Below are 221,404 nucleotides of genomic sequence, written 5' to 3' on the forward strand. Positions count from 1 at the left end.
AACCCCGCGCCTCTCCGGAGAGAAGCGCGGGGTTCGCGGTACGTCACGGACGATCACCAGACCGCGGTCAGCGGCCGATGACCACCGCTTCCGTGGGACGATCCACCAGCTCGATCAGCGACGTCTCGCCGCCGTCACCCTGACGGAAGCCCGTCTTGAGGATGCGGGTGTAGCCACCCGCGCGCGACGCGTTCACCGGCCCGATCTGGCTGAACAGGTGCACCAGCACGTCGCGGTCCTGGATGTGCCGCGCAGCAAGGCGCTTGCTGTGCAGGTCGCCGCGCTTGGCCAGGGTGATCAGCTTTTCCGCGAACGGACGAAGCTCCTTGGCCTTGGCGGTGGTGGTCTCGATGCGGCCGTGACGGAACAGGCTGCTGGCCATGTTCCGAAGCAGCGCAAGCTTGTGCTCATTGGTGCGGCCGAGCGCGCGGCCCTTGTTTCCGTGTCTCATTGGCTTTCTACAGCTCCCCGGCGGGGCCGTTGTCGGCGCCCCCGTTCTGCTCGTTGTTGTCGGCGTCGTCGCGAACCACCCACCAGAGCGTGCCCGCGTCGTCCGACTCCAGCGAGCTGCCGAAGCGAAGTCCGTGGCCCGCCAGGAAGTCGCTGATTTCCTGCAGCGACTTCTTGCCGAAGTTGTCGATGGCCAGCATCTGCTGTTCGGTGCGCTGAACCAGGTCGCGCACCGAGTGGATGTTTTCCTTCTGCAGCGAGTTGCGGCTGCGAACCGACAGCTCGGCCAGATCCTCGATGGGACGGTTCAGCAGCTCCTGCAGACGCGGCGCGATGGGCGCGCGCCCCGCGGGAACGGCTCCGCCGGCACCGCCGGTGTCGCCCCAGCTGCGGTCGGCGCGCCACTCGGGCGTGCCGCCGGCAAGAAAGGCCAGGTGCTCAATGGCCAGCCGCGCCGCGTACTGCACGGCCGACGGAACGTCGAGGGCACCGTTGGTCTCCACTTCCAGCACCAGACGGTCGAAGTCGGTGCGCTGGCCCACGCGCGTTTCCTCGACCACGAAGTTGGCGCGGGTCACCGGGTTGTAGATCGCGTCCACCCGCACCAGGTCCGCCGGCATGCCGCGCGGAATGGGGTGAGCTTCGGCGGGCACGTACCCGCGGCCCTTGTTCACGTACAGTTCCATCCGCAGGTCGCGGTCGTCCTGCAGCTCCAGGATGTGGTGGTCCAGGTTGATGACGTCCACCGACGGATGCCCGGTGATGCTGCGCGCCGTGACGCGGCCGGCCTTGTTGGCCCGCAGTTCCAGCACCGCCTCTTCGGCGTCCTCGTCCATCCGCAGCACCAGCGACTTCAGGTTGCGGATGATCTCGTGCACGTCTTCCACCACGCCCGCCACCGTCTGGTGCTCGTGCAGCACGCCGTCGGCCCGGAACGCCCACACCGCCGAGCCGCGAAGGCTGCTCAGCAGAATGCGGCGCATGGTGTTGCCCATCGTATGTCCAAAGCCCCGCTCCAGCGGGCGCAGGACAATCTGCCCCGTGCGCGGCTGCTCGGGCAGATTCGGCATCTGCAGGCCGGTAATATCGAGTTCCAAGATGTCCCCTCCCGGATGTGGACAGGTGCGCGAAACACCCGGGCGGCGAAGCGCAACCGCGCTCCGCCGCTCAGGGTTCGTCCGTCAGCTTACTTGCTGTAGAGCTCGACGATGAGCTGCTCCTGCACCGCCAGCGGGATGTCCGCGCGGGTGGGGCGGGCTACCATCCGGCCGGTGCGCGAGCCCTCGTCCACCGCCAGCCAGCCCACGGTGCTGGGCTTGGTCTTGGAGGCGAGCGACGCCTGCACGGGCAGAATGTCCTTGCTCTTGGGCGCAATGCGCACTTCGTCGCCCGGCTTCACCTGCGCGCTGGGCACGTCGAGCTTGCGGCCGTTCACCTGCACGTGGCCGTGGCGGATGAGCTGGCGCGACTCCTTGCGGGTCGAGCCGAAGCCCATGCGGTAGATCACGTTGTCCAGACGGCTCTCGAGCGCCACCAGCAGGTTCTCACCCGTGATGCCCGTCTCGTGAGCGGCCTTCTCGAACAGGTTGCGGAACGGGCGCTCGGCCACGCCGTAGATGCGCTTCACCTTCTGCTTTTCACGCAGCTGGTGCGCGTACTCCGAGACCTTCTTGCGGCGCCCGCCGCCCGTCTGGCCGTGCTGGCCGGGGGCGTAGGGGCGGCGCTCGACGGGGCACTTCTCGGTGAAGCACTTGGTGCCCTTCAGAAACAGCTTCTGTCCCTCGCGGCGGCACAGCTTGCAGGAGGGTCCGGTGTAACGGGCCATGTTCGGGTAACCGTTTGGATGATGAGTGTGTCTCGGCTTCGTCCCCCCGACGGTCGCGAGGGTTTACGCCAATCACCAGAAAAATGCTCGGTGCCCGGTGCCGGTCCGCGTGGACCGGGGCACCAGGCACGTCCGTCCGTCAGATCAGACGCGGCGCTTCTTGGGAGGCCGGCAGCCGTTGTGCGGAATGGGCGTCACGTCGCGGATGCTGCGAATGCCCAGCCCCGAGGCGGCCAGCGCCTGGATGGCGGACTCGCGGCCCGAGCCGGGACCCTGCACGTACACGTGCACGCGCTTCACGCCCAGCTGCAGCGCTTCGCGCGCGGCCTGCTCGGCGGCCACCGTCGCGGCGAACGGGGTGCTCTTCTTGGAGCCCTTGAACCCCGCCTTGCCGGAGCTTCCCCACACGACCGAGTTGCCGGCCATGTCGGTGATGCTCACGAGGGTGTTGTTGAACGTCGCCTTCACGTGGGCAATGCCCTCGCTCTCGACGTGGCGCTTGGTCTTGGGGCGCCCCGCGGTCTTCGGCTTGGCCATCTTGATTGTCCCTGTGTATGGGTGCGCGGCCTACCGCGCCTCCGGTACGGCTCCCCGCCGGCGAAATCCGGCGGGGTGGTCATCGGCCTCGGCGCGCCGCCGGACCGATCGGAAACAGAAGTGCACAGTACCAGGTACCAGGTGCCCAGAGACTGGGAACCCGGCACTTGGGACTGGGCACTTCCGTTCTTACTTCTTGCCCGGCTTCTTCTTGCCGGCGATGGCCCGGCGCGGGCCCTTCTTGGTGCGCGCGTTGGTGTGCGTGCGCTGGCCGCGGACGGGAAGCCCGCGACGGTGGCGCAGCCCCCGGTACGAACCGATGTCCATGAGGCGCTTGATGTTGCGCGACACCTCGGAGCGCAGCGCGCCCTCGACGCGAATGCTCGCGTCGATGATGCGGCGCAGCTTGTTCACGTCGTCATCGCTCAGGGCGTGGACGCGCGTGTCGGGGTTGATCCCCGCTTCGTTCAGAATGCGGCGCGACGTGGCGCGGCCGATTCCAAAGATGTACGTGAGGCCGATCTCCGCGCGCTTTTCGCGGGGGAGGTCGACGCCGGCAATACGAGCCATCCTGCTCTTCTCCTTAAGCCGAGTCCGGGGATCAGCCCTGGCGCTGCTTGTGGCGCGGGTTCTTCTTGCAGATGATGCGGATGACGCCCTGCCGCTTGACCACTTTGCAGTGCTCGCAGATCGGCTTTACGCTCGCGCGGACCTTCATGTTCGCCTCGCCTGTATGACCTGATTGAACGGAAGCCTGAGAACCTAACTACAATCACGCGATCCCGCAAGCGCTCACCAGCCGTGCGCGCCGCGGGCCGCGGTTCCTCGCCCCTCTTCTCCGCCCTGTTCCGCGGAGCCCCGCCCCGCCGTCAGCCCGTCAGAATGCGCGGGCCGTCGGCGGTCACCGCCACGGTGTGCTCGAAGTGGGCAGACACCTTGCGGTCCGCCGTCACCACGGTCCACCGGTCGGGAAGGGTGCGCACGTTGGCCGTGCCCAGGTTGAACATGGGCTCGATCGCCAGCACCATCCCCTCCACCAGCTTGAGCCCCTTGCCCCGCTTGCCGAAGTTGGGCACCTGGGGCTCCTCGTGCGGCTGGCGGCCCACGCCGTGGCCCACCAGCTCGCGCACCACGCCGTACCCGGCCTCGTCGGCCACCTCCTGAATGGCGGCGCCCACGTCGCCCAGCCGGTGCCCGGGGCGCGCCTCGGCGATGCCGCGGGCCAGCGCCTCCTGCGTGCGGTCCAGCAGCCCCTGCGCCTCGGGGGCGATGGCCCCCACGGGACAGGTGATGGCCGCGTCGGCGTAGAAGCCCTCCAGCTTGACGCCGCAGTCCACGCTCAGCACGTCGCCTTCCTTGAGGGGGCGCCGGGTGGACGGGATCCCGTGCACCACCTCGTGGTTCACGGAAACGCAGAGCGTGGCCGGAAAGCCGTACAGCCCCTTGAACGCCGGGATCGCGCCCGGGTGCGAGCGGATGAACGCCTCGGCCCAGCGGTCCAGGTCGGCCGTGGTCACCCCGGGCCGGATCTCGCCCGGAATCTCCCGGTACAGCGCGGCCAGGATGGCGCCGGCCTGGGCGATGGTGTCGATCTCCGCCGCCGTCTTCAGGTGAATCACCGGCCCAGCGCCGCGCGCAGGTCGGCCTGCACTTCGCCGATGGGACGGCCGCCGTCCAGCGTGTGGACGGGAACGCCCGCCTGGCGGTAGTGCTCCACCAGCGGCGCCGTGCTGCGGCGGTACACCTCCAGCCGCTCGCGCACCGTGGCCTCGGCGTCGTCGGCGCGCTGCACGCAGCGGCCGGCGATCTCCGCCGGGGCGGGGTTGTGCACCACGTGGTAGACCGTCCCCGTTTCCGGGTCGGTGCGGCGCCCGCTCATGCGCTCCACGATGGCGTCGTCGTGCACGTCCAGGTACACCACCGCGTCGATGCCGCGCCCCAGCTCCGCCAGCAGCAGGTCCAGCGACGCGGCCTGCGCCACGTTGCGGGGATAGCCGTCGAAGATGGCGCCGGCGGCGGCGTCGGGACGCGACAGCCGCTCGCGCACCAGGCCGAGCACGATGTCGTCCGAGACCAGCTGGCCGGCGTCCATCACCGCCTTGGCCTGCAGCCCCAGCGGCGTGCCCTGGCGCACCGCGTCGCGCAGCATGTCGCCGGTGGCGATCTTGGGCGCACCCAGCGTTTCCGTGAGCAGGGCCCCCTGGGTGCCCTTGCCGGCGCCCGGGGCGCCGAGGAGGATCAGGTCCATGTGATTCCGTTCACCATTCAATGGGACAAGTGCCCAGCACCCGGCCGCGAACGACGGGTACTGGGCACTTGAATCGGTCTGCGTCCGGTCAGATGTACCGCTGCTGCCGTCCGCGGAACTTGATGCGGCCCTTCTTCATGAAGCCGTCGTACCGGCGCAGCAGCAGGTGCTGCTGCATCTGCTGAACCGTGTCGAGCGCCACGCCCACGGTAATCAGCAGCCCGGTGCCGCCCAGCACGCGGTTCAGTCCCTGAATGCCCATCGCTTCCAGCAGGGCCGAGGGGACCAGCGCGATCAGCGCCAGGAACAGCGCGCCGGGAAGCGAAATGCGCGACATCACCCGGTCGATGTACTCGGCCGTGCGCGCGCCCGGCTTCACGCCCGGCACGAACGCGCCCTGCTTCTTCAGGTTCTCGGCGATGTCTACGGGGTTGTAGATGATCGCCGTGTAGAAGTACGTGAAGAAGACGATCAGCACCGTGAACGCGATGAAGTACGGCACGGTGTTGATGGCGAACCACTGGCTGAAGGTGCGCAGCCAGCCGGTGTTGGTGAACTGCGCGGCCGTGGCCGGAAGGATCATGATCGACTGCGCGAAGATGATGGGCATGACGCCCGCCATGTTGATGCGCAGCGGAATGAACGACTTCTGGCCCTGCCGGATGCGGCCCCGCCCCATCACCTTCTGCGGGATCTGCACCGGGATCTTGCGCGCCGCCATGGTGACGGCGACGGTCCCCGCGATGGTCAGCAGCATCATCACGATCAGGATGACGATGCTGAACGCCCCCACCTGGCCCAGGTACACCAGCCGGCCCGTCTCGTACAGCGCCGAGGGCAGCGCCTCGACGATGCCGAAGAAGATCAGCAGGCTCATGCCGTTGCCGATGCCCCGCTCGGTGATCTGCTCGCCCAGCCACATGATGAACATGGCGCCCGTTACGAGCGTCAGCATCATCACCAGCTGGAAGGGGATCCCCGGACGGGTCACCGCCGCGGGCACCTGCGTCTCGATGAAGCGGGCGAATCCGTACGCCTGAAACAGCGCCAGCACCAGCGTGGCGTACCGCGTGTACTGCGTCAGCTTCTTGCGCCCGTCCTCGCCTTCCTTCTGCATCTTTTCGATGGAAGGCACCACCGCCGCCAGCAGCTGGAACATGATGCTGGCGGAGATGTAGGGCATGATGCCGAGGGCGAACACCGTGGCCCTGGAGAGCCCGCCCCCGACGAACATGTCATAGATCCCGAAGGCGGTGCCCTGAAGCTGCCCGGCGTACGCGCGCAGGGCCGGCACGTTGATCCAGGGCGCCGTGATGTGCGCGCCCACGCGATACACCAGCAGGCACACGAGAGTAAAGACGATCTTCTGTCTCGTCTCGGGAATGCGCCACAGAGTCGCTACGGGATTGGCCATGTCAGCCGATCTCCTGAACGGTGCCCCCCAGGGCGGCGATCTTGTCGCGCGCCGACTGGCTGAACTTGTGGGCCGAGATGTCGACCTTGCGGGTCAGATCACCCGTGCCCAGCACCTTGACCGGCCGCCCCGCGTGCCCGATCAGGCCGCTCGCCTTGAGCGACTCGGGGGTGATGGGGCCCTCGCCTTCCAGCGTTTCCAGCTGGTACAGGTTCACCACCTGGTACTCCACCCGGTTCAGCGGGGTGAAGCCGCGCTTGGGAAGCTGGCGGTGCAGCGGCATCTGGCCGCCCTCGTACCCGGGCTTGCCGCCGCCGGGGCCGTGGTGGCCGGCGCGCGCCTTGGAGCCCTTGTGGCCCTTGCCGGCCGTCTTGCCGGTGCCCGAACCCGGGCCGCGGCCCAGGCGCTTGGTGTCGCGGTGCGACCCCTCGGGCCTCTGCAGATTGCTGAGATCAGCCATTGGTCTCCTGCCCTTCCGTTGCTTCCACCTTCACCATGTGGCGCACCTGGAAGAGCATGCCGCGGATGGCCGCGTTGTCTTCCTGCTCCACCGTGCGCTGGTGCTTGAGACCCAGCGCGCGGAGGGTGCGGCGGTGCGCCTCGGGCGCGCCGCTGTAGCTCTTGGTCTGCGTGATGCGGAGCTTAGCCACGGGCTCCTCCAATCGCCTCGACGGGCACGCCGCGCTCCATGGCCAGCTGCTCGCGGGTCGTCAGACCCTGCAGCGCCGCCATGGTGGCATGCACCATGTTGAACGGGTTGTTGCTCCCCAGCGACTTGGTGAGGATGTCGTGCACGCCCACGCATTCAAGCACCGCGCGCACCGGGCCGCCGGCGATCACGCCGGTACCGGGAGCCGCGGGGCGAAGCAGCACGCGTCCCGCGCCATGCTCGCCGATGATGTCGTGCGGAACGGTGCCTTCGCGGACCGGCACGCGCACCATGGCGCGGCGGGCCGAGTCGATGGCCTTGCGCACGGCCTCGGAAACCTCGTTGGCCTTGCCGGTGCCCACACCCACCTTGCCCGCCTGGTCGCCCACGGCCACCAGCGCCGTGAACGAGAACCGCCGGCCGCCCTTCACCACCTTGGCCACGCGGTTGATGTGAACGACGTTTTCCTTCAGTTCGCTCTCGCGCCCGCCCTGGCCGCCGCCGCGGTTGTCGCGGCCGCCGCCCTGGCCGCCGCGTCCGCCGCGATCGTTGCGTCCGCCGCCTTCACCGCCGGGGCCGCCCTGTCCGGGGCCGCCGCGTCCGCGGCCGCCACCCTGGCCGCCGCCGAAGCCGCCCGGTCGTCCGCCACCCTGGCCGCCGGGGCGTCCACGCCCGCCGCCCGGGCCGCCGCCGAAGCCGCCGCCCTGTCTGCTCTCAGCCATCGCGATCTCCTTTAGAACTCGAGGCCGCCCTCGCGGGCGCCCTCGGCGAAGGCCTTGACCCGGCCGTGATAGACGTACCCGCCGCGGTCGAACACCACCTGGGTGACGCCCATGTCACGGGCCTTCTGGGCCAGCGCCTTGCCCGCGGCATGGCTGGCTTCGGTCTTGGTGAGCTCGGCCCGGCGGGCGCGCAGCTCGCTGTCCAGCGTGCTCAGCCCCACCAGCGTGCGGCCGGCGATGTCATCAACCACCTGCGCCTCCACGTGGTTGATGGAGCGGTGAATGACGAGACGCGGGCGCTCCGAGGTGCCGTGCACCTTGCCGCGGACGCGGCGGTGGCGGCGCGCACGCCGCTCCTCACGCGTCTTGACCCTTCTGGTTCCAGCCATTGGTTCCTCTGGTTGACTATGCGATGATCAGCCGTGGGGGGAGCGGGCGGCTTACTTGCCGCCCGCCTTGCCCGCCTTGCGGCGGATCACCTCGCCCTGGTACTTCACGCCCTTGCCCTTGTACGGCTCGGGCGGACGCAGCGACCGGATTTCGGCCGCCACCTGTCCGACGACTTCCTTGTTGGTCCCGGCGACCTCGACCACGGTCGGCGACACGGCCCGCAGGGTGATCCCCTCGGGGGCCTTGTACTCGATCGGGTGCGAGTAGCCCAGCGCCAGCGTGAGGCCGAACGGCTTGGTCTCGGCGCGGTAGCCCACCCCGACGATTTCCAGCGTCTTGGTGAAGCCGGTGGTCACGCCCTCGATCATGTTGGCCACCAGCGTGCGGCTCAGGCCGTGCAGCGCGCGGTAGCGCGGCTCGTCCGAGGGACGCTCGACGAGGATCTCGCCCTCTTCGCGGCGCACGATGACGTCGCTGTGCAGCGTGCGCTGCAGCTCGCCCCTGGGGCCCTTCACCCGAACCGTATTGCCGTCCAGCTGCACGTCCACGCCGGCGGGAACGGGAATCGGCCTTCTTCCGATACGCGACATCTCGTTCTCCTTACCAGACGTAGGCGATGACTTCGCCGCCCACCTTGGCCGCGCGGGCCTCGCGGTCGGTCATGACCCCGCGGGAGGTGGAAAGCACTGCCATCCCCAGGCCGTTGCGGACCCTGGGGATTTCTTCGACACCCACGTACTTGCGCAGCCCGGGCTTGCTGATGCGGCGCAGCTCGCGGATGACCGGCTTCTCCTGGTAGTATTTCAGATACAGGCGAAGCTGGCCGAAGCGGCCGTCGTCCAAGACCTTGTAGTCGTGGATGTAGTGATTTTCCTTGAGAAGGCGCGCAACTTCCACCTTCAGCTTCGAAACCGGCATGTCCACCCGGCGGTGACGCGCCATTTGCGCGTTCCGGATACGGGTGAGCAGGTCGGCGATCGGATCCGTCAACATGCTCGTACTCCTCTAGTATCCGGCGAAAGGGGTGTCGCGCCGGACTTGAAGGAAAGGGGTTGTCAAAAAGTGCGAAGCCACAAGCCTAACAGCGACCCGGCCCCTCCGTCAACCGCGCGGGGCGGTTTGATGAAGGGCCGGGGCGCCGCGAAGGACGGGCTTCGCGAGGGTGCAGCCTACCAGCTCGCCTTGCGCACGCCCGGAATCTCGCCGCGCAGCGCCTGCTCGCGGAAGCAGATGCGGCACAGTCCGAACTTGCGCAGGAACGCGCGAGGACGGCCGCAGCGATTGCACCGGTTGTAGCCGCGCACGCCGAACTTGGGCTTGCGGTTGGTCTTCTCGATCAGGGCCTTGCGTGCCATGAGCGTTGGTCTCGGGTTCGATGGTCCTGCACCGGACACCCAGTGTCCGGTGCCGCGTGCCCAGCGCCCTTCACGGCCTCACCGGGCACCGGGCACTTCCGTACTGGGCACCGCTGAGAAATCAGCCCGCGTTCACCTGAACGGGGGACTCGTTGCGGAACGGCATTCCCAGTTCGCGCAGGAGCGAAAGCGCCTGGTCGTCGCGGTTGGTCGACGAAACGATGGTGATGTCCAGACCGTGGATCTGGTCCACCTTGTCGTAGTCGATCTCCGGAAAGATCAGCTGCTCCTTGACGCCCATCGTGTAGTTGCCCCGGCCGTCGAACGAGCGGGTGCTCACGCCGCGGAAGTCGCGGATGCGCGGCATCGCCACGTTGATCAGGCGGTCCAGGAACTCCCACATCCGGTCGCGGCGCAGCGTCACCGACGCGCCCACCGGCTGGTTTTCGCGCAGGCCGAAGTTGCTGATGGCCTTCTTGGCGCGGGTCACCACCGGCTTCTGGCCGGTGATCTGCCCCAGCTCCGCCACGACGCCGTCGAGCAGCTTGGGGTTCTTGTTGGCCTCGCCCATGCCCACGTTGAGCACGATCTTCGTCAGCTTGGGAATCTGCATCGAGCTGCTGAAGCCGTACTCCTGCTGGAGCTTGGCGCGGACCTGGTCTTCGTAGAAGCGCTGAAGGCGCGGCTTCTGGTTCGCCATGTGTGTTCTCCGTTCCGTATCCCCCGCGCGGCGAAGCCCGGGAGGGCGGTCACGAGTAAAAAGTGAAAGTGCGAAGTGCTCAGTACCCGGCCTCCGGCGCCTGGTTCACGGGCACCGGAGACTGGGCACTGGGACCTCGTTTCGTCAGACCCGCGGAATGACGCGGCCCGAACGGACGGCCACGCGCTCGCGCTTGCCGTCGGTGCCCGCCGCGCGGCGAACGCGCGTGGGCTCGCCCGAGGCGGGATCCAGCAGCATCACGTTGCTGACGTGGATCGGCGCCTCGAACTCCACGATCCCACCCTCGGGGTTGGTCTGCGAGGGCTTCATGTGGCGCTTGCGGCGGTTGACGCCGTCCACCACCACGCGGCTCTTGTCGGGCTCCACGCGGATGACGGTGCCTTCCTGCCCCTTGTAGTTGCCGCTGATGACCTTGACCCGGTCACCCTTGCGGATGTTGAGCTTGGGCATCAGATGACCTCCGGGGCCAGCGACACGATCTTCATGTATCGCTTGTCGCGCAGCTCGCGGGCAACCGGCCCGAAGATGCGGGTGGCGCGGGGCTCGCCCGCGTCGTTGATGATGACGGCCGCGTTCTCGTCGAAGCGGATGTACGAGCCGTCCTTGCGGCGCACGTTGCGGGTGGTTCGCACCACGACCGCCTTGGCGACGTCGCCCTTCTTCACCGTGCCGTCGGGAAGCGCGTCCTTCACGGCCACGATGATGCGATCGCCCACCGAGGCATAGCGGCGCTTCGACCCGCCCAGCACACGGATGACCAGCGCGCGCTTGGCGCCGGAGTTGTCCGCGATCCGGACGATGGATTCCTGCTGCAGCATTGCGTCTGCTCCCTATTCTCTTCCAGAGGGCCGGCCGCGGCGCGAAGGACGTTCGTCCCCCGCCCCGCCCCTGGCCGCCGTGTTCAGCGGGCTCGCTCGATCAGTTCCGACACGCGCCAGCGCTTGAGCTTGCTCAGCGGGCGGGTTTCGGTAATGCGCACGGTGTCACCGACGTGAAACTCGTTGTTCTCGTCGTGCGCGTGGTACTTCTTGGTGCGCGTCACCTGCTTGCCGTACAGCGGGTGGGCGTACCGGCGCTCCACCTTCACCACGACCGTCTTGTCGCCCTTGTCGGAAACGACGACGCCCGTGCGGGTCTTGCGGCGGTTGCGCTCGTCCTGCTGCTCAACGGCCTGGGTGTTCTCGGCGGCCATTTAGCGACCCTCCTTCTGGTCACGCGCGCGCTGCACCGTCTTGAGACGGGCGATGTCGCGGCGAATGGTGCGGAGCAGCGTGGGATTTTCCAGCTGCTGCGTGGCGGCGCGGAAGCGCAGCCGGAAACGTTCTTCCTGAAGCTGCTGGATGCGCTCGGCGATTTCCTGCGCCGTCATCTCGCGGATCTCGGTACCCTTCACGCCTCACCTCCCTCGGTGGTTGCGGCGGCCGGGGCCGTCTTTTCGCGGACGACGAACTTGCACTTCACCGGGAGCTTGGCCGAGGCCAGCTCCATCGCGCGCTTCGCCGTTTCCAGCGTGACGCCCTCGAGCTCGAACATGATGCGGCCGGGCTTCACCACGGCGACCCACGCCTCGGGGTTGCCCTTGCCCTTGCCCATGCGGACTTCAAGGGGCTTCTTGGTGATGGACTTGGCCGGAAAGATCCGGATCCACACCTTGCCGCCGCGCTTGATGTGGCGCGTCATGGCGATACGGGCGGCCTCGATGGTCCGGTTGGTGATCCACCCGGGCTCAAGGGCCTGCAGGCCGTAGTCGCCGAACGCCACATAGTTGCCGCGGGTGGCCTTGCCACGCATGCGGCCCTTCATCTGCTTGCGGTACTTGACTCTCTTGGGAGCGAGCATGATTCCGTCTCTCCTTACGCGTCGGTCGAGTAGGTCCGGCCACGCCGGTTCTCGACGACTTCACCCTTGAACACCCACACCTTGACGCCGATGGTGCCGAAGGTGGTGCGAGCGGTGGACTGCGCGTAGTCGATGTCCGCGCGCAGCGTCTGGAGCGGAATCCGCCCCTCCTTGTATCCTTCGGTGCGCGCGATTTCGGCGCCGTTCAGGCGGCCGGCGAGCTGCACCTTGATTCCCTCGGCGCCGCTGCGCATGGCGTTCTGAACCGCGCGCTTCATGGCGCGGCGGAACGAAACGCGCTGCACGAGCTGGTGGGCGATGCTGTCGCCGATCAGCTGGGCGTTCACCTCGGGGCGCTTCACTTCTTCCACGTTGATCGCCACTTCGTTGCCGGGCGAAAGGCGCGAAAGCTCGTCGCGGAGCTTGTCGACCTCGCTGCCGCCCTTGCCGATCACCACGCCGGGACGGGCGGTGTGAAGGGTGACGATCGTCTTGCCGGGCTTGCGCTCGATCTCGACTTCGGCGATGGAGGCGTGGCCCAGGCGCTGGTGCAGGTACTTGCGCAGGGTCTCGTCTTCCATCAACAGCTTGGGAAAGTCACGCTCGGCGTACCAGCGCGACTTCCAGGTGGCCACGATCCCCAGCCGGAATCCTCTCGGATGCGTCTTCTGTCCCACGATTACTCCTTGCGGTCGACGATGATCGTGACGTGGCTGGTGCGCTTCAGGATCGGCGTCGCGCGCCCCATGGCGCGCGGGCTGAACCGCTTCAGCGTCCGGCCCTCGTTCACGTAGGCCTCCCGGACCACAAGGTCGTCCACGTCGAGGAAGCTTCCCGCGGCTTCGGCCTTCTGCGTGGCGTTGGCCACGGCGGAGCGCAGGGTCTTCTCGACGGGCGTGGTGGCCGCCTTCTTCGAGAATTTGAGGATGGAGTAGGCTTCGTTCACCCCGCGGCCGCGGATCAGGTCCACGATCAGCCGCATCTTGCGGGGGCTCATCCCGATGCTACGGGCGATGGCGCGAGCTTGCATTAGAATATCCTTTCTCGCGCTCAGCGCGCCTTGGCGCGCTTGTCGACGAGCTTGCCGCCGTGGCCCCGGAAGGTCCGCGTGGGAGCAAATTCGCCGAGCTTGTGCCCGACCATGTTCTCGGTGAGGTACACCGGAATGAACTTGTTTCCGTTGTGCACGGCCAGCGTGTGGCCGATGAACTCGGGGGTGATGGTGGAAGCGCGCGACCAGGTCTTGAGAACCCGGCGCTCGTTCCGCTCGTTCATCAGACGAACCTTCTTCAGGAGGCTTTCCTCCACGAAGGGGCCCTTCTTCAGACTCCTCGGCATTGGTGTCTTTCTCGCTCTTAGTCCCTGGTCCCCCGGCGCCGTGCCGGGGGCGGAGCCCACGTGCGGGACGTTCCCGCAGTGGTGGGCGCGCCTCGGGGTGAACTGCTGAGTGCGTCAGTGCGGGCTGCGTGAGTGCGGAAGGAGTCCTCCCGCACTCACGCACTCAGCACTTCCGCACCTTTTACTTGGTCGCCCGGCCGCGCTTGCGGCCGCGGACGATCAGGCGCGTCGACGCCTTCTTGTGACGGCGCGTCTTCACGCCTTCGGGCTTGCCCCACGGGGTCACCGGGGGACGTCCGCCCGAAGTCTTGCCCTCGCCGCCGCCCATCGGGTGGTCGACGGGGTTCATGGCCACGCCGCGCACCTTGGGACGCTTGCCGCGCCACCGGTTCGCGCCGGCCTTGCCGATGCTCTGCTTCTCATGGTCCACGTTGCCCACCTGGCCGACGGTGGCCATGCACTCGCGGCGCACCATGCGGACTTCCGTGCTGGGCATGCGCAGCGTGACGTGCTCGCCTTCCTTGGCCACCACCTGCACGCCGGCGCCGGCCGAGCGGGCCATCTGGCCGCCCTTGCCCGGACGAAGCTCCACGTTGTGCACCGTGGTGCCCAGCGGGATCTCCGAAAGCGGCATGGCGTTGCCCACGCGGATGTCGGAGCCGGAGCCCTGCTCCACGCGGTCACCCACCTTGATGCCGCGGGGCGCCAGGATGTAGCGCCGCTCGCCGTCCTCGTACACCACCAGCGCGATGTTGGCGGTGCGGTTGGGGTCGTACTCCACGCGCTCCACCTTGCCGGGCACGCCCGGCTTGTTGCGCTTGAAGTCGACGATGCGGTAGATCCGCTTGTGGCCGCCGCCGCGGCGGCGGCTGGTCACGTGGCCGTGATGGTTGCGGCCGCCCGACTTGGTAATGGCCTCGGTGAGCGCCTTTTCCGGGCGCCCGTCGTGCGTCACCTCGGCGAAATCGCTGATGGAGCGAAAGCGCGTGCCGGGCGTAATGGGCCTGAACTGCTTGGTCGGCATTGTGTTACACCCCCTCGAAGATCTCGATGGAGTCGCCCTCTGCGAGGGTGACCACGGCCTTCTTCCACGAGGCCTTCCGGCCCGCCCACTTGCCCATGCGCTTCATCTTGCCGGCGTAGCGCAGGGTGCGGACGGCCGTCACCTTGACGTTGAACTGCTTCTCGATCGCGTAGGCGATCTCGATCTTGTTGGCGTCGTTGGCCACCACGAAGGTGTAGGCGCCGTGCTGGTCCAGCTGGACGTGACTCTTTTCAGTCACCATCGGGCGGACCAGGATCTCGCTGACGTTACGCATGGACGGCCTCCTCGGTGCGCCCGACGGCCTCGAGGGCCGACTGCTCGATGATGACCTGGCGCGCCTTGAGGACGACGTAGGCCGACGCCTGCGAGAACGGGAGCACTTCCACGTTCGGCAGGTTGCGGAACGAGCGGAGCACCGTGTTCTTGCTGCCGTCCGTGAGCACCAGGACGCGCTTGGCGTCGGCGACTCCCATGCGGCCCAGCAGCGACAGTGCAACCTTGGTCTTGGGGGTGTCGAACGCCAGGCGCTCCACCACCACGATTTCGCCGTTGTTCGCCCGCTGGTTGAACGCCGAGCGGCGGGCCAGGGCCTTCACCTTGCGCGGCACGTCCTGGTGGTACGAACGCGGGTGCGGGCCGAACACGATGCCGCCGCCGCGCCAGTGCGGCGCACGGATGGAGCCCTGCCGCGCGCGGCCGGTGCCCTTCTGGCGCCACGGCTTGCGGGCGCCGCCCGAAACGTTGGCGCGGGTCTTGGTGGCGTGCGTGCCCTGGCGCTGGTTGGCCAGGTACGCCTTGATCACCTGGTGCAGCACCGGCTCGTTGATGATGCCGTCAAAGAGCTCCGCGGGGAGCTCGAACGCATCGCCGGGCTCGCCGGCGGCGTTGAAGAAACGTGCAGTTGCCATTTTTCAGGATCCCCTTACTGCCGCGTGACGAAGACGTAGCCGTTCACGGGACCCGGCACGGCTCCGCGCACGTACAGCAGGTTCCGCTCGGCGTCGACCTTGGCCACCAGCAGGTTGCGCACGGTCTGCTGCGCGTCGCCCATGTGGCCGGGCATGCGCTTGCCCTTGATGACGCGCGACGGGTTGGTGCCGGCGCCGATGGAGCCCGGAGCGCGGTGCACGCGGGTGGCGCCGTGCGAGGCGCGTCCGCCGCCGAATCCGTGGCGCTTCATGACGCCCTGGAAGCCGCGGCCCTTGGTGACGCCCGTCACCTTGACGCGCAGTCCGCGCTCGAAGCCGTCCACCGTCACGCTCTCGCCCAGGGCGGGAGCGGCGTCGAAGCGGAACTCCTTGAGCACCGCGGGCGCGGCCTCGAGGCCGGCCTTGGTGGCGTGGCCCTTTTCCGCGCTGGTGGCGCGGGTGGCCTTCTTGGCGCCGAATCCGAGCTGAACGGCCGCGTAGCCGTCCTTCTCGTCGGTGCGAACCTGTACCACGGGGCAGGGCCCCGCTTCAATGACGGTCACGGGCACGACGGCTCCGGACTCGTCGAAGATCTGGGTCATCCCCAGCTTCCGTCCGATGATTCCCGACATCGAGGTCTCCTCAGTCCACCTTGATCTCGACGTCGACACCGGCCGGAAGATCCAGCTTGGTCAGAGCGTCGACGGTCTGCGGGCGCGAGTCCAGGATATCGATGACGCGCTTGTGCGTCTTCAGCTCGAACTGCTCGCGGCTCTTCTTGTCCACGTGCGGAGACCGCAGAACGGTCCACCGCTGAATCCGCGTGGGCAGCGGAATGGGGCCGCTGACGCGGGCTCCCGTCTTTTCCGCCGTGCGGACGATGTCGGCCGTGGTCTGATCGATCACCGCGTGATCGAAGCCCTTCAGCCGAATGCGAATCTTGCCTGCCATGTATGTAAGTCCGGTTGACGTTGTTCAGAAGCTCAGGTGCGAACAGAGGCGCGGGGCGGCACCAGGCCGTCCCGCGCTCCTTACGCCAACCGTCTTCAGTCCAGGATTTCGGTGACGACGCCGGCGCCGACGGTGCGGCCGCCCTCGCGGATGGCGAAGCGCAGTTCCTTCTCCATGGCGATGGGCGTGATCAGCTCCACCGTCATCTGCACGTTGTCGCCCGGCATCACCATCTCCACACCTTCGGGGAGGTCGGCGGTGCCCGTCACGTCCGTCGTGCGGAAGTAGAACTGCGGGCGGTACCCGGTGAAGAACGGCGTGTGACGGCCGCCTTCTTCCTTGGTCAGCACGTACACCTCGGCCTTGAACTTCGTGTGCGGCGTGATGGTCTTGGGCTTCGCCAGCACCATGCCGCGCTCGATGTCGTCCTTGGCCACGCCGCGGAGCAGCAGTCCGACGTTGTCGCCGGCCTGGCCCTCGTCCAGCAGCTTGCGGAACATCTCGACGCCGGTGACCGTCGTGCTCTTTTCGGCACCGAAGCCCACCAGCTCCACCGTCTCGCCCACCTTGATGATGCCGCGCTCGATGCGGCCCGTGGCCACCGTGCCGCGGCCGGTGATCGAGAACACGTCCTCGACCGGCATCAGGAACGGCTTGTCCACCTGGCGCTCCGGCTGCGGAATCCAGGTGTCGATCGCGTTCATGAGCTCGCCGATCTTGGAGCCCCACTCGCTGTTCGGATCACCCGACTCCAGCGCCTTGAGCGCAGAGCCCTTCACGATCGGCGTATCGTCGCCCGGGAAGTCGTACTCGCTCAGCAGCTCGCGGACTTCCAGCTCCACCAGCTCCAGCAGTTCCGGGTCGTCGACCATGTCGACCTTGTTCATGAACACCACCACGTACGGCACGTTCACCTGGCGCGCCAGGAGGATGTGCTCGCGCGTCTGCGGCATCGGGCCGTCGGCCGCCGACACCACCAGGATCGCTCCGTCCATCTGCGCCGCGCCCGTGATCATGTTCTTCACGTAGTCGGCGTGGCCCGGGCAGTCCACGTGCGCGTAGTGACGGTTCGCCGTCTGGTACTCCACGTGCGCCGTCGAGATCGTGATCCCGCGCGCCCGCTCTTCCGGAGCCTTGTCGATGTTGTCGAAGCTGATGAAGTCCGCGAACCCCTGCGCAGCCTGAATGCGCGTGATCGCGGCCGTCAGCGTGGTCTTGCCGTGGTCGACGTGGCCGATGGTGCCCACGTTTACGTGCGGCTTGTTGCGCTCAAACTTGGCCTTGGCCATTGGTTTGAATCCTCAGTCCCGAGGGTGGTGGAGAAAAGATGGCTGAATGGATTCCGCCCGGCGGCGCACTGCGCCCCGGGCCGGCGAACCGCCTCAGCCGCGGAATCGGGTGGTCCGGCGTCTCCTCGCCGGGCCCAACAAACAACACACCCTGCCGCCCTCGTCCGCTGCGGCAAGGTGTTCACGCGCCGGGGACCGCGATGTTCCGCGGTCCAAAACCGGGGCAAGACGCGAAGGATAGCGACATTCACACTCCCCGTCAACCCCTGCGGCGGCGTAACTGCTTGTCCGGTGGGGTGGATGGAGCGGCCGCGGCCCGCGAAAACGAACAGCCGTTTCACACGGAGGACACGGAGGCGGCACGGAGGGCACGGAGGAACAGCAACAGACCGGAATCTCACGCAGAGCAGCAGAGAAGCAGAGAAGCAGAGAAAAGATCAATAACAGGATGGATCAACGCAGTGCCTGCCCCGTCTTTCTCTGCGTCTCGGCGGCTCTGTGTGAGGCTGTTCCTGTTGGCCTGCGGGGACATGATCCGCCGGAAACAGAAAGGGCGGCCACGAGGGCCGCCCTTTCATTCATCAACCGCGTGGAACGATCAGCCGCGGACCTTGGCGACGATCTCTTCCGACTTGGCCTTGGGCACTTCCTCGTACGTCGAGAACTGCATGCTGTACACCGCCCGGCCCTGGCTCATGGAGCGCAGGTTGGTGGAGTAGCCGAACATTTCGGACAGCGGCACGAAGGCGTTGATCACCTGCGCTTCGCCGCGCTGGTCCATGCCCTGGATCTTGCCGCGGCGGCTGCTCAGGTCGCCGATGACGTCGCCCATGTAGTCCGACGGCGTCACGACTTCCACGCTCATCACCGGCTCCAGAATCACCGGCTTGGCGCGGCGGGCGGCCTCCTTGAAGGCCATCGAAGCCGCGATCTTGAAGGCGATTTCCGACGAGTCCACGTCGTGGTACGAGCCGAAGATCAGCTCCACCTTGACGTCCACCATCGGATAGCCCGCCAGCACGCCCGTGTCCATGGACTCGCGCAGGCCCTGCTCGCTCGGCTTGATGAACTCGCGGGGAATCACGCCGCCCACGATCTTGTCTTCGAACACGAAGCCCTGGCCCGGCTCGGCCGGCATCATGTTGATGACCACGTGCCCGTACTGGCCGGAACCGCCGGTCTGGCGAACGAACTTGCCCTCGACCTTTTCCACCCGGTTGCGGATGGTTTCGCGGTAGGCCACCTGCGGACGGCCCACGTTGGCTTCGACCTTGAACTCGCGCAGCATGCGGTCCACCAGGATTTCCAGGTGGAGTTCGCCCATGCCCGAGATGATGGTCTGCCCCGTCTCGGTGTCGGTGTGCACCTTGAACGTCGGGTCTTCGTCGGCCAGGCGGCGCAGCGCCTCGCCCATCTTGTCCTGGTCAACCTTGGTCTTGGGCTCGATGGCCACCGAGATCACCGGCTCGGGGAAGGTCATCGACTCCAGCACCACGATGTTTTCCGGATCGCACAGCGTGTTGCCGGTGGTGGTGTCCTTGAGGCCGATCGCCGCGGCGATGTCGCCCGCGCGCACCTCGGGGATCTCTTCACGCTTGTTGGCGTGCATCTGAAGGATGCGGCCCAGGCGCTCGCGCTTGTTCTTGGTGCTGTTCAGCACGTGGCTGCCCGAGGCGATGACGCCCGAGTAGACGCGGAAGAACGTGAGCTTACCCACGAACGGGTCGGTGGCGATCTTGAACGCCAGCGCCGAGAACGGCTCGTCGTCGGTGGCGTGCCGCTCGATGGGCGCGTCGTTGTTCTCCGGGTCCGTGCCCTTGATGGCCGGAATGTCGACCGGGGCCGGCAGGTAGTCGATCACGGAGTCCAGCAGCTGCTGCACGCCCTTGTTCTTGAACGCCGAGCCGGTGAGCACCGGAACGATGGCGCCCGCGATGGTGGCGTTGCGGATGGCGCGGCGCAGCTCGGGCTCGCTGATCTCTTCTCCTTCCAGATAGCGCTCCATGAGCGCCTCGTCGTGCTCCACCGCGCCCTCGACCAGGGCGAAGCGGGCGGCGGCGGCGGATTCCTTGAGCGAGTCGCGGACGGGCTGCTCCGTCCAGTTCTTGCCCGCCGTGTTGTCGTCGTAGATCAGCTCCACCTGGCGAAGCACGTCGACGATGCCGACGAAGTTTTCGCCGTCGCCGATGGGCAGGTGAATGGGCATGGGGTTGGCGCCCAGCCGGTCCACGATCATGCTCACGCAGCGCTCGAAGTTGGCGCCGGTGCGGTCCATCTTGTTGACAAAGCAGATGCGCGGCACGCCGTACTTGTCGGCCTGGCGCCACACCGTTTCGGACTGCGGCTCAACACCGGCCACCGCGTCGAACACGCAGACGGCGCCGTCGAGCACGCGGAGCGAGCGCTCCACCTCGACGGTGAAGTCCACGTGCCCCGGGGTGTCGATGATGTTGATGCGGTAGTCCTGGTCGAAGCGGGTCCACTGGCACGTCGTGGCGGCCGACGTGATGGTGATTCCGCGCTCCTGCTCCTGCTCCATCCAGTCCATGGTCGCCGCACCGTCATGCACTTCGCCGATCTTGTGCGTACGGCCGGTATAGTACAGGATGCGCTCGGTGGTGGTCGTCTTGCCGGCATCGATGTGCGCCATGATGCCGATGTTGCGGTATTTCTCGAGCGGTGTGGTGCGGGCCATTGGTTGTCGTCTATCGTTAGTGGAAAACGCGGGGCACAAAGGGCGGTGACTCCGCCCTTCGCACCTCCGCGCGTCCAGTTGTTCGGTTCAGCCGGAACGGTGTCCGAGCGGAATTACCAGCGATAGTGGGCGAACGCCTTGTTGGCTTCAGCCATGCGGTGCGTGTCGTCCTTCTTCTTGATGGTCGCTCCCTCGTTGCGGGAGGCGGCCAGCAGTTCGGCGGCCAGGCGGTCGGCCATGGTCTTTTCGCCGCGGGCGCGGGCATAGCCCACCAGCCAGCGCATGGCGAGAGCCTGGCGGCGCTCCGGACGCACTTCGACGGGCACCTGGTACGTGGCGCCGCCGACACGGCGGCTCTTGACCTCGAGCACCGGCTTGGCGTTGTTGAGCGCCGTCTTGAAGACGGTTTCGGCCGGCTGGCCGGTGCGCTCTTCCATCACCTTCATGGCGTCGTAGAAGATGCTTTCGGCGGTGGACTTCTTGCCGTCCAGCATCAGCGTATTGACGAACTTGGTGATCGTCTCCGACCCGTAGACGGGATCCGGGATGATCGGGCGCTTGACGGCGCGTGTGCGACGGCTCATGACTTACCTCTTCCCCTTTCCGCCCTTGCCGGCGGGAGCTCCCTTGCCGGCGGCCTGCCCGGGCTTGGGACGCTTGGCGCCATACTTGGAACGGCTCTGGCGGCGGTCGTTGACCCCGGACGCGTCGAGCGTGCCGCGGATGATGTGGTAGCGGACGCCCGGAAGGTCCTTCACGCGGCCGCCGCGAATGAGCACGATGCTGTGCTCCTGCAGATTGTGCCCCTCGCCCGGGATGTACGCCGTAACCTCAACCCCGTGGGTCAGCCGCACACGCGCGACCTTCCGGAGTGCCGAGTTGGGCTTCTTCGGGGTCGTGGTGTACACGCGGGTGCACACGCCACGCTTCTGCGGATTGTTCCGCATGGCGGGGGACTTGCTCTTCTTTTCGAGCGTCTCCCGACCCTTGCGGACCAGCTGGTTGATCGTCGGCATACTAGGGAAAGCCTGGACAGTAGACGAAAAAAGCAGGCGAGGACCAATGGGTCCCCGCCGCCGCCAACACGCCGGTTGTGCGACAGACGGGGAAAGGTAAGGGCCCCGCCGGTATCGGTCAACCCCCCCGCGCCGGGCTTCTCTTCATCTCCGTGCTCCGCCCCCGCCCCGCCCGCCGTCCTCCCGCGCCGCGCACCCCGTCCCGCCCGCACAATTCCCCGCCGCCCGCCTCGCATTCCGGGCTCCCGGGCCGCGCCGAGAACCCTCGACAAACGCTCCCGACCATCCCGTAATCCCGTATCCGCCCATTTGCGGCATTCGCGTCCTCCGGTCTGTATCCGGACGTGCCGTATCCAACCGCGGACTGCCCGCGCCGCTGGCGGGAACCGGTTGTTCTCATCCGCCCCATCCCGCGCGCGTACGGTTCCCTCCCCTCCACCACGGGATGCCGCTGCGGCGCTGGCCCCGCCCCGCACAGTCTCCGCCGCTTCGTCCGCGCAGACCGCTGCAGGAGCGCTCCGGACGGGTCTTTTGACCTGTTGCACATGGCGGGAAATGTAGTCATCTTTCCCCGCACTTCATCCTCCGGCCCGGCCATTCATGCCACACCCCGCGGCGGTCCCGACTCCCGGCGAATCCATCGCCGCGGGCCGGGACTTTGTCCACCTGCTGACCGAGTTCGCCGTCGCCATCCAGCACCACGGCACCTATCCGCCGGGGCACCCGTTTCTGTCGCGTTCGGCGGATGCGGTGGTCACGCGCCTGGACGCGGTGCTGGACGGCCGCGCCGCGCTGTCGTTCGGCGTGGCGCGCGCGCAGCTGGTGATCGAGGGCGTGGCTACCGATCCCGCCAACCCCGTGCTGGCCGGTCTCGCCGGGCGCCTGCACCGCGGCCGGATCGGCGCGGTGACGCTGCGGCGCGGGCTGGACCGCGACGAAGCCGGCTCGCTGCTCACCTTTCTGGCGCGCGAAACGGAGGCCGGCCGTCCCCCCGCGGAGCTGTCCGCGGCGGAATGGAGGCACGCAGCGCTGCATTCCGTCTCCTTTGCGCAGCTGGAATTCACGGGAGACGAGCCGGAATCGGAGGGCGCCGCCTCCGTGCGCGCCGCGCGGCTGTGGGTGGGGCTGGCGCGCGCGGCGCTGGCCCGCGACGACGCGCCGGAAGAGGAAACGCGCCAGCCGGCCGCCGTGGCGAGGGCCATCGACCAGCACCCCCGCGCCGCCGCGTACGACCAAGTGATCGTGGGCTACCTGCTGCAGATGGCGGAGGAACTGCGCGCGGAAGCGGGCCCCGGCGCGGCGGAAGTTCGGCGGCGCGTCAGCGACCTGCTGCAGCGGCTGGATCCCGCCACGCTGCGCCGGCTGGTGCGAATGGGGGGAGACGAGCCGCAGCGCCGCCGCTTTCTTCTGCACGCCAGCCAGTCGTTCGCCGCCGAAGCGGTGGTCCGCCTGGTGCGCGCCGCTGCGGAGGCGGAGGGGCAGACCATCTCCCACTCCCTCATGCGCCTGCTGACCAAGCTTTCCGCGCACGCAGACGGCAGCGCCGGCGCGCTCCGTTCGGCGGCGGACGCGGCGCTGCGCGAGCAGGTGGAGCGGCTGGTGGAAGGGTGGGCGCTCCCCGATCCCAATCCCGAAACGTACACCCGCGCGCTGGACCTGCTCGCCGGGTCGGTGGCGGGAGAGGTGGGCGTGCTTCCCGGCCCCAACGAGCCGGACGCGGAGCGGGTGGTGCAGACGGCGCTGGAGGTGGGCGCGGACGGCCCGGCGGTGCGGCGCGCGGTCACCCTCATGCTTTCCGGCGCGGCGCTCCCCCGGCTGGTGTCGCTGCTGGCGGACGCGCCCGCGGGTTCCGCGCTGGCGGGGAGCGTGTGGCCGGCCGTGCTGCAGCCCGGCTCCGTCCGCGCGCTGCTGCGGGCGGGTTCCGCCGGCGCGGCGGCGCTGGACGTGGTCGCCGCGCGGATCGGGGCGGACGCCATGGCCGCGCCCGTGCTGGAGGAATTGGCCGAGTCGCCGTCGCGCACGGTGCGGCGGGCGGCGCTGGACCGGGCGGCGGCGCTGGGGCGCGCGGCGGTGCGGGAGATCGGGGATCGGCTGGCGGACGAGCGGTGGTACGTGGTGCGCAACCTCCTGGGGCTGCTGGCGGACCTGGGGGCGCTTCCCCCGGGCGTGCCGATGGCGCCCTGGCTGCGCCACGCGGATGCGCGGGTGCGGCGGGAAGCGTTCCGCGCCGCGTTTCGCGCCGGGGCGGAGCGCGAGCGCGCGCTGGGGCTGGCGCTTACGGACACGGACCCGCAGGTGCAGCGGCAGGCGCTGGCGGAGTGCGCGGCGGACTGCCCGCCCGCGGTGCTCCCCCTGGTGCTGCGTCGCACGGACGACGCGGCGACGGACCCGGAGCTGCGCCTGCTGGCCATCCGCGTCCTGGGCGCCTCCGCCGACGCGCGCGCCCTGCATACGCTGCTGCGGCTGGCGGGCGCCGGCCGCACCCTGCTGGGCCGCGTGCGCCTGGCGCCGCAGTCTCCGGAAATGGTGGCCGCCGTCGCCGCGCTGCGCGCCGGGTGGAGCACCGATCCCGCCGCCGCGCCTCTCCTGGCCGCCGCGCGCAGATCCGCCGATCCCGTCCTTTCCCGCGCCCTCCTTCTCGATCCATCGTGAGCGATCCCGTCCGTTTTCTGACGGCCATGGCGCAGGCGATTGCCACCATGTCCCTGTACGCCGACCTGCATCCCGCGCGCAAGCGTGCCCTGGACGCGGCGTATGGGCCGCTGGCAGAGCTGCAGTCCTCCATCCCCCGCCAGTCCTTCACCTTTCTGGGGGATGAGGTGCTGCATGGCGCGCAGCCGCTGCACGAGCTTCGCCGGTGGGAGTGGAGCGCGCGGCTGGTGGCGGCCGGGGTGCAGCGGCTGGAGTTCGACGAGCCGGTGTCGCGAGAGGAATTGGAAGGGCTGCTGGATGAACTGCTGGCGCGCCTCACCCTTTCCGCCGTGGACTCGCCGGAGATGCGGCAGATGCGCCGGACGCGCATCCGCATCGGCATGGTGGGGGTGCGCGACGACACGCGGGCGGAGCCGGAGCCGGATGCCGCGCCGCTGCACTACTCGCTGATGGACGAGGTTCAGGCGGTACGCTGGATGAACGCGGACGTGGAGCAGATGCGCCCCGTTCCCGTGGCCGAGGCGGAGGCCGTCGTCCGCTCGCTTTCCGTGGCCATGCACGGCGACCAGCAGATGATTCTGCCCCTGCTGCGCCTGCGCGATCACGACGAGTACACGACGACGCATTCGATGAACGTCGCCGTGCTGACGATGGCGCTTTCCGAGTATCTGGGCTTTCCGCAGACGGACGTGCGGGCATTCGGCGTGGCGGGGCTGCTGCACGACATCGGCAAGGTGCGCATTCCGCGCGATATCCTGAACAAGCCGGGCAAGCTGACGGAGGCGGAGCGCGCCGTCATCAACCAGCACCCGGTGGACGGGGCGCGGCTGCTGCTGGACACGGAGCGCAACCTGGAAACGGCGGCGGTGGTGGCGTACGAGCATCACCTGATGCACGACGGGGGCGGCTACCCTTCCCTGTACTACTGCCGTTCCTGCCACTCCGCCAGCCGACTCGCGCACGTGTGCGACGTGTACGACGCGCTGCGCACGCACCGCCCCTACCGCGACGCGTGGACCTCCGCCCGGGTGCTGCAGTACATCACCGACCGCGCGGGAACGGAGTTCGATCCGGACGTGGCCACCGCGTTCGTGAGCATGATGGGAAAGTGGGAGCACCGCATCGCCGTGCTGGAGGATGAACGGCAGCCCGTCCGCGCGCCCGCGTCCCCGCCCGCGATGGACCCGCCGCCAGCCATCGTCCCGGAGATGGAGACCGCCGCGCCGGCCGCGTAGCTGGGGGATCGCAGATCGTGGAGAGCCTTTCCGCACGCGGGGAGGCTCTTCGTCGTTTCTGTCCCGCCGTGGCGCGGCACGAGCGTCCAGCCTTTGTTCAGGCCGGATTCGTGCGTTCGCCAGCCGTTTTCTCCCGGCCCGCCCCGCGTGGCCCGGCCGGGACCGACACGGATTCGGCGCCTGTCTGATGAACGCTCCTGGTCGACCCCGCAAGCTTCCGCCGCTGGACGTGCATTCTTCTCCGGCGATGGCGGGAAACCGCATCCGTCCATCGTACACGACTTATCGCGAACGGGACGGTGCGCGATGACGGGGCGGCGTTCCCGCTGGCTGCGGCCTCCCGCTCTGCGCAACGCCGAGGACACGGGGGAGCGCCACGCCACGTGGATGGAGCTGTTCTATGACCTGGTTTTCGTCGCGGCGGTGTCGCAGATCGGGAGGATGCTGCACCACCACACCGGCGCCGCCAGCGTCCTGGCCACGGCGGCGCTGTTCGTCCCCATCTGGTGGTCGTGGATCGGTACGACGTTCTATTCGGACCGGTTCGACACGGACGACCTGAGCGACCGGCTGCTGGTGCTGGCGCAGATGGTGGCGGCGGTGACGATGGCCATCCACGTTCACGGCGCGCTGGACGGCGGCGGGCGGGCGTTCGCGCTGGCGTACGCGTCGGGACGATGCTTTCTGGTGGTGCAGTACTTTCTGGCCATGCGGCACGTCCCCGATGCGCGCGGGCTGGCGCGGCGGTTCGCGGGCGGGTTCGCGCTGGCCGCGGGGATCTGGGCCGCATCCGCGCTGGTGGAGCCGCCGCTGCGCTTCTGGCTGTGGGGACTGGCGCTGATGGTGGACATCGGCACGCCCATCACCAGCGGACGGCTGCACGCGGACGTCCCCACCAGCCGCACGCACCTGCCGGAGCGCTTCGGGCTCTTCATGCTCATCGTGCTGGGCGAATCCATCGTGGGCGTGGTGTCGGCGCTGGCGACGGACGCGCCGAGCGCCACCGCGGTGCGCACCGGGGTGATGGGGATGCTGATGGCGTTCGGGCTCTGGTGGATCTACTTCGAGAACCTGGACGGCGCGGCGGTGCACGCCGTGCGCGAAGAAGGGCGCACCGGGCGATACCACCTGTGGCTGTACGCGCACCTGCCGCTGGCCGCCGGGCTCACGGCGACCGCCGCGGGGATCCGCCTCGCTGTCACCACGCGATCCACCGCCGCGGTGGACCCGGCGGACCGATGGATTCTGTGCGGCGGCTACGCGCTTTGTCTGCTGGGGATCGGCCTGGTGAACCTGGGCGAGCCCGGCGCGGAAGGGCAGCGGCGCTCGCGGCGCAAGCTGATGTGGCGGCTGGCGGGTGCCGGTGGGGCGCTGGCCGTGGGCGCGCTCACGACGGGCGAGCGGCCGGGGATCGTGGCGGGCGCGCTGGCGGTGATCGGGATCGCGCAGATCATCACCGATCCGCCCAACTGGCGGCACCACGAGCAGGCGCTGGAGATCGGGGGCGAGTAGGATTTCGGCATGAGGATGGATGAGGATGGATGAGGGATGAGGGTGGGGGATGGCGGTCTATCCGTGGCGCTACCTCCTGAGCGGATGAATCCGCCGCTCGAACAGCGCAAAGCCCCGACACCGGCCGCTGGCGCGTCCGGTTCGGGGCTTCAACTGCATTGGGGATTACGTCGCGGCCACGGTCCGCGGAGGCGGACATCGTGTGTTTCGAGGCGCGGTTTCAACCGCCGGACGGAACTCCGCCGCCCCGCGGGAACCCGGCCCGCATCGGATCGCCTTCCGCACGAACCTCATCCCGCATCGGAACCTGCGGGCGAATCTGATTCCGCATGGGATCGCCCTCTACCTGTGCCTCACCTCAGACGTTCATCGGACGTTCATCGGCGATGAGGCGAGCGATCAGGCGTCAGGTGAAGCCGGCACCCGGTGCGATGATCACCGGATGGGGATCCAGTACGACATCTTGAGCGCGAGCACGTTGTCGCCACGGGCGCCAAAGGTATCGCCCAGCGCGCCGAATCCCACGTTGTTCCCGCCCAGTTCGCTCGCCGAGCGGTCCTGCTGCCAGACGAGAAAGAACGTGCTTCCCGGCCGCCACTCCCACCGCATCACCGCGTTGCTGCGGAACGAGCGGATGGTGAAATCGCTGGCGATCTGCTGGCGGTCCAGCTCCCCGTCCCCATCCTCGTCCGCATCGCCGACAAAGAAGTGCTCGCCGCGCTCGCTCACCACGCGGCCGCCGGTTCCGTCCAGCCGCAGCGCGCCCGGCGCGCGCAGCTGGCCGAAGCTCTCGTACCGTCCGTTGGCGGCAAACGGCTCCATGTAGAACTCCAGCGACAGGTCCGGCGTGAACAGGTAGTTCAGCCGCGTCGCCGCGGAGACGATGGTTTGATCGACCGAAGCAAAGGTGTAGCGCCGCCCGTAGGTGGCGTCCGGCCCACCGGGGAGGGAGGCGACGTACTGCCGCGGGTCCGTCATCCGCCTCCACAGCGGCTCTACCGAAAGCTGCCACCGCGGTCCCGGGCGCGCCGACAGCGCGGTGGTGAACAGCAGGTACTTCGATCCTTCTTCGCCGCGCCCGACCGTCACCTGCCCCGACGCGCGCGTCATCCAACTTTCCGGCATTCCTACCGCCGCAATCGCCCGCCACGAAGCCGGCGTTCCCGCCAGCGGCCCGCCGCGCGTGTAGGAATCGCTCAACGCGCGCATGTCCTTCCACGCGATCAGCGTCGTCGTCCAGAAGCTCTTCCACGTGAAGCGCATGTCCGTGCGCAGCGCGCTGAAGGTGCGCGTCCGCCCGAAGTTCCACGTGTTCTCCGACGTCAGGCCGATGTCGTAGCGGCGAAACAGCTTGCCGGGCTGCGTTTCGCGGTAGCGCAGGTTGCCGTAGCCGAACACCTCGTCCGCGCGCCCCATGAATCCGGCGTCGTTCAGCTCCAGCCCCGGCGACTGGCCGCTGGCCTGCGCCACCCACAGCCAATGCCTGCCGCTTTCCCGCGCCACCTGCAGCTGCGCCGTGTATCCGCCCAGCGACGTGCGCGACGGGTCCACGCGCACGTAGTCCTGGTCCGGCCGTTGAAAGAAGCGCACGCTGGAACGCTGGTTCCGCAGTAGCGCCAGCGAATCGCCCGCGACGTAGCTGAACCCCGCGTAGCCGCTGACCGAATATTCCCCGCCACGAAAGCGCAGATTCCAGTCGCCGCCGCCGGCCAGCGCGTCTCGGTTCAGCAGCTGCGCCAGGGGCTCGTCATCCTCCATGTCGCGATGCACGGCGGTAAGCAGCACCCCCGCGGTGGACTGGCTGGCGCCGAACTCCTGCTGCGCGCGCGCCACGCCGTACCCGGTGCGCGGCGCGACGCGGACGCGGTCGAACCCGTCTCCCGCCACGTCGAAGCCGCGGGCGTACGCATCGTCCGTCACCGCCGCCAGCGCGCCGACGGAGGTGCCGGTCGATAGCCGCCCCGTCAGCTTTGCCGCGCCCAGAATGGCGCTGTTGCGCGGCCACTGCTGAAAGTCGCCCGCCACTTCCAGCCTGGAGAGCGCCACATCCGGAATGCCGCCGATGCGGCGCGAGTAGAAATACTCCGGACCGCTTCCCGCCAGCAGCTGCTTTCCTTCGATGAAGAACGGCCGCCGCTCGTCGAAGTAGGCCTCGTACGCGGACAGGTTCACCTGCGCGGGGTCCAGCTCCACCTGGCCGAAGTCGGGATTCACCGTTCCCTCCAGCGTCAGATTGGGGCCCACGCCCATCTTGAGGTCCGCACCGACCCGCGCTTCCAGCGTGCTGCCGTCGTCAAAGGGATTGCCTGCGCCCGGCGCGCCCGTGAACGTGCCGGAACTCGCCACGTACGGCAGGATCTCCGCGCGCCGTGCCGGGCGGATGCCGCGAATGCCCGTCAGCGTGCCGAAGCGCGACGCCCAGCCGGTCTCCTGCGTGGGAACGGCGATCCAGAACACGTCTTCCTGCGTACCGGGATTCCACCGGTCCACGTTCAATCCCCACGTCTGCTCGTCGCGCGCGTTGAAGCGAAGCTGGCTGAAAGGGATGCGCATTTCCGCCGTCCATCCCAGCGAATCGCGGCTGACCTCGGCCTGCCACACCGGATCGAACGACAGGTCCAGGTCGTACTCGTCGTCGCGCGCGTGGTACCAGTCCATCCGCGTTCCCGCGGCGGTCACGCCAAAGCTGTACGCGGTGCGGCGGTCCAGGTACGTGTCCAGCGAAATCCACACGTGCTCGGCCGCGGCGCCGTTGTCGCGCCGGCTGACGGGCGCGCGGATGGCGGCGGGATCGCGGGAGAACATGCGCGCCGCCACGTACAGCGCGTGATCGTCATACACGAAGCGCAGTTCCGTGCGATCCGTCGGCGCGGCACCCTCGTTGGGCTGCTTCTGCACGAAATCCGACATCACGGGTGCGGCCGCCCAGGCCGCGTCGTCCAGCACGCCGTCCACAGTGGGCACGCGGCCCTGCAGCCGGACGGCGCGGATCTCCTTGCGCGGCGCCGTCGTGCGTGCCGAGTCAGGCGTCTGCGCCCATCCGCTGGCGGCAAACAGCAAGGCGGGGAGGACGACGAGCAGTGTGCGAATCACGATCGCCTCCAGGGCGGATGAGGAGCGTTGCATGCTAAACAGTTAGCACTCTCCCGCGGAACACGGGTCAGATTGCCTGGTTGATGTGCCGCGCGATGGATTCGCGGGCGGATGGATCGATCTGGAGGCCGGACCGCGCGGGGTCGAACCCGCGCGGTCCGGATCAGCGGCGGCGCGAAGCGCGGATCAGCCGGTCAGCGGCGGCTTCCGGCGCGCGACTGCCGCTGCCCGTCATCACCGCGGATCTACGCGGTCACGCGCAGGGCCATGGGCACGCCGCCGCGCGACGGGATGTAGCTGACGCGCCGCTCCACGCCCAGCCCGGCTTCGCCGGCCGCGCGCATCACCATATCGCGCGCCCAGTTGCGCGCCACCGCGTCCATCTCCTGCTCGCGCCCGTCCACGGAGTACGTGACGCGCACGCCCCCATCCTCCCCGCGAGTGAACTCGACGTGGCGGGTGGAGAGGAGTCCGGATTCGTCGATCAGCAGCCGCCCGCCCGGCCCGACGGCTTCCACCCAGTCACCCGTCGCGTTGACCGCCACGGAGCCGCGGACAGCCACTTCCAGCCGCTGGTCATCCGTCGTCTCTACCATCCGTGTTTCCTGGATCGCTGCCCGCTGGCTGTAAACGGGGGAGCAGGCCAGCAGGGCGCCCAGCAGCGGGGCGGCGAGAGAAAGCATTCGGTTCATCTGGACGATCTCCCTCAAAGGTTGAAAAATCAGCACTTGCACGCGAAAGAACGCCGGGCGCACGGGCCCGGCGGGTACATCAGGAGGTGGTGAACTCGCGGATCAGCGCGTTCATCCACCCGCGGCTCGCCTGGTTGAACGGCCGCGACTGCCCATCGACGGTGTAGGTGAACGCGGGACGGCCATCCGTTCCGGCCACGGCGCGCACACGGCGCAGCTGCCCGTCCACACGCTCCTCCACCACCAGCCGCCCGCCCGCGCCGATGCGCTGGATGTCCCACCGCTCGGCGCCGAAGAACACCTTCTCGGCCGTGATGCGGACGACGCGCGGAAGGCTGTCCCCGCTCAATTCCAGGTGCATTTCGCCGTCCCACTGCGCCAGCCCGCCACTCCTGCGGGTTTCCGTCACCGGCTCCGGCGCGCGGGGCGCGGGAGTGGAGCGCGGCGGATTGGCGGCCACGGCGGGAACGCGCTGCACGGTCAGTTCGTTCAACGCCAGCCGGCGCTCGGTTTGGGAGCGGATCCCGCCCGCGGCGGCGATGTAGGCCGCGCGCGCCTGCTCATCCATCCGTTGGTGCTGCGCCGCGGCGGTGAGCATGATCCGCCGCTCCGTGTCGGATTCCGTCCGCCCCACGGCCCGCAGCAGCGCCACCTGCGACGCCGGGCTCCACGGGCGGGCCGCGAACGCGGAGGTCGCCACCAGCCGCGCTTCCAGCGGTGCGCGCATCCATCCCAGCGCATCCACGAACGCGGGCAGCACGGTGGACGACGCGCGGAACACCGGATGGCGCACCGCCGCGGCGAGCACCAGGCGCCGCTCCGCATCGGAATCCATCGTGCGCGTGGCCTGGATGATGGCGCCCAGGTTGTCGCGCGACAGGTCCGGCCGCTCCAGCACGGCGGCAAGCACCAGCCGCCGGTCCGTGGCGGACGAGATTCCCGCCGCGGCGCGGATGATGTCGGCGTACTGGCCCGGATCACCGCGCCTGGCCGACGCGACCAGCCGGTCGCGCTCGCCGATCTCATCCATCGCGGCCGGCCCGGCCTCGTCGACGCTCTGCTCCGTGATCGTCGTCGTCTCCACGATGGTCACGCTGTCTGACGCGGGCGCGGGCACGGAGGGCAACTGGGCGACCTCCGTCGCGGCGGCGGCGGGACGGAGCGCGGCCAAGGGGAGCAGGCAGGCCAGCGCCGCGGCGGCGGTGGCCAGCGCGGCGGCGCGGCTGGCCGCGTTGCGGCGGACGGCGCCGTCCAGGATGGCGAGAAGGCGGCCCTCGAACTGGCTGCGCCGCGCCATCGCCAGGCCGGCCGCCGCAGAGGGCCCGGAGCCGAGCGAGCGGACGATGTCCAGCAGATGACTCGCGTAATCCGCCGCGCGCGTGCCGATCTCGAGCACGGCGTCGTCGCAGGCGTGCTCGCGCTCCTGCCGCAGGCGCCGCACGGCGATCCACACCAGCGGATTGAACCAGAACAGCGCCAGCGCCAGGTGCGCCACCCACTGCGTAAGCGCGTCCCAGCGGCGGACGTGGGCCAGTTCGTGCGCCAGCACCACGCGGCGCCGCTCGTCGGGCCACTGCTCGGACTCCGCTGGCAGCAGCACCACGGGATGAAAGACGCCCCACGTCATCGGCACCGTGGCGGCGGGCTCGCGCAGCAGGCGAACGATGCGCCCCAGCCGCAGCCGGCGCGAAAGCCCGTCCGTCAGCCGCACCCACTCGTCGTCCGTCAGCTCCGTGGCGCGCCGCTCGATCCACAGCAGCCGCGCAACTCCCGCCAGCAGCCGCACGAGCACCAGCGCCGATCCCACGGCCCACAACAGCACCGCCGCGCGCGACCAGTCCACGTCCGCCAGCCGCTCCGCCATCGTCGGCGCGGGCGTGGGGACGGCTGCGTTCACCGGCTCCGCCCCGGGAGCAGTCGCAGTCGAGAGATCACGCCGCGTCCCGGGAGCGGCGGATTCCACTCCGGGCATCACCGTGGCGGCGGCGGGCAGCGGCAGCACGCGCCACTCGGGAACGATGGATCGCGCGATGGGGAGCAGCAGCACGGCGGTCAGCGCCGCCAGCCACACCATGTGCCGTGCGGAGGCGGAGGACCGGCGCATCAGCGCGGTCGCGGCCAGCGCGGCCAGCAGAATGACGGTGCCTCGGACCGCCGCGTCGGCAACGGCGGCGAACAGGGCGGGATTCAGGATCGTGCTCATTTGCCTTCCTCGTTCCGCCGTGCGTCGTCGATCAGCTTGGCCAGCCGGTCCAGTTCCGCGGCGGAAGGGCGCGCGTCCTCGATCAGCGCGTTCACCACCTGCTCGGGGCTGCCGTTGAAGAACGTGCGAACCAGGTGCTTGAGCGCGCTGCTGCGTGCCTGCCCTTGGGGCGTGGTGGGCAGATAGACGAACCGCTTGCCGTCCATCTCGTGCGCAAGCAGGCCCTTTTCCTCCAGCAGGCGCAGCGCGGCGCGCACGGCGGAATACGTGGGCGGATCCGGAAGATCGTCCAGCACGTCCGCGGCGGTCGCCCGCCCCCGGCGGAACACGATGTCCATGATCTGGCGCTCGCGGCGGCTCAGTTCGGATCGGTTCAGAACAACCTTGCCAGCGGAAGGGACGGGAGAGCGGGTGTCGGCGTGATCAACTGCTGAATAATCAGCACTTGATGATCCGATGTCAAGGAGGACGACCATCACGGCATCCAGCAGTGCTCTCCCGCCGTTCATTCCGGCACGGCATTCGCGCCCGCCCGCGCTCCGGCTGCACTCACGCGCAACGGGAGACGGGCATGGCGGCGGTGGTTTCCGTGATCAACCTCAAGGGGGGCGTGGGCAAGACCACCACGACCGTCGCGGTGGCGCAGATGCTTGCCGGCCCGTTCGGCCGGCGGGTGCTGGTGGTGGACCTGGACCCGCAGACCAACGCCACCGTCATGCTGATGGGCGAACGGGCATGGGCGGCGCAGAACGCGGCCGGGCTCACCGTCGCGCACCTGTTTCGCGACGCGCTCTCCGGCGGCGGCCGCTTCGATCTGCGGCGCGCCATTCTGCCGGGCGTGGGCGGCGTGGGCGAGGTGGACGGGCTGGCGTTGCTCCCCAGTAGCCTGGAGCTGATCGAGATCCAGGAACAGCTTTCCAGCATGCCGCGCGGCGAGTTCTACGCGGCCAACCCGGTGGAGATTCTGCGCCACGCCTTGCAGCCCGTGCTGCACGAGTTCGACTGGGTGCTGGTGGACTGCCCGCCCAGCCTGGGGATCGTGACCTTCAACGGCCTGCGCATGTCGCGCGGATACGTGATGCCCACCATCCCCGACGTGCTCTCCACCTACGGCGTGCCCCAGATCATGCGGCGGGTGCGGATGTTCGGCGACGCGTTCGACACGCGCATCGAGCCGCTGGGCATCGTGGTGAACAAGTACCGCGCGCAATCCACCGTGCACAACGCGCAGCTGCATGCGCTGGTGGCGGCCTCCCCCGCCCCGATCTTCCGCACCATCGTCCCCGAAAGCAACGATGTCGCGGGCGCGGCGGAGTTCCGCCCCGTCAGCACGCTCCGGCAGAAGTGGGGCGCGCGGACGTACGAGGCGTACCGCGATCTCACGGCGGAAATCCTTCAGCGCGTGGAGTACGGCGCATGAGCGACCTGATCGCGGGCCTCCGCACCCTGTTCGGCGCCGTCATCGCCGAGGCGGAACAGAACCCTGCGTTCGCCGCCCGGCTGGAGCAGGCGCTGCGGACGATGATCCCCGCCCCGTCCGCGGCCGTCGGCGCCGCTCCCGCGGCGGCTTCCATCGCCTCGTCCCCTGCTCCGGCCAGGAAGCGGACGGGACGGCGCGCGGCCGGCGTGCTGGACCCGTTCGCGGTGGACCAGGAGGGCGACGGCGTGCTGCGCGCCCGGCTGGCCGCGCTGAGCCTGGACGAGCTCAAGGACATCGTCGCCGAGCACGGGATGGATCCGAGCAAGCTGGCAATGAAGTGGAAGAAGCCCGACCGCCTGGTGGATCTGATCGCCACCACCGTCCGCGAGCGGCTGCACAAGGGCGACGCCTTCCGCTGATCAGCCCCGGCGCGCCCGGGGGAGCGCGGCCAGCGGCTCGCGGCTGGGATCGAACGTCCGCAGTCCGCACTCCTCCGCCAGCGCCGCCAGATCGCGGTCCGAGGTGACCATCACCACGGCCCCGCCGAACGACTCGAAATCTCGCTGAAGCCGCAGCGCCGTCGCGACGTGCAGTACGTCCATGCTGCGAGCACGCGCACTACGCTTTCTGGTCGTGAGCTCCAATGCACTTTCGGAAATCTCTCTGCTCCCCCGAAGCAGCGTGAAGCGGGTCGCGTAGTCACTGCGGAACCGCTTTACCGAGGCTTCGTACTTCTCGGCCGACGCGTCGCGCAGCCGAATCCGAATGCTGGTCAATACCTCCAGAGCTACGAACTCGCTCAGGTACAGCGATTCCTTCCGGCGCTCCATCACGCCGAGAACACTGCTCGTGCCTTCCTCGTCCAGATACGCCTTGGCCAGCGCACTCGCATCGAGAAATATCATCGTCATCCACCCAGCCACGTGCGCAGCCGGTCCCGCCAGTCCGGGATGCGGATCGGCTTGCGCACCGGCCAGTTCCAGACCTTCGCGGGACGGTGGCCCAGCGCACGCAGTCGCGCTTCCAGTTCCAGCCGCCAGGGATCGTCTGGAGGGACAACCTCGGGCAGGTTGCGCTCGGCCTCGCGTTCCGCGGCGATCTGCGCCCGGAACTCCTCGTCCGTCTGCAGGCCCAGGATGCGGCTGAGGAGCCGGTGCCGGCGGCTCGTGTTCACCTTGTGCTCGACCCGGCCCCAATCGGGCAGCAGTTCCACGATCGGCTCTGCTTCCATTTCCATTCTGCTCGCCATCTCTTTCGCTCCGGTTCGGAAAGACAGACCTGATCCACTCGGAAGACGGCACCCGGCCCACGTACCTGAATCGTGCGAGTGGAGATCGCGATCAGCCCCTGCGCGCGCGGGGAAGCGTCGCCAGCGGCTCGCGGCTGGGATCGAACGTGCGCAGCCCGCATCCCTCCGCCAGCACGGCCAGATCGCGGTCGGAGGTACCCACCGTCACCGACTCACCGGGAAGAGCGATCTTCCGTTGCAGCCAGAGCGCGGTCGCAACGTGCAGCACATCCATGCTGCGCGCACGCGCGGTGCGGAACGCGGAAGTCATCTCAATCGCGGTCTTCCGGATCTCCGGCGCGACATCCACCAGGCTGAACCTCTGGTAATCCGTCTGAAAACAGTCCAGCACGCTGTTGTAGCGGGTCGCCGGCACGGTCCGGAGCGCGTTGCGAATGCTGGTCAGAACCTCCAGAACGACGAAGTCACTCACGAACAGCGTATCGCCGCACCGGTCCAGCACACCACGCATGCTCCCCGTCCCCGGCTCATCCAGGTAGACCTTGGCCAGCGCGCTCGCATCCAGAAAGACCATGTTCATCCCCCCAGTCGGTTGCGGAGCCAGTCGCGCCAGTCGGGTTTCCGGATCGGCTTTCGCACGGGCCAGTTCCAGACCGTTGCGGGCCTGATGCCGACGGCCCGCATCCTCGCCTCCAGGGCCAGCCGCCAGGGATCATCCGGCGCAACCCACTCCGGCAGGCTGCGCTCCGCCTCGCGCTCGGCGATCCGCTCCGCCTCGACCTCCTCGTCCGACTGCAGGCCGAGAATGCGGCTCAGGAGCCGGTGCCTGCGGCTCGTGTTCACCTCGTAATCCGGCAGATCCCAGTTGATCAGCGGATCAATGCTCATGTCCGCGCGGGCTTCCGCCTCGATTCTGCTCGCCATCTCACGCGCTCCGGTTGAGAGGACACGTACAGGCCCAATCTACACGGAACCCAGTGGACAGTCCAGACACCAATCGGATCGCACCGTTGGGGTCCGCGGTGCGACAGCTTTTTCTCGCGCCCAGAGGATCAGACTGCCCACCCGGGACGGGAAACGATGGGCATACAAACGAAAAAGCGGCCCCGGACATCGCTGTCCGGGGCCGCTTCCTATCCAACCATCACATCACCGTCCCGAGGCTCACGCCTCGATGGTCGCCGTCTCGCTGGCGGCCACCGGGGCCGGCGCCGGCGCGGATGCCGCCGCGGGGGCCTCACCCTCGGGCCCGAACGCCACGTCCTCGTACCGGTAGATGCCGGTACCGGCCGGGATCAGGTGGCCGATGATGATGTTTTCCTTGAGCCCCTGCAGATCGTCGCGCGCGCCGCGGATGGCGGCGTCGGTCAGAACCCGCGTGGTCTCCTGGAACGAGGCCGCCGAGATGAACGACTGCGTCGTCAGCGAGGCCTTGGTGATGCCGAGCAGCAGCGGCTCCGACGTGGCCGGAGAGCCCCCGTTCGTCATCTCCTTGGTGTTGGTGTCCTGGAACTCCGTCCGGTCCACCGTCTCGCCTTCCAGGAACTCGGTGCTGCCGGGCTCCAGGATGCGCACCTTCTGCAGCATCTGGCGCACGATCACGCCGATGTGCTTGTCGTTGATCTTCACGCCCTGCAGGCGGTACACCTCCTGAACTTCGTTCAGCAGGTACTCCTGCACGGCCTGGGGACCCTTGATCCGCAGAATGTCGTGCGGGTTCACCGGGCCCTCCGACAGACGGTCGCCGGCGCGCACCGAGTCGCCCTCGTGCACGCGCAGGTGCTTGCCCACCGGCACCTCGTACACCCGCTCGTTCCCCGTCTCCGGGATCACGATCACCTCGCGCTTGCCGCGCTTGATGTCGCCGAAGCGAACGGTGCCGTCCACCTCGGTGATCACCGCCGGGTCCTTGGGCTTGCGCGCCTCGAACAGTTCGGCGATGCGGGGCAGACCGCCCGTGATGTCGCGGGTCTTGTAGGCTTCGCGGGCCAGCTTGGCGAGCGCTCCGCCCGGCTGGATCACTTCGCCGTCGCGCACCGTGAGCTGCGCGCCCACGGGAACGATGAACTCGCGCACCTTCACGCCGTTGGCGTCGATGATCTCGATCATGGGGTGCAGCTTCTTGCTGCGGTCCTCGATGATCACCATCTGCCGGCGGCCGGTGGACTCGTCCAGCTCCTCGCGCACCGACTCGTCCTCGACGATGTCGATGAAGCGCAGGGTGCCGCCGAAGTCCGCCACGATGGGCTCGGAGTACGGGTCCCACGCGAACAGCGTGTCGCCCACGGCCACCCGCTGGCCGTCCTCCACCGAGATGGTGGCGCCGTACGGCACCGCCAGCCGGCTGCGGACCATGCCTTCGGGCGTCCGCATGATGATTTCGCCTTCGCGGCTGGTCACGATGCGCGCCCCTTCGGGCGTGGTGACCGTCACGATGCGCTCGAACTGGGCCACGCCCTCCACCTTGCTCTTGCGCCCCGTCGTCGCCGCGATGCGCGCCGCCGTGCCGCCGATGTGGAAGGTGCGCAGCGTCAGCTGCGTGCCCGGCTCGCCGATGCTCTGCGCGGCGAGAATGCCGACGGCTTCGCCCGGGTCCACGATGCCCATCGTGGCCAGGTTGCGGCCGTAGCACTTCACGCACAGCCCGCGGCGGCTTTCGCAGGTAAGCACGCTGCGGATCTTGACCGACTGGATCCCGGCGTCCTCGATCTCGTCCGCCGTTTCTTCGTCGATCAGCTCGCCGGCAGCCACCAGCAGGTCGCCGTCCATGGGGTCGTACACGTCGTCCGAAGCCACGGAACCGACGATGCGGTCCTTGAGCGGCTCCACCACGTCCTCGCCCTCCTTGAGCGCGGCGATCTCCAGCCCCAGCACCGTGCCGCAGTCGTCCTCGCTGATCGTGACGTCCTGCGCCACGTCCACCAGGCGGCGGGTCAGGTATCCGGCGTCGGCCGTCTTCAGCGCCGTGTCCGCGAGGCCCTTGCGGGCGCCGTGGGTGGAGATGAAGTACTCCAGCACCGTGAGGCCTTCACGGAAGTTGGACTTGATCGGCGATTCGATGATTTCGCCGATGCCGCCCGTGAGCTTCTTCTGGGGCTTGGCCATCAGGCCGCGCATTCCGGCCAGCTGCCGCATCTGGTCGCGGCTGCCGCGGGCGCCGGAGTTCATCATCATGAACACCGGGTTGAAGCCGCCGCGGTCCGCGCCCAGACGGTTCACCATGGCGTCCGCCACGTCGTTGTTGGCGTGCGTCCAGGTGTCGATGACCTTGTTGTACCGCTCGCCGTTGCTGATGACGCCGTTGTTGTACGCGCGGGTAAAGCGCGACACGTCGTCATCGGCCTCCTTGAGGATGGCGTCCTTCTCGGCCGGGATCTTCATGTCCTCGATCCCCACCGACACGCCGGCCAGCGTGGCGTAGCGGAACCCGAAGCTCTTGAGCGAGTCCAGGAACACGGTCGTCGTCCCCAGCCCCACCGTGCGGTAGGCACTGAAGATGATGTCGCCGAGTTCCTTCTTGCCCATGGTCTTGTTCCAGAACCCCATCTCGGGGGGGACCACGGAGTTGAAGATGATGCGCCCCGGCGTGGTGGCCACCCACACCTTGGCGTCGGCCTCACCCTCGTCCTTTTCGTCCGCGCGGCGCGGATCGGTCAGGTAGTACACGGTGGAGTGGTACCCCACCCGCCCGTGCGCCAGCGCCATCTCCACCTCGGCCACCGTGCCGAAGCGCGGAAGCACCTTGGTCAGGTCGCGCTCGGACGGCGACTGCGCCCCCGCGGCCTGGTCCGCCGCCGCTTCGTCGCGGAAGCTGGCCTTGTCCTTGGTGAGCCAGTAGCAGCCGATGACGATGTCCTGCGACGGCGCGGCGATGGGCCGCCCGTTGCTGGGAAGCAGGATGTTGTTGCTGGACAGCATCAGCACCCGGGCCTCGAGCTGCGCCTCGAACGAGAGCGGCACGTGCACCGCCATCTGGTCGCCGTCGAAGTCGGCGTTGAACGCCGCGCACACCAGCGGGTGCACGCGGATGGCCTTGCCCTCCACCAGCACCGGCTCGAACGCCTGAATGCCCAGGCGGTGCAGCGTCGGCGCGCGGTTCAGCAGCACGGGGTGGTCGCGGATGATGTCCTCGAGCACCTCGTACACGCGCGGGTCGTCGCGCTCCACGATCTTCTTGGCGCGCTTTACCGTCTCGGCCTCGCCGCGCTTTTCAAGCTCATGGATGATGAACGGCTTGAACAGTTCGACCGCCATCGCCTTGGGCAGGCCGCACTGGTGCAGCTTGAGCTCGGGGCCCACCACGATGACCGAACGGCCCGAGTAGTCCACGCGCTTGCCCAGCAGGTTCTGCCGGAAGCGGCCCTGCTTGCCCTTGAGCATGTCGCTCAGCGACTTGAGCGGGCGCTTGCCGCGGCCGCGGATCGCCTTGGAACGGCGGCCGTTGTCGAACAGCGCGTCGACGGCTTCCTGCAGCATGCGCTTCTCGTTCCGGAGAATCACTTCCGGAGCGCGCATTTCCATCAGCTTCTTCAACCGGTTGTTGCGGTTGATGACGCGGCGGTACAGGTCGTTCAGGTCCGACGTGGCGAAGCGGCCGCCGTCCAGCGGCACCAGCGGGCGCAGGTCCGGCGGAATGACCGGCACCACGTCCAGGATCATCCACTGCGGCTTGTTGCGCTCGGCCGGGGTCGCGCCCGATCCGCGGATCGCGTCGATGACCTTGAGCCGCTTGAGCACCATCTTCTTGCGGTGCTGGCTGGTCTCGTTGGCCACCTGCGTGCGCAGCGTCTCGGCCAGCGAGTCCACGTCCAGCTGCCCCAGAAGGTTGCGGATGGCCGGCGCGCCGATGTCGGCGGCGAACACCTCGTCACCTTCTTCACGGGCCTTTTCGCGCAGGGCCAGGTACTCGTCCTCGTCCAGCACCTGGCTGTGCTTCACGTCCTGGCCGCCGATGGCCGTCACGGCGTAGGCGGCGTAGTAGATCACCTTTTCCAGGTCGCGCAGCGTCATTCCCAGCAGATAGCCCATCTGCGAGGGAAGCGTCTTGAACATCCAGATGTGGGCGACCGGCACGGCCAGTTCGATGTGGCCCATGCGCTCGCGCCGCACCTTGCTGAGCGTCACTTCGACGCCGCACTTGTCGCAAACGTGCCCGCGGTAGCGGATGCGCTTGAACTTGCCGCAGTGGCACTCCCAGTCCTTGACGGGACCGAAGATGCGCTCGCAGAACAGGCCGTCGCGCTCGGGCTTGAACGAGCGGTAGTTGATGGTCTCCGGCTTGGTGACCTCGCCGAAGCTCCAGCCCCGGATCTCCTCGGGAGAGGCGATCTTGACCTGGATGTAGTTGAAGTCCTGCGAGCGTGTCTCGCGGGCGCGGGGGAAGTCGATCATCGGGATCCCCTTACTCTATCATGGTGTCCCCGGGCATTTCTCCCGGGAGGCGTATGGGCGTTTTCAAAAGCCTGAAAGTGCCCAGTTCCCAGTGCCCAGTGCTCCGGAAAACGTTCCCGGGCACTGGGCACCTGGCACTTGGGACTTGCTCTAGCTTCCGAGCGTGACGCTGATGCCCAGCGCCTGAAGTTCCTTCACCAGCACGTTGAACGACTCCGGCAGCCCCGGCTCGGGCAGGTTCTCGCCCTTGACGATGGCCTCGTACACCCGGCTGCGCCCGTTCACGTCGTCGGACTTGACGGTCAGGATCTCCTGCAGGGTGTGCGCGGCGCCGTACGCTTCCAGCGCCCACACTTCCATTTCGCCGAAGCGCTGCCCGCCGAACTGCGCCTTGCCGGCCAGCGGCTGCTGCGTCACCAGCGAGTACGGCCCGATGCTGCGCGCGTGGATCTTGTCGTCCACCAGGTGGCTCAGCTTGAGCATGTAGATCGTGCCCACCGTCACCGGCGACTCGAACTGCGCTCCGCTGCGCCCGTCGCGCAGGCTCACCTTGCCGCCGGGGGTGAGCCCGGCCGTGCGCATGTGCTCTTCCAGCGCCGCCGTCAGCCCGTCTCCGTCCGGAGCCGCCGCCAGGGCGGCGGCGAACGGGAACGCCGCCTCCACCGTCGTTTCGCGGCGCTCGGCCAGTTCGCGCGCCGCGGCCACCAGGTAGTCGCGCAGCGAACGCAGCTTGTCGTTCAGGTGCTCCGGGGTGTTGGCCCCGCCCAGCATCCAGTCAAAGTGCCGGCCGATGCCCATCTCGGGACGCGCTTCCACCGCGGCGCGCGCCTCGTGGTGCTGCACCGTCGCCGTCACCATCGACGCGTCGTCCACGTCAAAGGTGGGCGGAATCGCCTGCACGCCCAGCGCCTGCCGCGCCCAGGTCACGCCGGCCAGACGGATCAGCGCGCCGATCTCGTCTTCCGAAGCGCCCTGGAACACCGGCGTCTTGCTTTCGAACCCGAGAACCCGCGACGCCCAGCCCAGGTGCGTCTCCAGGATCTGCCCCACGTTCATGCGGCTGGGCACGCCCAGCGGGTTCAGGCACACGTCCACCGGCGTGCCGTCCGGAAGGAACGGCATGTCTTCTTCCGGCACGATGCGGGCGATGATGCCCTTGTTGCCGTGGCGGCCGGCCATCTTGTCGCCCACCGAGATCTTGCGCTTCTCGGCCAGGTACACCTTCACCAGCTGCACGACGCCCGGAGGCAGCTCGTCTGGCTGGAAGATCTTGTCGATCTGGTTCTCGGTCCGCTGGCGCACGCGCTCGATGCGGCGCTTGCTTTCGTCGATCACCCGGCGCAGCTGCTCGTTCACCCCGCGGTCGGTGACCTTGAGGGTGGTGAGGTCCACGTCGTTGAAGTCCAGCCCGCCCACCACCTCGTCCGTAAGCTGCGTCCCCTCGTTGAAGAACGGCTCCACCGTTCCCTTCTTGAGGAAGAGCGCCACTTCGCGGCCGCGGATCAGCTCGCGGATCTCCTCGTCGCGCGCGTCGCCGATGCGGTGGATCTCCGACCGCTCGTACGCCCGCAGCTCGCCGATCTTCTGGCCCCGCTCCTTTTCCAGGATCGGGTCGTCGATGCGGCGGCTGAAGATCTTGACGTCGATCACGGTGCCTTCCACGCCGGGCGGCACCTTGAGCGAGCTGTCCTTCACGTCCTTGGCCTTTTCGCCGAAGATCGCCGTCAGCAGCTTTTCTTCGGGGCTCAGCTCGGTCTCGCCCTTGGGCGTGATCTTGCCGACCAGGATGTCGCCGGCCTTGACCCGGGCACCGATGCGCACGACGCCGCGCTCGTCCAGGTCCACCAGCGACTCTTCCGCGACGTTCGGGATTTCACGCGTGATTTCTTCCATCCCGCGCTTGGTGTCGCGCACCTGGAGCTCCAGCTCCTGGATGTGGATGGAGGTGTACACGTCGTCCTTCACCAGCCGCTCCGAAAGGACGATGGCGTCCTCGAAGTTGTGGCCGTACCAGGGCATGAACGCCACCAGCAGGTTGCGTCCCAGCGCCAGTTCGCCGCCGTCGGTGGACGGGCCGTCGGCCAGCACGGCGCCCTTCTCCACGATCATGCCGCGGCGCACCAGGGGGCGCTGGTTGAGCGCCGTGTCCTGGTTGGTGCGCCAGTACTTCTTCATCCGGTAGCGGTCGAACTGGGCCAGGCGGCGCAGCGGTTCGTCGCTCTGCCCCACCCCTTCCATTCCCGCGTCGATCAGGATGTGGTCGGCCGTGACTTCCTGCACGATGCCGCCGCGACGGGCCACCACCACCGCGCCCGAGTCGCGCGCGATCACCTCTTCCAGCCCGGTGCCCACCAGGGGGGCGTCGGGGAACAGAAGGGGCACCGCCTGCCGCTGCATGTTGGAGCCCATCAGCGCGCGATTGGCGTCGTCGTGCTCCAGGAACGGAATCAGCGCCGCCGCCACCGACACCAGCTGGTCGGGGGCCACGTCCATGTAGTCGATTTCTTCCGGCCGCAGCAGGGGAAAGTCGCCCTGCTCGCGGCACAGCACGAACTCGTTCTCAAAGGTGAACACCCCGGTGAGCGGCGCGTTGGCCTGCGCGATCCGGGCGCTTTCCTCTTCGTTGGCCGAAAGCCAGGCGTTGATGCGCGTAACCACCGGGGTCACGTGCGTCACCTTGCCGCTGGCGCCCAGCATCACGCGGCTGACCTCGCCCTCGGCGGGCAGGGCCGGCACGCCGCTGATGTAGTCCACCGCCACGGCGTCGGGGGTGTCGCCCCACTCCTGCACCTCAAGCCCCTCGCTCTGGCGCGTGAACAGCGCCTCGGTCACTTCGGGGGTCAGCACCGTTCCGGGCACCGCCAGCACCGCCGCCGTGGTGGGCTGGTACGCCCGCACGGGAAGCGACATGGGGTTGCGGATGGCCTCGGGGGCCACGCCGCGCGCCGCGGCGCCGGCCCGGCGCGAAACCACACGCACCAGGTTCACCGGCTGCGCCGTGAGGCGGTCGGCCAGGTCGTCCGTGATGCGCTCGCCGCGCTTGGCCAGCACCGGCAGCCGGGTCACGGCCTCGTCAAACGCCTTCTGGTCCAGCTCGCCGGCCAGCATGCGCGGGAAGAGGGTGCTCCAGTCGGCCACGTCCTCGGCCAGCTCGGCGCCCACGATCATGGAGCGGAACACCTCGCGGCCGCGCACGGCGTCGATGGTTTCGCCCTTCTTGACGAACACCTTGGCGCGGTCGCCCAGCACCAGGCGCACGGCCTCCTCGACCTTGGCGCTGTCCGGGTAGCGGATCAGCGCGCGCACCACCTTGCGGTAGGGCGTCTCGATGAAGCCCAGGTCGTTGATGCGGGCGTACGTCGTCAGCGAGTTGATCAGGCCGATGTTGGGCCCTTCCGGCGTTTCGATCGGGCACATGCGCCCGTAGTGCGAGTAGTGCACGTCGCGCACTTCGAAGCCGGCGCGCTCGCGGGTCAGGCCGCCCGGCCCCAGCGCCGACAGACGACGCTTGTGCGTCATCTCGGCCAGGGGGTTGGTCTGGTCCATGAACTGGCTCAGCTGCGACGATCCAAAGAACTGCTGGATCACCGCGCTCACCGTGCGGGCGTTCACCAGGTCGTCGATGTTGATCTTGTCGGGGTCCGACACGATCGACATGCGCTCGCGCACCAGGCGCGCCATGCGGCTCAGGCCCACGCTGAACTGGTTGGCGATCAGTTCGCCCACCGAACGCACCCGGCGGTTGCCCAGGTGGTCGATGTCGTCGGTGTCGCCGCGCCCCTCGTGCAGCTCGATGAGCTGCCAGAGGATGGCCATCACGTCCTGCGCGGTCAGCGCGGTCATGCCGGCCGGCGGCACCGTGTAGTGCAGCGCGTCAAAGGCCGGGGCCAGGCGCTGGTTGATCTTGTAGCGGCCCACGCGGCCCAGGTCGTACCGCTTGTTCAGCGACTCTTCGGTGTACTCCGAGTAGTCGGCGCTGGCCGCGGCAGACGCGCCCGCCTGCACCGACAGGTCGCCCGAAACCACGAGCGAGGTCCGGGGCTGGAACAGCAGGCGCCAGACGGCGACATACACCTGCACCACGCGGTTGAGCTCGTAGACGAGCACGCGGCTGGGCTTGGCCGTCTTTTCCGTGCGGTCTTCGCGGAAGCTTTCCCACACGTAGCGGATGCCGCGCTCCTGGGCAAAGCGCAGCATGCGCTCTTCCACCGAGCGCTGCGCCTCGCGGCTCATGGGGTCCACCGCCTGCGCGCCCCGCTCGGCCCACTGGGCCAGGAAGTCGGAGATGTGCAGGATGGCGTCGCCCTCGGCCAGGTACTCTTCCTCGGTCCACACGTCGGGCGCCGGAGCCGTGCCGGGGCGCACCAGGTTGTGGATGGCGAAGAGCGAGTCCAGCGTGCCGCGCGTGGGATCCTTGGCCAGGGTGGCGCGCATGGCGCTGCCGCTCTGCCCGCGGGCCCGGAACAGCTGCGCCGACTCCACGCCGGCCCGCAGCATGCGGCCCAGCACGTCGCCGTTCACCTCGTCGCCGGCGCGGGCCACCAGCGCCGAGCCGATCACCGGCAGCGTGGTGAAGCCGGCCTCGCGCAGGGTGTTGTACAGCTCGCGCGTCAGGCGGCGGCCGCGCTCGAACACCTCGCCGGTGCCGGGAAGCACGATGTCGCGGTACAGCACGGGGCCCTCGGGGCCCAGCACCGTGGGATCGGGAACGTCCTCGGCCAGGAAGCCGTGAAACACCTCGCCGCGGCGGCCCTTTTCGGTGCCGCCCAGGTCCAGGGTGCCCAGCTGCACCGACTCGCGCTGCATGAAGACGCCCAGGATGTCGGCGTCGCGCGAAAAGCCCAGCGCGCGCAGCAGCGCGGTGGCCGGGAACTTCTTCTTCTTGTCGATGTGCACCGCGACCACGTCGTGGATGTCGAGGGTGAACTCGACCCACGAGCCGCGGAACGGAATGATGCGGGCGCTGAACAGCTTGCTGCCGTTGGGGTGCGTGTTCTCTTCGAACACCACGCCCGGAGACCGGTGCAGCTGGCTGACGATGACGCGCTCCGCGCCGTTGATGATGAACGTGCCCAGCGGGGTGAGCACGGGAAGGTCACCGAGGTAGACCTCCTTTTCGATGATGTCCTTGGGACGGCGCTCGTCGCCCACGTCCTCCCACACCACCAGACGCAGCGTCGCCTTCAGGGGAGCCGCGTACGTCATGTCGCGCTCCATGCACTCTTCCATGTCGTACTTCGGCTCGCCCAGCGAGTACCGAACGAACTCCAGGGAAAAGTTCCCGTTGACGTCGGAGATGGGGAAGATCTCGTTGAAGACGCGCTCCAGCCCCACGTCCTCGCGCTCGCGCGCGGCGGCGTCGGTCTGCAGGAGCGTGTCAAACGCCCTGAGCTGCACGTCCAGAAGGTTGGGATGCTCCATCCCAGACGTCAGCTTGGCGAAAGTGACGATCGGTTTGTTCAGCGTTGCCAAGTGGGTCTCCCTCTCAGCGTGCGTGGATTCGGAATAGCGCAAACGACCCCGACCGAATGGATTCGGCGGGGCGGCGTACCGTCCGTCGGAAAGAATCTTAGGGTCCTGCTCGTCATGGCCAGCCGGGCTGAAGTGACCGGGAGAGGACCCGGGCGGCAGGGCCGCCCGGTGTCCGCGGACCGGCATGCGGGCGATGCCCGCATGCCGGACCCCCGGCCGACTACTTCAGCTCGACAGTCGCGCCCTGCTCGACCAGCTTGGCCTTCATGGCTTCGGCCTCGTCCTTGGTGGCGGCTTCCTTGACGGTCTTGGGAGCGCCGTCCACCAGGTCCTTGGCTTCCTTCAGGCCCAGGCCGGTCAGCTCGCGCACGACCTTGATGACCTGGATCTTCTTTTCGCCGGCGCCCATCAGGACGACGTCGAACTCGGTCTTTTCTTCCACGGCCGGAGCAGCCGGGCCGGCCGGGCCGGCGGCCATGGCCACCGGGGCAGCCGCGGTCACGCCGAACTTCTCTTCAAAAGCCTTCACGAACTCCGACAGTTCGATCACGGTCATGTTGCCGATCGCGTCGAGCAGCTCGTCACGGGTAAGCGTCGCCATCTCAGGGCTCCTTGGTATCTAGCGGTTCGTACAAGAATCGAAAATCGGGTTCCGGCGCGGGGCCGGTCACAGTCCACACGTCGCGGCGAACCGGGGCTCGCCGCGGCGGTCAGGCCGAAGCCTCTTCCTTCTGCTGCCGGAGCTGGTCGACCGCGCGGGCGAACCCGGCGATCAGCTGGTTCATTCCGCCGGCCAGACGCGCCATGGGCTGCTGCAGCCCGCCGGCGATCTGGGACAGAAGCACTTCGCGCGACGGCAGGTTGGCCAGCTGGCGCACCTGCGCGGCGTCGAATGCCTGCGAACCCACCACGCCCACCTTGATGGCGGGACGGTCGCCGAACTCCTTGGCGAAGTCGGTGATCACCTTGGCGGCGGCCGCGGCGTCGCTGCGCCCGATCACCACCCCGGTGGGTCCGTTGAAGAACCCGGCGACGTCGGGGATTTCAAGCCCCTGGATCGCCCGCTTGGCGAGCGTGTTCTTCACCACCACGTACTCCACGCCTTCCTTGCGGAGACGCGCCCGGAACTGCGTGATCTGCTTCACGCTCAGCCCGGTGAAGTCCGTCAGGTAGAACCCGCTGGCGCCGTCCAGCCGCTGCTGGAGCTCGGCGACGACGACGTCCTTCTCGTCTTTCTTCATCGCTCAGCCCCGCCGGTAAAGGTTGGCATCGACCGTGACGCCGGGGCCCATGGTGCTGGAGACGGTGATCCCCCGCACGTAGGTTCCCTTGGCCGCGGCCGGCTTGGCCCGGATGACCGTGTCCATGAAGGCGGTCAGGTTTTCCTCGAGCTTGGTGGGCTCGAAGCTGACCTTGCCGATGGGCACGTGCACGTTGCCCGTGCGGTCCACGCGGAACTCGATCTTGCCGGCCTTGATCTCGCGAACAGCCCGGCTCACGTCCATGGTGACCGTCCCCGCCTTGGGGGTCGGCATCAGGCCGCGGGGGCCCAGGATGCGGCCGAGCTGGCCCACCTGGCCCATCATGTCGGGCGTGGCGACGCAGACGTCAAAGTCCAGCCACCCGTCCTTGATCCGCTGAACGTACTCGGCGCCCACGAAATCGGCGCCTGCTTCCTCGGCCTCACGCGCGCGGTCGCCCTGGGCGATCACGAGCACGCGGGCGGTCTTCCCCGTACCATGGGGAAGGACGACGGCTCCGCGAACGATCTGGTCCGCGTGCCTGGGGTCCACACCGAGCCGGACGGCGACCTCGACGGTCTCGTCAAACTTGGCGAAGCTCAGCTCCTTGACGAGGCTTACGGCCTCGGTGGGCTGAAACGTGGTACCCTCGGGCACACGGGCCTGCGCGTCGCGGAACTTCTTCCCGTGCTTTGGCATGTACCCCCTCGGGCGAAGTTGAACTGGAGTCCTCCCACCGGGCCTTCGCCGGGCGCCCCGGTGGTTCAATGGACGGGAATCAGGCCGCGTCCCCGAAGGGACGAAAGGGCGGGAGACCGCTTTCTGGGCTCCGGCCGGATTCCGCTTCTCCCGCCTCCGGCAGACACCGGGCTTTCACGCGGCGGCTGTCGTAGTGAAAGAAGTGCCCAGTGCTCAGTGCCCGGTGCCCAGCAACTGGGCACCTGGTACTGGGCACCTGGTACTTCTGTTATCCCTTGACTTCGACGCCCATCGAGCGGGCCGTTCCGGCGATCTGGCGCATGGCGCCCTCGACGTCGGCCGCGTTCAGGTCGGGCATCTTGGTTTCGGCGATCGTGCGCAGCTGCTCCTGCGTGATCGTGCCCACCTTGGTCTTCTTGGACGAGGCGCTTCCCTTGTCCAGGCCCACGGCCTTCTTGATCAGCACCGCCGCCGGAGGCGTCTTGGTGATGAACGTGAAGCTGCGGTCGGCGTACACCGTGATCTCGACGGGAATGATCATTCCCGGCTGTCCCTGGGTGCGCGCGTTGAACTGCTTGCAGAACTCCATGATGTTCACGCCGTGCTGGCCCAGCGCGGGGCCGACGGGGGGCGCGGGGTTGGCCGCGCCCGCGGGAACCTGGAGCTTGATGAATCCGGTGACTTTCTTCGCCATCTCAGCCTCTGATCAACGTCCGCTCAGAATCCGCGGAGCTGCGTGTAGTCCAGTTCGATGGAGGTGGGCCGCCCGAAGAGGGAAACCTCGACCTTCACCTTGCCCTTTTCGTGGTCGATGCCCTGAACGGTGCCGCTGAATTCCTTGAACGGTCCGTCCGTTACCTCCACCACCTGTCCGATGGTGAAGGGAATCAGCACCACCGGCGCTTCCGCCGCGGCGGGGGCCTCGACTTCCTGGCCCAGCACCTTGGCCAGCTCCTCATCCGTCAGGGGCTGGGGTTCGGAACCGGTGCCCAGGAACTTGATCACGCCCTGAATGCCGTTGATCAGGTGCGAGTTGCGCTGGTTGTACACCATCTTCACCAGCACGTACCCCGGGTACAGCTTGCGGGTGACGGTCACGCGCTTGCCGTTGCGAAGCTCCACCTCTTCACGGGTGGGGACCATCACTTCCTGGATCTGCTTGTCTTCGGGCTCGCCCAGCTCCTCGTCGATGCGGCGCTGAATGAGGCGCTGCACCTTGTTCTCGTGCCCCGAATAGCTCTGGATCGCGTACCACTTGGCGTCTGCCATGGGTTCACTCAGCCGGCGAACAGGGACGTGAGCACTTCAAGGAGATTGCGGATCCCGAAGTCGATGACAAAGGTGATGGCCGCCATGGCGAACATGAACGCCACGATGATTCCCGTGGAGTTCTGCAGCTGCGCCCGGTCGGGCCAGGTCACCTTCTTCACCTGCTCCACGACTTCGGGAAAGAAGTCGCGGGTCGAGGAACGCGTCGTCTCAGCCATGCGGAAACCGTATGCGATCTGAAAGGGTGCCGGCCGGCCCTCGGGGGACCGGCCGTCGTACTCCGCGAACCGCTTACTTGGTTTCCTTGTGCGGACGGTGCGTGTTGCACCGCGGGCAGTACTTCTTGTACTCCACCCGCTCGGGGTGCAGACGCTTGTTCTTCGTCTTGTTGTAGTTCCTCTCCTTGCACTCCGTGCAAGCGAGGATGACCTTGTCGCGCATGGCTTTCTTCTCCTAACCAGCGGAAAAGACGACGAACGGCAGGGAGGCCACGTTGCCTCCCCGCCGCTTCCGCCGTCCCAGAATCAGTCCAGGATCTCGGTAACGACGCCGGCGCCGACGGTGCGGCCGCCCTCGCGGATGGCGAAGCGCAGTTCCTTTTCCATGGCGATGGGCGTGATCAGCTCCACCGTCATCTGCACGTTGTCGCCCGGCATCACCATCTCCACGCCCTCGGGGAGGTCGGCGGTGCCCGTCACGTCCGTCGTGCGGAAGTAGAACTGCGGGCGGTACCCGGTGAAGAACGGTGTGTGGCGGCCGCCTTCTTCCTTGGTCAGCACGTACACCTCGGCCTTGAACTTCGTGTGCGGCGTGATGGTCTTGGGCTTCGCCAGCACCATGCCGCGCTCGATGTCGTCCTTGGCCACGCCGCGAAGCAGCAGTCCGACGTTGTCGCCGGCCTGGCCCTCGTCCAGCAGCTTGCGGAACATCTCGACGCCGGTGACCGTCGTGCTCTTTTCGGCACCGAAGCCCACCAGCTCCACCGTCTCGCCCACCTTGATGATGCCGCGCTCGATGCGGCCCGTGGCCACCGTGCCGCGGCCGGTGATCGAGAACACGTCCTCGACCGGCATCAGGAACGGCTTGTCCACCTGGCGCTCCGGCTGCGGAATCCAGGTGTCGATCGCGTTCATGAGCTCGCCGATCTTGGAGCCCCACTCGCTGTTCGGATCACCCGACTCCAGCGCCTTGAGCGCCGAACCCTTCACGATCGGCGTGTCGTCGCCCGGGAAGTCGTACTCGCTCAGCAGCTCGCGGACTTCCAGCTCCACCAGCTCCAGCAGTTCCGGGTCGTCGACCATGTCGACCTTGTTCATGAACACCACCACGTACGGCACGTTCACCTGGCGGGCCAGGAGGATGTGCTCGCGCGTCTGCGGCATCGGGCCGTCGGCCGCCGACACCACCAGGATCGCTCCGTCCATCTGCGCCGCGCCCGTGATCATGTTCTTCACGTAGTCGGCGTGGCCCGGGCAGTCCACGTGCGCGTAGTGACGGTTCGCCGTCTGGTACTCCACGTGCGCCGTCGAGATCGTGATCCCGCGCGCCCGCTCTTCCGGAGCCTTGTCGATGTTGTCGAAGCTGATGAAGTCCGCGAAGCCCTGCGCAGCCTGAATGCGCGTGATCGCGGCCGTCAGCGTGGTCTTGCCGTGGTCGACGTGGCCGATGGTGCCCACGTTTACGTGCGGCTTGTTGCGCTCAAACTTAGCCTTGGCCATTTCCGTTTTCGGTCCGATCCGGATGGTTGAGATCGATTGGGTGCCCGGAGCCGGCGGGGTTCTACGCCCTGGCCGTGGCCCCTTCCCTGCAAGAAGGCGCGTGCCGCCGAACCGCGCGGCGCCCACCTCCGGGTCCGGGCGCATGCCCGAACAACAAACCGCGAGTCTCCCGCCACAATGCCGTGGAGGCCCGCCCAGGTTTCCCTGCCAGAAGCGCACGGCGCGCCACCGAAGCGGCGCGCAGATACACTTCTCCCGGCAGAAAGCAAGACGGGTAAACTACCGCAACCCCGCCACTGCGTCAACCCCCGGCCACGGCGTTCGTTTCCGTCCCGCCGCGGGCCGCTTTTTCCGCGTCCACGCCCCGTGCCGCCTCATCCAGCCGTGCGACCGGAGCGCCGCGGCCGATTCCCGCCGGGTGACCCGGCGAACCGGCTCGGAAAGCCTTGAGAGACGACACCCAAAGCATGGCGGAACAATGATTTGCGTCCGTTACTGCCCCCAATGTAAACCAGCCGTCAAGGGGGTTCCGGCTGAAGCCCGCCAAAGACGAGCGCGGGCACCTCGCCGCGGCGCGCCATCACCAGTTCATCGAACCCCGCCGCGTCCAGCCCCAGCACGGCCTGCAGAAGCGGGCGCGCCACGAAGGGAAATACGGTGAGCGCCAGCACGCTGATCAGGAACTGCTCGGCGGCCACCGGGCGCATCGTCCCCGCATCAACCCGCGCGGCGATCTGCGCGTCCAGCACGGACAGCACCCGCGTGCGCAGCGCCTCGAGCCTTCCCCCCGCCGCCCCGGCCAGCAGTTGGGTCACGCGCTCGGGGCGGTACGTCAGCTCCGCGACCAGGTAGCCGGCCAGGTAGGGCTGCTCCCGCAGCCGGTCGGTGTAGCGCGCGGCCACCTCGGCGACCTTTGCCGCCAGCGGGGCGTCGGAGCCGAGCGCGGCCAGGATGCCCGGGAGAAAGTCGCCCGCGGCGCGCAGGAAGACCGCCTCGGCCAGCCCCTCCTTGGACGTGAAATAGTAGTGCAGCAGGGCGTGGTTGACCCCCGCCGCGCGCGCGATGTCCACCATGCGCGCCCCCGCGGTCCCGACGCGGAGGAACACCGTGTGGGCGGCCTCCAGAATCCTGGCCTCGGTGTCGGGCGCGGCGTCGCGCGGGCCGCCATCCGCCGCCTTCCGCCCAGCGTCACTCTCGCCGCCTCTGCGCTTCTTCATCCGCTTCTTGCGCGTGTTTAACAGTCCTGTTAATTCTGATCTTCACAAGAATGTTAACAGCCGTGCGGGCCGGGCGCATCGAGCCCCGCCGCACGTCTTCTCCCCTGACAGGCGAGGGTCGCGTGACACAGCACGACGTGTTGATCGTGGGAGCGGGCCCCACCGGCCTTGTGCTCGCGCTCTGGCTGACGAAGCAGGGGGTGAGCGTGCGGATCGTGGACCGGGCCGCGGGACCGGGGACCACGTCGCGCGCCATGGCGGTGCAGGCGCGCACGCTGGAACTCTACCGCCAACTCGGCATGGCGGACGAGGTGGCCGCGGCCGGGCGTCCGAATCCCGCCATCAACCTGTGGGTGCGCGGCGATCGCAAGGCGCGCCTTTCCTTTGGCGACGCGGGTGAGAAGGTCACGCCGTATCCGTTTCTGCTCATCTACCCGCAGGACCAGCACGAGCGCCTGCTCATCTCCCGCCTGGAACAGCTCGGCGTGACGGTGGAGCGGGAGACGGAACTCGCCGGCCTGGAGGATCGCGGCGACCACGTCGTGGGCCGCCTCCGATCATCCGGCGGGTTCGAAGAGTCGTGCACCGCGCGCTACGTGGCCGGGTGCGACGGGGCGCGGTCGCCGGTGCGCCACCTGATCGGCTCCGGCTTCGACGGCGGGACGTACGACAAGACGTTCTACGTCGCCGACGTGGAGGCGCGCGGCGCGGCGGCGGACGGCGAAGGTCACATCGCGCTGGACCAGGCCGACTTCGTGGTCGTGCTTGGCTACGGCGCGGCCGGGCAGGCGCGGCTGATCGGAACGGTGCGCGACGAGCGGCCGGACGGGACGGCGACCGCCCTGCGCTTTGAGGACGTGGGGCATCGCGCGCTGGACCGCCTGGGGCTGGAGGTGACGCGGGTGCACTGGTTCTCCACGTATCGCGTGCACCACCGCGTGACGGACCGCTACCGCCGGGGGAACGTGTTTCTGCTGGGCGATGCCGCGCACGTGCACAGCCCGGCGGGCGGACAGGGGATGAACACCGGCATCGGCGACGCCGTCAACCTGGCCTGGAAGCTGGAGGCCGTGCTGCGGGGGCGGGCGCCCGACGCGCTGCTGGACAGCTATCAGACCGAGCGGCGCGCGTTTGCGGAACGCCTGGTGGACACGACCGACCGGGCGTTCACCCTGGCCACGGCGCAGGGCACGCTCGCGGATTTCGTGCGCACGCGCTTGGTGCCGCTCGTGGTACCCGCCGCCTCCCGGATCGACGCGGTGCGCGAAACCGCCTTTCGCGTGCTGTCGCAGACGATGATCCACTACCGCGAAAGCCCGCTGAGCGCGGGAGAGGCGGGAGAGGTGCGCGGCGGAGACCGTCTGCCCTGGGTCCGCACGTCATCGTCCGACAACTACGACAGCCTTGCGGCCATCGCGTGGCAGGCCCACGCCTACGGCACGGTCCCGGAGGATGTGGAGCGGTGGTGCGCGGACCACGGCGTTCCGCTGCACCGGTTCGGCTGGGATGAGGCGCATGGCCGGGCGGGATTCGCACGGGACGCGCTGTACCTGCTGCGTCCGGATACGTACGTAGGGCTCGCGCTGCCGCGGCCCGGCGCGATGGCGCTCGATGCGTACGCGGCGGAGCGCGGGCTCAAGCTGGGGCCGCTGGCGCGCTGAGATGCGATGGAGGAGGGGCCGTGGCGCCGGAACCGTCCGCCTGCGCGGGCGGGCTGGGGGCTGAGCGGCGTCAGGGGGCGCCGGCCAGATCTGCGGGGGCGGTGTCGTGAATGGGGTCGGCGCCGTTGCCGTAGGCGATGGCGAACGAGGGACCGAGCGCGATCAAGCCGTGCCCCGTGCCCGGGGCAAAGACCGCCAGATCGCCGGCGGAAAGATCCACCTCCACCTCAGCCTGGCCGGCGCGGGCCAGCAGCCGCAGCGCGCCGGAAAAGAGGTAGAAGTGCTCCGTGTGGTCGGAATGGGCGTGAAACCCGCGCCGGTCGCCCGCGGCGGCGAACTCCACCGCGTGCAGGTACGAGAACGGCGTTCCGCGCACCAGCCACGCCACCGCGCCCCGCGCATCTCCGGCGCGAAAGGGTTTTGCGCCATCGTTCGCGCCCAGCCGCTCCACCGTCAGCGCCCCGTCCAGGTAGCTGCGCATTCCTTCTCCTTGCTCTTGATCGCTCATGGCGCCATGCTCCACCCGGAGGAGCGACGGCAAGGTGCGGCCTCGCGATCCCGCCGTCAAACATCCCTCCGCCCGCCGGCGGCATCCAACCTCCCGCTCTCCACCTCTTTTTCCCTGCATCCGCGTTCCATGAACCTTCGGCAACGGACCGGGCGGGGCCCGCTGCGAGCCCTGCTGCGCGCCCCCGGCTACGCGCTTCCCGCGTTCACGGCGATGGCGCTGGGCATCATGCACGGCGGCCCGCTGCTGTCGCTGGCCCGCGCGCGGCTGGGGCTGGCCGCGCCGCACGCCGCGGGACCCGCGTTCGACCGCGCACCCGGCGGCGGATGGACGACGCGGCTGGTGGCGCCGGAGACCGTGCAGGCGCTGGGCGTGGACGCGCTGGTGCGGGCCGCGCTGGCCGCCGTGCTCCTGCTGATGGCCGCCGCGGCGGTGAACCTGGCCACGCTGGTGCTGGCCCGCGCCACGGCGCGGCGGGCGGATACGGCCGTGCGCGCGGCGCTGGGCGCCACGCCGGGACGGCTGGTGCGCGCCGCGGTGGCGGAGGCGGGTGCGCTGGGGATGGCGGGAATCGTGGCGGGCGCGCTGCTCGGCGCGGCGGTGTCCCTGCTGGTGCGGGCAAGCTGGCCCGCGTCCGCGGGGAGCATGGGCGCGTACCGGCCGGCGCTGGGCATCGGCGCGGCGGCGGCCGCGCTGCTCATCCCCACCCTCCTGCTGGCGGTGATTCCCGCATGGACGGGGGCCCGCGGGCGGCTGCACGGGTGGCTGGCGGCCGGCGCGCGCGCCACCGCCGGCCCGGGCGAGGTGCTTCTGCGGAAAGGGCTTACGATTCTGCAGTTCGGCGCGGCGCTCATGCTGCTGTGCGGGGCGCTGGTGCTGGTGCGCGGCTCCCTGCCCCGCTCCGACCCCCAGGCGCTGGGCTTTGATCCGCGCGACACGCTCACCTTTCGCATGCACCTTCCCCCCGGGGCGGCGGACGCCGCGCACGAGCAGTCCCGGCTTCTGGCGGCCGTACGCGCGGTGCCGGGCGTGGTTTCCGCTTCGGCGGCCAGCCCCGGTGCATGGCTGGCGCAGGGGGAAACGGACTGGGTGCACTCCCGCTGCCGGGGGTGCGGCGACGCGGGGGTCCTCACGCCGCTGCTGGCGGGCGGCGCCGTTCACCACGCCGTGGCGCCCGGGTACTTTCGCGCGCTGGGAATCCGCGTGCTGGCCGGCCGCGAGTTCGGCGCGGATGAAGGCGCCGGCGGGCGGCCCGCGGTACTCGTGAACCGCGCGTTCGCCACGTTCATGCTGCCGCGCGCGAACCCCGTGGGGCAGCGCGTGTCCTTTACCGGGCCGTTCGGGCGGATGTACGACGTGGTGGGCGTGGTGGATGACGTGCACGCGCGGAGCGCCGGATCGACGGGGGTACCGGTGCCCGCCGTCTACCTTTCCGCGCTGCAGCACCCGCCGCGCACGCTGGACGTGGCGGTGCGCACGCGCGGCGAGCCGATGGACGTGGCCGAGGCGGTCCGCGCGGCGGCGGCCGCGAGCGTGCCCGGCGCGCGCATCCGCGACGTGCGGACGATGGACGAACTGCTGCGGCGCCACGCCGCGCCGCTGCGCTGGTTCGGCTGGCTGATGGCCGCGGTGGCGGCGGGATCGCTGGCGCTGTCCGCGGGCGGCCTTTTCGCGGTGATGAACTTCGCGGTGGCGCGGCGCAGGCGGGAGATCGGCGTGCGGATGGCGCTCGGGGCTTCGCAGCGGGACGTGGTGAGGCAGATGCTGAAGGAGGCCGCGCGCGTGGCCTGCTTTGGCGCGGTGCTGGGCGGGGCGGGCGCGCTCACGCTGGCGCGCGGGCTGGAACTGGGCTTTGCGGGGATGCACGCGCTGGACTGGCCCGTGTACGCGGGCGTCGCCGCCCTGCTCGCGGCCGTCTGCCTGGCGGCGGCGTGGTTCCCCGCGCGGCAGGCGGCAGGCGTGCAGCCGATGGAGGCGCTGCGGGCGGACTGACCCGGGACGGTCGACGCCGGTCCACACGCACGGGCGGGCGGTCACGGATCCGGCGGGCGGCACGCGGTCCGGAGAGGAACCGTGCTTCAGACGGCAGATGCCCCGCTGATTGCTACGGACAGTCTCGTCCAGCGCCGGACTGTGAGGCCCCTCCCCTGCCCCTCCCCGTGCAAACAGACGCACGGAGAGGGGTGGAATCACGCCGGGGATCAAGCCTCCGCGTGGGAGCAACTCTCCATCGCCGGGACGTGGCCGTCATCGCCGCGGCGAAGTCATATCATTCACCGTGGCGCGGAGCGGTCCCAATTGCGCGAAACACGCTCACGGGATGCAGAACGCCCGCCGCGGAAACTCGCGGCGGGCGTTCTTTCATCCATCCAGCCCGCGGCGGATCAGCGGCTGGGAGGAGCGGCGGGCGCGGGCGGCGCGGCCTGAGGCGGACGGGCCTGCCCCGGGGGCGGACGCAGCATCTGCATCACCTCCGCCTCGTGCTCGGCAATGAAGCGCACGTTGGCCTCGTTGGCCTGGATGGGCGCGGTCTGCCCCGCCTTGCTGATCTGGTGCACCACCATTGCCTGCACCAGCGCGGTCATGGCGTTGGCGTAGTCGCGCGGCGCCATGCCGGCCCGCTGCACCGCCTCGCGCGCGGCCGGAATGGAGTTGAGGCGCTCGTACACCTCGTCCGGGTTGAACTGCTGCATGCGCAGCGAACTGGCGAGTTCGGGGTTCGTGCGCTGCAGATCCGCCAGGTTCAGGGCGGCCTGCCGCATCTTGGCCAGCCCCTCCATGCTGAGCCGGTAGTCCGAAACCGGCATCTGCTTGATCAGGTCCGTCACCACGGGGGGCGGCGGGCGCTGCGTGCCGGGCCGGCGCGACGCGCTGTCACGCCGCGCGGGAGCGGCGGAGGGCGACGGCGGGGCCGAGGGCATCTGGCCGGCCACCGGCGGCGCGGCGGCCACGGGGCCCGCCATGGGTGCGGCGGCCGTGCCCGGAGCCGGCCCGCCGAGCGTTCCCGGCGCGGTGCCGAACGGGTCCGACGGGTTCATCGCCCCCGTCGCGGCCGCGGGGGCGGCGGCCGTCCCGGTCGAGGCCGCCGCGGGAACGTCCGGCTCCGGCTCGTTGGGGCCGCAGGCAGACAGGACAAGCGCGCAGGCGGACAGCGCCGCCGCGGGGCGAAAGCTCAGCATCAACGGATCGCTCGGATGTCGGGGAAGAATGGGCAGCCGCCCGCGGCGCACCGCGGACGGACCGGGCCGAACGATAACGACGGAAGGGCGCCGCAGAAAGATTCCGCCTCAGCGCATGTGGCGGTACATCATGTCCACCAGTTCGTCGTACATCTGCTCCGCCTCGTCTTCGCCGGAGCGGATGGCGTTGGCCGCGCAGTGCTTGAGGTGGTTGCGCACCAGCTCGCGCCCCACGGAGCGCAGCGCCTCGTGCACGGAAGAGATCTGGGTGAGGATGTCGGCGCAGTAGCGGTCCTCCTCCACCATGCGCTGCAGGCCGCGCACCTGGCCCTCGATCCTGCGCAGCCGCTTGAGGTTGCGGTCGCGGATGGCGGGATCGACCCCCACCGCCATGCGCCCGTGCCCGTCTCCCTCGCCCGCGGGCATCCCGCATCCGCAGCCGCACACCGCCGGCGCCGCCGCCGTTTCCGTTTCGTCCGTCATCAATGTTCCGCCTGTGCCGTACACCTGTCCGATGCTTCCGCGATGAATACCCCCGGGGGATATGTCGGCGTTCCCGCTTTCCCCGTCAACCCCTTGGACGGCCATCCCCGGTCGTTTTCGCGCGATCCACTGATTTCGCGGACAGGCGGGGCGGTCTGCCCGGTTCAGAGATACAGGAATCCGACCGGGATGGAATCCACCCGCAGAAGCCGGGTGCGGGAGCGCGGCTCGCCCGGGTCGCGGAAAAGGCACCGCTGCTGGATGGTGCGCCCCGAGGTAATCCACCAGACCGTGGCCGTCCAGGACCGGCCGGCCCCCCGCGCCGACTCTGCCGCCCTGGGGAGGGGCGAGCCGGGCGGCAGAATGTCATAGGGCAGGTACAGCAGGGCCGAATCGTTGTAGATCCGTCCCCAGCTTCCCCGCACCGGGATGTTGTCCACGAGTTCCGCGCAGGCGGCCGCCGCGGTGGCCGAGTCCCGCGGCGCGAACCGCGCAACGCTGTCCCAGTCCGCCGGGCCGGACAGGACGCGGGCGGCCCCCGGGCGGGAAACCACCGCCGCCGTGAACGGGCCTACGTGAGAGGTGCGGGGCGGCGCGAAGGATCCGTGGGAGTACACCAGCCCCGGAACCACCCGCGACGCCACCCGCCGCACGTGCATGGAATCCGCCGCCATCCCGGCCAGGTGCGCCCAGTACGAGTTCTGCCGCATGCGATCGCTCAGGGCGGCACGGAGCAGGCTGTCCACCGCGGCGGGGGCACGATCCCGGGCCGCCGGCTGCCGCGGAGCGCATCCGAGGACGGCGGCCAGCAGCGCGGCGGCGGCGGCGAACCGCGATCCTGACCGCATCATGCAAATCCGTCGTTCAGGTTGATCAGCCGCGAGCCGCACTGGTGGGCGGTCGTGCCCCGTCACCCGGGAACGGCGCGGGGCGGAAGCGCCTCGGCGGGCGCATGGGGATCGGCGACGCCGGAGTCGGCGGTGCCGAGGCCGTCGTGGCGGGACGCGGGCTCGCGCAGCAGCTGGTAGATGATGATGGCGCCGAATGTCGCGGTGCCGATTCCGCCGACGGAAAAGTCGCCCAGCTTGAGGATCAGGTCGCCCGCGCCCATCGTCAGCGTAACGGCGGCGGTGATCAGGTTTCGGCTGTTGGAAAAGTCCACCTGGTTCTGCACCCAGATGCGCCCGCCGGTGGCCGCGATCAATCCAAACAGCACCACCGAAAGCCCGCCCAGCACCGGCCCCGGAATGGTGCCGATCAGCGCGCCGAACTTGGGCGACATCCCCATTACGATCGCCGCCAGCGCCGCGATCACAAAGACCAGCGTGGAGTAGATGCGCGTCACCGCCATCACCCCGATGTTCTCGGCGTACGTGGTCACCCCGGTTCCGCCCCCGGCCGCGGCCAGCATGGTCGCCAGCCCGTCGCCCACAAAAGCGCGGCCCAGGTAGCGGTCCAGCGACTGCCCCGTCATGGCGCCCACGGCCTTTACGTGGCCCAGGTTTTCCGCGACCAGGATCAGCGCCGCGGGGGCGAACAGGAGCGCCACGTCCCAGCGGAACACCGGGCGGGAGAAGTGCGGAAAGCCGATCCACGCCGCCTCACGCAGCGGCGCGAAGTTCACCGCGGGTCCCAGCCCCATTCCGTTGGCCAGCACCAGGTACAGCAGGTAGCCTATGATGCCGCCCAGCAGAATGGGCACCCGCTTCAGCAGCCCCGGCGCGTAGACCGCCACGGCGCCCGTCGCCAGAATCGTCAGAAGCCCGATGGAGGTGTCGAACCCGTTGGCGCTGATCGCCTTTACCGCCACCGGCGCCAGGTTCAGCCCGATGACGGCGACGACGGAGCCGGTGACCACGGGCGGCATCAGGCGCTCGATCCACCGGTACCCGGTCGCCATCACGATCAGCCCGATCAGGGCGTACAGCGCGCCCGCCGCAATGATGCCCCCCAGCGCCACGCCGATGTTGGGATTGGGGCCCGTTCCCGCGTATCCGGTGGCGGCAAGGCTGATGGCCACGAACGAGAAGCTGGACCCCAGGTAGCTGGGCACGCGCCCGCCCACGATCACAAAGAACAGGAGCGTGCCAATCCCCGAAAAAAACACGGAGGTGTTGGGGTCGAACCCCATGAGGATGGGCACCAGCACCGTGGCGCCGAACATGGCGAAAACGTGCTGAAGCCCTACCACCACGGTCTGCCCCCACGGCAGGCGCTCTTCGGGGCCGATCACGCCGTCCGCCTTGACGGTCCAGCGGGGAAAGAAGCCTTGCGGTGCGGAGTCGCGCATGGACGGGTCCGTTGGGGAGGGGAGAGCGTGGCGGGAACGACGGGGAACGCACAAGCAAGCGCCGGGGCCGCAGATCCGCAACCCCGCCGCGGCGCGTATCTGTGGGGGGACCGGCCGCGCGGCGGAGCGGCGCGCCGGGAAGACCGCCCGCGTTCGTCCTATCTCTGCGGATCAAACGTTCCCTTTGCGCGCGGGTGTGCTGGCGCGGCGGGTTGGAGCAGCACAGAATGATCGAGATTGAGCTGTGGCACCGCGGGCACGCGGGCCGCAGGAGACGAATCCACCCAGACCATCGTAGCCGTTTCCGCCACGCCGCGTGCAATGATCTGCGCGCGGGCGGACGCCGGGGCCACTCCGGCGGCGAACCCGGGGGATGTCGGCCCCCGCCGCGCAGGCGTCGTCATGCCCTCGCGGGACGTTCCTTCAACATCAGTTTGACGTGAAGCCTTCGATTTTCAGGCTGCGGGGCGTGGGCTCCGGCCGGGTGTGTCCGCGGTGCGGCGGCGACTCCATGCGCACCGAGGGTGGGATGATGAACCGCATGCTGCGCCGCATGGGGCTGCGGATTCGATGGTGCCGCGCCTGCCGCGCGGAGTTCGTCGCGCCGCTCAAGGTTCCGCCGCTGGAGTAGACGGCCGGACCGCGGCGGATTGCCGGAACGCTCGGTTTCCGCCCGCGCGGAGCCATCTCCACGGGCACCGGCGGTCCGCGCGGGTGACACGCGGATCCGCCTTCCGGTCGTGGCGACCCGGGGCGGCGCGCGTGATTCGGCGGAGTTCCTCGACAGAAAAAGGCCCCCGGCATGATCGTGCCGGGGGCCTTTTTCCATCCGCGCGCGGATCAGCGGCCGAAGACCGGGCTGCTGATCAGGTAGATCTGGTTGGTGTCGACAAACGCCAGACCGTTGTCGCCCCAGCGCACCATCCGGCTGACGGCGAGGGCGGGATGGTCCGACGAGACGCCGGCGACCGTCACGGTGGCGAGCGACTGGAACGTGTTCAGGTCGTAGACGATGATGGCCGAGCCGCTCAAGACGAACGCCCTGCCCAGCCCCGCGTCCACCGCCATGGCTTCGCCCCCGCCCAGCGTTCCCATCCGCACGCGGCGCGCGGCGTCCACCACCGAGCCGTCCGTGCCGTAGATGCGCCCGGACTCGCCCAGGATGTCCGTGTAGAACCCGCCGATCACCCCGCGGGTCTCGTTGGTGTGGCGCACGCCGGCCGCGTCCACGCCCATGGTAAAGAACTCGAACCCGGTGTGGGCGTTGTTGAAGCCGTACAGCACCGACGACGATTCCAGGAACTCGATGCGGTTTCCGCCCGTGTGCCCCGGCGACGACTGCGGGCGCGCCACCCCGTCGTCGTAGATGGTGACCCCGTCCAGCGGCGGGCTGTAGCCCCGGTTGTGCCGCGACACCGCCACCGAGCGGGGGCGGCCGGGAAGCACTTCCAGGTCGCCGGCCACCTGCCCGCCGGTGAGCGACCACTGGATTCCGGGGGTGAGCGAGGGCAGGTCCACGCGGCGGATGGCGCTGGCGCCGTCCAGGCCCACGTACAGGAACTGGCCGTCGTCAGACCGGGCCACGCGCCCCGGTTCGCTCCCCACGAACACCGAGCCGGCAACGGTGCCCGCCGACGGGTCGATGGCCACGATGCTGTTGGCGTAGGCCGAGGTGCTCCGCGCGCTGGCGTACACGCGGTCCGATCCCGGATCGTACACGAGGTCGCGCGCGGAAATGGCCACCGTGCGCCGGACCGCGGCCGCGGAGCCCAGCGTGCGCACCGTGAACGAGACGCCCGACGAAGTGCCGCCGCCCGGCGCCGGGTTGCTCACCGTGATCTCCGCCGTCCGCGCGCCCGCCACGTCCTCGGCGGCGATGGTGGCGGCCAGGCGGGTGCCGCCCAAGTACTGCGTGGGCCGGCTCTGGCCGTTCCACCGCACCACGGAGTTCTCCACAAAGGAGGTTCCATGGACGTAGAGCGTAAACCCGCCGCGTCCCGCCGTCGCGCCCCGCGAGGGGAGGATGGTGATGACCGGCGCGCCGTTGACCACCTGCAGCGGAAGCGGGCCCGACACGCCGCCGCCCGGGGCCGCGTTCACCACGGTGATGGTCAGGGTGCCGGCCGCGCGCAGCATTCCCTCGCTCAGCGTCGCGTTCAGCACGCCCCCGTTCACGAAGGTGGTGGGGACGGCCGTTCCATTCACCTGCACGATGGAGTTGGCCAGGAACCCGGTGCCGTTCACCGTCAGCGTCAGCGGCTCGCGCCCGGCCGTGGTCTGCGTGGTGCCCAGCGACGAAATCGCGGGCTGCGGGGCGCGCACCTCGAAGGGGAACGGGGACGAAACGCCGCCGCCGGGCTGCGGGTTCACCACGGAAAGCGTGCGCGCCCCGGACGTCGCCAGGATCGTGTCGCTCACCTGCACCCGCAGCTGCGTGGCGGAAACAAAGGTGGTGGGCCGCACCGCGTTGCCCACGTACGCGCGCGACCCGGCCACGAAGCCGGTGCCCGTCACGGTGACGTCGGTGGAGGCGCCTCCGGCCGTGAGCGCGGCAGGCGCCAGCGCCGAAACCACGGGCAGCGGGTTCTGGACGGGGGATACGGTGAGCGGGGCCGCGTTCGACACGCCGCCGCCCGGCTCGGGGTTGAACACGAGGACCTGGATCTGTCCCGCGGCTTCCACGTCCGCGGCGGTCAGGGTGGCCCGCAGTTCTGTCCCGCTTACGAACTGCGTGGGCCGGTCGGTGCCCTTGACGCGCACCACCGACTGGCGGACGAAGTCGTTTCCGATCACGCGGAGGGCGGTTTCGCCGCTCCGCTGCTGCACGCTGTTGGGTTCCAGCGTGACGATGGCCGGGATGGGATTGCTGCTTTCGGTTCCTCCGTCGCCGCACGCGGCGAGCAGAAGGCCGAGCATGGCCAGCGCGGCCCCGGAAAGGCGGCGCGGGGACAAGAATTTCGGGTACATCCGGGACGGGGTTGAGACGGAGGAACAACCTGGAACGTGGCGCTGCCGCGTGCGCGGCAGGGACGGCAGGGGAGCGGAACGGGCTCCGGGGGGAAACATCGTGCGCCGCCACCCAACCCGCAACCCGGCCCCGGGCCGGAAATCGAGCCGCGACCCGCCACAACCAGCCGCACCGAAGGCCTCGTCCGCCGTACGCGGCCAGAGCGGCGGATGCAGTCCGTCCCTCCACGCGGGACACCTATCACCGTGCGGCGGCTTGCGTCGCGGTCCGGCGTGCGTGTTCCGGACGCGCAAAGCCCCGGACACCTGAGCAGGTGCCGGGGCTTTGCGTTTCCATCAGAGCGGGAGACCGGGCTCGAACCGGCGACATTCAGCTTGGAAGGCTGACGCTCTACCAACTGAGCTACTCCCGCAGACCGCGCACCAGCCGTGCGCGGGACCACATTATATCCAGAATCCTCGAATCGCGCAATCCGTCCGCGGAGCAGCCGGAACGCGGCAGAGCCACCTGTCGGGATCGAACCGACGCCTATGCAACCTGCTTTACATCTTTAAAGAGTAGGAGATGGATCTTCGGGGATGGGGAGAGCAGGCATCCGACGGGTGCGCGGTGGCCTGTCCTGGGGATCGTCTGCCATGAACGGGGTCCTGCTCTGATGAGAACGGCGACCGGCTCAGGGCGCCGCGGGGCACTCCCGTGCGAACGGGCGACGCCTTAGTGAACCGTACTTAGCTTCTGCCGCTCGCAGGTCGAGGGAGGAACTGAATCAATGCGGCTGTGACTACTCCCCGAGCCCCTCACCCTCACGCGCGGCAGGCAGGGCGAGAGGCTCGCCTCCGTCCACCCTGATCTCAATCCGCAGTCCGTACCTCCAAGCCAGTTCCTCCAACTTGGCCGCCAGTTTCCGCGCCGCGGCTGCAATCTCTTCCGACGAGGCGGGCACGATCGGCGTTTCAGCGATCTTCTTCGCCTCTGCGTCGCGAGCCATGCCGACCGCTTTTAACGCCTCCTGATCGGCCTGCGCGTTCGCGAGGCGCGCCTGCGCTCGGGTCAACTCCGCGTCCGCGGAAAGCTTATCCAACTGCGCGTCCGCAGCCCGATCCGCCAGTTCCCACTTGTGGGCAAACCACGGTAGCACCGTTTCGAGGAAACGTTGCCAGCGGCCCTTCTCCGCCGGTGTGCGCGGCGGGTTGGGGATCCCGGTGTAGCGCTGCAGCGGGACGGGCTCATCTTCGTTGCTGTCGTAAGGCTGCCTCATTCTCCTCCCCCTGCGAGCATCCTCACGCCCTCCGGTGTGAAATCGATCCCGCTCCCACCGATCCGGCGGTAGAGAACGGAGAGATCGGAGAGGATGTCCGCGATTTCCTCCGCAGGGGCAGAGCCTGGATCGATCAAGATGGAGATCGAGGACATCGGCGATTGATCGCTCTCCATGGATGGTTCAGGGATCGTCTCGAACAGGGCGTGTGTAGCATCCGCCAAGTCTTGCAGCGCTGTTGAGATTGGATCGAACTGAAGGTGTTCCGTGGGCTGTGGCCCAGCCGTCCGCAATCTACCGAGACTTGCTAAGAGGATTTCGACCTGCTCCGGAGGCATACCCGGAGGGATTTCCGCAAGAGCGCTTCGAAGCTCCTCAAGAAGGGCGGGATACGTGAGTTCTGCCCGAGCGCTCAAGATGTTGTTTGACCGGATCAACCAACCTTGGAGTCCCCCTACAGCCTCCCGCAAACGGGCAAGGAAAGCCTCGCGTTCCCGGCCGTCGCTGAGAAACCCTCCTCCCATAATTACCTCCTCATCGCAGGTGTGGCGTGTTGGATGCGAACCAGGCGTTGCGGCCGGCATCCCCCGTCTGCCCTTTCCGTCAGACGGGCGCGTTGCGCGCCGTCTGCATTGCCGCGTATGCGGCTCCCGCCTCACGGACTGCAGAAATGAAGGACCCGCTGAGGTCCGACCTCCGCAACGGCGATCCGCAAGGCGGCGAGCGACGCGCGCGCTAGTGCAGCTGGGGATCGGAACCTACGATCACGAGGCCGGGAGAATGAGCGACCACGGGCATCGTAAATCCAAGATCGGCACCACCAACCGCCACCAGAACCGCCACCGAGCATCGAGGGCCGGTGGCGGTTCGGCTTGCGACCACGCCGCAAGGACCATCAGGATGAGCACTTACAGCAGAGCCACCTGTCGGGATCGAACCGACGACCTTTCGATTACAAATCGAGTGCTCTACCAGCTGAGCTAAGGTGGCGAAATCGCGGCCGAAAAGTAAAACCCCGCGCCGCATCGCACCACCCCCGCCCGTTCTACGCCACGCGCGCGAGCACATCCACCACCGCGCCCATCCCCGCCGCCGCCTCCGCGCGGGCCAGCGGCGCCGCCAGCGCGTCCACCACCCGCCGCGCCAGGCGAGGGCGCCGCACGGGCATCGCGTTCTGCGCGGACGGATCCACCGGCATGGCGGACCGCCTGGATGCGCGACCGTCCTCCGCGCCGCCGTCCACCAAGTCGTTGCCCGGAAGCGCGTCGGTCCACGGGATGCGGCCGGTGCGCAGGCGGTGCACGGCGTTCAGCGCGGAGCCGGCCACCGTTCCCGGGCCGTGCCACGGGTCCCACGTTGTGGCGGATTCAACGGCGAACCCTTCGCGCCGCAGAAGCTCCGCCAGCGTGCGCGGCGTGTAGAAGTACACATGCTGCGGAAACATAAGCGACGCCCACGCCGCGCCGGTCAGCCGCCGGGTGAGCGAGGCGTGGTTGGGCACCTGCAGGTGCAGCACGCCGCCCACATCCAGCAGCCGACGCACCGCGCGCAGCCACTGCGCGGGATGGTAGACGTGCTCCAGCACGTGATACGCGGCGATCACGGGAAACGGAGCTCCGTCCGGCGTCTCTCCGCCCGAAATGTCGCCGGTGAACAGGCGGATGCCGTGCCGGCGCAGCACCATTTCCGCCGTTCGCGCGTCGAACTCCGATCCGCCCACCGCCCATCCCGCGCGGCGGAGGAACGCGAGAAAGTTTCCGTCCCCGCAGCCGATCTCAAAGATCCGCCGCCGCCCCGCATTCACCGACGCCTCCAGCCGGGCGAGGCGATGCGCGAACGTGGGATTGGCGAGCTGCCGGTCCAGTTCCGCCGGAGACGGGTCCGCGCCGGGATAGTAGCCGGCGTACAGGAGATGGAGCCGGTTCTCCGCCACGCGGTCGTACAGGCGCACCACGCCGCACCGCGAACACGCGGCAAAGCGGCGCCCGCACACCGCGCCGGCGGCGCGCCACGCGGTGGAACGGCAGACGCCGCACTCCGGGACGGTCTCCCAGAGCGCGGCGTCGTCCATTCGCACGGCGTTCACGCGGGTCAGGCGCCCAGCTTCCAGCGCGGGCCCTGCGCGGTGTCTTCAATCACCACGCCGCGGGCGGCGATCTCGTCGCGGATGGCGTCCGCCTGGGCGAAGTCGCGCGCCTTGCGGGCCGCCTGCCGCGCCGCGATCCGCTCCTCTACCCAGCCGGCCAGATCGTCGTCCACCACGTTTTCGCGGTCCGCCAGCATCACGAAGCCGAACACCTCGTCGATGCGCTCGAACGCCCGCAGCGCCGCCGCCTGCTCCGCCTGCCCGATGGGGCGCCCGGCCAGGTCGTGAAGGCGCGCGTTCACCCGGCCCACCAGTTCGTGCAGGGCGGCGAGCGCCACACTGCTGTTGAGGTCCTGGTCCATCGCGGCGGCGAACGCGGCCAGCGACTCGTCCGCCGCCAGGTGCAGCGACGGCGTGTCCATGGGATCGGGATCGCGCGCCGCCGGAGAGTCGCGCAGCCGGTCGCGCGTGTCGCGCACGCGGCGCACGGCCTCAGCCGCGGCGCCCAATCCTTCGAAGGTGAAGTTGAGCTTGCTGCGGTAGTGCGCCGTCAGGAACAGGTAGCGGATGGCGGACGGCTTGACCCCGCGGTCGATCAGGTCCTGAAGGTTGAAGATGTTGCCGGTGCTCTTGGCCATCTTGTCGCCTTCCAGCAGCAGGAACTCGCCGTGCAGCCAGTAGCGCACGAACGTCTTTCCCGTCGCCCCCTCGCTCTGCGCGATCTCATCCTCGTGGTGCGGAAAGGTGAGGTCCACCCCGCCGCAGTGGATGTCGAACGTTTCCCCCAGTTCCTGCATGCTCATGGCCGAGCACTCGATGTGCCACCCCGGCCGCCCGCGCCCCCACGGCGTGTCCCACACGGCGCCCACCTGCTCGTCCTCGGGCTTTACGCCCTTCCAGAGCACGAAGTCGCGCACGTCGTCCTTGTCGTACTCGTCCGCCGCCACGCGTTCGCCGCGGCGGCCGGCGCTCACGTCCACCTTGGACAGGGCGCCGTAGTTGGGGAACTCGCTGATGTCGTAGTAGACGCTCCCCTCGCTCTCGTACGCCAGCCCGCGCTCCTGCAGGCGGCGGATGATGTCGATCATCTGCGGCACGTAGTGCGTGGCCCGCGGATGCACCGTGGCGCGGCGGATGCCCAGCGTGTCCAGGTTCCAGTACAGGTTGTCGATGAACGGCTCCGTGTAGTCGTTCAGCGACACGCCCTCCCGCAGGGCGCCACGGATGGTCTTGTCGTCCACGTCGGTCAGGTTCATCACGAACCGCACGTCGTAGCCCCGGTACTCCAGGTAGCGCCGCAGCACGTCCGTAAAGAAGAACGTGCGCATGTTGCCGATGTGCGGCGGCGCGTACACCGTGGGCCCGCAGGTGTACAGCCCCACCTTTCCGTCCACCAGGGGGACGAACTCTTCTTCGCGGCGGGTGAGCGTGTTGTAAAAAGTCAGCGGCATCTGATTTCGATGGATGAGAAGCGGTCGGAGGGCGCGCGGAAGGTCATCCGCCGCGCCGGAACTGGGATCAGCCCGCGGCTCTCCTACATCGCCTGTGGTGCCTCATGTTCTCGCTCCCGGAACGCCGTCCGCCGCGTGGTCGCCGCCGCCGGCCGGGACCACCGCCGACACCACCGGCGGCTCGGCCCAGGTGACCGTCTGGTGCGGAAAGGGAATCTCGATTTCTTCGCGGTCAAACCTGTACTTGATGCGGCGGCGAAGCTCGCGCGCCACGTCCCACTGCTTCAGCGGCAGCGTCTTGGCCATCACCCGCACGGTGATGGCGCTTTCGCCGAACGCCTCGATCCCCGGCACTTCCACCGGGTCCAGAAGCAGCGGCTTCCACTGCGGATCCTCGTACAGTTCCCGCCCCAGGTCGCGCAGCACGCCGATGACGCGGTCCGGGTCCTCGCGGTATCCCACGCCCACGTCCAGCACCACGCGCGCCCAGGTGCGGGTAAGGTTGCTGACCTTCTTGATCTCGCCGTTGGGAACGATGTGCAGCACGCCGTGCACATCGCGCAGCACCACCACGCGCAGCGTCATCTTTTCCACCGTGCCGCTCACCCCCTCGATGCGGATCACGTCGCCCACGCCGAACTGGTTCTCGAACAGGATGAACAGCCCGGAGATGATGTCCTTGACCAGCGACTGCGCTCCGAACGAGACGGCCAGGCCCAGGACGCCGGCGCCGGCCAGCAGCGGGCCCAGGTTCACCCCCAGCGAGCCCAGCACCATGAAGACGCCCAGGATGGCCACCAGTACCATTCCCATGCTGCGCAGCAGGCTCAGCAGGGTGCGCGCGCGCTGCGTCTGGGCACTCAGCACGCCGGGCGTAGGATCGCCCAGGGCGCGCTCCACGCGGCGCAGCACCAGGCGCAGCGCCCAGTACAGCAGCAGGGTGACGAACAGCGCGCCGGCCACCCGCAGGCCGGTGATGGCCAGCGCCTCCCACGTGAACTTGTCGGTCCACTTGTCGCGCAGCTGCGCCAGCTGCACCAGCGTCAGCGTGTCTGCCTGAATCATCAGTGAACGGGCGGCGGATCGGGGCCGCGGCACGGCGCTGCGGACGGTCCGCGAACGTAAGCGCGCGCTCGCGCGGCGGTCAACCCTGATCGGGAAGTGCGTGAGTGCGTGAGTGCGGGGTGCGGGGTGCGTGAGTGCGCGCGGCGGCGGCTTCCGGGCGTCGTGCCGGCGTATCCGCGCGCGGGAACTTCCGTTGGACTACGCCGTGTCCGCGCGGGCGGCCTCCGGTCCATGGCGTCCGCGGGGGAGCGCCGCCCGATCGGCGGGAATCCGCGGAGGCATCGTCCGGGGGACGGCGGTGGGGCGAGAAAAAGGCGCGCGGGTGCTGGCGCAAACTGGGGCCGGCGCGGGTACAAGGCGGTCGGCACGCATGGTGCCTTCCGCAATCCAGAGCAGGATCGGGTTCGTCGCCGGCGCCCGCCGGAGGGCGCGCGACTTTCCCGGGCGTCAGGAGCCGGTTCTCATGGACACGCAAGGTTCAAAGGGCCCCGCCGGGGGACAGTCGTGGACGCTGCGCATCTCCGCGCCCACGCTGGCGCTGGGCTTCGTCATGATCTCGCTCTTCGCCCTGGCGCTCACCCCCAACTACATGATCCGGCGGCTGGACATTCTGCGCCGCGACACCGAAGGCACGGTGGGCAGCGCCAGCCCCATCGTGGCGGAACTGCGCCTGCTGATGGAGCAGGAAGAGGTGGATCACGCCCACCTGCGCATCACCGGCACGCGCGAGGCGCTGGCGCACTACCGCGCCACGCAGCAGCGCGAAGACAGCATCTTTCAACGCCTGCTTCCCCTGGCGGAAAGCATCGGGCCCGGCGTGGCGGCGCGCGCGCGGGAGATGCAGCGCCTTGCCGGACGCATGCAGGTGCTTCCCGACGCCCGCGCGTACGGCGAGATCGACGAAGCGGAGTTCACGCGCAGGCTGCCGGAACAGGCGCCGCTGCGCGACTCGCTGGAGGCATCGCGCGTGGCGCTGGAGGGCGCCATCACCCAGGCGCTGGAAACGGACATCGACCGCGGCGGCGAGGTGGTCAGGCGCCAGCGCACCATCTCGTTCTGGATGGGAGCGATGGCGCTGCTGGCGGCGGTGGCGGTGGGGTGGTTCGCCCGGCGAGAACGCCACCTGGGGCGGGAACTGACCCGCGCGCTGGGCGCGGAACGCAGGCTGCGCGAAGAATCGGAGCAGCGGCGCGAGGAGCTCAAGCGCATCAGCGAAAGCAAGGCGCGGCTGATGCGCGGCTTCAGCCACGACGTCAAGAACCCGCTGGGCACGGCGGACGGCTTTCTGCAGCTTCTGGAGGAGGGGATCATCGATCCCGTCACCGAGCGGCAGAAGGCCAGCCTGGGCCGCGCCCGCCACTCACTGAACGCGGCCGTCAACCTGATCGAGGACCTGCTGGAGATCGCCCGGGCCGAAACGGGCGCCATCCACATCGCGCGGGTGCCCACGGACATCGCCGCCGTGGTCCGCGAGGCGGTGGACGAGTTCCACGGCCAGGCGCGCGCCAAGGGCCTGGTGATGACCACGGAGGTCGCGGACGGCCTTCCCGCCATCCACAGCGACCCCGTGCGCGTGCGGCAGGTGCTGGGAAACCTGATTTCCAACGCGGTCAAGTACACTCCCGCGGGACGCGTGCAGGTGCGCGCGATGCCGCGCGCCGCCAGGGACGGCCGGCCCGGCGTGGCGATGGAGGTGGTGGATACCGGCTCCGGAATTCCCGCGGACAAGCGGCCGCTGCTCTTTCAGGAGTTCACCCGCTTTGAGCCGGGCGCGGCGCGCGGATCCGGCGTGGGGCTGGCGATCAGCGCGCGCATCGTGGAGGCGCTGGGCGGCGAGATCGGCGTGGAAAGCGAGGTGGGCAGGGGCAGCACCTTTGTTCTCTGGCTCCCGGTCGGCAGCCGCGCGGACGAGCAGCCCGCCCCGCCCGCGACCCCGACGCGCTGATCCGCCACGCAACAACATTCTCACACAGAGACACGGAGACGCAGAGAGGAGATGATCCGTCGTCTTTCTCTGCGCCTCCGCGGCTCTGCGCGAGGCTCTTCCCTGCTCCGCCGCCGCGCGGAATCCCGTCGCTTGACACCGTTGCCCCGAACAGGTACTCTGATTGAGAATGATTCTCATTCAGAGCTACAACACTGATCCGCTTCCCGCGCGCACCTGACTGCGCGCATTCACGGCCGACCTGCGCCGGCCCACGACTCATCCGGACTGTCCGTGCTGCGTAAAATCGTTTTCTGGAGCCACCTTGGGGCGGGGTTCATCGCCGGGGTGGTTGTGTTCGTGATGTCGGTAACCGGTGTGCTGCTGACCTACCAGCGCCAGATGACGGCCTGGGCCGACATGCGTGGCCTGAATGGGGCGCCCCCCGCGGCCAACGCGGCGCGCATGGCCCCCGAGGCGCTGCTGGGACGCGTGCTGCAGACGGAAAAGGGTGCGCCCACCTCCGTGGTGTGGCGCGGCGCGGCGGACGCGCCCGTGGCCGTCAGCTTCGGGCGCGAACGCACGGTGTTCGTCAACGCGTACACGGGCGAGACGCTGGGCACGGGCGCCACGGGAATGCGCACGTTCTTTCGCAAGATCACCGAGTGGCACCGCTGGATGGGCGCCACGGGCGAAAACCGCGAGCGCGGCGGCGCCCTTACCGGCGCGTGCAACCTGCTCTTCTTCTTTCTGCTGCTGAGCGGCGCCATTCTGTGGATTCCCAAGCAGTGGAGGCGCGCCAACCTGCGCAACATCATGTGGTTCCGCCGCGGACTGCGCCCCAAGGCGCGGGACTTCAACTGGCACCACGTGTTCGGCTTCTGGATGTTCATCCCGCTCGCCATCATCATCGCGTCGGGCGTGGTGATCTCGTACTCGTGGGCCAGCGAACTCGTGTTCCGCGTCGTGGGCGAGTCGCCTCCGCCGCGCCAGGGTGAGGGCGGTGGCGGCGCGGGTGGGGCGCCCAAGGGCCGCGCGGAAGGCGGTCGCGGCGCGGCCGAAGGCGGTCGTGCGGAGGGCGGACGCGGCGGAGCCGGCGAGGGCCGGGGCGCGGCGGAAGGCGGGCGCGGCGAGGGTGGCCGTGGCGGAAACGGTGAGGGCCGCGGCGCGCCCAAGCTGGCCGGGCTGGACCCGCTGTGGGCGCAAGCCGTTGCGCGCGCGCCGGGGTGGAAGATCCTGACGATGCAGGTTCCCCCGAAGCCGGACGCGCCCGTGTCGTTCACGCTGGACCGCGGCACCGGCGGGCAGCCGCAGACGCGCGCCACGCTGGCGTTCGATCGCGAGACCGGCCGTGTCACCAAGTGGGAGCCGTTCGCCGCCACGTCAACCGGGCGCCAGCTTCGCGGCATCCTTCGCTTCGCGCACACGGGCGAGGTGCTGGGGATCGTGGGGCAGACCGTCGCCGGGATCGCGTCGCTGGCCGCCGCGCTGCTGGTGTGGACCGGCATCTCGCTGTCGCTGCGCCGCTTTGCCGCATGGCGCAGCCGCCGCAAATCGCCGCGCGCCGCCACGCCGGCATGAACACCGCGGACCCGCGGTTTGGAGGATGAGAGAAAGAGCGCCGCCGCGGACCTCCGCGGCGGCGCTCCTCATTTCCTGCCACGGGTTCTCCCGAGCGTTGCACGCCGGACGATCCCGATTTCTATTGAGGGAAACGCCCCCGATCCCCGTTCCGAAGAGCCGCATGCCCGCACGCCGCGCTTTCCGTCCCCGCCGCATTGCCGTCGTGGTCGCCGCCGTTCTCGCATTCGCCAGGATCGCGACCGCGCAGACGCCAACGGTTCCCGACACCGCGCGGGTGCGGATCGTCTCCATCCCCGGATCGCTTCCGCAGCCGCGCAACGCCGTCGTGGTTCTGCCGCGCGGCTACCACCAATCCGTGCGGCGCTACCCCGTTCTCTACCTGCTGCACGGGCATGACGGCGGGTACCGCAACTGGATGGAGCGCACCAACCTGCTCGCCTACACCGAGCGGATGCCGCTGATCATCGTGCTGCCTGACGGCGCGAACTCGTGGTACACCAACAGCGCAGCGCGGCCTGACGAGAAGTTCGAGGACTACGTCGCCACGGACATCCCCGCGTACGTCGACCAGAACTTCCGCACGCTCACGTTTCGCGAGGCGCGGTACGTGGCGGGGCTCAGCATGGGCGGATATGGTGCGTTGAAAATGGGATTGAAGTACCCCGCGCGCTTTTCGCTCTCGGGCAGCTTCTCCGGCGCGCTGGCGGCGCCAACGAGCACGACCTCCACCACGGTCGGGGAGGCATTCGGCCCCGCGGGAAGCGCGGCGCGGGCGGAAAACGATCTGGTCGCGCTGGCGGGAAGCGCGCGGATCCCGGAAGGCACGTACTTCTACCTCGACTGCGGGACCGCCGACCGGCTGCTGGAAGCCAACCGCACGTTCGCCCAGGCCCTGTCCGCCCGGCCGCTGGCGTACGAGTACCACGAGGTCGCCGGTGTGCACAGCTGGGAGTTCTGGGACCGGCGCCTCCCCGTCTTCATGCGCCTGGTCGAGGAGCGCATCGCGCGCCTGCCCGCGCTGGACTGAGCACCGGATCCGGGTCGCGGGCTCTCCCCAGAGCCCATGTTGACTTTTAATATGACAATCATCATATCTAAACCAGTGATGATGATCGTCATCATGCAAACGGACTCACGCGGCTCTCCCGATGGAGCCGTCTGACCGAAAAGGGGAGAGATGCGCTACAGGATTCTGGGCGAGCACACGGGACTCCGGGTGTCGGAAATCGTACTGGGCACCGCTATGTTCGGCACTGGCTGGGGATACGGAACGGACCGGGACGAGTCGCGGCGCATTCTGGACGGCTACGTGGACGCGGGGGGCAACTTTCTGGACACGGCGGATACGTACCAGTTCGGCGACTCGGAAACGTTTCTGGGGGAGATGATCGCCGGCCGGCGCGACGAATTCGTCGTCGCCACCAAGTACACCCTGGGCGCCGCCGCGCAGGGCACGGTTTCCACGACGGGCAACAGCCGCAAGAACATGCGGCAGTCGGTGGAAGCCAGCTTGCGGCGGCTGCGGACGGACCACATCGACCTGCTCTGGGTGCACATGCCCGACGGCGTCACGCCCATGGACGAGATCGTACGCGGCCTGGACGACCTGGTGCGCGCCGGCAAGATCGTGTACGGCGGGCTCTCCGACTTTCCCGCGTGGCGCGTGGCGCGCGGGGCCACGATGGCGGAACTGCGCGGCTGGGCACCCATCGCGGCGCTGCAGACAGAATACAGCCTCGTGGAGCGCACGTCGGACCGCGAACTGCTGCCGATGTCGTCCGCGCTGGGGCTGGGCGTGGTGGGATGGTCGCCGCTGGGCGGCGGCGTGCTCACCGGCAAGTACCGCCGCGGCGAGCGCGGCCGGGTAACGGAGATGAAGCGCGTGATTCAGGTGGAAGACACGCCCCAGCGCACCGCCGTCATCGATACGCTCGAGGCCGTCGCGCGGGAGGCCGGGTCCAATCCGGGGCGGGTCGCGATCTCGTGGGTGGCGTCAAAGGGAGTCATTCCGATCATCGGCCCCCGCACGCGCGCGCAGTTGGACGACAACCTGGCCGCCACGGAGCTGCGGCTGACGCCGGACCAGTTGCGGCGGCTGGACGAGGCGAGCGCGATTCCGCTCGGCTTTCCGCACGACCTGCTGGCGGCGGAGGCGAACCGGTCCCGGCTCGCCGCCGGCCGCCACGATCTCGTGGACGCTCCGGCGCGCGTGGTTGCCTGACGGCGGACACCGATCCACCCCGCCCCGCACACCCCGCGCGCGGGGTCGTGCCCACACTGTGTGATCACCGGCGGCGACGCGACCGGAGCCGGTTCGTCCGTCGCCGCGCCACCGGGCCGCGGTTCGTCAACGCCTCAAACTGAGACACGACAAGCGCTTGGGCGCGGCGGTCGGGAAAGGAGCCGATCCGCCGCTGGCGCTGAACGAGCGCCGGGCGACACTCACACGCCAGCTCGGGACCGAAGCGTCTGGTGGCGGCTTCTGAAAGTTGACGGAGAGAACGGGACGCGGGTACCATTCGGCCGTGTCCCAGGACCGTTTTCGCCCCCGTCCTCCCGGAGCCGCCTTGCTCGCACGAGTCCTGTCCGGCGCAGTGCTCGGCATCGACGCCTATCTGGTCACCGTCGAAGCGGACGTGGCCAGCGGGCTACCCGCGTTCTACACCGTCGGCCTGCCACAGGGCGCGGTAAAGGAAGGCCGCGAGCGGGTGATCGCCGCCGTGCAGAACAGCGGCTATCTCATTCCTCCAAAGCGCCTTACGATCAACCTGGCGCCGGCGGACATCGTGAAGAGCGGGAGCGCGTTCGACCTGCCGATCGCGGTGGGCATCCTGGCCGGGACGGGGCAGATGCATTCCCTGGCGCGGCTCGAACGCTACCTGCTGATGGGCGAACTGGCGCTGGACGGTGCGCTCCGCCCGGTTCGCGGCGCGCTCCCCATCGCCATCGCGGCGCGCGCGGCGGGGCTCAACGGCGTCATTCTCCCGCCGCAGAACGTGGCTGAGGCGGCCGTCGTGGACGGCGTGGAGGTGCGCGGCGCGGCCACCCTCACGGAGGTCATCAAGTTCCTGGAAGGCACAGGCGATCTGCCGCTGGCCCAGGTGGACCGCGAGGCGCTCTTTCGATCGTCGTCCACGTACGAGGCGGACTTCGCGGACGTAAAGGGGCAGGAGCACGTGAAGCGCGCGCTGGAGGTGGCCGCGGCGGGCGCGCACAACATCCTGATGGTGGGCCCGCCGGGATCGGGCAAGACCATGCTGGCCCAGCGGATCCCCGGAATCCTGCCACCCCTCACCTTTGAGGAGGCGCTGGAAACGACCAAGATCCACTCCGTCGCCGGCCTGCTGGGCGACGGACGGGCCCTGATCTGCGCGCGCCCGTTCCGGAACCCGCACACCACCATCTCCGACGCGGGGCTCATCGGCGGCGGCTCCAACCCGCGGCCGGGTGAAGCTTCGCTCGCCCACAACGGCGTGCTGTTTCTGGATGAACTCCCGGAGTTTCGCCGCAACGTACTGGAGCAGCTTCGGCAGCCGCTGGAGGACGCGCGCGTCACGCTGTCCCGCGCGGCCATCTCGCTTACCTATCCCTCCCGTTTCATGCTGGTCGCGGCGATGAATCCGTGCCCCTGCGGGTGGCACGGGGACAGCCAGCGCCGCTGCTCGTGCAACCCGCTCGCCGTGCAGAAGTACATGGGCCGCGTGTCCGGCCCGCTGCTGGACCGCATCGACCTGCACGTGGAGGTGCCCGCCGTGCGCTATCGCGACCTGGCGGATACGCGCATGGGCGAGCCCTCGGAGTCCATCCGCGCCCGCGTGGCCGCCGCGCGCGAAATCCAGCGGGCGCGCTTTGACGGACGGCCGGAGGTGCACGCCAACGCGCACATGACCTCGCGCGACATCCGCACCTTCTGCAGCATCGGCGAGGCGAGCGAGTCGCTGCTGCGCACGGCCCTCGCGCGGCTGGGCCTGTCCGCCCGCGCGTATTACCGCATCAAGAAGATCGCGCGGACGATCGCTGATCTCGAAGGAGTGGAGGAGATCACCACCGCGCACGTCAGCGAGGCCGTGCAGTACCGCTCACTGGACCGGGCCGCCGGCGGAGCACCCACCGCCGCGGCCCCGGCCGGCCGATGAGACGAGATCGATCGGCCGGAGGAGAATTCCGCGCTCCGCGTCAGCTCGCCGTCCGCTTCGGGAGGGCCGCGACGGGCACACCGTCACTCCCGTTCCGCGGACGAGCTGAGGCCCCCGGCGCACTCGGTGACGGCATCGAGCCCCAGCTGAATATCCCGTTGGATGTCCGCGGCCGACTCCACCCCGATCGACAGGCGGACCAGCCCCGGCGGCAGGGCGAACGAGCTGGCGCGCTCGCCGATTTCCTCCACGGCGAAGTCCAGTTCTTCCGGCACTTCCAGCGTGGTGTAGACGCTTCCCAGGCTGCTGGCCAGCGGAATCCAGCGCAGTGCGTCCACGAAGCGGCGGGTGCTCGCCAGTCCGCCGTGAAGCGCAAACGACAGCATGCCGCCCCCGAGCGCCATCTGCCGGCGGGCCACCTCGTGCCCGGGATGCGAGGGGAGAAAGGGGTAGCGGATGTGCGACACCGCCAGGCTCGCCTCCAACTGCCGCGCCACCCGTTCCGCCGTGTCGGACTGCGCGCGCACCCGCAGCGGAAGCGTCTGCATGCTGCGGAGCAGGAGCCAGGCTGCGTGCGGATCCAGCGTCGCGCCCGTGAGCACACGCATGCGCCGGATGTCGGCGATGAGCGGCGCCGCGCCGGCCGCGCCTCCCCCCAGGACGTCCGCGTGGCCCGCCAGCGACTTGCTGGCCGAGTGCAGGACCAGGTCCGCGCCCAGGGACAGCGGATGCTGGATCATCGGGCCCGCGAAGGTGGAATCCACGAACACCCGCGCGCCGTGCGCCCGCGCGATCGCGGCAAGCCCCTCGATGTCCACGATGTCGATGGCGGGATTGGAGGGCGTCTCCAAATATAGCAGCCGGGTGCGCGGGCCCATCGCCGCCGCCACCTGGTCCGGCTCCGCCGCGTTCACGAAGTCCACGGTGACGCCGGCGGCGGCGGCAAGGTGCTCCAGGAACTGGATCGTCTGGGCAAAGATGGACTGGTGCGCCACCACGTGGTCGCCCGCCCGCAGCACGGCCAGAAGCGAGGTGCTGATCGCCCCCATTCCGGAGGAAAAGAGCAGCGCGTCCGCGGCGCCTTCCAGCACCGCGAGCCGTTCTTCCGCAAGACGGATGGTGGGATGGCCGAAGCGGGTGTAGAAGCCGCGGTCCTGATCGCGCGCGAACAGTTCCGCCAACTGCGGCAGGTCCGCGCCCTCCCACTGCGTGCTGAGGTGGAGCGGCGCGTTGAGCGTGCGATGCGCGCGCGGCCGCCCCGTCGCGGTTGCCCACGGGTGCACGGCCAGCGTCTCCGGCGCGAGGGGCGGATCAATCGCGAGGTCCTGTCGTGTGGTGCTCATGCTTCACCTTCGTGGATGGGAGTCGGGAGTTGTCAGGAAAGCCGTTCCGGTGCCGATGCCGTCACCGCACGCCGGCGCCACCGGCCAGCCGCTGGCGAAAGAACTCGATGATCTCGTCCCGGGCCTCGCGCGTAGGCTCGCCCTGGCGGTCGGCCAGGTGCACCGTTACCACGCTGTGCGGCGTGCTCACGTGCCGGGCAAAGAACGGGGGTGCGTCTTCCAGGTGGGCCGCCGCGTCGTGGAGGACGCGCGCGACGAACCGGTCACCCAGCGCGGCCGCGTACGCCGCGAACCGCTCCGCGGTGCAGTAGCGGTCTCCCGCGAAGCGATACGCGCGGACCGTGAGGTCTTCCCGGTCCAGCCGCTCGCGGACGACCCGCAGTTCCGGCGCGGAGATCTCGAGCCCGGCGGGGTTGTCCAGCGGCAGCGAGGGCTGCGAAAGCACCGGGGCCAGCACCGACGGCTCCAGCATCATCGCGAGGGCGAAGTTGCCGGTGAAGCACATGCCGATGGCTCCCACGCCGGGTCCGCCCCGCTCGGCATGGGCCAGGCGGGCCAGCTCCCGCAGCCACGCGGCCACCGGGCTGGACGCGCCGCCGCCCCCCAAGGCGCGGAACTCCGCGCTCACGCACGCCCGGCGAAAGACCGCCTCGCCCTCCTCCGCGGACGGCACGGCACCATCCTCCCCGAACAGGGAGGGCAGGTAGACGGCGAAGCCCGCGTCGCGCACCCACCGGGCGAACCGGGCGACGTGGGGGCTGATCCCCGGCATCTCGTGCATCACGACCACGGCGGGGCCCTCGCCCGCCACGTACACGGTTTTCCGGCGGTCCCGCAACGTCACCTCACGCCGGGCGAAATCATGGAGCGCATCGGGATCGAGACGGTGGTGGGGCATGGCTCTGCTCGCGGAAATGCGGGTGGCGGTGGCACTCGTCCCCGCGGCGGCATTCGCGCGCCGCGGGTTGCGGACACGTTCGTTCCGCGCCATCCTGCCCGCCAGCGTCACAATCGCCATCTTTCGGGGAATTCCTGCCATGCGGATCGTGGACGTGATGGCTCTGGCGGGGGCGATGCCGTCGAGCGTCGCGATCACCGCCGACGTGATCGCGACAGCCAACCGCCTGGCCGCGATGGAAGGACGCTCCCCCGTGTTCGGACCCCGGTTTTCCGGCTCCGGGCGCAGGATGGCCGGCCAGCTGTGCACCGGCGTTCCGGCGCCAAAGGGCACGCCGGGAGACGCGGAGATCGTCATCGTCCCCGGCCTCGGCGCCACGACGGAGCCCGGGGTGCTCGAGCGGATCGGGCGCGGCGACGCGCGTACGGCGATCCGCGCGCTGAAACAGGCGGCGGCCCGCGGCGGCGAAATCGCGGCTTCGTGCTCCTCCGTGTTCCTGCTGGCCGAAGCGGGGCTGCTGGACGGACGGCGGGCTACGACGACGTGGTGGCTCGCGCCGCTGTTCGGGCGGATGTATCCCGCTGTGCAGCTGGACGCGGACGCGATGGTGGTGGCCGAGGGGCCGGTCACCACCGCCGGTGCGGCGATGGCGCAACTGGACCTGATGCTCGCGCTGGTCACACGCCACGGAGGTCCCGAACTGGCCGAGCGGTGCGCGCGGTACCTGCTGCTGGACGGGCGGCGAAGCCAGGCGCGGTACATGGCGCTCGGTTACCTCAGCGAGGCGGATCCGGACGTGGTACGCGCGGAGCGCTGGGCGCGCGCGCACCTGCACACGGGGATCAGCGCCGCGGAACTGGCGGCCGCCGCCGGCCTGTCCACGCGCACCTTTGCGCGGCGGGTGGAGCGTGCCACGGGCCTTTCTCCCGTGCGCTTTCTGCAGCGCCTTCGCGTGGAGCGCGCGGTGGAACTGCTGGAAACCACGAGTTGCACGGTGGAGGAAATCGCGCGGCGGGTGGGCTACGCGGAGCCCACCACGCTGCGGCGCATCCTCCGCCGCAACGCGGGCGTGCGGCCGCGTGACGTGCGTGGATAGCGGGGAGTGAGTGCGTGAGTGCGGGGTGCGTGAGTGCGGTAGTCGCTCGCCGGGGTCCGGCCCGTCCGGCGTTCCCTCTCCTCAATGGAGGAAGCCGGAGAGGGCGCATCGGCGGTTGCGCCGGAGGTGAAGCGAGTCGCGCATGATCCGCGGATCACAACGGCGATCCGCATCCGGATGCGGACCGTGTCCATCACTCGGGCGGCATGGCGCCCATGTAGCGGGCCCGCGGCCGCAGCACCTCGCGGGAGCCGTACTGCTCCACCGCGTGCGCAACCAGTCCCAGTGAGCGGCCCAGGACGAACAGCATCAGCGGGGCGCCCTCCGGCAGTTCCATCGCCCGGGCGAGGGCCACCAGGCCGATCTCGAACGTGGGCCGGTCATCCAGGAGCGGCTCGGCGGCGGCCTCGATCGCGTCGGCGAGCGCCAGGCCGGGGCTGTGCGGATCCACCTCCCGCAGCTGGCGCAGCAGTTCCGTCGCGCGCGGATCGCCGGAGGGGTGCAGGCGGTGCCCGAACCCCGGAACGCGCTCGCCCCGCCGCAGCCGCGCCTCCAGCACCTGCCCCGCGCGCTCCGGACGCTCCACTTCGGCAAAGAGCGCCTCCACGCGCTCCACGTGCCGCGCATGCCGCACGCCGTGCATGGCCCCGATCCCGGCGGAAACCGCCGCATAGGGCGTGGACCCGGCGGAGGCGACGCACCGCGCCGTGAACGAGGCCACGTTCAGCTCGTGGTCCGCCAGCAGGATCAGCGCGGCACGCAGCAGCGGCTCGGCCTCCGGGCGGTGCGGAGCCCAGGCGCGCTGGAGCAGTTCGGAGATGTTTCCCTCCGCGCTTCCGCCGCCGCCGGCCACGCGCGCAAGCCGCCGCAGCACGCGCATACCGGTGGCCGCCACCCGCTCCGGCCGTACGTCGTGGGCGGAGGGATCTTTGGCCTCCGCCAGCGCGAGTTCTATCTGCAGCGCGGCGAGCGGACCCACGTTCTCCCGGACGCGCACCTCCGCCGCGGGCTCGTCGAACCATCCGTCCGGTACGTCCCGGCTCCCGGTCCACAGCAGCGCCGCCACTTCCTCCACCGTGCAGGACCGGGCGAGCTGCACCGCGTCTTCGCCCCGATAGTAGAGGCGCCCGTCGGTGATCCAGGTCAGCGCCGACTCCAGCAGCGGGGCGCCCCAACGGAGTGCATCGCGCGCCGCGGTGTCGGGATCGCGCCGCGCGCGCTTGCGCTCCTTCAGGCGCAGCACGTCTTCCGCCCGGTAGCGATGGCCCCGCGATCCGTCCACGCCGGGCTCGGAGCGGATCAGGCCGCGGCTGACGTACGCGTACAGCGTCTGCGCGGCCACGCCGAGTTCCGCGCACGCTTCCTCCGCGGTCAGATACGGTCGTCTCGCCACGGTCATCCCCCGTACGTGTTGATTGCGGATTCAAGATTGACGGCATTCAGCCCCGGCGGAAACTTCAATCCAGGCAACACGATTTCCCCCGGCGGAGGTGAAAGCATGGATGCACGAGTTCTGGAGTTGGGCACGCTCGCGGCGTACGTGGAGCACGAGACCGAGCGGTGGCGGCAATGGTTCGAAGCCGCACCGGCGGAGGTGCTGGACCTCCCCCTGGGCCGCGGTGCGGACGGGACGATCCGCACGCTGGTAAAGCACATCTTTGCCGTGGAACTGCGGTATGCGCAGCGCCTGGCCGGCAGCCCGGTGAGCGGGTACGAGCAGCTTGCGGACGACACGGTGGAGCAGCTGTGGCGCATCCACCGCACCGCCAGCTCGGTGCGCGGCCGATACCTGGAGGGGGCGACCGCCGAGGCGCTGAACCGGGTTCTGGTTTCCGAAACCCGCAAGCTGGGCCGGATCGAGTCGCGCGCGCACACGGTGCTGGTGCACTCGCTCATCCACGGAATCCGCCACTGGGCGCAGATCGCCATGGTGCTGCGCGAGCACGGACATGGCGGGTTATGGGAGCACGACTGGCTGCTGAATCCCGCGGTGCAGTAGCGGCCTCCACGAGCGCCGGATTTGAGGGTCGATCCGGCGCCGGGGCGACGCACGCGATCCGGCCCGGCGCTTCGGTGCGGACGACCCCGGCCCGGCGCTCCCACGCATGGCGGCTACCGGATCGCCGCCGCCGCGGAGCCCGGTCCAATCACCCGGGCCTCCAGCCGGCTCGCCGCGCCGGGGCTCATCCACACGCGGTGCGTCGCGCGGATGAAGTCGCTTTCCCGAGCCTGGTAGATGCTGGGCACGTACCGCTGCGGATTGCGGTCGAACAGGGGAAACCAGCTGCTCTGCACCTGCACCATCACGCGGTGCCCCTTCCGAAAGGTGTGGAACACGTCCGGAAGCGGCACCGCCACCTCCGTCGTCCGGTTCGGTTGGAAAGCGACCGGCGCGCTGAACGACTGGCGAAAGCGCCCGCGCATGATCTCGCCGCGAACGAGCTGCTGGTAGCCAGTTAGCCGGACAGCGGCGGAGTCGTCCTGAACCGCGTCGTCCGCACTGGCGGGCGGGTACACGTCAATCAGCTTGACCACGAAGTCGGCGTCGGTGCCCGTGGTGCTCACCCACAGCCGCGCGGTCAGCGGGCCGCCGAACGTCACGTCCTCCCGCAGCGGTTCCGTGCGAAAGACGACAACGTCCGGACGCGTGGTGAAGCAGCGCTGGTCGTCGCTCATGTAGCGGACCAGCACCCCGTCCTCGATGGTGGGGCCGGAGCACCGGGACGGCACCGGCCTGCGCGGGTCGCTCGTGTACTCCACGAACGCGGGCCCGGCGGCCTGGGGCGACGACGCCAGCGAACCGTCCGCGCGGAGAAAGAAGTCCTGGCGCGCGGCGGGCGGCGCGGGCCAGGCGGCGAACCGCTCCCACGCCCTGCGCCCGGTGTCGAACACCAGCGCGCCCGCGGGTTCCCGGACCGGCTCGCCCGTGAGGTGCGCGCGAAACCAGGGCGCCTCCACGTCGCGCTGATAGGCGGTCTGCAGCGAATCGCCAAAGTACAGGTCGCCGTGGGTCGTGCGGGCCACGCCGCGCTCGGCCCATCCCCGGTGCGCAAAGGGGCCCATCACCAGAGACACGTTCTCGCGGCCCGGGCCCACGCGCAGCGCACGATACGCCTCCAGCGTTCCGTACAGGTTTTCGGCGTCGAACCAGCCGCCGGTCACCAGTACGGGGTGCCGCACCCGCGACAGCCGCGGCGCCATGGCACGCGCCCGCCAGAACGCATCGTAATCGGGATGCGCCACCATCTCCCGCCACCAGCGGTTCTGCGCGTACACGCCTTCGGTGACGTTGCGCAGCGGACCCAGCGCGAGCAGGTCGGCGTAGTCGTCGCCCGTGTCGATCCCGGCCGCGCGCTGGAACTCGGACAGCCACCAGTGGGATTCGCCCGGCTGCGGGCGGGCGACGCCGAAGACAGGGTAGCTGTAGAAGTGTCCCAGCAGCAGGGCGCCGTTGTGATGGAAATCCTCAAAAAAGAAGTCCATCACCGGTGCCTGGAGAGACGTCGCGGCGATGGCGGGGTGGCCCGACTGCGCGGCCGCGGCGGCGTAGTATCCGCCGTAGCTGATCCCCAGCAGTCCCACGCGCCCGTTCTGTTCGGGGAGATGATGGACGAGCCATTCGATGGTGTCGAACGCGTCCGTGGCCTCATCCACCGCGCCCGGATCGCGCGCCCGCACCGAATCCGCCAGCAGCGGACGGACGTTCTCGAACTCACCTTCGGACAGGTAGCGGCCGCGCACCTCCTGCATGACGTAGATGTACCCGTCCCGGAGCATGAACGGTGACGGGCCCAGTGTCCGCGGATGAGCGGCGGGACCATACGGCCCGGCCGGAAACGGCGTGCGCTGCAGCAGAATGGGATAGCGGCGTTCCGCGGATGCGTCTTTGGGCACGTAGACGGCCGTAAACAGCCGCGCTCCGTCCCGCATGGGGATGCGTTCCTCGCGCTTGACGTAGTGCTCCGCGATGAACGCCGATTCAGCGTCGTCGTCGCCGGCCTGCGCCGCGAGCGTCGGATGCGCGGCGAGCAGGGCGGCCGTCGCGGCGAGAACGACGGCAAGACGAAACCGCGTCGCGTGCGCCGGCATCAGCGGTCCAGGATGGGGAGAAAGGCGCGCCACGGCCCCACTTCGTCGCGGTACTGCCTCGCCATCACCCGCGACACCTGGGCGATGTGGGCCAGGTCGTGCGCGACCCACGCAGCCAGCATCTGCCGCAGCGTCACCGTCCCGAAGCGGGGATGCTCCGCGGTGGCGGCGAACTCCGCTTCATCCAGCCCCCACCCCGCGATCGTGGCGAGGCTCTCGGCGCGCAGGCGTGCGAACGTGTCGAGCAGCGCCTCGATCTGGGCACCGGCGAACTCCTCCACCGGCGCCGCCTGGTCGAACGGCGAAAAGGTGCGCGGGCCGTCTTTGCGCAGGAACACGCGCGCGCGGGGAATCCAGTTGTTGCGCTCCGCGTGGATCAGGTGCGCGACGACCATCCGCGGGCTCCAGCTTTCCGGCCCCTCGTCACCCTCCGTCCACGCGGGCGACAGGCCGCCGAGCAGCGCACCCAGCACGGCCGGGGTGCGTTCCAGAACCTGCGTCGCGGACACGAGATCAACGTTCATGGAGCCAACGCCTGGTGAGGGGAGGGTAGCGACGCCGGCCGCCGTTTCGCATGCGATTCAACGAGTGCTACGGTGGATTACATGTCAATCATAATACAATTTCGCGCGGGGAGCCGGAATTCGCAATGGAATGTCGACAATTCTGACCTACGCTGATTCCTCGCGCCCTTGGCGCGAGCCGCGGTTCAGCGCCCGCGCAGTCAGCGCCCGTCCGGGAGCGCCCAGATCTCCATGCGGTTTTCCAGGAACAAGGGGATCGCCACGGTGGTGGCTGGGGTTTCGGGGGGTTCGCGACCGCCGGACCGGCTCACCCCACCACGGAACCACCTCGCCGGAAACGCCGCGGAAGCCAGCCGCGCTCCCGTCCTCCCGGATGCGCGGGTCCGCACCCGCGGGTGGGTATTCGAGCCGGACGGAAGTTCACCTATCCCGACATCACCAGCAGACTGGACGTGGCCGACGCGTACAGCGTTCCGGACGCGTCCGTCAGCCGTCCCTCGGCGAATGCGGCGCGGCGGCCGCAGGTGACGATCCGCCCTTCCGCGCGCACCACACCGGTGTCGCGGGTGATGGCCCGGTGGTACGCCACCTTGAGCTCCAGCGTGGTAAAGCGCTGCCCCGGCGCCATCTGGGAGAGGACGGCGTACCCGCAGCAGGAATCCAGGATGGCGGCGGCGAATCCGCCGTGCGCCACCCCCGCCGGGTTGTAGACGTAAAGGTCGGGGGTGGCCTCCATCACGATGCGCCCGTCATCCACCTCCACCAGCCGGATGTCCAGCGTGTCGGTCAGCCCGGCGCGGCGGCCCGTGGACAGCATGATCCGCAGCTGCTCGATCCCGCTCAGGTGCCTGCCGATCTGGTCGATCAGCGTCATGGCGGGACTCCCACCCCGGGTTCCGCGCGCGGCATCAGACGGTGCGGAGCCTGGCTTCCAGCGCCTGTTTCACCGCCGGCCACTCCGCCGCCACGATGCTGAAGACCACGGAATCGCGGATGCGGCCGTCGCGCATGATCATGTGCGAGCGCAGCACGCCCTCCTCGCGGGCACCGATCCGCGCGATGGCGGTCCGCGACCTGGTGTTGAGCGCGTCCGTCAGCAGTTCCACCCGGTTGACGCGCCACTGCTCAAAGGCGTGCCGCAGCATCAGGTACTTGGCCTCGGTGTTCACGTACGTTCGCTGCCACGACCGCGCAATGAAGGTGAAGCCGATCTCCACCCGCAGGTGCCGCGCTTCCATGGAACGGAACCGGGTGCTGCCCACCACCGCGCCGGAAGCGCGATCGATGGTGGCAAAGGCGAGTTCCCTTCCCGCGCGAAACTGCGTCTCCGCATCGCGCAGGAAATCGGGCAGATCGCGCGGATGCGGAACCATGGTGACAGGCACTTCCCAGAGCGCCCCGTCCTCGATCGCCCCCGCAAGGCCGGCAAGGTGCGCCTCGCCCAGCGGCTCCAGCGTGATCCGCGGGCCCCGCAGTTCGGTCTTTTCGATGATCATGGACGGAAACTCGGGTGGCGGCCGGACACGGCGGATCGATCAGTGGATGAGGAACGGCCCGGCGCCCACACGATGCAATCAGGGGCGGGCGGCGGTCAATCTTGATTCCGGAATCAACCGCCATCATCCACCCGCGAGGAAACTCCCCACGCGTCAAATCCACCGAAATCGGCTGCGTGGATGGACGCGGCGGAACCACGGCCGGTGTCGTGTCCCGGGAGCGGGAAAGCGGCGTTGGAGAGCGTGACGGCGGAAAGTGTGCGGTGCGTTTCCCTGCGGTCCCGCCCGGCCCGCATCTTGTAATCTTCCGCCGCGGAAATCCGGAAACGTATGAACCGGGCGGCGGCACGATGCAGCGAGTTGTTTATCGGATGATGGGGGAGCGGCGCGCCACCCCCCGCGACGGCGCCAACCGCGGACGGCGCGCGAGCGATGTGGAGCCCATGCGCGGCTGGAGGCCGGCGCTGTGGATCGCGCTGGGCGTGGCGCTGGCGGACTGGGCGGTCAAATTCGCCATCACCCGGACGATGGCGCAGGAGGAGTTCCGCGAGGTCATTCCCAACGCGGTCGCGCTCTGGCACGTGCGCAACCACGCCATGATCCTGGGGCTGTGGGACAACCTGCCCCTGGGCGGGCGCAAGGTGCTGGCGCTGGTGGCCTCCATGCTGGGCGTGCTGGTGCTGATGCAGATCATGGGTCGCGCCCACCGCCTGTCAAACACGCAGCGGCGCTGGGCGTGGCTGTTCGTGGGGATGATCTGCGGCGGCATGCTGGGCAACCTGGGCGAACGCGTCATTCACTGGGGCGTCACCGACTACCTCTCGTTCCGCTGGGGGCCGTACTGGCTGCCGCCCGGCAACGTGGCCGACATCGCGCTTTTTCTTTCCATCCCCCTGGCGCTCCCCATCATCGGCTTCGAGCTGATGGGTCGCGCGCGCCGCGGCCGGACGGTAAAGCTGACCGCCGCCGCGCCCCCGCTCGCCACGCCCGCCGCGGCGGACTGAACGCATCCGCTGGCGGTGCACCGGAGGGCGCGCCTATCTTTCGCGCGCCCTTTGTGTTTCCCGCATCCCGTGGTTCGCGCCTGATGGTTCCCGAGTCCAAGCGTCAGCACCTTCAATCCCTGCTCCGCGACTGCGGCTCCGTTGTCGTGGGCTACAGCGGCGGGGTGGATTCCGTCTTTCTGGCCCGCGTCGCCGTGCAGGTGCTGGGGCCCGAACGCGTGCTCGCGGTGACGGGAAAGAGCGACAGCATCGCCTCGTGGATGGAAGACACGGCGCGCGGCGTCGCGGAGGAATTCGGCATTCCGTGGCTGGAACTGGAAACGCGGGAAATGGATGACCCGCGCTACGCGGCCAATCCCAGCAACCGCTGCTACTTCTGCAAGTCGGAGCTGTGGGGCCGCCTTTCCGCCCTGGCGCGGGAGCGCGGATACAATACCGTGCTGGACGGCGCCAACGCGGACGACGTGGGCGACCACCGCCCGGGCGCCGTGGCCGCGACGGAAAACGACGTGCGCTCGCCGCTGCTGGAAGCCGGGCTCACCAAGGCGGAGATCCGCGCCTGGTCGCACGAGCTGGGGCTCCCCACGTGGGACCAGCCCGCCGCGCCCTGCCTGGCCTCGCGCATCCCCTACGGCCTGTCGGTCACGCCGGAGCGGCTGAAGCAGATCGAGCGCGCGGAACTGGGGCTGCGGGCCCTCGGCTTCCGCGACTTCCGCGTCCGCCATCACGGCTCCGTCGCGCGGCTTGAGGTGCATCCGGACGAGCTTCACCGCGTGACCGCGCACCGTGCGGAGATGCTGCGCGCGGTGCGGTCCGCCGGGTTCGGGCGCGTGCTCATCGACCTGCAGGGCTACCGCCGCGGCGCGCTGAACGAGGGCCTCGCGGGCGTGCAGCTCGTGCAACTGGGCGCGGCGCTGTGACGGCCGATCCGCGCGTGCCGCTCGCCCTGGCCGCGCTCGCGGAGCACGGAATCGCCGGCGCCGACGTGTCGGTGGAAGGGCACGAGCGCGAAATGGCCGCCGTGCGCGTCCCCGCGGACGCGTGGGAACGCATGATAGGCGACGAGGGCGCGCGGATCGCGGCCGCGGTCAAGGTAGCCGGCTTTCGCTACGTCGCGCTGGATCTGGCGGACGACGACGAGCCGGATTCCGCCACCGCATGAACGCGGACGCGCCGGTCTACCTGGACTACGCGGCCACCTCCGCCATCCGCCCGGACGCGGTCATCGACGCGGTGGGCGACTACCTGCGCGGCATCGGCGCCACACCGGGGCGCGCGGGGCACCGGCGCGCGGTGGAGGCCGGCCGCGTCGTCTTCCGCTGCCGGCGGGCGCTGGCGGAGCTCTTCAACCTTCCCGGCGATCCCGGCCGCCTCACCTTTCAGCTGAACGCCACGCACGCGCTCAACGTGGCGCTGCTGGGGCTGCTGCGCTCCGGCGATCGCGTAGTGCGCACCGCGTACGACCACAACGCCGTCCGCCGTCCCGTAAACGCGTTGATGGCGCGCGGCGTTCGCCAGACCGTGCTGCGCGGCGCGCCGGACGGCTCGGTGGATCTGGACGAAGCCGCGCGTGCGCTGGCGGGAAACGGCGAACCGGCGCGCCTGCTCGTCATCACCCACGCCAACAACGTGCTGGGGACGGCGCTCCCTGTGGCGGAACTCGCGGCGCTGGCGCACGATGTGGGCGCGCTGGTGCTGGTGGATGCGGCGCAGTCCGCCGGCCACCTGCCGATCGACGTGCAGGCGATGGGCATCGACCTGCTGGCCTTTACCGGGCACAAGGGGCTGCTGGGGCCGCAGGGCACGGGCGGGCTCTGGGCGCGCGAGGGTGTGGAGGTAGGACCGACGTTCTTTGGCGGAACGGGCGGCGATTCCGATTCGCCGGACATGCCGGAACTGCTGCCGGACCGGCTGGAGGCGGGGTCGCAGAACGGGCCGGGGATCGCGGGTCTGCTGGCCGGCGTGCAATGGGTGATGGAGCGCGGCGTTCCCGCCCTTCACGCGCGCGAATCGCTGCTCAAGCTGCGGCTGTGGTACGCGCTGGACTGCATCGCCGGAATCACGGTGCTCAGCCCGCCCGCTCCGGACGGCGTGGGGATCGTGACCATCGCGGCGGCGGCGATGGACGCGGCGGAACTGGCGACGCGGCTTGACCGCGAGGCGGGGGTGCTGGTGCGCGCCGGGCTTCACTGCGCGCCGGAGCAGCACGACCTGTTGGGCACGGGCCGCACGGGTGCGGTGCGCTTCAGCATCGGCTGGGCGACCACGGAGGATGAGGTGGACTGGGCGGCGGCCGCCGTGGCGCGCATCGCGGGCGCGGCGGAACCGGGGCCGGAGCCGGCGGGTAGCTGAGAGCCGGAAATGCGGCAACTCGATGAAGGAGAAGCGGATGGCGCGTGGTGCGGGGGGAAAGGTGTTGCTGCTGGTGCTGCTGGCCCTGGTGGCCGCGGGACTGTGGACGTTCCGCGGGCTGATTCCCGGGCCGTGGCAGCGAAGCCGCGTGGTGACCGAGGTGTCGGAAGCGGGCGCCGTTTCGGCGGATGAAAAGCTGAAGCGCCTGCGCGAAGACGGCGACACGGTGCGGCTGAGCGGAATCGAGTTCACCAGCTATGTCCGCTACCGGATGGCGCAGCGCTTTGCGCAGGATCTGGAGACGCCCATCATCTCCTTTGAAGGCGAGAAGATCCGCGTGGACGGCCGCGTTCCCAAGGACAAGCTCCCGCTGGAGAAGTTCGGCGCGGCGGCGCAGTTCGTCCCGGACACGGCGGACGTGATGGTGGATGGAACGATGCGGATGGTGGCGGAGGGACGTGCCGCGCTGCGCGTGCAGGATGCGCGCTTCGCCAAGGTCGCCGTCCCGCGCGACCGTTACCTGCCACTGCTCAAGAACCTGCGCCTCCCCACGGACACGCAGCTGGCCGAAGACGAAGTCGGCGTCCAACTGCCCCCGGGCGTCGGCTCCGCGCGCGTCGAAAACGGCGAACTGGTCCTTGCGAAATAGCGACACCGCCACGAGCCGTCCCCAAGGCAGAAACCCGCAGGAGCGTGCCGAAGCCCGCCCTCGTGCTGAGGTCTCCCCCTCTCCCGCTTGCGGGAGAGGGGGCCGGGGGGTGAGGGCTGCCTGCCGCCGCGCCCCACTGTCCGGACCGCACCCATCGTTACCGCCACACCGTTTCCGTCACATCCGTCCCATCCATCGCTTCGCCTCCGCGGCGCGATCACCGAACGCACACCGCTTCAGCAGATAGATTCCGACCATGGCACGCATTCTGGTCGTCGACGACGAAGAAGGCATCCGCCGGGTGCTGCACCAGCTGTTCGAGTACGAGGACCACGAGGTCCGCTCGGCCGGCGGCGGCGCGGAGGCCATCAGCATCTACGCGGAATTCCAGCCGGACGTCACCTTTCTGGACGTCAAGATGGCGCGCATGGACGGCCTGGAGGCGCTGACCAAGATCCGCGAGCACGATCCCGCCGCCGTCATCATCATGATCAGCGGGCATGGGACCATCGATACGGCCGTGGAAGCCACCCGCCGCGGCGCCTACGACTTTCTCGAAAAGCCGCTGGATACCGACCGGCTTCTGCTCGTCCTGCGCAACGCGCTGCAGCAGCAGGGGCTGGTGCAGGAAAACCAGCGGCTGCGCGGCGAGATCGAGAGCCGGCACCAGATTGTGGGCCGCAGCTTCGCGCTGAGGCAGGTGCTGGACCGGGTGGAAAAGGTGGCGCCGACGGACGCGCGCGTGCTCATCACCGGCGAGAACGGTACGGGCAAGGAGCTGGTCGCCCGTGCCATCCACCGCCTGTCGCCCCGCGCGGACAAGGCGTTCATCGAGCTGAACTGCGCCGCCATTCCGTCGGAACTGATTGAATCCGAGCTGTTCGGCCACATGAAGGGCTCGTTCACCGGCGCGCACGAGGACCGTGCCGGCAAGTTCGAGCTGGCGGACGGCGGCACGCTGTTTCTGGACGAAATCGGCGACATGAGCCTGGCCGCGCAGGCCAAGGTGCTGCGCGCGCTGCAGGAGGGGATCGTGACGCGGGTGGGCGGCGCCAAGCCCATTCAGGTGGACGTGCGCGTGCTGGCGGCCACCAACAAGGACGTCGAGGACGAGATCGCCGCTGGCCGCTTTCGTGAGGACCTGTACTACCGGCTGAACGTCATTCCGCTCATCGTCCCTTCCCTGCGCGAGCGGCGGGAAGACATCAGCATGCTCGTGCGCCACTTCGTGGAGGCGAACGCGCGGCAGTCCAACATGCGTCCCAAGCAGTTCACCGACGAGGCGCTGGACCGGCTGCAGCGTATGGACTGGCCCGGCAACGTGCGCGAACTGCGCAACACGGTGGAGCGCCTGCTGATCCTTGCGTCCGGCGCGTCCGTGACGGGAGAGGATGTGGACCTGCTGGTGGGCGGCAAGATGAAGGGCGGCGGGCTGTCCGGCGACCTGCTGGGGTGCGCGACGTTCGCGGAGTTCAAGGAGGCGGCGGAGCGCGCGTTCATCCTGCAGAAGCTGCGCGAAAACGACTGGAACGTGTCGGAAACGGCGCGCATCATCGACATGCCGCGCAGCAACCTGTACAAGAAGATCGAGCGCTACGACCTGGTGCGCGAAGGGTGACGCGGGGCGGCGCGGGCGCCTGGGCGCTCATCAGCCTGGCGTGGATGGTGGGGACGTTCGGCGGGGGGTGGTTGATGGCCTGGCTGTACAAGCGGCTGCACCCGTCGCTGGCGTTCTACAAGCTGTGGGCGTTCTGGTCGATGATCCTGATGGGCATCGCCACGCTCATGTTCGCGTTCGGCGTGGTGAAACTGTAGCACGCTGGCGTTCTTTTTCGGACGATGACGGGCCTCTTCGGCGGACGCCGGGATGGCCCGTTTCTTTGTCGGATGGTACTCAGCGCCGGGGCTGGTGCGGTGTGACCATCACGGTTGGCTCGCCCGGAAAGTAGATCCTTCGTCGGCGCCAGAATCCGGTCCGACGGAGGGCTCGGCCGGCGCCTCCTCAGGATGACATGGTTTTGGGCGCTGACTGAAGTTGCGTCCGAATCCGTCGTCCAAAGGACGACACGCGTGGACCCGCCGCTGGACACCCGCCGCTGGCGGCGTCCGAAGGGCGACGACGGCGGTTGCGCAGGCACTCAGTCGCAGTGCAGATCGTCGTCTGCCAGTGCCATGCATGAGGCGCGGCATCCGCGGACGCCCTACTTCCATGTCATCCTGAGGGAGCGCGCACCGCGCCATCCCCGGCGCCGAATCATGCGCGACCGAAGGATCTGGCCTGCGACAAGCCAACTCTCCCGCCCCGCACGGACTCGCCCACGCCTTGTTTCAGTCCATCCATCCCACCTATCACCTTGCCCGCGTTTGCCCCACTTGCCGCGCGGGTTAGATTAACCGGCTTCATCCGGACCGGCTCAAGGGAGAGCCCGCCCAGCACCCTCCACGCGAAACGAGCATGGCGGACCAGTTCAAGAATTTCATCGGGGGCGAGTGGGTTGCGCCGTCGACCGGCAACTACTTTGAGAACCGCAATCCGGCCAAGCAGTCGGACCTGATCGGCCTGTTCCCCCGCAGCGGCCGCGAAGACGTGGACCGTGCCGTGGCGGCGGCCAAGAAGGGCTTCGCGGAGTGGCGCCTGACGCCCGCCCCGGCCCGCGGCGACGTGCTGCGCAAGGTGGGCGACCTGCTGACCGCCCGTAAGGACGAGATCGCCAAGGCCGCCACGCGCGAAATGGGCAAGACGCTGCAGGAAACGCGCGGCGACCTGCAGGAAGGCATCGACACGGCCTACTACGCCGGCGTCGAGGGCCGCCGCCTGTTCGGCAAGACGGTGCCGTCGGAACTGCGCAACAAGTGGGCGATGAGCGTGCGCCGCCCCATCGGCGTGACGGGCCTCATCACCCCGTTCAACTTCCCGCTGGCCATTCCCACGTGGAAGATGTTCCCCGCCCTGGTGTGCGGAAACAGCGTCATCATCAAGCCGGCGGAAGACACGCCGCACACGGTGGCCCTGCTGGTGGAGATCCTTGAGGAAGCGGGAATCCCGGCCGGCGTCGTGAACCTCGTCCACGGCTTGGGCGAAGAAGTGGGCGCGGCCATCGTGGAGCATCCCGAAATCCCGGTCATCTCCTTTACCGGATCGACCGAGACGGGTTCGCACATCGGCCAGGTGTGCGGGCGCATGCACAAGCGTCTGTCCCTGGAGATGGGCGGCAAGAACGCGCAGATCGTGATGCCGGACGCCGACCTGGACCTGGCGATCGACGGCGTGCTGTGGGGCGCGTTCGGCACCACGGGCCAGCGCTGCACCGCGACGAGCCGCCTGCTGCTGCACACCGACATCCACGACGAGTTCGTGGAGCGCCTGATTGAGCGCGCCAAGAAGCTCAAGCTGGGCTACGGGCTGGAAAAGGACGTGGACGTCGGCCCGCTGATTCACGAGGCGTCGCGCACCAAGGTCGAGGAATACTTCGAGATCGGAAAGCAGGAGGCCACGCTCGTCCTGGGCGGCGAGCGCGCCACCGGCGAGGGGCTGGACGACGGCTTCTTCGTGCAGCCGACCATCTTCGTGGACGTGAAGCCCGGTTCTCGCCTGGCCACGGAAGAAATCTTCGGCCCGGTGCTGAGCGTGATCCGCTTCAACGATCTGGACGAGGCGATCCGCATCAACAACGAAGTGAAGTACGGGCTCAGCAGCTCGGTCTATACGCGTGACGCCGTGGCCTCGTTCCGCGCGTTCCAGGACCTGGACAACGGCATCACCTACGTCAACGCGCCGACGATCGGCGCCGAGGCGCACCTGCCGTTCGGCGGCGTGAAGCAGACCGGAAACGGCCACCGCGAGGGCGGCTGGGAAGTGTACGAGTTCTACTCGGAAACCAAGGTCTGCTACCTGGACTACTCCGGGAAGCTGCAGCGCGCGCAGATCGACAACTACGAGGCGTCGCCGTACTGAGGGAACCGCAGGGAAGCAGGGAATAGGGAAGTAGGGAATAGGGAATAGGGACCGCCGGGAACGGCGGTTTCGTTCCTCAGCTCTCGGGTCCCGCTCCGAATCTGGAGCGGGACCCTGTTGTCTCCGCAGGACTCCCCATCGTTAGCCCCCTCCGCCACCGCTCCACAAATGAATGGCAGCGCTGCTGTCGATGACGGCCGCCGGTTCTTTGCCGGCTTTGCCGTGCTCTCGTTTCTTGCCGTCGCCGCGGGGTGCGTGATCGCCTCGGCGCACGGCGTGTCCACTGGCTCGTGGGCGCGCAACCTCGTTTCCTGGGTCGTGGGCGCGGGCTTGGCCTGGGTCGTGGCGAGGCAGCCCGGGTCGCTCCCCGGGTTTCTGCTCGCCGCACCCGTCGCGCTCGCCGGTACGCTGCTGAACGCCCCGCAGGACGGCGTGCACCGGTGGATCGACGCAGGCCCGCTGCACATCAACGCCGCGGCGGTGCTGCTACCCGCGGCGGTCGTGGCCCTCGCCGCGCGCAGCGAGTGGCGGTGGGGATGGCTGGCGGCGGCCGCCATCCTCGGCCTGCTGGTCCTCCAGCCGGACGCCTCGCAGGCCACGGCCTTTGGCGCGGCGATGATCGTCATCCTGATGGCGATGCGCGGGCCGGCGGTGGTGAGGGCGGGCGGGATGGTCGCCGTCGTGGCGGCGATCGCGGCGGCGTGGCTGCGGCCCGATCCGCTCCTCCCGGTGCCGGAGGTGGAGGAGATCATCCAGCTCGCGTGGCGCTGGTCGCCGTTGATGGCGATTGTGGCCGCCGGGCTGCTCGGCGCGACGGTCCTGGTCCCGCTGCGGGTATCGGGACGGGCGCGGACGGCGGGGATCGCGCTGGCCGTGTTCGGCGCCGCGGTCGCGCTGGCGCCGGCGTTCGGCGCGTTTCCCGTACCGATGGTGGGCGTGGGGATGAGCGCGGTGCTCGGGTTCGGGCTGGGCGCGGGAGCGCTGGCCGCCGCCGCCCGCACGGAACCGGCCGATCGAACGGACTGACGGGAGGATGGAGGGCGGCGGTCCGGAGCCGCCGTCCATCGACAAGGCTTCTGCACACAACAGAGCTTCTGTCCCGGCGGTGGCGGGGAGTGGATGGGGTGAGGGGAAAGCGGCGGCGGAATTTGGGGAAAGCCCCGCGGCGCGTGGCCTGTCGCTTGCCCGCCCCCCGTCAGGCACGTACAATTCATCGCGAGTTCCACGCTTTTCATCCCCCACCTTCCGGTCGCCGGATGCCCCCACGCCATCCCGCTCACGACCAGCCTCATCCGCCGGAGGAATCCTCGTATCCCTCCGTACCGGAGGTGCCCTCCACCGTCACCAGCTCCGCCGCGGACACGGTTGACCAGCTGCTGGAGGACCTGAACGAGGAAACCCAGTCGCAGTCCCTGAACTACGGGATGAGCCTGCGGGGCCGCGTCGCCATCATCACCGGCGGCGCGTCGGGGATCGGGCGGGCCGTGGCGCTGGAGTTTGCGCGGCACGGCGTGCACGTGGCCTTCAACTACTTTTCGTACGACGGCACCGACGACGCGGAGGAAGAAGCCGCGGAGACCGAGCGGCTGATCCGCCAGCTGGAGGTGCGCGTGCGCTGCGAAAAGTGCGACGTGCGCGACCCCGAGGCGGTGGAGCGCTTCATCAAGAACACGCGGACGGAGTTCGGGCGCGTCCACATCCTGGTCAACAACGCCGGCATCGGCCGCGACCGCGCCCTGTGGCGGCTTACGGATGAGCAATGGCGCACGGTGCTGGACACCAACCTCACCGGCGCCTTTCACATGATCCGCGCGCTGGCCCCCACCTTCCGCCGCCAGCACGACGGCAAGATCGTCAACGTCTCGTCGGTGCACGCCATCCGCAGCGAGTTCGGCCTGGCCAACTACAGCGCCAGCAAGGCCGGGCTGCTGGGGCTTACACGGAGCGCGGCGCTGGAGCTGGGGCCCAGCAACATCAACGTCAACGCGGTGGCGCCGGGGTACATCCGCACCAACCGGCTCACCAGCGGCGTCCCGGCGGAGATCCTGGACACCGCCCGCGAGCGCTCCGTGCTGGGCCGCCTGGGCGACCCGCAGGACGTGGCCAACGTGGTCGTGTTTCTGTGCTCGGAATACGCCCGCCACATTACCGGAACCGTCGTTCCCGTCGACGGCGGACACCTGCTCTGAGAATGCGCATGCCCCATCCGTCCCGCCGCGGCCCCGCCCGGCGGTGGACCGCGCTCGCCTGCGCGCTGGCGCTGGCTGCCTGCGGAGGGCGCCCCGCCGCGCCCGCCGCCACGCCCCCACCCGTTTCCGTACCCACGGCCATCGCGCCGATGGACCTGGGCGGGCAGCGCGTGCTGATCCTTCCTGTACAGGCCTCGGCGGGGCTCAGCTTCAACCGCGAGCGGATCACCACCGAGATCGTGACCGCGCTCACCGGGCGCGACACGCGGACGCAGTGGATCGCGCCGGAGCGGCTGCGCCACCTGCTGCGCCAGTCGCCCACGCTGGCGGGGGACCCGGCCGGGCTGCCGCCGGGGCCGTGGATGGTGGATGGCGTGCGGCGCATCGGCGGGCCGCTGGCGGACGTGGTGCGCCGCTACATGGCGCTCACCGAGGCGCGGCTGGTGGTCATCCCCCGCAGCGCGACGATGGTGACGGACAGCACCGGGTCGCGGCTGCGGCTGAACGCGTCGGTGGTGGACGCGCGCTCGGGGATGATCGTGTGGTTCGGCGAGGCGGACGGCCGTGCCGCGGAGGCGGAGGACCCGGCGCTGATCACCTCGGCCGCGGCGTCGCTGGCGGCGCGGATGGTGGTGCCGGACTCGCGCTGAACCGGCGCGCCCTCTAGCTTGAATGCCGCGCGCGGCGCGGAACCGGCGGTGCCCGCGCGTGTGCTCGCATCCGTCTTGCACGACGGACGATCACAAGGAAAAAGACCGACCGAACGCGGGCAGGCGCCCGCCCCGACAGACAGAAGACCAGGCAGATGCCGCATACCGTTACGCTGATCCCCGGAGACGGGATCGGGCCGGAAATCACGGAAGCCGTGGTGCGCGTGATCGAGGCGACCGGCGCCGACATCCAGTGGGACCGCCGCGACGCCGGCGTGAGCGCCATCGAACGCCACAACACGCCGATTCCGCCGGAAACGCTGGAGTCCATCCGCGCCACCCGCGTGGCGCTCAAGGGGCCGCTCACCACCCCGGTGGGCGTGGGCTTCCGCTCCATCAACGTGGCGCTCCGCAAGGAGTTCGACCTGTACGCCAACGTGCGCCCGGCCAAGACGCTGGTGCCGGGCGGGCGGTACCAGGACGTGGACATCGTCCTGATCCGCGAAAACACCGAGGGGCTGTACAGCGGGGTGGAGCACTACGTGGGCATCGGCGGCGATCCGCGCGCGGCGGCCGAGTCGGTGATGCTCGTGACCCGCTTCGGCGTGGACCGCATTCTCCGCTACGCGTTCGAGTACGCCGTACAGCACGGCCGCAAGAAGGTCACGCTGGCGCACAAGGCCAACATCCTCAAGTACACGCAGGGCCTGTTTCTGGACGTGGGCCGCGAGATGGCCAAGGAGTACGCGGGCCGCGTGGAGTTCGAGGACCGCATCATCGACGCGGCGGCCATGATGCTGGTGATGGACCCCGCCAAGTTCGACGTGATTGTCTGCGAGAACATGTTCGGCGACATCCTCTCCGACCTGATCGCCGGGCTGGTGGGCGGGCTGGGGCTGGCTCCGGGCGCCAACATCGGCAAGGACGCGTCGATCTTCGAGGCGGTGCACGGCTCCGCGCCGGACATCGCGGGCAAGGGCGTCGCCAACCCGCTGGCGCTGCTGACGGCCGGCGTGATGATGCTGGAGCACCTGGGAATGCGCGACGAGGGCGCGCGCATCCGCAAGGCGTTCACCGCGACCGTGCTGGAAAAGGACAGCCTGACGCCCGACCTGGGCGGCACGGGAACCACGTCGTCCATCGCGGACGCCGTCATCCGGCGCCTCTGATGGCCGCGCCCGTCTCGGCCGTGGAGGAGCATCCGCCCTTTGACTGCTCGGCCTGTGCCGCGCGCAAGGAGGGCGAGCGCCCGGACGACGATGGGCGCTGCGCCGCCTGCCGCGGCTCGCTGATCCGCCGCAGCAGCCAGTGGGCGTGGGTGCCGGCGGCGGTGATCGCGGCGGGGTACCTGTGGCTCCTGTTCGTGTGGGGCCTGCTGGAGTCCACGGCGATGGTGTTCTTTCTGGCGCTGGGCGCGGGCATCGCCTTCGTGGCGTACAAGATCGCGCGCCGCATCGCCTTCGACCTGCTGGTCACCCGCGGCAACCGGGCACGCAATCACTGATGCGCGACGTACTTTCTTCTCCGTGGATCAACATCGTGGCCGCGGTGGTGGGCGGAATGGCGCTGGGCTACGGCCTGGGCACGCTGCCGGGCGGGATCGGGGTTCCGGGGGTGGTGTGGACGCTGTTCGGGCTCATTCTGCTCTGGTGGACGCTTTCGGACCGCCGCAAGGCGCGCCGCGGCACCTCCGAGAGCGAGGCCGACGGCTCGCACACCATCGAATAGTTCCACGCTCCGACGGACGGACCGAGCCTCCCGCGGACGCTGTCCCGGGGGGCTCGCTCGCGTTCCGGCCCGCCGCGCCTCCGCGGCTTCTTCCCGCTTCGACACACTCATCGTGACTGCACACATCTTTCTGGCGCACTTTCCCGTGGCGCTCATCCTGATCGGCGCGCTGGCGGACCTGATCGCGGTGACGGTCCGGCGTCCGGAGCTGCGCGGGTTCGCCAGTTCGCTGCTGATTCTGGGCGGCGCCTGCGTGCTGCTGTCGTTCCTGACGGGACAGAGCGCCCTGGACGCGATCGCGGCGCGCCAGCCGTCCGGGAGCATGGCGATAGAGGCGCACCAGCAGTGGGGCGCGGTGGGGGCGTGGGTAGTGGCCGCGGCTTCGGGGCTGCGTGCGATGTGGCGCAAGCAGCTGGACGGTCCGCGGGGATGGGCGCTCCTGGCCGCCGCGCAGGTCGCCGCGCTGATCGTGATCGGCATCGCGACGTCGGGCGCGGCGATCTCTCATGGGTGACGGAAGTGCGTGAGTGCTGGGTGCGTGAGTGCGTGAGTGCGAACAGCAGTCCGAAGGCGGAGACCGGTGGACGCGAATGGGCCCACGGCGGCCCCCACCCGGGCCGGCACCACCGGCCCACCCTCCCCCCAAAAAGACTGGGGGAGGGTTGGGGCGGGCTGACAGGGCGGTGCGTGCGGCGGAGTATGTCGCGGCGGCGAGTATCTGGAGCGAATGAATCCGCCGCTCCAACAGCGGGAAGCCCCGGCACGACGCCCACAGGCGCCGTTCGGGGCTTCAACTGCATTGGGGACCCGCGACACAGCCGCGGCAGTTCGCTGAGGCGGAGTTCGTGTCTTTCAAGGCGCGTTTCCAACCGCCAGGCAAAACCCGCCGATACGCGCCGAAGCCAGCCTTCGCGATGAGGTCTCCCCCTCTCCCGCTTGCGGGAGAGGGGGCCGGGGGGAGAGGGCTGCCCGCCGCCGCGCCACACCCTCCGGAACGCGATGAGTTGCAGTTCTCCTCCTCCGCGCGGCCGGTGGTGCCGGCCCGGGCGGGGGCCGCCCGCGAACCCCGCCCCGCACGCCGGCCCTTCATCCCCTGCCGTTCCCGCACTCACGCACCCCGCACTAACGCACTCACGCACTTCCTTTCTCCTTCCCTTTCCCCTAAACTCCCCGGCTGCAACGGATTCAGCATTACGGGAGAAGTCGGGTGGAGATCTTCAAGGAGTTCGGGTTCGAGTCGGCGCACCGCCTGCCCAACCTGCCGCCGGAGCACAAGTGCGCACGGCTGCACGGGCATTCCTACCGCGTGCAGATCCACGTTCAGGGGCCGCTGCATCCCACGTTCGGCTGGGTGATGGATTTCGCCGACCTCAAGGCGGCGTTCCGCCCCCTGTTTGAGCAGCTGGACCACAACTACCTGAACGACATCGAAGGGCTCGAGAACCCCACCAGCGAGGTGCTCGCCCGGTGGATCTGGACGCGCCTGCGCCCCCGCCTGCCCCTGCTGAGCCGCGTCGTCGTGCGCGAGACGTGCACCTCCGGCTGCAGCTACGCCGGCGAGGACGAGGCGTGATCCGCCCGCGATCCGCCACGTACGTCACTCCGCGCCGAGCCGCCGCGCCGTCCCTCCACCGGCTGAATCCGTGATCCAGACCGCATTCGACGCCAGCCGCGGCTGGGACGCGCTCGCCCGGCTTCGCCAGCAGGCGCCCCTGGTGCACTGCATCACCAACTACGTGGCGATGGACGTGGCGGCAAACGCGCTGCTCGCCATCGGCGCCTCGCCGGCGATGGTGCACGCCGAAGAGGAAGCCGCCGACTTCGCCGCCATCAGCGCGGCGCTCACCATCAACATCGGCACGCTGTCGCCGCCGTGGGTGCGGGGGATGGAGCTGGCGATCGGGAGCGCCGCCGCGCGCGGCACGCCGTGGGTCCTGGACCCCGTGGGCGCCGGAGCGACGCCGTACCGCACCGGCGTGGCGGCAGACCTCGCGCGCCGCCATCCGACGGTGATCCGCGGCAACGCGTCCGAGATCCTGACGCTGGCGGGCGAGGTGGGCGGCACCAAGGGCGTCGACAGCACGCGCACGCCCGAGGAGGCGCGGGAAGCCGCGTCCGCGCTCGCGGCCTCGCTGGGGTGCGTGGTTTCCGTCACCGGCGCGGTGGACCACGTGACGGACGGCACGCGCACGCTGGCCATCCACCACGGCGACCCCATGATGACGCGCGTGACGGCATTGGGATGCGCGCTCACCGTCATCACCGGCGCCTTTCTGGCGGTGGAAAAGGATCCGGTGCACGCCGCCGCGTACGCGCTCGCCTTCTTCGGCCTCGCGGGCGAGATGGCGGCGTCCGGCTCCATCGGCCCCGGAACGCTGCGCGTGCGCCTGCTGGACGCGCTGTACATTCTGGACACGCAGACGGACAAGCAGCTTCGCATTCAGCCGGTCGCCTGATCCTTTTCATTCAAGGGAACCCGAAATGAAGACCTGGGAATACTACGTCCTGACTCCGGACGAGGTGGAGCGCAGCGGCTTCTTTCAGACCGTCAGCCCCAAGGCGGTGGAAGCGCGTCTGAACGAGTTGGGCAGCACGGGTTGGGAGCTGGTGAACATCGACTTCCTCGATTCCACCGCCGACCTCCATTTCCGCGCAGTACTGAAGCGCGAACGCCCCGCCTGATCCCGTTATCCAATCACGATCCTGAACGCCCCCGCGGACCCTCGTCCCCGGGGGCGCTCCGTCCTGAAAACCACAGAATCTCACGCAGAGCAGCAGAGGAGCAGAGAACAGATAAAGACATTGTTGACGTTGTTCTTGTTTTTCCTCTGCTGCTCTGCTGCTCTGCGTGATCCAGTCTGTTGCTCTTCCTCCGTGACCTCCGTGCATCCTCCGTGGCCTCCGTGTGAAACGGCAGTTCCACAGACGGTGATACACTGGCGCGGCCGGAGTACGCCTCTTGCCCGCATTCCAACAGATCGAAACACAGGAGCGATTGGATGGATGACGATCAGTTGGACGTGGTGGTGATTGGCGCGGGGGTAAGCGGGCTGGCGGCGGCGCGCGACCTGTGCGCGGCGGGGCTGACCGTGCGTGTGCTGGAGGCGCGCGACCGCGTGGGCGGGCGCATCTACACGCTGCGCGACGGCGATCATCCGCTCCCCGTGGAGATGGGCGCCTCGTTCGTCGACATCCCCGGTCAGGCGTGGGACCTGCTGCGCGCGGGTGGAGGCGCGGCGTACCGCAGCACCGGCGGCTTCTGGCGCGTGGACCACGGCCGCGCGGAGCCCAGCGACTTCGACAAAGTAGGCGAGGTGCTGGAACGCCTGGACCCGCCGCCCGCCCGCGACGAAAGCTTCGCCCAGTTCCTGGACCGCCGCTGCCGCGACATCGACGCCGGCACGCAGGACGCCGCCGAGCGCTACGTGGAAGGCTTTCACGCCGCGCCGGTGGAACGAGTGGGCGTGCAGTGGATCGCCAAGGCGGAAGAGGACGAGGCCGGCGGCGGCGGCGACGTGCGCCATCAGCCGCTCGGCGGCTTTGACCGCGTGGCAGAGGCGCTGCGCATGGACCTGGACGCGCGCGGCGCCATCCGCCTGAACACGATCGTCCACCGCATCGACTGGAAGAAGGGCGAGGCGACCATCCATGCGCGCTCCGCGGCGGGAACGGAGATGCCGCCCCTCCGCGCCCGCGCCGTCCTCGTCACCGTGCCGCTCGGCGTGCTGCAGGCGGCCGCGGACCAGCCGGGCGCGATCGCCTTCCATCCCGAACCGGCGGACACGCTTCGCGCCGCGCGCGCGCTCGGCATTGCGCACGTCATCAAGATCACGTTCCGCTTCCGCTCGTTCCTGTGGCACAAGCTGACGGGGATCGATCCGGACGAGGAAGTGAAGTTCCTGCAGCCGGAGGGCGCGTTCCAGGCGTGGTGGACGGAATCGCCCATCCAGGTGCCCACCATCGTGGCCTGGGCCGGCGCCACCGCGGCGGAGCGGCTGATGGCTGGCGGCGCCGATCCCGTGCAGACCGCGCTGGACGACATGGCCCGCTGGCTCGGCGTCACCCGCGAGGAGGTGGACGCCGAACTGGAATCCGCGCACGTCCACGACTGGACCGCCGATCCGCTCGCGCGCGGCGCCTACAGCTACGTTCCCGTCGGCGCGCTCCCCGCGCAGGAGGCGCTCGGCCGGCCGGTGGAGGGAACGCTCTTCTTTGCCGGAGAGGCGACACAGACCGGCGGCCTCAACAGCACGGTGGAGGGCGCGCTGCTCTCCGGCCGCCGCGCCGCCGCACAGATCGCGGACGCGCTCGGCGGATCGTAAGCGCCAACGCGCGGCTCCGCGCACCGAAGCATCCGCCCCCATCAACCCTCCCCCAGTCTTTTTTGGGGAGGGTGGGCGAATAGTTGAGCCCGGGTGGGGGCCGCCGTAGACCATCGCGCCGCGCACCTGGACCGTCCTAGTCCCATCTCCTGCTCATCGAACAAACCCTCTATCCTGCCCCCCGTGCGGCACGCGGGGTGCTCAGATCCCCGCCCCGTTCTGAGCGGGACGGGCATTCTGTGCAAGGATCAGGGAGATGAACGGAATCGGACGGATCGCCTCGGCGCTGGCCGTGGGCGTGGGAATCGGCGCGGGCGCGTCGCTGGCGGCAAAGGCACCGAGCATCCCCTTCGCCTACGCGCAGTCCGCGCAGCAGAGCGAGGAAGGGCTGGTCATCCAGGCCGCGCGCACGGTGTCGCCGGCGGTGGTGAGCGTCGTCCAGCCGGAAGGCAGCGGCAGCGGCGTCATCATTCGCGCGGACGGCGTCATCATCACCAACGCGCACGTGGTGGGCAACCAGCGGCAGGTGGAGATCGGCCTGGCCAACGGGCAGGTGCTCACCGGGCGCGTGCTAGGCAGCGACCCCAGCGTGGACATCGCCATCGTGGACGTGGAGGGCTCCAACCTCCCCACGGCCGCGCTCGGCAACTCGGACGACCTGGACGTGGGGCAGACGGCCATCGCCATCGGCAACCCGCTGGCGCTGGAGCGTACCGTGACGCGCGGCATCGTGAGCGCGCTGCACCGCAGTCCGGGCGGCGTAGGGCTGGATGAACTTATTCAGACCGACGCGGCGGTGAACCCGGGCAACAGCGGCGGCCCGCTGCTGGACTCGCGCGGCCGCGTCATCGGCATCAACACGCTGGTGCTGCGCGGCAGCCCGGACGTGGCCGCGGTGGGCCTCAACTTCGCCGTGCCCATCAACCTGGCCTCCGACTTGGCCAACCAGCTGCTGACGACGGGGCGCATCCGCCGGACCTTCCTGGGCATCTCGTACGCCGACGTGGAGCCGGAGATGGCGCGGCAGTTCGGCATCCCCGTGCAGCGCGGCATCATCCTGCAGCAGGTGGTGGCCGGATCGCCCGCCGCGCGGGCCGGGCTCCGCCGCGGCGACATCATCACCCGCCTGGACAACACGGCCATCGAAGGCGGGGGCGACCTGCGCCGTGCCCTGCGCGAGCGGCAGCCGGGGACGGACGTGACGCTCAGCGGCGTGCGCCCGGACGGCCCGTTCACCGTGCGGACGCGTCTGACGCAGGTGGAACTGTAGGGTGGAGCGCGGGTCGCGGCCCGCGACGCGGAACCACGCTGGACAACGCGAGGAGAGTCCGATGGCGTACGACAGGGGATACGGACGGCACGACGGGTGGGAGTACCGGATGGAAAGCGGCGCCCGCGGCTACGACCAGGGCTACCGCGCCGAAGCGGAGTGGGACGGCGAGCGGCCCTGGGTGGGCGGTTACCGCGACGGCTACCAGGGCGGCAGCGGCGGCTATTCCATCAACACGGGACCGCGCCCGGTGGACCCCGGCCCGCTCCACGACCATCACGAGCGCGGCTACCGGCGCCCCCGCGGCCAGCGCGCCAGCGGTAGCGGATGGAACGCGGCGCGCGGCCCTGGCGCGGCGCCCGGGTACGACCGCGGCTTCAGTGGATCGCCCCCGGGCGGATCCGGCGGCGGTTCCGGTGGATCAAGGGCGTCCGGGTACAACAGTGGTTTCGGTGGATCACGGGTGTCCGGATACGACAGTGGATTCAGTGGATCACAGGCGTCCGGATACGATCGCGGATTCCGCGGTGCGGCGAGCCCGTACGATGGCGGATTCCGGGGCGGAGCCGGCGCGGGACCTCGCGGCGGGGGCCGGTATGGCCGCGAGTACGGCCCCACGCCGCGTGGCGCTGACCGCGGGGCCGGCCCGTCCGCCGGGCGGGGATACGACCGTCCTCGCGGCGGCGGATTCGGGGGCGAGCGCCCGGGGCCGCGGCAGGGCTGAAGGGACGAAGCGAGATGCGGGGGCGGGTGGATGGCGATCCACCCGCCCCCCGTTTCTGCGCGCGAAAGGCGCACGATGAGAAGAGTACAGATCGCGAAGCGCGGATCGATCTGTTTCAGAAGCCATTGTCTGGCGGGTAGCGGAAGGTGGGGCGCACGTGCCTCATCCCCGGCGCGCCGCCGCCCCGGCGGCGGGAACGAAACCTGCTAACCCGGCCGGAGTGAAGGCCGTCCCGCCCGGTTCCGGGTGGCGCCGGCCCGCGTCCACCAGGGCGCGGCGGAGCCCGCATCCCGGTGCCGCCGGCGCCCGACGCAACCCCCAGCACAGACGTGAGCGACATCCGCACCCAAACGTCCGGCCTCGTCGTGGCCGATCCCCTCGCCGTCCGGGCCAACAAGCTCGAACTGCTGGAGCGGCTCGCCGACGCCCTCGCGCACGAGATCAAGAACCCGCTGCACTCCATGGTCATCAACCTGGAAGTGCTCAAGCGGCGGCTTTCCCGCCTGGAAGGCGGCGACGAGGTGCAGCGCTACGCGGGCGTCCTGGGAGAGGAACTGGACCGCGTAAGCCGCCGCATCGACCTGCTGCTGCGCCTGTCGCGCCCCGACCGCGGAAGCGAAGAAACCACGCTCACCGAGCTGGTGGAAGAGGTGATGGAGCTGGTGCAGCTGGAAGCACGGCACCGCGAGGCGCGGGTGGAGTATCATACGAGCGGCACCATGAGCAGAGTGACGGTGGGGCGCCAGCCGGCGCGCCAGATCATTCTGAACCTGGTGCTCGATGCGCTGGATGCGCTTCCCGCCGGCCAGACCCTGCACGTCAGCGTGCGCGGTGAAACGGGCCAGTCGGTGCTGCTCATTCAGGGAGCTCCCCCGGAAACCGCGGGCGAGCGCACCTCCGTGGCCGCCGCGCTCGCCGAATCGGTGGGCGGGCGCGTGGAGGTGGAGGCCGGCGAACGGACCTTCACCCTTCCCGGCGGACGCATCTGAGCGTATCGTACGTGCTTTGATGGCATGCGGTTGACCTTTCCCTCGCCCGGTCGGTATCTTGAAACGTTCGATTCCACAGACTCCATCCCGACCAAACACGGGCATGCCTGAAAAGATCCTCGTCGCTGACGACGAGCGCCACATCGCCGAGGGGCTGCAGATGCTCCTGGCCGACGAAGGCTACGAGGTAGATACCGCCACCGAAGGAAACACCGCGTGGAAGCTGGTGCAGGCCAACGCCTACGGCGTGGTTCTGGCCGATCTGCGCATGCCCCAGGTTGATGGTCTGGAGCTGTTTTCGCGCATGCGCAAGGCCGGCATCGCCTCGGAGATGATCATCATCACCGGCGAAGGCTCGGTCGAGTCGGCCAAGGAAGCCATGCGCGAGGGCGCGTACGACTACCTGGAAAAGCCGCTCAAGATCGACCGCCTGCGGGAGCTGATTCCCAAGGCGCTGGAGAAGTTCCAGGTCAAGCAGGCCAACAAGCAGCTCGAAGAGCGGCTGGCCAACCTGACGCGCTTCGTGGACATGATCGGCCAGTCCGACGAAATGCGGGCCATCTATTCCACCATCGAGGCGGCGGCGCCCACCAGCGCCAGCATCCTCATCGTGGGCGAGAGCGGCACCGGCAAGGAACTGGTCGCGCGCGCCATCCACGAAAAGAGCAACCGCGCCAAGGGCCCGTTCGTGGCCATCAACTGCGCCGCGTTCCCCCGGGAAATCCTGGAGAACGAGCTGTTCGGCCACGAAAAGGGCGCTTTCACCGGCGCCATCAACGAAAAGCAGGGCTGCTTCGAGCTGGCGGACGGCGGCACGCTGTTCCTGGACGAAGTCGCGGAGATGGAGCCCGACATCCAGGTGAAGTTTCTGCGTGCACTGGAGCAGCGGTCGTTCCGGCGCTTGGGCGGCAAGAAGGAAATCAGCGTGGACATCCGCGTGGTTTCCGCCACCAACAAGCAGATCAACAAGGCGATCGAGGACGGGAAGCTGCGCGAGGACCTGTATCACCGCCTGGCGGTGATTCCCCTCACGCTGCCGCCCCTGCGCGAGCGCCGCGGCGACGTGCGGCTGCTGGCGGAAAGCTTTCTGCGCCGGTTCGCGGAAGAAAACAGCAAGAAGACGCTGAAGTCGTTTGCGCCGGAGACGCTGGAGTTCATCAACGCGTACCGCTGGCCGGGCAACGTGCGCGAGCTCAAGAACGCGGTGGAGCGCGCGGCCATCTTTGCCCGCGGCGAGCAGGTGACGCTGGGCGACCTGCGCGCGCACGAGCTGATTTCGTCGGAAGACCGCGAGGTGCGGGTTCCGGTGGGCACGTCGCTGCAGCAGGCGGAGCGCACGCTGGTGCTCAAGACGTTCTCGTTCACCGAGGGCGACCACACCAAGACGGCCACGCTGCTGGGCATAGACGAGGACGAGCTTCGCAACCGCCTGAACCAGGCCGTTGCCGCGGAAGCCGTTCCCGCCTGACGTTTTCGTCCGTTCTGATGGATGCCAGAGCCGCGCGCCGATGTTTCGGTGCGCGGCTCTGTCGCATTCGGTCTCCTTGCGCGGAAGCAGAACGCGCGAGAGTTTTGACAATGGAACGTCCGCCCCTGTCAGCGGGAGTGAGCACGATGAATCGACACGAGATCATCACCAAGGATCCACGGCTCCTGAGCGGCACGCCCGTGTTCGCGGGAACCCGAGTCCCCGTGGAAAGCCTGATTTCTCACCTGATCGCCGGCGATACCCTCGAGGATTTCCTCGATGGCTTTCCCGGCGTTCGTCGGGAGCAGGCGGAAGCGTTCCTTGAACTTGCCCTCGATGCGGCGCTGACCGATGCGCGTGCTGCTTGATGAGCAGTTGGATCGGAGACTTCGCCTTCTCTTCGCGCCCGAGTTCCAAGTAAGCACGGTTTCGGAGCGAGGGTGGAGCGGATTGGACGATGAGGCTCTGCTTTCGCGCTGCCCAAGCCGAGTTCGATGCGCTCATCACGATGGATCGCGGGATTCCGCACCAGCAGAATGTGCGCGCACTCTCGCTTGCCGTCGTCGTGATCCGTGCCTTCAGCAACCGCAGGCAGGACGTTGCGCCGTTGATACCGCAGGTCAACGAAGCACTTCACACGATCAAACCAGGCCAAGTCCTCGAAATCAGTTCGCCATGACCAGAGCCTCGCACCGATGTTTCGGTGCGTGGCTCCTGGTTTTGGTGCATGGGCCGGGTGTGCCAACTGCCGTTTCACACGGAGGCCACGGAGGATGCACGGAGGTCACGGAGGAAAAGCAACAGAAAGAACCTCACACAGAGCCGCAGAGACGCAGAGGAAAGAAGAAGCAAGCCAGAATCCCTGCGTTCTCTTCTCTCTTCTCTCTTCTCTCTTCTCTCTGCGGCTCTGCGTCTCTGCGTGATGCTTTTCTCCTGTCCTTCCTCCGTGACCTCCGTGCATACTCCGTGACCTCCGTGTGAAACGGCTGTTCTTCCATCTATGCGATCAACCCGAGCCTTGCGCCGCGCACGGATTGGCGTGAGCTTGCCGCGAAAGGCACGCTCTCACCCATCCAGCGGAGACGGCTCATGTCCATGGTCGACGAACTCGCCCAGCAGATCGCCACGCGCACCGGCATCCCGCAGGCCCAAGCCGCGCAGGCCGCCCACGCCGCCGTCGAATTCCTGGACGGAAGGCTCCCGGCTCCTATCGGCGGCAACCTGAAGCGCATGGTGGAAGGCGGCGGAGCCGGCGGCGCCGGCGGGCTGGGCGACGTGGCCGGCAAGCTGGGCGGACTTTTCGGCAACTGATCCGACAAATCTCACGAGCGCCGCCAGCGACGGCGGCGCTCGTCGCTCATTCCACCCTGCCCCACTCGCGATGAATCCCGAAGTCCTCGCCGCCTCGCGCGCGGCCTTTTCGCAGACCGGCGCCATCACCCTCGGCGCGCCGGTGCACGAAGGCCAGTGCGCGCCCGAGCCCGTCGTCACGCTGCCGCTCTCGCTCATGAACCGCCACGGGCTGATCGCCGGGGCCACGGGCACGGGCAAGACCAAGACGCTGCAGCTGATCGCCGAACAGCTTTCCGCGGCCGGCGTCCCCGTCTTTCTCTCCGACGTCAAGGGCGACCTCAGCGGCATCGGCGCGGCGGGCGAGGCGAGCGAACGGGTCAAGGCACGCGCGGCGGAGACGGGATACGTGTGGAATCCGTCCGCCATGCCCGTGGAGTACCTGAGCCTGAGCGGCGCGCTCGGCGCGCAGATGCGAGCGACGCTCTCCTCCTTCGGCCCGCTGCTGCTGGCGCGCGTGCTGGGGCTGAACGCCACGCAGACCAGCGTGCTGACGCTCGTCTTCAAGTATTGCGACGACAAGGGCCTGCTCCTTCTGGACCTTTCCGACCTGCGCGCGGCACTGCAGTACCTGTCGGACGACGGCGCGGACGAGCTCAAGGCGTACGGCGGAATGAGCAAGCAGACCGTCGGCGTGCTGCTGCGCGAACTGGTGGAGTTGGAGCAGCAGGACGCGGATCTGCTCTTCGGCGAGCCGGAGTTCGACGTGGATGACCTGCTGCGCACGGCGCCGGACGGCCGCGGTATCGTCAGCGTCCTGGAGCTGCAGGACGTGCAGGACCGGCCCGCGCTGTTCAGCACCTTTCTGCTGTGGATGCTGGCGACGCTGTATCACACGCTCCCCGAAGTGGGCGACGCCGACAAGCCCAAGCTCGTGTTCTTTTTTGATGAAGCGCACCTGCTGTTCGACAACGCGCCGCCCGCGCTGCTGGAGCAGGTGCAGCAGGTCGTCCGCCTGATCCGCTCCAAGGGCGTGGGCGTCTTCTTCATCACCCAGAACCCGCGCGACGTGCCGGCGGAAGTGCTGGGCCAGCTGGGGCACCGCGTGCAGCACGCCCTGCGCGCGTTCACGCCGGACGATGAGAAAGCGCTGCGCTCCGCCGCGAGAACGTATCCCAGGACGCCGTTCTACGACGTGCAGGAGACGCTCACGTCGCTCGGCATCGGCGAGGCGCTGGTCACCACGCTGTCGCCAACCGGTGTGCCCACGCCTCCGTTCGCGACGCGGATGGTTCCCCCCACGTCGCGCATGGGCCCGCTGACCGCGGAGGAGTTGCGCGCGCAACTGGCGGCTTCGGCGCAGGTGCGGCGGTACGCGCAGGCGGTGGACCGCGAGAGCGCGCGCGAACTGCTTGAGGCGCGCATGGCGGACGCGGAGGACGAGGCGGAAAAGGCGCCGTCCCGCTCCGCTTCCCGCTCGACCCGAGATGATGCGCCGAAGCGGAAGCCGAAGGAGGAGCGGAGCGCGCTGGAGCAGATCCTCCGCTCGCCGACCGCCAAGTCGTTCGCCAGCACGCTCGCGCGCGGGCTGCTGGGCGCCCTCATGGGAGGACGGCGCCGCCGCTGATCTGGCCGCCGCGCGCACGCGGAGGCGCGTGAAGTGCGGCCGGTGGCGGGATGCGTGTGATCACGCAAGTCTCTGCAAGTCATCAACATCGCCGCGCACCCCTCCGGGTGCGCGGCGATCGCTTCGGCGGCCTTTCGGGTGGCATGCCGATTGCCTTTCTCTGTCCACGGAAGGAATGGCAGGCCCGCGTCTCGCCGGGGGACGCCGCACTGGAGGTTGCAGACGATGCCGGCACAACGCATACTCGTCATCGAGGACGAGACGGGCGCCCGCGAGGCGCTCAAGAGCCTCCTGGACGAGGAAGGCTACACGGTGTGCACGGCGGAAGACGGCCGGCGCGGCCTTGAACGGCTCACCGACTTTCGCCCCGACACGGTGGTGTGCGACTTCTACCTCCCCGACATCGACGGACTGCAGGTGGTGCGCGCCATCCGCTCCGCTGGCGAGCGCGGCATCACTGTCATCGTCATCACGGCGGGGTGCGGCGGCGAAGAGGCGGAAAGCACGCTTCGGCGCGAGGCCGACTACTTTTTTCAGAAGCCGCTGGACCTGCGCCGCTTTCGCGACGTACTGGAGGCCGGTGCCTCCCCCACGGAGGCGCTCAGCCTCCACTGAACCCATCTCCATCAGGAACCCGAATGCGCAACGAGCCCACCCTGCCGCAGATCGTCATTGAAGAGCGCGGCGGGGGCGCCGGCACGTTCGTGCTGGGGATGATCGTGGGCGCGGGGATCGCGCTGGTGCTGGCCCCGCGCTCCGGACGTGAGACGCAGCGCGCCCTTCGCGGCGTGGCCGGCGGCCTGCGCGAAACCGCGGCCGGCGGCGTGGACGAGGCGCGCGCATCCGTCAGCGGATGGGTGCACCGCGGCCGCGAGCGCGTGGACGCCGTGCGCGGCGCCGTGGACACCAAGGTGGACCAGGCGCGCACCGCCGTGGAAGACGGCCGCGCCGCCGCCGCCCAGGCCCAGTCGGAACTGCGCCGCCGCGTGGCCGAGGCCAAGGCCAGCTACCGCTCCGGCCAGCGCGGCGAGGTCCCGGTTCCCTCCGGCCCGCGGCTCACTCCGCTGTCCCCTTCCGCCGGTTCGTCGGGCGCACGGGTGACCATCGAAGGAGAGCCCGCCCCGCCGGCGCTCACGCTCAGCCGGCCCGCGGCGGAACGGGCCACGGCCGATCGTCCTCCAGTCGATCGTCCGGAAGGCGGAAGCATGGTGGTGCAGGAGGTGGTGATCACCCGCGTGAGCACGGAGACGGACGCGGGCGACCTGGTGGACGGCGACGTGGCGAAGTGACGGCGCCGCTCGCGCGTTCGTCCCTGCGGCCATGAGCGAACCGGCCGTTTCCCCGTCGCGGGTGACGGTGCTGCGGAGGGCCGCCGGCGCGGCCCTTCGGCGCGTTATGGGCGGATGGTTCGATTTCATCCGCCGGGTGTACCAGAAGGCGGGCGAAGACGACATCTTCTTTCTGTCCGGCGCCATCGCCTTCAATGTGCTGGTGGCGGCGGTTCCGTTTCTGCTGATGCTGATCGGCGTGTTCGGCTACGTGCTGCAGCGCGCCGTGGACGACCCGCAGCAGGCGGCGGTGGAATACGTGGTGAGCATTCTTCCACCCTCGCAGAAGGTGGTGACGCTCACCCGCGCGCTGGTGACCGAGGTGGTGGCCGGGCGCACGCGCTTCGGCATCGTCGGTCTGGTGCTGTTCATGTGGTCGTCCACGCGGCTGGTGGGCACGCTGCGGTCGGTGCTCAAGCACATCTTTGACCTGCCGGAAGAGCGCGGCATCGTCGATGGCAAGATCTTCGACATCCAGATGGTGCTGGTGGCGGGAACGCTGTTTCTGCTCAACACCGGCACCACCGTTCTGGTGGAGGCCGCGCAGAACTACGGCGTGCAGACGCTGGGGCTGTCCGGCCGGGCGGAGGTGGTGGCGATGCAGCGGGCGCTGGCGCGGATACTGGCGTTCGGCTTCATCCTGCTGATGTTCGTGCTGATGTACCGCTTTCTGCCCAAACGAAAGACGCCGTGGCGCATCGCCATCGTGGCCGCCGTCTTCACGTCCGTGGTGTGGGAAGCGCTCAAGGGGACTTTTGCGTGGTACGTGGCCAACGTGGGCGACTGGCAGTCCACGTACGGCACGCTGGCCTCGCTGATCATCCTGGTGTTCTGGATCTATTACTCGGCCGTGGTGTTCGTGCTGGGCGGCGAGGTGGCGCAGGTGTACGACCTGATGCGCATCCGCCGACGTCAACGGGAGTTGCTGGAATGATGAAGTACGAAAGTGCGGGAGTGCGGAAGTACGAAAGTGGGTTCTTCGCGGCGCTGATAGTCGTGCTGATGGCGGTCTTCGGTGCTGCGGATGGCTCGGCGCAGACGCTGCCGGGGTCGCCGCTGGCGCTGGCGCACGGCGTGGCGCGTGAGGGCGCGGCACGGTACCGCGATCCGCCCGTCGGTGCCGAGCGCTACATCGTCATCGCGCTGGAAGAGCACCGGCTGTACATGATGGAGGAAGAGCGCGTTCTGTGGTCCACCGTCGTGGGCACGGGCACGGGCACGCGGCTGGAAGGCGCCGGGCAGAAGTGGGAGTTCAGCACGCCGCGCGGCATGTTCCGCGTGCAGCGCAAGGAAAAGAACCCGCGCTGGTACGTGCCGGACTGGGCCTACATCGAGCGCGGCACGCCCATCCCCGCCCCCGGTTCAGAAGCGCGGTGGGAAGAAGGGATGCTGGGAACCACGGCGCTCTTTCTGGGCGAGGGCATCGCGCTCCACGGCACCGACAAGCCCGAACTGCTGGGCCAGGACGTGTCGCACGGATGCATCCGTATGACCAACGAAGCCGCCCGCCAGCTGTATCACGAGGTGGAAGTCGGCACGCCCGTTTTCATCTACTGATCACCGACTGAAACGCCGCGCCGCCGTTCCGGGGGCGCGGCTCACGCACGCACGATCCGGTTCATGGCAGACCAGAAGGCTGACGCGGGAAACAAGATCATCGTCAGTAACCGCAGGGCACGGTACGAGTACCACATCCTTGATACGTGGGAGACGGGAATCGTGCTGCTGGGGACGGAAGTAAAGGCGCTGCGTCAGGCGCGCGCCAACCTGCAGGACTGCTTCGCCCGGCTGGACCGCGGCGAGCTGTGGCTGTATAACCTGCACATTTCCCCGTACGAGCAGGGCAACCGCTTCAACCACGACCCGCTGCGCCCCCGCAAGCTGCTGATGCACCGCAATCAGCTTCGCAAGCTGGTGGGACAGGTGGAGCAGAAGGGGCTTACGCTCGTTCCGCTGGACCTGCACTTCAGCGGCGGCATCGCCAAGGTGAACCTGGCGCTGGTGAAGGGAAAGCAGCTGCACGACAAGCGCGAAACGCTCAAGGAACGCGCGGATGCGCGCGACATGGAGCGCGCCTACAAGGACAACCGCTAGATGCCGTTCTGGAGCAGCCGGATGCGAGTTCTGGCGACTCTCCTCTTTCTGTTCGCCATCGCCGCGCCGTCGACGACGGCGCTTCCCGCGCAGCCCGCGCCCGCTTCGTGGCGGCTGGCGAGTGGCACGGACGCCGTTTCCGTCACGGAAGCCACGGACCGCGGCTACGCCGCCATTCCCGTCTCCTCGCTCGTCAACGTGGGCGCGCAGGTGGCGTACGAGGGCGGCGAGGTGATCGTGCGAATGGGCGGGCGACAGTTCGCGCTGCGCGTGGACTCGCCCGGCGTGCGGGTGGATGGGCAGCCGCGCATGCTGGCGTCGCCCACGTACTCGCAGGGTGGCGTGATCTACGTTCCCACCGCATTCCTGGCGATCCTTGGAGAGATGGCGGGCGGGGCGGTTTCGGTCGATGCGAACGCGCGTACGCTGCGGGTGGATCCCGCCGCGCTGGCCTCGGCCGCCACGCGCGCGCCGGTGACGGCTTCCGTGCCGAATGCGCCCGCCGCGCCGAACGCTCCGCCGCGTCGCCGGCTGATCGTGGTCGATGCGGGACACGGCGGAGTGGACCCGGGCGCGCAGGGGCCGTCGGGCACGCGCGAGAAGCACATCAACCTGCGCATCTCGCGGCGCGTGGCGGAGATTCTGTCCGCCGATCCGACGTACGAGGTGCGGATGACGCGTGACCGCGACACGCTCATCGCCCTGCGCGACCGCGGGCGCATGGCAAACGCGTGGCGCGACGAGGGGCAGCAGGCGCTGTTCATGTCCATCCACTGCAACGCGAATCCCAGCCGCGCCGAGGCGGGGTACGAGACGTACTTTCTGGCCGAGGCGCGCACGGCGGACGCCCAGCGCGTGCAGGCGATGGAAGACGCGGCGGAGCGGTACGAGGAGCGTCCGAACGGCCACACGCCGCTGGACTTCATCATGAGCGATCTGCGGCAGAACCAGCACCTGCGCGAAAGCAGCGACTGGGCGCAGATGATTCAGAACCGGCTGCGCGAGGTGCATCCCGGTCGCAGCCGTGGCGTAAAGCAGGCGGGATTCGCCGTGCTCGTCGGCGCGTTCATGCCGGCGGTGCTGGTGGAGATCGGCTTCATCAGCAACCGCACCGAAGAGGCGATGCTGAACGATCCCGAGCAGCAGGAGCGCATCGCCCAGCAGCTTGCCCAAGGCGTCCGCGACTTCTTTGCCGCCAGCGAGCGACGGCAGAGCGCCGGCGACTGATCGTCGTCCCCTAAGATGAGAATCGGCCCGCCCGGACCTTCCCGGCGGGCCGAAGTGTACTCACCCCAATCAGTTATGGAGCCCCGCCCATGCGCCCCACCGCGATCATCGCCCTGGACGTCCCCTCGCGCGCCGAAGCGGAGCGCCTGCTGGACCGCATCGGCCCGTCCGCGGACTACGTAAAGGTTGGTCTGCAGCTGTTCACGGCGGAGGGGCCGGACGTGGTGCGGGCCATGACGGCGCGTGGATGCCGGGTGTTTCTGGACCTGAAGCTGCACGACATTCCCGCCACCGTCGCCCACGCGGTGACCAGCGCGGCCGGGCTCGGCGCCGACCTGCTGACGATCCACACCTCCGGCGGCGCGGCGATGATGCGTGCGGCGGCAAAGGCGAGGGATGCAGCGGGCCCGTCCGCGCCGCGGCTGCTGGGCGTGACGCTGCTGACCTCGCTGACGGAGCGCGAGGCGGCGGAAGCGTGGGGGCGCGACTCGGTGGACGCGGGCGCGGAAGTGGCCCGCCTCGCGCGGCTGGCGGAAGAATGTGGCCTGGACGGAGTGGTATCGTCCGTACACGAGGTCACGACGGTGCGCGGTGCCACGAGTGACGGCTTCCGCGTGCTGACGCCCGGAATCCGCCTCGCCGGCGACGTCGCGGGAGACCAGGCCCGCGTGGCGACGCCTGCGGAGGCCGCGCGGCTGGGATCGGACTACATCATCCTCGGCCGATCCATCACGGCCGCGGCGGACCCGGCGGCGGCGATGGCCCGCGCGCTCGCGGAACTGAATTCACTACCGGTGACGGCATAGATGAAGATCGTACGGATCGTTTCCCTGTTTCTCCCGCTGATCATGCTGGTGCTGCTGCCGCGCGCACTCGCCGCGCAGCAGCCCGCGCCGCTGGAGAACTTCGTCGCCCGCATCGCCACGCTATGGTCGCGCGCCGACGCGGACGCCATCGTGGCGCTGGCGCCGGCGGACGGCCGCATCCTGCTGGACTTGGCTGGCGACGGCCCGGGCGAGGTGCAGGAGCGCCATGCGTCGGCCGCGCTGCGCCGGCTGTTCGGCGAGCGGGAAAACGTGTCCGTGCGGCCGCGACAGGTAACCATCAGCGGCGGCGCGCCCGTCCGCGGTTTTGGCGAGCTTACGTGGCTCTCCCGCCCGCGCGGCGTGTCTGACAACCTGTCGTCCATCATCTACGTGGGCGCGGTGTGGGAAGACGGCGCGTGGCGGCTTAGGGAACTCCGCGTGCTGCGGTAAGGGCAACTGCGATGTCACGCAGAGCAGCAGAGAAGCAGAGGAAAAAAGGGAGGAGGGCCGGAATTCGGTCCTCCTCCCTTTCTTTTGTTCTTTCTCTGCTGCTTTGCGGCTCTGTGTGAGGCCCTTCTGTCGTACGATGGACCACGGCGACCAGTCGGGGGCGGCACTCCCAACTATGTCATCCTGAGCGAGCGGCCACGGCCAACCCTCCGCCGCACCGTTGGTTGCAGCGAGTCGAAGGATCTTGCCACATCGCCGGCCACGAGCACCGCAATCCGAGTCTGATCCGTTCCCCGTCTGTCGCGCGCGCCGAATCTGCCGTGGCAAGATCCTTCGACTACGCGCCGGAGCTCGGCATGTCGACAAAAGCCGGTGCGGCGCTTCGCTCAGGATGACAGGTTTGGGGGCGTGACAAGGTTTGGGGTCAGACCCGGGATGACATCAAACGAGAACGCCGCCGCGAGAAGACTCGCGGCGGCGTTCTACAAAATCAGGAGCGGGGGCGCTTGCGTTTGGCGCCACCCTTGGGCGGGCCGGGCTTGTGCTTCTTGTTGCGCCCCTGTCCCCTGCCCCGCTGCGGCTCCTCCGATCCGCCTGCCCCGCGCGGACCGCCGCTGCCGCGCTGGCCGCCGCGGCGCGGGCCTCCGCCGCCCCCACGGCCGCCGCCCTCCGCCGGACGCTCCGCGCGCTCCGCCGCGAACGCTTCCTCCACCAGCCGCCGCGCCTCGGCGAGCGACGACGCGCGGATGGAATCGCGCTTGCCGCGCGTGACCGTAAAGTGCAGCGGACGATCCAGTTCCGGCAGGTGCGCCTCATCCAGATGGTTGAGGAACTTGGCCGGAATCTGCACCCGCACCACGGCCTCGTCACCCTCGAACGCGTAGTTGAGCGGATACTCGCGCCCATCCAGCTCAATGCTCCCCGGAAGCGCCATCCACCGCGCGCGCTCCGCCGCGGGAACGAGCTCGTCCGCGTTGATCCGCAGCGGCGTTTCCAGGAATTCCGAGTAACTGTTCACGCCAGCCAGGCGCGACGACAGGTAGTCCGTCAGCGCCTGCTCGTTCATCCCCGGTGTGCGGCCGGCGGAACGGCGGTAGACGTCGCGCAGCTCGTGAATGGCTTCGCGGCTGGCGGCCAGGTCGCGGTGGTACGCCTGCCCCGTGACCATCGCCTGCGCCAGCACCTTGCGGCACTCGTCCTCCTGCCCGCGCGGAAAGCGGTCGATGGCCTCGTCCTGGTTCTCCAGCACGAAGCCGTGGAACGCCCTTTCCCGCCGCAGACGCAACGGCGCGCGCCGGTGCGCGTTGTCGTACACCACCTGCGCGTCGCCTGGCGCGGCGAACTCCCAGATCAGGTCGTGCGGCAGCTGCGTGCCGCTGATGGAGCCGCGCGCGCGCCCCATCTTGTCGGCGAAGTAGACGATTTCGCCCGCGACGGCGCCGTACGCTCCCGCCACGCTCGTCTTGCTGACGGAAACCTCCTCGCCCCACGCCGTCTCCTCGTCGATCACCAGGCTGAACGGCATCAGCCGCGCGACCAGCGACTGCCAGTCACGGATCAGGCTGGCGTTCAGCTTGGGCATCTTGCGGGGCAGTTCCAGATCCATCCCGCGGTAGATGGAAGCGATGGCGAGCGCCGCGTCTTCGATCGATCGCATCATCACGCCGCGCTCCTCGGCCCACTGCTCCAGCGCCTGCGGATCAAAGATGTGGCGCGGCAGGCCGTAGACGGTGCCCAGCGTGCCGGTCTGCTCCAGCGCGTCGCGATAGATGGCGTACGCCGTCAGGTGGTCGCTGCCGGGGACGACGTACTGGCCGATGTCGTTGTCCTGCTGGCGCAGCATGCGGTGCAGCGACTCGATGGACGCGCACGTGGCCACGACGGGCACCAGGTGCTCGTCCGCCTGCACCAGCAGCTCGCCGTACGCGCGGTCGACGGGGAGCACTTCCACTTCCCGCCCGTAGCGCGTCAGCCGTCCCTCGGCGATGATGCCGCGCGTGGTCAGCAGTTCCAGCGAGCGCGCGTAGGCGATGCGGTCCAGCGGCACCGGAAGATCCAGATCGTCCGCGCGGACGCCCATGTCGGCGCAGGTCATGGCGACGCGCTCGGGGTCGCCGGCGAGTTGAAAGTGCGGCTCCGTCGGCCGGAGCGCGAAGAAGTCGATGTTGCGCTCCGACAGGATCCACACTTCGCCGTTGGGCACGCGGCCGTGCACGCGCCCCGCCATCTGCAGGATCTCGTTGGCGCCCAGGGGCATGCGCGTCAGCACGCTCTTGCCCTTCTTCACCAGTGTCGTGAACTGCGCGTCCTCGATGACGACGGTGTCCAGCCCGCGCAGGTTGAGCGCGGACTGCCCCGCGGCCGTCATCCCCAGCACGAACGGATGCGGCGCGCCCTCATCTTCCAGGAACGGGCGCAGCTTGGCGACGGGCTCGCCGCCGTGGTAGAACTCGGTGAGCACTTCGCGCCAGCGGTCAGACACTTCCTTGGCGATGCGCTCGGTTCCCGCCCGCGTGGGGACGAAGACGGCGACGCCGCGCTTGTTCTTGACCACGTGCCGCATGAAGCGGTCGCCCAGGAAGCTGACGGGGTCGCTGGTGTTGCTGATCCGCACGTCCGCCGCCATCGCGGGGTCAAACGCGCTGGACTCGATGACCGCGGCCGAGTTCAGGTAGTTGCTGTAGAACGTGGGATCGACCGTGGCCGAGAGCCAGATGAAGCGGCACCCGGCGCGCTTGGCCAGCGCCAGACACAGCTCCAGTTCCGCACTGGTCTGGTGGATTTCGTCGACGATGACGACGTCGTTGCTGTCGATGAGCGAGTCCTGCAGCCACCGCCGCGCGATGCCGGTGGTGACGATGACGACGTTCCAGCTGGGCGTCTCGGGCGTGGCCTCGCGCTCACGGTTCACGACACCGACGCGCAGTTCCTGCGTGCCCAGGATTTCCTGCGCGATGGGGCGGATGGCGAGCGTTTTTCCCGTCCCGGTGCCGGCCATGATGCCGAATCCGCGTCCGGAACGCGCCAGTTGACGGATTTCTTCGCCGTGCTCGCGCTGCATGATGGTGTCGACCCCGGTAAGCTGCACGCCGAGTTCGATGGTTTCGCACGCCGCGCGCGTGGGCGCGATGACGACGATGCGGCCTTCGTCCGGCCGCCCGGGATAACGCTCGCTGGGAGGGGTGCTGGCGACCTCGACCATGCGGCTCCGTTTCAGATTCGGTGTAGACGTGTGCAACCCGGATTCAACGCAGCAAAACGCCCGCCGCGCAACCTACGCGGCGGGCGAAAGAGCAGAAAGCAAGCCAAGCTGCCCGGGAGGAAAGGTGGAGGACAAAGATCAGTATTGCCGCTTTGGTCAGGCGACTGTAGACTGCTCGATGTGATCATAGTCTGCCATCACTCCACGGAGAAGTCAATCTATGTCCGTTCTGGTGCATTCACAGATTGAAGATCTAGTGAAGAAAGTTCGATTGATTGAGCCTTACGACCCTGCGGGCCAGCAAGGAGCTTCGTATGACATGCGTTTGGGTAGTCAGTACGCGAAAGCAGGTACGATAGCGTCGTTGAACAGTATCCACCCCACTCTCAACATTGACCCCGGTGAGTTCGCCCTTGTTTCCACGCACGAGATGCTGAGGATGCCGAATGATATGGTCGGGCATAACGGGATCATGTCGACATGGGCCAAGAAGGGTCTGACCTCGCTGTTTAGCCCTCAGATCGACCCAGGTTTTCACGGTATTCTGATCGTGCCTGTTTTCAACGCTGGTGATGTCCGTATCTGCTTGACCTATTTGGATCAGATCTTTACCGTAGAGTTCAGCACTACCGACATACCAGCTGCTTATGGATGGACTGAAAAACATCAAAAAACTCAAAAAAAAATTGATAATCAAATTCCGATTCCCACCACTTCGAGAACGCACATCTCCGAAGAGCTCCACACCGAAATCCGGCGTGTTTCCGAAGCGCTACAAAGCATCCAGCAGGAACACCGAGACTTCAAAAATGAGTTGAGATCCTACAAGGAACAGTTTACGACGGCAGTAAGTGTCATAAGTATACTCATGACCATTGCGGGAATCATTGTAGCTGTTGTGGTTGCGAGTAAAGGTTAGAAGATCGAAACTGCTGATCACACGCCACTATCTCCGACAGGCTATGAGATGTCAAAGCACTTATCAATTGCAGTAATCGGCGAAATCAACTTGGACGTAATCTCGCGACTGGAAACCGTCTCTTTACGAGAGCTAACCGAAAATCTGCTTGTCCACGCACCCGTGCAAACGCGCCTTGGTGGAGTAGGAGGTTCCTTCGCATTGGCTGCGGTTCAACGCTTCACCGACGTAAATCTCTTATCCGCAGTTGGCTGTGATATAGTAGGGGACGTAATCACGGACTTGTTGAAGGGCACATCCATCCGCACAGTCGTTCGTCGCGATCCAACAATCCCGTCTCGAACGGTGATGATCCTGCATGACAGAGCAGATGGTGTAACATCAGGAACCAGGTTGATTGTGACGAGTGCTAAGTCGCCCAGCGACAATCTTGATCCCTCTGACCTTGAGCTATTTCACTCAAACTTGTCTACGTGCCAAGCTTTGTTCGTCCCCGGGTACCAATTGTTGTGTGAACCTACGCGGTCTACATGCCTTAGTGCAATGCAGTTCTGCAGGCAAAGGGGATGCGAGGTAGCAGTAGATCTTGTTCCCCATGACCTGTACGACAGGCTTTCTCTTTCCGAGCTGCAGCAGCTCACCAATGATTCCACGATTATCATCTCCGAAGTACAAACTTTGAACGGGTTCACAACAGGTCACCAATCCGGAATTCTTAATTTAAAAGACGCACTTGCGTCCTCATCCAATATAAGGCACCTGCTTCCGAATCGCTGGTTACTGTTGAAATTCGGTATAGGCAACATGGATCAATTTCTCGTGGTCTCTCCCGCGGGAAAAGCCTGCTCCGGCTACACCGGTTTCCGGGATTTGAGCGACACTACCGGATTTGGTGATCGGGTGACCGCTAAAGAACTGTATCTGATTCTCACATCCGGAATAGAGGGATGGGCTGAACCCAAGATCGATCTGAATCGGGAACACAACATCCCGTAGTAGATCCAGTGGGTAAGAGATGATCATTCGTCATGTTCTCTCTTGCGAAGCCAACTCACACGGCAAACTTCTCACGACTGCGGGCTTTGCACACCGCGCGTGCCAAGGCGCTGAGGGTCCTGACGCGACCTTTCGTCCGGCCAGACGGGATAATGCCTCGGCCATGCAGTGCCGGTCAGATTGGTGAAGGGCGTGCAATCCGGATATAAGGCAGCAAAGCGCCCGCCGCGTCAATTCCGCGGCGGGCGTAAGCCCAGGTAGAGTCAAGAAAAGCGACAGAGAGACTCTGGCTCGGATTCAGCCATGTGGACGTTCTCGCCAGAAGAAACTTGGCGTAGACATCTTGGCCCTACCTGCAATTCTGCGAGTCTCACCGACCTATTCTACGAAGTATTGTGTCCAAAATGCATTGTTCAGCAACTTGTTCTTAGATATTACGCGGAGAGTGCTTCTAGTTATCCGCTCCACGAGCATATAGTTCTGATCGTCAATGAGGACATCAGTCTCAATTGTGTTCGTGATCAGATTCTGCATGACCCTCGCGCACATCTCTGGCGAGCGAACAACCAGAATACCGTTCAGTACGCCGGTGCTCAGGATCACCTGCAACGCAAGCGGGTGAATCTCGCGGAACGTGCGAGCACGCCTCTCAAAAAACAAAGCGATGCGGATCAGGATTTCCATCAAACCGTGCAAAACTTCATCGGACGGGATAGAGGGAGCTTCACCTCTCGTAAGTCGATCAAGGTAGCGTCGTGCATCCTCGCGGAACACATCGGGGAGTTCGTTCAACTCTCCGTACAGGTCGAAATCAGCCCAATGTGCCTCAATGATACGCACCAAATCGGTTTGGGCAACTCGTTTGAGAGATGCTCTGAGAAGCTCGGTAACCTGAGCATACCGATCAGATCCCTCCTCTTCATCAACCCCGAGCTCATTCCTCTTAGCCGCAAGAGCTCGCTCATCGAGAAGCATCAGGCTTGCCGAATCGACCCCAGCACTGCTGTCGAAAAGTCGTGGTACATACACGATCACGGGCTTACCTTGCCCCAAAGCCACGGAAGCTTCACTGTCCTTCCCGAATGTGTCTCCTTTCTGGGCCATATAGACCGTAAGGCGTGCACGTCGTAGCATGAGCGCCTCTACCAGTCCTTTCGCGACGCGATCAGCGATCGAGGACTGCGTCGGATTGAAGTACCGCAGGTTTAGGTGCGCCACCTCCGGAGCTGCAAACAATCGTTGTACAAACGAATTGACAGAAACGAAATCCGCACGCTCGCGCATGGATGTTGCGATGTAAACATCCATGTACGGTTCAGTCAGATATGTGACTAAATTGCGTAAGCCAATTTCATTCGTTGCACCAATCCGAGCTAGATCAGCGTCTTCTGGCGCGATACGACGTGCTTCTTGCTCAAGAACGTCCGCGTCAGTGACGCCAAACAGACCGGGCTCTAAATCGATCGTAGAATCGAATTTGCGAAGCAGGGTCTGAGTGCGGGCTATTCGCTTAGCCGGAATCTTCGAAAACCAAGAACTCGGCTCGGCGCGCATTCCAGCAGCTATCTCGATCAGTTTGTCCGAAAGTTCCTGTCGTTCACGGCTTTCCCGCTGCACTCTTTCGACGGAAATATACCCCAAGTCCCCGAGACGTTCGACAGGGATTTCTTGGATGGACTGGAAGCGAGTGCGACGGGTAAACTCCGCTTCATCTATCGGGTTCAAAACAGCTAGTTCATAATCAATGTCGGTTGTGTATGCTAACCGTTTGAAAGCCTGTCGAAAGCTACCGTAAATCCGTAAGGCGATCTTCTGAAACTCCACTACTTTCGTTCGGAAGGTGTCCACACTGGCGAAGGCATGCCGACCCAAGAAGCGCTCGTAGAACTGAGCAGTCGTTGACTTCTCGCCGTAGAAGGTCAATACCGCATTGAAGTGGTCATGAGCCTGATCAACAGACATGCCTGTATGCAATAGCTCGGCGATGGCTTCAACCGCCAATTCTTGTGATATGTCGTCCAATGACTCAAGCGAGACAGACTTACCCAGTAACTCGCTAAGTATGTCCTGAAACTCCATCGCTTCGAGATACCCGGGACGTGCCGCGATCGCCCATAGTCGTCGCGGCATGCCCAGCTTTCGCGCGATCTGCTCGACGCGGTCAGGGGGTGGTAGTTCGGTGCCTAGTTCTAAATGCGACAGGACCGTACGGCTGATACCTGGGAGTTGGATTGCAAGCTGCTCCTGCGACCAGCCCTTCGCTGCACGATACTCAGCGACTGCAGATCCTACCTTCTTGATCGGTGCCGTCATCGACGAAACAATGCGCGCGAGGGGGAAGGTTCGTAAGCCGAAGAGTATTTAGCGCAAGTAGATCTGATTTGCAACCCACAAACTCCGGCAGCAAAGAGATGATGCGCCCTCCCACTTACGTCATCCAAAGACATCAATCAACCGTTGCACGCATGTGAGTCTTCATCTCCGCCCATCAAACTCATCTCCGTCCATCAAACTTCGTTGGCTCTACCAGGACCAAATGCCTCAGCAACCTTATCGGGAGTGATGAACCGCCCCATCGGTTCGTAAGAGCCTCGTCCGGAGGGGACTTCGTGAGCGATTCGACCAATGGTGGAAGCCAAAATCGGCGGACAAGCACAGACTCGACGCCCACACTGAGTACAAGCATCTGGGTACGATTTTGCGAAGTTCTCGATGATCGTGTTCCCACGCAGCTTCAGCCTACGGCCGGCTTTCTCATCGATGATGTTCTGCACCTTCATAAGCCACGCGAATACGTCAGCTGCCTCGCTCAGAAAATATCCAGGTTCCGACGGGAACACCCGGACTGCCTCGGCTAGTTCAGCTAGCTCCTCGAAAAGTCGCGCAAATGTGGGCGGGTAGGTCTCACCTTGGCTGACCGGGTAAATGTCATTGAACATCCTCTGCCATGCGCCAAGTGTAGAGGGACGCGCCTTCTGGCGTCCGAGTTCAGCCAGCGCGTCCCAAGGTGGGCCAAGATTAGCAGCTTTCTTGCCCGCGCACTCCTCCTGCACGTGGATTTCCCGCTGGCAGTATGGGCATGCTGCAGGAAACTTGTCCCAGAGCATTGCTTCGACACTACGCACCCCAACTTTTCCGCATAGGGCCAGCCACCAAGCCAGCGCTTTCTGAACTTGCGCTTCGCGATCTATTCCGGGTTTGATTTTATCGCTAGCGAGCAGGCTCAACCCACCTACAACCTCAATGAGGTGTAGGCAAACGTCCGATGGGCTTCGGTCGAAATTTCTGTAGAAGAAGGTGGTGTTCAGCGACGTGTACCACTGGTCCAAGGATCTGGTTCGGGCAGTCTCAAGGAACTCCGCAGTCGCTATGGGCGGAGCAGTCCCCGCCTGCTGGAACCTGAAGAACGTGCGGTTCAGTTCCTCAAGTTCTGCGGTAAGTTGTGGAGGAAAGAATTCAACTGCTACGCCCGCCTGGCGCAATTTCAGCACTCCTCGGCCCCGAATCTCTGGATTTGGATCCAACGTTCCAATCACCACCCGCGTAACTCGCCGCTCAATTAGCCGCTCTACGCAGGGCACTTTACCTGCGCCGCGTTTTGTGCAGGGTTCCAATGTCGCAAAGACACTAGCCCCAGAAAGAGTGGAATCTTTTAGCTTACGCTCAAGCAAGGTGTATTCGGCATGATCACCCGCAGTTACTTCCCCCCGATGAGCAGAGCCAAGTAGTTCCGAACCGCGCGCTGCTACCGCACCCACATACAACTCGACACGACCGACCTCCTGTTGTGATTTCCGGGCCTCAGCGACGGCAAGAGCCGCAAAATCCACGTCGGTCAGTGGAGGCGATAAATCGCTCACAGTCTCTCCTAACGCAGTGGGTATAGATTCGTAAATGGACATCAACCTAAACCCCGTCGTCCATCTCCATTTCACGTTTCAGCCGAAGCAACTCCGCCGCTCGCTCCCCAGCCAAGCGAGCGACCGCCCCCTTCCACCCCTGTGGTGGTCGGCGATGCGATGGTGAGTTGGGATCCAGACGTGCTTGCCGGACGAGCCCGTACGATGCATTCAACTCGCGCGCGAGGTCCGCAAGGCTGACGCTTCTCGTGAGCCTGTCCGTTGCCTCGGTAAAATCCATGTTGCTAACAACAAGGTTGACGAGACGCCGGCCGCTAACTACATTGTCAGCAGCGGGGCAAAGAACAAGGCTGGCCGCTCTCCCGCCAAGAAGACACGACCAGCCTCTCACGCGAACGACCCGGAAGCCGCACGCTTTCCCAAGCTACCCCTGCTGCGCGGCCAGGGTCAAGAGGATTGGAGATCGCCATGCGTGCACGCCGTAGATCCGCCCGCTCCGCTCGCACCCGCAACGCCGCCGCGGGCACGCGGATGATGCTGCCGAGCCACGCCGCCGCCCTTCCCTCGCCCATGCGGCTGCTGGAGATGCTGTCGGACCGCTTCGGACTGTTCGAGGCGCTGGCGTACTCCACCATCAAGCTCAACCGCTGCGCCGGCGACGACGAGCTCTCGATGGACCCGCGCGTCGCCGAAGCCGTGCTGGAGTTTGCCGACGACCTGCGCACCGCACGCGCCGGCTCCGAGGCGTGGATCGCCGCGAGGGGCCTCACGCCGCGGTGGCACCAAGCCGCGAGCAAGGAAGCCGCCTGACGGTTCCGCGTCGAACGCCATCAGATAACGACAAAGCTCGGGAGCAGTGGACGGATCGTCCGCCGCTCCCGGGCGTTCATTCAGTAGTCATGCAGTGCACTCTCACAACGCGCGTCGTGAGCACGAGTCCCGTGACCACGCCGCGGCTTTGTCTGCGGGCTACGAGAGGCCGAGGACCAGCTTCAATCCGGCATCAACGGCGTTCAGCAGCCGTGGGGGCAGGCGCCCGATCTGGTCGTCCAGGAACGTGCGATCGAGCGTGATCAACTGCGATACGTTCGCGACCGAATCCTTGGGCAGCCCGGCGGCCTTGGCCGAGACGAGCACGTTTCCCGGTGCTTCGGCCAGGCGGAGGTTCGACGTGAGCACCACGCAGAGCACCGTGGAGATCCGGCTACGGTTGAACGCATCCGCCTGAACGATGAGTACGGGCCGGCGATGTCCGGGCTCCGACCCACGCGGTTCGGCCAGATCCGCCCACCAGACTTCGCCCCTCTGGACCTCCAGTGCCGGCGCGCTTACCACTCGTCAGCCGCCAACGACTGGCGCTGCGCACGGCGGAACCCCGGATCCATGCCGCTGTCCTCGGACCCGTAGACTTGATCCAGAAGCCCCGTGATCTGGCGTTCGTCATGCTTCGACAGGAATTCGGCGAGCGCCGTGGCGTACAGCTGGCTTCGGCTCACGCCAAGGCGCCCCGCGAGGGCGTCGGCGGCCGAGAACAGGTCATCCGGAAGTGAGATGGCGGTTTTCATGAATCCAGTATAACTGTGTTCATACCCCGTTACCAGTGGCTGCTTCGTAGCCAAGTCGCCGTTTGCGATCCGCACCACCCGCGCCAACGACAAAGCCCGGGAGCAGTGGACGATGTCCGCCGCTCCCGGGCTTTCATGCTGTTACGGCTCAGGCTTTGGTCGATGGCGCCGCGATCACATCCCGCTGCTCGCGAGCCGTGCGGAGTGGATGCGCGGACCGCGGGTCAGGGTGTGCGATGGACGGAGAGCCGCGTCAGGTTGCGGACCCAGCGCCCGGGCCGCTTGTCACGCGTGGACATCAGGCGAAGCGGGCCTTCCTGCGCGCTGAGCGGCTGCCCGTCACGTGCATCCGCGACGATCACGGAAGAGTCGCTGATCCCCGGATCCAGTTCCGCGACGGAAAAGATCACGCGGTACCCGTCGCTTGCCTCCGCCACCACGTAGAACCGCAGCACCTCGCCGCGCACGGCCGGGCCCGCGGGCACACCCATCCGCGTGAGCAGCGCCCGCACCGCCACGCCCGCGTACGCCCCGCGGATCGGCCCGTGGTTCGCGCCGCCGGCATCCGCGGCCTGCACGGTGTCGCGCGGCAGACGCGCCCATTCCGCGGCGCCGATGCGGATGGGCGCGCCGGAAAGCGGCACCAGTTCCAGCATCGCGGCCGTGTCGGCGGCCTGCGCGTGCACGGGCGCGTGGGCGGCGAAGACGAGCGCCGCTGCGCAAACGAGGTATCGGAGCATCAACGGAATGAGATCGGTGGAGGGAGTACGCGGTCCGCAGTCTGTGGCAAGCTGGCCAGAGGGTGTCCTGAGGGCAAGACGTCGGCGGGAGCGGCGATGCGCGGGCCATCTCTCAAAATCGGCATCGTGATCGGCACATCAGGCGAGCGTGACGACGTTCACGGGGATGCTCGGCGTCGCGGGCAGAGCGTCGCGAGCGCCGATGCCGTGTGTTTCAGGCGATGACGATGCGTGAAGCCGCGGACGGTCGATCCGCGGTTTCACGATGCAGATCACGATCCGAGCTTGGCGCGGCGCTCGAGTTCGGCGGGCGTGGGCTCCTCAAACGCGAACGAGCCGTACGGGATGTCGCCCGCCCGCGCGTACGTGGCGATCACGACGCCCGTCGTGGATACGGTGGATTGCGTGACCTTCAGATTGCCCGGCATCGTTCCATCGGCAAAGAGGCGCTTGCCGGAGCCGAGCAGCAGCGGAAACGTCCACACCCGCAGTTCATCGATCAGATCGTGCCGCAGCAGCGTCTGGATCAGGTCCGCGCTCCCGTGCACCTGCAGTTCGGGCCCGCCCCCCGCCTTGAGCGCCGCCACCTCGCCGGGCACATCGCGGATCACCGTCGACGGGCCCCAGCCGGGGTCGTGCAGCGTGCGCGAGGCCACGTACTTGTGCGCGGTGTTCAGCGGCAGCGCGGCGGGATTGTCGCCCGCGTACGGCCAATGCGCCGCGAAGATCTCGTACGTCTTGCGCCCCAGCAGCAGATCGAAGGGCTCCGACATGGCCTCGCCCATCACCTGGCTCATTGCGTCATCCCAGTAGTTGGCTGACCATCCGCCGTGCGTGAAGCCGCCCGTGGGATCCTCGTCCGGCCCGCCCGGCGCCTGCATGACCCCGTCCAGCGAGATGAACGTATTCGTGATGAGCTTGCGCATGGTGTCTCCGTGTCGTTGATGGCGCGTTGAATCCCCTTCTCACCGCAGCGACGAACGAGGCGGACGCCAATCGACACGGCTCCCTCCAATGTCGGGGTTCTCTGCGCACACGATGGCTGAAACGGCGAATCCTCCCGGCGATGCTCAGTCGCGGAAGGATTCGTCGTCTCAGGACAGTCTTCTGGTTCAGTGCTGGATCAACTCGGGCACGTCCAGCAGTCCCGGGCTCTCGCTCCCCACGCGATGTACAGCGAATCAGACGGCCGCTTCTGCGCAGACGCGGGGATGGGATAAGCGCGGAACCTGGTGGTTCCCAGCGAGCGCACGTCGTACGTTCCCAGGCGGATCACGATGGAGTAGAACGCGTCGCGCTCAATCCGAAGCGGAAAATCTACGCTCGTCGCGCTTCCCGCGGCGTGCTGTACGCGTAGACGGAAAACTGTCTGCGCACTATCGCGTACATACACCCGGTAATACGGCGTGCGTCCGAGAGCTTCTGGAAAGCCATCCTCAGAAGTTACGGCACGGTTCCGCCTGCCGTCGAAGAATTCTACGCGGGTTGAATCCCACAGGTCGAAGGAAACCGCTGCTTCCCAGTCCCGCGGCGGCGGCTCGGGTGATCGTGAAACGTCTCCAGACTCGGTGATGCCCTGCATCCCCGTGCAGCCGGCGCAGAGCATCACGGCGGCCAATGATCCACGTAAACCGAATCTCATTCGGCCTTCCCTTTCCTTAATAGCTCACAGGGCAACCAAACCGCAGAGTGCAGGTCGGATCTCTGGGAGCGGGCTCTATCGGGTCGGTGATGATCGGGTCATCGGGGATGGGCGTGGCGGTTCTGAAGATCCCGCCGGTTCTCCCCACATACGGCCGCTCGCTGTACAGGTTCACAAGCCAGAGCCGGCGAAAGTCGTCGCTGAAGTTGGCGACTGGAACGCCCCGGGCATCGTTCGCCCACGCATTGCGGCTACGGGTATTGAAGAACGTGGCGACGGTATCCACGCCATTGTTCTTCCTGAGGGTGACCTGGTAGGGGAAGCGCCGTTCCATGCACCAGATGAGGTGGTCGATTCCAGTAAAGCCGTAATAATCTACCCGGTTTGCAGAGACTTGGCAGTCCTTGATGGAGTTTGTAATCGTCTGGGCCGGCACCTGGATGCGGTCGTGCTGCTCATTCCCGTTGGCGTCGTACATGTCCCACAGCAGAGCGTGGACGGCACCTTGGACGACTGATCCATCATCGGTGCACTTTGAGCCGCAGTAAAATTCAAAGAGCCGGTTCGTTTCCAAGTCAGTCCGCCAGCCCGGGAGATCCGACTCGCGGAGTACGACGGCGTACCAGTCCGCGAACGCCTCGCCCAGAGCACATCCGAAGTTCGTGTACTCGCCGGGCGGGTGAGGGTTTGGACAGCTACCGTTGTAAAACCGCCGAAGACCATTCGTATCAGGCGATTTGAAGAGATACTGGTCCTGCCAGAGGTGGCCCCATTCGTGAGTCACAACCATAACTCCCTGCTCGCCCCAGATGTGGTTCCACCCAGGTTCGATGCGCACGTCACGGGCACCCCAATCATACCGTGATCCGTACCCGCTCTGCGGATACATTCCAGCACGCATGGTGGTGGGAACCGACCCGAAGACACGTTGGTGCGCATCGTAGTTCTTGTTCACGTTCATGAACAGGTGCGCCTGCTCGCTCTGTGCTGCAAGCGCTATGTTGCCTCCGCACGCTCCGAAGAACGTCCCAACTCGCGTTCTGTCAGGAAGCGGGCTGGTGTAGTTGATTACCTCGGTCCGCGGATTGACCGTCTGCACGATCACTTCAATCAGCCGCTCCGAAGTCGCACCCATGCAGTCGATCACGGGGCCGGTGCCGCTTGCGCCTGTGTAGCCGCTTCCCGTGGTGACGGTCGCGCCGGTGGTTGAATTTCGAACGGTCCACAGCAGTCGCGCACCACTCAGGGACCGCGTCACGCCGCCCGCGCCCATGTCGTTGTAGGTCACCGTGGCTGCGGTGGTGGCGTTCGGCGCAGGTGGCGGAGTGATTCCAATCTTGGTGCTGTCGGGCGGTAAGGGGCACCCGGATGTGGCCACGGAGTAGCTGACCTCGCCGAACTCCGGGGTTATTGAACAAGTGATTACTGCGTCACCGTCGCGGATGCGGGGTGCCTTCTTCTCCGAACCTCGAGGACCACGGACCGCGCGCGTGCCCGCCGGGAACAAGGATGGGTCGAACTGATCGGTCATGCGCCCGCCATGCTCATCGATCCATAGCCAGACGTCACGGCCCGCACCGCTGCCCACCACATGGCCACGATCATCCACCGTGCGCTCCTCTGACCGTTGAATAATGGTTGCGATGAGGTGGTAGTAGCCGGGCTCCGGTATTGTGACCGTCACTTTCCCGTGGAACCGCTCCCCGTTCTGGAAGCTCTTCCGGATGCTCATTTCGGGCTGGAGTTCCTCCCCGACAGGCACTTTAACAACTTCCCAGTTGCTGCGTTTCGCCGCCGCCACCTCCGGCAGAATCAGCCGTACTTGGACATCCTCCGTAGCATAGTGCGCCGATCCGCGGACACTGAGGTGAATCGGATGCCCGGGTTTGAGAGATCCGGCCACATCCAGATCCAGGTCGAATCGCGGTGGCACCACCAAGTCCGGTCCGGCCGGTTCGTCTGATCCTGTCGTGACGCTGGCCAGGTCGCCCGCAGGTCTGAGTGCCGGTGCTGTGGCATCGTCGACACAGCCCGACAGCAGGCCTGCAATCACAGCAGGCACATACCACCACCTGCACGCTCGCGCCGAAAGATAAACGTGGTTGCTGGTGTTCATTGTTGAATTTGAGCTTCAAAGGTGGGATGTACCGCGCGGATGATTGTATGGCCTGGGAGGCCACACTCTGATTGAGGACAGGCGGATGGACGGTGATTCGCGGGCACGGCGGCGTGAGACAAATATCGTGAGCGATCACACCGAAGTAAAGTGTCTCCTTACGATCGACTTTGGCCATCGCAGTTTGACGACGCTCAACGACGGAGCGCAGTTTACCGGCACCGCGCCATCCACCAAACGCCAGACTGAGCCGATGATTGACCAGCCACGCACTACCGTCTTCGTCAACGCCGTGCAGGTGGCGGCGTGCACCGGGCCCGTCCGCCAGACGGAGGACGCGGATCCGGCCGCGGTGTATGCGGGCGCCGCGGTGGCCGTGCACGATGGGCGAATCGCCGCGGTGGGCGCGGAAGCCGATGTGCTGCTCGAGTTTGCGGATGCGGTGCGCGTGGACTGCGCGGGTGGCGTGCTGACGCCGGGGTTCGTGGATTCGCACACGCACGCCGTCTTTGGCCGCTACCGCACGGACGAGTACGCGCTGCGCTGCACCGGCGTGCCCTACATGGAGATCGCGCGGCGCGGCGGCGGCATCAACGCCAGCGTCCGCGACCTGCGCGCGCGTTCGGAAGACGAGCTGGTGGAGATGGCCCTGCCGCGACTGAACGACATGCTGCGCTGCGGCACCACCACGGCGGAAGCCAAGAGCGGCTACGGCCTGTCTACGGCGGACGAGATCAAGACGCTTCGCGCGATCCGCCGCCTGAACGAACTGCAGCCCATCGAACTCATCCCCACGTTCCTGGGCGGGCACGAGGTTCCGCCGGAGTACAAGGAGGACCGCGGCGCGTACGTCGACCTGCTAGTGAGCGAGATGATTCCCGCCGTCGCCGAGGCCGGGCTGGCGCGCTTCTGCGACGTGTTCATGGAGCCGGGCGTGTTTGATCGGGCGGAAACCGAGCGGATTCTGCGCGCCGGGCTGGCGCACGGCCTGCGGCCCAAGCTGCACGCGGATGAACTGGAGGGGAGCGGCGGGGCGGAGCTGGGCGCGGAACTCGGAGCCGCGTCGGTCGATCACCTGGGCGACATCAGCGAGGCGGGAATCTCGGCGCTGGCGGCGTCATCCACGGTGGCGACGCTGCTGCCGGCGACGCTCTTCTTTCTGGGTCGGCCGCGGTGGGCGCCGGGGCGCGCGCTGATCGACGCGGGCGCGACGGTGGCGCTGGCGACGGACTTCAACCCGGGCAGCTCGCCGACACCCAACATGCACTTCGTGCTGACGGCCGCGTGCAGCCGCATGGGCTTCAGCCCGCACGAGGCGTTGCGCGCCGCAACGGCCGGAGGCGCCGCCGCGCTGGAGCTTTCCGACGGGCGAGGCACGCTGGCCGTCGGCACGCCCGCGGACTTGGTGCTGTGGCGCGCCCAATCCGCGGAGGAAATCCCCTACCGCCTCGCCGCGCCCATCGTCGAGGGCGTGTGGAAGGCGGGGGAGCAGGTCGCGTGACTACGATGCCGGAGTTCTCGGACTACATCGTTTTCGTCGATGAGAGCGGAGATCATGGGCTCGTTTCCATCGACCCGAGCTATCCCGTGTTCGTGCTTGCGTTCTGCGTGTTCGAGAAGGAGGCTTACGCGGCGGAAGTCGGGCCCGCCGTCACCCGGTTCAAGTTCAGGCACTTCGGCCACGATCAGGTAATCCTTCACGAGCACGAGATCCGCAAGTCGAAGGGGCCGTTCTCATTTCTGCTTGATGCCCAGAGGCGGCCCGCGTTCTACGACGGCCTCAACACATTGATGGAAGATGCACCGTTTACGCTGATCGCGAGTGTGATCGACAAGAATGCGCTACGGACCCGGTACCAGGATGCCCGCAATCCGTATCACCTTGGAATGAGTTTCGGACTGGAGCGGCTTCACGATCATCTGCGTGGGCTGGGATGCACGACCGGATTGACCCACGTGCTGTTTGAGCGGCGCGGCCCCAAGGAGGATGTGGAAGCGGAACTGGAGTTTCGCAGGATCTGTGACGGGCATAACACCGCGGGGGCGCGGTTGCCGTTCGAGATCATCATGTGCGATAAGAAGAGCAATTCGGCGGGACTGCAACTGGCCGATCTGGTGGCCCGTCCTGTTGGGCGTCGGATCATGGACCCGGCCCAGCCGAACCGGGCGTACGACATTCTGGAGCGGAAGTTCAGGCGGGCACCGGACGGGCAGGTGCAGGGGTGGGGCCTGAATGTATTTCCCTGAAAGCGAAAGGCCCCGGCATTTTGCCGAGGCCTGACGCCGACCGGGTATTCCCAATCCACTTGTATACAATTTATTCCCTGCGCCAAAAATTGTCAATCGGGATTGACCCTGTCACCGCAGGCGCAGGTTCAGCTATTCGGCACCGAACCATGCCGCCCAGACCTTAGCCAGGAAGACAGCAAGAAGGGGTTCGACTTGTAAGAAGGCGGCGCGGAGAGTTTCTCCGCGCCGCCTTCTTTGCATCATCCAGCCAAGCCGTTCATGTCACCGGGCGGACGATCCGCCGCGTGACGATGACGCCGGTGATCCTCAGCGCGCCGTCCACGTGTTGTCGGCGCGGTTGGCGTCCATCCAGATGCCGCCCTGCAGATCGATGGACTGCAGTGGCTTGGTCGTGGGGAGCGTCACCGTCGCCTGGCGCACGTTGGCCTGCCAGATGGCGGGCGTCTGGTGGCGCGTTTCGGTGGTTCCATCCGCGTAGCGCAGCACCAGGTCCACCGGCGCGGGCATACCGCCGATGTTGTTGAGTACCACCGTGTACCCGCCGCTGGCCGGCGTCACCGAGGCGACGCCCAGGTCGATGTAGCTGGGCGTGAAGAACCACGCGTTCCAGAACCAGTTCAGGTCACGGCCCGCAACGTTGTTGAACGTGTTGAACTGGTCCCACGGCAGCGGATGCTTGCCATGCCAGCGGTCCATGAACTCGTGCAGTGCGCGGCGGAACATGTCATCGCCCAGCATGTCCTTCATGGCCAGATAGCCGAGCGCCGGCTTGCCGTACGCGTTGTTGCCGTACGCGCGGCCGGTGAGCACGTCCTGCGGGGTGATGATGGGCAGATCCTGCTCCGGCGACGGGTTGTTGATCCACCCGTTCACGCGGAACCGGCGAAAGAAATCCGCCGCGCGCTGCGGGCCCATGTCGGCAATGCCCACCAGGTACTCAAAGGTGGTGGCCCACCCCTCGTCCATGAAGCCGTAGCGCGTTTCGTTGATCCCCATGTAGAACGGCATGTACGTATGGGCGATCTCGTGCTCGGCCACGAACCGGCTGAACGTGGTGTCGGGCGTGGTGTTGTCGTTCACCATCATCGGGTACTCCATGTCGGCGGTACCCAGAAATATGGTCGACTTTTCATACGGATACGGCACGCCGGGCCAGTTGCGCGAAAACCATCCCAGCGCGTGCTGCCCGAAGCGCACCATGTGATGGAAATCCTGCGCGCTGTCGTGATAGGCGGCCTGGACGCTGGCGCGGCGGCGTGCGGCGTCATCCACCACCACGCTGGCGGCGTCCCAGTTGTACTTGTCGCTCAGCCCGAACGCCATGTCGGGAATGTCGCGCGCGCGGAAATGCCAGTCGTTGGTCTTTTGCAGCGTAACCCGTCGCGCGGCAAGGTCCTGCGGCGTGGCGACGTGGATCACCGAATCCGACGTCAGCGATGTGCGATAGCGGCGCAACGCCTCGGGCTGCAGCACCGTCTCGGGGTTCAGCAGCGTGCCCGTGCCCCACACGACGTAGTTGGCGGGAACGCGGATGGTGACGTCGTAATCGTTGAAGTCGCTGTAGAATTCCTGCTGGTCGGTGAAGTCCATGGTGTCCCACCCGTTTGCATCGTCATAGACGGCCACGCGCGGATAGAAGTACGCCAGGAACCACGTCGAATCGTCCAGCATGCCCTCGCGCCCGGCCTCGCGCGCGACGTCGTAATGCCAGTCGAACGACAGGCGAACCGAATCGTGCGGCATCAGCGGCGTTGCAAGGCGCACCGGCTGCCAGGTGAAGTATCCCGGATTGTTCTGCCAGGGCGTATGCGCACCGTTCACCGCGAACCGGTCGATGGTGACACCGTCCGTCAGGTACGCCTCGCTCGCGCCGCCGTTACGCGGGGCGCCGGGGCGGTGGATGTTCATGAACAGCTTGAACACCAGGGCCGGCAGCGTGTCCGGGCTGTTGTTGACGTAGGTGATGGTCTGCGTGCCGCGCACCGTCCGGTTGGGCGGCGTGGCGGTAATGGTGATGTCGTAGCGCCCGCGGTTCTGCCAATACTTCGCGCCCGGCCGCCCGTCCGGCGAGCGGGTGCCCTCGTTGAACGCCTGCCGGATGCTGCGCGGCATGTACAGCTGCTGCTGCGCCGCGGCCGGCGCGCCGGACACCGGCACGGCGGCGAGCGCGAGCAGCGCGGCCGCGGCCGGGTTGAACAAACGTCTCATCTTCACGGATGACTCCTCTGGTGGCGCTGAGTCGGATTGGCCTGCATTCCTGTTGCCGGGACAAGGTCGCCGCCGCGCGTTGCGCTGGCAACCGCCGTTCCGGTACACGTTTTTCGGTGCGCGTTGCACCCGGCGCGCCGTGAAACGTTCCGGCATGCGATCGGCCGCCGGACCCGCTCCCGTTCGCGGGTGCGTGGTGTGGCTGAAAGCGGATGATCCAGTTCTCTGGCCAGGCGGATGAGATGACTGCTCAGAAGAGGATGAAGGCGATCGCGATCAACCGGTTCGGCGGCGTGGACACGCTGGTGCCGCGCGATCTTCCCGTCCCTGGAATCGGGCCGGGCGAGGTGCTGGTGCGCGTGGAAGTCGCCGGCGTGGGTGAATGGGACCCGTTCGAGCGCGAGGGCGGATACGCGGAGATGATGGGAATGACGCCGGAGTTTCCGTACGTGCTCGGCTCCGAGGGCGCGGGGACGATCGCCGCAGTCGGGGAGGGCGTAACCCGGTTCGCGCCGGGCGACCGGGTGTACGCGGTCGGCTTTCTGAATGCGCGCGGCGGGTTCTACGCCGAGTACACGGCCGTCAACGCGGACATGGTGTCGCCGATCCCCGGCGGACTATCGACGGAGCAGGCGGCGGTGGTGGGCGGTGTGGGGCTTACGGCGGTGCGCGGGCTGGATGACACGCTGCACATCCAGCCGGGCGAGTCGGTGATGGTCTTTGGCGCCAGCGGCGGAGTGGGCCACGTGGCCGTGCAGATCGCCAGGCGGATGGGCGCACGCGTGCTGGCGGTCGCGTCCGGAGAGGATGGCGTCGCGCTGGCCAGGCGGATCGGCGCGGATGCCGTCGCGGATGGGCGCGCGGATGACGTGCTCGTCGCGGCGCGCGCGTTCGCGCCGGACGGTCTGGATGCCGCCCTGCTCGCGACCGGCGGCGATACGGCCCAGCAGGCGCTGCTCGCGATGCGCTCCGGCGGCCGCGTCGCGTACCCCAACGGCGTGCAGCCCGAGCCCACCGCGCCGGACGGCGTGCGCATCGACGCGTACAACGGCGATCCCGATCCCGACGCCATCGCGCGCCTCAACCGGCTGATCGAGCAGGGCCCGTTCGATGTGCACGTCGCGCGGACGTTTCCGCTGGCGCAGGCGGCCGACGCCCATCGCGCGCTCGGCGAGCACTTCGTCGGCAAGCTCGCGCTGCGGACGGGCTGATCGGCCGCGGCTCGCGGGTCACGTCATCAAGCCGCCGCGCAGACCGGACTTGGCCGGAGCGCGGCGGCTTTTCATCATCCGCAGAGCTTGCAGGTAGTCCATCGACAAGCACACATCGCCCGCGCCTCTACCGGCCGCGGACGATGATGCTTGACACATACCCATATCAGCATATATCATCCGGCCATGGCTCGCACACCGACAACATCCGATGCGTTCAACGCGGTTGCCGAAGCGAGCCGGCGCGATCTCCTCGATGCATTGGGCACCGGGGAGGCAACGGTCGGCGAACTCGTGGACCGGCTGCGCCTCAGCCAACCTCAGGTTTCCAAGCACCTGGGCGTGCTGCGCGCGGTCGGCCTCGTGCTCGTGCGCGCGGACGGACGGCATCGCTGGTACCGGGTGAACGGCCCGGCGCTCAAACCCATTCACGACTGGGTGCGCACCTTCGAGCGCACCTGGAACGCCCGTCTGGACCGGCTCGACGACCTGCTCACCGAACTGCAGACCGAGGAGAACGCACCATGACCCCCATTACCGCCCCCGCCGGAAGCCGCCACGGCTCGGCCACCATCACGCTTCCGTCGGACACGGAAATGCTGATCACGCGCCGCTTTGACGCGCCCGCCGCGCTGGTCTTCAAGGCGTACACGACGCCCGAACTGGTCCGCCGCTGGTGGGCCTGCGAGACGACGAAGTGGGTGGTGTGCGAGATCGACCTGCGGGTGGGCGGATCGTGGCGATATGTGACGCTGGATCAGGGGATGGAGATCGGCTTTCACGGCGAGTACCGCGAGATCGACCGGCCGCACCGGCTGGTAACCACCGAAGTGTTTGAGGGATTTCCCGATCCGGATGCCGGCGCGCTCAACATCGTGACTATTGATGAGGCCGACGGCGTGACGACGCTCGCGGTGCTGGTGCAGCACACCTGCCGCGAGCACCGCGACGGGCACCTGGCTTCGGGGATGGAAAGCGGAATGCAGCTCGCTTACAACCGGCTCGAGGACGTGGTGCGGGAAGCAGTCTGACCCGACCTGGCTTCAGCGAAAAGGGCCACGCCGAACGCCGTGGCCCTTTTCGCTGGCGCAGGCCGACGACGTTCATCGCTCGCTCGGCGGCCGCTCTACGGACGATTAGGGAGAGTAAGACCGGAGCGCTCCGAGCTTATGGGGGTGCGAGATTCACAAGTACAGACTAGCAGAGACTGTCTGCCTGTCTACCTACTCCAACACGCATATTGATTCAGAGCCGTCGCCGAAACCTGTGTTGATGCCTAAACAACTCCGATTGGCTCACTGGCTCCCAACCCTCCTCCACCAGTAGTTGCGTGAGCGCGTCGAAAGCAGCTTCTCGCTGCGGCGCGTACTGCACACCTCGGCTGAAATCAGCTTGTGGTGCTTCGTCCGACCGGCAAGGGAATGAGCAGGTAAGAAACAACTGAGACTCGGCGGCCGTGTAGTTCCCTTTCTTGGGGCATACGGCCAGAGCAACGAATACAGCCTCGGCGGGTCGAAAGAACGACGATCGTTTTTTAATTTGATAGCTCGTTTGGCATATCTCATAGATCTCCGTTGCTGCGCGTACCACCCCCACCTTCTGCGGCCTTCCGCAGCTTGGGCAGTAGTTGGCCTCGTCCGAAACCTCTGTACCGCATTCTTGGCAATACATAATGGCCTTTCCAATAGTAATCGTTCCACGAACGAGCAGTCATCATAGGACCAGCATGAGCCGATATATCAGTTCACCCAGCGGCGTCCCAGGCGCGGCGGATGACGGCGAGAAGCTCGGCGTCGATGTCGTCCGGCGAGGTGAGGGCGACGGCGTACTGGCACATGCCGCCGGGTTTCTGCGCCACGATGCGCCCGCTCGCCACGTCGTCCTTGAGGTTGAGGCCCATCTCGGCGCGGTCAGCCGTCTTGGGGCCGAGCGTGGCGAACTGCTTCTTTCGCCGCAGCGCCACGTAGCCCTTCTTGGGCGCGACCTCGAACTCGCCCCACGACGTGATCGCCGCCATGACGGCATCGTGAATGGGCCGCAGGTGCGCCTTCTTTCCCGTGTAGATCTCATCCAGCGGATCGGCACCGCCCTCCCCGGGCTGCGCCGCACCCATGGTTCCGGACGTGAAGTGCGCGAGCGTGTTGGCGTCGCCGTACCCAAGCCTGTACGTCTCCATCAGCCAGGTGCGCACCTCGCCGTGCTTCGCCTTGCCGGACACGGCCACGGCCGCGCGGATCGTGGCGAGATCCTGACCCGTTTTTGCTTCGATGTTTCGCAACTGCGAAGCGCGCGCCTGTTCGGGACTGCTCATCGGCACCTCTTTGCGATGGGCGTGGCGGAAGGAAACGCGGGATCGTGCCTGAAGGAACGCCCTGGACCAGCCATCCGCCGGGCGAGCGGGCGGGTGTCGCCCCATGAACCGGCGCGAAAACCACCCGCCCGACCAAGCTACTCCCGCCGCGCCCAAGGTCAAGAAGATTCTGAGCGCCATCCATCCGGTTCGCGGATGAAAGAGAACGCACGCCGCGCGGAAGGATTGCTACGTGATCGATAACGATCGTGCTGGCACCCGCTGGTTCGTTCCGGCGAAGTCCCCCATCTGTTCGGGGGCTTTCCGCCTTTGTCGCGGCGAATCCATTCGCTCCAGCACCCGATCGGCCAGGCCGCGAACGGCTCCCGTCGCCGGATCAGCAGAACGGGCCGCGCGCCACCCGATCGGTGGTGCGCGGCCCGTTTTCCATCATCGACCGAAGATCGTCATCGATCGAGAGCTGTGATCGCCATCGACCGAAAACGACTACGCGTCGGCCCAGCGGCGCAGCAGGTTGTGGTACACGCCCGTCAGCTGCACGGCGGCCGGGTGGTCCGGCACGTCGCGGCTGAGGCCCTGGATGGTGGTATCCAGATCGAACAGCAGCGTGCGCTGGCCATCGTCGCGAACCATGCTCTGGATCCAGAAGAACGAGGACACGCGCGCGCCGCGCGTCACCGGCCGCACGTGGTGCAGGCTCGTGGCCGGATACAGAATCATGTGCCCAGCGGGGAGCTTTACGCTCTGCACGCCGTACGTGTCCTCCACCGAAAGCTCGCCGCCGTCGTAGTCCTCCGGATCGGTCAGGAAGAGCGTGGCGCTCAGGTCCGTGCGGATGCGGTGCCCCGTCCCCTTTACCTGGCGGATGGCGTTGTCCACGTGCGTGCCGAACGACTGCCCGCCCGCGTAGCTGTTGAACAGCGGCGGAAACACGCGCAGCGGAAGCGCCGCCGCGATGAAGAGCGGGTTCTGCTGCAGCTGGCGCAGGATCAGGTCGCCCACCTCGCGCGCCGCCGGATGATCTTCCGGGATCTGCATGTTGTTCTTGGCCTGCGCCGACTGCGCGCCCGCGGTGACGTTGCCGTCCACCCACTGCGCGGCGTTCAGCTTCTGGCGCGCCTCAACCACCTGCCCGGGGGTCAGGACGTCGGGAATGTGCAGCAGCATTCGATGTTGATGGTCAGAGCGTGAAGGCGGCCCGGAACGCGGATGCGCTCCGGGCCGCCGTGTTGTCGGATCAGAAGTTGACGGCGGCGGTCAGCCTCGCGGAGCGCCCGGCCGCGGGCACCCAGTAGCGGCTGCTGTCGTAGTACGTTTCGTCCGTCAGGTTGTACAGGTTCAGCCGAAGCGTCAGGCTGCCGTTGACGGTGTAGCCCGCCTCGGCGTCCACCGTGGTGTACGAGGGATTGTAGAACTCCCCGCGCACGAAGCGCTCGCCCATGTAGCGCACGCCCGCGCCCACCTCGGCGCCCATGGGAAGCGACACGCTGCTCCAGATGGATCCCGAGTGGCGCGGCGTGTTGGCGATGGGCTTGCCCACGTCCGCCGCGGCGCCTTCCACGATCTCGCTGTCCATGTACGTGTAGCCGCCGAACAGGCTCCAGCTGGGGAGCACGCGCCCCGACACGCCCAGTTCCACGCCGTCCACCCGCTGGTCGCCCGCCAGAATCTGCGGGCCCGAGGGGTCGTCGGGGTTGGCGATGCGCGCGTTGGTCTTTTCCGTCCGGAACGCGGCCAGCGACAGCAGCAGGCGCGAGCGGAAGAAGTCCCACTTGGTGCCCAGCTCGATGCTGCGGCTGCGCTCCGGGTCCAGGTCCGCGTTGCCGCGGCTGTCCAGCGCCAGTGTTTCGCCGGAGGGATTGAAGGACGTGCCGTACGCGCCGTAGATGCTTCCCGACTCCACCGGCTTGACCACCGCACCCGCGCGCCAGGTAAAGGCGCGCGTCGTGGTCCCCGCCGGATCCAGCGGCTTGCCCAGCGAGTCCTGGTACTCCGCGCGGAAGTAGTCCCAGCGCCCGCCCGCGTTCAGTTCCAGGTTGGAGCCGATCTTCATGGTCTCGAACGCGTACACGCCGGCGGTGTTGGCCGTGGCGTCGCGCGTGGGGCGGCGGCGGGTGATGGTGCCGGTGTACGGCACGTCCGGATCGGGATCGTTCAGGTCGGGAATGACCGGGGCGGCGCCGGCAAAGGTGTAGCCCGCAAACGTGCCGTGCTCGCGCGCCACGTCCAGCCCCGCCACCACGTCGTGCCGCACCGCGCCGGTGTTGAGCCCGCCGCGCGCCACCGTCTGGCTGGTCAGGTTTTCGTCGTGCGTGATGTGCGAGCGGCTGGTGCGCGCGCCGTTGGCCGCGTTGGCCGAGGTCACCACGCGGTCCACGTCCGAGCGCCGCCAGGTGAACTGCTGCCGCAGCGACAGGTTTTCCGACACCTTGTGGTCCACCCGGCCGTTCGCTTCGTCCGCCTTGACGCGCTCGTGGTCCAGCGCGCTCAGGCCAAAGAAGTTGTGCGTGTCCACCCGGGGCAGGCTGTCCTGGCTGGCCAGCCCGTAGCTGGGCACGTTGTCCTGCTCGGCGTGAAAGTACTGCAGCGTCAGCTGGGTGTCGCCGCCCAGCCCCAGCGCGGCGGAGGGCGCCACGCCCCAGCTCTGCCGCTCCACGCGGTCCAGCTGCTCGATCCCCGCGTCCTGCCACGCCGCGTTCAGCCGCACCGCCGCGCCGGAAAGACCCGCGTCGCCCAGCGGCTGGTTGATGTCCACCGTGCCTCGGCGGAAGTCGGCCGTGCCCACGCCCGCGGTGCCGGAGTAGCGCCGCACCGGAAGCGGCGACTTGGTGACCAGGTTGATGCTGCCGCCGGTGGAGCCGCGGCCGGTGTACGTCGATCCCGGGCCTTTGGCGACTTCCACCTGTTCGATGTTGAACGTTTCGCGCGAGTAGCCACCTACGTCGCGCACGCCGTCCACGAACACGTCGCTGCGCGCGCTGAAGCCGCGGACGTTGAAGTTGTCTCCCGGGGTGGCGCCGCCCTCGCCCGCGTTCACCGTCAGGCCGGACACGTTGCGCAGCACATCGCGCAGCGTGGTGGCGCCCTGCTGCTGAATGATCTCCTGCGGCACCACCGTCACCGTCTGCGGGACGTCGCGCAGCGGCTCGGTGTACTTGGGCGACGAAATGGACTGCCGCCCCAGCGCGGTGACCGGGTCCAGCACGGTGGTGCGATCGGCCACCGAAACCGGAAGCTCGCCGCGCTCCAGCCGCAGCGAGCGGGATGTCACGTAGCGGTAGGTCACCCCGGTCGTGCCCAGAATGCGGCGCAGCGCCTGCTCGTCCGTCATCACGCCGCGCACGCCCGCGGAGCGGATGCCCGTCACCACGTCCGCCGGATCGTTGATGACCAGGCCCGTGGTGCGGACGTACTGCGCCAGAACCTCGGAAAGCGGCCCGGCTTCGATGTCGAAGCGGCGGGTGGCCTCGCGGGTGTTTCCGGGCTGCGGAACGTCCTGCGCAAAGGCGGGAGCGGCCACGCCGCCCAGCGCGGCGGACGCCACGAGCACGCCGGTGAGCGCCCAGTGCGGGCGGCCCTTGGGGGCGGGCGCCTGCGGGGCGGGAGCGCTCTTGTTCTTGCGATTCTTCTTCTTCACGGGCCCGAGTTGTTGGGTTTGAGAATCATTCTCAAAGAACTCTGGAGAGAATACCTCGCTTTCCGGCGGCCCGCAAGAGAGATGTTGCAGTCCGGCCCATCGGATACAATCCTGAGACACACCACCCGGCCGGCCCCATGTTTCCACCGGTTTCGCCAAGTCGATGAGCGAAAACAGGATGGACGGCGCGCGCGAAACATCCGTCGTGCCCCCCTGACGCGGAACGGCACCCGGGGCGACGAATCGCTCCGGGTGCCGTGTGCTGTCGAGAGATGGCGGAGGGGGGCCGGACGGTCCGATGAACCCGGCCGGAACGCGAAGGAGCTGCTGGCGCGCGCCGGCGGCTCCCCTGGTTCAGCTACTTCGACCGGCGCTTGTCCGGTTCCCGGGCGACACCCTTGAACGGCTCCTTGTCCGACGTCTTCACGTCCATGATCTGGCCGGTGTCGGTGTCGCGCTTGGCGTTGTGGCCGCTCGGCGTCTCAAACTGCGTGCGGCCGTTGACCGAGCCGACGCGGCTTCCATTCCCCGTGTTCTTCGCCATTTGTGTTTCCCTGGTGTGAAGGGATTCCAACGGGAGCGGGTGCTCCAAGGCGGGCACTTTTCCCCCCGGCTGCGTCGTTGATGTTCGGCAAAACTTCGGCCAGATTCACTCGCCATCCAGCTCGAACGGCGGGACGAGGCGGCCGTCCGTGTCGGTAAAGCCGTACTCCGCGGCGAGGTCGGCCACGCGGTGAATGCCACCGCTCTTCCGCAGCACCTCCACGTCCCCGGCGAGGGCGGCCACGGCGCGGCCCAGGTAGCGCGGCGACTCGGTTCGCGCCAGCGACGGGTGTTCGCGCCAGGTCTCCTCCGTGGCCTTCTGCGACGCCAGCACCAGTTCCGTCCGCATCCACCCCGGTGACACGGCGAGGGACGCAACCCCGTGCGGCCGCAGTTCTTCCGCCATGGCAAAGGCGAGGCGGTTCATCGACGCCTTCGCGACGTCGTAGAACAGATTGCCCTTCAGATAGTGGCCGCGGTCCCAATACGTCGTAGTGACGATCAATCCACGCTTCTGGCGGATGAGGATGGGCGCGGCGATGCGGCTAGCGAGCAGGTGGTTGCGCACGCCCCGGTCGAACATGGCGTCCCACTGGTCCATGTCCTGTTCCCAGAACGGCGCCCCGAACGACGTGACGCTGAACGCCTCGTGCCCGCCCCACGCGTTGTTGACGAGCAGGTCCAGCCCGCCGTGCTCCGCCTCCACGCGGCCGAACAGCGCACGCACCTCGTCGTCGCGCGTGTGGTCTACGCGGACGGCGATACCGGTGCCGCCCAGCCGCGCGACCTCCTCCGCGGTCTCGTCAATGCTCCCCGGCGGCGCGGCCAACCCGTTCTCGCGCAGGATGTTGTCGTAGCCGCGCGCCGGCTCGGCGCGGGTGCTGCGGCCGGTGACGTACACCGTCGCCCCCGCCGCGCCCAGTTCCAGCGCGATCCCCCGCCCCGCCCCGCGGCTGGCGCCCGTCACCACGGCCACGCGGCCCCAGAGCGGCCGGTCGTCCCCACGCATCTCGTCTTCCGCCATCCGCTTTCCCCTCGTTCGTGTCGATGAACTGCGTCTTGATCGATGGAGGAAAGCTACGCGGCCGCGGCGGATGCGTCTTGGAAAAATCCGCAGCCCCGGTCGCGAAAGTCGCCCGGCGCCAATCCCGCGAGCGCCTGGAACTCGTTGACCAGGTGCGATTGATCGTAGAAGCCGCACTCCAGCGCCACGTCGGTCCACGCGCGCTCCGGCTGGTGCTGCAGCAGATTGACCGTCGCGCGGAATCGGGCGATGCGGCAGACGGCCTTGGGCGCGAGCCCCACGTGGCGGGTGAAGATCTGTCCCAGCCGCCGTTCTCCCACGCCCAGCGCCGCCGCCAGTTCCCGCACGCGAATGCGCCCGCGCGTCCGGGTGATGATGCGCACCGCCTCCGCCGCGGCGGGATCCGTGCGGTCCGCGCGTCCGCCGGCCATCCCCAGAAGCACGGCTTCCATCGCCAGCGCACGCGGACGGCCGGGCGCGGCGGCGGCCACCTGCTCCAGCACCCGCGCCGCGCGTGCGCCCCAGAGCGCGTCCAGCGCGACGGTCTGCCCGGCGAGCTCCCCCGCGGGAAGGCCGAGCAGCGACGCCATTCCGCCGGGCCGCAGCGTGACCGTCACCTGCTCCACGCGCCCCGCCATGCGGACCAGCGTCGGCTCGCAGCGCGCGCCCAGCGCCTCGTACGCGTGCCCGCCCGAGCCGGGCTCCGTCGGCGCGTCACCCAGGTTGAAGATGAGATGCACGCCGCCGTCCGGCAGCACGCGCTCCGTCAGCGGAGTCGCAGGATCGATCCACTCGTGGCCGAAATGGATGCGCTCCACCATGCCGCGCAACGGCGGCGCGGGCACGATGGACCCGAACACGCCACCGGCCGCGTCCGGCGCGTGCCAGAACAGCGGGTCATCGCCCGTGTTGAGGTACATCCGTTCCGTATCACGACTCATCCCCATCCCGCCGCGGAAGCGCAGAAAAAGCGAACCCGGATCAAGGTAATCCTCAACCCGCTCATCGCAAACAACGACAGCCCCGGCCTGGATCGGACGAGGCTGGAGAAGCGGATACGGGCACGGCTACGGCGCCAGTTGATCCACCGTCTGGACGAGGTACCCGTACCCGGCGGCGTCCGGAATGCCGGCCAGCATCCCGCGGATCGTGTGCAGGCTTTCGCGCAGGATGGTCAGCTTGGGCCGGGGCGAGCCGAGCTGCGCCTGCACCGTGCGCAGTTCCGCCCGCGCTTCAGCCCTGTCCGTGTCGCGAAGTGGCATCTCCGGCAGCATCACCGCCACCTGCCACAGCAGGCGCTGAAGCTCCTGGACGCGCAGTTCCCCCGCCGGCGGATTGACGCTTGCGGTGAAAATCAGGCCGGCGGAAACCATGCTCCGGTGAACGTCATCCCCATCCGTCCGCTGTGCTTCCATCAGGCCTGCGCTCCGGCCAGCACGTTGCTTATGGCGCCGCTCGCCACGCCGCTGACGATGATCGGCGAGCCCGCGACGCCTTCCAGCCTCACGTTCTGGTCGATGTTGTAGGCGGCGTGGGAGGGAATGCCGAGTTCAATGACGCCGTACAGTTCGGCGGCGATGGAACTCAGAAACTCCTGCTCGTCGCTGAAGATGCTTGCGCTGCCGCCGCTGTTCATGGAAACGACGATTTTGAAGTCGGCGGCGCTTTTCTCCAGCCAGTGCTTGATGAACACGGCGAGCGCGCAGTACAGCGCGGGTACCGCCGCAAAGCTTGCCCGTCCGCCGTACATCACGGCCAACGCGGCCACCCCGAGCAGAAGCCAGAAGATCCACGGAACCGGCGTGCGAAGATCCAGCACGCTGATGGAAGCGATGTTCGCGATCGAGTAGACGTTGTCGCCCAGCTTGATGGTCTTGTCGCGGATTTCCAGAAGTCCGCTCTTGAAGTCGCGTTTTTCGGGATCGGGCTGCGGAATCAGCTTTTCCAGCGGGCCAAGGAGGCTCATGGCGTTCTCCGGGACGGGAAGGGAGAGGGTGCGGCATTTCGACGCGGGAATTCGCGGGACCGGGTTGAGTAGTCGGCTCCACCCGGACGGTTTCCCCACTCGCCATCTTCCTCCCCCGCCGGTTCGCCGCGGCCGGTTGATGGCCGAAAACGGACGCGGGGCCGGCCTCCCCATGGAAGCCGGCCCGCGTCACATCCTCCCCCCGGGCGGCGCTCAGAGCCGCAGGGCGCGCAGAAATCACCCGAACAGCGCGTCAGGCACCAACAATCTCGTTCAGCCCCTCCACCACCCGGGCGAGTTCTTCGGGGCTGGTGACGCCCAGAAAGTCGCCGATGCGCTCGACCGCAAGCGTGCGAATCTGGCTGATCTTGATCCACGATTTCTTGGGCAGATTCGCGGTGGCAAGCTCCAGCACAAGCGGAAACCCGGCGCGCTGGGGCTGGCTGGTGACCGCGACGGCGATCACCGTGCCTGACCTGTCGTTGAACACGTCTGCGCTCAGGATCAGCACCGGCCGCCGCCCCGCCTGCTCACGCCCGCGCACCGGGTCCAGGTCGGCCCAGCGGATCTCTCCCCGGCGAATCCGCATGGCTAGTACTCCGGCCAGGCATCCAGGTCGGCGCCAAGCCCTTCTTCGGCCAGCTGGCGCTCCTCCAGCGGATCGAGCATGGCGCAGGCTTCCGCCAGCCGGGTGCGGCGCAGACGGGTAAGCTGCTCGGACACCGCGGATTCGATCGCCTGGCTGCGGTTGGCGAACCGGTGCTGCCTTACGAGCAGATCGAGTTCATCCAGCAGTCCGGCCTCAATCGTGACCGCCACTTTCGTTTTTGGCATGGTATGATGATATATCCTACCACGCCGGCGGTCAACCCAGGACGCCTCCCCCGCCGAGCAAACCTGCCCGTATTCCGACCGCAGAGCACTGGAGGCGCAGGTGCCTTGAGCTTCGCTCAGGATTAGGGACGCGGTTCCTCGACAGGCACTCAGAGCCGCAGGCCGACGAGCACGCGGTTCAGGTCGAACAGATCCACGCCCTGGTGCTCGACAAAGAAGCGCCCGCGGTCGCCGGGAAGGGCGGTGCTGACGCCGTAGCCCGCGTTCAGCACGGCCTCGGCCTTGGCGCGGCCGCGCGGCGGATCGCCAAAGAACAGCGCCCCCGGACCCGCGTACACGTACGGCTCCACTACGCGCCCGCCCAGGTTCAGCGGGAACACGTCGTACTGCGCGTGCGCCGCGATCATCACCGCCGCCGTGCCGTGGCCGATTCCGATGGACGCGTCCGGCACCAGCCGCAGCCGCGGCCGGGCGGCGTCAAACGGGCCCATGTCCAGCCGCACCCCGGCGATGAACTGCGTGGGATCATCCACATTGCCGCCCAGGTATGGCCGTACCTCGCGAATCCCCGGCTGAAAGCGGCGCGCCCCGTCCGCCGGGCGGACGGCGACCACCCGGCCCGCCGTGTCCACCACCAGCGGGCGGCCGAGTTCGTCGCGCATCCGCAGCGCCAGGCGCGCCTCCAGGTTCTCCAGCAGCCGCTGCTCCGCGTCCGCGCTCAGCCCGGCGCTGGGCATGCGGTCCAGTTCCTGGCGGATCATCTCGCGGATCTGGGCCCGCTCGCTTTCCAGCATCTGCCGCAGCACGGGCTGCAGATCGGCCACCAGCCGCGCGCGCACCGCTTCCAGATCGCCCTGCGTGGGCGCGCCGGCCTGCACCCGCGGCGCGCGGCTGACGCCGGTGGAATCCGCCGGGCCGTAGCGCAGGTAGATCTCGCCCTCTTTCGGCACGGGGATAGTGACGAAGTTCTGCGCCTCCTCCGTGTGCACGCGGCCGGTGGCGTCGCGCGACACGTACACGGTGTCCGGCGTCTGGCGGATAACGCGCGGCAGCGTGGCCATCACCGGCTCGCGCCGCCCGCGTCCGCCCAGGCGAAAGGCCAAGCCCGCGCTGTACTGGATGTTGGAGATGAGGTCGTCGCCCGATTCGGCGTCGCGTTCGAACAGGTAGTCGCGCGCGGCGGCCACGATCCCCAGCCGTCCCACGTCCAGGCGCAGCCCGCCGCCGGCGATGAAGGCATCGCGGTCGTCCGGCTGCACGAGCGCCGAGTCCGCGTAGCCATCCATGAAGTCGATGCGCCCCGCCCCGCCGATCAGGAACGGCGTCAATCCGTTGCCCGCGTTCAGGTTGAGCTGCGCTTCGGCGCCGTACGACTGCAACGGCGCCCATCCGTCGCGGTCACCGTTGAGCCCGCGCCAGTAATAGCCGCGGACGCCGATGTACGAGGCCAGGTCCAGCCCCAGCCGCACGCCGGCCAGTTCCTGGTCGGGCAGGTCCAGATCGGAGTTGAAGTCCAGCCGTCCGGCAAAGACCTCCACCGGGATGGAGGGGGCAAGCCCCTGCGCCGCCGCGGGAAGGGCGGACAGGACGGAAAGGGCGAGAACGGCGGACAGGGTGTGTCGGGGCATGGGCCGGTGGGTCTGGGAAGCATACAGGCAGCGCCGCTGCGGGGCGCACATGATCGCTCGCGTGCACGGGCACGGCAAGCGGCCGGGCCGCACAATGCGGCCCGGCCGGCACATACGCGTGAATCGCTCCGCAAGTTGCAGCGGCGAAAGAAGTTGTGCTTCAGCGATCCGGCGGCGCCGAGTTCACGCCGGGCCCGGGGCTACCAGTATTCGCGCGGCCGGCGCCGCGGCGGGTCCAGGGAGACGGTCCAGCCGGGCCCATCTCCCAGCAGATCGCCATCGCGTCGGTAGACGCTGAACGTGTAGCGCTTTCCGGAGATGAACCGGACCGTTCCCCCGTACGACATGGGCGTGACGAACCGGTCCGGGAAGTGATTTCCCGCCACGCGCGGGTCGACCTGGACGGTGTAGCCGCTCGCGGGGATCACATCGACCATCTCGTCGCCGACCCAGTCGTACATCCTGAACTCCACCCCCGCCGGAAGCCGGGGGCTGGAAGCGGCGGCGTCCATTGTGGTCCGGAACACCCGCTCCGCATCCGCCAGCCACGCGCGCCGCGCCCGCGCTCCGGCGGCCAAGCCCGCCGCCAACAGCACGCCCGCGAGCAGGAGCATGTGCGCGGCCCGCACCGCGCCCGCCGGCGCAAGACCGATCCAGCGACCCCTCGCGTCGTCACGCCGCGCGCGGACGCGGATCCTCGCAACGAACGCCATCACGTTGAGCAGCGCCAGAATCATCACGAACCACACCGCCGCGCCGACGATGAGGATGATGTCGGCGCCCGGTCCGTTCGTGACGAGCCCGGCGGGAAACACGGCGAATTCCAGGAACCGGATCATGTACGGCGGCGGAACCGGCGGCTCGGGAACCCCGCAGATCGCGCAGAAGCACCAGTCCGTGATGATGCCGTAAACCACGATCGCCGCGCCGTTAATTGCCAGCGCGAGGATGAACGCGATCCATCGAAGCCACCGTTGGGTCATCGCGAGTCAAAAGAGGATGGAGGGCGGACCGTTGCGATCGGCGCTCGCTGCATGCGCGGTGCGGACGGGAGCCGCGCCGTCACGCGGGCTGGGGCGGACGTGCTACCACCGTGCGGGCGGCCTGGGCGGCGACTCCAGCCACACCGTCCACCCGGTGGCATCCCGGGGTGCGCTGGTATGGCCGCGAAAGACGCTGAACTCGTAGCGCTTCCCTGACTGGAACTGGATGATTCCGCCGTAGGAGAACGGCCTTACGAACCGGTCCAGAACGTGGTCGCCTGCTTCCGCCGGATCGACCTCCACCACAAACGCGCCCTCCGGTCGCCGATCCACGAGATTATCGCCCACCCACTCGTACATCGTGAACTCCACTCCGTCCGGTGCTTGGCGCCCGGCCGAGACGGCGCTGAGCGTGGCCGCGAGCACCCGTTCGGCTTCCGCCAGCCACGCATCGCGGGCCCGCGCGCCGGAGATGGCGGCGGGGACGATCATCAGGAGCGCGAGCACCGCCATGTGGCTGGCGCGCACGTCCTTCCACCGCGCGAGCCGGATGCGGCGATCTGTCGGCGTAGCGCCGGCGACCAGCCGCACCCTGAGCCGCGCGACCAGCGCCATCGCATGAAGCAGAACCAGGATCGCCACGAACCAGAACAGCAGGTTCAACCGGTAGATGAGCGTCAGGGGCGCATCGCGGAACAGATCCGAGGGGCTGGCGGCGAACTGGATGAAGTGGATGACGAACGGCGGCGGAATCGCGGGCTGGTTGCGCGTGCAGGGCTGGGAGAAATTCCAGTCCGTCATTGCGCCGTAGAGCAGCACCATCGCGAGGTGGATGGAAACCGCGGTGACGATGGCCATCCACGCGATCCGGCGCGGCGTGATCATGCCGGGTGGTCCAGCCGGGGGCGCCGGATGCGGAAGCGGTGGACGTCCGGCTCAGGCTCCATCACGCCCCCGATCCGCCGCGCAACGGCGCCCGCCATCAGCGCCCAGCACACGGACAGGAGCGTGTAGATGCCGATCCCGGTGCACAGGGAGAGCAGCGACGGCCCTTCTTCCACCCACAGCTTCTGAATCTGCATGCCGCCCGGCTCACCGGGAATTTCCTGAGGCACCCGGTCCAGAATCGCCGCGCAGATGAGGACGCCCACCCCGCCGAACGAGTGGGCGCGGGCCGCGTGCGCCGCCATCCATCCCGCCCACGGCTCGGGCGCACGGCGCGCGAATCGCGCCGCGGGCATGGTGTGGACGAACAGGACGGCGCACGCCATCACGCCGTACACAAGGACGTCCTGCCACGCCAGCGGAACATGGCAGAATGCGGCGGCGACACCCGGCAGCAGGAGCAGGACATAGCGGCTGGCGACGGCAAACGTGTACTCGTTCCCCATGTCGTGCTCCTCCGCAATCGGTGAGCGGCGCGCTTCCCGGCGGCGAGCACGCGGAAGATCGCGTCCTTACCGCCGGTATGGCTGTCTCGTGGATGCGGAGAACGCGGGCGCCGGGCGTTTTCTGTCCGGCGAGCGCGGCTGACGCTCAGAGGGATCGCGATGCGGGGGTGCGGCGAAGTAGAACCAGCGCCCACGCGCTGAGCCCGCCCGTCACCAGGGTGATGAGGAGGTAGACCGGATCGCGTGCAAGCGCCGCGGACTCCGCGACCATCCGCGACACGTGCGCCGCCACAATCAGCGCAAAGATGATCCCGGTGGTCAACACGTAGGTGCGCATGGTCAGGCCGTGGCTGGAGAGGAGGATGAAGGCGCGGATACAGAGAGGACGCGGCCGAGTCGGGCGGGCGGGAGTGGCTGCGGCGCCATCGTCCCGCCCGAAGCTCAGCCGCCGCGGACGGAGCACAGAGGAGACGAAAGGAGCGCGCGCGCGGCGAGGACCAAGGCGGCATTATCCGCAGCCGGGCTGCCGTCCATCAGATCGCGCGTATCCTCGAACCCGATGCGCATTCCCCACCCGCGCCCGCCCGCGTAGTTCAGCAACGGCCAGGCAGTCGCGTCTACGCCGTGAACCACCCGCGGCGCGGCTGCGCCGGCCCCGCTCAGAATCCCGTCGATGGCGGAAACCGTCGCGCGTGCGGCGTCCACGTCTTCCTCGCGCGGCTCGATCAGAATCCGCAGACAATGCGCGGACAGCCCGCTGGCGAGCAGCGCACGGGCGGCGTCCGCATCGGCCAGCCCCGCCTCCACGCCCACGCCGCGCGCCAGCAGAAGCTCCGCCAGTTCCGGCGAGCCCTCCTCATCAAAATTGACCGAGACAAAGTCCGGCAGCGCCGTCCACCCACGCGCCAGCCGCAGCCGCTCCGCCGGCGAGCCGACGATGGGCAGCCGCGACGTGACGCCCACCGGCGTTCCGGGGATGGATGCGCGCACCGCGGCCAGCGTACGGGCAAGTTCATCGCCCGCAAGCGTTTCCATGCCATCCTCGCCACGAACGTGCAGGTGGATGGCATCCGCGCCGGCCTGCACCGCGGCGCGCGCGTCCGCCGCGAGCTGCTGGGCGGTGATGGGCACGCGCGGGTGATACGCGGTGGATCGTGCGCCGTTCAGCGCCGCTTTCAGGAACATGATGGATCGAAGAGCGAGGTCAATCCGCCGACACACCGCGTCAAGCTGGCCCGCGCGGGTCCCGCGTGCAACGGTTCGGTCCGCCGGAGTCCGCCTACTCCGGCCACGCCGCCGGGGAGTCCGGCCCCGCGGCGGACGGCGTGTAGCGCAGTTCCAAGTCGCGCGCCTGCGTTTCCGGCCCGCCATCCAGCCGTACGATCTGCACCCGCGTGGAAGGGACGCCGCGGTATCCGCAGGCATGGGTCGGCGGACAGCGGGCCATCTCGCTTCCCCACGAAACGCTCGCCGGATGGCTGAGGACGGCGAGATCATCGAATCCCGCCAGCGTCCGCACATCCAGCACCATGCGCAACGTGCCGTACGGCGCGCGCCCGCCGCCCGCCGCGAGCGGGAAACGGTAGGCCATCACCCCGCCGCGCGGCGCGAGCGGCTGGTGGTAGCGGACCTGGACGCGCCGCTCACCACCGGCGGGAATGGGCGCGACCGGCACGTGGATGAGCGTCATCCCGCGATAGCCGGGGAGCCGAAGGCCGGGCCTCGCGCGGGCGAGACTGTCCAGCCGGTGCCGTGACGCCTCCGGCGCGGAGAACTCGTCGTACTGAACCGTCCGCACGCCGTCGAACACGGAGACGTGCAGGACGGTGGCGTCAGCCGGCAGGGGAACGAAGAGGTCCGCGCCAAGCATTTCGCCTGCTACATTGCGAAACACATGATCCACCGACGTCTGCGCCAGCGTGTCCCGCAGCGTGGCGAACACGCGGACGGAGTCGATAGGCACCCGCGCAGGGGCGCTCCGGCCGCCGGGGCAGGCGCGCTCGCACCCGGCGGAGATCAGGACGCCCTGGGCCGCCACCGGAGCGGCGGCCAGTGCCAGGGACACGAGCAGAAACGGGATGCGCATGGGGCGTCAGGCTGGAGGGACGCGGAACAGCACGGCCGTCGTACCGCCGTGGGCGCCGGGAGGTCCAGACCGGATTGCGACAGAAGTGGGACACGTTCCGGCCGCGACCGGCGACACCGGATCCGTCATCCACCGTTCCGTTCATCCGCAAATCACTGGCATGGGCGGCCCGCGGCGCCTGTGCCGCGCATGGCGCCCCGTTTGCACCTGATCTCTGTCTGATAAGGACAGCGTCGTTGGGATGGGAGCCCCGCCGTGAGGCCGCCGGGCGGACGCTGAGTCACACCGCTGGAGGGAGGACGCGATGGAAAAGCTCCGATTGGATGCCGATCTGCTGAGCGTGCAGTCGTTTCCCACGGCCGCCGCGCTCGCCGCCCACCGGGCAGCCGCGCCGGCCCGCGAGGCCGCCCCGCGCCGCAAGCCCGCGCACGCCGCCGAAGCCGCGTGTACCTGCTGGCCGTGCACCGGAGCCGCATAGAACGCCGGCCCATCTGCTACGAACGATCAAGGCCGCCCGGAACCATCCCGGGCGGCCTTGATCGTTCCCGTCCGGTTCGCGTCAGCGGAAGAACGCACCCGCGTCCGCGCTGGCCACCGCGGCCTCCGGCACGCCCGCCGCCACCGGCGACACGCGCCAGAACGTGCGCGAGACCATCCGCCAGTCATTCAACAGTGCGCCGGCGTGGCGGCTTCCGGTCAGCTCCTCGTGCTCGCGCACCCAGGCACGCAGCCGGTCCAGCTCCGCGCGCGACGGCCGCCGCAGCGTCACGGTGCCGGTGTTCACGCGGTCGGCGAACAGGGCGCGCGGGTCCAGCACGTACGCCGCGCCGCCCGTCATCCCCGCCGCGAAGTTCCACCCCGTGCGGCCCAGGACCACGACGGTGCCGCCCGTCATGTACTCGCAGCCGTGGTCGCCCACCCCCTCCACCACGGCCAGCGCGCCGGAGTTGCGCACCGCGAAGCGCTCCCCCGCCCGCCCCGCCGCGAACAGCCGCCCCGCCGTGGCCCCGTACAGCGCCACGTTGCCCAGGATGACGCTGCGCGACGGATCCCGCGCGGCCAGCCCGTCCGGGCGCAGCACCAGTTCGCCCCCGCACAGCCCCTTGCCGACATAGTCGTTCGCTTCGCCGATGAGCGTGAGCCGCGTTCCGTGCACGGCAAAGGCGCCAAACGACTGTCCCGCCGATCCCGTGAACGCCAGGTCGATGGACGGCGGCACCGGCAGGTCCAGGTCGCCCGCCAGCGCGCCAGCCAGCCCGGCGCCTACCGTCAGGTCGCCGTTGCGGATGCGGTACGAGGCGCGAAACGGATTGCCCGCGCGGATCGCCGCGAGCGCGTCCGCCGTGAAGCGCTCGTCCAGCGCGGGACGCGCATGCGGCCGCGGGTTGCGGGGCTGCGTGCAGCGGAGCTCATCCCCCTTGGGGACGGCGAGCATGCGCGACAGATCGATTCCCGCCGGCGCGCGCACCTGCCGCACCACGTCCACCCGCCCCACCGCGTCCTCCAGGCGGCGGAAACCGAGCCGTCCCAGCAGCGCCCGCACGTCTTCCGCCAAGTGAAGGAAGAAGGCGACCACCTGCTCCGGCGTCCCCCGAAAGCGCTCCCGCAGCTCCGGCGACTGCGTGGCGATTCCCGCCGGGCAGCTGTCCCGGTGGCACTGCCGCGCCATGTCGCACCCGATGGCCACCAGCGGCGCCGTGCCGAACCCGAACTCCTCCGCGCCCAGCAGCGCGGCCGCCACCACGTCGCGCGCCGTGCGCAGCCCGCCGTCCACACGCAGGCGGACACGGCCGCGCAATCCGTTGCGCACCAGAACCTGCTGCGCCTCCGCCAGCCCCAGCTCCCACGGCACGCCCGTGTACTTGATGCTGCTGATGGGCGACGCACCCGTGCCCCCCGCGTGCCCCGCGATGGCGATGTACTCCGCGTACGCTTTGGCCACCCCGGCCGCCACCGTGCCCACACCCGCCTGCGCGACGAGCTTGACGCCCACCGCCGCGCGCGGGTTGACGGCCTTGAGATCGTGAATGAGCTGCGCCAAGTCCTCGATGCTGTAGATGTCGTGGTGCGGCGGCGGGCTGATGAGCGGCACGCCGGGCTGCGCGTGGCGCAGGCGCGCGATCAGCTCCGTCACCTTCTGCCCGGGAAGCTGCCCGCCTTCGCCCGGCTTGGCGCCCTGCGCGATCTTGATTTCCAGCTCCTCCGCGCGGGCCAGGTACTGCGTCGTCACCCCGAAGCGGCCCGACGCTACCTGCTTTACGCGGCTGTCCAGCCGGTCGCCGCCCCCGGCGCGGTACCACGCCGGATCTTCGCCGCCCTCGCCGGAGTTGGAGCGCGCGCCCAGGCGGTTCATCCCCACGGTGATGGCCTGGTGCGCCTCCGGGGAAAGCGCGCCCAGCGACATGGCGCTGCTCACGAAGCGCCGGACGATTTCCGTCGCGGGCTCCACCTCGTCCAGCGGCACCTCCGGCCCCGCGGGGAGAAAATCCAGCAGATCGCGAAGCTGACGCGGCGCGCCGTCCGTGGCCAGCCGCTGCAGTTCCTCCCACGCGCCGCGGTCCGGCGTGCCCTGCCCGGCGCCGCGGGCGCTCCCGGAAGCGCGCTGCAGGGCGCGGACGGCGGGCGGGCTCCACGCGTGGTGCTCCGCGTCGTCGCCGCGGCGAAAGCGGACGCGGCCGGGATCGCCCAGGTCCGGCTCATCCTCCGCGAAAGCCGCCACCGCGCGCGCCGCCGCATCCGCCCCGAACGCACCGAAGCCGACACCCGCGATGCGCGACGGCATCCCGCGGAAGCACGCGTCCACCACCTCGTCCGCCAGGCCCAGCGCCTCGAACATCTGCCCGCCGCGGTAGCTGGCCACGGTGGATATGCCCATGCGCGACATCACCTTGCGCAGCCCGGTCTCCAGCGCGTCGATCACCCGCCCCTCCGCACCGGGGACGCCCGTCGCCAGCGCGCACTCCAGCGCCATCCACGGATGCACCACCGTCGCGCCGCAGCCGATGAGCACGGCCACCGCGTGCACGTCCCAGCAGTCGCCCGCCTCCGCCACGATGCCGGCGCGCGTCCGCAGCCCCGTCCGCACCAGCCGGTGGTGCGCGGCTCCGACGGCGAGGGCCAGCGGGACCGCCGGACGCTCCGCCCCCACGCCGCGGTCCGTCATCACCAGCAGCCCCGCGCCGCCACGCACCGCACGTTCCGCCTCGTCCGCGAGGGCGGCGACGCGCGTCTGAAGCCCGTCACGGACGGAAAAGGTGCAGTCGATTTCCGCCACGCGGACGAGGTCCTGCGCACGCAGCGCCGCCATCGTTCCGCGGTCCAGAAGGGGCGAGGCGAGCTCGAACAGGCGCGTGCGCTCCGCCTCGTCAAAGAGCGAGGGGCGCGGGCCGAGCCAGGTGCGCAGCGACATCACCCGCTTTTCGCGCAGCGGGTCGATGGGCGGATTGGTGACCTGCGCAAACCGCTGCCGCAGAAAGGCATGCACGGGGCGGGGCACGCGCGAGAGCGGCGGTACGGGCGTGTCGTCGCCCATGGACCAGATCGCCTCGGCGCCCGCGTCCCACATGGGCATCAGGATGAACTGCAGGTCCTCGCGCGTGATGCCGAACGCGCGCTGCATCCGGCTCAGCGCGTCCAGCCCGAGCGGCGGCGCACCCTCCGAAGCCGCCAGCGGAACGGCGGACCAGCGCGGGGCGGCGTGGTCGCGCGCCAGCCCGTGCTTGATCTCGTCGTCGCGCAGAATGCGGCCGGCGTCCACGTCCACCAGGAGCATCTGCCCCGGTCCGAGCCGGCCTTTTTCCACGACGTGGTGAGGGTCCAGCGGCACGGCGCCCGCCTCGGAACCGGCGATCACCAGCCCGTCGTCGGTGATGTGGTAGCGGCAGGGGCGCAGGCCGTTGCGGTCCAGCGCGGCACCGACGCGTCCGCCATCACAGAAGACGACAGCGGCGGGCCCATCCCACGGCTCCAGCAGCGGCGCGTGGGCGTGAAAGAAGGCGCGCACTTCTGGCGGCAACTCATCCCCCGTCTCCTCCCACGCGGGAGTGACGAGCATGCTGAGCGAATGCGCCGCGCCGCGGCCATTGCGGGCGAGCAGTTCCAGCGCGGCGTCCAGCGCGGCGGAGTCGGACCCGTCCGCGGGGAGCAGCGGATGCAGTTCCGCCGGCAGTTCCGCCTGGCGTACGTCCATCCACGCGCGGTTGGACCACAGCGTATTGATTTCACCGTTATGCGCCAGCATGCGGAAAGGCTGCGCCAGGTTCCACGACGGCAGCGAGTTGGTGGCGTAGCGCTGGTGATAGACGGCGACGGCCGTCTGGTACAGCGGATCGGCGAGATCGGGATAGAAATCGGCGAGCGCGTGCGCGGCGGAAAGCGCCTTGTAGACCACGGTCCGCGACGAAAGCGAGCAGACGTATCCCGGAGCGCCGGAGCGCTCGAACGCCTTGCGGGCCAGGTACAGCCGCCGCTCCAGATCCGCCACGTCCGGCCCATCCACCACGACCAGCGCCTGCACGATGCGCGGCAGTTCCGTCCGCGCGCGTTCCCCCAGCGCGCCGGGATCGACCGGCACGGCGCGCCACGCGGCGGCGCGCAGCCCCTGCTTGGCGAGCGCGGTCTCCAGCGCCCGTTCCGCGAGCCCGTCCGCGTCGGCGAACAGCATCCCAAGCGCGATCTCGTCCGTGTCGTCAAGGGAAAGCCCGAGCGCCGCCGCCTCGCGGGCCAGGAGCGCGCGGGGAATCTGCGTCATCACCCCCGCGCCGTCGCCGCTGCTGCCGTCCGCGGAGGTCGCGCCGCGGTGCTCCAGCGAGGCGAGCGCGCCCAGCGCCATGCGCAGAATGTCGTGCCCCGGGTGGCCGGAAACGCGGGCCACGAACCCCACGCCGCAGGCGTCGTGCTCAAACCGCGGCTCGTACAGCGATGTATGCATGGGCCTTCTCCCAGGTACGTCGGGCGCCGCGCCGACCGCGCCGCGCATCCGTGCTCCCCCGCCCCCTCCGCCGGCCCGATCCGCATCCACGCTCGCGGACAGCCAGCCCTGTTGCATATTTATTCACGCGATCACCATCCGTCAACCATCACGAACCCTCATCTCTCATCCACCGCAATCCTGCTACAAATTCGCGACATCACACGTGAGCCTCACCGCCTGATCCACCCGGCCGATTACAATCATCTCCAGCCGTTTTGAATCGTATGGGGACAGGTCACCTGAATCATTATGCACTAAGGTAGAACAAATCCCTAGAACGTTGCCGAAATCGCAGATTTCCGCGATTGATCATCTTACAATGTTGCGCCAGGAACGCTGATTGCTTAATAATCCAATGCATACTTGCGAATAGCCAATCCCACTCCGCACCCGAACAGCCAGTACGATGATTCTTCAGGTGGACGCGGCCGCGCCGGGAGCCATCAGCGCCGGCGACACCGCGTGGCTGCTGGTGTCGACGGCGCTGGTGCTGCTGATGACGCCGGCGCTGGGGTTCTTTTACGGCGGGCTGGTGCGCAGCAAGAACATGCTCAACACGCTGATGATGAGCTTCGCCTCGCTGGGCGTGGTGACGGTGGCGTGGGCGGCGGTCGGCTTTTCCCTCGCGTTCGCGCCGGGAAATGAGTGGATCGGTGGGCTGGGGCACGCGTTCCTGATGGGCGTGGGCGTGGAGGGCGGCGCGTGGGGGCCCACGCCGCACCTGCTGTACGCGGCGTACCAGGGAAGCTTCGCCATCATCACCGCGGCGCTCATTTCCGGCGCGGTGGTGGAGCGGATGCGCTTTGGCCCCTACCTGTCGTTCATCTTTCTGTGGAGCATCGCCGTGTACGCACCCGTGGCGCGATGGGTGTGGGGCGGCGGCTGGCTGGGGACGCTGGGCGCGCTGGACTTCGCGGGAGGAACGGTGGTGCACATCAACGCGGCGGTCGCCGCCGTGGTGGCGGCACTGGTGGTGGGAAGCCGGCGCGACTACGGCCGCGCGGCGCTGCTGCCGCACAACGTGAGCTTCGTGCTGCTGGGGACGGGGCTGCTGTGGTTCGGCTGGTTCGGCTTCAACGGCGGGAGCGCGCTGGCGGCAAACGGCACGGCCGCGCTCGCCTTCGTCAACACGCTGCTGGCGCCGGCGGCCACGCTGGTGTGCTGGATGCTGCTGGACGCGTTCCGCGAGCGGAAGATCACCGCCGTCGGCGCCGCGACGGGGATTGTGGTGGGCCTCGTGGGCATCACGCCCGCGGCGGGATTCGTGAGTCCGGCGAGCGCGATGGCCCTGGGCGCGCTCGTCGCTTTTCCCAGCTACTTCGCCATCCTGCACCGCCCGCGCACCCGGCTTGACGACTCGCTGGACGTGTTCGCCGCGCACGGGCTGGGCGGAATTACCGGCGCGCTGCTGGTGGGCGTGTTTGCGCAGAAGGCGTGGGGCGGCAAGGAAGGGCTGCTCTTTGGCAACCCGGGCCAGCTGTGGACGCAGGTGGTGGCCGTGGTGGCGTCGGCCGCGTACAGCGCGCTGGCGACGTGGATTCTGCTCAAGCTGATCGGGCTGGTGACGCCGCTGCGCCGTCCGGACCACGAGGAGGCGCGCGGGATGGACCTGATGCAGCACGGAGAAGAGGCGTACAGCCGCGGCGAGGGCGCCGTGCTGGTGCAGCCGCGATGATCACCCGCACGACGATCTGAGGGAACGACCATGAAGCTGATCATCGCCATCATCCGCTCCGAGCGGCTGAGCGAGGTGCTGGAGGCGCTGTATCGCGCGGACGTGCGCGGACTTACCGTTTCGCCCGTGCGCGGCCACGGCGGCGAGGTGGAGCAGGTGGAGACGTATCGCGGAACGCGCGTGAAGGTGGATCTGCAGGACAAGATGCGGCTGGAGATCGGCGTGTCCGAGCCGTTCGTGGAGGCGACCGTGCACGCGATTCTGGAGAGCGCGCGCACGGGGCAGGTGGGGGATGGAAAGGTGTTCGTGCTGCCGGTGGAAGCCGTGTACCGCATCCGCACCGGCGAGCGCGACGAGGCCGCCGTCACGCCGCAGCCGTTGGACGGGCACCTCTGAACGGGCACCTCTGAACGGACGAGGGTGGAGGGATTGAGGCGCGGGTTGCGGAGTTCACGGGCGGCCCCCACCCGGGCCGGCACCACCGGCCCACCCTCCCCCAAAAAAGACTGGGGGAGGGTTGGGGCGGGCGGGTTCGGTGCGGGTAGCGGAGATTGTCGGATGAGCGAGGTGGGTTGAGCGAATGAATCGGCCGCTCAAAAAGCGGAAAGCCCCGACACCGGCCGCTGGCGCGTCCGGTTCGGGGCTTCAACTGCATTCGAGGGCCGGGACGAACCCGCCGCCGCAGTCCGCGCAGGCGGACTTCGTGTTTTTCGAGGCGCGGTTTCAATCGCCGGACGGAACCCCGCCGCGCACCTCGATTCTTTCCTCCAGGCCGATCTGGGGTGTGCTCCCTCTCCCACATCCGTTCGTGGGAGAGGGTCGTCGTGCGGAGCACGCGGGGTGAGGGCCACAGCCGGCGTGACGAGCAGGGCTGCCCCCATGGCACGACGACTACAACCGCCTTCTCCAGCGGCGAGGGCTCCGTCGCATGTGATTACAGGCTACAACATCGATGAACGCTGGTTCCGTCACGTAAAAGATCGCGTACGGGAATCGTCGGAGCAGCACCCGGCGAGCCCGCCGGTACTGCTCCGGATACAGTTCCGGGTTGTCCCCTACCGCAGTCAGCGCTTCTACCAGCGCTTCTAGAAACCGCCGTCCAAGACCGGGAAGTTGCCGCTCGTACCAGACGAACGCGGCAGCTACGTCGTCCTCCGCCTCGGGCCGGAGGAGCACCAGCCGTTTCACTCCGCGGCGAGAAGACGAGCGACGACCTCTTGCCACGGACGGCCGACACCAGGATTCGCAGCTTGCGCATCAAGTCGGCGATCCAACTCTTCCCGCTGCTCACCAGTCAAGGACAGGTTGTCCGCATCGGCGGCGATGCTGTCCCAGATCTCTTCCACCAACTGGATTCGCTCTGCCATACTCAGCTCCAGGATGCCAGGAAACTTGTTCATATGGACACCATAACTGGACTGAGAGTTCGCGTCAAGAGTGTAAGCAGAGAAGAAAAACACCCAGCTATTCCGCGCCGATTGGCAAGCTCACGTATTCCGTCATCGGCGCGACCGCGGGCACCGGCGCGGCGGGCTGCGGACGGGCGGGACCGCGCAGCGCGGCAAACACGCCGGGAATCCGCGACGCCAGCACGCCGATCAGCTCCCGCCCCGCGTTGCCCACCACGCGCGTCACGTCACGCGCCAGCAGGCCCAGGACGAACGCCATGTCCTCCGACTCGCCCTCCGCCGGGCCCAGGGCGCGCAGCAGCGCCGAGCGGTGCCGCATCAGCATGGGCGTCACGTAGCGCACGGGGTTGAAGTTGGGCACGTGCCGCGCCCCCAGCCCCTCGATCAGCGCCACCGCCCGCCCGAAGTACGTCATCTCCCCCGTCAGCACCACGGGCCAGTCGTACAGCAGCTGCATCACCTCATCCGCCAGCGCGCGCTGCATCTCCGCCAGCTCGGCGCCGCGCTGCGTCATCTCCAGAATCACGCTGACCAGGCGGCGGATCGTCTCGCGGTCCGTGTCCGGCTCCACGATGCCGAGGTTGAAGAAGCCCTCCACCACCCGGTCCGCGTCCCCGCGCACGGCGGCCAGCGCGGTGTGGACGAGGTGGCGGCGCATCTCCGGATCCACCTCGATCACCATCCCGAAATCCAGCAGCACCAGCGCGCCGTCGTCGCGCACCAGCAGGTTGCCGGGGTGCGGATCCGCGTGAAAGATCCCGTCCACCAGCATCATCTGGATGTACGCCTCGACTACGGCGGATACGACGCCCTCGGGATTCACCGTTCCCGCGCGCACCAGCGGCTCGATGGCGTCCACCCGCGTCCCCTGCACGAACTCCAGCACCAGCGCGCGGCGGTGCACCATTCCGTCGATGACCCGCGGCACGATGACGCGCGGATTGCGCGCGAACCGCTCGCCGATGGAGCGCGCGTACGCCGCTTCCTTGCGAAAGTCCATCTCGTCCGCGATGCGCCGCTCGAACTCGTCCAGCGCCACGTGAATGCCGCGCACCTGCGGATGCGTCCAGAAGCGCTCGACGATGGACAGCACCCGGCGCACGAAGCGCGTGTCGTGCTCCACGACGGCCTCCACGCCCGGCCGCAGCACCTTGACCACGACGTCCTCGCCGCCGAAGCGGGCGCGGTACACCTGGCCCAGCGAACCGGCGGCCAGCGGCACCCGGTCGAAGTCCTGAAACACCTCGTCCACCGGCGCGCCATACGCGGCGATCAGCTCGCGCTCGATCTCCGCGAAGGGGACGAAGGGGACGCGGTCCGTGAGCGCGCTCAGCGCGTCCAGGTACGGCTCGGGCACCACGTCCGGCCGCGCGGCGAACACCTGGCCGATCTTGACGAAGGTGGGGCCCAGCTTGGGAATGGTGCGCGCCAGCCGCTCCGCGCGGCGAAGGTGGTACGCCGCGCTCCGGCGCACGGGGCGCCCCCAGAACAGAAACCGCCGCCGGTCCACGCCAAAGGAAAGCGCGAAGGGCAGCAGCCGGAAGATCAGAAAAAGCGTGCGCATGGCTCGCGGAAAGTGCCGGAAAAGCGGGGCAGGCGCAGGGCGTTCGCCCGCGCCTGCCTGTGCCGCCGTCCCATACCCTGCTGCCGGGGCGGAGTTCGGAATCCGCCCGTCTGCCACGGCTCATGCCCGCAGCAAACAGGGCCATCCGCCGGGCACGCAATCACGCATGCACAGTCGTGTCCGCATCCGGTTTGGGATGGATGACGAGACGCCCGTACGATGTTCGGCGTAAGTCCGCGCCCCGCCGAACGATGGGCGAAAACCACGCGTCCCGGCGGATTGCGGGCGCGGGGGCGTGCAGCCCCAAGCCTTGTACGCACTTAGGGCGCGGGCTATCTTCTTTGCTCCCCAGCCTGACCGTCTCCACGCGATTTCATGGCGAACGCAGCAGCATCAAAGCTTCGGGACCAGGCCCGCGCCGCGGAGAACAAGGACAACTGGCGCGAGGCGGCCAACCTGTATCGCCAGGTTCTGGAGGAGTCGCCCGCCGAAGAGGTGGACATCGCCCTCTGGAACCGCGTGGGCGACCTGCACCTGCGCGTCAACGAGACGGACCGCGCGGTGGAGGCGTACGAGCACGCCGTGAACGCGTACACGGACTCGGGGCTCTACAACAACGCCATCGCGCTCTGCCGCAAGATCCTGCGCGCCGTTCCCGGCCGCGCGGCCATCTACCACCGCCTGGGCCAGATCAGCGCCGCCGCCGGCTTCGTGGCCGACGCGCGCCAGAACTTTCTGGAATACGCCGAGCGGATGAAGCGCGCCGGCCGCCCCGACGATTCGTTCGAGGCGCTGCGCGAGTTCGCCGACCTGTCGCAGGACGTGGAAGTCCGCCGCCTGCTGGCAGACCAGCTGCTGAGCCACGGCAAGAGCGCCGAGGCGGTGGAGCAGATGCGCATCCTCCTGGGCGCCGCCGAGCAGCGTGGGGACGAGGATTCGGCCGCGCACATCCGCGACCAGATCCGCGCCATCGATCCCGAGGCGGACGTTTCGCCGCTGCTGCGCGACCGCACCACCGCCGTGGACGAGTTCCGCCACGCGCTGCACGACGGCACCCGGCTGGAGCCGCTGGTGGCCGGCCTGTCGCACGGGGCCGGGGTGGCCGCCGTGGCCGGCCTGGAGCCGACGTCGGTGGTGGACGCGCCGCTGGCCGGGCTGGAATCCACCGCGCTCGACACGGCGGATTCCGCGCGCGGCGGCGTGGACACGGGCGGGCTGCAGATCGAGCACACCTCGCTGGATCTGCCGGAGTTCGCCGGCGGGATGGACGCGGACGACCTGGGCAGCGACCTGCTGGACGCCGAGGACCGCGCCAGCCGGCTGGACGCGGGGGAGACAGGCGAGGCCCCGCGCTTCGGTCACGAGGAGGACGAAAGCCTGTACGACCTCCCCGCGATGGACGGGGATGACGGGCTGCTGGACGAGGATGAGGACGGCGGCGAGCTGCCGCTGATGGACTTTGGCGAGGGCTCCGCCGGCACGGACCTGCCGCTCCTGAGCTTCGGCGACGAGCCGCCCGCGCCCCGCGCGCCGGAGCCGGTGGACCCGCTGCCGCAGCTGCGCGAGCAGGTGGCCGCCGCCCCGGCGGACGCGGATGCCCGCGACGCGCTGGTGCGCGAACTGCGCGCCCGCGGACTGGGGCACGAGGTGGACGAGGTGCTGGAGAACGCCCACCGTGCGCTGGCCGCGCAGGGGATGTACCTGGAGGCGGTGGCGCCCATCACCGCGCTCATCGGCCTGCGCCCGGGCGATCCGCTGCTGCTGCAGAAGCGGGTGGAGTACGCCTTCCGCAGCGGCCGCCCGGAGCCGCAGGTGGAAGCCTACCTGGGCCTCGCCCGGCACATGGCCGCGACGGGAAGCGCCATCAAGGCTGCGGCCGTCTTTCGCCGCGTGCTGGAACTGGACCCGCACAACGTGGAGGCCCGCCAGGGCGCCGCGGCGGCCGGTCCTCCGCTCGCCGCGCCCGCCGCCATCCCCGCCCCGCCGCCTCCCGCGCCCGTGGCCCCGCCCCGGCCCGCAGCCCCGCCCGCGCCGGAGTACGTGGACCTGGGCGCCCTCATCATGGACGAGGAAGAGGGCGAGCCCACCACGCGCTTCATCGTGGAGGAGCGGGAGCCCAGCGGCGACGAGGACCGCGACTTCAGCGAGATGCTGGCGAGCTTCCGGCAGAAGGTGGCCGAGAACATCGAGGTGGAGGACAGCGCCAGCCACTACGACCTGGGCGTGGCCTTCATGGAGATGGGGCTGGTGGACGAGGCCATCGCCGAGTTCCAGGTGGCGCTGCGCGGCGGCAGCAACCCGCTGGCCACTCTGGAGGTGCTGGGCCAGTGCTTCGTGGACAAGCAGCAGTACGCCGTGGCCGGCCGCGTGCTGGACCGGGCGCTCAAGCTGCCCACCTCCGCGGACGGCGACCTGGTAGGCGTGCTGTACCTGCTGGGCCGCATCCAGGAGTCCACCGGGCGCCCCGAGCACGCGCTGGAGTACTACGAGCGCGTGGTGTCGGTCGACATCCGCTTTCGCGACACCTCGGCGCGAGTAGAGCGCCTGCGCCGCGAGCGGGGCGCGGCGTGAGTTTGACGCCGCCGCGCCGGGCGGGTACGTTTCCGCCAAATCACACACGCAACCGTCCCAGCCGGACCGCATGAGCGCGCGCACCGCCGTCCCCCACCTTGCCGACATCCAGGGTCCCATTCAGGGGCGCCTGGATGCCGTCGTCGACGAAATCCGGCGCATCGTGGTGTCGGACTTCGCCCCGGTGGAAACGGTCAACGAGTACCTGATGAAGATCCGGGGCAAGCTGTTCCGCCCCGGGCTGATGCTGCTGTGCGACGAGCTGAACGGCGCGCCCACGCCGCACGCCGAAACGCTTGCCGCCATCATCGAGCTCGTTCACCTGGCCACGCTGGTGCACGACGACGCGGTGGACCACTCGGTGCTGCGCCGCGGCATGCCCACGGTGAACGCGCTGTGGAGCCACCAGGTCGCCATCATCATGGGCGACTACCTGTACTCGCGCTCCATCAGCGAAATCACGCGGCTGGGCAACATCGAGTACATCCAGGTCATTGCCGAAGCCGCCACCGCCATGACGGTGGGCGAGATGCGCCAGCTTTCGTCGCACGACGCGCTGGACTTCAGCGAGGCGGACTACAACCGGCTGATCGAGGCCAAGACCGCGTCGCTGATGGCCGCGGCGTGCGAGCTGGGCGCGCTTACGGGCGCGCCGGAGCACCGCGACCGGCTGCGCACCTTCGGGCACGAGCTGGGGATGGCGTTTCAGGTGGCGGACGACCTGCTGGACTACACGGCGGACTCGGCGGTCACGGGCAAGCCCACGGGGCTGGACCTGCGCGAGCACAAGGTGACGCTCCCGCTGATCCACGCCCTGCCGCTGTTCTCCGCGCAGGAGCGGGCGCGGGTGGATGCGCTGTTCGCCGATCCGGAGCCCAGCGACGAGTCCATCGCCGAGGTGGTGCGGGCCGTGCGCGACCGCGGCGGGCTGGATTTCGCGCACGGGCGCGCGCTGGAGTACGCGCAGCGCGCCGAGCGGGCGCTGGAAGGGCTGCCGGAAGGACCCGCGCTGGAAGCGCTTCGGGCGGGCATCGTATACGCCATTGAACGGCGTCGCTGACGCGGGGGCACTGCTCTTGCCTGCGTCCCGCGTCGATACCGCGGGGTTCCATCTGACTTAACGGGTTGGGGAGGGGAGATGAGCGTCGCCACACGCCGTCGCGCGGGCCGGGTGCTCGTGGTGGTGCTGATAGGCCTGCTGCTGGGAGCGCTGCTTTCGGAGCTGGCCGTCCGCTTCATGCCGGACAGCGCCGCGCGCCGGTTCTTTACCACTTCGGTGGCGGCGGCCTTCGGCCCGCTGGTAATCGATCTGGTCGCGGTGGGAATGACCCTGGGGCCGCTGGTGCTGCGGCTGGACTTTCTGAGCGTGCTCGGCGTTCTCGTCGTGGCGCTTGCCGTGCGCACCTGGCTCTGAGGTCCTGACCGGCCCAGGCACAACGAACGGGCCCTCCGTCGCATTCGTGCGGCGGAGGGCTTTTCGTGTACTGCCAGGGAATAGGGAATAGGGAACAGGTGGTTCGGTGCGGAGGGGCTGGTGGAGTGGTGCCCGCTGCTCCACGCGGCCCGGGTCATCCGGGCGGCAGGATGCCGTTCGAGCCTGTGCGTGCCCAACGAATGCGGAGCCGGAGCCCAAGGCGGCAGAGAGCGTATCCCGGCGAGAATTGCACGGCCCTGAAACGCACCTCGAAAGACGCGGTGTCGGCTGCGCAGACCGCTCCGGACCCGTTCAGCGCGCCCCGGATCAGCAACGCCCCGCATCCGGCGACCGGACCCGGGGCGTTCATGTTCATCAGACGCCCGGCCAACGCGCACCACAACCCGCCCGCCCCCAACCCACCTATTCCCCATTCCCCATTCCCCATTCCCCATTCCCCATTCCCTATTCCCTATTCCCCATTCCCCATTCCCTGCCCTTCACCCTTCCTGCCCCGCCGCCGACACCGCCGCCGCGCTCTCCCTCCGCTTCGCCAGCTGCCCGGCGCGGATGGCTACGGCCACCCCCGCAAAGATCAGCACCGCCGCCGGAATCATCCGCGCAGACGCGTGCTCCTTGAGGATCATGCTCGCCAGCGCCGCCGTCAGCATCGGCTGCAGGTAGACGAAGGTGCTCACCAGGCTGGCCTCGGCGCGGGCCAGCGCCCACACGTTCAGGTAGTACGCCGCCACGCTCGGAAACAGGATGATCCACCCCATCGCCAGCCACGTGTCGCGCCCGGCGCCGCCCACCTCGCGCAGCGCCGGCCCCAGCCCCCACGGCAGCATCCCGATCACGCCAAAGCCGAACACCCACGTGATCACCGTGAGCGCGTTGTAGCGGCGCAGCAGATCGCGCGAAATCACCAGGTAGATGCTGTACGCCGCCACGTTGGCCAGCGCCAACACGTTGCCCAGCGCGCGCCCCTCGCTCACCCCCACGCCCACCAGCAGCAGCGCCCCCGCCGCCGCCAGCGCGATCCCCGCCCACTTCATGGGCGTCGCCGTCTCGTGCCGCAGGACGATGGCGATCAGCAGCGTCATGGCCGGCCCCGCGGTCACCAGCGTCTGCGCGGCCGTGGCCGTCGTCATCGTGAGCGCGGTAATGTACAGCAGCTGGTTGAGGATGACGCCAAAGAGCGAATAGACGGCCAGCAGGGCGATGTCGCGCCGGCCGCGCACCTTTTCGCGCACGGTGGCCTGGTGAATGAGGATGAACAGCAGCGCGGCGCCGCTCACCCGGATGAGCGCCAGCGACGGGCTGCTGAGCTCGCGCAGCGCCACCTTCACGGCGATGGGGAGCGTGGCGAAGAACACCTGCACCAGCACCAGCGCAACGTAGACGGAAGATCGGGACGACAAGGCGGTTTAATCAGCGCGGCGGAAAGAAATCTCCGGCCCGCCGTGGTGGCGCGGGCCGGAGTCCGGGTGCATCCAGCGATCCCGATTGGAGCAGGAGAATACACCGGCGCGCCTCTCCGTTCCATCACTCCCCTTAGCCGCATGTACGCGCGGTGGCGGCTCGCGGGGCTGTCCAGACCGGGCGCCCGGGCTTATCTTTGCCGCGCGCTGTGGGACCCTCAGCAAGCCAGAAACCACGTCGGGAGGCACGGATGAGCGAGACGCACGAGCACAACCACGATCAGGAGCACGACCACGAGCACACGACCGAAGACGGCTTCGGCGTCGCCCTCGGGTTCCGCATCTTCGAGGTCGATGGCGAGCTGTACATGGCCGAGGCCGAAATTTCGTCCTACGTGGACGATCCCAACGCCTTGGGCGCCACGCTGGTTTTCCATGCCCTCTCGGCGCTGGACCCCACCTCGCCCCCGGACGAGGACGACGAGGATGATTCGGGCTGGCGCATCGACATCGACGATGAGCTGACCCGCGACGAGACGGGCGCTTCGCGCGACCAGTTCCAGGCCATCCTGCGCCAGCTGGCCAGCCTGGGCGACGCCGAATTGCGCCAGTACCTGCAGGCGGCCCGCGAGGAGCAGGACGAGGAGTAGTTTTCCGTCTTCTGCGGATGACGAAAAGCGGGGGCGAGCAGATGATGCTCGCCCCCGCTTTCGTTCATCCACCGAACGGATTGGATCACGCAGAGCAGCAGAGCGGGAATGCTGTTCTCTGCTCCTCTGCTGCTCTGCGTGAGACTCTTCTATTCCGCGCCGTCCGCGCCGGACGGGGCGGGATCGCCGCCGTAGCGCAGGCCGTCGATCAGCAGGTCCACCATGCGCTGGCTGTGGTCCACGCCCACATCGTTGCCGGACTGGCACAGGTTGCCCACCGCGCGCAGCAGGTCTCCGGGCTCAAATCCGGAGCGCACCTCGCCGGCGGCCGTGGCGGCGTTCAGCAGCGATTCCAGCGCGGGCCCCAGCCGCTGCTGAAAGTACGCGGGCAGCGCATCGAACGCCGGGTCGCCCGAGTGCAGCGACGCGGCCAGCCCGCGCTTGGTGGCGATGAAGGCGCTGTACCGCCGCAGCCAGTGCGCCAGCGCCTCGCCCGGCCCGTGCTCGGCCGCCAGGTCGGTGGCCGCCGCGGCGCACGCGTCCACCTCGCGGCGGAACACGGCGGCGACCAGGTCCGACCGCTGCGGAAAGTGCCGGTACACGGTGCCCACGCCCACCCCGGCGCGCGTGGCGATCTCCCGCACCGGCGCGTCCACGCCGGAGGTGGCGAACACCGCCTTGGCCGCCTCCAGCAGCATGTCGATGTTGCGCCGCGCGTCGGCGCGCACCGGGCGCGCGGCGTGCGGCCGCGTCTCCGGCGCGTCCCCCGCCTCAGCTGTCTTCGGATCCCCGCTCATGCTGCTCCTCACCCCGACTGCTCTAAAAATCCGGCCCGTTCCGCACCGCCCCGGTGGATAATACCCCGTCACCCCGATACCGACCACCCGCCCGTGATCGTCGTCCGTCTACCGCGAGATGGCGGAACGGCGCTCATCGGATGAACGGTTCCCGCCATCCCGCGCACGCAGAGATCAGGGACGGACGGCCAGCTCCTGCTCGAACACCGTCCGCAGCGTGCGTGCGAACCCGCCGATGAAGTCCACGTTGCCGCGCCCGCTGGCCAGAAACGGATCCATCACCGTGCAGCGGATGACGGCGACCGCGCCGGCGCGGTGGTAGTCCTCGCGGCTGAAGCCCAGCGACTCCACTGTCGGCATCGCGGAATCGCCGTACTCCGGCTGCCGCAGCTCCGTCTTGGTGACGAAGTAGTCCAGCGTGCGCGCCGACCGGGCGTCGCTCACGCTCATGGCGCCGTAGATGCGGCTGACGAAGTCGTTGGTGTCCTCCAGCGTCGCCAGCGTGGGATGGCCCACGGCGAAGCAGACGATGTTCATGTCCGGCGTGGGGAGCGGAACCACGCGGAACTCGCCCCAGTCCCCGGCGGAGAGCCGGCGGTGCAGCACCAGCGCGCCACGCGCCGTTTCGCCGATCAGCTTGCCGTAGCCGCGCGCGTCCAGCGGCAGCGCCTTGTGCGACATCCACACCGAAGCCGCCGCCGCGCCCGGCTTGCTGCCTTCGAAGATGAAGCGGCCGATGTACCCCCACTCGGAGGCGCCGCGGTGGAACAGGTACGGCGCCTCCACTGCCACCAGGTCGCGCGAACGCCCGTCCCGGAACGACACCGCGCCGGCGGGATAAGGGATGAACCCCAGCTTGTGCGGATCGATGGTGACGGAATCCGTCCGTTCCATGGCGCACAGGCCGTTGTACACGCCCTCCTCCGGCCACACCTCGGGCGAGTAGTCGCGCAGCACCTCTTCGTACACGCGCCGCGAGCCGTCGGGGTTGCGGGTGAGCGAGGCCGCGTAGCCACCCCACGCCGCGTCCGCGTGCAGGTAGAAGCCGATCCCCAGCTCGCGAGCCAAGCGGTCGCGAACGTCGGCGATCTGGTCCAGCCGGTCCACCGCGCTCTCCTCCGTCGTGCCGATGACGGACACGCAGGCGATCACCGGCTGCTTCTTTTCCGCCCGTGTGCGCAGCGTGTCTTCCAGCGCGGACGGATCCATCCGGAACCGCTTGTCCACCGGGACGTGGATGAGCTGCGCGCCGCCGATCCCCAGCGAACGGCAGATCTTTTCCCACGAATAGTGCGCGGTCGACGGAACGAGGACGACGGCGGGACCCAGCGCGTCGCCGTACACCTGCGCCAGCCGACGGCCGAACTCCTGGTAGCCCATCCCTTCCAGCGAATGCGCGGCCATGGCGTGAACCGCCTGGTACGCATCGCCCACGCGATCGCGGAAGGCGGCTGCCAGGTCCAGCGCATCCGCCGGCGCCACGTTCAGAAGCCGCCACAGGTCCAGCTCGTCCAGCCCGGCCGCGGTGCCGTCGGGGAGACGGACGGACAGGTTCTTCATCTCCATCTGCTCCGCCGCCCAGCGCACGGCGACGGGGAGGTACTTGACGTTGCGCGCGACCCACAGCGCCTCGTAGTTGGCCACCGTGCCGCCGCTGGTAAGGTGCCCCCAGTGGCGGCTGGGCTCGTAGCCGATCATGCGGGCGAGCTGGGCGGCCACCTCCAGCTCCATGCGCGTGGTGACCGGGCTGGCCTCCGACGCCACGTTGTTGGGGTTGTACAGCATGGTGGCGAAGTAGCCGATCATGCTGGCCATCGTCAGGTCCGACGTCATGTGGCCGATGTAGCGCGGGCTGAAGAACGGAACGCCCGCCTTCAGTTCGCCCAGCAGCCCCATCAGCTCCTGCGACAGCGTGGAGATGGAGTTTTCGTAGCCCGGCTGGTGCTTTTCCGATTCCACCACGCGGAAGCCGTCTTCCGGGTGGTAGTTGCGGCGCCAGAACACGTGGTCGCGAAACGCCTCCAGCAGCAGCCGTTCAAAGACGTCGGCGTTTTCGCCCTTGGGGCCCAGAAACACGGACGCGAGGTCCAGCGGGGCCTCGCGCCGGGAGTACGGCGAGTTGTCGTAGTCGCTCATTGGATGTCCATCCAGGCGTGCGTCACGCGCGGCTGCGCGTGGACGGACAAGATGCCACGCCGGAAGAACCCGCGCAAAGCCGCGCTCCAGGCGCGATGTCCATGGACGCGCAACGCGGCTTCCCTGTCGTGAGGAAGCCGCGAGGGTCGATCATCAGCCAGCACGTCTGACGTGGATCACATCAAGGTCGCAAGCAGGACATTCATCTGTGCGTCACGCACGCGGAACGGCGTGCGGTACAACGCGATTTCGTCGGGGCCGGTGACGATATAGAACACCTCGAAGTAGTAGCCCCCAAGCTCGTACATCATGTGCCGCCACGGCGCATGCGTCAGTTCTGGGGAACGCACCTCACTCCGGAATCGCTGACAGGCAACGGAATCCCGCGTATCAGTCAGCAGGCGCAGACCCGCCGGATCCAGGTGCGCCACCCCTGCTTGAGTCGCGAGTTCCGGGAGTTCCTCAAAGAAGAACCGTACCGCCTCGCGCGGCTGGTCGGCGTCGCCCGATGGGCAGACGGTCTGCCCGCGAGCGGGCGCCGTGAATCCGAGGGCAAGTGGAATCGCGATGACCAGCAACCCCGCCCGAATCCGGGAGAGCTTCTGAATGTCAGGATTCGCAGGGCCAGACGTGCGCATCGAGAAATCGCGACGAAACAGTGAAGCGTTGAAGCCGGAGATCAGATCGTGCTCCCGAAGAGCACTCTCATCTGCGAGTCGCGCACTCTGAACGGAGTCTGGTAGAGAAGAATGTCGTCAGGGTCGGCGACCATGTAGAACACCTCAAAGTAGTAGCCGCCGAGTTCGTACATCATGTGCCGCCAAGGCGGCTGGCGCAGTTCCGGGGAATAGACCTCCGCTCGAAACCGCTGGCACGCAGCCGCGTCGGTAGCGTCGACCAGCACGCGCAAACCTGACGTATCCATCTGCGGCACACCGGCTTGGAGCGCCACATCGGGCCGCTCCTCAAAGAAGAAGGCCACGGCACCACGCGCGATTTCGTGATCGTTCCCCGACGGACAGACCGACTGTGCCGCAGTAGCCTGTACCGAAACAAGGGTGAGGATCAACGCCAGACCAACTACACACCAAGGCCTCCTGGCAGCATCCCTGTGATCAATAGCCACAGCGTTCATGCCGATCATCTCTGCCTCCCGCGCGAGTGCCTTTGGAGAACTCCGAAATTCCATTCGCATCAGCAAAAAACCAATAGCCCCTCCCGGACTGCTGTCTTTCGAGTATCGTGTCGGGACGGTTGTCACACCGTGGAATGACAAAAACGGAGACGCAGAGGCGGACGGATGGAACCTGTCTCGCTCTGCGCCTCCGCGGCTCTGCGTGAAGCTTGTCCGTCCAGCCGGCGGATCAGCCGCCGGTCTTGGGGCCGTTGGGGCCGGTGTTGTCCTGCTTGGCGGTGTCGGACACCACGGGGTCCGGCTGCCCGGCGGAGGGCGGCTTTCCTTCCTCGGAACTGCCGCACGCCGCGGCGGTGCACAGAACCATCAGCACGATCAGCTTCCTCATCATTCCTCCTCGCGGTTGCCGGCGCCGGGAAGCATCTTCCGGACCTTGGCATACGTGCTGTACGCCGCCACCACGGGCGATGACACGCCGCGCGCCCCGATGCGCCCCGCCCGCAGCGCCGCCAGAAACGACTCGCGGTCGTGCGTGAACGGCGGCACCTCCACGTACGCCGTCCCGATCTCCCCCGCCGTGTGCCCGTCGCTGCCGGCGCCCAGCAGCTTGCCGCGCGCCCGCGCCCACGCCTCGCCGCGTTCGTTGACGCCCGCGGCCCAGGTGCGGGCGTTGTGCGCCTCCACCACGTCGATCAGGTCGATGACGGCGTCCAGCCGCTCCCCTGCCCCGCGGCGGCGCACATCGAACGGGTGCGGCGCGTAGACGACGCCGCCCTGCGCCAGGATCTGCTCGCACGCCTGCCGCAGCGGCGTTCCGCGCGCGATCGGCTCGGTGAGAAAGATGCCGATCAGGTCCGGCCCTTCCGCCGTGCGCACTTCCTCCCCCGCGATCACGCGGTCCGGCGCGCGGGCGGCCAGGCGCAGCGCCGCATCCAGCCGGTCGTGATCGGTAATGACGACGCGGTCGATTCCCCGCGCCGCCATGGCCTCCAGGATGGCGTCCGGCTCGGTGAGCGAATCGGACGAGGCGCGCGTGTGAACGTGCATGTCCACGCGCAGCAGGCGTTCAGACACGCGCGGCGCGGGAGCTCAGGTCCGCCCACACCTCGCGCGCGCGGCACTCCAGGTTGGCGAGCGAGCCCGTGTTCTCGATCACCATGTCGGCGCGGGCGCGCTTGAGCTCCGCCGGCATCTGCGCGCTGATCATCCGCCGCGCCTCGTCCGCGTCCATCCCGCGATCGGTCACCATCCGCGCCAGCCGCACCTCTTCCGGCGCGTCCACCAGCACCACGACGTCAAAGTCCTCCACCATCCCCGTCTCGAACAGCAGCGGGATGTCGGCGACGACGACGGATTCGCCGCGGCGCTCCGCCTCGCGGTAGTGGTCGTCGCGCAGCGCGGCGACGGCGGGATGAACGATCCCTTCCAGCCGCGCCCGCGCCTCCGGATCGGCAAAGACGATCTTGCGCAGCGCCGCGCGGTCCAATGCGCCGCCCTCTTCCAGCACCCACGCCCCCCACTCCGCGGCGATGGCCGAATGCGCGGGGGTGCCCGGCTCCACCACCATCCGCGCCAGCTGGTCCGCATCCACCACCGTGGCGCCCATCTCCCGCCACGTCTGCGCGACGGTGGATTTTCCGGCCGCGATGTTTCCCGTCAATCCTACTTTGAGCATATCATCCGTGTCGCAAAACGGTTCGGGATCGGACGCGCTTGATGCGCGCGGCCGCTCAGGGCGTGCGCGGTGCCGGCTCGGTGCGGATGTCGTCGGCGGTGTTGCGCTCGCGGTCCGGCCCGGCCGACGCGATGGTGTACGTCCGCCGGGTGAGCGTCAGAAAGTAGGGCTCGCCCCACGAGTCCAGCGAAGCGCCCGCACCCTCGCGCGAGTCGATGAACCGCTCGAATTCCGAGGGCTTGGGAATGGTGCCGGTGGTGGCCTGCTCGCGCGCCACGAGCCGCTGAATGTCCTTGACCTCGTTGCGCACCGTCCAGTTGTAGAGCGGGTTGAGGGCGATCTCAACTTCCGGGCGCACGCGTTCGCGTAGCGGCTTTACGAACACCACCGCCGCCACCAGCAGCACCAGGCACCACACCAGCTTGGACATCGCATGCTCCGGGGTTGCTTGAGCGGGCCCCGTGCGGGCCCGTAGGTCATCGCGCGGCGAACCGCGCCGCGCCGTGTTCGTCTTCCGCCACCACGGCCCGCCCCGCGGCCGCCAGCCGGTCCAGGTGCGCCAGCGTTTCGCGCACGGCCAGCATGCGGGTAGAAACGCCCATTTCCCGCCCGGGATAGCGCCGGTCCACCACCTGCCAGCAGGTCAGCCCGTCATCCCCCAGCAACCCGGCGACGGTGTCGGATTCCGCGTCCGCCGCGGCGAGCAGCTCGGCGATGCGCCCGCTTCCGTCCGCGATGGGGTCGCCGTGGCCGGGGAGGACGAGCGACGGGGCCAGCGCCAGCAGCCGGTGCAGCGCCGCCCCGTAGTCGCCCACGGGATCGGCCCGCTGCCGGTTTACGCCCAGCGTGGGGGTGATGCGGGGAAGGACGGCGTCGCCCGCGATCAGCACTCCGTCCTCGGCGCGAAAGAGCGAAAGGTGGCCGGCCGTGTGCCCCGGCGTCCACAGCCACCGCCATCCCGGCGCACCGTCCAGCTCGCCCGATTCGCCATCCAGCATCACGTCTGCCGCCACCGGCGGGGCGAGGCCTTCCGCGCCCTGGCGCGCCGCCTCCACCGCCCGCAGCACCTCGTCCGGAGCGCCCGCCCGGCGCAGCAGCGCGGCGCGGTAGTCCGCCTCGTCGTCCGGGTGCGCGGCCGCGTGCGCCATCCGCTCCACGTCCAGCCGGTGCATGACCACCGTGGCGCCGGACGCCTGCGCGGCGCGCGCGGCGAGCCCCACGTGGTCCATGTGCATGTGCGTGACCACGTGGATGCGCACCGCGTCCCATCCCCCCGCCGCGGCGTGCACGCCGGCGTCCAGCGCGGACCAGGCTTCGGGGGTGTTCAGCCCGCCATCCACCAGCATCGCCCCGCCGTCCGCCAGCTGGACGACCCAGGCGTGCACCTGCGTAGGGCGGAACGGAAGCGGGGTGGTGACGCGCCACACGCCGGGCGCAACCTGCGGAACGGCCGGCGGTTCGGAGGCGGCCCGGGCGGGATGGGAAATCGTCGCGCTCCCTGCGTGGACGCCAGCGATCAAAAGGAGTGTAGGATGAAATATGGCGCGGATGGCGGCGGAGGCAAGGAAGTTCGTGGACGGCTGCCACGGCGCGGGTGTCGCGGGCATCCGCCGGGGGATAGATTCGGCGCGGTTTTCAGCGTTTCCCCCGCCCCGCTGCCACATGCCCCACGCCGCAGATGAACGCCAGGGACGCCCGCTGGCCGCCATGCTTCTGTACCTGGCCTTCGTGTTCGCGGGCGGGGCGTTGCTGGCGCCGTGGCTGTACCACGCGGTACAGGCGCTGGCGGAGGGCAACCGCGGCCTGGAGGAAGTCGCGTCTACCCCGTTCGCCCGGTACGTGAACCGCGCGCTGCTGGGGATGGCGCTCGTGGGCCTGCCCTTCTTTCTGCGCGGCGCAGGAATCCGCCGCTGGCGCCATGTGGGAGTCGCGCCGGGATTGATCCAGTGGCGCCGGTTCGCGGCCGGCTTCGGCCTCGGCTTCACCTCGCTGGCGATGGTGTGCGCGATCGCGCTGGCGGCGGGCGGCCGCGATCTGCGCCCGCGCGGCGCGGGAGAACTGGCCGCGCAGTTCCTGGGCGCGCTGGCGACCGCGCTGGTTGTGGCGGCAATGGAGGAACTGCTCTTTCGCGGTGCGTTCTTTGGCGGATTGCGAAAGGTGGTGCCCTGGGGCGCGGCCGTGGCGGGGAGCAGCGCGGTGTACGCCATCGTCCACTTCATGGGCCGCCCCGCGAATCCGCCGGTGGTGGACTGGACCGCCGGCCTGCGCGTGCTTCCCGGAATGCTGGCGGGGATGACGGCGCTGCACACGCTCTTTCCCGCGTTTCTGAGCTTGGCGCTGGCGGGAACCATTCTGGCGCTGGCGTACCACTGGACGGGCGAACTGTCCGCATCCATCGGCATCCACGCGGGGTGGATCTTCTGGCTCAAGTACTATGGGATGATTACTCGCGGCGCGCCCGGCGCGGATCCCTGGTTCTGGGGGAGCCGCAAGCTGGTGGATGGATGGCTGGCATTCATCGCCATCGTCGTCGTGCTGGGGATCGTGCTGCTGATGGCCAGGCGCGGCAGAATCACCGCCGCGCGCTGAGCGTCCGCGGCGCTCCGGAACAAACGGCTCCGCGCCAGGGTTGGCGCGGAGCCGTTCCGTTTCAGGGAGGCCTCTCGCGGGAGACCGTCCCCGTTCAGGCGGTTCGTTTCGCGTTGTTCCCTCCCCCGTCCGTGCGCCGAGTTTCACGCGCGGATACCCGACTCCAGCCCACCTGACGCACTCACGCACTGGCTTTCTGTCCGAACTCCGCGTCCAGCTCATCTGTGGCGCGGCGGGAGCGCTCTTCCCGAGCCACGTCCCGGACCCGTTTCCGGACACTGCTTACGCTCACGTTCCTGCCCCGCTAGTATCCCCGCAGTCTGGTCTCAACGTCCACCTTGAGACTTTCCGCGGGTTTACTTATACGTTAACTTCGGATGCGTGAGATCGTTTTCTACCGCACGCCGTCCGGCCGGTCACCGGTGCAGGATTTTCTCGATGACCTCAGCCCCGATGCGGCAGACAGGATTGGGGATACGCTGCAAGCCATTGCCACGTCGGACCAGATCTCGGCGCAGGTGCTGAAGAAGCTGGCGGGCACGGATGGATTGTGGGAACTGCGCATCCGGCATGATGGCAGCGCATTCCGCCTGCTGAGCTTCTGGGATGGAACGCGGATCATCGTGCTTCTCTCCGCGTTCTCAAAGAAGTCGGAGAAAACTCCCGTTCTGGAGATTCAGGTGGCCCAGCGCCGCCGCCGCGACTACGTGAACCGGAAGGGCCACAATGGATGATCTGGACCGGTACATCGCCCACCGCGCCGCATGGGATCCCGAGTTCGCCGAAGGGTCCGAGCGCCGCCGCCGCGCGTTCAGAATTGGATTCATGCTGCAGCAGGCGCGGCTCAAGGCCGGGCTGACGCAGCGCGAAGTCGCGGAGCGGCTGGGGACGAACAAGTCGGCCATCAGCCGCATGGAGAACCACGCCGCTGACATCGGCCTCTCCACGCTGCAGCGCTACGCCGAGGCGGTCGGCTGCATCCTTGCGCTGGAACTGCGCCCCGAGGCGGAGGGCTGGATTCCGCGCGTGCAGGCCGCCCTTGCCAAGGAGGGACCGCACGCCCCGGAACACGCCGCCACCGGCGACTAGCGTCCATCGCGGCGCAGACGGGGGAGGCCGCCAGCACCCGAACCCGGCCGGCGGCGTTCCGGCGAGACTTTTCACGACAGCAGCCAATCACATGGCCACCAGACTCGACAAGCCGATCAAACGCGAGTTGGAGATCGAGGGGCACACCTACACCGTCACCCTTGCGCCTGATGGAGTGAAGGTGGTGGAAAAGGGGAAGCGGAAGGGCGTATCGGTCTCGTGGCAGGCCTTTGTGAGCGGTGATGCGGCGCTCGCGGCGGAACTCCGGGCCTCTCTCGACGCGCTTCCCGCGAAGTAAGGGTCGCGCCGCAGGCCGTGCGCACCTGATCCGTGATCGCGTCTGTCGGAAAGCGGATGCTATTCATTGCTCCACGACCTGACGCGGTTTCCCGGAATGCGTGGGCTGTGGATTCGGAATCCGTTGTGCAGGTTGAACATGAGGGTCGCGCCGCAGGCCGTGCGCACCTGATCCGTGATCGCGTCTGTCGGAAAGCGGATGCTATTCATTGCTCCACGACCTGACGCGGTTTCCCGGAATGCGTGGGCTGTGGATTCGGAATCCGTTGTGCAGGTTGAACATGGCGGAACTGAGGCTCGCCAAGGCGCGCTCCCAACACGCCAGCACCCGGACTGCTTTCCGGACGTAACTTGACGAATGGCAGGGAGATGAGCGATCGTCCAGAGCGTAACCACCCAAGGAGACCGCGCATGTCGATCAACGTCAGAAAGCTTGGATCCCTGCTTCGCCGCCCCGCCGCCCGCCTCCGTGGTAGGCGCAACGATGACTTGTTGCTCTTCAGCACCGAAGAGAACGCCACGCGCCTGCGCGAAGCCCTCGCGGATTCGCGCGCGGACCGCAACATGATTCCGCTCTCAGTCGCAGCGCTCCCCCGTCCGGAGTGGATGTCGGACGATCAGTTCGGCGATCTCACAAGGGCTTTTACCAGCGCTCTCGCACGGCGTGGGCTTCTGGAAGCGGACGAGGTTCGGGCCGAGTTCGACCTGGAAAGCTTCGTGCGCCCCGCGTGGATGTCGCGTGAAGCGTTCAGGCGTTTCAAGGTTGCCCGCGCCGAACTTCTCAGCGGCGGAGGACGCGAGATGACCGTGGATGAACTCAGGTCCGAGTTCGGGCTTGAGCGGGGCTGACGCGGTATCCAGCGACCATTCGCATCGCCCGCAGTCTCGCCGCGCACTCCTCAGCTCTCAGTTCCTGGATGACCTCGTATTCTGGATTCAGACGAGTCCCCGGACCGCGATCCGCCTGATTCGGATTGTGGAAGAAGTGCTGCGAGATCCAGCAATGGGAATCGGCAAGCCTGAGCGGCTGAAAGGCATGGGTGGCACGTGGTCACGTCGGCTCACGCAGGAGCATCGCGTGCTCTACCGCGTCGGTGACGAGCACGTGATGTTCGATCAGGCCAGATCGCACTATGGCGACCGGTGATGGAAGAGCGGCAATCGCGGCTTGGTCGAATGCAGAACGCCCCCGGCAAGAGGGCCGGGGGCGTTCGCACGTTCATCGCCGCTGGGCGAAAGCGACTACATGGCCGCGGTGGCAGACTGGGCCGGGATGGCGCCGCAGACGACCGGGCTGCCCGGCTCGGTGCCGGACTTCTCGTGGTAGGCCACGATGTGCTTGCCGTTCATCACCGTCGCCAGGGGGACGGGGATGGTGGTGCTGGACGTGCCCGTTCCGTTCGCCAGCGTCACGTCCTGCAGCGGCACAACCACCTTGCCCGGCGCGTCGCAGGTGCCCTCGTGGATGTGGCCGGAGTGCGTGGTGGTTCCCGGCGCGGTCAGCGTAACGGCGACCATGGACTCGTTGGCGCCGTGATCCATCACCTGCACCTGCCCGGTGACGCCCGATGCGCCGACCGCGTTCATCGCGACCATGCCGGCGGCCGGCGCGGCCGCGCCGCTGTCCATGGCGGGTGCCGGCGCGGGGTTCATTTCCGGCGCGGGTGCCGCCGAAACGGTGGCCGTGCTGTCCGCGGCTCCGCCTTCCGCCGCGTCACCGCCGCCGCATGCGGCAAACGCGAGGGGAAGCGCCGAAACCATCCAGAAGCGTGCGTTCATCGTGGAACTCCAGGCCTGTGTGAGTTGCCCTGCTCGAATACTGCAGGCGCAGAGTACGGCCGTGAAGAGCCATGGTCAAGGTTTGTATAAACTTCTGCCATCCACCGGAACCGTCGCTCCGGTCACTGCACCCGATTCGGAAGACGCCAGAAACAGGATCACGCGGGCGATTTCCTCTGGCGCCGTCCACGATGCGGTGTCCGCGCCGGGCATGGCGGCGCGGTTGGCGGGCGTGTCGATGGTGCCGGGGAGCACGGCGTTCACGCGCAGCCGGCCGCGGTTTTCTTCCGCGACGGCCTCGGTCAGCGTCAGCAGGGCGGCTTTGGAGATAGCGTACGCCGCGTGTCCTCGCCGGCCCGTGAGCGCCGCGCGGGAGGAAACGAAGACCATGGCGCCGCCCGGGCGGATGCGCGGGACGGCGGCGCGGACGAGCAGAAAGGCGCCGCGCAGGTTGATGTCCATCATCCGGTCCCAATCGGCGATGGACGTTTCGTGCAGCGGCGGGCCGCCCGCGTAGCCGCCCACCGTATGCACCACGGCGTCCAATCCGCCCGCCCACTCGGTCGTGCGCTGGACGGAGAGGGTCGCGCCCTCCTCCGTCGTGAGGTCGGCGGCGAACGAAGTCAGCCGGTCCCCGTGTTCCGAGGCGAGCGCAGCCAGCGCATCGTCCCCGCTGCGGTGCGTGGGGACGGCGACGCGCCATCCCGCATCCAGAAACGCCGCGATCACCGCGCGCCCCAGCCCGCCCGTGCCGCCGGTGACCAGGGCAACGCGGTCACTCATCCTCGTCCGACAGTTCGGGCTCCGGAACCGGAAGCTGGCGCTTGGCGGCGACCACTCGGCCTGCGAGCCGCTCCGCCAGTTCCGGCGTAAGGTCGCCGGCGTGAAAGCGCCACGCCCAGTTGCCGTCCGCCACGCCCGGCGTGTTCATCCGCGCCTGGCCGCCGAGCCCGAGCACGTCCTGCAGCGGCATGATGGCCCACCCCGCGCGGGAGCGCAGGACGGTGTCGATCATCGTCCAGTTCATCTCCCGGTCGCTGGTCGCGGCCAGCCCGTCCGCGGCGGCGCGCTCTTCCCGCCCCGCGTCGGCGTACCAGCCGAGCGAGGTGTCGTTGTCGTGCGTGCCGGTGTACGCGACCGAGTTGGCGATGTAGTTGGCCGGCAGGTGCGGATTCGTCGGATCATCCCCGCCGAAGGCGAACTGCAGCACGCGCATCCCGGGCAGGCCCAGGTTGTCGCGCAGCTTTTCCACCTCTTCCGTGATGATGCCCAGGTCTTCCGCGATCAGCGGCAGCGAGCCGAACGCACCGCGCAGCGCCTCGAAGAACGCGCGCCCCGGGCCCGGCCGCCAGTCGCCGTTGACCGCCGTCTTCTCCTTGGCCGGCACCGCCCAGTAGCTCTCGAAGCCGCGGAAGTGGTCGATGCGCACCACGTCCACCATCTCCATGGTCCGCCGGAAGCGCGCAATCCACCACGCGAACCCGTCCCGCATCATCAGGTCCCAGCGGTACAGCGGGTTGCCCCAGCGCTGGCCCGTCTTGCTGAAGTAGTCCGGCGGCACGCCGCTGACGGCCAGCGGCAGCCCGGCGTCGTTCAGCTCGAACAGCTCCTGGTTTGCCCACACGTCCGCGCTGTCCTGCGCCACGAAGATGGGCACGTCGCCCACGACCTTGATGCCGAGGCCGTTGGCGTACGCGCGCACCGCGGACCACTGCAGGTCGAACAGGTACTGCGCGTACGCGTGCCGCTCGATGGCGTCTGCGTGCTCCGTCCGCGCGGCGGCCAGCGCCTCCACATCCCGCGTGCGCAGCGGGTCCGGCCAGGCCGTCCACTCGCGGCCGCCGTGCACCTCGCGCAGCGCCATGAACAGCGCCCAGTCGTCCAGCCAGGCGCGGTGCTCGTGGCGCCATCCCGCGAAGTCCTCGCGCAGTTCGTCGTCCGCGTCCTCGCGATAAACCTGGTACGCGGCGCGGACGACGTCATCCTTCCACCGCGCGATGGCGGGAAAATCCACGTCGCCGTCGCCCATGTCCGCGGGAGGCGCCGCGGCCTCGTCCGTCAGCAGGCCGTGCAGCGCCAGCTCCGGCGCGCTGAGCAGCATGGGATTGCCGGCGAAGGCGGAGAGCGCGTTGTACGGCGAGCCGCCCTCGTTTACCGCCACCAGCGGCAGCACCTGCCACAGCGACTGCCCCGCGCGCGCCAGCCAGTCCACGAACCGGAACGCCTGCTCGCCCAGGTCGCCGATCCCCGGTCCGGGGAGCGACGTGGGATGGAGGAGGACGCCGCTCGCCCGCCCGCCGATGGTGGCCGACTGCTCCATCGACGTCTTGTCCGCCCCGGCCGCCGACCCCGCCATCAGACGGCCTCCGGGAGCAGGGGGAGGACGTAGGCGACCTCGGCGCGCTCCAGCGTCAGCGTGGCGGGAACGGGTTCCCCGCCCTCCTGGTAGCCGTCACGGCAGACGCGGTGCAGCCGGTAGTTGTGCGGCGCGCGGACGATCTCGCCCAGCGGCACCTCGCGCGTTTCCTTCCACACCTTGTTGACCAGGATCACGCCCGCGCTCTCGTTGGCGTCATCCGAACGGCGCAGGATGAGGGTGTCGCCGTCCATCCCGCCGAGCGGGCGCAGGTGCCCCTCGCCGTTCAGCAGCGGGTGCGTGCGCTTGAGCCGGTTCACGCGGGTGATGAACGGCCGCAGGTCCACGTGTCGCCGCTCCCAGTCCGTGGGCACCGTCCGCACGACATCCACCTGTTTGCGGAAGCCGAATTCGTAGCCGACGGGCATCATCACGCCCGCGCTGTACGCGGCGGCAAAGGCGTAGCGCTGCTTCTGCACCGCCACATCGCCGTCCGTCTCAGCCGCCAGGCGGGGCGTGTCGTGCGATTCGGGGAACGCGATGGACGGCGCGATGGCGCCGAACGCCTCGTGCTGCGCCAGCGCCCACGGCTCGCTGAAGTTCCACCACTTGGACGAGTTGAAGAAGAAGTCGAACCCCGCCGACTTCAGCGCCACCACGTCCTCCACCGGCGCGCCCAGCGTCTCCGCGAAGAAGACGACGTCCTCGTCCACCTTCTTCGCTTCCCCGATCAGATACCGCCACAGCCCGGCCGGAACCTTGTACGCGGCGTCGCAGCGGAATCCGCGGAAGCCGAGTTCCACGGCTTCGCGGACCAGCTGCGCCCAGTAGCGCCACAGCCCTTCGCGGTCGTGGTGCGTCAGGTTCTCGATCTCCGCCAGGTCGCCCCACGTGGTGACCTTGGACGGATCGTCCGGATCGACCACGAAGGGGCTGCGCACCTGGCCGTGCTCGTCGCGCGCGTACCAGCCGGGATGCTGGTCGATGAGCGGCGAATCCTTGCTGGTGTGATTGACCACGAGGTCCATCACCGGGCGGATGCGCATCTCGTTCATCTGCGCCAGCGCCGCGCGCAGCGGCTCCAGGCTTAGCGAATCCGCTCCCGCGGGAAGGAACGCGGGGTTCAGCCGGCGGAAATCCTTGACCGCGTACAGGCTGCCGCTGAACCCGGGGTAGTGCCACGGGTTCAGGTACAGCCAGTCGAACTCCATCTCCCGCGCGCGCCGGGCATGCTCCGCCCAGCGCGTCGTGGGGCCCACCAGCCGCGGGAAAAGATTGTAGATCAGCGGCGGATTCACGCGCGCCCTCCCAGGATCGCGCGGATTCCCTCCACCGGCACCCACAGCCAGTCCGGGCGGTTGTTCATCTCGTAACCCAGCTCGTACACGGCCTTTTCCAACTCGAAGACGGCCAGCACGCGCGTCATCGTCTCCTCATCCGCCGGGACGATGTTCGATCCTTCGACCGTACGCCGGTAGGCGTTCAGGAACAGGGTGCGCGCCTCGCGCTCCCACGCCTGCGCCCAGCGCTCCAGCGACATGCGCAGGCGGAAGTCGTCGCTGCGGTGCTCGTGCATCGCCATCCGCACCGCGTAGTTGAAGCTGCGCAGCATGCCCGCCACGTCGCGCAGCGCGGACTTCTTGCTGCGGCGGTCCGCCAGCGGCCGCGCCGGCTCGCCCTCGAAGTCCAGCACGTACCACTCGCTCCCGCCCTCCGCCGGCTTGCGCGCGCGCAGCACCTGGCCCAGGTGGTAGTCGCCGTGGTAGCGGATCTTGACCGTGTTTCCGGCCAGCGCGCGCAGGTCCTCGCCGCGGTGGCGCAGGTCCGGCGCGTTGCGGACGATCTCGCCCAGCGGCCCCTGCACCGCCTGCGGGAAGGAGCCGGGGATCGCCTCCAGCTGCCGCCCCAGGTCCGCCAGCACCGTATCCACCTGCTTGCGGAACTCCTCGATGGCGCGCTGCACGTCGTCCTCGGTCGCCGGCTCCGGCGCGAAGTCCGGATCGTCATCCACCGAGGCGAGCGCCAGGTGCATGCGGCCCGTAGTCTCGCCCAGCCGCTCGATGCCGGGGAACGTCTCGCCCGCCATGCGCCGCACCGCCTCGCGGCCGCTGACGGTCTCCGGATCCGCCGCGCTGCGGGCCGCGGCGGACAGGTAGCGGTCCAGCCCCTTGAGCGTGACCTTCCACGCGTCGCCGTCGTTGGGGATGAACTGGAACAGCCCCGCGACGGAGTGCAGCCCGTCATCCTGGCCGGTGTAGTCGATCCACCCGGCCAGCGCGGGGACGGAGGTGAAGCCGGCGCGCTCCGACAGGAACCGCGTGACTTCCAGGTCCGGGTTGATCCCCGGCTCCAGCTTGCGGAACACCTTCATCACCAGCGACTCGTCGAACACCACCGAGGTGTTGCTCTGCTCCGCGCCCACAGGACGGACCGGGCCGACGGACTCCAGCTTCTCCACCGCGCCCGTGCGATGGCCGGTAAAGCGGCCGATGCGCGTGGTGAGGCTCATCTCCTGGTCCATCACCTCCAGCAGCGCGCCGGCCACGCGGCGGTCGGCCAGCGCCTCGTACAGCCGCACCTCTCCCGCCTCGCCGGGGTGCGAAGAGACGGGCTCCTGCTGCGCGCCCGCCTCGCCCGTGGGACGCAGCGTGAACGGAAGCAGGTACAGGTCCGGATCGCCTTCGCTGTAGCAGACGCGGGCAATGCCGAGAAGGAGCGTGGGCGCGCGCTCCGGGTGCAGCACCGCGTCGTCGGCGTGCTCCAGGCTGGTGACGTCGCGGGCCTTGCTGCGGAACCAGCGCTGGGCGCGGATCCACTCGGTGGGCACGCCGCCGATCAGCCGCTGGACCAGGTCGGTCCCTTCCAGCATGGCCGCGTCCTGCTGCGCCCACTCGCGCGCCAGCGCCGGATCCATCTCCAGCTCGTCCGCGCTGCGCGGGGTGCGCAGGGCGAACCAGAAGAAACCGTACGGGCTCAGCGTGAGCGAGTACGGGGTTTCATCCACCGGAAGGAACGCCGTGTCGCCCAGCAGTTCCACCGGGACGCGGCCGGCGTACTCCGCCAGATCCAGCTGCACGGCCTGCGCGGTTCCCGACAGGTTGTTGACCACCAGGATGGTGTCCTGCCCGTGCTCGCGGATGTAGGCGAGGACGTGCGGGTTTTCCGGCTCCAGAAAGCGGATGGCGCCGCGGCCGAACGCGCGGTGCTGCTTGCGGACGCGGACCAGGCGCTTGGTCCAGTTCAGCAGGCTGAACGGCGAGCGCTCCTGCGCCTCCACGTTGACGGCCTGGAATCCGTAGACGGCGTCGCTGATGGGCGGCAGGTACAGGCGCTGCGGCTCGGCGCGGCTGAAGCCGGCGTTGCGGTCCGGCGACCACTGCATGGGAGTGCGCACGCCGTCGCGGTCGCCCAGCCACACGTTGTCGCCCATGCCGATCTCGTCGCCGTAGTAGATGATGGGCGAGCCGGGCATGGTGAACAGGATGGAGTTCAGCAGCTCGATCTTGCGCCGGTCGTTGTCCATCAGCGGCGCCAGCCGGCGGCGGATGCCCAGGTTGATGCGCATCCGCGGGTCCGCGGCGTACTCGCGGTACATGTAGTCGCGTTCCTCGTCCGTCACCATTTCGAGCGTGAGCTCGTCATGGTTGCGCAGGAACATGCACCACTGCGCGTCTTCGGGGATGGCGGGCGTGCGCTCGATGATCTCCACGATCGGCTTGCGGATCCCCTGGCGCACGGCCATGAAGATGCGCGGCATGAGCGGAAAGTGGAACGCCATGTGGAACTCGGCGCCGTTCTCGTCGCCAAAGTACGGGCGCACGTCTTCCGGCCACTGGTTGGCTTCGGCCAGAAGGATGCGGCCCGGGTAGTTCTTTTCCAGCCGGATGCGGAATTCCTTGAGGATGTCGTGCGTTTCGGGGAGGTTTTCGCAGATGGTCCCCTCGCGCTCGATCAGGTACGGCACGGCGTCGGCGCGAAAGCCGTCCAGGCCGCGCTCCAGCCAGTATTCCATCACCTGGAACATCGCCTCCTTGACCTCGGGGTTGTCCCAGTTGAGGTCCGGCTGGTGGCTGAAGAAGCGATGCCAGTAGTACTGCCCCGCCACCGGGTCCCAGGTCCAATTGCTGGGCTCGGTGTCGGTAAAGATGATGCGGGCGTCCTTGTAGTCCGTGTCGTTGTCGCTCCACACGTAGTAGTTGCGCTCAGGCGAGCCCTTGGGGGCGCGGCGGGCGCGCTGGAACCACGGGTGGTCGCTGGACGTGTGGTTCAGCACCAGGTCGGCGATGACCTTGAGGCCGCGCTTGTGGGCTTCGTCCAGGAACTTCTGCACGTCGTCGAGCGTGCCGTACGACGGGTGGACGCCGTAGTAGTCGGCGATGTCGTAGCCGTCGTCACGCAGCGGCGACGGGTAGAACGGAAGGAGCCAGATGGCGTCGACGCCCAGGCCGGCCACGTAGTCCAGCCGCTGGATGAGCCCGCCGAAGTCGCCCACGCCGTCCTGCGCGGAGTCTTGAAAGGCCTTGACGTGAAGCTCGTAGAAAACGGCATCCTTGTACCACAGCGTATCGGCGCTCAACGCGGGGCTCCTGGTTGGGACGGTTGGTCTGGTCGTCGTCGGGACGGCGGCTGAACGGGCTCCGCCGGTACGGCAGGCTCCGAAATGTTCGCGCGGGCTGCAGGAAGCGCGCCGGGGTGGGGTGCAGGAGTTGCGGCGGCTTTGTTCAACCCGGGAGAAGACATGAACAGGTTCTACGACGTCGAGATCACGACCTTCGCTTCCGGCCTCCACACTTCGCGCGCTGTCGTGCACACGGCCGGCGAAGCCTGGGCCGCCGCGCGTGAGGCTGAGGCCCTTAATGCGTGTGTCCTGCTGGTCGGGTGCCAGACCCGGGACGTGAGCTACGGCGATTTTCACGTCTGGCTGGCTGGCGACCGCGCCTTCCTGCGCTTGGACGAGCATCGCGAATGGTACGCGAGGGGTTCCGCGCTCGATCAATCGAACGCTGAGAGCCCGGTCGAGTTCAGGACGCTGGACGGCACGTACTTCTCTGTGCCGCGCGCGGACACCGTAACGAGATCACAGGCATTCGAGGCGCTGGATTCCTGGCTGCAGACGGGTGAGATGCCGCCGAGCCTGCACTGGGCGTAAACCGCAGCGGAGCCGTGCGCTGGAGAGGCAGGAATTTTCTGCCGCCATCCATGATGTTTCGCGGCGGCGACCGCCTGGTGCACGGTGCCGGCGGTGATCGTCGGACCAGAAACGCGAAAGGATCCTCCCGCAACAGGAGGACCCTCGCTTATTCCCAGTCCTGGCTGAGCTACTCGCAGATGTATTCACAGCTGGGATACGTGATTATGCATTCGCACGGGCCGGTCGCGCACTGCGTCACGCACGTCTGGCCTCGCTGCGTTTCCAGGATCGCGTACACCGTACCTCCCATTTCCGCCCCGTGCGCCAGTTCAAACGTTTCCACCTTCAGTTCGCGTACGTTCAGTCCCAGCTTTCTCACGTGTGCCTCCATGCTCAAGGTGCGGTTCCGCGGACACCCGCAGAATGCATGGCCAGAGCGCCGCAGTCAACCTTTATCTGACATAAATAGTTTCTCTATCTGGAATCCAGCGACAGGACGCGACTTCGGCTGCTTGCCGGACCGCTTGGGTCTGCGGGGCTCGCGACTTACTCCTGGTATTCGGTACTCCTCACCATGACGGGCTGAAGTCTGGGTATCCGTCCGTTCACCACACACCGCTCATGGCCATGAGCTGCTCCAATAAAGGACGCGAAACAATTGCCACACAGACACTCCCGTGCTAACCTGCACGCTCCTCTCACCGGCAGAATCATGAGCAACTCGATGTGGCGCGTTGTGGGCATGGCGATATTGAGCGCGGGCGGCGCCACAATCGCAATCGCTTTGCGGGATCGCGCGGCACGGCGTACGTCACAGGGCGTGGCGGCGGGCGCGCTGATTGCCGGCTTCGGTGCGGTGGGGATCGGCGTGGCGGTCGCGATGCACTCCAATCCCCAGTCGTCGTGGATTCAGCTCGGGTTTGGGATGATCTTCATCGCGGGAATTCTGGTGCAGGCGCGCGCGAGAAGCATTCAGACGTAATCTGCACCCGCATGAACAGCGCTGATCCGTAACCGTCGGGAAGGGGCGGCTTCGCATGGAGGCCGTTGCGAACAGACTTGCGGGCGCGCCGTGCACCGCTGATCCTTGTATCGTTTGGCGGACTTCAACCACGGAGGTTTGTCATGATCAATCCGAGTCGCACGCTGTCGGTATCCGCCCGCCTCGCCGCAATGGCCGGAGTGTTCCTCCTTGCGGGTTGCGCGGCCATCCAGCCGCCGCCTGTACCGGCTGTGCCGCGAGTGCCATTCCTCGGGGAGCGGCCCAGCTTTGGAGAAGGGGGATGCAACGCATACGTGGTGCAGGCGCACGCGGCATGGGCTTCCGCGGGGGTCGCGAGCGACGATCCGGCCGTGATCGCCGCAGCGCAGGCGGCCGCGAACGCCGCCGCGGCAGCGGCGATGGCTGCCTACCATGACTGCGTGTGGCGCTCGAACCAGCCCTGACCTCGGCCCGCCGAGCGGGTCGTTGCAACGCCCCGGTTGGGATTGCGCGGGACGCTGGACCGGAGTGACTGTTCAGCCGCGCTGCCGCACCGCCCGAGCGGGCATTCTACATCCTGAAGAGAATCCTGTGAGACCAACCGCTTTCGTGGTGTGTCTGTTCGTCATGGCTGCGGCTTGTGTGGTGATCGCTGCTGCCGATGGTTCCTGGGGTTGGCTGATCGGCGCGGCTGCCTTCCTGGCGGTCGGGATGCTTGCGCGGGGCAAGCTGAGGAAGGAGCGTGAGGTCGGCTTGGCACCGGCCCGGTTCGGCTTTGTGGGTGTGTCGATGCTCGTGATGCTCGCCGCGATCCTTTTCATCATCTTCATCTGAAGCAGATCTGATCTCGCGGGATCGGCGGCCTACCGGCGGGGGGCGCTCGTGTTCGTACGGCCATTCCGTCCAACACAGCAGTCTACCCACGTATGGACCGCGGCCCACGGCTGCTGTGTTTCGTATCCAGCCCCACCTTCCATTGCCCGTTTACCGCCCCCGTGTATCGACAGAGCGAGCCCGTTCAGGGTGCGTCGAAGCCACAGGTGGTGTAAATCGAGGTCGGTCCGCACTGCCAGTATCCCGTCTCGCCACACTTCTCATTGCACGTAAAGCCGCCCAACGTGCAGTTGGCCGCCTCCGTGATCTCCGCAGCGTACACGCGGCCCCGCACACCAAGCTCCGCCGGTTCTACGAGGAATGAGTCCAGTGACGCGTCCAGATCAGCCATCGACAAGGCCATCTTGGTAGGAGCCATGGACGAACGTCCACGAAGCTTCGGGTCCATCAAGAGCTTTTCTGTCGGCATGGAAGTCCTTTCGCTCGAGTTCGCAACCACGCAGTCCAACCCGTTCCCGAACCGGGAACCAGTAGCGGACGCCGCCTCTACACCAGAATACACATTGAGTCCTTAAAGGACAATGCCCATCTCGACATCTCTTGTATGCGGTCGCAATTTCCGGGGCGGAACCCGATCGAGGTGAAGGCGATCCGGTCGCCGCAGCCTAACAAGCGGCTGCAGCGGATGCGGGGCCTCGCATGTTTTCGGGGTGAAGGATAGTCTTGTGCGCCGGCCCCGCACCCCTGACCTTGGAGGCGTTAGGCCGCTCGCGAGCAATGGTGCACCACCGCGAAAGTTGCTGTGTGTTGGGTGCTGTTCACTTTCCGGTGATTAACTGCTGGACGTGTGGCGCGCATTGTGTAGCGACGAAACCACATTGCGAAGGAAATAAAGTGGAGACGAAAGTGCAACAACCTGCGCATTATGCTGCTGGTGGCACCGGGCTTACAGATCCCATTACGGGAGAGATCAGTTCGCTGTCTGGACATGATCTTAACGTGAGTAACACGGTCTACTTACTTCGTGCAACGCAGCAACTCTCCGAAACCCGTCCAGATGATGTCCAAAAGATTGCAGCGTCGCAGATCGAGATCTTAAATAGCTACTACCTTGAAGTCCTAAAACAAGCCCAAAGCAGTTTCCGGTGGGCGATAGTGGCCGCTGGTACTGGGTTGCTGTTCTTTCTGGGCGCAATCAGTTTTCTCTTGATAGAGGCGTCACCCAGCGTTGCTACCATAAGCGCGTTAGGTGGAACGATCATCGAGGTAATCTCCGCGATCAACTTCTATTTCTATGGAAAGACCACTGAACAATTAGCAGCGTTCCATGATCGACTAGATCAAACTCAGCGCTTCCTATTAGCAAATAGCATCTGCGAGTCTTTGGATGGCGATGAAAGGCAGAAAGTTAGAGCTGAACTGATCAGAACGATTGCAGTCACTCCGAAGGCAATCATCAAAACAGATCGTTCAGTCGATGGAGGCGCGGCCTAACAATCGGCTGCAGGGGAGCGGGGCCTTGCATGGCTTTCGGCGCGAGAAATGCCTTGCGCGCCGGTCCCGTGCCCCTGACTCTTGTGCTTCACGCTACTCCTCACCGACCCGACAACTTCGATGGCGAACAACAGGCAGTCCGGTCGGGCGGGATGGCGAACAGCGGCTGCCGCTGTGGCTCTCGGCGCGCTGATCGCCGGATGGGCTGGAGCGCTGATCGCGCCGGCGGTCGCGATGGCCTACGCCGCACTGAGCGGTATCGCTTTCATGCTGTACCGCCATGACAAGAATGCGGCGCAAGCCGGCAGGATGCGCACGAGAGAACGGACACTGCACCTGATCGACCTGCTCGGCGGTTGGCCCGGAGGACTTCTCGCTCAAGACCGCTTTCGGCACAAGACGCGGAAATCGGCGTTCCAGTTCGTATTCTGGGCGACTGTGGCGATCAATTGCGCGCTGCTCGGCTGGCTTCTCAGCGCCGGCCGCCCCGCCTGACCTCGCTTGAGAGCGCCCGCTGGCCGATTCTCTTCAGGTATCTGCCGGAGCTTCCGGGTCCGGGATGCTGGCGAACCACTCGCGGTACGGGGTTTTGCGCGCCATGTGCCGGTTGAGGTCCGGGGCGCCATCCGCCCACCAGACCGGGCCCCGCTCCCCCAGCGCGACTTTCGCCCGGTTTACCGCGGCGCGGGCGGTGCGCACGGCGTCCTCATCTCCCGCGCGTTTCGCCCGGCCGACCGCGGAACGAGCCTGCATCAGCTCTCGCGTGAGCCGCTCGCGATCTTCCGCGTTCAGCCCGGGATCGGTGCAGCGCCACAACCGGCCCCGCACCACGAAGTACCGTCCGTCGGGGGTCACTGGATAGCGCATCTGCACCGCGTTCAGGCCGAGGTTGTCTCCGGCGCCATCAGGCAGGCTTCATTCCCTCCGCGGCTGCCAAGCCAACATCGACCGCGTAACGCCAAGCTCCCGAGGGTGCGAGCGCGGTTCACCGAGGGACTGCAGCCGCTCCCGTCGCCGGGGTTGGCTGCCACCGGGAAAGGGTCATCTCTTCGCCCGCGTAGCCGGATTCCGTGAGTATCCCGGTCATCGTGCTGTCCGATGTCATCTTCCCTCGGAAGAGAAACCGGTCTGGGGGGAACTGATAAAGGTTGAGCAGGAACTCACCGGAGAGGTGCACGTTGCCGAGCACATCTCCGGTAAAGATCCGCTCCCCGATGAAGATCGCCCCGGCACCCCGGATGCTCCCGCTCTGGTCGATCAGGTTGAGTCGTATTACATGACCATCGGGCGGGAGTGACCCCGCCCAGTAACCAGTCAGGTTGTATTCCGCCACCGGGGGTGGTGGAGGGGTGATCCCGGTGTCGTCGCCGCACGCAGCCCAGAGCGGGATGCAGATGACCGCCCAGAGACGCGCGAGCCGATTCCATCGGATACGCGATTGCTTGTACGAACTCACACAAACGGTGGTGTTCAGGACAGTCGCGGGGGCAGAGCGGAGACGCGCGAGGCAGGACATCATGGCATCCACGAGCGAAGCGGTTGAACCAGGGATGCCCTACTACCCAACCGTTCAGGTCTCGTTCACCGGCTGCGCTTTTCAGCTTTGTTGCGGCCGCTCGCCATTGAAGCGAGAAGCCGGTCCGTTGGAGTGCTCGTATCACGCGATCGCGGCCCTGCCACCTGATCGTTCACCCGCTCGCCCCTCGCAACGCACACAACGTCAATGACCGTCAAGCGGATGGACAACGTCGGCATCGTGGTGGAAAACCTGGATGCCGCCATCGAGTTCTTCATCGAACTCGGCCTTGAACTGCAGGGGCGCGCGCCCATCGAGGGAGAATGGGCCGGGCGCGTCACCGGGCTGGCGGATCAACGCGTCGAGATCGCCATGATGGCCACCCCGGACGGCCACAGCCGGCTCGAGCTTTCGCGATTCCTCGCTCCGGCCGTCGTCGCCGATCACCGGAACGCGCCGGTGAACGCGCTCGGCTACCTGCGCGTCATGTTCGCCGTGGAGGACATCGACGACACCCTCGCCCGGCTCCGCGCACGCGGCGCGGAACTCGTCGGCGAAGTGGTGCGGTACAAGGACGTGTATCGGCTGTGCTACATCCGCGGACCCGAGGGAATCCTCATCGGGCTCGCCCAGGAACTCGGGCAGGCGTGAAGCAGACCTGACGCAGACCCGTAGCATCAGCAGCTTCCGTCCGGCCTTGAAGTGCAATGCGGGTCGCCGCCAAGATGATCAATCGGCTGCAGCGGATGCGGCGCTGTCCACGGTCGGTGGACGAAAGTCTTGCGCGCGGGGCTCGAATCCCGGACTCTTGCCGCGTTACGCCGTTCATCGGACAACACACCTGGGATGCCGAATGCAACTTTCCTTTGCATCTGAAGGCCCGGCCGTGGCCGCCCTGCCCGACGTCCGCCACCCGCGGGGCCGCCGATGATTCCGCGCTGGGCAGAACGCCTTGCCGGGCTCGGGATGATCGCGCTCGGAATCTGGCTCGTCGTCGCTTCGTGGCGCGCGGCTCACACCGGCGAACGCTTTTTCGTTGCGGGGCCGGCGATGGGGCCTTTTGCGCTCGGGATCGGGATCGGGCTGCTTCTCTTTCCCAGCCCGCGTTCCATGGTCGCCGCGCGCGGGGGGGATCCTTCAAAAGTCCGGTGGTCCGACCTGACCACGGGGTGGAAGGTCCTCGCCGGCGGCGGGGGCGCGCTGGGCATCGTGTACCTCCTTCTGCTCATGAGTGGCCTGCTCTGATGACCATCCCAAAGAAACTCAGTAGTTCAGAGCTAATCCGTCAGATTGCGGATCGAGGTGATCGCAAAGCGGCTTGGCAATTCTTCCTGTTTTTCTCTCGTTTCGAGTACGCACTCAAACGCGGGGCGTACCTTAGCCAAGGTAGTAAACAGGCCACGCCGGACTGGGATAAATTCGCATCAGACCACAACGATGTGTTCGAGTTGCTCGTTGATCAAAGGCTTGCTGATGCGATTCTTTACTTCAGGGTTTCGCCACCTCGCAAACAAGTGCGCAAGGATCGCCGGCTGAGTTGGTCAGACCCATACGTGTACACGAACGGCCCCCTTCTCGTCTGGTTGCTTACTGCCATTCGCATTGTCCGGAACAATCTGTTTCACGGAGGGAAATTCCCAGGAATCCCGTTCCATGATCCTAGTCGCAATAGCGAGTTGATTGAGAACGCGATCGTCATCCTCAGCCACGCATTGGCGCTAAACGCCGACATTGAAGGTCTGTTTGGCGAAGGGACCGAGTTGTGATACCTGCATGATCCAAGTCGATTCTGCTTTGCGGTGTGGCTTGATTGACGCATAAGTTGAGGCCGTTCTGCCGCCCGATCTCCCGAACAAGGCCCCAAGATGCCGCAGGGGTCAGTGATGGTCGATGTGCCCGCACCGAGCGGCGCTGTGTTCGAACTGCTGCACGACTACGACAGACGGCTGGAGTGGGACACGCTGCTGCGGGACGCGCGCCTGTGTCCGGGCTGGTCCCGGGCGCAGCTCCATGCGACGTCGGTATGCACCGGGCGGTGGTACCTGGGCGGCATTGCCCTGAAGACCGAATACGTATCATTCAGGCCGCCGGCGGTCGCGGCCGTGAAGATGCTCAACCGCCCGCCGTTCTTTGAGAAGTTCGCCGCCACCATGCTGCATCGCGACACGGCCGACGGCGGCTCGTCCGTGGAGTACATCTATCAATTCACCGCACGTCCGCGGTGGCTGCGCTGGCTGCTGCATCCGGTGATGGGCGCGTTCTTCCGCTGGGAAACGCGGAAACGGCTCCTGAGCCTGCGGCGCCACTTCGCACTGCGTGAAGGCCGGGGCGACTAGCGGGAGCGCGGCGCAGGCCGTATTCGCCGGCCCGTACTCGCACCGCTCGTATCATCCGCGGCTCCAGCACAGCCAACCATGAAGCTGCTTTGAAGAACCTTCCCCAGACGGATGACTCGCTCGTCGTGCGGACCGACTTCTCGAACGCGGCGGCGTGGGACGCGATCCGCTCGGCCATCGATGAGCCGGCCGGTGAGTTCAAGGCGTACGTGGAATGGATCAGCGATCCCGGGTACGACGGCCTCACGCCGGAACAACTGCGCCCGTTCGCGCCCGCGGGTTCGGGCATCAACTACCTGTTCATCGTCGATCAGATCACGATCACCCATCCCGAGCATCCCGTCCTTGTTCTGGATCTGTCGGCGGAGCCGGGGCGTACGTTCCGTGTCGTTCCCTCCGCGCTGGCGGACGTTGAGAACAATCTGTCGATCGCGAACATGGAATTTGCCGACTTCGCGGACTCGGTTGAGCCGGATGGGATCTTTCGCGGCTTTTCGCAGAGCTGAGCAGCCACCGCACGCCCGCGGTGGCTGCTGCATCCGGTGATGGGCGCGCTGTTCCGCTGGGAAACGCGGAAACGGCTTCCGAGCCTGCAATGCCACTTGCCGCGCGAACGCTGGCCGAAGCCTCCTGACGCCCCTTCCTGACCCGGTACGCCATCGCGTGCACCGGGCGACCCATTCGTAGAACATGAGAACGCGCGCTGCTCTTCTCGCTCTGCTGCTGGCCGGCTGCACGCCAGCTTCCGAAGGCGCCGCTCCTTCCGATCAGCCATCCAGCGCACCCCGTGCAGAGGCCGCTGCACGCGCGCAGGCTTCCACCAGCGCGGATACAACGCGGATTTCCGGAGCCGCCGGATTGCTCTGGGGCACGGGGGTGGACCCGATCATCTCTCACCAGGGTGATCCCGCGTTCCGTGGCAAGGATTACGAAGAGGTCACCCTTCTGGGATACCCGGTGACCATCGCGGGACAGCAGACCCACGCGATGTTTTTCGCGCATCCTCGCCACGGGCTGTTTCGGGTCGGCTACATCGCGGAGTTCACCGATGCGGCGCAGTGCACCTTCAAGCTTGAGATGTTCGATCAGGGCCATCCCGCCGCTACCCGTCGCTCCAGCCGCGGGAGCAGCGGCTTGGCGGGGCGGGGGATCCGTGCATCGCATTCGCTCAGGGGCGCGGCGGATACATGAAGAGATGGACAGACCCGTCGAGCGGCGCGCGGATTCTGCTCGCGCTCCTCCCCGGGACGTCGGCGGTGGCGCTCACCTACACGACCGTGGAAACCGATCAGTGGGAGCAGCGCAAGGCGCGGGGGCAGTTCTGAGAACGCGCTCGTCGATGGTGGGATGAGCGAGATCAGGCGTTGACCCGCGATCACGAAATCCTCGCCGCCGGAGGCCATCCCGGAGCTCCGGCCAGGAGCGGTGGCGCGGCGGATAAAACGGGGTGGAACGGCGGAGATTTCCGCCGCTCCACCCCGTTCTGGTCACGCAGCGCTGATCAGCTGCTCGCTCTGCGCCCAGAGCTGCTTGGCCCTGTCCGCGTCCAGCGCGTACGAGCGCGCGCCGTCGGCAAACGGGTTGGGCGTGTCGTCGGCCGGCGCGACCGCGACATCCTCCAGGTACCGGCCGCCAATCTCGTCCCCGGCCACGGCGGCGGCCCACACGGAGGTCGCGGCGGCCTGGGCGATGTCCTTCAGCTCCGCGGGCGGCAGTCCGGCCTCGGCGCGCGCGTTGCCGACGGTCGCCAACAGGCCCTGCAGCTCCTCCGGCGAAAAGTGCCGGGGCAGATCGGTGAGGCTGTTTCCGGGCATCACCGCCGCGGCGCGAACGCCGCGACCCCGGTGGCGGCGGTCGAACTCCACGGCGAACAGCGTGTTGGCGGTCTTGGACCGGCCGTAGGCGACGAACGGGTCGTACGGCTGCCGCGCAAAGTTCGGATCATCCAGGTCGACGTCGGCGACGCGGTGCGCCTGGGATGAGAGGACCACCAGGCGACCGCCGTCGGCCAGCAGTGGCGCGATGCGGGTAATCAGCGCGAAGTGGCCGAGGTGATTGGTCCCGAACTGCGTTTCAAAGCCGTCCACCGTCCGCCCGAACGGCGTGGCCATGACGCCGGCATTGGCGATGATGGCGTTGAACGGCTGGCCAGCGGCCAGCAGGCGGTCCGCGGCCGCCCGGACGCTCTGGAGCGACGCGAGATCCAGCTCGATCAACTCCAGGCTGCCCCTGCCCTCCCGCGCAGCGTCGCGGACCTGCCCCGTTGCCCGTTCCGCTTTCGCGAGGTCCCGCGCCGCGCCCACCACGCCGGCGCCGCGTGCCGCCAGCGACCGGGCCGTCTCCAGCCCGATCCCCGACGACACACCCGTGACGAGAATGCGTTTTCCCCTCAGATCAACGCCGGCAAGAACGTCATCGGCGGTCGATCGGGCACCAAAGCTGTCTGTCATTTCGTGTTCCTGACGTGGTGGCGAGAAATCATCTCACCTGGTCTGACTGATTCTGTGGGTCCCGGGAGCCCCGCGCGGCACCGGCGGGCCGGAAGATCCCGGCGTGTTTCCGTCCGCGAGCACTGGATGGAGGTCGTTCAGATGCCGAGGCCGCCGGCCACGTCGATGACGCCGCCGGTCATGTACGCGGCGTGCGGCCCCGCCAGAAAGCAGACGACCGCCGACACCTCCTCGAGCGTCGCAATGCGGCGGATAGGGTGCAGGTCCAAGAACGCGTCGGGAGCGACGGTGCCGCCGAACACTTCCGCCATCATGTCGGTGGGCATGGCGCCGGGCTGCACCACGTTGACGGTGATGCCGCGCCCGCCCAGATCGCGGGCGACCCCCTTTGCGTAGCCGTTGATGGCGGCCTTGGTCCCCACGTAATCCGCCACGCCGGGCATCAGCGCGCGGGTGCCGTTGAGCGAGCCGATGAAGATGATCCTCCCGCCGTCCGACAGCACCTGTGCCGCCGCACGCGTCGTCGCCACCACGCCCATCACGTTGACCTGCCACTGCCGGTCGAGCGCGGCCGTGTCCAGCGCGGGGTCATCCACCGTCTGCCCCTTGGCGACGATGGCCGCGTTGTTGACCAGGATGTCGAGCCGGCCGAAATGCTCCATCACCGCTTCGATCATCGGCCTGGCCGCGGCCGTGTCGCCCTGGTCGCTGCGGATGGCGAGCGCACGAACGCCCCTGCTCCTCAGCTTCGCGGCGACGGCTTCGGCCTTTTCGGCGGAGGCGACGTAGGTGATCGCGACATCCGCTCCCTCGCCGGCCAGCGCCTCCGCCGTGGCGGCGCCCAGCCCGCGCGAGCCGCCGGTGACGAGCGCGACCTTGCCCTGCAGTGCATTCGACAATGGATCCTGCCTCTTCCGTGACGGGCATCGCCAAAACCATGGGGCGGTGCCCTAGATAACGTAACAGTTATTACGATAACGGACGTTATGGTATCTGGACAGGAATGTCAAGCGGGGCGATATTGGTTGTCATGAGAAAGCCGGAGCTGACCTGATGGGCCGCCGTCGCGAGTTCGACGTGGATGAGGTGCTGGATGCCGCGCTGTGCGTCTTCTGGCGGAAGGGGTACGAGGGTGCCTCCTACGCCGACCTGACCGAAGCCGCCGGCGTGGAGCGTCCCGCGCTGTATTCCGCGTTCGGAAACAAGGAAGCGCTCTTTCGCAAAGCGCTGGACCGCTACTACGAGCGGTATCTGGACTTCATCCCCCAGGCGCTGAAGCTGCCCACGGCGCGCGAGGTGGCGGCGCACATCCTGTACAGCGCGGCCGAGCTCAACACGCGCTATCCCGACCATCCGGGCTGCCTGGCGGTCAACGGGGCGCTCGCCGTGTCGGACGATGCAGAGCCGGTGCGGCAGGCGGTGGCGGAGAGCCGCGCGATGGGCGAGGCGCAGGTGCGTGAGCGCTTCATCCGCGCCAGGGAGGAGGGAGACCTTCCGGACAGCGCGAAGCCGGATGCGCTGGCCGCGTTCGTCATGGCCGTCTCGCACGGGATGGCGGTGCAAGCCAAGGCCGGCTTCAGCCGCGAGACGCTGGAGGCCGTGGTGGATCAGGCGCTGTCGACGTGGCCCGCGGGCAGCGCGGCGCGGCCGGACGCACCAGCCTGAATCCCGGTTCAGGAGCATGCGATCCAGCGCGGGCCCCACAGGAGGAGACGATGGATACGGATCTGGATGAGATGTCGCGGGAGCAGCTTGCCGCGGAGATCATCAAGCTGCGCAACGGGATCCGCGCGCACCGCGACAGTACAGGCCACGACCTCTGCTGGCATCACCCCGATCTCTGGGCGCTCCTGCCGGAACGGTCCGACCCGCTGCCCACCGTTCCTGAATGGCCGCAGTTCATGCGCGGCTGTGTCCGATACCGGCAGTCGCTGGACGAGCAGGCACCCCACGCACCCCGAAGCGCCGAACCGTTCCGCGGCTAGCAGCGCGCCCGGCAACTCATCCCGCGTCGCGGTGACTGGCTGATGACAGGCTTGTGCGCCGGCGGCCCGCACCTGACCTTGGTGCCGTCAGCCCGGACCCGGGCACGGGGCGCCGCGTTGGCGCCGGTAACCACACGGAGCGGCCTTCGCGGCCCGAGGTGATCATGCGTCAGTACAAGGTTGAAGCCTTGGCTTACTACCCAAAGCTTACCGCCGACAAGGACCACGTCATCCAGACTTCAAAGGCCGAGATCCAGCATTTGCTGGATCACTACGCCCGGCGCGGCTGGCGGCTGGCTTCTACCAACGCGACCGACTCCGGCTCCGCCGTGTACGTCTACCTGTATTTCGAAGGCGACGGATCGGCGTTGTGACCCGGCGCCGCTCCGCAGTCTGGCGGGGCAGATGCGGCCGTCCGGGCCCGCCGCGCCGCGCAGATCCACGCGCGCCCACGGACATCCTCCCGTCCGGATCGACGCGACACGCCGCACATCCCATGAAAAAGACGAAGCAGCACCTGGAAGGCCGAGGTCGGCGCTTTCGTTCAGCAATACGCCCGCAAGGCGTATCCGAACTTCGACCCCAACGACCGGCGCTACAGCCGCGAGGTGGAGGGAAAGGTGCGGCGCATGCGGCCCGAGCAGCTGGATGAACTCCTCCACGGCTCCCGGGACGAGGACCTGAACAAGGATCCCGCGATCCTCGAGCTGCTGGACGGCCTGCGGCAGGCGCTTGGCGCGGCCGCGTTCATGGTCGTGGATCACTGGGACGCAGACCTGCGCGCCGTGGGCGTGGCCCATCCGCGCAACCAGCACGTGCTTGCCTGTCTCGCACTCGGCGGGAAGCCGGGATCGTACGACGTTCATCTCGAACTCCCCGCCCCGGACCGGAGCGAGCTGCCCTACACGGCGGTCGGCAATCACACAGAAGTGCCGTTCGCCGAGGTGGTCCGGATCGTCCGCGGGCACCTGCGCAGCGCCGATTGACAGCTCCCGCATGGCCTGCTGAGTTCCGCCCGCCTGTCGCCCGCAACCGGTCCGGAGCGCCACGTTCCAGCGACTCTCACGCGTGATCTCCATGAAAACAGTTTGCGCCATCGCCAGCGCGCTTGTAATCGCTGGCTGCTTTCGTTCGCCGATGCCATATGAGGGACCTGCACCGGAGGGCCTGGACCTCAGCCCGTTCATCGGCTGCCATGAGGCGCGTTTCTACAAACGGGTAGACGGGCGGCCGGACAACAGGTGGAGCCTCCAGCTGGATTCCGCGGTGTCGCGGAGCACGCGGCCGGGATCACGGCACGGGCCAGGTGTGCGTCATGCGACGACATCGAATCAGCGCCACGATGTGGCGCAGTGGTGGGGAATCCCGGGGGGCGTCCAGATCCACGTCGGGGACTCCCTGCACGGCTACTACGTGGAGTTCTTTCCCAGGGCCGACAGCCTTGTGGGACGTGCGTACTACTACTCGGATACGCGTGGCGGGTTTGGCACCGAGCGGGTGTCCGCGCACCGCACATCGTGCTCGCCGTAGCCGTTCTCGAGTGACCGCCACCCGCGAAGCAGCGCAACGAGGGATCTCCATTGCGGGTCGAGACATCAACTCGGCCGCCACGGGAGTTCCCTCATCACCATTCACCCGCGGAATGAGCCGCACCTGCGCCGCGCTGATTGACGGAGCCGCGCAGACGGCGTGCGGGCGAGCGTCCATCAGCGTGGTCGCGGGCGCGCGCGCGTGAGCCTGCCCGCGGCGCCGGGACACGATCTCTCTTGCAGCGGGGCTGGATTCTCCTCACCTTGGCGGCCTGCCGGTCGCCACCACCTCCTTTTCAAAGAGCAAATCATGCGGATCGTACGGTTGCTGATGGGAAGCCTTCTCCTCGCGGCCTGCGCAAGCGGCGGACAGGCCGGGTCCAGCACGCAGCCTGCTTCGAGTGCAGGCGCGGGTTCGCAGGCGCGCGTCGCGGAGCAGGTGCACAGCCTGGAGGCGGACCCGCTGCAGGCGAACGCCGCACAGCTGCGGCAGCGCCTGTTTCAGTACTTCGTGGATTCGCCGGACATCACCATCCAGGTGTGCAGTGGAGCGCTTGACCCCCTCGCGCGCTCCCGCCAGAACTACTCAACGGAAATCTTTACCCAGCAGCTTCTTTCCAGCGGCGCCTTTCTGATCGAGAACCCGGGCATGTCACGCGATCAGGGGGCGGTGCACGCGGCCGGCGTAGCAGGCGCGCTCAAGGCGTACGAATCCATCCTGCGGGCGCATCCGGATGCCCGCCAGCCGCTTCTGGATGAGCTGGTTCAGCTTCGCGAGCGGGGGGACATGGTGGCGCACGTCCGCTCCCGCATGCGCTGCTGAACCCGTTCGGGACGCGGCGGATCGGGGATGGTTTGCGGAGCAGAGGGCGCTCTGCCTGGCAGAATCCCCGGAATCGGAAGGAGGGCGGCCCGCACGGGGCCGCCCTCTTCGTTCAGAACGCTCCCGGGTTGATGGGCGTCCGCAATCAACCTGGGAGTCCGTGTCGAAAGCGGCGTACCTCGTTCGACGTGGTAGTAGGGCCGCGAACGAAGCGGCGATCCGCACGACTCGAATTCGGGAGAGAACCATGCGTTTCATGATCATCGGCCGGGCGACCCGGGAATCGGAAGCGGGCATCATGCCGCCGCCGGAAGCGTTCGCCGCGATGCAGGAATACAATGAGGCGCTCGTTGGGTCGGGCATTCTGCTCGCGGCCGAGGGGCTTTCCCCGAGTTCCAGGGGCGCGCGCGTACAGTTCAGCGGCGACGAGCGCACTGTCATCGACGGCCCGTTCGCCGAATCCAAGGAGCTCATCGCGGGCTTCACCATCATCCAGGTGAACTCGCTGCAGGAGGCGATCGACTGGGTGAAGCGCGCGCCCAACCTTGCCCCCGACGGCGAAACGGTGGTGGAAATCCGCAAGCTGATGGACATGGAGGACTTCGGCGACGAGTTCACGCCCAACGAGGAAATCGCCAAGGTGAAGTTCTAGGACTCCGGCCCGCGCCTCGGAGATCGTCACCACGCAGGCGATGCCGCCCGGCATCATCCGGATTCCTGCGTGGTTGCCTGATCCCCGAAGTCCGCACAGGTTCATCGCCGCGACGGCGTCCGGAACGCAGGACCGCCGCGATCCAGCGGCCCGGCGGGACGGGTCCCGCGCGAGCGGGCGTCGGGCAATCCACGGAACAGTCACACACGGACGGGCACCATGCCTCGATACGTTGCTCTACTTCGCGGGGTCAGCCCCTCCAACTGCAAGATGCCGCAGTTGAAGGCATGCCTCGCGGCGGCGGGGTTTGCGGATGTGCGTACGGTGCTGTCCAGCGGCAATGCCGTCTTCAACGCCGATGATTCGGAGTGGGGCGCGCTGGAGCAGCGGTGCGAGCAGGTGATCCTGGCGTCGTTTGGACATGCCTTTCCCACGATCATCAGGCCGGCGGAGTATCTTCAGGATCTGATCGCGAGCGACCCGTTCGGCGGATTCGCGCTGCCGACGGCGGCCAAGCGCGTCGTCACGTTTCTGCGGCGTGCGGACAACCCGGCCGTGGAGCTGCCGATTGCGCGAGACGGAGTTCAGATCCTCAAGATGGCGGGCACCGAGGTGTTCACGGCGTATGAACCCGGCCCCAAGGGGCCCGTCTTCATGACGATGCTGGAGCGCGCGTTCGGAAAAGACATCACGACCCGGACACTCGAGACCGTCAGGAAATGCGCGATGGCGTAGCGTCCGCGGACGCTGGCATCGCCCGATATTTTCTCACACTGAGGATGGCGGGAGCTCCCCGCGGGCCCGCCGCTCACCCCGAACATCACAACCAGGATCACCATGCCGGCAGACGAGAAGCCCAAGGGACCCGCGTCGTACTTTCCCTCGATCGAAAAGAAGTACGGACAGCCCATCGAGCACTGGCTGGAGCTTGCGCGCAGCCGCGAGGACCTGAAGCACATGGAACGGGTGAACTGGCTCAAGACGGAGCACGGCCTTGGCCACGGCCACGCCAACGCGATCGTCGCCCACGTCCTGGCCGCGCGGAAGTAGGACGACGGACCGGCACGCTGCGCGACCATCCGCGTTGCGTGCCGCCCGAGGTTCGCGGAGATCGCGTGCACCGGATGCCGGCCGCGGCAGGCGCAGGGTGCGGAAGCACCGCCCGTCGCCGGTGCCGACTGGCGGCGGGTGCTGGAGCGGGCGATCATGGAGGGCGGAGCATCCTGGGGGCTCCGGTCCGCGAGCACGGCGCTTTCGCTCCGGCAGCGATCAATCCGCGAGAGAAGAAGGGTTCCGGGATGGGATACGAGAGCGCGGAAGCGTGGTCGCAGTGGTGCTTCGTGGGATTTTCGTCCGTGCCGGCGGCGGAGATGGACGATTTTGCGCAGCCGCAGATCCAGTCGCTGCTTGAGTTGGTGGGAGCGCAGAAGGTGGTGGGGAGCGTGTCGCCGCTGGACCCCCGGCACCTGATCAACCACAAGGGCGTGACGGCGTGGCATGCCCTGTTCACGCTGGCGCTGATCAAGGACCGCGAGGGGCTTGCCGCCGTCTCCGAAGGCAGCGCGATGCTGATGGTACCCGGGTCCGCCCTCCGTCCCAACTTTTCCTCCCACGTCAACTGGCCGGAGCAGTTGCTGAGCCGGTACCGACTGGACGCGCGGGGATGGTTTCCGTTCGTGGTGCCGTTCATTCTGCACGAGTCGGCGCCCGCGCCGCGGCAGCTTCAGCAGTCGCTGCGGTCGCCCGCCGGCAACCTGGAGATCTTTTCCGTGGTGGAGTTCCAGGAAGCGGCGCCGGAAGCGCTGCTGGAAGAGTTCCGGCGCTTCGCGGCGCACATCGACCAGCAGGCGGACGCGGGCGGTGACCCCGGCGCGCAGCCAGGCTGAGCGGGAAAGCCGGAAAGGATGACCGACCGTAGGTGAGCAGGACTCCGGTTCATCCTTTTCGCTTTTGCCCCAGGAGGCCCGATGGCTTTCCGAGTCGCCTACGCCGCATTGCTCGCCCTGGCCGCGGGTTCCGCGTGTGACAGGCCTCCCGCCACCCATCCGTGGGAGCCCTGGGAAAAGCATGTGATCACCACGACCGAACTCCTGGGCGACACGTCCAACCTGAGTACCCGCGCCAAGCATCACGATGCGGTGGACTTTGCGTGGGAGGAGACGGCGTTCATCGAGTGGACGACCGCCAAGCAGGGGACGGCGTACGTGATTCCGGACGTGGTCGTTCGCTTCCCGCCACACTCGGCAAACGTGACCTATCGCGTCGAACACCTGCGCGTCTGGAAGCCCGAGAGCAGGTTCACCACGACCCGGATGACGGCCAGCCTCCAGATATCACGGACGGGGAGGTGGGGCGAGCATGGCGCCTCGGTGACCCTGCACCCCGACGGCCGGGCTGTGGTGGGGATGTACCGTCACTGGCGCTGGGGCGGCTGGTAGCCTGTCCCGCAACTCCATGGAACCCGCGCATGAACAAGCCCCCGCCGCACTCCTCGCCATCCAGCCTCACCCTGCGGGAGATGGTGGACGACGACCTCGACGCGTTCTTTGCGCAGCAGCTGGATCCGGACGCGAACTGGATGGCCGCCTTTACCAACCGGGATCCATCCGACCGCGAAGCGTTCATCGCGCACTGGGACCGGATCAGGCTCAACCCGACCGTCATCCTCCGGACAATCGTCGCGGGTGAGGAGGTCGCGGGCTACGTTTCCAGCTACGAGGACGAGGGACAGCCGGAGATCACGTACTGGCTGGGCAGGGCGTACTGGGGCCGGGGGATCGCCACGCGCGCGCTGGCGGCCTTCCTGGAAACCGCCAGCACCAAGCGCCCGATCCGCGCACGCGTGGCACAGGACAACCTCGGTTCGCTGCGCGTGCTGCAGAAGTGCGGATTCATCATCACGGGTGAAGATGCCGGGTTCGCCAAAGCACGCGGCCGCGAAACGAGCGAGTACATCCTCATGCTGCACCCGATGTAGCCGTCACGCCGTTCGGCGGGCGCGGCACCGGCGATGATCGCGCTCCCCGGCGACGGTCCGCGGCCGCCGCGCTTCCACACAAACTGGTCCGGTTCTCATGATCCGCCGTTCCCTGCTCCGCACCTGGCTCCGCGGTGCCGCCGTCGCGGGCGGGCTCCTGCTTTGCGCCACGCCCGTGCTGGCGCAGCGCGGTGCCGTCCTCGGCGGCGTGCCGGCGCAGCCACGCGCCGATGGGCGGTACATCATCTACCTGCACGGCCGGATCATCGAGGAGAAGGGGCCGCGCCCCACGGACGAGCGCTTCGGGATCTACGAGTACCAGCAGATTCTGGACACGCTGGCGGCGTCCGGCGCCGATGTGATCGCGGAGCAGCGCCCGGCGGGCACGGACTTTCGCGCCTTTGGGTCTCACGTGGCGGACCAGGTGCGCCAGCTTGCAGCCGCGGGCGTGCCGGCGGAGCGGATCGCGGTGGTGGGCTTTTCCAAGGGCGGGGCCATCGCGATCATCGCCGCGGCGCTGCTCAGGGATCCGGCCGTCACGTTCGTGTTCCTGGCCCCCTGCGGCGACTGGGTGAACGGCCGCGACGACGTGGACGTGCGCGGGCGCATTCTCTCCATCTACGAAGCGTCGGACGAGTTGGGGACGTCGTGCGAGCCGCTGTTTTCGCAGGCGCGTGCGCCGGGCGAGCACCGCGAGATCCGCATTAACACGGGCGGGGGGCACGGCGCGTTCTACCGGCCGCGCCCGGAGTGGCTGGCGCCGCTGTTTCAGTGGATCGAACGGCGGTAGACACGGCCGCCCGTCGCCGTCAGCCCGCTGTCGTGGCGCGCGACGGGCAAGGAGGACGGGCTCCCGTTCCGGACCTCATCCGCCGGACCCCGTACATCCGGCGGCTCCGCTGCGCACCGGCCCGCGCCGCGGCCCCGCCCGTCTTCGATCCCGAGAGTGATCCATGGCAAAAGTGCTGGAATGCATCACTCCAGAGCTGAAGGCCTTCATCGAGGCGCAGCCCGTGTTCTTCGTGGCCTCGGCGCCGCTTTCTGGTGAGGGCCACGTCAATCTCTCGCCCAAGGGGCTGGACTGCCTGCGCGTCCTGTCGCCCAGCCGGGTGGCGTACCTGGACCTGACCGGCAGCGGCAACGAGACCTCCGCGCATCTGCACGAGAATGGGCGCATCACCTTCATGTTTTGCGCGTTCACCGGGGCGCCCCGCATCCTGCGCCTGTACGGAACGGGCGAGGTGGTGCTGCCGGACACGCCGGCGTGGGGAGAGTTGGCCGGTCTCTTTCCCGCCTATCCCGGGATGCGGCAGATCATCACCGCGGAGATCTCGCGGGTGCAGACCTCGTGCGGCTTCGCGGTGCCGCTGATGGAGTACACGCGGCAGCGCGATACCCTGCCCCGCTGGGCCGAGGCCAAGGGCGATGATCTGCCCGGGTACCGGCGGGAGAAGAACGCGACCAGCATCGACGGGCTTTCCGCACCCCTGGCCGCGAGTCCGTCGCCCTCCGCCTGACGCCGTCCGCGTGGACGAGCGCCCCGAACGCAGTCTTCCCTCTTGAAAGACATCGCGATGTCAAAGGTTGTCGCCATCATGTCCATGTCGCTCGACGGCTTTGTCGCTGATCGCGACGACGGCGTGGGCGAGGTGTTCGACTGGTACTTTCACTCCGGGGATGTTGAGTTCGGCACCGGGGGATCGGACCCCATGACGTTCAAGGTGTCCGCGCCGAGCGCCGTGCACCTGCGCGCGCTGTGGTCCGAGCTTGGCGCCGTGCTCACCGGCAGGCGCACGTTCGAGGTCGCGCAAGGCTGGGGCGGGCATCACGCGTGGGGGCCGGCGTTCGTGGTGACCCACCAGGTGCCCGATGGCTGGCCGCGCCCCGGATCGACCGTGCACTTCGTGACGGACGGCATCGAGAGCGCCGTCCAGCAGGCCAGGGCCGCCGCCGCCGGAAAGTCCGTCGGCGTGCACGGCGCCGACACCATCCAGCAGCTTCTGAACGCCGGCCTGCTGGACGAGCTTCACATCGACGTCGCGGCGGTCCTGCTGGGCTCCGGCATCCGGCTGTTTGACCAGCTGGCCGGCACGCCCGCCATCCTCGGCAACCCCACCGTGATCGCGGGCGACGGCGTAACGCACCTGCGCTACCCGGTCCTCAAGGCGTAGTCCGGCGCTTCACCTGCCCGCGGTGCGGCTGAATCCAGGTGCCCGCATCACCCGAATCGATGATCGCGTGACCGAAACGTACTCGCTGGACCAGTGGATCTGGACCGAGGCGGACTTTGAGCGGATGGGCTGGCACGATGCCACCATCCGCGCGATGGGATTTCCGGGGGACGAGTGGACGTTCGCGCTCGACATCGACTACATCCTGCAATGGATCAATCCCGCGCCCGGCGAAACGCACTTCAGCTTCTGGGTCGCGCCCGCGACGCTGGTGTTCGAGAACGTCTCTGATCTGCGGATCGACGTGGAGCCGCAGGGTGAGATCTCCATTCAGGACCTGCGGCGCGATGATGAACAGCCGACCCTCGCGGGGTTCCAGGGGCCGCCGCTGCACTGGCGCTGGACGCTGGACTGCAACGAGGGCGAGATCACGCTGCGCGCCACCGGGTTTCGCCAGATCTTTCGCGGCGCTCCGGTGCGGTGCGGCGGGCAGACCCTGTCCGGCGAGCAGCGCGGCGGCATCTCGTTCAGCGAGGTGCCCGCGGCTCCCGCTTCCTGAACCGGTCAGCGCATCCCGCCAGCGCCGCGCCCGCCGCCGTCGCGTCCAGCGGCCGACGGCTTACACACTTCGCCCGCACGGGTCCGAGACTGATGGAGGTTGTGATCTGGAGAGACAGCGTCGCGATGGGCGACGACATCGAGGCGCCGCACGAATGGGTGGTGCCCGTCGCGGCGGACGCCGCGATTGGCGCGGTCGTGGAGGAGATGCTGCGCGTGGGCTACCTGGCGAGTATCGCGGGCGGCCGCGCGACGTGGATCGTGGAAGGCGCGCAGCCGCTGGCGGTGGTGGCGCAGCAGTGGGCGGCGCCCCGGTGGCTCGCCGACCCCGAGCTACCTGTGTCGACGGTGCGGCGCCCGGACGGCCGTCCGGATCTCCAGATCCGCTACTGGTGCCAAGCCGATCCAGACCGCGTCTTTGACAGTCTGCGCACCGGCGCGCCGCTGCCGGACCGCTACGGCGGGTGATGGCGGCAGTCGTTGCGCTGAGGCCTGCGGGAGAGCCGGATGCTGGAGTACGCGATCGCCCTCGAACGCCCTGAACCGGTCCGAAAACGTCACCAGTTGTACGTTCCAACTAATTAGAACAGGAAGGCTGGAGGCGAAGCTCGAGGGTAAGCACAGCGGATGAGAAATTCTGTCGGTCAGGCCGTCTACAGGGGATAGTTTGCTGCCGGATCCCTCCCGAGCTACCCTTGATACGGAAAAAGACCCATGGAATTCGTCACAATTTCTGGAGTTGTAAGCCATTGCCGAGTTATCTCGCACACTTCCGGCAACATCCATGGCCGGCACGGAGGAAGGGTTCAAACAACTCACAACACGATGTTTCGCATCGCCGGGAAGCCTGTCGTGATGAGTGGTACCATCAGCGTCGACGACGGAGATGATGTCACGGCGGCTGGCCGACCCGGCAGAGAAGGCTTGACGGTTTTCGCTCTACGTGACAACGCTTCTGGATTTACAACTACGATCCAGGCCGACAGCCTGTACGCGATCGTCGGATTACTGATCCTGTGCGTGGGACTGGTCTGCGGTTCTGTAGTCATAGGGGAATCTTCAGGTTTCTCGCTGGGGGGAGTCATATCTCTACTGCTGCCCTGGGTCGCAGGAGGCTTGCTCATCAGGAAGTTCATCCACGAACGCAACCGAATCCACGCTGCACTTGCGACACTCGACCAAGCGCAGTGAGGCGTCTTGGAAATCCCTTGGCGGGATGCGAAAAACAGGTGCCGCGCGCCTTTGTTCTGAAAGCACGTGCTCGGGGATCACATAGCTGAGCAGGAGTTGGCCAACGGCAGCGCGGGACCGTGCTCCCACGCTTTCGCCATTTGCGTCTGGCTGAGAGTCGAAACGTAGCGCTTCTCAATCCCAACGTCCCAGACACCTGATGGCGATCTCCAGAACCCGGGGCTGCGTCTACGCGCTGCTGGGAACCATGCTGCTCCTGATGGGATCATGCTGGCTCCTGCTCGACGAGATGATGACGGAACGGATCCACACGTACAAACCCGTGGAAGCGGTCGCGCGCGGCGATCAGGAGGAGCTCGGCTCCCGGTGCTCCAATTTCGAACTGCCGGAAGCGACCGTCTGCATGGAGTGGTTCACGTACGACAACGACGTCATCAACCACCCTCCCTACAAGCTCACCATCCGGGTCAGCCCCAGGACGACGGATCTCAGGCGCGTGACGGTGGAGGATGTCTCGCTGTCCTCCAGCCGTGGCCGACGCTACGCATTCGCGGATTCCATCCGCTTTCCCGTAGCAGTCGGGCTGGACACCATGCGTTCATGGCTGAAGCTGGAGCCGGCCCTGGCCTTTGACCACCGTGGGGGCGAGACGATCCGGACGCAGACGCGGCTGCGGCTGAGCCTGCCGTCCGGCGACCGGGTGGTCGTGCTCCGCACCCGCTGGGTGCCGACCGTCGTGGAACGCTTCAGTCCCATCGTCTGATCCGCGGATCGGCGGAGCCGGGTAGCGTTGTCATATCCACGGCCCGCCTGTACCCTTATGCCTGGCCGCACACCCGCCGGGCGGTCGCGGCGGCCGTCGTGCCCCGGACCGCCCGCTCGTACTCATCGCATTCACGAAACGCCCCTCCTCCATCAAATGCGCATCAGAACCGTACTTTTCGCCCTTCTCCTGAGCTGCACCGCGGCCGCCGCGAACGCCCAGGGCACCGCCCAGCTCGTGGAGCACACCGCGCTGGGGGGCAAGGTGGCCCTCATGGCGCCGGCCGACTTCTCGCGCATGTCGCCGGAGATGCTGCGCGCCAAGTACCCCACGCAGCGCCCGCCCACGGAAGTGCTGTCCAACGAACGCGGCACCGTCAGCATCGCGTTCAACCACACGCAGCAGGCCATGGCGCCCGCGCAGATCCGCGAGGCCCACGCCGCGCTGGAGGGGCAGCTGAAGAGCACGTTCCCCACGGCGCGCTGGAACCGCAGCGAGGTGGTGCGCCGCGGCACTCAGGACGTCGCCGTGCTGGATTTCTGGTCGCCCACGGCGGACGGTGAGGTGCGCAACATCATGGTCGTGTCGTCGGTGGATGGCCGGGCGATGATCGTGAGCTTCAACGTCACGCGTGAGCTGGAAGGCGAGTGGGGCGCGGTCGGCGAGCGGATCATGAACTCCATCCGCGTGGCCGGCGTCGTGAATCCCATCTAGGCCGGTGCCACGGGAGACATCCACGGCCAGGGCAGATCCCCCGCTGGCGTTCGCCCCGGCCGGATGACCCTCGGGCGCGGCACCCCGCCGCGCGTGACGATCATCCCCCGCCTCCCCCACCCTCCATTCCGCGGTACCCCCATGAAGCACCTGTATGAACCGGCGACGGCGGCCGAGATCAGGGCACGGCTGCTGAACCTGCGGCCGGACAGCGCGCGGCAGTGGGGCACCATGAGCCCGGGGCAGGCGGTGGCGCACTGTGCCGCGGGCGTGCAGATGGCGCTGGGCGACACGCTGCCCCGGCGCGTGCTGATCGGGCGGCTGCTGGGGTGGATCATCAAGCCGCTGGCGCTGGGCAACGAGGCGCTCATGCGCCGCAACTCGCCCACCGTGCCGGAGATGCTGGTTCCCGGCGAGCGCGACCTGGACGCCGAGCGCCGGCGCCTGGCCGGGCTCATCGACCGATTTACGGAGAACGGGCCCAGCGGCTGCACCACGCATCCCCACCCGTTCTTTGGCCGGCTCACGCCGCGCGAGTGGGCCGTGCTGATGTACAAGCACCTGGACCACCACCTGCGGCAGTTCGGGGCGTAGGCGCACCGCATCCAGCAGCGGCGGGCGGATCATGATCGAGCCGCCTCGCGAACAGAACCGTGGTTGCGCGGGCGGACGGTCGCGCGCGCCCGAGTCGATCCACCACCAGCCCGGCGCGGCGAGGATGTTCTCGCCCGCCGGGCTCCGGCGTTGTGGCCTGCTGTGCACCGCGCCGCGAAACCCGGGCGCGGCACGGCGCGTACCTGCGCGCATCAGTCAGCCGTGACGATGGCAGCCAGCGGCGGCGACCGCGCGCCCTGGCCCACCGGACGGCGCACCTCCATCCCTGGACCCAACCTCGTCCATGCTCGAACGCGACGAATCTCTGTTTCTGACATTCGCGGTTGTCTGGCTCTCGCTGGGCATCGGCGGCACGCTCTACATCCGCTCACTGCCCACCGCGGCCGAAAAACGCCGCGCTCACCGGGTCCTGGCGGTGATCGCGGGAGTGGCGTTCGGCGCCTTCGCGACCTGGCTCTTTCCCCCCTCGGCCGTCTTCATGCTGCCGGCGATCGTGCTGATCACAATGCTCAATCTGCGCAACACCCGCTTCTGCGATCAGTGCGGCAAGATGACCCAGGTACAGCCTTTTCAGCGGGTAGACTTCTGCCCACGCTGCGGAGCCCCGCTGCCGGCTTCCTGAACGGGTGGATGACAAAGGTTCTCGCCCGCCGGGCTCCGGCGCTGCGGCCTGTCGTGCACCGCACGGCGAACCCGGGCGCGGGGCGATCCGCAATCGCGCCAGGCAGTCAGCCGTGGTGATGACAGCCGGGCGGCGCCGGCGACCCCGCTCCTGGCCCGCCGGACGGCGCACATCCATCTCTGACCCGTCTCGTCCATGAGCGACGAATCTCAGTTTCTGACCTTCGCCGTTGTCTGGCTCGCGCTGGGCATCGGCAGCACGCTGTACGTCCGCTCGCGGCCCACCACGCCCGAAAAGCGCCGCGCGCACCGCATCATGGCGGTGGGCGCCGGAGTGGCGTTCGGCGCTCTCACGACATGGTTGTTCCCCTCCTCGGCCAGCTTAATGCTGCCGGTGGTTGTGGTGATCACCGTGCTCAACCTGCGCAACACGCGCTTCTGCGACCACTGCGGAAAGATGGTGCACATGCGGCCCTTTGAGCGGATGGACTTCTGTACGCGCTGCGGCGCCCCGCTACCTGCCCCCTGGGCGGATGGATGACGAAATGAGGACCAACCAGAGCGCAAGTCCGTCAGGCGCGGGCCGGAGCAGCCGGCCGGAGGACATCGCCGTGAACATGGACCATGCTCCCGAAGGCACCCAAGCTGCCGCGATCGCGGGGATTCAGCGTGGATTGCGGGGGATGTACGAAGGAACCGGACAAGATGCAGAGGAAGCCTTTGCTTCCCTGGAACGTGAGCTCGGGATCGTGGACGGGTGAACCCGCGGCGCCCTTTGCCTCGTACATGAGCGCAAAGGCGCCGCAACGTTTATCTTGACTGCACGGCGGCGTTCCCGTTTCCGTAAATCCCGTCAGCGTGAGGACACCATGGCAGGCCAGCGCACCTACAACGACGACGAAGTCCGTGAGATTTTTGCCTCCGCCGCGCAGAGGGAACTGGCCGAGCCCCGGCCGGGCGCGTCGCAGGGGCTGAGCTTGGTGGAGCTGCAGGACATCGGGCGCGAGGCGGGGCTGGACGTGGCGGAGGTCACTCGCGCCGCGGCCGCCCTGGACGCACACACCGCGCAGCTTCCGGTGCGCACCACGCTGGGCGCGCCTATCGAGGTGACGCGCGTGGTTCCGCTGCCGCGTGCGCCCACCACGAGCGAGTGGGAGCAGCTGGTGGGCGAGCTGCGCGCCACCTTCCGCGCGCGCGGACGCGTGATTTCTCAGGGCGGGCTGCTGGAATGGGTGAACGGAAACCTGCACGCCTGCGTGGAGCCGGGCGAAGGCGGCTACCGGCTGCGGCTGGGCACGGTAAAGGGGAACGCGCTCGCCGTGAACGCGCTCGGCGGCGTGGGGATGCTGGCCGGCCTGGCCGCCGTGGCCGCGGCGATGATGTCCGGCGCGCCGCAGGACCTGATCGTGCCGGGAATGCTTACCGCCACGGCACTGGGCACCGTGGGCGCCAACCGCATCCGCCTGCCGCGCTGGGCCAGCGAACGGAGCCGGCAGATGGACTACATCGCCGCGCGGATGGGCGCGATCATGGCCGGAGATCCGCGCCCGGCGGACTGATCCCGCAGGGTCCAGCCGGCGGATGGATGGCCGCCGACCGCACGCCGGCGGATCGATCGCCGCCGGGCCAGGATCCGGACCGATACCTCACCATCCCGCGGCGGATCGCGATCGCGTCGTCGATGGCGGCCGCCGCGGCTCATGGGCCCCGGCGCGCGGGAGGGACGGAAGCCGGCCCGCGCGCGCCGGCCATCCTCCGGGCCGATGATCCAATGCCGCGGGGTGGCACCGTGGAATCACGATCGCCGCTCTTCCCGCCACCGCCCGCGCGTACGCCGGGCCGCATGACCGCCGCAGCTCCCCCTCGTGAAAAAGATCATCCTCTTCTACGGCCTTCTGGGCGGCGTGCTGATCGCCGGACTGAAGTTCATCGAGTACCGCTTCCTGGTCGTGGAGCACTCGGTGGAGATCTACGGCGGATTGATCGCGGCCCTGTTTTCCGTCCTGGGCATCTGGCTGGGCCTGAAGCTCACCCGCACGCGCGTGGTCGTGCGCGAGGTGCCGGTGGAGGTGCCCGTGCGGGTGGAGGTGCCGGTGGAGGTGCCCGCGCGCCCGCAGGAGCCGTTCGTGGCGGATCCGGAGCGGGCGCGGCGGTTCGGCATTACGCCGCGCGAGCTGGAGATCCTGGAGGCCATCGCCGCCGGCCTCAGCAACCGCGAGATCGCCGCCAAGCTGTTCGTGAGCGAAAACACGGTCAAGACGCACTCCAGCCGCCTGTTCGAGAAGCTGAACGCCCGCCGCCGCACGCAGGCCGTGCAGCTGGCCAAGGAAGCCGGCCTCATCGCCTGAACGGGTGATTCATCCAGCCAGAACGCCACAATCACCCGTTCGGGTGACGCGGATTTCCGCCGCCGCGGCTAGTGTCGGGGCGTCAACGGACACTCATCATCCGCAACGCGGGAAATCTGATCGATGAAGAAGATCGTCTGGACCTTCGGGCTGATCTCGGGCGCCATTCTGTCGGCGCTCATGGTGATCAACATGACGTACCTGGGCGTCAGCTACGACATGGGGCTGGTCGTCGGATACACGACGATGGTCCTCGCGTTTCTGCTGGTGTTCTTTGGCGTGCGCTCGTACCGCGACAACGTGGGCGGCGGCCGGGTGAGCTTCGGGCGGGCGATGGCGGTGGGATCGCTGATCGCGCTGATCTCGTCCGCGTGCTACGTGGCCACGTGGGAGGCCATGTACTTCAAGTTCGCGCCCGAGCACGGCCAGAAGATCGAGGCGTACATGATGGAGTCCGCGCGCAGCAGCGAGGGCACGCCCCAGGAGGTGCAGAAGGAAGTCGCCAAGATGGAGGCGTTCATCCGCATGTACCAGAACCCGCTGGCCAACGCGGCGATGACGTTCATGGAGCCGCTGCCCGTGGCGCTCGTCTTTACCCTGGTGTCCGCGGGAATCCTGAGCCGCCGGCGCCGGTCGCCGGAAACCGGTCTGGTCGTCGCCCCCGGCTGACGCGCCGCGGGTCCGTTCTCATCCCCGGAGCATGACGGACTCCGCGCGGGGATGAACACCGGGAACGCCGCGGGTTCGTGCTCGCGGCGCTTTCGCGCGCGCCCCCTGGCCGGGCTTTTGAGTCGGGACGGCCATTCAGCCGGTCCGCCATCCACGCCAGACAACGCGCGAGCCTTGGACACCTGGGATCCGCTGGATCAACCGCGGCGCGAACGCCAGCGGAGCCTCATCGCGAAAATCGCTTTCGCGATCAATCTCGTGATCGGGCTCCCGCTGCTGGCGGGAACGGGGCTTCTGGTGTGGCTGTGGCGGTCGCCCGACGCGGCTCCGCACGGGCGGGGCTTTGCGCTCGGCGCGCTGTGGCTGGGGATGGGCGCACTGGCGTTTCTGCTGTCGGCGGGTGCCATCCGGCTGGGGTGGCGCGCGTGGTGGATTGTTCAGCTGCTGCCGCTTCTGTGGGCGGCCCCGTTCGTCGCCAGCTTCCTGTAGCGGCCACCGTCGCGCCGCGCCGGACGAAGGATCGCGCCGCCCCCGCGCGGCATCCGCCAGCGGCCGCGCCTGCACCACTGCGCCTGCCACGCGGAAGCCGGGCGCACTCCATCCCCCGCCGTCCTCTTCCATTTCCCGCCACCGTGCCCCTATGCGGATGACCAGACAGGTATGCAGCGGGTTTGTCTGAGAACCGCACGGCTCGGAGCCTGCGTTGTGAGGCGCGCAAAAGCCACAGCGTGTGCAGCCAGCAGCGGGATTTTCCGGAATGCAATCCAGCGATGCAGTAGACGTTCGCGCCCTGATCGCGCGGGGCGGCGTGGAAACGCACTTTCAGCCCATCACCTCCATCCGCCGCCAGTCGGTGATCGGCATCGAGGCGCTGAGCCGCGGGGTGGGCGAGGACGGCGCCATCATCCCGCCCATCCGGCTCTTTGGCGCGGCGGCCGAGCAGGGGCTGACCTTTGAGCTGGACCGCCTGTGCCGCGAGCGGGCCATCGACAGCTTTCTGCCCCTGCACGCCGCGCATCCCGAACTGATCCTGTTTCTGAACCTGGATGTGTCGACGGTGGAGGCGGATGTGGCCGGCGGCCCGGGGCTGATCGAGCTGGCGCAGGCCCGGGGCGTGAACCCGCCCAACCTGGCCGTGGAGATCCTGGAAACCGCGTTCGGCGACGAGGACCGGCTGCGCGCGGCGGTGGAGCGGTACCGCGCCCACGGCTTTCTGGTGGTGCTGGACGACGTGGGCGCCGGGCACGCCAACCTGGACCGCATCGCGTTCGTAAAGCCCGACATCATCAAGGCGGACCGCTCGCTGGTGCAGGACGTGGACGGCGACTACCACAAGCTGGAGGTGCTCAAGGCGCTGGTGCAGCTTTCGGAGCGCATCGGCGGGTGGATCATTTCCGAGGGGGTGGAAACGCTTGAGGAGGCGGTGGCCACGCTGCAGCTGGGCGGCGACATGCTGCAGGGCTTCTATCTGGCGCGGCCGCACAAGATCGAGGCGGGCGGCGAGATTCAGCTGGACCAGAGCCGCGTGGTGGACGTGGCCAACGCCTTCAAGCGGCGCACGCTCAACCGCATCATCGCCGAGCGCTCCCGCGCCGAGGAGCGGGAGCAGTGCGTGCGGCAGTTTGCGGGGCGGCTGCAGGGCGAGCCCGAAGCGCGCTTCGACGACGCGCTGGCCGAACTGGTGGCGGAGGATGCGCGGGTGGCGTCGGCGTGCGTGCTGAACATGTCGGGCATTCAGGCCAGCGGCACCGTGTGGCACCCGGAGCACGTTCTGCGGCAGAAGCGCATCATCTACCGGCCGCCGGCCCGGGGCGCGGACCATTCCATGAAGGAGTACTACTACCTTCTTCTGGAAACCCCGGTGGAGATCTTTGAGACGCAGCCGTACGTGCCGCTGCCCACCGGCGACCTGTGCATTACGGCCAGCACGCAGTTCACGGACGCGGAGGGAACGCCGTTCATCCTCTGCCTGCACCTGAACACGGAACGCGCCTGAACGCGGGGCGGGGTGGATGAGAAGCAGCCGGACGCCTGAGCGGGTGTCCGGCTGGTTTTTGCTGCCGCGACTGCTCAGGGTACGTGGGCTGTTCTGGCGGATCTGGCGGAGCTTCGTGCGGCGCCGGGCTGGGAGGCCCCTCCCCCGGCCCCTCCCCGTGCAAACTGCGCACGGAGAGGGGAGAACGGCGACTCAGCTCGATCCGGATGGCCCGGCGCGGCGGCCGGCACCCCTCTCCCCCCGGCCCCCTCTCCCGCAAGCGGGAGAGGGGGAGACCTCAGCACGGTGGCGGGCTCCGGCTCGTCGCGGATGCTTCTGCGCGGGAGAAAGGTTTGCGCCGGGTGTGGAATTTTCCGCGGGAGGGGCCGGGCGGTTTCGCTTGCTGGGCCGCGCGCTGTTATCATCCATCTCCCATCCAGAACCCGCGTCCGTCACCTGGCGATCCGCCCCGCCGGACGAAGCCGCAGCCGCATCACTGAGCCTTGATCCCTTCCGATCAACCTGAAACACACGGGCCCGGACGCCGTCTGTCGCGCGCGGCCCGGTTCTGGTTCGTCATGAACCTCGCGCTCGGCCTGTTGCTCCTGGCGGGTTCGGGCCTTCTTGCGTCGCTGTGGTGGTGGCCCGGAGACGATCCGCACGGGGGAGTGTTCGCGCTCCTTGGCGCGATCTGGATTCTGCCGCCCGCCACGCTGCTTCTGGCGACCGCCGGCGCCATCCGGCGGCGGTGGCGCGCGTGGTGGGTCTTTCCGCTGCTCGCGCTCCTCTACATCTCCACGTTCCTGCTGGGCGTGCTGTAAGGACGGGCGAACGCCGCGTTCACCAGAGACACACGGCGCTTCCCTTCATCCATCCCGAAGAAGCACCTGATGGCCATTCGCGACTGGAGTGCGCGCCGGATCCGCGGGCTGTGGATCGTGGGCGTCCTCGCCGAGCTGCTGGTGATCTACCTGGTATTCGTGGCTGCCAGGATCGAGCAGAAAAGGGCCGTGCGTGCGTGGGCTGATTCGCGGCCGGACGTCTCCGGACCCACCGCCGAACTGCGCAGACAGGAGTTCTATCGTCTGCTCCAGGACTCGTTCGGCATCTCCGTCCACGTCGCGGGCGATACGCTGACCACCTTCAGCAAGGACTCGTTTTCCGTCGCGGCTGTGACCCACGGCGACACGCTGCGCCGGCTGGACCTGTCGCCCGCCGCGGAGCGGACCGTCAACGCGGTCACGGCGCCGATCGGGCAGGCGCTGGTCGACATGGCGCCCGAGATGTTTCTGATCCTCGCGTTGTACCTGGCGGTGGCGCTACTCCCCATTCCGCTGGCACTCACCATCACCACGCTGGTCTGGTGGCGCGCGCGGAGACGGATGGCGTACGCAGGAATCGAAACGGCTGATGAGGATCATCTCCATGGCTGATCGCGGGTTCACCAGGCGGGCGCTGATAGCGGGCGCGGTTCTGCTGGTGGCGGCAACCGCGTTGTATTCCGCCGCCGTGCGCACCGAGAACGTCGTCGAAACCCATCCCACGCACGCGGACGCACTCCGCGCGTGCGCTCGGGACCGCGGGTGGCTGCCGGACTTCGTGCCCGCCACGGCGACCGCGATCCAGGAGGTGCACAACCTGGACAGCGGCGGGCAGTGGATCCGCTTCGCGCTGGCGGCGCGGGTCCGTCCCGCGCCCCAGGATGGGGCGGGATCGCACCGGCGGCCGCCGCGCTGGAGCGGAAGCTGGGTGCGCGATGCCGATGGCGATGCCGATGGCGATGCCGTGTCCCACCACCGGGCGGCGGGAGAGCGTGGGCGGCTCTGGTGCATCGTCCTGGACCGCCGCGATTCCACCGTGTACGGGTGGATGTGCGGAGCTGGTTCCTGACCCGGCCTGTTTCTCCGGCGCCTGCCGCCGGGGTGACGCTCCGCCCTTCACCTTCGCCCCAAGTCCCAACTCTCACCCGTCCCGACACCGCATGCGCGCAGCCATTCTCCTCATCTCCGCCGCGCTCGCCCTGGCGGCCTGCCAGCCGCGAGCCGATCAGCCCTCGGGCCGCGGGCCGGTTCCGGCGGCCACGACCGAGATGGGAATCGGGCCGGATTCGCACTTTCGCGCCACGCGGGCGCGCCTCGTACAACTCGGGTACCGTCTGGACCAGGTGGATTCCGGCGCCCGCATCATGGTGGTGCGCCCGCCGGACGCGGATGGGCGCGTGGTGGTGCGCGTGGAGGGGCGCGGCGGCTCGTCCCGCCTCACGACGGCGGCGGCGGAGGGCGGCAGTTCGGTGGAACAGCTGGCGGCGCTGCTCACCGTGATGCACGACGTGGCGATGGAGCCCGCCGGGCAGCGGGCGGACCCCGGCGACGCGCCGGGCCCGCTGCCGGATTCGCGGTGGATCACGGAATTCTTTGTTTCGCCGCGCGGCCGCCTGTGGAGCGCCCGGGGCGGGCTGTTCACCGCCGACTCGCTGTTCGGGCCGTGGCGCCGCAGCCTTGGCGCCCCGGGGGGCCCGGTGGACGCGGACAGGCTGCGCGTCGGCGCGAGCATGGGCTTCGTGAGCGAGCAGGTAATGCTGGCGGGCGTGCGCGGGAATGGCGCCCGCAACGCCCCGGTGCTGTTCCGCACGGCGGATGGCGGCGCGTCGTGGTCCGCCGTTCCCGGCGCGCGGTTCGACGACGTGGACGCCATCGCGGCGGAGGGCCCTTCCGTGTGGGTGTTTGCCACGGAACGCGTGGGCGACGGCTTCCGCGCCGTTCTCATGCGCAGCGCAGACGGCGGGGAAAGCTGGCAGCGCGCGGCGCTGCCGGCGGGAATGGAGAATGTGACGCACGCGTATCGCGCCACGACGGACACCGCGTACGTGGCCATGGCCGGGTTCAATCCCGGCCCGGTGTTCTGGCGCACCACGGACGGCGGCGGCACCTGGTCGCCCATCCCCACGCCGCACGACCAGAAGCTGCACCGGGTGCCGGAGAACGGCGTACACATCCAGGAGATCGCCACGGTGGGCAACCAGCTTGTGGTGGTGGAGTACGGCCGGGTGTTCGCCACGCGCACCGATTCCATCCGCTGGCGCGCGATGGACGGCATGGAGCACGTGGCGGCGGACCGCGCGGGGGGGCGCCTGTTCGCGCTCACCAGCCGCCTGGAGCCGGTGATGATGGACAGCGCCCTGTCCGTGGTGTGGCGCGGCGATCAGCGGATTCCGGATTACGGGACGAGCAACTCCGTCACCGGGATCGCCGCGCACGACGGCGTGGGATACGTGGTGATGCAGCGGGGCGAGATGTACGAGGTGCGCGGCGGCCGCGTGCGGCTCCGCAGCGAGGTCCGGTGAACGGCGCGTGATGGATGGCGGACGCAGGTCTCGGGTGATGAACCGCTGGCTGCTCGGCGCCGCGCTGGCGCTGGCCGCGTGCTCCGGGCGCGAGGCCGACAGGCGGGTGCCCGCCGCGGTCGCGCCGGCGTTCGCGCTGCTGGATTCCACGCTGACCGCCGCGGACAGGCAGACGCTCCGGCGCACGCTTCCCGACAGCGCCATCCTGTATCACCACACGCTCGGGATGGGGCTGCGCAACGAGGCCGGGCTGTGGCGCGGCGGCCCCGTCGCGGACTCCCTGCGCGCCCGTGGCGTCCGCCATCCCGACAACATGTCGCACGTCATTCTGCAGGCGTACGGCTTTCACCTCCGCGGCCAGCCCGTCCCGCTCGATTCGCTCATCCGCGCCCTCCCGCCGCCGCCCGCCCCGTCATCGTTCATCGAACTGAACGACTCGGCGGGCACGGGCAGATAAGCCGCGGCCGGCG

At 68.3% G+C, this 221,404-nt stretch carries 237 protein-coding genes and 2 tRNA genes; 116 read left to right on the plus strand and 123 right to left on the minus strand.

Annotated elements, in window-relative coordinates; all coding sequences use genetic code 11:
• Positions 1-67: 67 nt before the first annotated feature.
• From rplQ to rpsL, 34 genes are all read right to left on the minus strand, one after another.
• Positions 68-451 carry a 50S ribosomal protein L17 gene (rplQ, locus tag HNQ61_RS01205; protein WP_170030885.1) on the minus strand — a complete coding sequence of 128 codons (384 nt, stop codon included), beginning with the start codon at positions 449-451 and terminating at the stop codon, positions 68-70.
• Between the two features lie 7 nt (positions 452-458).
• Positions 459-1,547: a DNA-directed RNA polymerase subunit alpha gene (locus HNQ61_RS01210; protein WP_170030887.1), complete on the minus strand. Its 1,089-nt coding sequence runs from the start codon at positions 1,545-1,547 to the stop codon at positions 459-461.
• 89 nt (positions 1,548-1,636) lie between these two features.
• Positions 1,637-2,275: a 30S ribosomal protein S4 gene (gene rpsD / locus HNQ61_RS01215; RefSeq protein WP_170030889.1), complete on the minus strand. Its 639-nt coding sequence runs from the start codon at positions 2,273-2,275 to the stop codon at positions 1,637-1,639.
• Positions 2,276-2,419: 144 nt separating this feature from the next.
• Positions 2,420-2,812, minus strand: a complete 393-nt coding sequence (gene rpsK / locus HNQ61_RS01220) for a 30S ribosomal protein S11 (protein ID WP_170030891.1) — start codon at positions 2,810-2,812, stop codon at positions 2,420-2,422.
• Between the two features lie 189 nt (positions 2,813-3,001).
• On the minus strand, positions 3,002-3,382 hold the full coding sequence (rpsM, locus tag HNQ61_RS01225; RefSeq protein ID WP_170030893.1) for a 30S ribosomal protein S13: 381 nt from the start codon (positions 3,380-3,382) through the stop codon (positions 3,002-3,004).
• Between the two features lie 31 nt (positions 3,383-3,413).
• Positions 3,414-3,530: a 50S ribosomal protein L36 gene (gene rpmJ / locus HNQ61_RS01230; protein ID WP_170030895.1), complete on the minus strand. Its 117-nt coding sequence runs from the start codon at positions 3,528-3,530 to the stop codon at positions 3,414-3,416.
• A 151-nt stretch (positions 3,531-3,681) separates the two neighbouring features.
• The gene (gene map, locus HNQ61_RS01235) at positions 3,682-4,431 is read right to left on the minus strand and encodes a type I methionyl aminopeptidase (protein ID WP_170030898.1); all 750 of its coding nucleotides are present in this window, start codon (positions 4,429-4,431) and stop codon (positions 3,682-3,684) included.
• Entirely contained in the window at positions 4,428-5,060 is a 633-nt protein-coding gene (locus tag HNQ61_RS01240; protein WP_170030900.1) for an adenylate kinase, read from the minus strand. The genes map and HNQ61_RS01240 overlap by 4 nt, the downstream gene beginning before the upstream one ends.
• An 88-nt stretch (positions 5,061-5,148) precedes the next feature.
• Positions 5,149-6,474 carry a preprotein translocase subunit SecY gene (secY, locus tag HNQ61_RS01245; RefSeq protein ID WP_170030902.1) on the minus strand — a complete coding sequence of 442 codons (1,326 nt, stop codon included), beginning with the start codon at positions 6,472-6,474 and terminating at the stop codon, positions 5,149-5,151.
• A gap of 1 nt (position 6,475) precedes the next feature.
• Positions 6,476-6,934, minus strand: a complete 459-nt coding sequence (gene rplO / locus HNQ61_RS01250) for a 50S ribosomal protein L15 (protein ID WP_170030904.1) — start codon at positions 6,932-6,934, stop codon at positions 6,476-6,478.
• The gene (gene rpmD, locus HNQ61_RS01255) at positions 6,927-7,124 is read right to left on the minus strand and encodes a 50S ribosomal protein L30 (protein ID WP_170030906.1); all 198 of its coding nucleotides are present in this window, start codon (positions 7,122-7,124) and stop codon (positions 6,927-6,929) included. The genes rplO and rpmD overlap by 8 nt, the downstream gene beginning before the upstream one ends.
• Positions 7,117-7,845, minus strand: a complete 729-nt coding sequence (gene rpsE / locus HNQ61_RS01260) for a 30S ribosomal protein S5 (protein ID WP_170030908.1) — start codon at positions 7,843-7,845, stop codon at positions 7,117-7,119. The genes rpmD and rpsE overlap by 8 nt, the downstream gene beginning before the upstream one ends.
• Before the next feature lie 11 nt (positions 7,846-7,856).
• On the minus strand, positions 7,857-8,234 hold the full coding sequence (gene rplR, locus HNQ61_RS01265) for a 50S ribosomal protein L18 (protein ID WP_170030910.1): 378 nt from the start codon (positions 8,232-8,234) through the stop codon (positions 7,857-7,859).
• 51 nt (positions 8,235-8,285) lie between these two features.
• Complete coding sequence (gene rplF, locus HNQ61_RS01270) at positions 8,286-8,825, minus strand: 50S ribosomal protein L6 (protein ID WP_170030912.1); 540 nt, start codon at positions 8,823-8,825, stop codon at positions 8,286-8,288.
• A gap of 10 nt (positions 8,826-8,835) precedes the next feature.
• Positions 8,836-9,228, minus strand: coding sequence for a 30S ribosomal protein S8 (rpsH, locus tag HNQ61_RS01275; RefSeq protein WP_170030914.1), 393 nt, complete (start codon positions 9,226-9,228; stop codon positions 8,836-8,838).
• A 176-nt stretch (positions 9,229-9,404) separates the two neighbouring features.
• On the minus strand, positions 9,405-9,590 hold the full coding sequence (locus HNQ61_RS01280) for a type Z 30S ribosomal protein S14 (protein WP_170030916.1): 186 nt from the start codon (positions 9,588-9,590) through the stop codon (positions 9,405-9,407).
• A 121-nt stretch (positions 9,591-9,711) separates the two neighbouring features.
• Positions 9,712-10,290, minus strand: a complete 579-nt coding sequence (rplE, locus tag HNQ61_RS01285; protein WP_170030918.1) for a 50S ribosomal protein L5 — start codon at positions 10,288-10,290, stop codon at positions 9,712-9,714.
• 144 nt (positions 10,291-10,434) lie between these two features.
• Positions 10,435-10,761 carry a 50S ribosomal protein L24 gene (gene rplX / locus HNQ61_RS01290; protein ID WP_170030920.1) on the minus strand — a complete coding sequence of 109 codons (327 nt, stop codon included), beginning with the start codon at positions 10,759-10,761 and terminating at the stop codon, positions 10,435-10,437.
• A complete protein-coding gene (rplN, locus tag HNQ61_RS01295) occupies positions 10,761-11,129 on the minus strand; it encodes a 50S ribosomal protein L14 (protein WP_170030922.1) in 369 nt (122 codons plus the stop codon). The genes rplX and rplN overlap by 1 nt, the downstream gene beginning before the upstream one ends.
• Before the next feature lie 83 nt (positions 11,130-11,212).
• Entirely contained in the window at positions 11,213-11,503 is a 291-nt protein-coding gene (gene rpsQ / locus HNQ61_RS01300; RefSeq protein WP_170030924.1) for a 30S ribosomal protein S17, read from the minus strand.
• Positions 11,504-11,704: a 50S ribosomal protein L29 gene (gene rpmC, locus HNQ61_RS01305; protein ID WP_170030925.1), complete on the minus strand. Its 201-nt coding sequence runs from the start codon at positions 11,702-11,704 to the stop codon at positions 11,504-11,506.
• Positions 11,701-12,150 (minus strand): 50S ribosomal protein L16, encoded by a 450-nt coding sequence (gene rplP / locus HNQ61_RS01310; protein WP_170030926.1) that lies wholly within the window; start codon positions 12,148-12,150, stop codon positions 11,701-11,703. The genes rpmC and rplP overlap by 4 nt, the downstream gene beginning before the upstream one ends.
• Positions 12,151-12,164: 14 nt before the next feature.
• The gene (gene rpsC / locus HNQ61_RS01315) at positions 12,165-12,827 is read right to left on the minus strand and encodes a 30S ribosomal protein S3 (protein ID WP_170030927.1); all 663 of its coding nucleotides are present in this window, start codon (positions 12,825-12,827) and stop codon (positions 12,165-12,167) included.
• Between the two features lie 2 nt (positions 12,828-12,829).
• Positions 12,830-13,180, minus strand: a complete 351-nt coding sequence (gene rplV, locus HNQ61_RS01320) for a 50S ribosomal protein L22 (protein WP_170030928.1) — start codon at positions 13,178-13,180, stop codon at positions 12,830-12,832.
• A 20-nt stretch (positions 13,181-13,200) separates the two neighbouring features.
• Complete coding sequence (rpsS, locus tag HNQ61_RS01325) at positions 13,201-13,488, minus strand: 30S ribosomal protein S19 (protein ID WP_170030929.1); 288 nt, start codon at positions 13,486-13,488, stop codon at positions 13,201-13,203.
• Positions 13,489-13,669: 181 nt separating this feature from the next.
• Positions 13,670-14,512, minus strand: coding sequence for a 50S ribosomal protein L2 (rplB, locus tag HNQ61_RS01330; RefSeq protein ID WP_170030930.1), 843 nt, complete (start codon positions 14,510-14,512; stop codon positions 13,670-13,672).
• Between the two features lie 4 nt (positions 14,513-14,516).
• Complete coding sequence (gene rplW / locus HNQ61_RS01335) at positions 14,517-14,807, minus strand: 50S ribosomal protein L23 (RefSeq protein WP_170030931.1); 291 nt, start codon at positions 14,805-14,807, stop codon at positions 14,517-14,519.
• Complete coding sequence (rplD, locus tag HNQ61_RS01340; protein ID WP_170030932.1) at positions 14,800-15,441, minus strand: 50S ribosomal protein L4; 642 nt, start codon at positions 15,439-15,441, stop codon at positions 14,800-14,802. Before rplD ends, rplW begins: the two co-directional genes overlap by 8 nt.
• A 14-nt stretch (positions 15,442-15,455) precedes the next feature.
• Positions 15,456-16,073 (minus strand): 50S ribosomal protein L3, encoded by a 618-nt coding sequence (gene rplC, locus HNQ61_RS01345; protein ID WP_170030933.1) that lies wholly within the window; start codon positions 16,071-16,073, stop codon positions 15,456-15,458.
• A gap of 10 nt (positions 16,074-16,083) precedes the next feature.
• Positions 16,084-16,392, minus strand: a complete 309-nt coding sequence (gene rpsJ, locus HNQ61_RS01350; protein WP_170030934.1) for a 30S ribosomal protein S10 — start codon at positions 16,390-16,392, stop codon at positions 16,084-16,086.
• Between the two features lie 95 nt (positions 16,393-16,487).
• Positions 16,488-17,681 carry an elongation factor Tu gene (gene tuf / locus HNQ61_RS01355; RefSeq protein WP_170030935.1) on the minus strand — a complete coding sequence of 398 codons (1,194 nt, stop codon included), beginning with the start codon at positions 17,679-17,681 and terminating at the stop codon, positions 16,488-16,490.
• Positions 17,682-18,279: 598 nt separating this feature from the next.
• Complete coding sequence (gene fusA, locus HNQ61_RS01360; RefSeq protein ID WP_170030936.1) at positions 18,280-20,376, minus strand: elongation factor G; 2,097 nt, start codon at positions 20,374-20,376, stop codon at positions 18,280-18,282.
• Positions 20,377-20,489: 113 nt separating this feature from the next.
• The gene (gene rpsG, locus HNQ61_RS01365) at positions 20,490-20,960 is read right to left on the minus strand and encodes a 30S ribosomal protein S7 (protein ID WP_170030937.1); all 471 of its coding nucleotides are present in this window, start codon (positions 20,958-20,960) and stop codon (positions 20,490-20,492) included.
• Positions 20,961-20,963: 3 nt separating this feature from the next.
• The gene (gene rpsL, locus HNQ61_RS01370; RefSeq protein ID WP_170030938.1) at positions 20,964-21,392 is read right to left on the minus strand and encodes a 30S ribosomal protein S12; all 429 of its coding nucleotides are present in this window, start codon (positions 21,390-21,392) and stop codon (positions 20,964-20,966) included.
• A gap of 600 nt (positions 21,393-21,992) precedes the next feature.
• Here rpsL and HNQ61_RS01375 point away from each other — a divergent pair.
• From HNQ61_RS01375 to HNQ61_RS01385, 3 genes are all read left to right on the plus strand, one after another.
• The gene (locus tag HNQ61_RS01375) at positions 21,993-24,044 is read left to right on the plus strand and encodes a hypothetical protein (RefSeq protein ID WP_170030939.1); all 2,052 of its coding nucleotides are present in this window, start codon (positions 21,993-21,995) and stop codon (positions 24,042-24,044) included.
• The gene (locus HNQ61_RS29435; RefSeq protein WP_170030940.1) at positions 24,041-25,279 is read left to right on the plus strand and encodes an HD domain-containing phosphohydrolase; all 1,239 of its coding nucleotides are present in this window, start codon (positions 24,041-24,043) and stop codon (positions 25,277-25,279) included. The genes HNQ61_RS01375 and HNQ61_RS29435 overlap by 4 nt, the downstream gene beginning before the upstream one ends.
• A gap of 306 nt (positions 25,280-25,585) precedes the next feature.
• Positions 25,586-26,791, plus strand: coding sequence for a low temperature requirement protein A (locus HNQ61_RS01385; RefSeq protein WP_170030941.1), 1,206 nt, complete (start codon positions 25,586-25,588; stop codon positions 26,789-26,791).
• A 435-nt stretch (positions 26,792-27,226) separates the two neighbouring features.
• On the opposite strand, the gene HNQ61_RS01390 is transcribed toward HNQ61_RS01385, so the two are convergent.
• The 4 genes from HNQ61_RS01390 to HNQ61_RS01405 form a co-directional block, all read right to left on the minus strand.
• Positions 27,227-29,884: a DUF5916 domain-containing protein gene (locus HNQ61_RS01390; protein ID WP_170030942.1), complete on the minus strand. Its 2,658-nt coding sequence runs from the start codon at positions 29,882-29,884 to the stop codon at positions 27,227-27,229.
• Positions 29,885-30,129: 245 nt separating this feature from the next.
• Positions 30,130-30,576, minus strand: a complete 447-nt coding sequence (locus tag HNQ61_RS01395) for a hypothetical protein (protein ID WP_170030943.1) — start codon at positions 30,574-30,576, stop codon at positions 30,130-30,132.
• Between the two features lie 79 nt (positions 30,577-30,655).
• Positions 30,656-32,779, minus strand: a complete 2,124-nt coding sequence (locus HNQ61_RS01400; RefSeq protein WP_170030945.1) for a M56 family metallopeptidase — start codon at positions 32,777-32,779, stop codon at positions 30,656-30,658.
• Positions 32,776-33,156, minus strand: coding sequence for a BlaI/MecI/CopY family transcriptional regulator (locus HNQ61_RS01405; RefSeq protein ID WP_420816085.1), 381 nt, complete (start codon positions 33,154-33,156; stop codon positions 32,776-32,778). The genes HNQ61_RS01400 and HNQ61_RS01405 overlap by 4 nt, the downstream gene beginning before the upstream one ends.
• A gap of 194 nt (positions 33,157-33,350) precedes the next feature.
• On the opposite strand from HNQ61_RS01405, the gene HNQ61_RS01410 reads away from it, so the two are divergent.
• Together HNQ61_RS01410 and HNQ61_RS01415 are read left to right on the plus strand one after the other, a co-directional pair.
• Positions 33,351-34,199 carry a ParA family protein gene (locus HNQ61_RS01410; RefSeq protein WP_170030949.1) on the plus strand — a complete coding sequence of 283 codons (849 nt, stop codon included), beginning with the start codon at positions 33,351-33,353 and terminating at the stop codon, positions 34,197-34,199.
• Positions 34,196-34,618, plus strand: coding sequence for a hypothetical protein (locus tag HNQ61_RS01415; protein ID WP_205761096.1), 423 nt, complete (start codon positions 34,196-34,198; stop codon positions 34,616-34,618). Before HNQ61_RS01410 ends, HNQ61_RS01415 begins: the two co-directional genes overlap by 4 nt.
• Here the strand turns inward: HNQ61_RS01415 and HNQ61_RS01420 are convergent, their stop codons facing one another.
• The 15 genes from HNQ61_RS01420 to HNQ61_RS01500 form a co-directional block, all read right to left on the minus strand.
• The gene (locus tag HNQ61_RS01420; protein WP_170030951.1) at positions 34,619-35,110 is read right to left on the minus strand and encodes a type II toxin-antitoxin system VapC family toxin; all 492 of its coding nucleotides are present in this window, start codon (positions 35,108-35,110) and stop codon (positions 34,619-34,621) included.
• The gene (locus tag HNQ61_RS01425) at positions 35,107-35,448 is read right to left on the minus strand and encodes a hypothetical protein (RefSeq protein ID WP_170030953.1); all 342 of its coding nucleotides are present in this window, start codon (positions 35,446-35,448) and stop codon (positions 35,107-35,109) included. The genes HNQ61_RS01420 and HNQ61_RS01425 overlap by 4 nt, the downstream gene beginning before the upstream one ends.
• Before the next feature lie 91 nt (positions 35,449-35,539).
• A complete protein-coding gene (locus HNQ61_RS01430; RefSeq protein ID WP_170030955.1) occupies positions 35,540-36,028 on the minus strand; it encodes a type II toxin-antitoxin system VapC family toxin in 489 nt (162 codons plus the stop codon).
• Positions 36,025-36,372: a hypothetical protein gene (locus HNQ61_RS01435; RefSeq protein ID WP_170030957.1), complete on the minus strand. Its 348-nt coding sequence runs from the start codon at positions 36,370-36,372 to the stop codon at positions 36,025-36,027. Before HNQ61_RS01435 ends, HNQ61_RS01430 begins: the two co-directional genes overlap by 4 nt.
• Positions 36,373-36,612: 240 nt before the next feature.
• Complete coding sequence (gene rpoC, locus HNQ61_RS01440) at positions 36,613-40,839, minus strand: DNA-directed RNA polymerase subunit beta' (RefSeq protein ID WP_170030959.1); 4,227 nt, start codon at positions 40,837-40,839, stop codon at positions 36,613-36,615.
• Positions 40,840-40,989: 150 nt separating this feature from the next.
• Positions 40,990-46,260, minus strand: coding sequence for a DNA-directed RNA polymerase subunit beta (gene rpoB / locus HNQ61_RS29440; protein WP_420816086.1), 5,271 nt, complete (start codon positions 46,258-46,260; stop codon positions 40,990-40,992).
• 271 nt (positions 46,261-46,531) lie between these two features.
• Complete coding sequence (rplL, locus tag HNQ61_RS01460) at positions 46,532-46,912, minus strand: 50S ribosomal protein L7/L12 (RefSeq protein ID WP_170030963.1); 381 nt, start codon at positions 46,910-46,912, stop codon at positions 46,532-46,534.
• A 109-nt stretch (positions 46,913-47,021) separates the two neighbouring features.
• Positions 47,022-47,552, minus strand: coding sequence for a 50S ribosomal protein L10 (gene rplJ / locus HNQ61_RS01465; RefSeq protein WP_170030966.1), 531 nt, complete (start codon positions 47,550-47,552; stop codon positions 47,022-47,024).
• 3 nt (positions 47,553-47,555) lie between these two features.
• Positions 47,556-48,251, minus strand: coding sequence for a 50S ribosomal protein L1 (gene rplA / locus HNQ61_RS01470; RefSeq protein ID WP_170030968.1), 696 nt, complete (start codon positions 48,249-48,251; stop codon positions 47,556-47,558).
• 268 nt (positions 48,252-48,519) lie between these two features.
• A complete protein-coding gene (gene rplK / locus HNQ61_RS01475) occupies positions 48,520-48,945 on the minus strand; it encodes a 50S ribosomal protein L11 (RefSeq protein WP_170030970.1) in 426 nt (141 codons plus the stop codon).
• 23 nt (positions 48,946-48,968) lie between these two features.
• Positions 48,969-49,520 carry a transcription termination/antitermination protein NusG gene (gene nusG, locus HNQ61_RS01480; protein ID WP_170030972.1) on the minus strand — a complete coding sequence of 184 codons (552 nt, stop codon included), beginning with the start codon at positions 49,518-49,520 and terminating at the stop codon, positions 48,969-48,971.
• A gap of 8 nt (positions 49,521-49,528) precedes the next feature.
• Positions 49,529-49,738 carry a preprotein translocase subunit SecE gene (gene secE / locus HNQ61_RS01485; protein WP_170030974.1) on the minus strand — a complete coding sequence of 70 codons (210 nt, stop codon included), beginning with the start codon at positions 49,736-49,738 and terminating at the stop codon, positions 49,529-49,531.
• A gap of 73 nt (positions 49,739-49,811) precedes the next feature.
• On the minus strand, positions 49,812-49,961 hold the full coding sequence (gene rpmG / locus HNQ61_RS01490; RefSeq protein ID WP_170030976.1) for a 50S ribosomal protein L33: 150 nt from the start codon (positions 49,959-49,961) through the stop codon (positions 49,812-49,814).
• Between the two features lie 83 nt (positions 49,962-50,044).
• The gene (tuf, locus tag HNQ61_RS01495) at positions 50,045-51,238 is read right to left on the minus strand and encodes an elongation factor Tu (RefSeq protein WP_170030935.1); all 1,194 of its coding nucleotides are present in this window, start codon (positions 51,236-51,238) and stop codon (positions 50,045-50,047) included.
• 518 nt (positions 51,239-51,756) lie between these two features.
• Complete coding sequence (locus HNQ61_RS01500) at positions 51,757-52,455, minus strand: TetR/AcrR family transcriptional regulator (protein ID WP_170030978.1); 699 nt, start codon at positions 52,453-52,455, stop codon at positions 51,757-51,759.
• A gap of 122 nt (positions 52,456-52,577) precedes the next feature.
• Here HNQ61_RS01500 and HNQ61_RS01505 point away from each other — a divergent pair, with 122 nt between their 5' ends.
• The gene (locus HNQ61_RS01505; protein ID WP_170030980.1) at positions 52,578-54,116 is read left to right on the plus strand and encodes an FAD-dependent oxidoreductase; all 1,539 of its coding nucleotides are present in this window, start codon (positions 52,578-52,580) and stop codon (positions 54,114-54,116) included.
• 70 nt (positions 54,117-54,186) lie between these two features.
• Here HNQ61_RS01505 and HNQ61_RS01510 read toward each other — a convergent pair whose 3' ends face one another.
• On the minus strand, positions 54,187-54,624 hold the full coding sequence (locus HNQ61_RS01510; RefSeq protein WP_205761097.1) for a cupin domain-containing protein: 438 nt from the start codon (positions 54,622-54,624) through the stop codon (positions 54,187-54,189).
• A gap of 129 nt (positions 54,625-54,753) precedes the next feature.
• On the opposite strand from HNQ61_RS01510, the gene HNQ61_RS01515 reads away from it, so the two are divergent.
• The gene (locus HNQ61_RS01515) at positions 54,754-56,616 is read left to right on the plus strand and encodes an FtsX-like permease family protein (RefSeq protein WP_170030984.1); all 1,863 of its coding nucleotides are present in this window, start codon (positions 54,754-54,756) and stop codon (positions 56,614-56,616) included.
• Positions 56,617-57,008: 392 nt separating this feature from the next.
• On the opposite strand, the gene HNQ61_RS01520 is transcribed toward HNQ61_RS01515, so the two are convergent.
• The 12 genes from HNQ61_RS01520 to HNQ61_RS01580 form a co-directional block, all read right to left on the minus strand.
• A complete protein-coding gene (locus HNQ61_RS01520) occupies positions 57,009-57,803 on the minus strand; it encodes a hypothetical protein (protein ID WP_170030986.1) in 795 nt (264 codons plus the stop codon).
• Between the two features lie 108 nt (positions 57,804-57,911).
• A complete protein-coding gene (locus HNQ61_RS01525) occupies positions 57,912-58,289 on the minus strand; it encodes a metal-sensitive transcriptional regulator (protein WP_420816047.1) in 378 nt (125 codons plus the stop codon).
• Positions 58,290-58,450: 161 nt separating this feature from the next.
• Positions 58,451-59,134, minus strand: coding sequence for a hypothetical protein (locus tag HNQ61_RS01530; RefSeq protein WP_183685462.1), 684 nt, complete (start codon positions 59,132-59,134; stop codon positions 58,451-58,453).
• A 62-nt stretch (positions 59,135-59,196) separates the two neighbouring features.
• Positions 59,197-60,576, minus strand: a complete 1,380-nt coding sequence (locus tag HNQ61_RS01535; RefSeq protein WP_170030990.1) for a solute carrier family 23 protein — start codon at positions 60,574-60,576, stop codon at positions 59,197-59,199.
• An 840-nt stretch (positions 60,577-61,416) separates the two neighbouring features.
• Complete coding sequence (locus HNQ61_RS01545) at positions 61,417-63,528, minus strand: IPT/TIG domain-containing protein (RefSeq protein ID WP_170030994.1); 2,112 nt, start codon at positions 63,526-63,528, stop codon at positions 61,417-61,419.
• A 355-nt stretch (positions 63,529-63,883) separates the two neighbouring features.
• Positions 63,884-63,956 (minus strand) — tRNA-Gly (locus HNQ61_RS01550).
• 369 nt (positions 63,957-64,325) lie between these two features.
• Positions 64,326-64,802 (minus strand): hypothetical protein, encoded by a 477-nt coding sequence (locus HNQ61_RS01555; RefSeq protein WP_170030996.1) that lies wholly within the window; start codon positions 64,800-64,802, stop codon positions 64,326-64,328.
• Positions 64,799-65,386: a hypothetical protein gene (locus HNQ61_RS01560; RefSeq protein WP_170030998.1), complete on the minus strand. Its 588-nt coding sequence runs from the start codon at positions 65,384-65,386 to the stop codon at positions 64,799-64,801. Before HNQ61_RS01560 ends, HNQ61_RS01555 begins: the two co-directional genes overlap by 4 nt.
• Before the next feature lie 333 nt (positions 65,387-65,719).
• Positions 65,720-65,792, minus strand: a tRNA-Thr gene (locus tag HNQ61_RS01565).
• 55 nt (positions 65,793-65,847) lie between these two features.
• Positions 65,848-66,873, minus strand: coding sequence for a class I SAM-dependent methyltransferase (locus HNQ61_RS01570; protein ID WP_240978530.1), 1,026 nt, complete (start codon positions 66,871-66,873; stop codon positions 65,848-65,850).
• Between the two features lie 20 nt (positions 66,874-66,893).
• A complete protein-coding gene (cysS, locus tag HNQ61_RS01575; RefSeq protein WP_170031002.1) occupies positions 66,894-68,339 on the minus strand; it encodes a cysteine--tRNA ligase in 1,446 nt (481 codons plus the stop codon).
• Between the two features lie 102 nt (positions 68,340-68,441).
• Complete coding sequence (locus tag HNQ61_RS01580; RefSeq protein ID WP_170031004.1) at positions 68,442-69,404, minus strand: mechanosensitive ion channel family protein; 963 nt, start codon at positions 69,402-69,404, stop codon at positions 68,442-68,444.
• Positions 69,405-69,867: 463 nt separating this feature from the next.
• Here HNQ61_RS01580 and HNQ61_RS01585 point away from each other — a divergent pair, with 463 nt between their 5' ends.
• The 5 genes from HNQ61_RS01585 (at position 69,868) to HNQ61_RS01605 (ending at position 77,048) form a co-directional block, all read left to right on the plus strand.
• Complete coding sequence (locus HNQ61_RS01585; protein WP_170031006.1) at positions 69,868-71,349, plus strand: sensor histidine kinase; 1,482 nt, start codon at positions 69,868-69,870, stop codon at positions 71,347-71,349.
• A gap of 273 nt (positions 71,350-71,622) precedes the next feature.
• Positions 71,623-72,909, plus strand: coding sequence for a PepSY domain-containing protein (locus tag HNQ61_RS01590; RefSeq protein ID WP_170031008.1), 1,287 nt, complete (start codon positions 71,623-71,625; stop codon positions 72,907-72,909).
• A gap of 163 nt (positions 72,910-73,072) precedes the next feature.
• On the plus strand, positions 73,073-73,939 hold the full coding sequence (locus HNQ61_RS01595; protein WP_170031010.1) for an alpha/beta hydrolase: 867 nt from the start codon (positions 73,073-73,075) through the stop codon (positions 73,937-73,939).
• Positions 73,940-74,089: 150 nt separating this feature from the next.
• A complete protein-coding gene (locus HNQ61_RS01600; RefSeq protein WP_170031012.1) occupies positions 74,090-75,133 on the plus strand; it encodes an aldo/keto reductase in 1,044 nt (347 codons plus the stop codon).
• Between the two features lie 346 nt (positions 75,134-75,479).
• Positions 75,480-77,048, plus strand: a complete 1,569-nt coding sequence (locus tag HNQ61_RS01605; RefSeq protein ID WP_170031014.1) for a YifB family Mg chelatase-like AAA ATPase — start codon at positions 75,480-75,482, stop codon at positions 77,046-77,048.
• Between the two features lie 83 nt (positions 77,049-77,131).
• Here the strand turns inward: HNQ61_RS01605 and HNQ61_RS01610 are convergent, their stop codons facing one another.
• Both HNQ61_RS01610 and HNQ61_RS01615 read right to left on the minus strand, forming a co-directional pair.
• Complete coding sequence (locus HNQ61_RS01610) at positions 77,132-78,391, minus strand: trans-sulfuration enzyme family protein (RefSeq protein ID WP_170031016.1); 1,260 nt, start codon at positions 78,389-78,391, stop codon at positions 77,132-77,134.
• Between the two features lie 61 nt (positions 78,392-78,452).
• A complete protein-coding gene (locus HNQ61_RS01615; RefSeq protein ID WP_170031018.1) occupies positions 78,453-79,289 on the minus strand; it encodes a dienelactone hydrolase family protein in 837 nt (278 codons plus the stop codon).
• Between HNQ61_RS01615 and HNQ61_RS01620 the strand changes: the two genes are divergently transcribed.
• Positions 79,288-80,385 carry a GlxA family transcriptional regulator gene (locus HNQ61_RS01620; RefSeq protein ID WP_205761099.1) on the plus strand — a complete coding sequence of 366 codons (1,098 nt, stop codon included), beginning with the start codon at positions 79,288-79,290 and terminating at the stop codon, positions 80,383-80,385. The genes HNQ61_RS01615 and HNQ61_RS01620 overlap by 2 nt on opposite strands.
• A 193-nt stretch (positions 80,386-80,578) precedes the next feature.
• Here the strand turns inward: HNQ61_RS01620 and HNQ61_RS01625 are convergent, their stop codons facing one another.
• Positions 80,579-81,778, minus strand: a complete 1,200-nt coding sequence (locus HNQ61_RS01625) for a citrate/2-methylcitrate synthase (RefSeq protein WP_170031020.1) — start codon at positions 81,776-81,778, stop codon at positions 80,579-80,581.
• 105 nt (positions 81,779-81,883) lie between these two features.
• On the opposite strand from HNQ61_RS01625, the gene HNQ61_RS01630 reads away from it, so the two are divergent.
• A complete protein-coding gene (locus HNQ61_RS01630) occupies positions 81,884-82,384 on the plus strand; it encodes a DinB family protein (protein WP_170031022.1) in 501 nt (166 codons plus the stop codon).
• 113 nt (positions 82,385-82,497) lie between these two features.
• On the opposite strand, the gene HNQ61_RS01635 is transcribed toward HNQ61_RS01630, so the two are convergent.
• The 4 genes from HNQ61_RS01635 to HNQ61_RS01650 form a co-directional block, all read right to left on the minus strand.
• Positions 82,498-84,474, minus strand: coding sequence for a CocE/NonD family hydrolase (locus tag HNQ61_RS01635; protein ID WP_170031024.1), 1,977 nt, complete (start codon positions 84,472-84,474; stop codon positions 82,498-82,500).
• Positions 84,474-84,998 (minus strand): DinB family protein, encoded by a 525-nt coding sequence (locus HNQ61_RS01640; protein WP_170031027.1) that lies wholly within the window; start codon positions 84,996-84,998, stop codon positions 84,474-84,476. The genes HNQ61_RS01635 and HNQ61_RS01640 overlap by 1 nt, the downstream gene beginning before the upstream one ends.
• A 424-nt stretch (positions 84,999-85,422) precedes the next feature.
• Positions 85,423-85,872 carry a PaaI family thioesterase gene (locus tag HNQ61_RS01645; RefSeq protein WP_170031029.1) on the minus strand — a complete coding sequence of 150 codons (450 nt, stop codon included), beginning with the start codon at positions 85,870-85,872 and terminating at the stop codon, positions 85,423-85,425.
• Positions 85,873-85,906: 34 nt separating this feature from the next.
• The gene (locus HNQ61_RS01650; RefSeq protein WP_170031031.1) at positions 85,907-86,494 is read right to left on the minus strand and encodes a GNAT family N-acetyltransferase; all 588 of its coding nucleotides are present in this window, start codon (positions 86,492-86,494) and stop codon (positions 85,907-85,909) included.
• A 350-nt stretch (positions 86,495-86,844) separates the two neighbouring features.
• Here HNQ61_RS01650 and HNQ61_RS01655 point away from each other — a divergent pair, with 350 nt between their 5' ends.
• The 35 genes from HNQ61_RS01655 (at position 86,845) to HNQ61_RS01825 (ending at position 116,616) form a co-directional block, all read left to right on the plus strand.
• Entirely contained in the window at positions 86,845-87,498 is a 654-nt protein-coding gene (locus HNQ61_RS01655; protein ID WP_170031033.1) for a signal peptidase II, read from the plus strand.
• 83 nt (positions 87,499-87,581) lie between these two features.
• Positions 87,582-88,418 (plus strand): ATP-dependent sacrificial sulfur transferase LarE, encoded by an 837-nt coding sequence (larE, locus tag HNQ61_RS01660; protein ID WP_170031035.1) that lies wholly within the window; start codon positions 87,582-87,584, stop codon positions 88,416-88,418.
• Positions 88,415-88,660, plus strand: a complete 246-nt coding sequence (locus tag HNQ61_RS01665) for an adenine nucleotide alpha-hydrolase family protein (RefSeq protein ID WP_170031037.1) — start codon at positions 88,415-88,417, stop codon at positions 88,658-88,660. The genes larE and HNQ61_RS01665 overlap by 4 nt, the downstream gene beginning before the upstream one ends.
• A complete protein-coding gene (locus tag HNQ61_RS01670; protein ID WP_170031039.1) occupies positions 88,657-89,850 on the plus strand; it encodes an aminotransferase class V-fold PLP-dependent enzyme in 1,194 nt (397 codons plus the stop codon). The genes HNQ61_RS01665 and HNQ61_RS01670 overlap by 4 nt, the downstream gene beginning before the upstream one ends.
• A gap of 37 nt (positions 89,851-89,887) precedes the next feature.
• The gene (locus HNQ61_RS01675; RefSeq protein ID WP_170031041.1) at positions 89,888-90,499 is read left to right on the plus strand and encodes a hypothetical protein; all 612 of its coding nucleotides are present in this window, start codon (positions 89,888-89,890) and stop codon (positions 90,497-90,499) included.
• Between the two features lie 256 nt (positions 90,500-90,755).
• On the plus strand, positions 90,756-92,117 hold the full coding sequence (locus HNQ61_RS01680; RefSeq protein ID WP_170031043.1) for a sigma-54-dependent transcriptional regulator: 1,362 nt from the start codon (positions 90,756-90,758) through the stop codon (positions 92,115-92,117).
• Entirely contained in the window at positions 92,114-92,314 is a 201-nt protein-coding gene (locus tag HNQ61_RS01685) for a hypothetical protein (RefSeq protein ID WP_170031045.1), read from the plus strand. The genes HNQ61_RS01680 and HNQ61_RS01685 overlap by 4 nt, the downstream gene beginning before the upstream one ends.
• A 640-nt stretch (positions 92,315-92,954) precedes the next feature.
• Complete coding sequence (locus HNQ61_RS01690) at positions 92,955-94,454, plus strand: aldehyde dehydrogenase family protein (RefSeq protein ID WP_170031047.1); 1,500 nt, start codon at positions 92,955-92,957, stop codon at positions 94,452-94,454.
• Between the two features lie 168 nt (positions 94,455-94,622).
• Entirely contained in the window at positions 94,623-95,480 is an 858-nt protein-coding gene (locus HNQ61_RS01695) for a hypothetical protein (protein ID WP_170031049.1), read from the plus strand.
• 230 nt (positions 95,481-95,710) lie between these two features.
• Positions 95,711-96,643 carry an SDR family NAD(P)-dependent oxidoreductase gene (locus tag HNQ61_RS01700; RefSeq protein ID WP_170031051.1) on the plus strand — a complete coding sequence of 311 codons (933 nt, stop codon included), beginning with the start codon at positions 95,711-95,713 and terminating at the stop codon, positions 96,641-96,643.
• Between the two features lie 8 nt (positions 96,644-96,651).
• Positions 96,652-97,293, plus strand: a complete 642-nt coding sequence (locus tag HNQ61_RS01705; protein ID WP_170031053.1) for a hypothetical protein — start codon at positions 96,652-96,654, stop codon at positions 97,291-97,293.
• A gap of 155 nt (positions 97,294-97,448) precedes the next feature.
• A complete protein-coding gene (locus HNQ61_RS01710; RefSeq protein WP_170031055.1) occupies positions 97,449-98,462 on the plus strand; it encodes an isocitrate/isopropylmalate dehydrogenase family protein in 1,014 nt (337 codons plus the stop codon).
• Positions 98,462-98,797 carry a hypothetical protein gene (locus HNQ61_RS01715; RefSeq protein ID WP_170031057.1) on the plus strand — a complete coding sequence of 112 codons (336 nt, stop codon included), beginning with the start codon at positions 98,462-98,464 and terminating at the stop codon, positions 98,795-98,797. The genes HNQ61_RS01710 and HNQ61_RS01715 overlap by 1 nt, the downstream gene beginning before the upstream one ends.
• Positions 98,797-99,021, plus strand: a complete 225-nt coding sequence (locus HNQ61_RS01720; RefSeq protein WP_170031059.1) for a hypothetical protein — start codon at positions 98,797-98,799, stop codon at positions 99,019-99,021. Before HNQ61_RS01715 ends, HNQ61_RS01720 begins: the two co-directional genes overlap by 1 nt.
• A gap of 112 nt (positions 99,022-99,133) precedes the next feature.
• Positions 99,134-99,535 (plus strand): DUF2231 domain-containing protein, encoded by a 402-nt coding sequence (locus HNQ61_RS01725; RefSeq protein WP_170031061.1) that lies wholly within the window; start codon positions 99,134-99,136, stop codon positions 99,533-99,535.
• 693 nt (positions 99,536-100,228) lie between these two features.
• Positions 100,229-100,594 carry a 6-carboxytetrahydropterin synthase QueD gene (gene queD, locus HNQ61_RS01730; protein ID WP_170031063.1) on the plus strand — a complete coding sequence of 122 codons (366 nt, stop codon included), beginning with the start codon at positions 100,229-100,231 and terminating at the stop codon, positions 100,592-100,594.
• 73 nt (positions 100,595-100,667) lie between these two features.
• Positions 100,668-101,477: a hydroxyethylthiazole kinase gene (gene thiM, locus HNQ61_RS01735; protein WP_170035835.1), complete on the plus strand. Its 810-nt coding sequence runs from the start codon at positions 100,668-100,670 to the stop codon at positions 101,475-101,477.
• A gap of 25 nt (positions 101,478-101,502) precedes the next feature.
• Positions 101,503-101,703 carry a DUF4177 domain-containing protein gene (locus HNQ61_RS01740; RefSeq protein WP_170031065.1) on the plus strand — a complete coding sequence of 67 codons (201 nt, stop codon included), beginning with the start codon at positions 101,503-101,505 and terminating at the stop codon, positions 101,701-101,703.
• 317 nt (positions 101,704-102,020) lie between these two features.
• Entirely contained in the window at positions 102,021-103,343 is a 1,323-nt protein-coding gene (locus HNQ61_RS01745) for a flavin monoamine oxidase family protein (protein WP_170031067.1), read from the plus strand.
• A 256-nt stretch (positions 103,344-103,599) separates the two neighbouring features.
• Positions 103,600-104,613: a S1C family serine protease gene (locus HNQ61_RS01750; RefSeq protein WP_170031069.1), complete on the plus strand. Its 1,014-nt coding sequence runs from the start codon at positions 103,600-103,602 to the stop codon at positions 104,611-104,613.
• Positions 104,614-104,674: 61 nt separating this feature from the next.
• Positions 104,675-105,337, plus strand: coding sequence for a hypothetical protein (locus tag HNQ61_RS29105; RefSeq protein WP_170031071.1), 663 nt, complete (start codon positions 104,675-104,677; stop codon positions 105,335-105,337).
• Between the two features lie 329 nt (positions 105,338-105,666).
• Complete coding sequence (locus tag HNQ61_RS01760) at positions 105,667-106,326, plus strand: histidine kinase dimerization/phospho-acceptor domain-containing protein (RefSeq protein WP_170031073.1); 660 nt, start codon at positions 105,667-105,669, stop codon at positions 106,324-106,326.
• 103 nt (positions 106,327-106,429) lie between these two features.
• Complete coding sequence (locus HNQ61_RS01765; protein ID WP_170031075.1) at positions 106,430-107,794, plus strand: sigma-54-dependent transcriptional regulator; 1,365 nt, start codon at positions 106,430-106,432, stop codon at positions 107,792-107,794.
• Positions 107,795-107,940: 146 nt separating this feature from the next.
• Positions 107,941-108,162, plus strand: a complete 222-nt coding sequence (locus tag HNQ61_RS01770) for a DUF433 domain-containing protein (RefSeq protein WP_170031077.1) — start codon at positions 107,941-107,943, stop codon at positions 108,160-108,162.
• 89 nt (positions 108,163-108,251) lie between these two features.
• Positions 108,252-108,473 carry a hypothetical protein gene (locus tag HNQ61_RS01775; protein WP_170031079.1) on the plus strand — a complete coding sequence of 74 codons (222 nt, stop codon included), beginning with the start codon at positions 108,252-108,254 and terminating at the stop codon, positions 108,471-108,473.
• A 410-nt stretch (positions 108,474-108,883) separates the two neighbouring features.
• Complete coding sequence (locus HNQ61_RS01780) at positions 108,884-109,105, plus strand: hypothetical protein (RefSeq protein WP_170031081.1); 222 nt, start codon at positions 108,884-108,886, stop codon at positions 109,103-109,105.
• Between the two features lie 70 nt (positions 109,106-109,175).
• Entirely contained in the window at positions 109,176-110,711 is a 1,536-nt protein-coding gene (locus HNQ61_RS01785; protein WP_183685460.1) for a helicase HerA-like domain-containing protein, read from the plus strand.
• Positions 110,712-110,936: 225 nt separating this feature from the next.
• Positions 110,937-111,326 (plus strand): response regulator, encoded by a 390-nt coding sequence (locus HNQ61_RS01790; RefSeq protein ID WP_170031083.1) that lies wholly within the window; start codon positions 110,937-110,939, stop codon positions 111,324-111,326.
• 23 nt (positions 111,327-111,349) lie between these two features.
• Positions 111,350-112,000 (plus strand): YtxH domain-containing protein, encoded by a 651-nt coding sequence (locus HNQ61_RS01795; protein WP_170031085.1) that lies wholly within the window; start codon positions 111,350-111,352, stop codon positions 111,998-112,000.
• 31 nt (positions 112,001-112,031) lie between these two features.
• Positions 112,032-112,973 carry a YihY/virulence factor BrkB family protein gene (locus HNQ61_RS01800; RefSeq protein WP_170031100.1) on the plus strand — a complete coding sequence of 314 codons (942 nt, stop codon included), beginning with the start codon at positions 112,032-112,034 and terminating at the stop codon, positions 112,971-112,973.
• Complete coding sequence (locus tag HNQ61_RS01805) at positions 112,970-113,596, plus strand: L,D-transpeptidase (protein ID WP_170031102.1); 627 nt, start codon at positions 112,970-112,972, stop codon at positions 113,594-113,596. The genes HNQ61_RS01800 and HNQ61_RS01805 overlap by 4 nt, the downstream gene beginning before the upstream one ends.
• Before the next feature lie 63 nt (positions 113,597-113,659).
• On the plus strand, positions 113,660-114,133 hold the full coding sequence (smpB, locus tag HNQ61_RS01810; RefSeq protein ID WP_170031104.1) for an SsrA-binding protein SmpB: 474 nt from the start codon (positions 113,660-113,662) through the stop codon (positions 114,131-114,133).
• A gap of 21 nt (positions 114,134-114,154) precedes the next feature.
• A complete protein-coding gene (locus HNQ61_RS01815; RefSeq protein WP_170031106.1) occupies positions 114,155-115,360 on the plus strand; it encodes an N-acetylmuramoyl-L-alanine amidase in 1,206 nt (401 codons plus the stop codon).
• 89 nt (positions 115,361-115,449) lie between these two features.
• Positions 115,450-116,166: an orotidine-5'-phosphate decarboxylase gene (gene pyrF, locus HNQ61_RS01820; protein WP_170031108.1), complete on the plus strand. Its 717-nt coding sequence runs from the start codon at positions 115,450-115,452 to the stop codon at positions 116,164-116,166.
• Positions 116,167-116,616 carry a hypothetical protein gene (locus tag HNQ61_RS01825; protein ID WP_170031110.1) on the plus strand — a complete coding sequence of 150 codons (450 nt, stop codon included), beginning with the start codon at positions 116,167-116,169 and terminating at the stop codon, positions 116,614-116,616.
• Between the two features lie 490 nt (positions 116,617-117,106).
• Here HNQ61_RS01825 and HNQ61_RS01830 read toward each other — a convergent pair whose 3' ends face one another.
• The gene (locus HNQ61_RS01830; protein ID WP_170031112.1) at positions 117,107-119,818 is read right to left on the minus strand and encodes a DEAD/DEAH box helicase; all 2,712 of its coding nucleotides are present in this window, start codon (positions 119,816-119,818) and stop codon (positions 117,107-117,109) included.
• Between the two features lie 220 nt (positions 119,819-120,038).
• On the opposite strand from HNQ61_RS01830, the gene HNQ61_RS01835 reads away from it, so the two are divergent.
• A complete protein-coding gene (locus HNQ61_RS01835; RefSeq protein WP_170031114.1) occupies positions 120,039-120,737 on the plus strand; it encodes a dCTP deaminase domain-containing protein in 699 nt (232 codons plus the stop codon).
• A gap of 48 nt (positions 120,738-120,785) precedes the next feature.
• Positions 120,786-121,733, plus strand: coding sequence for a carbohydrate kinase family protein (locus tag HNQ61_RS01840; protein ID WP_170031116.1), 948 nt, complete (start codon positions 120,786-120,788; stop codon positions 121,731-121,733).
• Positions 121,734-122,111: 378 nt separating this feature from the next.
• On the opposite strand, the gene HNQ61_RS01845 is transcribed toward HNQ61_RS01840, so the two are convergent.
• Both HNQ61_RS01845 and HNQ61_RS01850 read right to left on the minus strand, forming a co-directional pair.
• Entirely contained in the window at positions 122,112-124,046 is a 1,935-nt protein-coding gene (locus HNQ61_RS01845) for a helix-turn-helix domain-containing protein (RefSeq protein WP_170031118.1), read from the minus strand.
• Between the two features lie 194 nt (positions 124,047-124,240).
• Positions 124,241-125,635, minus strand: coding sequence for a hypothetical protein (locus tag HNQ61_RS01850; protein ID WP_170031120.1), 1,395 nt, complete (start codon positions 125,633-125,635; stop codon positions 124,241-124,243).
• 426 nt (positions 125,636-126,061) lie between these two features.
• Here HNQ61_RS01850 and HNQ61_RS01855 point away from each other — a divergent pair, with 426 nt between their 5' ends.
• Positions 126,062-126,403, plus strand: a complete 342-nt coding sequence (locus tag HNQ61_RS01855) for a hypothetical protein (protein WP_170031122.1) — start codon at positions 126,062-126,064, stop codon at positions 126,401-126,403.
• Between the two features lie 159 nt (positions 126,404-126,562).
• On the opposite strand, the gene HNQ61_RS01860 is transcribed toward HNQ61_RS01855, so the two are convergent.
• From HNQ61_RS01860 to HNQ61_RS01880, 5 genes are all read right to left on the minus strand, one after another.
• On the minus strand, positions 126,563-126,928 hold the full coding sequence (locus HNQ61_RS01860) for a type II toxin-antitoxin system PemK/MazF family toxin (RefSeq protein ID WP_205761105.1): 366 nt from the start codon (positions 126,926-126,928) through the stop codon (positions 126,563-126,565).
• Positions 126,922-127,158 (minus strand): ChpI protein, encoded by a 237-nt coding sequence (locus tag HNQ61_RS01865; RefSeq protein ID WP_170031124.1) that lies wholly within the window; start codon positions 127,156-127,158, stop codon positions 126,922-126,924. The genes HNQ61_RS01860 and HNQ61_RS01865 overlap by 7 nt, the downstream gene beginning before the upstream one ends.
• Before the next feature lie 224 nt (positions 127,159-127,382).
• Positions 127,383-127,898: a molybdopterin-binding protein gene (locus tag HNQ61_RS01870; RefSeq protein WP_170031126.1), complete on the minus strand. Its 516-nt coding sequence runs from the start codon at positions 127,896-127,898 to the stop codon at positions 127,383-127,385.
• A gap of 272 nt (positions 127,899-128,170) precedes the next feature.
• Positions 128,171-128,824 carry a dihydrofolate reductase family protein gene (locus HNQ61_RS01875; protein ID WP_170031128.1) on the minus strand — a complete coding sequence of 218 codons (654 nt, stop codon included), beginning with the start codon at positions 128,822-128,824 and terminating at the stop codon, positions 128,171-128,173.
• A gap of 732 nt (positions 128,825-129,556) precedes the next feature.
• Positions 129,557-131,656, minus strand: a complete 2,100-nt coding sequence (locus tag HNQ61_RS01880; protein ID WP_170031130.1) for a hypothetical protein — start codon at positions 131,654-131,656, stop codon at positions 129,557-129,559.
• 253 nt (positions 131,657-131,909) lie between these two features.
• On the opposite strand from HNQ61_RS01880, the gene hutI reads away from it, so the two are divergent.
• Together hutI and HNQ61_RS01890 are read left to right on the plus strand one after the other, a co-directional pair.
• On the plus strand, positions 131,910-133,157 hold the full coding sequence (gene hutI, locus HNQ61_RS01885) for an imidazolonepropionase (protein ID WP_170031132.1): 1,248 nt from the start codon (positions 131,910-131,912) through the stop codon (positions 133,155-133,157).
• A 5-nt stretch (positions 133,158-133,162) separates the two neighbouring features.
• A complete protein-coding gene (locus tag HNQ61_RS01890) occupies positions 133,163-133,903 on the plus strand; it encodes a DUF3800 domain-containing protein (protein ID WP_170035837.1) in 741 nt (246 codons plus the stop codon).
• Positions 133,904-134,212: 309 nt separating this feature from the next.
• Here HNQ61_RS01890 and HNQ61_RS01895 read toward each other — a convergent pair whose 3' ends face one another.
• Positions 134,213-136,114, minus strand: a complete 1,902-nt coding sequence (locus HNQ61_RS01895) for a M1 family metallopeptidase (RefSeq protein ID WP_420816087.1) — start codon at positions 136,112-136,114, stop codon at positions 134,213-134,215.
• 260 nt (positions 136,115-136,374) lie between these two features.
• Here HNQ61_RS01895 and HNQ61_RS01900 point away from each other — a divergent pair, with 260 nt between their 5' ends.
• The 3 genes from HNQ61_RS01900 to HNQ61_RS01910 all read left to right on the plus strand — a co-directional run bounded on the left by HNQ61_RS01900 (position 136,375) and on the right by HNQ61_RS01910 (position 138,356).
• Positions 136,375-137,325, plus strand: a complete 951-nt coding sequence (locus HNQ61_RS01900) for a quinone oxidoreductase family protein (RefSeq protein ID WP_183685458.1) — start codon at positions 136,375-136,377, stop codon at positions 137,323-137,325.
• A 186-nt stretch (positions 137,326-137,511) separates the two neighbouring features.
• Positions 137,512-137,853 (plus strand): ArsR/SmtB family transcription factor, encoded by a 342-nt coding sequence (locus HNQ61_RS01905; RefSeq protein ID WP_170031134.1) that lies wholly within the window; start codon positions 137,512-137,514, stop codon positions 137,851-137,853.
• On the plus strand, positions 137,850-138,356 hold the full coding sequence (locus HNQ61_RS01910) for an SRPBCC family protein (protein WP_170031136.1): 507 nt from the start codon (positions 137,850-137,852) through the stop codon (positions 138,354-138,356). Before HNQ61_RS01905 ends, HNQ61_RS01910 begins: the two co-directional genes overlap by 4 nt.
• 214 nt (positions 138,357-138,570) lie before the next feature.
• Here HNQ61_RS01910 and HNQ61_RS29780 read toward each other — a convergent pair whose 3' ends face one another.
• The 18 genes from HNQ61_RS29780 to HNQ61_RS02000 form a co-directional block, all read right to left on the minus strand.
• Entirely contained in the window at positions 138,571-138,996 is a 426-nt protein-coding gene (locus HNQ61_RS29780) for a zinc ribbon domain-containing protein (RefSeq protein WP_170031138.1), read from the minus strand.
• Between the two features lie 73 nt (positions 138,997-139,069).
• Positions 139,070-139,636 (minus strand): DUF5655 domain-containing protein, encoded by a 567-nt coding sequence (locus HNQ61_RS01920; RefSeq protein WP_170031140.1) that lies wholly within the window; start codon positions 139,634-139,636, stop codon positions 139,070-139,072.
• A gap of 486 nt (positions 139,637-140,122) precedes the next feature.
• Positions 140,123-140,803, minus strand: coding sequence for a Fe2+-dependent dioxygenase (locus HNQ61_RS01925; RefSeq protein WP_170031142.1), 681 nt, complete (start codon positions 140,801-140,803; stop codon positions 140,123-140,125).
• A gap of 70 nt (positions 140,804-140,873) precedes the next feature.
• Positions 140,874-143,273, minus strand: coding sequence for a TonB-dependent siderophore receptor (locus HNQ61_RS01930; RefSeq protein WP_170031144.1), 2,400 nt, complete (start codon positions 143,271-143,273; stop codon positions 140,874-140,876).
• Positions 143,274-143,631: 358 nt separating this feature from the next.
• On the minus strand, positions 143,632-143,817 hold the full coding sequence (locus tag HNQ61_RS01935; RefSeq protein WP_170031146.1) for a hypothetical protein: 186 nt from the start codon (positions 143,815-143,817) through the stop codon (positions 143,632-143,634).
• 105 nt (positions 143,818-143,922) lie between these two features.
• Positions 143,923-144,840: an SDR family oxidoreductase gene (locus HNQ61_RS01940; RefSeq protein WP_183685456.1), complete on the minus strand. Its 918-nt coding sequence runs from the start codon at positions 144,838-144,840 to the stop codon at positions 143,923-143,925.
• A 53-nt stretch (positions 144,841-144,893) separates the two neighbouring features.
• Positions 144,894-145,781: a helix-turn-helix domain-containing protein gene (locus HNQ61_RS01945; protein WP_170031148.1), complete on the minus strand. Its 888-nt coding sequence runs from the start codon at positions 145,779-145,781 to the stop codon at positions 144,894-144,896.
• 126 nt (positions 145,782-145,907) lie between these two features.
• The gene (locus HNQ61_RS01950; RefSeq protein ID WP_170031150.1) at positions 145,908-146,255 is read right to left on the minus strand and encodes a hypothetical protein; all 348 of its coding nucleotides are present in this window, start codon (positions 146,253-146,255) and stop codon (positions 145,908-145,910) included.
• Positions 146,255-146,905 (minus strand): hypothetical protein, encoded by a 651-nt coding sequence (locus tag HNQ61_RS01955; protein WP_170031152.1) that lies wholly within the window; start codon positions 146,903-146,905, stop codon positions 146,255-146,257. The genes HNQ61_RS01950 and HNQ61_RS01955 overlap by 1 nt, the downstream gene beginning before the upstream one ends.
• A 154-nt stretch (positions 146,906-147,059) precedes the next feature.
• Positions 147,060-147,395, minus strand: a complete 336-nt coding sequence (locus HNQ61_RS01960; RefSeq protein WP_170031154.1) for a type II toxin-antitoxin system PemK/MazF family toxin — start codon at positions 147,393-147,395, stop codon at positions 147,060-147,062.
• A 2-nt stretch (positions 147,396-147,397) separates the two neighbouring features.
• On the minus strand, positions 147,398-147,640 hold the full coding sequence (locus HNQ61_RS01965; RefSeq protein WP_170031156.1) for a ribbon-helix-helix domain-containing protein: 243 nt from the start codon (positions 147,638-147,640) through the stop codon (positions 147,398-147,400).
• 149 nt (positions 147,641-147,789) lie between these two features.
• Positions 147,790-149,268, minus strand: a complete 1,479-nt coding sequence (locus tag HNQ61_RS01970) for a hypothetical protein (protein ID WP_170031159.1) — start codon at positions 149,266-149,268, stop codon at positions 147,790-147,792.
• Between the two features lie 200 nt (positions 149,269-149,468).
• Positions 149,469-150,251: a hypothetical protein gene (locus HNQ61_RS01975; protein ID WP_170031161.1), complete on the minus strand. Its 783-nt coding sequence runs from the start codon at positions 150,249-150,251 to the stop codon at positions 149,469-149,471.
• Between the two features lie 102 nt (positions 150,252-150,353).
• The gene (locus HNQ61_RS01980) at positions 150,354-151,136 is read right to left on the minus strand and encodes a hypothetical protein (protein ID WP_183685454.1); all 783 of its coding nucleotides are present in this window, start codon (positions 151,134-151,136) and stop codon (positions 150,354-150,356) included.
• On the minus strand, positions 151,133-151,642 hold the full coding sequence (locus HNQ61_RS01985; RefSeq protein WP_170031165.1) for a hypothetical protein: 510 nt from the start codon (positions 151,640-151,642) through the stop codon (positions 151,133-151,135). The genes HNQ61_RS01980 and HNQ61_RS01985 overlap by 4 nt, the downstream gene beginning before the upstream one ends.
• Before the next feature lie 145 nt (positions 151,643-151,787).
• The gene (locus tag HNQ61_RS01990) at positions 151,788-151,979 is read right to left on the minus strand and encodes a hypothetical protein (protein ID WP_170031167.1); all 192 of its coding nucleotides are present in this window, start codon (positions 151,977-151,979) and stop codon (positions 151,788-151,790) included.
• Positions 151,980-152,083: 104 nt separating this feature from the next.
• Positions 152,084-152,827, minus strand: coding sequence for a 3-keto-5-aminohexanoate cleavage protein (locus HNQ61_RS01995; RefSeq protein ID WP_170031169.1), 744 nt, complete (start codon positions 152,825-152,827; stop codon positions 152,084-152,086).
• A 94-nt stretch (positions 152,828-152,921) separates the two neighbouring features.
• Positions 152,922-153,728 carry a hypothetical protein gene (locus HNQ61_RS02000; RefSeq protein ID WP_170031171.1) on the minus strand — a complete coding sequence of 269 codons (807 nt, stop codon included), beginning with the start codon at positions 153,726-153,728 and terminating at the stop codon, positions 152,922-152,924.
• Between the two features lie 304 nt (positions 153,729-154,032).
• Between HNQ61_RS02000 and HNQ61_RS02005 the strand changes: the two genes are divergently transcribed.
• The gene (locus HNQ61_RS02005) at positions 154,033-154,206 is read left to right on the plus strand and encodes a hypothetical protein (protein ID WP_170031173.1); all 174 of its coding nucleotides are present in this window, start codon (positions 154,033-154,035) and stop codon (positions 154,204-154,206) included.
• An 81-nt stretch (positions 154,207-154,287) separates the two neighbouring features.
• Here HNQ61_RS02005 and gltB read toward each other — a convergent pair whose 3' ends face one another.
• On the minus strand, positions 154,288-158,658 hold the full coding sequence (gltB, locus tag HNQ61_RS02010) for a glutamate synthase large subunit (protein ID WP_183685452.1): 4,371 nt from the start codon (positions 158,656-158,658) through the stop codon (positions 154,288-154,290).
• A 448-nt stretch (positions 158,659-159,106) separates the two neighbouring features.
• Between gltB and HNQ61_RS02015 the strand changes: the two genes are divergently transcribed.
• Complete coding sequence (locus tag HNQ61_RS02015; protein WP_170031177.1) at positions 159,107-160,375, plus strand: ammonium transporter; 1,269 nt, start codon at positions 159,107-159,109, stop codon at positions 160,373-160,375.
• Between the two features lie 30 nt (positions 160,376-160,405).
• Positions 160,406-160,771, plus strand: a complete 366-nt coding sequence (locus HNQ61_RS02020) for a P-II family nitrogen regulator (RefSeq protein ID WP_170031179.1) — start codon at positions 160,406-160,408, stop codon at positions 160,769-160,771.
• A gap of 495 nt (positions 160,772-161,266) precedes the next feature.
• Here HNQ61_RS02020 and HNQ61_RS29785 read toward each other — a convergent pair whose 3' ends face one another.
• From HNQ61_RS29785 to HNQ61_RS02035, 3 genes are all read right to left on the minus strand, one after another.
• The gene (locus HNQ61_RS29785) at positions 161,267-161,599 is read right to left on the minus strand and encodes a type II toxin-antitoxin system RelE/ParE family toxin (protein WP_420816048.1); all 333 of its coding nucleotides are present in this window, start codon (positions 161,597-161,599) and stop codon (positions 161,267-161,269) included.
• Positions 161,560-161,775 (minus strand): addiction module protein, encoded by a 216-nt coding sequence (locus HNQ61_RS02030; protein WP_170031183.1) that lies wholly within the window; start codon positions 161,773-161,775, stop codon positions 161,560-161,562. The genes HNQ61_RS29785 and HNQ61_RS02030 overlap by 40 nt, the downstream gene beginning before the upstream one ends.
• A gap of 64 nt (positions 161,776-161,839) precedes the next feature.
• The gene (locus tag HNQ61_RS02035) at positions 161,840-163,348 is read right to left on the minus strand and encodes an ABC1 kinase family protein (protein ID WP_170031185.1); all 1,509 of its coding nucleotides are present in this window, start codon (positions 163,346-163,348) and stop codon (positions 161,840-161,842) included.
• A gap of 375 nt (positions 163,349-163,723) precedes the next feature.
• Here HNQ61_RS02035 and HNQ61_RS02040 point away from each other — a divergent pair, with 375 nt between their 5' ends.
• From HNQ61_RS02040 to HNQ61_RS02050, 3 genes are all read left to right on the plus strand, one after another.
• Complete coding sequence (locus HNQ61_RS02040) at positions 163,724-165,919, plus strand: tetratricopeptide repeat protein (RefSeq protein WP_170031187.1); 2,196 nt, start codon at positions 163,724-163,726, stop codon at positions 165,917-165,919.
• 70 nt (positions 165,920-165,989) lie between these two features.
• Positions 165,990-166,979 carry a polyprenyl synthetase family protein gene (locus HNQ61_RS02045; RefSeq protein WP_170031189.1) on the plus strand — a complete coding sequence of 330 codons (990 nt, stop codon included), beginning with the start codon at positions 165,990-165,992 and terminating at the stop codon, positions 166,977-166,979.
• Positions 166,980-167,057: 78 nt separating this feature from the next.
• Positions 167,058-167,333: a hypothetical protein gene (locus HNQ61_RS02050; protein ID WP_170031191.1), complete on the plus strand. Its 276-nt coding sequence runs from the start codon at positions 167,058-167,060 to the stop codon at positions 167,331-167,333.
• 500 nt (positions 167,334-167,833) lie between these two features.
• On the opposite strand, the gene HNQ61_RS02055 is transcribed toward HNQ61_RS02050, so the two are convergent.
• On the minus strand, positions 167,834-168,754 hold the full coding sequence (locus HNQ61_RS02055) for a DMT family transporter (RefSeq protein ID WP_170031193.1): 921 nt from the start codon (positions 168,752-168,754) through the stop codon (positions 167,834-167,836).
• Between the two features lie 251 nt (positions 168,755-169,005).
• Between HNQ61_RS02055 and HNQ61_RS02060 the strand changes: the two genes are divergently transcribed.
• Entirely contained in the window at positions 169,006-169,404 is a 399-nt protein-coding gene (locus tag HNQ61_RS02060; protein ID WP_170031194.1) for a hypothetical protein, read from the plus strand.
• Positions 169,405-169,553: 149 nt separating this feature from the next.
• On the opposite strand, the gene HNQ61_RS02065 is transcribed toward HNQ61_RS02060, so the two are convergent.
• The 9 genes from HNQ61_RS02065 to HNQ61_RS02105 all read right to left on the minus strand — a co-directional run bounded on the left by HNQ61_RS02065 (position 169,554) and on the right by HNQ61_RS02105 (position 176,754).
• The gene (locus HNQ61_RS02065) at positions 169,554-170,201 is read right to left on the minus strand and encodes a TetR/AcrR family transcriptional regulator (protein ID WP_170031195.1); all 648 of its coding nucleotides are present in this window, start codon (positions 170,199-170,201) and stop codon (positions 169,554-169,556) included.
• Between the two features lie 174 nt (positions 170,202-170,375).
• The gene (locus tag HNQ61_RS02070; RefSeq protein WP_170031196.1) at positions 170,376-172,337 is read right to left on the minus strand and encodes a pyridoxal phosphate-dependent decarboxylase family protein; all 1,962 of its coding nucleotides are present in this window, start codon (positions 172,335-172,337) and stop codon (positions 170,376-170,378) included.
• Between the two features lie 176 nt (positions 172,338-172,513).
• Positions 172,514-172,975 (minus strand): hypothetical protein, encoded by a 462-nt coding sequence (locus tag HNQ61_RS02075; RefSeq protein WP_170031197.1) that lies wholly within the window; start codon positions 172,973-172,975, stop codon positions 172,514-172,516.
• A gap of 41 nt (positions 172,976-173,016) precedes the next feature.
• A complete protein-coding gene (locus HNQ61_RS02080) occupies positions 173,017-173,481 on the minus strand; it encodes a hypothetical protein (RefSeq protein ID WP_170031198.1) in 465 nt (154 codons plus the stop codon).
• Between the two features lie 220 nt (positions 173,482-173,701).
• Positions 173,702-173,860 carry a hypothetical protein gene (locus HNQ61_RS02085; protein WP_170031199.1) on the minus strand — a complete coding sequence of 53 codons (159 nt, stop codon included), beginning with the start codon at positions 173,858-173,860 and terminating at the stop codon, positions 173,702-173,704.
• Entirely contained in the window at positions 173,860-174,546 is a 687-nt protein-coding gene (locus HNQ61_RS02090; RefSeq protein WP_170031200.1) for a PHP-associated domain-containing protein, read from the minus strand. The genes HNQ61_RS02085 and HNQ61_RS02090 overlap by 1 nt, the downstream gene beginning before the upstream one ends.
• Positions 174,539-175,147, minus strand: coding sequence for a dephospho-CoA kinase (coaE, locus tag HNQ61_RS02095; protein WP_170031201.1), 609 nt, complete (start codon positions 175,145-175,147; stop codon positions 174,539-174,541). Before coaE ends, HNQ61_RS02090 begins: the two co-directional genes overlap by 8 nt.
• Positions 175,148-175,202: 55 nt before the next feature.
• Complete coding sequence (locus tag HNQ61_RS02100) at positions 175,203-175,577, minus strand: hypothetical protein (protein WP_170031202.1); 375 nt, start codon at positions 175,575-175,577, stop codon at positions 175,203-175,205.
• 46 nt (positions 175,578-175,623) lie between these two features.
• A complete protein-coding gene (locus HNQ61_RS02105; RefSeq protein ID WP_170031204.1) occupies positions 175,624-176,754 on the minus strand; it encodes an MBL fold metallo-hydrolase in 1,131 nt (376 codons plus the stop codon).
• A 55-nt stretch (positions 176,755-176,809) separates the two neighbouring features.
• Here HNQ61_RS02105 and HNQ61_RS02110 point away from each other — a divergent pair, with 55 nt between their 5' ends.
• From HNQ61_RS02110 to HNQ61_RS02135, 6 genes are all read left to right on the plus strand, one after another.
• Entirely contained in the window at positions 176,810-177,736 is a 927-nt protein-coding gene (locus HNQ61_RS02110; protein ID WP_170031206.1) for a CPBP family intramembrane glutamic endopeptidase, read from the plus strand.
• Positions 177,737-178,113: 377 nt separating this feature from the next.
• A complete protein-coding gene (locus tag HNQ61_RS02115; protein ID WP_170031208.1) occupies positions 178,114-178,470 on the plus strand; it encodes a type II toxin-antitoxin system RelE/ParE family toxin in 357 nt (118 codons plus the stop codon).
• A complete protein-coding gene (locus HNQ61_RS02120) occupies positions 178,463-178,825 on the plus strand; it encodes a helix-turn-helix domain-containing protein (RefSeq protein WP_170031210.1) in 363 nt (120 codons plus the stop codon). The genes HNQ61_RS02115 and HNQ61_RS02120 overlap by 8 nt, the downstream gene beginning before the upstream one ends.
• 91 nt (positions 178,826-178,916) lie before the next feature.
• Entirely contained in the window at positions 178,917-179,123 is a 207-nt protein-coding gene (locus HNQ61_RS02125) for a hypothetical protein (protein ID WP_170031212.1), read from the plus strand.
• Positions 179,124-179,533: 410 nt separating this feature from the next.
• Positions 179,534-179,971 carry a hypothetical protein gene (locus HNQ61_RS02130; RefSeq protein WP_170031214.1) on the plus strand — a complete coding sequence of 146 codons (438 nt, stop codon included), beginning with the start codon at positions 179,534-179,536 and terminating at the stop codon, positions 179,969-179,971.
• On the plus strand, positions 179,934-180,269 hold the full coding sequence (locus HNQ61_RS02135) for a Txe/YoeB family addiction module toxin (RefSeq protein ID WP_170031216.1): 336 nt from the start codon (positions 179,934-179,936) through the stop codon (positions 180,267-180,269). The genes HNQ61_RS02130 and HNQ61_RS02135 overlap by 38 nt, the downstream gene beginning before the upstream one ends.
• Positions 180,270-180,364: 95 nt before the next feature.
• Here the strand turns inward: HNQ61_RS02135 and HNQ61_RS02140 are convergent, their stop codons facing one another.
• From HNQ61_RS02140 to treS, 5 genes are all read right to left on the minus strand, one after another.
• Positions 180,365-180,901, minus strand: a complete 537-nt coding sequence (locus HNQ61_RS02140; protein WP_170031219.1) for a hypothetical protein — start codon at positions 180,899-180,901, stop codon at positions 180,365-180,367.
• 75 nt (positions 180,902-180,976) lie between these two features.
• Positions 180,977-181,684: an SDR family NAD(P)-dependent oxidoreductase gene (locus tag HNQ61_RS02145; protein ID WP_170031221.1), complete on the minus strand. Its 708-nt coding sequence runs from the start codon at positions 181,682-181,684 to the stop codon at positions 180,977-180,979.
• The gene (malQ, locus tag HNQ61_RS02150; protein ID WP_205761120.1) at positions 181,677-183,257 is read right to left on the minus strand and encodes a 4-alpha-glucanotransferase; all 1,581 of its coding nucleotides are present in this window, start codon (positions 183,255-183,257) and stop codon (positions 181,677-181,679) included. The genes HNQ61_RS02145 and malQ overlap by 8 nt, the downstream gene beginning before the upstream one ends.
• Entirely contained in the window at positions 183,257-184,555 is a 1,299-nt protein-coding gene (locus HNQ61_RS02155; RefSeq protein ID WP_170031223.1) for an alpha-amylase family protein, read from the minus strand. The genes malQ and HNQ61_RS02155 overlap by 1 nt, the downstream gene beginning before the upstream one ends.
• Positions 184,552-187,833 (minus strand): maltose alpha-D-glucosyltransferase, encoded by a 3,282-nt coding sequence (gene treS / locus HNQ61_RS02160; protein ID WP_183685450.1) that lies wholly within the window; start codon positions 187,831-187,833, stop codon positions 184,552-184,554. The genes HNQ61_RS02155 and treS overlap by 4 nt, the downstream gene beginning before the upstream one ends.
• A gap of 162 nt (positions 187,834-187,995) precedes the next feature.
• Between treS and HNQ61_RS02165 the strand changes: the two genes are divergently transcribed.
• From HNQ61_RS02165 to HNQ61_RS02190, 6 genes are all read left to right on the plus strand, one after another.
• Positions 187,996-188,406 carry an Imm1 family immunity protein gene (locus HNQ61_RS02165; RefSeq protein WP_170031227.1) on the plus strand — a complete coding sequence of 137 codons (411 nt, stop codon included), beginning with the start codon at positions 187,996-187,998 and terminating at the stop codon, positions 188,404-188,406.
• A 694-nt stretch (positions 188,407-189,100) separates the two neighbouring features.
• Positions 189,101-189,370, plus strand: a complete 270-nt coding sequence (locus tag HNQ61_RS02170) for a hypothetical protein (protein ID WP_170031229.1) — start codon at positions 189,101-189,103, stop codon at positions 189,368-189,370.
• Between the two features lie 143 nt (positions 189,371-189,513).
• Entirely contained in the window at positions 189,514-189,834 is a 321-nt protein-coding gene (locus HNQ61_RS02175) for a hypothetical protein (protein ID WP_170031231.1), read from the plus strand.
• A 127-nt stretch (positions 189,835-189,961) separates the two neighbouring features.
• Positions 189,962-190,204, plus strand: a complete 243-nt coding sequence (locus tag HNQ61_RS02180) for a hypothetical protein (protein WP_170031233.1) — start codon at positions 189,962-189,964, stop codon at positions 190,202-190,204.
• A gap of 894 nt (positions 190,205-191,098) precedes the next feature.
• A complete protein-coding gene (locus HNQ61_RS02185; protein WP_170031235.1) occupies positions 191,099-191,698 on the plus strand; it encodes a TRADD-N-associated membrane domain-containing protein in 600 nt (199 codons plus the stop codon).
• 120 nt (positions 191,699-191,818) lie between these two features.
• Complete coding sequence (locus tag HNQ61_RS02190; protein WP_170031237.1) at positions 191,819-192,193, plus strand: DUF1294 domain-containing protein; 375 nt, start codon at positions 191,819-191,821, stop codon at positions 192,191-192,193.
• 33 nt (positions 192,194-192,226) lie between these two features.
• On the opposite strand, the gene HNQ61_RS02195 is transcribed toward HNQ61_RS02190, so the two are convergent.
• Both HNQ61_RS02195 and HNQ61_RS02200 read right to left on the minus strand, forming a co-directional pair.
• Positions 192,227-192,565: a hypothetical protein gene (locus HNQ61_RS02195; RefSeq protein ID WP_170031239.1), complete on the minus strand. Its 339-nt coding sequence runs from the start codon at positions 192,563-192,565 to the stop codon at positions 192,227-192,229.
• 118 nt (positions 192,566-192,683) lie between these two features.
• Complete coding sequence (locus HNQ61_RS02200) at positions 192,684-193,031, minus strand: hypothetical protein (RefSeq protein WP_170031241.1); 348 nt, start codon at positions 193,029-193,031, stop codon at positions 192,684-192,686.
• Positions 193,032-193,421: 390 nt separating this feature from the next.
• On the opposite strand from HNQ61_RS02200, the gene HNQ61_RS02205 reads away from it, so the two are divergent.
• From HNQ61_RS02205 to HNQ61_RS02235, 7 genes are all read left to right on the plus strand, one after another.
• Positions 193,422-193,865, plus strand: coding sequence for a VOC family protein (locus HNQ61_RS02205; protein WP_170031243.1), 444 nt, complete (start codon positions 193,422-193,424; stop codon positions 193,863-193,865).
• Between the two features lie 276 nt (positions 193,866-194,141).
• Positions 194,142-194,459 (plus strand): hypothetical protein, encoded by a 318-nt coding sequence (locus HNQ61_RS02210; protein ID WP_170031245.1) that lies wholly within the window; start codon positions 194,142-194,144, stop codon positions 194,457-194,459.
• Positions 194,459-194,980 carry a hypothetical protein gene (locus HNQ61_RS02215; protein WP_170031247.1) on the plus strand — a complete coding sequence of 174 codons (522 nt, stop codon included), beginning with the start codon at positions 194,459-194,461 and terminating at the stop codon, positions 194,978-194,980. Before HNQ61_RS02210 ends, HNQ61_RS02215 begins: the two co-directional genes overlap by 1 nt.
• 117 nt (positions 194,981-195,097) lie before the next feature.
• Positions 195,098-195,550: an SRPBCC family protein gene (locus HNQ61_RS02220; protein ID WP_276510071.1), complete on the plus strand. Its 453-nt coding sequence runs from the start codon at positions 195,098-195,100 to the stop codon at positions 195,548-195,550.
• Between the two features lie 89 nt (positions 195,551-195,639).
• Positions 195,640-196,056: a DUF6924 domain-containing protein gene (locus HNQ61_RS02225; protein ID WP_170031251.1), complete on the plus strand. Its 417-nt coding sequence runs from the start codon at positions 195,640-195,642 to the stop codon at positions 196,054-196,056.
• Between the two features lie 184 nt (positions 196,057-196,240).
• Positions 196,241-196,741 carry a hypothetical protein gene (locus HNQ61_RS02230; RefSeq protein ID WP_170031253.1) on the plus strand — a complete coding sequence of 167 codons (501 nt, stop codon included), beginning with the start codon at positions 196,241-196,243 and terminating at the stop codon, positions 196,739-196,741.
• Positions 196,738-196,875, plus strand: a complete 138-nt coding sequence (locus HNQ61_RS02235; protein ID WP_170031255.1) for a hypothetical protein — start codon at positions 196,738-196,740, stop codon at positions 196,873-196,875. Before HNQ61_RS02230 ends, HNQ61_RS02235 begins: the two co-directional genes overlap by 4 nt.
• A gap of 162 nt (positions 196,876-197,037) precedes the next feature.
• On the opposite strand, the gene HNQ61_RS02240 is transcribed toward HNQ61_RS02235, so the two are convergent.
• Both HNQ61_RS02240 and HNQ61_RS02245 read right to left on the minus strand, forming a co-directional pair.
• Positions 197,038-198,000 carry an SDR family NAD(P)-dependent oxidoreductase gene (locus HNQ61_RS02240; protein WP_170031257.1) on the minus strand — a complete coding sequence of 321 codons (963 nt, stop codon included), beginning with the start codon at positions 197,998-198,000 and terminating at the stop codon, positions 197,038-197,040.
• A gap of 137 nt (positions 198,001-198,137) precedes the next feature.
• Complete coding sequence (locus HNQ61_RS02245) at positions 198,138-198,899, minus strand: SDR family NAD(P)-dependent oxidoreductase (protein WP_170031259.1); 762 nt, start codon at positions 198,897-198,899, stop codon at positions 198,138-198,140.
• 154 nt (positions 198,900-199,053) lie between these two features.
• On the opposite strand from HNQ61_RS02245, the gene HNQ61_RS02250 reads away from it, so the two are divergent.
• From HNQ61_RS02250 to HNQ61_RS02410, 33 genes are all read left to right on the plus strand, one after another.
• Positions 199,054-199,665 carry a TetR/AcrR family transcriptional regulator gene (locus HNQ61_RS02250; RefSeq protein ID WP_170031261.1) on the plus strand — a complete coding sequence of 204 codons (612 nt, stop codon included), beginning with the start codon at positions 199,054-199,056 and terminating at the stop codon, positions 199,663-199,665.
• Positions 199,666-199,715: 50 nt separating this feature from the next.
• Entirely contained in the window at positions 199,716-199,985 is a 270-nt protein-coding gene (locus HNQ61_RS02255) for a hypothetical protein (protein WP_170031263.1), read from the plus strand.
• A gap of 164 nt (positions 199,986-200,149) precedes the next feature.
• A complete protein-coding gene (locus HNQ61_RS02260; RefSeq protein ID WP_170031265.1) occupies positions 200,150-200,359 on the plus strand; it encodes a DUF4177 domain-containing protein in 210 nt (69 codons plus the stop codon).
• Positions 200,360-200,614: 255 nt separating this feature from the next.
• Entirely contained in the window at positions 200,615-200,971 is a 357-nt protein-coding gene (locus HNQ61_RS02265) for a hypothetical protein (RefSeq protein ID WP_170031267.1), read from the plus strand.
• 853 nt (positions 200,972-201,824) lie between these two features.
• A complete protein-coding gene (locus tag HNQ61_RS02270) occupies positions 201,825-202,337 on the plus strand; it encodes a hypothetical protein (RefSeq protein ID WP_170031270.1) in 513 nt (170 codons plus the stop codon).
• A 247-nt stretch (positions 202,338-202,584) separates the two neighbouring features.
• Positions 202,585-202,989, plus strand: coding sequence for a YciI family protein (locus HNQ61_RS02275; protein ID WP_170031272.1), 405 nt, complete (start codon positions 202,585-202,587; stop codon positions 202,987-202,989).
• Positions 202,990-203,208: 219 nt separating this feature from the next.
• On the plus strand, positions 203,209-203,724 hold the full coding sequence (locus HNQ61_RS02280) for a DUF1697 domain-containing protein (protein ID WP_170031274.1): 516 nt from the start codon (positions 203,209-203,211) through the stop codon (positions 203,722-203,724).
• Between the two features lie 102 nt (positions 203,725-203,826).
• Complete coding sequence (locus HNQ61_RS02285; RefSeq protein ID WP_170031276.1) at positions 203,827-204,039, plus strand: DUF4287 domain-containing protein; 213 nt, start codon at positions 203,827-203,829, stop codon at positions 204,037-204,039.
• Positions 204,040-204,287: 248 nt separating this feature from the next.
• Complete coding sequence (locus HNQ61_RS02290; protein ID WP_170031278.1) at positions 204,288-204,875, plus strand: hypothetical protein; 588 nt, start codon at positions 204,288-204,290, stop codon at positions 204,873-204,875.
• 81 nt (positions 204,876-204,956) lie between these two features.
• The gene (locus HNQ61_RS02295; protein ID WP_170031280.1) at positions 204,957-205,427 is read left to right on the plus strand and encodes a hypothetical protein; all 471 of its coding nucleotides are present in this window, start codon (positions 204,957-204,959) and stop codon (positions 205,425-205,427) included.
• Positions 205,428-205,456: 29 nt separating this feature from the next.
• The gene (locus tag HNQ61_RS02300) at positions 205,457-205,966 is read left to right on the plus strand and encodes a GNAT family N-acetyltransferase (RefSeq protein ID WP_170031282.1); all 510 of its coding nucleotides are present in this window, start codon (positions 205,457-205,459) and stop codon (positions 205,964-205,966) included.
• A gap of 97 nt (positions 205,967-206,063) precedes the next feature.
• Positions 206,064-206,756, plus strand: coding sequence for an alpha/beta hydrolase (locus HNQ61_RS02305; protein ID WP_170031284.1), 693 nt, complete (start codon positions 206,064-206,066; stop codon positions 206,754-206,756).
• Positions 206,757-206,919: 163 nt separating this feature from the next.
• The gene (locus tag HNQ61_RS02310; RefSeq protein WP_170031286.1) at positions 206,920-207,483 is read left to right on the plus strand and encodes a pyridoxamine 5'-phosphate oxidase family protein; all 564 of its coding nucleotides are present in this window, start codon (positions 206,920-206,922) and stop codon (positions 207,481-207,483) included.
• A 57-nt stretch (positions 207,484-207,540) separates the two neighbouring features.
• Positions 207,541-208,137, plus strand: coding sequence for a dihydrofolate reductase family protein (locus tag HNQ61_RS02315; RefSeq protein ID WP_170031288.1), 597 nt, complete (start codon positions 207,541-207,543; stop codon positions 208,135-208,137).
• 67 nt (positions 208,138-208,204) lie between these two features.
• Complete coding sequence (locus HNQ61_RS02320) at positions 208,205-208,696, plus strand: hypothetical protein (RefSeq protein ID WP_170031290.1); 492 nt, start codon at positions 208,205-208,207, stop codon at positions 208,694-208,696.
• A gap of 92 nt (positions 208,697-208,788) precedes the next feature.
• Complete coding sequence (locus HNQ61_RS02325) at positions 208,789-209,163, plus strand: hypothetical protein (RefSeq protein ID WP_170031292.1); 375 nt, start codon at positions 208,789-208,791, stop codon at positions 209,161-209,163.
• A 246-nt stretch (positions 209,164-209,409) separates the two neighbouring features.
• The gene (locus HNQ61_RS02330) at positions 209,410-209,886 is read left to right on the plus strand and encodes a hypothetical protein (RefSeq protein WP_170031294.1); all 477 of its coding nucleotides are present in this window, start codon (positions 209,410-209,412) and stop codon (positions 209,884-209,886) included.
• A 199-nt stretch (positions 209,887-210,085) separates the two neighbouring features.
• Entirely contained in the window at positions 210,086-210,649 is a 564-nt protein-coding gene (locus tag HNQ61_RS02335; protein ID WP_170031296.1) for a hypothetical protein, read from the plus strand.
• 156 nt (positions 210,650-210,805) lie between these two features.
• Positions 210,806-211,363: a hypothetical protein gene (locus HNQ61_RS02340; RefSeq protein ID WP_170031298.1), complete on the plus strand. Its 558-nt coding sequence runs from the start codon at positions 210,806-210,808 to the stop codon at positions 211,361-211,363.
• Between the two features lie 141 nt (positions 211,364-211,504).
• Positions 211,505-211,957, plus strand: a complete 453-nt coding sequence (locus HNQ61_RS02345; protein ID WP_170031300.1) for a DUF1569 domain-containing protein — start codon at positions 211,505-211,507, stop codon at positions 211,955-211,957.
• A gap of 304 nt (positions 211,958-212,261) precedes the next feature.
• Entirely contained in the window at positions 212,262-212,600 is a 339-nt protein-coding gene (locus HNQ61_RS02350; RefSeq protein ID WP_170031302.1) for a zinc ribbon domain-containing protein, read from the plus strand.
• Positions 212,601-212,795: 195 nt separating this feature from the next.
• On the plus strand, positions 212,796-213,140 hold the full coding sequence (locus HNQ61_RS02355; protein WP_170031304.1) for a zinc ribbon domain-containing protein: 345 nt from the start codon (positions 212,796-212,798) through the stop codon (positions 213,138-213,140).
• On the plus strand, positions 213,133-213,360 hold the full coding sequence (locus tag HNQ61_RS02360) for a hypothetical protein (RefSeq protein ID WP_170031306.1): 228 nt from the start codon (positions 213,133-213,135) through the stop codon (positions 213,358-213,360). Before HNQ61_RS02355 ends, HNQ61_RS02360 begins: the two co-directional genes overlap by 8 nt.
• Before the next feature lie 108 nt (positions 213,361-213,468).
• Positions 213,469-214,158 (plus strand): hypothetical protein, encoded by a 690-nt coding sequence (locus tag HNQ61_RS02365; protein WP_170031308.1) that lies wholly within the window; start codon positions 213,469-213,471, stop codon positions 214,156-214,158.
• Between the two features lie 306 nt (positions 214,159-214,464).
• Entirely contained in the window at positions 214,465-214,947 is a 483-nt protein-coding gene (locus tag HNQ61_RS29110; protein WP_170031310.1) for a LuxR C-terminal-related transcriptional regulator, read from the plus strand.
• 123 nt (positions 214,948-215,070) lie between these two features.
• Complete coding sequence (locus HNQ61_RS02375) at positions 215,071-215,616, plus strand: DUF4199 domain-containing protein (RefSeq protein WP_170031312.1); 546 nt, start codon at positions 215,071-215,073, stop codon at positions 215,614-215,616.
• 258 nt (positions 215,617-215,874) lie between these two features.
• Positions 215,875-216,105: a hypothetical protein gene (locus HNQ61_RS02380; RefSeq protein WP_170031314.1), complete on the plus strand. Its 231-nt coding sequence runs from the start codon at positions 215,875-215,877 to the stop codon at positions 216,103-216,105.
• 268 nt (positions 216,106-216,373) lie between these two features.
• Complete coding sequence (locus tag HNQ61_RS02385; RefSeq protein WP_170031316.1) at positions 216,374-217,612, plus strand: EAL domain-containing protein; 1,239 nt, start codon at positions 216,374-216,376, stop codon at positions 217,610-217,612.
• Between the two features lie 482 nt (positions 217,613-218,094).
• Positions 218,095-218,412 (plus strand): hypothetical protein, encoded by a 318-nt coding sequence (locus HNQ61_RS02390; RefSeq protein WP_170031318.1) that lies wholly within the window; start codon positions 218,095-218,097, stop codon positions 218,410-218,412.
• Between the two features lie 69 nt (positions 218,413-218,481).
• A complete protein-coding gene (locus HNQ61_RS02395; RefSeq protein WP_170031320.1) occupies positions 218,482-219,024 on the plus strand; it encodes a hypothetical protein in 543 nt (180 codons plus the stop codon).
• A complete protein-coding gene (locus HNQ61_RS02400; protein WP_170031322.1) occupies positions 219,017-219,481 on the plus strand; it encodes a YbbD-related protein in 465 nt (154 codons plus the stop codon). Before HNQ61_RS02395 ends, HNQ61_RS02400 begins: the two co-directional genes overlap by 8 nt.
• A 91-nt stretch (positions 219,482-219,572) precedes the next feature.
• Positions 219,573-220,934, plus strand: a complete 1,362-nt coding sequence (locus tag HNQ61_RS02405; RefSeq protein WP_170031324.1) for a WD40/YVTN/BNR-like repeat-containing protein — start codon at positions 219,573-219,575, stop codon at positions 220,932-220,934.
• A gap of 37 nt (positions 220,935-220,971) precedes the next feature.
• Entirely contained in the window at positions 220,972-221,391 is a 420-nt protein-coding gene (locus HNQ61_RS02410; RefSeq protein WP_170031326.1) for a DUF6794 domain-containing protein, read from the plus strand.
• Positions 221,392-221,404: the final 13 nt, after the last annotated feature.

This window comes from Longimicrobium terrae (assembly GCF_014202995.1).
Classification (GTDB): Bacteria; Gemmatimonadota; Gemmatimonadetes; order Longimicrobiales; family Longimicrobiaceae; genus Longimicrobium; species Longimicrobium terrae.

What these genes read in the sequence shown, in the direction of transcription:
- rplQ (WP_170030885.1), bottom strand. Translation starts at nt 451, where the DNA reads ATGAGACACGGAAACAAGGGCCGCGCGCTCGGCCGCACCAATGAGCAC.
- rpsD (WP_170030889.1), bottom strand. Translation starts at nt 2,275, where the DNA reads ATGGCCCGTTACACCGGACCCTCCTGCAAGCTGTGCCGCCGCGAGGGA.
- rpsK (WP_170030891.1), bottom strand. Translation starts at nt 2,812, where the DNA reads ATGGCCAAGCCGAAGACCGCGGGGCGCCCCAAGACCAAGCGCCACGTC.
- rpsM (WP_170030893.1), bottom strand. Translation starts at nt 3,382, where the DNA reads ATGGCTCGTATTGCCGGCGTCGACCTCCCCCGCGAAAAGCGCGCGGAG.
- rpmJ (WP_170030895.1), bottom strand. Translation starts at nt 3,530, where the DNA reads ATGAAGGTCCGCGCGAGCGTAAAGCCGATCTGCGAGCACTGCAAAGTG.
- HNQ61_RS01240 (WP_170030900.1), bottom strand. Translation starts at nt 5,060, where the DNA reads ATGGACCTGATCCTCCTCGGCGCCCCGGGCGCCGGCAAGGGCACCCAG.
- secY (WP_170030902.1), bottom strand. Translation starts at nt 6,474, where the DNA reads ATGGCCAATCCCGTAGCGACTCTGTGGCGCATTCCCGAGACGAGACAG.
- rplO (WP_170030904.1), bottom strand. Translation starts at nt 6,934, where the DNA reads ATGGCTGATCTCAGCAATCTGCAGAGGCCCGAGGGGTCGCACCGCGAC.
- rpsE (WP_170030908.1), bottom strand. Translation starts at nt 7,845, where the DNA reads ATGGCTGAGAGCAGACAGGGCGGCGGCTTCGGCGGCGGCCCGGGCGGC.
- rplR (WP_170030910.1), bottom strand. Translation starts at nt 8,234, where the DNA reads ATGGCTGGAACCAGAAGGGTCAAGACGCGTGAGGAGCGGCGTGCGCGC.
- rplF (WP_170030912.1), bottom strand. Translation starts at nt 8,825, where the DNA reads ATGTCGCGTATCGGAAGAAGGCCGATTCCCGTTCCCGCCGGCGTGGAC.
- rpsH (WP_170030914.1), bottom strand. Translation starts at nt 9,228, where the DNA reads ATGTTGACGGATCCGATCGCCGACCTGCTCACCCGTATCCGGAACGCG.
- HNQ61_RS01280 (WP_170030916.1), bottom strand. Translation starts at nt 9,590, where the DNA reads ATGGCACGCAAGGCCCTGATCGAGAAGACCAACCGCAAGCCCAAGTTC.
- rplE (WP_170030918.1), bottom strand. Translation starts at nt 10,290, where the DNA reads ATGGCGAACCAGAAGCCGCGCCTTCAGCGCTTCTACGAAGACCAGGTC.
- rplX (WP_170030920.1), bottom strand. Translation starts at nt 10,761, where the DNA reads ATGCCCAAGCTCAACATCCGCAAGGGTGACCGGGTCAAGGTCATCAGC.
- rplN (WP_170030922.1), bottom strand. Translation starts at nt 11,129, where the DNA reads ATGCTGCAGCAGGAATCCATCGTCCGGATCGCGGACAACTCCGGCGCC.
- rpsQ (WP_170030924.1), bottom strand. Translation starts at nt 11,503, where the DNA reads ATGGCCGCCGAGAACACCCAGGCCGTTGAGCAGCAGGACGAGCGCAAC.
- rplP (WP_170030926.1), bottom strand. Translation starts at nt 12,150, where the DNA reads ATGCTCGCTCCCAAGAGAGTCAAGTACCGCAAGCAGATGAAGGGCCGC.
- rplV (WP_170030928.1), bottom strand. Translation starts at nt 13,180, where the DNA reads ATGCAAGCTCGCGCCATCGCCCGTAGCATCGGGATGAGCCCCCGCAAG.
- rpsS (WP_170030929.1), bottom strand. Translation starts at nt 13,488, where the DNA reads ATGCCGAGGAGTCTGAAGAAGGGCCCCTTCGTGGAGGAAAGCCTCCTG.
- rplB (WP_170030930.1), bottom strand. Translation starts at nt 14,512, where the DNA reads ATGCCGACCAAGCAGTTCAGGCCCATTACGCCCGGCACGCGCTTTCGC.
- rplW (WP_170030931.1), bottom strand. Translation starts at nt 14,807, where the DNA reads ATGCGTAACGTCAGCGAGATCCTGGTCCGCCCGATGGTGACTGAAAAG.
- rplD (WP_170030932.1), bottom strand. Translation starts at nt 15,441, where the DNA reads ATGGCAACTGCACGTTTCTTCAACGCCGCCGGCGAGCCCGGCGATGCG.
- rplC (WP_170030933.1), bottom strand. Translation starts at nt 16,073, where the DNA reads ATGTCGGGAATCATCGGACGGAAGCTGGGGATGACCCAGATCTTCGAC.
- rpsJ (WP_170030934.1), bottom strand. Translation starts at nt 16,392, where the DNA reads ATGGCAGGCAAGATTCGCATTCGGCTGAAGGGCTTCGATCACGCGGTG.
- tuf (WP_170030935.1), bottom strand. Translation starts at nt 17,681, where the DNA reads ATGGCCAAGGCCAAGTTTGAGCGCAACAAGCCGCACGTAAACGTGGGC.
- fusA (WP_170030936.1), bottom strand. Translation starts at nt 20,376, where the DNA reads ATGGCCCGCACCACACCGCTCGAGAAATACCGCAACATCGGCATCATG.
- rpsG (WP_170030937.1), bottom strand. Translation starts at nt 20,960, where the DNA reads ATGAGCCGTCGCACACGCGCCGTCAAGCGCCCGATCATCCCGGATCCC.
- rpsL (WP_170030938.1), bottom strand. Translation starts at nt 21,392, where the DNA reads ATGCCGACGATCAACCAGCTGGTCCGCAAGGGTCGGGAGACGCTCGAA.
- HNQ61_RS01375 (WP_170030939.1), top strand. Translation starts at nt 21,993, where the DNA reads ATGCCACACCCCGCGGCGGTCCCGACTCCCGGCGAATCCATCGCCGCG.
- HNQ61_RS01385 (WP_170030941.1), top strand. Translation starts at nt 25,586, where the DNA reads ATGACGGGGCGGCGTTCCCGCTGGCTGCGGCCTCCCGCTCTGCGCAAC.
- HNQ61_RS01395 (WP_170030943.1), bottom strand. Translation starts at nt 30,576, where the DNA reads ATGAACCGAATGCTTTCTCTCGCCGCCCCGCTGCTGGGCGCCCTGCTG.
- HNQ61_RS01400 (WP_170030945.1), bottom strand. Translation starts at nt 32,779, where the DNA reads ATGAGCACGATCCTGAATCCCGCCCTGTTCGCCGCCGTTGCCGACGCG.
- HNQ61_RS01410 (WP_170030949.1), top strand. Translation starts at nt 33,351, where the DNA reads ATGGCGGCGGTGGTTTCCGTGATCAACCTCAAGGGGGGCGTGGGCAAG.
- HNQ61_RS01415 (WP_205761096.1), top strand. Translation starts at nt 34,196, where the DNA reads ATGAGCGACCTGATCGCGGGCCTCCGCACCCTGTTCGGCGCCGTCATC.
- HNQ61_RS01420 (WP_170030951.1), bottom strand. Translation starts at nt 35,110, where the DNA reads ATGACGATGATATTTCTCGATGCGAGTGCGCTGGCCAAGGCGTATCTG.
- HNQ61_RS01425 (WP_170030953.1), bottom strand. Translation starts at nt 35,448, where the DNA reads ATGGCGAGCAGAATGGAAATGGAAGCAGAGCCGATCGTGGAACTGCTG.
- HNQ61_RS01430 (WP_170030955.1), bottom strand. Translation starts at nt 36,028, where the DNA reads ATGAACATGGTCTTTCTGGATGCGAGCGCGCTGGCCAAGGTCTACCTG.
- HNQ61_RS01435 (WP_170030957.1), bottom strand. Translation starts at nt 36,372, where the DNA reads ATGGCGAGCAGAATCGAGGCGGAAGCCCGCGCGGACATGAGCATTGAT.
- rpoC (WP_170030959.1), bottom strand. Translation starts at nt 40,839, where the DNA reads ATGATCGACTTCCCCCGCGCCCGCGAGACACGCTCGCAGGACTTCAAC.
- rpoB (WP_420816086.1), bottom strand. Translation starts at nt 46,260, where the DNA reads ATGGAGCATCCCAACCTTCTGGACGTGCAGCTCAGGGCGTTTGACACG.
- rplL (WP_170030963.1), bottom strand. Translation starts at nt 46,912, where the DNA reads ATGGCGACGCTTACCCGTGACGAGCTGCTCGACGCGATCGGCAACATG.
- rplJ (WP_170030966.1), bottom strand. Translation starts at nt 47,552, where the DNA reads ATGAAGAAAGACGAGAAGGACGTCGTCGTCGCCGAGCTCCAGCAGCGG.
- rplA (WP_170030968.1), bottom strand. Translation starts at nt 48,251, where the DNA reads ATGCCAAAGCACGGGAAGAAGTTCCGCGACGCGCAGGCCCGTGTGCCC.
- rplK (WP_170030970.1), bottom strand. Translation starts at nt 48,945, where the DNA reads ATGGCGAAGAAAGTCACCGGATTCATCAAGCTCCAGGTTCCCGCGGGC.
- nusG (WP_170030972.1), bottom strand. Translation starts at nt 49,520, where the DNA reads ATGGCAGACGCCAAGTGGTACGCGATCCAGAGCTATTCGGGGCACGAG.
- secE (WP_170030974.1), bottom strand. Translation starts at nt 49,738, where the DNA reads ATGGCTGAGACGACGCGTTCCTCGACCCGCGACTTCTTTCCCGAAGTC.
- rpmG (WP_170030976.1), bottom strand. Translation starts at nt 49,961, where the DNA reads ATGCGCGACAAGGTCATCCTCGCTTGCACGGAGTGCAAGGAGAGGAAC.
- tuf (WP_170030935.1), bottom strand. Translation starts at nt 51,238, where the DNA reads ATGGCCAAGGCTAAGTTTGAGCGCAACAAGCCGCACGTAAACGTGGGC.
- HNQ61_RS01500 (WP_170030978.1), bottom strand. Translation starts at nt 52,455, where the DNA reads ATGAAGAAGCGCAGAGGCGGCGAGAGTGACGCTGGGCGGAAGGCGGCG.
- HNQ61_RS01510 (WP_205761097.1), bottom strand. Translation starts at nt 54,624, where the DNA reads ATGAGCGATCAAGAGCAAGGAGAAGGAATGCGCAGCTACCTGGACGGG.
- HNQ61_RS01515 (WP_170030984.1), top strand. Translation starts at nt 54,754, where the DNA reads ATGAACCTTCGGCAACGGACCGGGCGGGGCCCGCTGCGAGCCCTGCTG.
- HNQ61_RS01520 (WP_170030986.1), bottom strand. Translation starts at nt 57,803, where the DNA reads ATGCTGAGCTTTCGCCCCGCGGCGGCGCTGTCCGCCTGCGCGCTTGTC.
- HNQ61_RS01530 (WP_183685462.1), bottom strand. Translation starts at nt 59,134, where the DNA reads ATGCGGTCAGGATCGCGGTTCGCCGCCGCCGCCGCGCTGCTGGCCGCC.
- HNQ61_RS01535 (WP_170030990.1), bottom strand. Translation starts at nt 60,576, where the DNA reads ATGCGCGACTCCGCACCGCAAGGCTTCTTTCCCCGCTGGACCGTCAAG.
- HNQ61_RS01555 (WP_170030996.1), bottom strand. Translation starts at nt 64,802, where the DNA reads ATGAGGCAGCCTTACGACAGCAACGAAGATGAGCCCGTCCCGCTGCAG.
- HNQ61_RS01560 (WP_170030998.1), bottom strand. Translation starts at nt 65,386, where the DNA reads ATGCCGGCCGCAACGCCTGGTTCGCATCCAACACGCCACACCTGCGAT.
- HNQ61_RS01570 (WP_240978530.1), bottom strand. Translation starts at nt 66,873, where the DNA reads ATGGACGACGCCGCGCTCTGGGAGACCGTCCCGGAGTGCGGCGTCTGC.
- cysS (WP_170031002.1), bottom strand. Translation starts at nt 68,339, where the DNA reads ATGCCGCTGACTTTTTACAACACGCTCACCCGCCGCGAAGAAGAGTTC.
- HNQ61_RS01580 (WP_170031004.1), bottom strand. Translation starts at nt 69,404, where the DNA reads ATGATTCAGGCAGACACGCTGACGCTGGTGCAGCTGGCGCAGCTGCGC.
- HNQ61_RS01585 (WP_170031006.1), top strand. Translation starts at nt 69,868, where the DNA reads ATGGACACGCAAGGTTCAAAGGGCCCCGCCGGGGGACAGTCGTGGACG.
- HNQ61_RS01595 (WP_170031010.1), top strand. Translation starts at nt 73,073, where the DNA reads ATGCCCGCACGCCGCGCTTTCCGTCCCCGCCGCATTGCCGTCGTGGTC.
- HNQ61_RS01600 (WP_170031012.1), top strand. Translation starts at nt 74,090, where the DNA reads ATGCGCTACAGGATTCTGGGCGAGCACACGGGACTCCGGGTGTCGGAA.
- HNQ61_RS01610 (WP_170031016.1), bottom strand. Translation starts at nt 78,391, where the DNA reads ATGAGCACCACACGACAGGACCTCGCGATTGATCCGCCCCTCGCGCCG.
- HNQ61_RS01620 (WP_205761099.1), top strand. Translation starts at nt 79,288, where the DNA reads ATGGCTCTGCTCGCGGAAATGCGGGTGGCGGTGGCACTCGTCCCCGCG.
- HNQ61_RS01615 (WP_170031018.1), bottom strand. Translation starts at nt 79,289, where the DNA reads ATGCCCCACCACCGTCTCGATCCCGATGCGCTCCATGATTTCGCCCGG.
- HNQ61_RS01630 (WP_170031022.1), top strand. Translation starts at nt 81,884, where the DNA reads ATGGATGCACGAGTTCTGGAGTTGGGCACGCTCGCGGCGTACGTGGAG.
- HNQ61_RS01635 (WP_170031024.1), bottom strand. Translation starts at nt 84,474, where the DNA reads ATGCCGGCGCACGCGACGCGGTTTCGTCTTGCCGTCGTTCTCGCCGCG.
- HNQ61_RS01640 (WP_170031027.1), bottom strand. Translation starts at nt 84,998, where the DNA reads ATGAACGTTGATCTCGTGTCCGCGACGCAGGTTCTGGAACGCACCCCG.
- HNQ61_RS01645 (WP_170031029.1), bottom strand. Translation starts at nt 85,872, where the DNA reads ATGACGCTGATCGACCAGATCGGCAGGCACCTGAGCGGGATCGAGCAG.
- HNQ61_RS01650 (WP_170031031.1), bottom strand. Translation starts at nt 86,494, where the DNA reads ATGATCATCGAAAAGACCGAACTGCGGGGCCCGCGGATCACGCTGGAG.
- HNQ61_RS01655 (WP_170031033.1), top strand. Translation starts at nt 86,845, where the DNA reads ATGCAGCGAGTTGTTTATCGGATGATGGGGGAGCGGCGCGCCACCCCC.
- larE (WP_170031035.1), top strand. Translation starts at nt 87,582, where the DNA reads ATGGTTCCCGAGTCCAAGCGTCAGCACCTTCAATCCCTGCTCCGCGAC.
- HNQ61_RS01670 (WP_170031039.1), top strand. Translation starts at nt 88,657, where the DNA reads ATGAACGCGGACGCGCCGGTCTACCTGGACTACGCGGCCACCTCCGCC.
- HNQ61_RS01675 (WP_170031041.1), top strand. Translation starts at nt 89,888, where the DNA reads ATGGCGCGTGGTGCGGGGGGAAAGGTGTTGCTGCTGGTGCTGCTGGCC.
- HNQ61_RS01680 (WP_170031043.1), top strand. Translation starts at nt 90,756, where the DNA reads ATGGCACGCATTCTGGTCGTCGACGACGAAGAAGGCATCCGCCGGGTG.
- HNQ61_RS01690 (WP_170031047.1), top strand. Translation starts at nt 92,955, where the DNA reads ATGGCGGACCAGTTCAAGAATTTCATCGGGGGCGAGTGGGTTGCGCCG.
- HNQ61_RS01695 (WP_170031049.1), top strand. Translation starts at nt 94,623, where the DNA reads ATGAATGGCAGCGCTGCTGTCGATGACGGCCGCCGGTTCTTTGCCGGC.
- HNQ61_RS01700 (WP_170031051.1), top strand. Translation starts at nt 95,711, where the DNA reads ATGCCCCCACGCCATCCCGCTCACGACCAGCCTCATCCGCCGGAGGAA.
- HNQ61_RS01705 (WP_170031053.1), top strand. Translation starts at nt 96,652, where the DNA reads ATGCCCCATCCGTCCCGCCGCGGCCCCGCCCGGCGGTGGACCGCGCTC.
- HNQ61_RS01710 (WP_170031055.1), top strand. Translation starts at nt 97,449, where the DNA reads ATGCCGCATACCGTTACGCTGATCCCCGGAGACGGGATCGGGCCGGAA.
- HNQ61_RS01715 (WP_170031057.1), top strand. Translation starts at nt 98,462, where the DNA reads ATGGCCGCGCCCGTCTCGGCCGTGGAGGAGCATCCGCCCTTTGACTGC.
- HNQ61_RS01720 (WP_170031059.1), top strand. Translation starts at nt 98,797, where the DNA reads ATGCGCGACGTACTTTCTTCTCCGTGGATCAACATCGTGGCCGCGGTG.
- HNQ61_RS01740 (WP_170031065.1), top strand. Translation starts at nt 101,503, where the DNA reads ATGAAGACCTGGGAATACTACGTCCTGACTCCGGACGAGGTGGAGCGC.
- HNQ61_RS01745 (WP_170031067.1), top strand. Translation starts at nt 102,021, where the DNA reads ATGGATGACGATCAGTTGGACGTGGTGGTGATTGGCGCGGGGGTAAGC.
- HNQ61_RS01750 (WP_170031069.1), top strand. Translation starts at nt 103,600, where the DNA reads ATGAACGGAATCGGACGGATCGCCTCGGCGCTGGCCGTGGGCGTGGGA.
- HNQ61_RS29105 (WP_170031071.1), top strand. Translation starts at nt 104,675, where the DNA reads ATGGCGTACGACAGGGGATACGGACGGCACGACGGGTGGGAGTACCGG.
- HNQ61_RS01765 (WP_170031075.1), top strand. Translation starts at nt 106,430, where the DNA reads ATGCCTGAAAAGATCCTCGTCGCTGACGACGAGCGCCACATCGCCGAG.
- HNQ61_RS01770 (WP_170031077.1), top strand. Translation starts at nt 107,941, where the DNA reads ATGAATCGACACGAGATCATCACCAAGGATCCACGGCTCCTGAGCGGC.
- HNQ61_RS01775 (WP_170031079.1), top strand. Translation starts at nt 108,252, where the DNA reads ATGAGGCTCTGCTTTCGCGCTGCCCAAGCCGAGTTCGATGCGCTCATC.
- HNQ61_RS01780 (WP_170031081.1), top strand. Translation starts at nt 108,884, where the DNA reads ATGTCCATGGTCGACGAACTCGCCCAGCAGATCGCCACGCGCACCGGC.
- HNQ61_RS01785 (WP_183685460.1), top strand. Translation starts at nt 109,176, where the DNA reads ATGAATCCCGAAGTCCTCGCCGCCTCGCGCGCGGCCTTTTCGCAGACC.
- HNQ61_RS01790 (WP_170031083.1), top strand. Translation starts at nt 110,937, where the DNA reads ATGCCGGCACAACGCATACTCGTCATCGAGGACGAGACGGGCGCCCGC.
- HNQ61_RS01795 (WP_170031085.1), top strand. Translation starts at nt 111,350, where the DNA reads ATGCGCAACGAGCCCACCCTGCCGCAGATCGTCATTGAAGAGCGCGGC.
- HNQ61_RS01800 (WP_170031100.1), top strand. Translation starts at nt 112,032, where the DNA reads ATGAGCGAACCGGCCGTTTCCCCGTCGCGGGTGACGGTGCTGCGGAGG.
- HNQ61_RS01805 (WP_170031102.1), top strand. Translation starts at nt 112,970, where the DNA reads ATGATGAAGTACGAAAGTGCGGGAGTGCGGAAGTACGAAAGTGGGTTC.
- smpB (WP_170031104.1), top strand. Translation starts at nt 113,660, where the DNA reads ATGGCAGACCAGAAGGCTGACGCGGGAAACAAGATCATCGTCAGTAAC.
- HNQ61_RS01815 (WP_170031106.1), top strand. Translation starts at nt 114,155, where the DNA reads ATGCGAGTTCTGGCGACTCTCCTCTTTCTGTTCGCCATCGCCGCGCCG.
- pyrF (WP_170031108.1), top strand. Translation starts at nt 115,450, where the DNA reads ATGCGCCCCACCGCGATCATCGCCCTGGACGTCCCCTCGCGCGCCGAA.
- HNQ61_RS01825 (WP_170031110.1), top strand. Translation starts at nt 116,167, where the DNA reads ATGAAGATCGTACGGATCGTTTCCCTGTTTCTCCCGCTGATCATGCTG.
- HNQ61_RS01830 (WP_170031112.1), bottom strand. Translation starts at nt 119,818, where the DNA reads ATGGTCGAGGTCGCCAGCACCCCTCCCAGCGAGCGTTATCCCGGGCGG.
- HNQ61_RS01835 (WP_170031114.1), top strand. Translation starts at nt 120,039, where the DNA reads ATGTCCGTTCTGGTGCATTCACAGATTGAAGATCTAGTGAAGAAAGTT.
- HNQ61_RS01840 (WP_170031116.1), top strand. Translation starts at nt 120,786, where the DNA reads ATGTCAAAGCACTTATCAATTGCAGTAATCGGCGAAATCAACTTGGAC.
- HNQ61_RS01845 (WP_170031118.1), bottom strand. Translation starts at nt 124,046, where the DNA reads ATGACGGCACCGATCAAGAAGGTAGGATCTGCAGTCGCTGAGTATCGT.
- HNQ61_RS01850 (WP_170031120.1), bottom strand. Translation starts at nt 125,635, where the DNA reads ATGTCCATTTACGAATCTATACCCACTGCGTTAGGAGAGACTGTGAGC.
- HNQ61_RS01855 (WP_170031122.1), top strand. Translation starts at nt 126,062, where the DNA reads ATGCGTGCACGCCGTAGATCCGCCCGCTCCGCTCGCACCCGCAACGCC.
- HNQ61_RS01865 (WP_170031124.1), bottom strand. Translation starts at nt 127,158, where the DNA reads ATGAAAACCGCCATCTCACTTCCGGATGACCTGTTCTCGGCCGCCGAC.
- HNQ61_RS01870 (WP_170031126.1), bottom strand. Translation starts at nt 127,898, where the DNA reads ATGCTCCGATACCTCGTTTGCGCAGCGGCGCTCGTCTTCGCCGCCCAC.
- HNQ61_RS01875 (WP_170031128.1), bottom strand. Translation starts at nt 128,824, where the DNA reads ATGCGCAAGCTCATCACGAATACGTTCATCTCGCTGGACGGGGTCATG.
- HNQ61_RS01880 (WP_170031130.1), bottom strand. Translation starts at nt 131,656, where the DNA reads ATGAACACCAGCAACCACGTTTATCTTTCGGCGCGAGCGTGCAGGTGG.
- hutI (WP_170031132.1), top strand. Translation starts at nt 131,910, where the DNA reads ATGATTGACCAGCCACGCACTACCGTCTTCGTCAACGCCGTGCAGGTG.
- HNQ61_RS01890 (WP_170035837.1), top strand. Translation starts at nt 133,163, where the DNA reads ATGCCGGAGTTCTCGGACTACATCGTTTTCGTCGATGAGAGCGGAGAT.
- HNQ61_RS01895 (WP_420816087.1), bottom strand. Translation starts at nt 136,114, where the DNA reads ATGAGACGTTTGTTCAACCCGGCCGCGGCCGCGCTGCTCGCGCTCGCC.
- HNQ61_RS01900 (WP_183685458.1), top strand. Translation starts at nt 136,375, where the DNA reads ATGAAGGCGATCGCGATCAACCGGTTCGGCGGCGTGGACACGCTGGTG.
- HNQ61_RS01905 (WP_170031134.1), top strand. Translation starts at nt 137,512, where the DNA reads ATGGCTCGCACACCGACAACATCCGATGCGTTCAACGCGGTTGCCGAA.
- HNQ61_RS01910 (WP_170031136.1), top strand. Translation starts at nt 137,850, where the DNA reads ATGACCCCCATTACCGCCCCCGCCGGAAGCCGCCACGGCTCGGCCACC.
- HNQ61_RS29780 (WP_170031138.1), bottom strand. Translation starts at nt 138,996, where the DNA reads ATGTATTGCCAAGAATGCGGTACAGAGGTTTCGGACGAGGCCAACTAC.
- HNQ61_RS01920 (WP_170031140.1), bottom strand. Translation starts at nt 139,636, where the DNA reads ATGAGCAGTCCCGAACAGGCGCGCGCTTCGCAGTTGCGAAACATCGAA.
- HNQ61_RS01925 (WP_170031142.1), bottom strand. Translation starts at nt 140,803, where the DNA reads ATGCTGCTGCACATTCCCGACGTCCTGACCCCCGGGCAGGTGGTTGAG.
- HNQ61_RS01935 (WP_170031146.1), bottom strand. Translation starts at nt 143,817, where the DNA reads ATGGCGAAGAACACGGGGAATGGAAGCCGCGTCGGCTCGGTCAACGGC.
- HNQ61_RS01940 (WP_183685456.1), bottom strand. Translation starts at nt 144,840, where the DNA reads ATGGCGGAAGACGAGATGCGTGGGGACGACCGGCCGCTCTGGGGCCGC.
- HNQ61_RS01945 (WP_170031148.1), bottom strand. Translation starts at nt 145,781, where the DNA reads ATGAGTCGTGATACGGAACGGATGTACCTCAACACGGGCGATGACCCG.
- HNQ61_RS01950 (WP_170031150.1), bottom strand. Translation starts at nt 146,255, where the DNA reads ATGGAAGCACAGCGGACGGATGGGGATGACGTTCACCGGAGCATGGTT.
- HNQ61_RS01960 (WP_170031154.1), bottom strand. Translation starts at nt 147,395, where the DNA reads ATGCGGATTCGCCGGGGAGAGATCCGCTGGGCCGACCTGGACCCGGTG.
- HNQ61_RS01965 (WP_170031156.1), bottom strand. Translation starts at nt 147,640, where the DNA reads ATGCCAAAAACGAAAGTGGCGGTCACGATTGAGGCCGGACTGCTGGAT.
- HNQ61_RS01970 (WP_170031159.1), bottom strand. Translation starts at nt 149,268, where the DNA reads ATGCCCCGACACACCCTGTCCGCCGTTCTCGCCCTTTCCGTCCTGTCC.
- HNQ61_RS01975 (WP_170031161.1), bottom strand. Translation starts at nt 150,251, where the DNA reads ATGACCCAACGGTGGCTTCGATGGATCGCGTTCATCCTCGCGCTGGCA.
- HNQ61_RS01980 (WP_183685454.1), bottom strand. Translation starts at nt 151,136, where the DNA reads ATGATCACGCCGCGCCGGATCGCGTGGATGGCCATCGTCACCGCGGTT.
- HNQ61_RS01985 (WP_170031165.1), bottom strand. Translation starts at nt 151,642, where the DNA reads ATGGGGAACGAGTACACGTTTGCCGTCGCCAGCCGCTATGTCCTGCTC.
- HNQ61_RS01990 (WP_170031167.1), bottom strand. Translation starts at nt 151,979, where the DNA reads ATGCGCACCTACGTGTTGACCACCGGGATCATCTTTGCGCTGATTGTG.
- HNQ61_RS01995 (WP_170031169.1), bottom strand. Translation starts at nt 152,827, where the DNA reads ATGTTCCTGAAAGCGGCGCTGAACGGCGCACGATCCACCGCGTATCAC.
- HNQ61_RS02000 (WP_170031171.1), bottom strand. Translation starts at nt 153,728, where the DNA reads ATGCGCATCCCGTTTCTGCTCGTGTCCCTGGCACTGGCCGCCGCTCCG.
- HNQ61_RS02005 (WP_170031173.1), top strand. Translation starts at nt 154,033, where the DNA reads ATGGAAAAGCTCCGATTGGATGCCGATCTGCTGAGCGTGCAGTCGTTT.
- gltB (WP_183685452.1), bottom strand. Translation starts at nt 158,658, where the DNA reads ATGCATACATCGCTGTACGAGCCGCGGTTTGAGCACGACGCCTGCGGC.
- HNQ61_RS02015 (WP_170031177.1), top strand. Translation starts at nt 159,107, where the DNA reads ATGATTCTTCAGGTGGACGCGGCCGCGCCGGGAGCCATCAGCGCCGGC.
- HNQ61_RS02020 (WP_170031179.1), top strand. Translation starts at nt 160,406, where the DNA reads ATGAAGCTGATCATCGCCATCATCCGCTCCGAGCGGCTGAGCGAGGTG.
- HNQ61_RS02030 (WP_170031183.1), bottom strand. Translation starts at nt 161,775, where the DNA reads ATGAACAAGTTTCCTGGCATCCTGGAGCTGAGTATGGCAGAGCGAATC.
- HNQ61_RS02035 (WP_170031185.1), bottom strand. Translation starts at nt 163,348, where the DNA reads ATGCGCACGCTTTTTCTGATCTTCCGGCTGCTGCCCTTCGCGCTTTCC.
- HNQ61_RS02040 (WP_170031187.1), top strand. Translation starts at nt 163,724, where the DNA reads ATGGCGAACGCAGCAGCATCAAAGCTTCGGGACCAGGCCCGCGCCGCG.
- HNQ61_RS02045 (WP_170031189.1), top strand. Translation starts at nt 165,990, where the DNA reads ATGAGCGCGCGCACCGCCGTCCCCCACCTTGCCGACATCCAGGGTCCC.
- HNQ61_RS02050 (WP_170031191.1), top strand. Translation starts at nt 167,058, where the DNA reads ATGAGCGTCGCCACACGCCGTCGCGCGGGCCGGGTGCTCGTGGTGGTG.
- HNQ61_RS02060 (WP_170031194.1), top strand. Translation starts at nt 169,006, where the DNA reads ATGAGCGAGACGCACGAGCACAACCACGATCAGGAGCACGACCACGAG.
- HNQ61_RS02065 (WP_170031195.1), bottom strand. Translation starts at nt 170,201, where the DNA reads ATGAGCGGGGATCCGAAGACAGCTGAGGCGGGGGACGCGCCGGAGACG.
- HNQ61_RS02070 (WP_170031196.1), bottom strand. Translation starts at nt 172,337, where the DNA reads ATGAGCGACTACGACAACTCGCCGTACTCCCGGCGCGAGGCCCCGCTG.
- HNQ61_RS02075 (WP_170031197.1), bottom strand. Translation starts at nt 172,975, where the DNA reads ATGCGCACGTCTGGCCCTGCGAATCCTGACATTCAGAAGCTCTCCCGG.
- HNQ61_RS02080 (WP_170031198.1), bottom strand. Translation starts at nt 173,481, where the DNA reads ATGATCGGCATGAACGCTGTGGCTATTGATCACAGGGATGCTGCCAGG.
- HNQ61_RS02085 (WP_170031199.1), bottom strand. Translation starts at nt 173,860, where the DNA reads ATGAGGAAGCTGATCGTGCTGATGGTTCTGTGCACCGCCGCGGCGTGC.
- coaE (WP_170031201.1), bottom strand. Translation starts at nt 175,147, where the DNA reads ATGCTCAAAGTAGGATTGACGGGAAACATCGCGGCCGGAAAATCCACC.
- HNQ61_RS02100 (WP_170031202.1), bottom strand. Translation starts at nt 175,577, where the DNA reads ATGTCCAAGCTGGTGTGGTGCCTGGTGCTGCTGGTGGCGGCGGTGGTG.
- HNQ61_RS02105 (WP_170031204.1), bottom strand. Translation starts at nt 176,754, where the DNA reads ATGCCCGCGACACCCGCGCCGTGGCAGCCGTCCACGAACTTCCTTGCC.
- HNQ61_RS02110 (WP_170031206.1), top strand. Translation starts at nt 176,810, where the DNA reads ATGCCCCACGCCGCAGATGAACGCCAGGGACGCCCGCTGGCCGCCATG.
- HNQ61_RS02115 (WP_170031208.1), top strand. Translation starts at nt 178,114, where the DNA reads ATGCGTGAGATCGTTTTCTACCGCACGCCGTCCGGCCGGTCACCGGTG.
- HNQ61_RS02120 (WP_170031210.1), top strand. Translation starts at nt 178,463, where the DNA reads ATGGATGATCTGGACCGGTACATCGCCCACCGCGCCGCATGGGATCCC.
- HNQ61_RS02125 (WP_170031212.1), top strand. Translation starts at nt 178,917, where the DNA reads ATGGCCACCAGACTCGACAAGCCGATCAAACGCGAGTTGGAGATCGAG.
- HNQ61_RS02130 (WP_170031214.1), top strand. Translation starts at nt 179,534, where the DNA reads ATGTCGATCAACGTCAGAAAGCTTGGATCCCTGCTTCGCCGCCCCGCC.
- HNQ61_RS02135 (WP_170031216.1), top strand. Translation starts at nt 179,934, where the DNA reads ATGAACTCAGGTCCGAGTTCGGGCTTGAGCGGGGCTGACGCGGTATCC.
- HNQ61_RS02140 (WP_170031219.1), bottom strand. Translation starts at nt 180,901, where the DNA reads ATGAACGCACGCTTCTGGATGGTTTCGGCGCTTCCCCTCGCGTTTGCC.
- HNQ61_RS02145 (WP_170031221.1), bottom strand. Translation starts at nt 181,684, where the DNA reads ATGAGTGACCGCGTTGCCCTGGTCACCGGCGGCACGGGCGGGCTGGGG.
- malQ (WP_205761120.1), bottom strand. Translation starts at nt 183,257, where the DNA reads ATGGCGGGGTCGGCGGCCGGGGCGGACAAGACGTCGATGGAGCAGTCG.
- HNQ61_RS02165 (WP_170031227.1), top strand. Translation starts at nt 187,996, where the DNA reads ATGAACAGGTTCTACGACGTCGAGATCACGACCTTCGCTTCCGGCCTC.
- HNQ61_RS02170 (WP_170031229.1), top strand. Translation starts at nt 189,101, where the DNA reads ATGAGCAACTCGATGTGGCGCGTTGTGGGCATGGCGATATTGAGCGCG.
- HNQ61_RS02175 (WP_170031231.1), top strand. Translation starts at nt 189,514, where the DNA reads ATGATCAATCCGAGTCGCACGCTGTCGGTATCCGCCCGCCTCGCCGCA.
- HNQ61_RS02190 (WP_170031237.1), top strand. Translation starts at nt 191,819, where the DNA reads ATGGCGAACAACAGGCAGTCCGGTCGGGCGGGATGGCGAACAGCGGCT.
- HNQ61_RS02195 (WP_170031239.1), bottom strand. Translation starts at nt 192,565, where the DNA reads ATGCGCTATCCAGTGACCCCCGACGGACGGTACTTCGTGGTGCGGGGC.
- HNQ61_RS02205 (WP_170031243.1), top strand. Translation starts at nt 193,422, where the DNA reads ATGACCGTCAAGCGGATGGACAACGTCGGCATCGTGGTGGAAAACCTG.
- HNQ61_RS02210 (WP_170031245.1), top strand. Translation starts at nt 194,142, where the DNA reads ATGATTCCGCGCTGGGCAGAACGCCTTGCCGGGCTCGGGATGATCGCG.
- HNQ61_RS02215 (WP_170031247.1), top strand. Translation starts at nt 194,459, where the DNA reads ATGACCATCCCAAAGAAACTCAGTAGTTCAGAGCTAATCCGTCAGATT.
- HNQ61_RS02220 (WP_276510071.1), top strand. Translation starts at nt 195,098, where the DNA reads ATGGTCGATGTGCCCGCACCGAGCGGCGCTGTGTTCGAACTGCTGCAC.
- HNQ61_RS02230 (WP_170031253.1), top strand. Translation starts at nt 196,241, where the DNA reads ATGAGAACGCGCGCTGCTCTTCTCGCTCTGCTGCTGGCCGGCTGCACG.
- HNQ61_RS02235 (WP_170031255.1), top strand. Translation starts at nt 196,738, where the DNA reads ATGAAGAGATGGACAGACCCGTCGAGCGGCGCGCGGATTCTGCTCGCG.
- HNQ61_RS02240 (WP_170031257.1), bottom strand. Translation starts at nt 198,000, where the DNA reads ATGACAGACAGCTTTGGTGCCCGATCGACCGCCGATGACGTTCTTGCC.
- HNQ61_RS02250 (WP_170031261.1), top strand. Translation starts at nt 199,054, where the DNA reads ATGGGCCGCCGTCGCGAGTTCGACGTGGATGAGGTGCTGGATGCCGCG.
- HNQ61_RS02255 (WP_170031263.1), top strand. Translation starts at nt 199,716, where the DNA reads ATGGATACGGATCTGGATGAGATGTCGCGGGAGCAGCTTGCCGCGGAG.
- HNQ61_RS02260 (WP_170031265.1), top strand. Translation starts at nt 200,150, where the DNA reads ATGCGTCAGTACAAGGTTGAAGCCTTGGCTTACTACCCAAAGCTTACC.
- HNQ61_RS02265 (WP_170031267.1), top strand. Translation starts at nt 200,615, where the DNA reads ATGCGGCCCGAGCAGCTGGATGAACTCCTCCACGGCTCCCGGGACGAG.
- HNQ61_RS02270 (WP_170031270.1), top strand. Translation starts at nt 201,825, where the DNA reads ATGCGGATCGTACGGTTGCTGATGGGAAGCCTTCTCCTCGCGGCCTGC.
- HNQ61_RS02275 (WP_170031272.1), top strand. Translation starts at nt 202,585, where the DNA reads ATGCGTTTCATGATCATCGGCCGGGCGACCCGGGAATCGGAAGCGGGC.
- HNQ61_RS02280 (WP_170031274.1), top strand. Translation starts at nt 203,209, where the DNA reads ATGCCTCGATACGTTGCTCTACTTCGCGGGGTCAGCCCCTCCAACTGC.
- HNQ61_RS02285 (WP_170031276.1), top strand. Translation starts at nt 203,827, where the DNA reads ATGCCGGCAGACGAGAAGCCCAAGGGACCCGCGTCGTACTTTCCCTCG.
- HNQ61_RS02290 (WP_170031278.1), top strand. Translation starts at nt 204,288, where the DNA reads ATGGGATACGAGAGCGCGGAAGCGTGGTCGCAGTGGTGCTTCGTGGGA.
- HNQ61_RS02295 (WP_170031280.1), top strand. Translation starts at nt 204,957, where the DNA reads ATGGCTTTCCGAGTCGCCTACGCCGCATTGCTCGCCCTGGCCGCGGGT.
- HNQ61_RS02300 (WP_170031282.1), top strand. Translation starts at nt 205,457, where the DNA reads ATGAACAAGCCCCCGCCGCACTCCTCGCCATCCAGCCTCACCCTGCGG.
- HNQ61_RS02305 (WP_170031284.1), top strand. Translation starts at nt 206,064, where the DNA reads ATGATCCGCCGTTCCCTGCTCCGCACCTGGCTCCGCGGTGCCGCCGTC.
- HNQ61_RS02310 (WP_170031286.1), top strand. Translation starts at nt 206,920, where the DNA reads ATGGCAAAAGTGCTGGAATGCATCACTCCAGAGCTGAAGGCCTTCATC.
- HNQ61_RS02315 (WP_170031288.1), top strand. Translation starts at nt 207,541, where the DNA reads ATGTCAAAGGTTGTCGCCATCATGTCCATGTCGCTCGACGGCTTTGTC.
- HNQ61_RS02325 (WP_170031292.1), top strand. Translation starts at nt 208,789, where the DNA reads ATGGAGGTTGTGATCTGGAGAGACAGCGTCGCGATGGGCGACGACATC.
- HNQ61_RS02330 (WP_170031294.1), top strand. Translation starts at nt 209,410, where the DNA reads ATGGAATTCGTCACAATTTCTGGAGTTGTAAGCCATTGCCGAGTTATC.
- HNQ61_RS02335 (WP_170031296.1), top strand. Translation starts at nt 210,086, where the DNA reads ATGGCGATCTCCAGAACCCGGGGCTGCGTCTACGCGCTGCTGGGAACC.
- HNQ61_RS02340 (WP_170031298.1), top strand. Translation starts at nt 210,806, where the DNA reads ATGCGCATCAGAACCGTACTTTTCGCCCTTCTCCTGAGCTGCACCGCG.
- HNQ61_RS02345 (WP_170031300.1), top strand. Translation starts at nt 211,505, where the DNA reads ATGAAGCACCTGTATGAACCGGCGACGGCGGCCGAGATCAGGGCACGG.
- HNQ61_RS02350 (WP_170031302.1), top strand. Translation starts at nt 212,262, where the DNA reads ATGCTCGAACGCGACGAATCTCTGTTTCTGACATTCGCGGTTGTCTGG.
- HNQ61_RS02355 (WP_170031304.1), top strand. Translation starts at nt 212,796, where the DNA reads ATGAGCGACGAATCTCAGTTTCTGACCTTCGCCGTTGTCTGGCTCGCG.
- HNQ61_RS02360 (WP_170031306.1), top strand. Translation starts at nt 213,133, where the DNA reads ATGGATGACGAAATGAGGACCAACCAGAGCGCAAGTCCGTCAGGCGCG.
- HNQ61_RS02365 (WP_170031308.1), top strand. Translation starts at nt 213,469, where the DNA reads ATGGCAGGCCAGCGCACCTACAACGACGACGAAGTCCGTGAGATTTTT.
- HNQ61_RS02375 (WP_170031312.1), top strand. Translation starts at nt 215,071, where the DNA reads ATGAAGAAGATCGTCTGGACCTTCGGGCTGATCTCGGGCGCCATTCTG.
- HNQ61_RS02385 (WP_170031316.1), top strand. Translation starts at nt 216,374, where the DNA reads ATGCAATCCAGCGATGCAGTAGACGTTCGCGCCCTGATCGCGCGGGGC.
- HNQ61_RS02395 (WP_170031320.1), top strand. Translation starts at nt 218,482, where the DNA reads ATGGCCATTCGCGACTGGAGTGCGCGCCGGATCCGCGGGCTGTGGATC.
- HNQ61_RS02400 (WP_170031322.1), top strand. Translation starts at nt 219,017, where the DNA reads ATGGCTGATCGCGGGTTCACCAGGCGGGCGCTGATAGCGGGCGCGGTT.
- HNQ61_RS02405 (WP_170031324.1), top strand. Translation starts at nt 219,573, where the DNA reads ATGCGCGCAGCCATTCTCCTCATCTCCGCCGCGCTCGCCCTGGCGGCC.
- HNQ61_RS02410 (WP_170031326.1), top strand. Translation starts at nt 220,972, where the DNA reads ATGAACCGCTGGCTGCTCGGCGCCGCGCTGGCGCTGGCCGCGTGCTCC.